The following is a 230,686-nucleotide window of genomic DNA, read 5'->3' on the forward strand; positions in this document are numbered from 1 at the left end:
GCAGCGAGACGCGTGTCGGGCTGCTGCGCTTGATCGCGAAGTTCTGCGCAAAGAACGCGAACAGCGTGCATGCAATCACGAGATAGCCGACGTAACTCCAGAACACAGCATGTCCGGCAAGCGAGGGCAACGGCTGCCACTGCTGCGGCACGAACAACCAGGCGGCCGCGGCGCTGCCGAATGCCACCACACCCGACTGAACCGCTGTTACCGACAAGGGCGGCAGGGCAGAGTCGCGCATGACGCGTTTGGTTACGCACACCGTCAATGCGCGCAACAGCGCGGCCAGCAGAATCAGCGCATCGCCCGGGTTGAAGCTCAGTGCGCCGTCGCCCGCGAGCAGCCACGCGCCCAGCAGGGAAAGTGCCACCGCCAGCCATTCGACACGACTCGGCTTGCGCCTGAGCAGCAACCATTCGACAAGCGGCGTGAGCACCACGCATAGGCTGATCAAAAAGGCGGCGTTGGCCGCACGGGTCATCAGGATGCCGAAGGTTTCGCACAGAAAGATGCCCAGAAGCAGCGCGCCGGCGATCAGCACGCCGCGTAGCGTGCGGGCGTCGGCGGCGCGCAGATGGCGCAGAGCCGGCGACAGAATCACGAAAGTGATGCCGAAGCGCAGCGCAAGCAGGCCCAGCACCGGATAAAACACTAGCGCGCTCTTGACCACGCCGTAACTGGTGCCCCACACCACGGCGACGGCGAGCAGCATCAGATCGGAAAGCATGAGCAGGCGTTCCTGTTTCGACATGGTAGACCTCGATTGAAAGAGCCCGTATTGTCGAACTTTGCGTGACGCGTGATAATCGGGTCGTGGTGCATAGCGTTTGTGTCACAAATGCATTAATAGACTGGTCGCACTCACGGAATCCGACGATGACCCCAACGGAGCTTTTCGCCTTGCTGCCGGACATGGCGGTATTTGCACGCGTCGTCGATGCGGGTAATTTCTCGGTGGCCGCGCGGCAACTCGGCAGCACGCCATCCACGGTCAGCCGCCAGATCAAGCGGCTCGAAGACGCGCTCGCAACGCGTTTGCTCGAACGTTCCACGCGCACGGTGCGAGTCACGGAGTCCGGCGCACAAGTGGCGCGATTCTGCCGCGACATGGTGAGCGCCGCGTCGGGTGCGGTCGATGCGGCGGGACAACTGGCTGGCAAACCCCAAGGCAAGGTCAGCGTAAGCGCGCCGACCCAGTTCGCGAAGTCCGTGATTCATCCGCTCATCCCCGGCTTCCTGCGCGCTTACGACGAGGTTGACCTGCAACTGCTTTTCACCGATCGCGATGTCGATCCGCTTGCCGACGATATCGATCTGGTGATCCGCCTGACCGAGCATCCGCCGCAGGGTCTCGCGGGGCGCCGGCTGGGCGCGGTGCGTTGGCTGCTGGTGGCGTCGCCGGCGTATTTGCGCGAGCGCGGTACGCCGGCGCAGCCGCGCGATCTGCTGAAACACGCGTGTATCTATCTCGGCGAGACGGCCGACGACAACCGCTGGCGCTTTCGCCGCGGCACCGAGACACAGAGCGTCGACGTGAAGGGGCGCTACATTGCGAATCACGCCGGTGCGCGACTCGAAGCCGCGTTGCAGGACTTCGGTATTGCGTGCGTGCCGGAATTTGCCGCCGCGGAGTGGTTGCCAGGCGGCGAACTCGTACAGGTTCTACCGGACTGGAATCTCGAAGCGCGCGCTTACGTGGGGTCGGTGTGGCTGCTTTATCCGCCGAACCGTTTCTTGCCGCCGAAGGTGAGGGCGTTGATCGATTACCTTGTCGAGCATCTTCACGACGCGCTCGATACGGCATGAGAACCGCCGCACGCGTGCTGAATCGCGGCGGATATTCTTCGGTTTCTGCCCGGGTGTTTCGCTGCGGATGCTGCCAGACAACCCGGACAAACGAACCCTCAAGCAACCACCTCACTCAAAGGCAAAACCCCCAGAGCATTCCGAATGGCGTCGGCCAACTCAGCAGCGGCAAACTTGGCCACATACCCATTAGCCCCAGCGTTCTTCACATGCGCCTCGTTGGCCGCCCCGGTCAGAGAAGAATGAATGATGACCGGAATATCACGAGTACGTTCGTCCGCCTTGATCTGCCGGGTCAGCATGAACCCGTCCATCTCGGGCATCTCGAGATCGGTGAGAACAAGCGCAATACTATCCTTCACCCGCGTCCCATTGGACTGAGCCTCGCGCGCAACCTGCTGCAAGGTATTCCAGGCTTCTTCCCCGGTCTTGGTCATGACGAAGTCAGCCCCAATAGCACTCAAAGCCTGCTCGATCAACTTACGGGCAAACCCGGAATCATCGGCAGCAAGAATCTTCGCCCCATGCCGAATGCCCAACGCCGCCCCAACGGAAGCAGGATCGACACTCGGATGCTGTGACGGAAACACATCACGCAACACCTGCTCCACATCGATTACCTGAGCGAGCCGCGAGTCGCCCGTATTGCCGTCGATCCGCGCGATACTCGTGACGAGATTGCCGCCTGCCGCGCCCTCGGCGGACAACACCTGGTTCCACTCCAGCCGTACGATATCGTCGACTTCCTCGACCGCGAACGCCTGCGTCGAGCGCGCGAATTCCGTCACCAGCAGGATGTTCAGACCGCGTGTGGGCTCGCAGCCCATCAGTCGCGGCAGGTCGATCACAGGGATGATCTGCCCGCGAATGTCCACCGCGCCCATCACGAACGGCGACGAACCGGCGATCGGCGTGACGGTCGGCATCGTCGAGATCTCACGCACCTTGAAGACGTTGATGCCGTACAACTCATGCGCGTCGCTGCCGGGTACGGAGCCCAGCCGGTACAGCAACAGCTCGAATTTGTTGGAACTCGTCAGGTTGCTGCGTTCATCGCTCGCGCGGTTTTCTACGGCCATTGAATCTCTCCAGAATTGCGGTGCGTGTGGTGCGCCATGCAATCGCTATGTTCGATCCTGGCGCGCGCCCTACCTTTCAGTTATCGGCGCGATCGGCGGAAAGTTCAACGATTCCACGCTCTTTTCCTTGCATGCTCTGGTTAACACGCAGCCGATAGGCGAGGCATGAGGTCGCCCGAACGGGGCCGCCGCGATGCAGACCTGGCAGGCCATTCATATGAAGGTTACCTGCGGTTACAGAAGCGACAGCGTCGTATCACATGGTGCACAGCGCGCCTCCTAGAATGCACAGCGATTAAAGCGTGGCGCAGTCAGGGGCTCGCAAGCTGACCGCGAGGTGTCCGTGCGGTCAGCACGCCGCCCGAGGCGCACACGCATTTGCCGTCGTTTCGCTTCCACCTCAAGGAGAACGTATGATCCGCTTGCCTCTCGCCACCATCACCAGTGCCTGCGCGGCTGGTCTGCTCGTCGTCGCCACCGCGGCCAGCGCTCAAACCGCTCCCGCGGCGCCCGCTGCGGACGCCGGCCGTCTGCATGCCGCCGACCAGACATTCATCGCGGACGGCACCAAAGCCGTCGCGACGCAGCGCGACGCCGCACGCCTCGCCACCTCGCGCTCGACCGACCGCGACGTCAAGGCGTTCGCCGAACGCGTGTCGGCCGATAACGCGAAAATCTCCGACGCGCTGCGCGCGGCGAGCCCGCGCGGTGTCGATGTGCCGAAAAACGACCCCGACGCAGCCGTGATCGCGAGCATCAACAACCTGCGCGGCGCCGACTTCGACAAGGCCTATATCGAACAGGTCGCGCTCGCCGGCGAACAGAAAGCACTGTCGGCATTCCAGGCGGAAATCGCTTCGGGCCGCGACGAGCAGTTGAAGGACGCGGCAAAGAAGGCGCTGCCGACTATCCAGGAGCACTACGCGATGGCGCAGGATCTCGCCAGGCGCAAGCATCTATCCAGCGCGGCGCAATAAGCAGCAGGCAGTAGACAGCAAGCACTTTGACACGCGTCACGCTGCTGCGTGAACGCGTGTCAGTTCCAGTGCGCAGTTTTCGGCGATAATCGGCTTCGCTCTTTCGGGTCCGCTGCGCGCATGATGCTGCGTGGCGCGCGCTCCGAAAGCTCCCATGATCTTCACGTGCATTCGATCGAAGCTGTCCGCATGAGCAAGCCTGTCAATCTGCCGCAACAGTTGGACCATATGCTTCGGCAAGCCGTCGGGCTTCAGCAGAACGGCGCATTTGCCGAGGCCGAGGAACTCTATCGCGAGATTCTCGAACTCAAACCTCGTCATTTCGACGCGCTGCAATTGCTGGGTGCGCTGGCGCTGCAAGCGGGCCGCTTGCAGGAAGGCGTCGAATTACTCAGAAAGGCGCTTGCCGTCAACGCGAAACAGGCGCCGATCCATTCGAATCTCGCCTATGCATTGAACGCGTTGCAGCGTTTCGACGAAGCACTCGCGAGTGCGGAGCGCGCACTGGCCTTGCAGCCCAAATTTCCCGACGCACTGAACAATCGCGGCAACGCGCAAGCCGGCCTGAACCGGCCGCTCGACGCGCTCGCCAGTTTCGATCGCGCGATTGCGCTGACGCCGGATTTTGCGCAGGCCTGGAACAACCGCGCCTGTGTGCTGCGCGACCTCGGCCGTCCCGCCGATGCGCTCGCCAGCTGTGATCACGCGCTCGCATTGCAGCCGGCTTATCCCGACGCGTGGAGCAATCGCGGCAACGCATTCAGCGACCTGAACCAGCCGGAAGAAGCGGAACGCAGCTACCGTCGCGCGCTCGAATTGGCCCCGGCATTTGCCGACGCCTGGAATAACCTCGGCCTCGCGCAGATCGATCTCAATCAGCACGCGCAAGCGCTCTCGAGTTACGAGCGCGCACTCGCCGCGAATCCCGCGGCGGCTGAGACGCATTGGAACGAGTCGCTGTGTCTGTTGCAAATGGGGCGGCTCGAAGCTGGCTGGCAGAAATACGAGTGGCGCTGGGAGCGCAGCCGGATCAAGGCAAGCCGGCGCGTGTTTGCACAGCCTCTTTGGCTGGGGGATTTTTCGATCGGGGGCAAGACGATTCTGTTGCACGCGGAGCAGGGCCTCGGCGACACGCTGCAGTTTTGCCGTTATGCCGCGCTGGTGTCGAAGCTCGGTGCGAAGGTCATGCTCGAAGTGCCGCCCGAATTGATGCGCCTCATGTCCACGCTCGACGGCGTGGACCAGTTGATCGAAGCCGGCGAGGCGCTGCCGCCGTTCGATTGCCACTGTCCGCTGCTGAGTCTGCCGCTGGCATTCAAAACAGACCTCGACAGCATTCCTTCGGCCACGCCGTATCTCTACGCGCACGCCGAAGCGGCTCGCCAATGGCGCGACCGGATTCACGCGCAAGCAGACACGCGCCTGAAAGTCGGACTCGTGTGGGCAGGCGGAAACCGGCCGCATGTCGCTGAACTTCGCAAGAACGACGCGCGCCGTTCGATCGCCTTCGAGCAGCTCGCGCCCATTCTCGACGTGCCCAACGTGCAGTTCTTCAGCCTGCAGAAAGGACCGGCTGCACAGCAGTTGAAAAGCGGCGAGTGGGGTGGCCGCATTGTCGATTACACGGAAGAACTGGACGATTTCGCCGACACCGCGGCCCTGGTGGCGAACCTCGACCTGGTGATTTCCGTGGACACATCCACGGCCCATCTGGCCGGCGCACTCGACCGGCCGGTGTGGATTCTGAACCGCTTCGACACCTGCTGGCGCTGGATGCTGGAGCGCACCGATACGCCGTGGTATCCGGGCGCGAGGCTGTTCAGGCAGCCCGCGTTGGGCGATTGGGACAGTGTGATGCAGGCCGCGCGTGATACGCTGGCTGCGTTGAGCGCATCGGCTGCGAACGCCGCGCATCCCGGATAAAGATACCGTTCCCGCTCCGGCGAATTTACGCGGACGCGCGTAGACTGAACGTCCGTTTATCGACGGTTCAGCCACGGAGATACATCAATGGAATACAGACATCTGGGTGCATCCGGTTTCAAGGTGCCGGTACTGAGCTTCGGCACGGGCACGTTCGGCGGCAAAGGCGAGTTCTTCCAGGCGTGGGGCGCGACCGACGTCGCCGAGGCGCGTCGTCTGATCGACATCTGCTTCGATGCGGGCGTCACCATGTTCGACAGCGCGGACATCTATTCGAGCGGGGCCTCCGAGTCGGTGCTCGGTGAAGCGCTCAAGGGCAAGCGCGACAAGGCAATCATCTCGACCAAGGCAACCTTCCGTTTCGACGACGGGCCGAACAGCGTCGGCTCGTCGCGCTTCCATCTGATTCAGGCGGTGGACGCGGCGCTCAAGCGCTTGCAAACCGATTACATCGACCTGTTCCAGTTGCACGGTTTCGACGCCAGAACGCCGGTCGCCGAAGTGCTGTCGACGCTCGACGATCTGGTGCGCGCCGGCAAGATCCGCTATACCGGCGTGTCGAATTTCTCTGGCTGGCATCTGATGAAGTCGCAGGACGTGGCGGACCGCTACGGCTATCCGCGCTACGTCGCCAATCAGACCTACTATTCGCTGGTCGGCCGCGATTACGAGTGGGAGTTGATGCCGCTAGGCGTCGATCAGGGCGTGGGCGCGGTGGTGTGGAGTCCGCTCGGCTGGGGGCGTCTCACCGGCAAGATCAAGCGAGGTCAGCCGTTGCCCGATTCGAGCCGCTTGCATAAAACCGTCGACATGGCCCCGCCGGTGCCGGACGAGTATCTGTTCCGCGTGCTGGATGCGATCGACGAGATCGCGGCCGAAACCGGCAAGACCGTACCGCAGATCGCGCTGAACTGGCTGCTGCAGCGGCCTACCGTCTCGACGGTGCTGATCGGGGCGCGCAACGAGGAACAGTTGCGGCAGAACCTCGGCGCGGTGGGCTGGAATCTGACGCCCGAGCAGGTAGCCAAACTCGACGCGGCGAGCGCGGTGCGTCCCGCTTATCCGTACTGGCATCAGGAAGGCTTCGCGGAGCGCAACCCGAAGGCGGTGTGAGCGCGTGCTTGCGTTCGGCGACACGCTGCATACACGCGCTCCGGTTCGACCTCACTTCGCGAGTTCGGCCGGGGCGGCGAACAGTTCGCTGTAATAGCGGCGGCCGGCGTCGAGATGCGGGCCGAACGCAAAACCTTGCGCGAGCATGGCGTCGAAATCCGCGCGTTCGATTTTCATCACGTAGCTGTGTTCGGTGGTGACGAGGCGGCACGAGGTGCCGGTCGCCGCCGCCGCGCTGAACCACTTGCCCGCGCTCGCGTGGCCCGACGCAAACACATGTTGTCCGGTTTCGATTTGCCAGCCGCCGTCCAGCAGAATCCAGATGGACTGGTCACGAGCCGTAGTCGTGTCGTGCGTGCATTGGGCGACGACGGCACCGGCTTGCGCTTCCCATTCATGCGAGTGGGCGATCACCCATCGCAGTTGATCGGTCGTCAGGCGGGTAAAGAACGGCGTGTGCTTCAGCAAATGAAGGTAAGTGACCGAGGGTTTCATGGTCGTGCTCCTCGTCGTGACTGAGGCGTCGGACGGTTGAGGTTGAGGTTCGCATGCGCCGATCAGAACCGGCAGCAGGACGGCGCATGCGATCAGCGTGGCTGCTTTCATGGCGGTATGTCGTACCGCCGCGCTCAACACCGGACCCGTGCTTCGAGTAAGTCGCCCATGCCGATTCGCCGCGCGAAGTCGATCCGCACACGCTCCGACACTTCAATATGGCCGGCTTCGGCGAGCGACTGCGCGGTCAGTTTGCCGATGCCCGTGCCGGCGCCCGTCACGAGGATGACGTTCTTCTGCATTTTCTTCTCCGATTCGATGAAGTGAGGCGGCCTTCAAAGGCCGCTCGGCGAGATGCGCGTCAGGCGCATCATGCGAGGCCGCCGTTGGCACGCAGAATCTGACCGTTGACCCAGCCCGCGTCCGGACCGGCGAGGAATGCCACCACGGATGCGATATCGTCCGGCTGGCCGAGACGTTGCAGCGGCGGCATCTTGGCGAAGGTCTGGATCTGTTCTTCAGTCTTGCCGTCGAGGAACAGCGACGTCGCGATCGGACCCGGCGCCACGGCGTTGACGGTGATGTTGCGGCCGCGCAGTTCCTTGGCGAATACATGCGTAAAGGCTTCGACGGCTGCCTTGGTCGCGTTGTAGATCGCGTAGCCCGGCATGTTCAGCGCCAGCGTGGTGCTCGAAAAGTTGACGATGCGTCCGCCGTCGTTCATGCGCGCGGCTGCTTCGCGCAACGTGTTGAAGGTGCCGCGTACGTTGATGTCGAAGGTCTGGTTGTACAGCGCGTCGCTGGTGTCGGCGAGCGGCGTGGTCTTGAGCACGCCGGCGTTGTTGACGAGCACGTCCACTTTGCCGAGCTGCTGTTCGGTGATCTCGAACAGGCGGCGCACGTCGTCGGCGTTCGACACGTCGGCCTTTACCGCGACGGCTTTGGCGCCGGCCGCCGTGAGTTGCGCGACGAGCGCATCGGCTTCGGTCGAACTGGACGCGTAATTGATCGCGACAGCGAAGCCGTCGTTGGCGAGGCGTTGCGCGACCGCTGCGCCAATGCCGCGGGATGCGCCGGTGACGATAGCGACTTGCTGGCTGATTGAGGCGTTCATGATCCGGTTCCTTGTGTGTGGTGAGTGGATGAGTCGAATCATGGACGCTTTCCGCGCATAGATAATCGGGTTAGACTGGTCATCATCATTCCATTTGCTTTAATAATTGGCGTACAAACCGACAGAACTGACGCCACCGGACACCAGCAGACACCCACATGGATCGTTTCGAAGAAATGCGCGTTTTCGTGCGGATCGCCGAGCGGCAAAGCTTCACGCGCGCTTCGGACGATCTGCAGATTCCACGGGCCACCGTGACCAACCTGATGAAGCGCATGGAGCAGCGGCTCGGCGCGCGGCTGCTCGAACGCACCACGCGCACGGTGCGGCTCACGCACGACGGCGAGGCGTACTATCGCCGCTGCGTGCGGCTGATTGCCGATATGGAGGAGGCCGAGGGCTCGTTCTCGAATCTCGCGCCCAAGGGCCTGTTGCGGGTCAATTTGCAGGGCACGCTGGCACGGCATTTCGTGGTGCCGGCGCTGCCGGCGTTTCTCGCGCGCTTTCCGGAGATCGAACTGACCATCGGCGAAGATGACCGGCTCGTCGATTTGGTGCGGGAGGGCGTGGATTGCGTGCTGCGGGCAGGTAACCTGCAGGATTCGTCAATGGTGGGGCGGCGCGTCGCGCAACTTCCGCAAGTCACCGTGGCGAGTCCGGCGTATCTCGCGGCGTATGGCGAGCCGGCCGATCCGTCCGCGCTGTCCACGCACCGGGCGGTCAATTACGTGTCGAGTGCCACGGGTAAGGCCGTGCCGCTCGAATTCAACGTGGCGGGCCGCGAGGTGGCGATGGTACTGCCGTCGGCGGTATCGGTGACCGGTACGGAACTCTATACGGGCTCGGCGCTTGCCGGGCTCGGCATCGTGCAGGTGCCGCAATACCGGGTGGCGGCCGAACTGGCGGCGGGGCGGCTGAAAATCATTCTCGCGGACTTTCCGCCGCCGCCAATGCCGGTATCCGTGCTGTATCCGCAGAACCGGCAGTTGTCGTCGCGGGTACGGGTGTTTGCGCAGTGGCTGGGCGATATTTTTGCCACGGCCACAACATGATGTCTTCTATTCCTTGACCGGATACGGCTGCGAGCCGGCAGCGGCGGTCAAGGCGCAGGTTGAGCCGGGCACGCCAGGCCGCGCGCGATCGTGCGGCGCAGAGAAGTCCTGAACCGGGCCGAGCGGCACGATGCTGGACGGATTGATGCTGCGGTGACTCCCGTAGTAATGCCGCTTGATATGCGTGAAATCGACCGTCTGAGCAATGCCGGGCAACTGGTAGATGTCGCGCGTGTAGGCGGACAGATTCGGATAGTCGGCGATGCGGCGCAGATTGCATTTGAAATGGCCGACATAGGCGGCGTCGAAACGGATCAGCGTCGTGAACAGCCGGATATCGGCTTCCGTGAGGTGCGGGCCGCTCAGATAGCGTTGCGTTGCGAGTTTCGCGTCGAGCCAGTCGAGCGTTTCGAAGAGCGGCGTGACGGCTTCTTCATACGCTTGCTGCGTGGTGGCGAAGCCTGCTTTATAAACGCCGTTGTTCAGCGTGTCGTAGACGCGCGCGTTGATCGTGTCGATTTGCGCGCGCAATGGCGCCGGATAAAAATCGCCGGGCTTCGCGCCAATGCCGTCGAACGCCGAATTCAGCATGCGAATGATTTCCGACGATTCGTTGCTGACGATCGTGGCGCGCTGCTTGTCCCACAGGATCGGCACGGTCACGCGGCCGCTGTAGTGAGGGTCGGCGGCGGTGTAGACCTGGTGCAACAGTGTCGCTTGATTGACGGTGTCGGGCACGACGCCGGGGCCGTCCGCGAAAGTCCAGCCGTTTTCCAGCATCAGCCAGTGCACGATCGAGACGTCGATCATCGTTTCGAGGCCTTTGAGCGCCCGCATGATCAAAGTGCGATGCGCCCACGGGCAGGCGAGGCTTACATACAGGTGGTAGCGTCCCGCTTGCGCTTCGAAGCCGCCGGCGCCGCTCAGACCCGGCGAGCCGTCCGCCGTGACCCAATTGCGGAATGCCGCGTCATTGCGCACGAAACGGCCGCCGGTCGATTTCGTGTCGTACCAGCGATCCTGCCATTGTCCGTCCACTAAAAGGCCCATGTCGCTGCTCCTTACGTGTGCGCTATCGTGCCACGACCGCGCGCAATGAATGTTCCAGAGAACGTTCGATCTGGTTTCGGGCATTTCATGCGCGGCTCGTGCGGCGTTTTCGAAAGCCGACCGCCATCGCGCTTTCCCGAAAACGCCGCCGCCCTATCGCTATAGTGGACTGGCATTGTCGCTTTGCCGTACCATCTTTGCGTCGAACTCGTTCGAAGGAATGGAACATGTTGTCGGAAGACGAACTGGCTCTACTCGACGCGATTCGCGAGACCGGTAGCCTGTCGCGCGCGGCGGCGCGCCTCGGCAAGGCGCCCTCCACGGTTTCGCATGCTGCCCGGCAACTGGAGACGCGCTTCGACGCGCTGCTGTTCGACCGGCGCCACTACCGTCTGCAACTCACGCCCGCCGGCCAGCTTCTCGCCGATGAAGCCGCGCGTCTGATGCTCGACATGTCGCGCATGACGCAGCGCGTGAAGCAGATCGCGAGCGGGTGGGAAGACCGCCTCTGGATAGTTACGGATGAAATCCTCGAGTTCGAACTGATGATGCCGGTGGTGCGCGCGTTCGACGCGCTCGGCTCGGGCGTCAAACTGCGCTTCACCCACGAAGTATTGAGCGGCACCTGGGAGGCGCTGCGCGACGGCCGTGCCGATCTGATCGTGGGCGCGACCAACGAACCGCCGGCGATTCCCGGCCTGCGCTGGTTCGAGCTCGGCGTGATGGAGTGGGTGTTCGCGGTGTCGCCGCGCCATCCGCTGGCGGCCGTCGAGGGGCCGCTCGGCCGCGAGCGGATTCTCGAACATCGCGCGGTGGTGGTGGCGGATTCGTCGCGTACGACGGCGGGGCGCGCTTACGGTCTGATCGGCGGACAGGCGTCGCTGGCCGTGCCGTCCATGCGGGCGAAAATCCTGGCGCAACGCGACGGTCTGGGCGTGGGGTGGTTGCCGCGTCAGCGTGTCGCGACGCTGTTGAAGCAGGGTGAACTGATCGAGAAGGCGACTGCCGACCCGCGTGAGCCGAATGTGCTGTACGTTGCGTGGCGCGGCGATAATGAAGGGCGCGCATTGCAGTGGTGGCTCGAACAGCTGCGGCAACCGCGGCTGGCGAAACGCCTCGTGCGCGGCGTGGATATGACGGTCGGCGGGTGAGCCTCGCAGCGGCCAACGGCGAGTGAGTGGCTTTTTATGCGGCTAGCGCGGCTTCTCGTGGGATCATACGCGCCGTGCTGGGCGATTCTGCTTTCCGCACAGTATGGAACGAGGAGCAAGGCGATGATCGATGGACTGGTGGGCGGGCGGTTGTACGGCGAGGCGCAGATTCGCACCGGGCAGAACGGCAGGCGTTTCGTGACCTGCAAGGTGCGCGCGGCCACCAACGACGGCGACACGATTTTCGTCAACGTGATTGCCTTCGACGACGACGTGCAAGCCGCGCTGCTCGCATTGAGCGACGCGGACAGCGTTGCGCTGAGCGGCACCTTGACGCCCAAGGTCTGGACCGACAAGAACGGGCTGGTCAAGCCGGCCGTGGATATGGTCGCCCACAAGCTGCTGACGGCTTACGAAGGCCGCCGTGAAGCAGACGAATGAGGCGTGCCTCGCGGTCCGCCGCCGGCATCCCTGAGATAGCCGACGAAGCGGTCCGCGACCGGCTCGGCGTCGCCGCTTCTGCGCAACAGGAGCACTTGCGACATCAGCGTCTCGCCCGTTAGCGGCAAGAAGCAGACGCGCGGATCCTGCACCTGGCGCAACGTGTACGGCACGAGCGCCACCCCCATGCCGAAGCCGACCATCGTCACCACGGTCTGCCACAAGCGCGCTTCATGGCGAATCAACGGACTGAATCCGGCGCTCACGCACTGCGCAATGATCAGGTCGTGATAATGCGGCGACACAGTGCGCGGAAAGAGAATGAACGGTTCCTGCGCCAACGCCCGTAAATCGACCTTGCGTTTGTGCGCGAGCGGATGCGCGGCGGGCAGACAGCACAGGAACGGTTCGGAAAAGATCGGCGCGGAAATGACGTCGGACGGGAAATTGCCCCAGTGCGCGCAGCCCATGTCGATCTGCATCCGCTGGATCGCGTGGACCTGCTCGCTGGTATTCATCTCCTTCAGCACGATTTCCACGCCGGGGTAATCGGCCTCGAAGCGTTTCACCGCCTGCGGCATGCCGCGGTACAACATGGAATTCACGAAGCCGATCCGCAAACGGCCGGCAAGGCCATGCGCCGAGCGCACGGTCATGCGTTCCGCCTCGCTCGCCTGCAGGAGCAGGCGGCGTGCTTCGCCGAGTAGCACCTGGCCCGCGTTGGTCAGCGATACCGTCTTGTTGGTGCGCGCGAGTAGCTGCACGCCGAGTTGTTCCTCGAACTTGCGAATGTCGAAACTGAGGGCGGGCTGCGAAATGAACAGCCGCTTGGCCGCGCGGCCGAAATGCAACTCCTCGGCAACCGCCACGAAATAGCGCAACTGCTTCAGGTCCACGGCTGTCTCCAGGTTTCTTATCGATAAGCTGCGTCTATCGTACCGGATATAAGTTGTATTAGACGATTATCGACGCGGCTTTTATGCTCCTTTCACTTGCACTACGTGCATGGGACCGGAGTAACGCGCCAAAGCGCGAACTCCGGTCGATAAAGGAGACACGCATGAGCGAAATCACCGCGCAGCCGGCACACGGCTCGTCCAACATTCCCGACAGCCGGGGCATCAACTTCTTCACCAGCGATCCCGACTTCGAGCGTCTGCTCAAGCTGCATCTCGGCGACGCGCTGTTTCACGATCTCGAAGGCCAGCTCGTTTCGCTGGGCCAGCGCGCTTCCGACGAACTCGATATCTGGGCCACGTCCGCCGACAGAAATCCGCCGCAGTTGCGTCATCGCACACGGCGCGGCGAAGCGCTGCAAAGTATCGACAAGCATCCCGATTACGTCGCGCTGGAACGTGTGGCTTATGCGGAGCTGGGACTCGCCGCGCTGAGTCACGAGACCCGTGACGGCAAACAGTCGCCGCCGCCGCTCGTCAAATACGCGCTGACGTTCCTGTTCGTGCAGGCGGAATTCGGCCTGTGCTGTCCCGTCAGCATGACCGATTCGCTCACGCGCACGCTGCGCAAATTCGGCGCGCCGGAACTGGTCGCGCGTTTTCTGCCGAAGCTCGCCTCGCGCGATTTCGACACGCTGTTTCAGGGCGCGATGTTCATGACGGAACAGGCGGCGGGCTCGGACGTCGCGCGCATTGCGACGCGTGCGTCGCTCGAGAGCGATGCGGACGGCGGGCAAACGTGGCGCCTGTACGGCGACAAATGGTTCTGCTCGAACGCCGACGCCGATCTCGCGATGGTGCTCGCGCGTCCGGACACGGCGCCGCCCGGCATCAACGGACTCGGACTGTTCCTGCTGCCGAAGACGCTGCCGGACGGATCGCGCAACAGCTACCGGATCGTGCGTCTGAAGGACAAGCTCGGCAGCCGCTCGATGGCGAGCGGCGAGATCGTGCTGGAAGGCGCGGTGGCGTATCTGATCGGCGAGGTGGGGCGCGGTTTTCATCAGATGGCGGACATGATCAACATGTCGCGCCTGTCGAACGGCGTGCGTGCCGCGGGTTTGATGCGCCGCGCGCTGACGGAGGCGTTGCACATTGCCCGCAATCGCGAAGCGTTCGGCCGCAAGCTGATCGATATGCCGTTGATGCAGCGTCAGTTGCTCAAGATGATGCTGCCCGCCGAACAGGCGCGGTCGATGTTCATGCGCATTGCGCTGCTGCTGCAGCAGGCCGACGCCGGCGACCGCCAGGCCGCGAAATGCGTGCGCATTCTCACGCCGCTCATCAAGTTCCGCGCCTGCCGCGACGCGCGCCGCGTAACCGGCGACGCAATGGAAGTGCGCGGCGGCACCGGCTATATCGAAGAATGGAGCGACGCGCGTCTCGTGCGTGATGCGCATCTCGGCTCGATCTGGGAAGGCACCAGCAACATCGTCGCGCTCGATATCGCGCGGGCGGCGAAACGCGACGGCGCGCTCGAACCGTTGCGCGCTTATCTGCGGGATCTGCTCGGCGCGGCGGGATTGCCGCCGGCCAGTCTCGCGTTGCTGCGCTCGACGCTCGCGCGTGCGTGCGATGCGCTGGCCGGCGTGGCGGATTCCGGCCGCGACGAATGGGTCCGGCAAGCGGGCACCGCGTTGTATCACGCAACGACAGCCGTGCTGATGGCCTGCGAAGGCGTGCGTCTTGCGCCAGACCACCGGCGTCTCGCGCTCGCGCATCTGGTGGTGCGGCACAAGCTGTTGCCGTCCGATCCGCTGGCGTTGCAGTCGGAGCAGGACGAAAGCGAGGTGATCGACGCGCTGGTCAAAGGCCGCAGCGTCACGCTCGTGCAGGCGTTGCAACTGTGGCAGCGAGGGGGCGCGCAATGACGGCACCCGTGAATGCCGGCACACAAGGCGCGCTGCAAGGCATCAAGGTCATCGACCTGAGCCGCGTGCTAGGCGGCCCGTACTGCACCCAGGCGCTCGCCGATCACGGCGCGCAGGTGATCAAGCTCGAACCGCCGGACGGCGACGAAACACGCGGCTGGGGGCCGCCGTTCTATGGCGACACCGCATGGTATTTCGCTGGCGTGAACCGCAACAAGCAGGGCATCGCGGTCGATCTTTCACGCGACGAAGGCCGCGCGATTCTCTGGAAGCTGCTCGAAGACGCCGACGTGCTGGTCGAAAACTTCAAACCCGGCACGCTGGCGCGCTGGGGCATGGACTACGAGCGCGATTTGCGCGAGCGTTTCCCGAAGCTGATTCATTGCGCCGTGTCGGGGTTCGGTCCCGACGGCCCGCTCGGCGGCTTGCCTGGCTACGATGCCGCGATTCAGGCCATGACCGGCCTGATGAGCGTGAACGGCGAGCGCGACGGCCCCGCCATGCGCGTCGGCTTGCCGGTGGTCGACATGGTTACCGGCTTGAATGCGTTCGCCGGCGTTCTGCTCGCGCTCGCCGAGCGCGCGAAGAGCGGTCGTGGCCAGTCGATCGATATCGCGTTGTACGACTGCGGCGTTTCACTGCTGCATCCGCATCTGCCGAACTATTTCGGCTCGGGCCGCACGCCGCAGCGCAGCGGCAATGCGCATCCCAACATCACGCCGTACGACAGCTATCGCACCGCAACCGCGCCGATCTTTCTCGCGGTGGGCAACGACCGGCAGTTCGCGAAGCTGTGCGCGCATCTCGGCGCGCCCGAACTCGCCGACGATCCGCGCTACGTCGACAACCGCAGCCGCTGCGCGCATCGCGAGCCGCTCAAGGCCGCGCTGGAACACCTGCTCGCCGCGCACGACTGCGAACCGCTCGCGCACGCGCTGATCAACGCGGGCGTACCGTGCGGACCGGTGCAAACCGTGGACGTGGTGGCGCGGCATCCGCACACCTTGCACCGCGGCATGGTGGTCGAGATGGGCGAGTATCGCGGCACCGCGTCGCCGATCAAGTTGTCGCGCACACCGGCCACGTATCGCAGCGCGCCGCCGTTACTCGGTGCCGACACGCGCGACGTGCTCGATGCATTGGGTATCGACGCCGCCACCCAGCGGCGTCTGTTCGAAGCGGGCGTGCTCAAAGCGGGCGCACCTGAAGCATAAGCGCAGCAGTTCCCGGTGACGGCACGAAGAAGCCGCGCCATCCAGAAGAACGACCTTGGAGACACAGACATGAATCGCGATCCAGACGTCCACGCCGCAGGCCGGCAACCCATGCGCGCCGCAGCCGCGGCCTTTGTCGGCACCACGATCGAGTGGTACGACTTTTATATCTACGCCACGGCGTCCGCGCTGATCTTCGGCAAGCTGTTCTTTCCCGGCGGCGATCCGTTCTTCGCCACGCTGGCTTCGTTCGGCACCTTCGCGGTCGGCTTCTTCGCGCGACCGTTCGGCGGGTTGGTGTTCGGCCACCTTGGCGACCGTATCGGCCGCAAGAAGGCGCTCGTGGCGACGCTCGCGATCATGGGCGTCGGCACCGTCGGTATCGGCTTTCTGCCGACTTACGCGAGCGCCGGCGTGTGGGCACCGGTGCTGCTCGTGCTGCTGCGTGTCGCGCAGGGGATCGCGATCGGCGGCGAGTGGGGCGGCGCGGTGCTGATGGCGAGCGAACATGCGCCGCAAGGACGGCGAACGTTCTTCGCCTCGTTCGCGCAACTCGGCAGTCCGGCGGGCCTGATCCTGTCGCTGCTCGCGTTCCGCGCGGTGGCCTCGATGGACAAGGACGCGTTTCTCAACTGGGGATGGCGTCTGCCGTTTCTCGCGAGCGCGGTGCTGCTGGTGGTCGGCCTGCTGATCCGCGCGGGTGTCGACGAATCACCGGAATTCAAGGCGCTCAAGGCGCAACGGCGAGTGGCCGCGCTGCCCGTGGCCGAAGTCGTGCGCGATGCGTGGCGCACGCTGTTGCTGTGCCTCGGCGCGAACGTGATCGGCGTGGCCGGCGCATGGTTCGTCAATACTTTCATGCTCAATTACACGACGCAGACGCTCGGCCTCGACCGATCGTTGATTCTCGACTGCCTGTTCGTCGTAGCGTTCATTCAGTTGTTCACGCAACTAGGTTCGGGATGGTTCGCGCAACGCATCGGCACGGGACGTTTCCTGAAGGGCGCGGCAGCGTTGGCGATGCTGTCGCCGTACCCCATGTTCGCGCTCGTCTCGACCGGGCGGCCGGTGGCGATCGTGATCGGCATTGCAATGGCGGTGATGTGCATGTCGAGTTCCTATGCGGTGATGGCCGGCTTCATGTCGACCGCGTTCGCCGTGCGCCTCAGGTATTCGGCGATTTCGCTGTCGTACCAGGTGTGCGCCGCGCTGGCCGGCGGCCTGACGCCGTTGATCGGAACGTTGCTCGCGCATCGTTATCCGGGTGCCTGGTGGCCGCTTGCCGTGTTTTATAGTGTTCTGGCCGGGGTGTCGCTGGTGTGCATCAGTACGCTGGAGCGCCGCAAGCGCGGCGCGGCGCATGGCGTGGTCGAAGCGGCCTAGCATTGCGCGCGTGATTGTGATTGTGATTGTGATTGTGCGCGTGCCGCCGCCGCCCGGAAGCGCGAGGAAATGCGCTTTTCGTGGTTAACCCCACGTCATAGTCCCCCGACATAATGTCATCCTCTCTGGCGCAAAAGCCGCCTACCATCAAAGCGGAAGGCAAAAACGGGGGAAGTCATCATGAATCGCTATCGTTCGCTGGGGGTCGTGACCGGTGCCGCCCAGTTTGCCAGCGCCGACGTACTGTGCAGAATGAGTGCCGCCTGGCAACGGCGCGGTGCGGCGCGGCCGTTCGATCTCCTTCTGGAGCGGCAGTCGTGGCAAGGGCCGGCCTCGCAACGCGAGGTGGATGCGCAGTTCAAGATCCACGTGTTCGACACCATGCGGGCGTTCGAAAAACGCGGTGTCGAAGCGATCGTGTTGCCGTGCTTCCTTAGCCATACCTTCATCGACGAACTTTCTGCGAACGTGGCCGTGCCGGTCGCCAACATCATGACGGCGCTCTCGGCGTATGTGCGGCGAGCGTTTCCGTCGGTGCGCCGGATCGGCGTGCTGACTTCGGATGCTATCCGCGATAACGGACTTTTCGAGCGTTATTTCGACGCCGCGCAGTTCGACGTGCTGCATCCGCGCAACGAAGCGGGCTTCGATTGCGTGACGAGCGCCGTCTATAGCGACGAAGGCATCAGGAACGGCTGTCTCTATGGCCGGCCGGTCGAGTTGTTGCGCGCGGCGTGCGCGGATCTCATTGCGCAGGGTGCGGAGATCATCCTGCCGGGGCTCGTCGAAATCGCGCTGGTCGCGCGCGCACTCGGGCGGCTCGAAGTGCCGCTCGTCGACGTCAATCTGGTGTACGCGCGCTATGTCGCGGCCGCCCAGTATTCGCAGCAGGCGCGGCGCTTCAAGGTGGGCGTGCTGGGCGGAGTCGGGCCGGCGGCGACGGTCGATTTCATGGCCAAGCTGGTGCGCAATACGCCGGCCGCGTGCGATCAGGACCACATCAAGATCATGGTCGAGCAGAACCCGCAGATTCCGGACCGCACCGCCGCGTTGCTCGGTAACGGCGAGGATCCGACGCTTGCGCTATATGCCGCCTGCAGGACGCTCGAAGACGGCGGCGCGGACCTGATCGCGATTCCGTGCAATACGGCGCATGCGTTCGTCGAGCGGATCCAGCCGTCGCTCGGCATTCCGATCGTCAATATGCTGACCTGTACCGCCGATTATCTGCGCGAGACCTTTCCGGGCTTGCGTGAAGTGGGCGTGCTGGCCACCACGGGTACGCTGGCGAGCCGCGTCTATGAACAGTCGCTCGAAGCGCGCGGTTTCGTGCAGATCGCTCCCGGCGAGCAGGCTCAGGCGCGGCTGATGCATGCCGTCTACGGACCGAAGGGCGCCAAGGCAGGGTTCACTTCGGGCGAGTGTTGCGACGACCTCGCCGCGGCGGTCGACGACCTGATCGCGCAAGGCGTGCAAGTGATCGTGCTGGGCTGTACCGAGTTGCCGCTGCTGTTGCGCGACGCCATGCTGGCTTGTGCGGCCGGGCGGTTGGTAAGACTTGTCGATCCGACCGAGGTGCTGGCGAAACGCTGCGTGGCTTATGCGCTGGGTGAACGCGGGGCGCAGGGTGACGTGCCGGGGGCGGCGCTGCCGACGGCGCGGCGGGGCAGTGTGGAGAGTGTTTGCGGGTAGGAGCGCGGGTGCCCCGCGCGAGGGGTCATTAGCGCTGCTCTGTGGTGGTGCGTCAGTGGCCCGGTCCTATGTCCGCGTGGCGCCGCGTTTCCACCACAATGCCCAGAGGACGGCACGATCAGTACTGCAGCGTCCAGTGCGCCCAGTATGGGCAACGGGTCGGCCCACTTGCCCATGTTTGTCGACCGGGAATAGTAAGGCGCGCCGCTGCCATAAGCCTCCGCCAGATTGCACACGTTGACCGCGCCTGTGGCAAGCAGGACGGCACACACCGGGACAACGGACAGAACGCGTTTTGTGCCATTTGCTCGCGCACAAAGTTTTCCATTCATGGAATCCTCTTTGGTCATCGATGAGGTTTCAGACTATCCGCGTCCCGATCACAACTTGTAAAAAATTCGCTTATCGGTTGCTGCGTCATCGCAGCATTGCTGGCGACGCACGATCGGGTAGGCTACTGCTGGCGGAACAGCAGATCTTGTCCGCACAGGGCTCCCGGCAAGACAGTTGCAATTGCGACTTGCAGGCCAAACCTGTATAAATATACAGTATAGTATCCCCTTGCAAGCTGGGCTTTGGCGCGCGTTTCCGCCGGCCCCAGCGGCACCGAACTTGCGCGGTCGCGAGGCGTCCGTGAGAGGTGGCCCACTCATTCAGGCGGTCGAAAAAATTGGCATCTAACGGCATTATCAGGATTCGCGGCGCGCGCCAGCACAACCTCAAGAACGTCGATCTCGACGTACGAACCGGCGAAATGACGGTCGTGACCGGCCCGTCCGGCTCCGGCAAGTCGAGCCTCGTGTTCGACACGCTTTATGCGGAAGGGCAGCGGCGCTACGTCGAAACGTTCAGTGCTTACGCACGGCAGTTTCTGGACCGCATGGACCGGCCGCAAGTCGACCGCGTCGACGGCGTGCCGCCCGCCATCGCGATCGACCAGACCAATCCGGTGCGCAGTTCGCGCTCCACCGTCGGCACCATGACGGAGCTCAACGATCACCTGAAGCTCCTTTACGCGCGCGCGGCCGAACTGTTCGACCGCAAGACGGCCCGGCAGGTGCGGCACGATACGCCGGAAACGATCTACGCGGAGTTGCTCGAGCGCACCGCGCAGAACGAGCTGCGGCTCGTCGTCACGTTCCCGGTCGAACTGCCGGAGTCGGCGTCGGAGCAGGAAGTGGAGCAGTGGCTGTCGGCGAGCGGCTACACGCGCGTTCAGGCGCAGCGCGAAGTCGATTCGCCCACGGGTAAGCGCAAACTGCTCGACGTGGTGGCGGACCGCTTCCGGCTGCGGTCGGTGGACAAGCAGCGAGTGGTCGAGGCGATCGAGGCGTCGCTCAAGCGCGGCGGCGGGCGCGTCAATATTTACGTGCTGCCGGCGTCGTCCGAAGGGCCGGAAGCTCAGGAAGCCGAACCGCAAATCTGGCGCTTCTCCACCGGGTTGCATAGCCCCGAAAGCGATCTGCGCTACGCGGACCCGCAGCCCGCGCTGTTCTCGTTCAACTCGGCGTACGGCGCGTGCGAAGTCTGCCGCGGTTTCGGCCGCGTAATCGGCGTCGACCTCGGGCTGGTGATTCCGGACGCGCGCAAGACGCTGCGCGACGGTGCGATCAAGCCCATGCAAACGCCGGCCTGGAAGGAATGCCAGGACGATCTGATGCGCTACGCGGCGAAAGCGGATATTCGCCGCGGCACGCCGTGGGGCGAACTGACGGACGCCGAGCGCGACTGGGTCATCAACGGCTCGCCCGACTGGAACGGCAAGTGGCAAAGCCACTGGTACGGTGTCAAACGCTTCTTCGAATATCTCGAATCGAAAGCGTACAAGATGCATATCCGTGTGCTGCTGTCCAAGTACCGCAGCTATACGCCGTGCGAAACCTGCGGCGGCGCACGCCTGAAAACCGAATCGCTGTTGTGGCGCCTCGGCAGCAAGGCGAATGCGGACGACGTGTTGCCGGCCGGGAAGCGCTTCCTGCCGCGCGGCGTCGACTGGACGCGCGAACAACTCGAAGCGTTGCCGGGTCTGACCGTGCACGACCTGATGCTGATGCCGATCGAGCGTATCCGGCGCTTCTTCGACGAAGTCAGCTTGCCGAGCGCGCTGCTCGACGATGCGCTCAAACTGCTGCTCGCCGAAGTGCGCACGCGCCTCAAATATCTGTGCGACGTGGGCCTCGGTTATCTCACGCTCGACCGGCAAAGCCGCACGTTGTCGGGCGGCGAGGTGCAGCGGATCAACCTGACCACGGCGCTCGGCACGTCGCTCACCAAGACGCTTTTCGTGCTCGACGAACCGAGCATCGGCCTGCATCCGCGCGACCTGAACCGCATCGTCGAAGCCATGCACCGCTTGCGCGACGCGGGTAATACGCTGGTGGTGGTCGAGCACGATCCCTCTGTCATGCTCGCGGCGGATCGTCTGATCGACATGGGCCCAGGGCCGGGCGAGCGCGGCGGCTCGATCATTTACGACGGCGTGCCCGAGGCGATCCGTTCCTCCGGCACGCTCACCGGTGAGTATCTCGGCGGCCGCCGGCATGTGGCGGACTCGGCGCACTGGTCACAGCGTCCGGTGAATGACACCACGCCGCGCATCGTGCTGGAAGGCGCGACGGAACACAATCTGCGCGATGTCACGGTGGAGATTCCGCTGGAGCGGCTCGTCTGTGTGACGGGGGTATCGGGTTCCGGCAAATCCACGCTGCTGCAAGACGTGCTGTATCCGGCCATGGCGCGCCACTTCGGTCTTGCCACCGAATCGCCGGGCGCATTCAGAAGCCTGAGCGGCGCCGATCAGGTCACCGACGTCGTGTTCGTCGACCAATCGCCGATCGGCAAGACCGCGCGTTCGAACCCGGCCAGTTATGTCGGCGCGTTCGACGAAATCCGTAAACTGTTCGCCAAGGCGCCGCTCGCGCAGCAACGCGGCTATGGCCCGGGCATGTTCAGCTTCAACTCGGGTGACGGCCGCTGCCCGACCTGCGGCGGCTCGGGTTTCGAACATATCGAAATGCAGTTCCTGAGCGACGTGTACCTGCGTTGCCCCGATTGCGACGGGCGCCGTTATCGCGCGGAACTGCTCGAAGTGAAGATCGAACGCGGCGAACCGGCGCGCGCGCTGAGCATTGCCGACGTGCTGGAATTGACGGTGAGCGAAGCAACCGCCTTCTTTGCCAAAGACGCCGAAGTGCTGCGCGTGCTGCAGCCAATCGTCGACGTGGGTCTCGAATACGTGAAGCTCGGCCAGCCGGTGCCCACGTTGTCGGGCGGCGAAGCACAACGGCTCAAGCTCGCCGGGTTTCTCGCGGAATCGGCTCAGGCGCGCACCGCGCGCAACGCGAAGCAGCCGGTCGCGAAGCGTCTGTTCATGTTCGACGAACCGACCACCGGCCTGCATTTCGACGACATCGCCAAGCTGATGCAAGCGTTCGGCAAACTGCTCGCGAGCGGTCATTCGCTGATCGTGATCGAGCACAACCTCGATGTGATCCGCTCTGCCGACTGGCTGATCGACCTCGGTCCCGAAGGTGGCGACGGCGGCGGCCGGGTGCTGTGCGTCGGCACGCCGGAAGACGTCAAGACGTGCCCGGAATCGCATACCGGCGAAGCGCTGCTGCAATACGACCGCGCCATGAACACAGCGGCTGAGCCGGCGTCGCAAGGCCTTCCGCTGCAGAAGGCGCTGAGCGCGGCGCGTGCGCGCCGCGCCGTCGAAGGCGAGGACGTGGTGCGCATCGTCAATGCGCGCGAGCACAACCTGAAATCGCTGGACGTGGACATTCCACACGGCAAATTCAACGTGATTACCGGGGTCTCCGGTTCGGGCAAGTCCACGCTCGCTTTCGATATTCTGTTCCACGAAGGGCAGCGCCGTTACCTCGAATCGCTCAATGCCTACGCGCGTTCCATCGTGCAGCCGGCGGGGCGGCCCGAGGTGGACGCGGTGTACGGCATTCCGCCGACCGTCGCGATCGAGCAGCGGCTTTCGCGCGGCGGCCGCAAGAGTACCGTGGCGACCACGTCCGAGGTGTGGCACTTCCTGCGTCTGCTGTATGTGAAGCTCGGTCTGCAGCATTGCATTCACGACGGCACGCCGGTTACGTCGCAAAGCGTCGAATCGATCGCGGCGCAGTTGCTGCGCGATCACAAAGGGCAGCACGTTGGTTTTCTCGCGCCGCTGGTCGTGAATCGCAAGGGCGTCTATACAGATCTGGCGAAGTGGGCGAAAGCACGCGGCAATACGCATCTGCGTGTGGATGGCGAATTCGTGCCGGTGGACCCGTGGCCGAAGCTCGACCGCTTCCGCGAGCATACGATCGAGTTACCCGTGACCGATCTCGTCGTGTCGCCGGACCATGAAACCGAGTTGCGTCAGGCGCTCGACCAGACGCTGGAAGTGGGCAAGGGCGTGATGCATCTGCTGGCGCCGCTCGACGGTTTGCACGACGCGATGAGCGGCGGCCGTCCTACGGCGCAACTCGGCGCCGTGAAGGTGCTGTCCACCAAGCGCGCGTGTCCGGTGTGCGGCACGAGCTATCCCGAGCTTGACCCGCGCATGTTCTCGTATAACAGCAAGCATGGCTGGTGTACGACCTGCGTGGGCACGGGTCTCGCGCTCACGCGCGAGCAGCGCGCCGCCTACGACGACACGATCGTCGTCGACGACAATCGTGGCCGCGAACAGAGCCTGCCTTCGGAAGAGCAGGAGCCCGAAGGCCTCGTGGATGAACCGTGTCCGGACTGCGCGGGCACGCGTCTGAATCCCACCGCACGCGCGGTCACGTTCAACGCGCAGTCCATTGTCGACGTCGCGCAATGGACCGTGTCCGACACGCGCGCGTGGATCGACACACTGGAAATGACCGGTCGCGACGCAGAAATCGCGCGTGACGTGATCAGCGAAATCGGCAGCCGCCTGCAGTTTCTCGAAGAAGTCGGACTCGGCTATCTGAGTCTCGATCGCGCCGCGCCGAGTCTCTCGGGTGGCGAGGCGCAGCGTATTCGTCTCGCCGCGCAACTCGGCAGCAATCTGCAAGGCGTGTGCTACGTACTCGACGAACCGACCATCGGCCTGCATCCACGCGACAATCAGATTCTGCTGAACGCTCTGCGCAAGCTGGGCGAGAAGGGCAACACGCTGGTGGTCGTCGAACACGACGAGGACACCATCCGGCGTGCCGATCACATCATCGACATCGGGCCGGGCGCAGGCAAGCGCGGCGGCACGCTGGTCGCGCAGGGCAGTGTGGCGGATCTGTCGGCGCAGCCCGATTCCGTGACAGGGCAGTTTCTCGCCAACCCTATCGTGCATCCGTTGCAGCCGCGTCGCGAAGTGGTCGCGGCGAGCAAGCGCATGGCCGCGGTGCCGGAAAACTGGCTGACCGTACACGGCGGCAAACTGCACAACCTGCGCAACGTCACAGTCGGCATTCCGCTATCGCGGTTGGTGGCGGTCACGGGCGTCAGCGGTTCCGGCAAGTCGACCCTAGCACGCGACGTGTTGATGACCAATCTGCTGGATGCGGTCGGGCGGTCGGTGCTATCGTCGCCGGCCACGCGGCGCGCACGTGCCGCGGCCGAGGAGAAGCCCGCGGCGAACCGGCGCTCCAGCGTGCTGGCGCGCACGGCGCCGCGCGCGCAATTGAACGTGACGCATGCATGGCAAGGTTGCGATTCGATCACCGGCTGGGAGACTATCGACCGCGTGCTTGAAGTCGATCAAACGCCGATCGGCAAGACGCCGCGTTCGTGTCCTGCCACTTACATAGGCGTGTGGGACGCGATCCGCAAACTGTTCGCCGGCACGCTCGAAGCGCGTGCGCGCGGCTATACGGTCTCGCGTTTCTCGTTCAACACGGGCGAAGGCCGTTGCCCGGCCTGCGAGGGGCAGGGCGTGCGCACCATCGGCATGAGCTTTCTGCCCGATGTGAAAGTGCCTTGCGATGTATGTCGCGGGCAGCGCTTCAATCCCGAGACGCTCGCGGTCACATGGCGCGGCAAGAATATCGGCGACGTGCTGACCATGGAAATCGACGAAGCCGTCGAGTTTTTCGCGCCCATCTCGAACATTGCTCATCCGTTGCAGTTGATGAAAGACGTCGGGCTCGGCTATCTCACGCTGGGTCAACCTTCGCCCACGTTGTCGGGTGGCGAAGCGCAGCGTATCAAGCTCGTCACCGAATTGAGCAAGGTGCGCGACGACATTACGCGGCGCGGTCAGAAGCCGCCGCACACCTTATATGTACTGGACGAACCGACCGTGGGCCTGCATATGGCCGACGTCGCCAGGCTGATTCGCGTGCTGCATCGTCTCGCGGACGGCGGCCATAGCGTCGTCGTCATCGAGCACGATCTGGACGTGATCGCCGAGGCGGACTGGATCATCGATCTCGGTCCGGAGGGTGGCGTGGGCGGCGGGTCGATTGTCGCCGCCACGGATCCCGAAGGACTCGCCCGCGTTGACGCAAGTCATACAGGCGCCGCGTTGCGGCCCGTTCTCGCGCGATCGCGGGACAACCACACCATCGTTGCGGGCGAAGGCACGAACGGTTGATGTAGCAGGGAGCGGCGCAATCAACGTTGCGCCGCTCCTTTCCTGTTTATTGCACCTGGCAGGTTGCGCGCTCGCCAGGCGACCGCCGACACGCGCATGCGGTCGATGAGAAGTTGTTCTGCTCCCCCTGCTAAGTCCACTCACGCTCGGCGTTATTCCGTCTGTTAGCTTTATGTAATTTAATTGAATTGTTTTGTAATTAACTATAAGACGTCATTGAGATGCGTATTTAAAGTGTCGTAAATACCGCTAAAAATATTTTCGAACGCGGTTTTCCTTCTGCTATCGTCTCGCCTTCGGCGGCGGTCTCACTCCGGCGTCCCGATCATCCCGGCACACATACTGTTGGCGGTCCGCCCGATCAAGCGGCGACCGCGCGAAAAGGCGCGCCCGACTGGCCTTCCGTTTGGTCGGGGCGTTCGGTCAGTTGAGAGTTTCGAGTGCATTCTTGCACGTCACGAGTGCAGTGAAATCCCATTCTCGTGCAGAAAAAAAGCCGAATGCTTATCTGCTCCACACACGCTTATTCTTTTAAAGCGGCGCCAATTCGGTATGAGTTAGAGTCATCTCTCTAAACTAAGTATGCCGCCATCAAAAAAAGTTTGACCGTACATTTTTTGTCCTGCTATCTTTGCGTCCCATGAAACGCATGTGACGTTCGCGCAAAAAGTTCCAGGCGCTACGACCCACATCGATCAGGTTGTCTCGATCGTGTATGCAAGGCGGAAGTGAGTGGGTCAAATTTAATCTATTAGTAGTTCTACTTAGATCGGCTACTGGGCTCGCATGACCTGCGGCCGCAGTCCTCCTGAGTCACGTCCGTGCCATCGGAACGAGGTTTGGCAGTTCTGCGTCCGTTTTGGACTACGAATCAAAAAGTGGTCGATCACCAGATGGCTGAAGTGAATGTGGTTTGCGGTATGTAAGCGCACTGCAGTTACAGAAATGAACGGTTCACGCCGGAGGAGTAAAGGTGGGTACGAAAGTCGAAGGGCAATTTCCGGCAGCAGCGGCCCGTATGGAGAGGCCAGGGCGCCCGCGTGAGTTTGGGCGCAAGCAGCAAAACCCAGTACGTCGCTTCGGCGGTATCGCAGTCGTTCTGCTCTTGCATATCGTGCTGATCTACGCACTGATCAATGGCCTCGCCACCAAGGTCGTGCAGGTCATTCAGCATCCTATCGAAACGAAGATCATCGAGCCGGTAAAGCCGCCGCCTCCGCCGCCGTTGCCCACGGTGCAATTGCCGCCGCCGAAGTTCGCGCCGCCGCCGCCGCCGTTCGTGCCGCCGCCGGAAGTGCAGGTGCAGACGCCGCCGCAGCCGACCATTACGCATCAGGCCGCACCGGTTGTGTCGGCACCCGCCGTGGCGCCGCCCGCACCACCGGCGCCGCCCGCGCCGAGCAAGCCTGTGAGCACTGAAGTCGGGGTTGTGTGCCCGAACTCGGATCAGATCCGTTCGTCGATCCGCTACCCGAAAGAAGCTCAGGAAAACAACGCAACGGGTGATGTTCTCATTGAATTCGTTGTCGACCCGCAGGGCCATATTACGAATGAACGCGTTGCCAAATCCGCAGACGACTCCTCACTGGATCGTGCTGCATTCAACGCGGTCAAGCAGTTCACGTGCGTTTCCCAAGGCCAGGCTGTCCGTGTGCAAGTTCCGTTCTCGTTTAACCTGAACTGAAGTCACCGGCTGTTCGGTACCGGTAGCGATTTATCAGTGTTAGTTTTGAAGTTGTACTAATGAACTTGGAGCAGGCATGAAGAAGCGTACTCTCGCCGCACTGGCGGCAACCATGTTGATCGCCGTAACTACGGTGGATACCTTTGTTGCACCGCAAATGGCCCATGCACAGGCCAGCGACGCTACGGCGTCGGCCGCAGCGCCTGCCACCGCTGCGCCGCAAACGGCGAGTTCCGTCGCTGACGAAGCCGTGCCGCCGCCGGCACCGGCCACGTCCGAAACCGTCAATAACCCGTACGGCCTCGGCGCACTCTGGAAGAACGGCGACTTTGTCGCGCGCTTCGTGCTGATTCTGCTGGTGCTCATGTCGATGGGCAGCTGGTACATCATGGTCACCAAGTTCGTCGAGCAGTTCCGTGCGAACCGCCGCGCGAAGAGTGCCGATGAACAACTCTGGACTGCGCCGTCGCTGGTCGAAGGCGCGAAGCTTCTCGACGAAGCGTCGCCGTTCCGCTTCATCGCGGAAACGGCGATCGAAGCTGGCGAGCATCACGAAGAAGCGCTGCTCGAAGCCGTGGACCGCAACACGTGGATCGATACCTCGGTCGAGCGTGCCATCACAAACGTATCGAATCGTCTGCAAGACGGCCTGGCGTTCCTCGGCACGGTGGGTTCGACGGCGCCGTTCGTCGGCCTGTTCGGCACGGTGTGGGGGATTTATCACGCGCTGACGGCAATCGGCATTGCCGGCCAGGCTTCGATCGATAAGGTCGCGGGTCCGGTGGGCGAGGCGCTGATCATGACCGCCATCGGTCTCGCGGTGGCCGTGCCCGCGGTGCTTGGCTACAACTTCCTGGTTCGCCGCAACAAGTCGGTGATGGAGCGTGTGCGCGCATTCGGCGCGCAGCTGCATACCGTTCTGCTGGCGGGCAGCCGCCGCCCGGCGCGCGCCGCGGCTCGCGAAGCGTCGCTGGTTCAATAAGCGGAGTCTGTCATGGCAATGAGCGTTGGGCAGGACGACAACGACGAGGTCATCTCCAGTATCAACACTACGCCGCTCGTCGACGTGATGCTGGTTCTGCTGATCATCTTTCTGATCACGATTCCGGTCGTGACGCATACGGTGCCGGTGCAATTGCCGAAGGAGACGATCCAGCCGCTGCAGACCACGCCGAAAAGTATCGTCATCGCGGTCAATCGCGACGGCGACTTCTTCTGGAACGAGAAGCAGGTCGACGCGCCGACGCTGCTGGCACGCCTGAAGACCGTGTCGGTCATGACGCCGCAGCCGGAAGTGCATGTTCGCGGCGACCAGAACGCGCGTTATGAATTTATCGGTCGGGTCATTACCGAGTGCGAACGCGCCGGTATTGCGAAGGTTTCGTTTATTACCGAGCCACCCGCGCGCGGGGGGTGACTTTGCATGGGATCAGACTAAGTGCTGAAGCACCAAGTCTGATCGACAGGAGCCGATAATGGGAATGAACGTATCGTCGGGCGGCGGCAGTGAACCGGATGTGATGGTGGACATCAACACCACGCCGCTGATCGACGTGATGCTGGTGTTGTTGATCATGCTGATCATCACAATTCCGATCCAGACGCATGCCATCAAGATGAATCTGCCGGTCGGCAATCCGCCGCCGCCGATCACGCAACCTGAAATAGTGCAGATCGATATCGATTTCGACGGCACCACCACTTGGAACGGTCAGCCCGTGCCGAACCGTGCCGCGCTCGAATCCAGACTTGCTCAGGTGGCGGCTGAACCGGTTCAGGCCGAAATCCATCTGCGGCCGAACAAGCTGGTGCCGTACAAGGATGTCGCCGAGGTGATGGCGTCCGCGCAACGACTGGGCGCGACGAAAATCGGCCTGATCGGCAATGAGCAGTACATGCAATAGGGAAGGGCAATGCAAACGATTCATCAACGGTTCAAGCGTGCCGTCGTCGCGGCCGCTCTCGTGCTGCCGCTCGCCGCTCACGCCGCCGACACCCTGCGGCCGGATGTGGCGAAGCCGCTGAATGCCGCACAGGATCTGTATCGCGCGCACAAGTACAAGGACGCGCTGACGAAGATCGATCAGGCGGCGGCCGTGCCCGGCAAGACGCCGTATGAAAGTACCATGATCGAGGAGATGCGTGGCGCGGCTGCGGCGGCGGCTGGAGAATCCGGCGTGGCTGCTCAGTCCTACGAAACGTTGCTGGGTTCCGGCAAGTTGAGTGGTGCGGACGAACAGCGCACGTCGGCGGCTCTGGCCGGCATCTACTTCCAGCAAAAAAACTATGCGCAGGCCGCTAAGGTCGCGCAGCGTTATCTGAAGTCGGGCGGTAGCGATCCTGACATGCGCACGCTGCTGGTTCAGTCTTACTATCTGTCGAACGATTGCGCGAGCGTGGTGAGCCTGCTCAAGCCGGGCATCAACGCGCAAGTGCACGCCGGTCACGCGCCTGACGAGTCGCAACTGCAATTGCTCGGCACGTGCGCACAACGCGTGAAGGACGACGCTACGTATCGCAGCACGCTTGAAAAGCTGGTTGCCTATCATCCGAAACAGTCGTACTGGGACGATCTGTTCTCGGCGATTCGCAATAAACCTGGCTATTCGTCGAAACTCGATATCGACACGTATCGGTTGCGCCGTGCAACAGGCGCATTGTCCACCGCCGACGATTACATGGAAATGACCCAGCTTGCAATCGTGGCGGGCACCGCCGCCGAAGGCAAACAGGTCATCGATCAGGGTTTTGCTTCGGGCGTTCTGGGACATGATGCGCAGGCGGACCGCGAGAAGCGTCTGCAGGCACTCGCTGCAAAACGGGCGCAAGCGGCGGCCGATCCGGCGAACCCTGTCGCACCGGTCGATCTGGGCTTCAACCAGGTTTTTGCCGGGCAGGTGAAGCAGGGTTTGGCCGCGATGGATAGCGCGATCGCCAAGGGTGGTCTGGATCATCCGGACCAGGCGCAACTGCATCTCGGCGAGGCGTACTACGTGGCGGGCGATAAGGCACGCGCGGTGCAAACTTTTCGTGCCGTGAAGGGCACCGATGGCTCGGCGGATCTCGCCCGCTTGTGGGTGCTGGTGGCGTCGAAGTAAAAGCATTCTGTTCCCGTTACGTCCCATCAGACGAGGCGCGCTCGCGGTTTCCTCATGGCGGGCGCGATGGGGTGCTCGTCGCGGCGAAGGTGGACCGTTTCCAATGCCGGAGCGTGGTTGCACTCGCAACTATCGCCTGGCCTCCGGAGGAGGCGGACATCTTCCGGAAAACACATTGATCGAGTTATCCATGACGGCATCCCGACAGGCGTATCGGGGACGCTTGAGGAGGGGTGTAGCGCTAGATGAAACTTAATTTGCTTATATCAAACTATTTTTGACTACAGGATTCTGTCTTGCTATGGTTTTGCCACTCAATAACAAGGCACACGTTGCAGTCTCTATAGGAAGCAAAATCCGCGCGCTTCGCCAACGGCTCAAGCGCACGCTGGATGAAGTGGCAAAGACTGCGGGCATTTCCAAGCCCTTTCTGTCGCAAGTGGAACGGGGTCACGCAACACCTTCGATTACATCGCTAGTTGGTATTGCTCGAGCTTTAGGTGTCACGGTGCAGTACTTCGTCGACACGCCGACCGAAGACAAGTCGGTGCGTAGAGGGAGTGATCTGAAGTACTTCGGTTTTGACGGAAGCGCCAATCTGTTTGGGCGGCTCACGAATCTGTCGGTTGGCAGCAAGCTGGAAGTCATTCTCGTCAGGATGCCGGTGGGACAGAATCCGTCGGAGGTCACGACGCACGCGGGGGAAGAGTTTCTATATGTAATGAGCGGTCAGATCTCGCTCACGCTGGAAGGTACGACGTTCGTGTTGCAGGCGGGCGACACTGCGCATTACGAGTCTACCGTGCCGCACTCCTGGTCCAATACCGCACGTGAAGAAGCGGTGGTCGTGTGGGTGGGGACGCCAAGATTGTTTTAGTGCTTCAGGCCATGCTTTCGAAAAAATAGGTCAAGCCGTATTTGTAAGCATAACTTAAGTCTATTTTCAGGATTTGGGGAAATCAGGCTGGCAAATAGCGGAATCCACTTGCGTGGCGGCAGAGATGACAGCAATTGGGCAAGCGCTACGCGTTCCGATTGCAATAAATTAGTAGTCCGACACTGAGTTATTTGATGTTGCTTTAACGGAGCGCGGCGCAAGATCGCCGTATATCGAGTGGAGGGGTTCACAAGACCTCTCATCACATACTGCTGTGGCCTTACTGACGAGCGAGAAGGGGAAAAATGAAACAACGGGCATTGGCGCTGGCCATTAGAAGAATAGTCTGGGCTGAACTGGCATTGTCGGCCGCAATCGCCGTACCGGCGTTTGCGCAAAGCCAGCCGGCCGCTACCGGCACTGCGGCGGCCGCAACGACGGAAAGCGCACCGGCAACGGGCGCTGCTGCGACACCGTCCACGGATAACAATACTGCCACGGCTACCGGCAAAGGGGTTCAGCAACTCAAGAAATTTGAAGTGACCGGTTCGCTGATCCGCACGTCGGACAAGGTCGGCAACACGGAAGTCCAGACCATCACGCCCAAGGAAATCCAGCAAAGCGGTTATACGACCGTGGCCGACTTCCTGCGCGGCACGTCCGCCAACTCGGGGAGCAGCTGGGGCCAAACGACAATGAACAGCTCCGCGCAAGGCGGTGGCGGCATTGCATTGCGCGGTCTGAGCGAGAAATACACGCTGGTGCTGGTGGACGGGCAACGGGTGGCGAATTACGGCAAGGCGGTGAACTTCACCGACACGTTCTTCGACGTGAATTCGATCCCGCTCAACATGATCGACCACATCGACATCGTGAAGACCGGTGCGGTGTCGGTGTATGGTTCGGATGCAATTGCAGGCGTGGTCAACATCATCACGAAGAAGGACTTCCAGGGCCTGCAGATCGACGGCCAGCTCGGCAAGGCGCAGCATCCGGGCGACGCGCAGGGCAACTTCAGCGTGCTCGGCGGTATCGGTGATCTGAACGGCGACCGCTTCAACGTGACGGCCGCCGCGAGCTATTACCGCGACACCGGCTCGTCGCTCGGCGATCGCGACATGACCGCGAATCAGGACTTCAGCCAGTTCCCGGGCGGCCTCGCGGGCCCGCTTGGTCCGAACCAGCAGTCGTACTGGACGACGGCCGACGGCACCAACATGGCACTCAGCCCCTGTCCGCCGGGCAGCGTGTCGGCGAACGGCGCATCCACGTGTAAATCGAATCCGGCCAGCACCACCTCGCTGGTGCCGGCGATCACGCGCCTGAATGCGAAAGTGCGCGGCACTTTCAAAGTCAACGACGATGTGCAGGCTTACGCCGACCTCTGGGTGAGCCGCAACGAAACCGTGCAGAACGAAGGTCCGGCGGTGCTGAGCAGCCAGACCAACGCATTCAACCCGGCCACCGGTTCGGCGTTGCCGCTGTCGCGCACGGTCTCGGGCACCAACCCGTACAACCCGTTCGGTGTGCCCACGTTGATCAACTACACGTTCCCGAATACCGTTTCGGCGGATACGGTGTCGACGTTCTGGCGTGCCATGACCGGTGTGAAGGGTTCGTTCACCACCGCCAAGTTCGGCGATTGGGATTGGTCCGCGGATTACGGCCATTCGCAGAGCACGGTCGACACGACTTACGGCAATGCGCTGAATGTGGCTGGCGTCGAGAACATTCTGCAGAACGGCGTGTTCAATTTCTCGAATCCGTCGGCCACGCCGAACGGCTTGAACGGCGTGTTCCAGAACGACTATGAGCAGGCGATCTCCAAGCTCGACAGCGTCACTGCGAAAACCTCGACGGGCAACCTGTTCAATCTGCCTGGCGGCCCGGTCGGTGTCGGCTTCGGTACGGAATTCCGTCACGAGAGCAACCTGATCAACTCGCGCACCGATAGCGCGCTTGGGATTACGGCGCCGGCCAACGTGCAGACGGTCGACGGCGAGCGCAACGTGGCCGCCGTGTACTATCAGGTCGATATTCCGATCATCCACAACCTGACGTTCACGCAAGCGGGCCGTTACGACCACTACAGCGATTTCGGCGGCGCCTTCTCGCCGAGCTTCGCGTTGCGCTTCCAGCCGGTCAAGATGCTGACGACGTACGCATCGTACAGCCGCGGCTTCCGCGCGCCGACGCTGGTCGAGAACTCACAGGCAACGTATCTCGCCCACCAGAACCTGGTGGACCCGAACGACCCGAGCGGCACGCCGACCAAGCACTTCACGACGGAACAGGTCAACGGCAATCCGGCACTGCAGCCTGAGCATACGAAGAACTACAACATCGGCTTCGAGCTCTCGCCGGATTCGTCGACGGATATCGGCGCGGCGTTCTACAAGATTCACATCGACGGCGTGATCGGCACGAACGATCCGAACGCGGTGATGGATGCGAACAACCCGTCGAACGTGATTCGCAATCCGGACGGCACGGTGGCCTACATCAAGGAACAGTTCGTCAACCTCGGTTCGCTCGATACCGACGGCTTCGATATGAACTTCCGCAAGTCGGTCGGCACGAAGTACGGCACGTTCACGCTGGCCGGCGACTGGGCCTACGTGTGGCACTTCAAGCTGAACAGCCCGGGTGCGCCCACGCAGGATTTCGCCGGCAACAACCTCGCGCTGCTGCAGCCGTTCGGTGCATCCAATCCGCGCTGGAAGGGTAATACCAGCCTCTCGTGGGATTACCGCAAGCTGACCACCACGCTGACATGGCAGTACACTGGCCCGTACACGAACGCGGTGGCGACCGAGTTCGGCGACGGCGGCACGCTGTCGGTGGCGTCGTACAGCCAGTTCAACCTGATGGCCACGTATCGCGGCTTCAAGAACTGGACGATCTACGGCGGCATCAACAACATCTTCGATCGCAAGCCGCCGTTCGACGTCGAGTGGCAGGCCACCCCGGATATCACGGGTTACGACCAGTCGCTTTACACCAACATCGGCCGCTTCTTCCAGGTTGGCGCGTCGTACCGCTTCTGAAGTCTTTGATGTTCGTGACTTACCGGCGGTCTGTCCAGTCGGTCGGCCGCTCCGGTTTCCGTTCAACGGTATCGGGGCGGCGCAGTTTTGTTAGGGACGTACTTTGGAGTTCCCCGTGCACAATGCTCGTTCAGAAGCACCGCGAGCGAGGGCAGCCGGCCAGCGCAGCGCTAGCGGGGAAAGCTACGGGAGCGACGGCGTCACGCCGTCACTCGCGCCGATTCGACTTATCGCGCACCGGCTTGAGGCCGGCGCGCGTCCTTACGCATTCCGAAGATGAGACTTGTGAAGTTTCGCTGGCCACGCGCCGCGCGGACGGCAGCGTCCATGCCGCGGCTTCGCACCGCCGCACGAATCGCGCTGTACGCCGGTGCGTGTCTGGCATTGAGCACGGTCTGCGCGCAGGCCCGGCCCTCGATTGCGCAATACGACGAGCCTAAATATCCCGCCGATTTCACGCATTTCGAATACGCGAATCCCGACGCACCGGCCAACGGTACGCTCAGTTTCGAGAACTACAACGAACTGCAGACTTACGATTCGCTGAATCCGTTTCTGGTGCGTGGCGCGCCCGCACCGGACATTCTGAATCTGATGTTCGACACGCTGATGCAGCGGAGTTGGGACGAACTCGCGTCCGAGTATCCGTTGATTGCTAACGACGTCGAGGTCGCGTCCGACCTGAGCTCGGCGACTTTCCATATCAATCCTGCCGCGCGCTTTTCGAACGGCGATCCGATCACCGCTGCCGACGTCAAATACTCGTTCGACACATTGACGGGTCCGAAAGCGTCGCCGCTCTTCAATGCGCAGTTCTCGGTCATCAAGAATGCGATCGTGATCGACAAAAACACAATCCGCTTCGATTTCAAACACGCGGAGCGAGACGCCCCGTTGATTGCCGGTGATTTGCCGATCTTCTCGCCGAAGTGGGGCATGCAGCCCGACGGCAAACGTCCGCCATTCGACCAGATCGCAGTCGCCCCGCCGATCAGCAGCGGCGCATATCTGATCGAAGCGCGCAAGAACGACAAGGAGATCGTGTATCGCCGCAACCCGGACTACTGGGCTGCCAATTTGCCGTCGCGGCGCGGCATGTTCCGTTTCGAGCGCATCACCTTCAAACTGTATCGCGACCACTACACGCAACTGGAAGCATTCAAGGCTGGCGATGCCGATGCTGTCGTCGAATACAGCGCAACGCAGTGGGCACGCAAATACGTCGGCAAGAACTTCGACAATGGACTATTGAAGAAGGGCGAATTCGCCGACGGTCCCGCGCAGATGCAAGGCATGCTCATGAACCTGCGCAAGCCGATGTTCCAGGATCCGCGCGTGCGGCACGCGTTGACGATGGCCTTCGACTACGACTGGATGAACCGCATGATGTTCTACGGTCAATACCGTCGCACGAGCAGTTATTTCGAAGCGAGTCCGTTCGGCGCGACCGGCATGCCCGGACCGAAGGAACTGGCTTTGCTTGAACCGTTGAGAGCGAGCGTACCGCCAGAAGTGTTCGGTCCCATGCTGAAGCAGCCCGACACGATCGCACCGAACTCCTTGCGCGGCAATCTGCGAGTCGCGCGCGATCTGCTGGCGCAGGCTGGCTGGCACTATCGTGACGGCGCGCTGCGCGACGCCCACGGCACGCCCATGACGATCGAAATCATGGACGACCAGCCCGGCATGGACCGCCTGATCCTGCCGTATATGCAGGCGCTCGGCATGCTCGGCATTCAGGCGCATATGCGCGAGATCGACAGTGCGTTGTACCAGAAGCGGCTGGACAACTTCGAATACGATATGACCACCTTCATCTATCCGCCGGTCACGATTCCAGGCGCTGAATTGACGCGCCGTTTCGGCAGCGCGGCGGCGTCGGAGATCGGTTCGGAAAACTATCCGGGCATTCGTTCGAAAGCGGTCGACTCGCTCATTCATTCGGCCCTCTCTGCCGACAATCTCGACGACCTGGAAGCAGCGACGCGTGCACTGGATCGCGTGCTGATCTATTCGTTCTACCTCGTGCCGGAGTACTACGCTCCGGGGGCACGAATCGGCTACAAGTCGACGCTGGGTCATCCGGACAAAGTGCCCATGTCGTATCAATACGAAGACTGGGTGATCGACTACTGGTACAACAAGGCGCCGACCGCCCAGGGCGCATCTTCCACCACGGCTACGGCCCACTGAGGCATCGCATGCTCGCCTACATTCTCAGACGATTACTGTTGATGGTGCCGACCCTGCTCGGCGTAGTCACACTGACCTTTGTCGTCACGCAGTTCGTGCCGGGTGGGCCGGTCGAACAGGTGATGACGCAACTCCGCCACGGCGCCGGCCGTGGCGGAGAGGCGGGGGCGGGCGGCGGCGGCTATCACGGCAGCCAGGGCGTCGATCCGCAGCAGATCGAGCAGATCAAGAAGCAGTTCGGCTTCGACAAGCCACCGCTCGAACGCTATCTGCTGATGCTCAGGCGCTACGCGACGTTCGATCTCGGCCAGTCCTACTATCAGCACGACAGCGTGTGGGACGTGATCAAATCGAAGCTGCCCGTATCGATCACGCTAGGTTTATGGACGGTACTGCTCACCTATCTGATATCGGTGCCGTTGGGGATCGCGAAAGCGGTGCGCAACGGCTCGCGTTTCGATACCGTCACGAGCGTGCTGGTACTCGCCGGCTATGCAATTCCCGGCTTCGTGCTCGGCGTATTGCTGCTGATGTTATTCGGCGGCGGCACATTCTGGCAGGTGTTTCCAATGCGCGGTCTCACATCGGATAACTTCAACGATCTCAGCGCATTCGGGAAGGTACTCGACTATCTCTGGCACATCGTGCTGCCGGTCACGGCTTCGGTGGTCGGCAACTTCGCGATCGTCACGATTCTGACCAAGAACACGTTTCTGGAGGAAATCGGCCGTCAGTACGTGTTGACGGCACGCGCCAAGGGCGCACCGGAGCGCGACGTACTGTGGAAACACGTGCTGCGCAACGCTGCGATTCCATTGCTCACGGGTTTGCCGGCGGCCTTCGTCGGCGCGTTTCTGAACGGCAATCTGCTGATCGAAACGTTGTTCTCGCTCGACGGCATGGGCCAACTGTCGTACGACTCGGTGATCCGCCGTGATTATCCGGTCGTGCTCGGATCGCTCTTTCTCTTCACGCTGATCGCCCTTGTAACCAAACTCATTGCTGACGTCTGCTATGTCCTCGTCGACCCCCGCATCCAATTCAACCGCCTGGACCGCTGACGCGGCCGGCGCGGCGCACGCGGCGTCGCCGTCTCCGTGGCGGCGTACGTGGCTGCGCTTCAGGCAGCAGCGTCTGGGCTACTGGAGCCTCGTGATTTTCGTGTCGCTGTTCGCGATCAGCCTGCTCGGCGAGGTGCTGTCCAACGACCGTCCGTTGATTGTTCGTTACGACGGGCATTACTACTTTCCAATTGTGAAGGACTATCCGGAGACGCTGTTCGGCGGCGACTTTCCGGCGCGTGCGAACTACCTCGATCCGTATATCCGTTCGCGGCTCGAATCGAACGGCAACTTCGCGATCTATCCGCCGAATCATTTCCACTACGACACGATCGACTATTTCGCCGCGCACCCGTATCCTGCGCCGCCTACTACGAGTAACTGGCTCGGCACGGATCAGTTCGGGCGCGACGTGCTGGCGCGGCTGCTCTACGGGTTCCGCTTGTCGGTGTTGATGGCACTGGCGCTCACGGTGTCCGGTGTCGTGGTCGGCGTGTTGACTGGCGCGATACAGGGCTTTTATGGTGGACGTACGGATCTGATCGGCCAGCGTCTGATCGAAATCTGGAGTTCGATGCCTGACCTGTATCTGCTGATCATCTTTGCGTCGATCTTCGAGCCCACGCTCTGGCTGCTATTCATTCTGCTGTCGATGTTCGGCTGGCTCGTTCTGTCGGACTACGTGCGCGCCGAATTCCTGCGCAATCGTTCGCTTGATTACGTGAAGGCGGCGCGCACCATGGGGCTTAGCAACTGGCAGATCATGTGGCGCCACGTTCTGCCGAACAGCCTGACACCGGTGATTACCTTTCTGCCGTTCCGCATGAGCGCCGCGATCCTGTCGCTGACCAGTCTCGACTTTCTCGGCCTCGGCGTGCCGCCGCCCACACCGAGCCTCGGCGAACTGCTACAGGAAGGCAAGAACAATCTCGACGCGTGGTGGATCTCGATGTCGGCGTTTGCCGCACTGGTGATCACGCTGCTGTTGCTGACCTTCATGGGCGACGCTTTGCGCAACGCATTGGACACGCGCTCGCGTGGTTCGGCTTTCGGCGGAGGTCCGCGATGACGACTATTCAGGCGCCTACCCAGGCACCCGCCGGCCGGCCGCTACTGGAAATCGACCGTTTCTCCGTGCGTTTCGGCGACAAGGTCGCCGTGCATGAACTCAGTCTTTCCATTGCACGCGGCGAGCGCGTTGCACTGGTCGGCGAATCGGGTTCCGGCAAGAGCGTCACCGCGTTATCGATTTTGCGGCTCGTCGAGCACGCCGAATTGAGCGGCCGCATGCTGCTCGACGGCGAAGATCTGCTGCAGAAAACCGAGCAGCAGATGCGTGGCCTGCGCGGCGCGGACGTGGCGATGGTGTTTCAGGAACCGATGACCGCGCTCAATCCGCTCTTCACGATCGGCAAGCAGATTGCCGAGAGTTTGCGTCTGCATGAAGGTCTACGGCCGAATGCGGCGCGCGAGCGCGGCATCGAGTTGCTCAGGCGCACCGGTATTCCCGAACCGGAGCGGCGTATCGACAGCTTTCCGCACCAACTGTCCGGCGGCCAGCGGCAGCGCGCGATGATCGCGATGGCGCTCGCTTGCCGCCCGCGTTTGCTGCTTGCCGATGAACCTACCACGGCGCTCGACGTCACCGTTCGCCAGCAGATCGTCGATCTGTTGATCTCCTTGCAGGAGCAGGAAGCGGCCGAACGCGGCATGGCCGTGCTGCTGATCACACACGATCTGAATCTGGTGAAGCGTTTTGCGCAGCGCGTCGCGGTGATGGAAAAGGGCGTACTGGTCGAAACCAATACGACCGAGGCACTGTTCGCGAACCCGCAGCATCCATACACGCGGCGCCTGCTGGACAGCGAGCCGCAACGCGCGGTGGCGCCGGTCGAGCAGGGCGCGCGCCGGCTGCTGGAAGTGCAGGGGCTGGCTGTCGACTACCGCACGTCGGCGAAAGGCTGGCGTTCGCTGTTCGGCCGCTCGACATTCCGCGCGGTGCATGACGTCGATCTGAGCGTGCGGCGCGGCGAAACGCTCGGCATTGTCGGCGAATCCGGTTCGGGCAAATCGACGCTGGCGGCAACGGTGCTTGGTCTGCAACAGCCGGCTGCCGGCCATATCCATATCGACGGCTTGCCGCTTTCCACGCTCAAAACAGCGAAGTCGCGCCGCGCGTTGTATTCGCGCATGCAAGTCGTGTTTCAGGATCCGTTCGGCTCGCTGTCGCCGCGCATGACGGTCGAGCAGATCATCGGCGAAGGCCTTGCCGTGCATCGGCCAGAAGTGGATGCGAGGGCGCGGCGCGCGCGCGTCGGCAGCCTGCTCGAAGAGGTCGGCATGCCCGCCGATGCGATGCTGCGTTATCCGCATGAGTTCTCCGGCGGCCAGCGTCAACGCATTGCGATTGCGCGCGCGCTGGCGGTCGAACCGGAGTTGCTGGTGCTCGACGAACCGACCAGTGCGCTCGACGTCTCTATCCAGAAGCAGGTATTGAATCTGCTGACAAATCTGCAGAAAAAGTACAAGCTAAGCTATTTGTTCATTACGCACGATCTGGCGGTGATGCGAGCCATGGCGCATCGTGTGATCGTGATGAAGTCGGGACGCATAGTGGAAGCCGGCGACATACTCGACGTGTTGCATGCGCCGTCGCATCCTTACACCCAGTCGCTGCTGGCGTCGTCGCTCAATGTGCCGGAGCCGGGCGCCGCCGCGACTCATACGGGAAAAGCCAATGATTGACGAACGTTGGGCGCAGGCCGCCCGTACGCTGAAGAGCCGCGCGGCATTCTGGTCGCTGCGCATAGTCGACGAACAGATCGACGATCACGAGATCCGCAACGATATCGCGCAACCGCTGCGCACGGTGCGGGATCGCGGGGCGATGCTGATCGCCTGGGTGGGTGCGGGCGCGGGCTATGCCGCAACCGCGAATCTGTCGGCGGCGGGTTTGCAGGCGGCGCTCGACATGGCCACCGCACGCGCGGAAGCGAGCGCCGCCTTGTCGTTGATCGACCACCGCGAAGTCGCGCGTCCGGCGGCAAGCGGTGAATACGTGTCGCCGAATGCGCAACATGCGTTGCCGAGCCGCGCCGAATGGCTCGACCGTTTGAGTGCGGAATGCACTGCGGCCAATCTCGACGAAAGAATCGTGGAGCGTGTGGCGGCGGTGCAGATCACGCATACGGATCAGCTCTACATGACGGGCGACGGCGTGCGGATCGACCAGCAGTTCCGCTTCGTGATGCCGCAATTGAGCGTGGCCGCGCACGCGAACGGCGATACCCAGGTGCGCACGCTCGGTGGCAACTACGGCACGCTCGGGCAGGGCGGCATGGAAGTGCTGGCGCGTTTTGGCTTCGAAGGTTCGGGCGCGCGCGTCGCTAACGAAGCGTTGCAATTGCTGGCCGCGCCGAATTGTCCCTCGGGCAAGCGGGATCTGTTGCTGATGCCCGACCAGATGATGCTGCAGATTCACGAATCGATCGGCCATCCGCTCGAATTAGACCGCATTCTCGGCGACGAACGCAATTTCGCGGGCTGGAGCTTCGTCAAGCAGGACATGTTCGGTTCATACCGTTACGGTTCCGAATTGCTGAACGTCACCTTCGACCCGGAGTTGCGCGAGGAAGCGGCAGCCTACGCCTTCGACGACGACGGCACCGAAGCGCACAAGCAATACCTTATTCGCAACGGCGTGCTGGAGCGTCCGCTCGGCGGCGCGCTGTCGCAGCAGCGAGCCCGCATGCCGGGCGTGGCGAATTCGCGCGCGTCGAACTGGAACCGGCCGCCGATCGACCGCATGGCGAATCTGAATATCGAGCCTGGCGAGAGTTCGCTGGAAGAGATGATCGGCAACATCGAACACGGCATTCTGATGCGCACCAATACGTCATGGTCGATCGACGATCATCGCAACAAATTCCAGTTCGGCTGCGAGTTCGGTCAACTGATCGAAAACGGCAAGCTCACGCAGATCGTCAAACAGCCGAATTATCGCGGCATTTCGGCGAATTTCTGGCGCAGCCTGAGCGCGGTGGGCAATGCGGCCACGCGTGAAGTGTATGGCACGTCCATGTGCGGCAAGGGCGAACCGGCGCAGATCATTCGCGTGGGCCATGCGTCGCCGGCCTGCGTATTCAGCCATATCGACGTATTCGGAGGCGCATGATGAGCCAGTTCATCTCTTCGCGCGCGGCCACGTCGGTGGACTGGCAACGGCATTTCACGGCGCTCGCCGATGCAATCGGGCGCCTGCAGCACGGTGGCGAAACCACGCTCAGTTCGTTTGCCGGCGAGCAGTCCGATTTCATTCGTTTCAATTCGGGCAAGGTGCGACAGACCGGCAGCGTGTCGCAAGGCAAGCTGACCTTGCGTCTGATCGACGGTGCACGTCAGGCGTATTCCACGCTGACCGTGTGCGGCGATCTGCAACAGGATCTCGACGAAGTGAGCGCCACGCTCGTCACCTTGCGAGAGGGGTTGCGCGACGCGGCGGACGATCCGCATCTGCTGTTCGACACGTCGAAATGGGAGCGGACCACCCAGCGTTCAGGCAAGCTGCCGGACCCTGACGGCCTCGCGAGTGTCGTCGCGCAATGCGCGCAAGGGCTGGATTTCGTGGGGTTTTACGCCGGCGGCACGATCGTGCGCGGCTTCGCATCCACGAGCGGCAGCCGCGGCTGGTATGAAGTGGATAACTTCAATTTCAGCTGGTCGCTGTACGACCCGAGTGGCCGCGCGATCAAAACGACCTACGCCGGCGACGACTGGAGCGACGCCGTGTTCGCGCGCAAAGTCGAGCAGGCCGCGACCCGCCTTGCCGTGCTCGCGCGCGCGCCGCGCGCGTTGGCGCCGGGACGCTACCGTTCCTATCTGGCGCCCGCGGCGTTGTCCGAACTGCTCGGCGTCACCGCGTGGAGCGGCTTTTCCGCTCGCGCGCAGGCGAGTTCACGCAGCGAGTTGTACAAGCTGCATGTGGGAGAAGTCGTAGTCGACCCGCGCGTAACGATCAGCGAAGATCTGAGTCTCGGCATCACGCCCGGCTTCAACGACGACGGCTATCTGCGCGACAGCGTCCCGTTGATCCAGGCTGGCCGCAGCGCAGAGCGGCTGACCAACGCACGCAGTGCGCGCGAATACGGCTTGACACCCAATGGTGCGCTCGCCGGCGAGTCACCGGCCGCGCTCTCGATGCAAGCAGGCGATCTGCCTGAAGAAGACGTGCTGGCGAAACTCGGTACCGGGCTCTACATCGGCAATCTCTGGTACGTGAACTTCTCGGACCGCATGAATTGCCGCCTCACCGGCATGACGCGCTTCGCGACTTTCTGGGTCGAGAACGGAGAAATCGTCGCCCCGCTCGAGGCCATGCGTTTCGACGACAGCCTGTACCGTTTGCTAGGCAGCGAACTCGAACAACTCGGCGCGCAGGCCGAACTGCTTTTGAGCGACTCGACGTGGGGCGAGCGCGCCACGGGCGGCATGCAATTGCCCGGCATTCTGGTGAAGTCATTCGAATTGACGTTATGAGCCTATGGATCGACACGAAAAAATAGAATCAAAGCCTGAGAGCTTGCCCGAGGGCCTGACGCTGCGCGCCTTGCGCGTGGCAGACACGGAACAGTTTCACGCCATGCTGCAAATGCCCGTGGCGATGAACGGCAATCCGCAGATGCCGTTTCGGACTGTTGCCAGCACACGAGAGCACCTGGAAGAATTCGAGGCCCCCGGAATTGCGATCGCTGCGACGGTGGGCGACACGCTGGTCGGGGAGGCGAGCCTCAGTCCATTCAAGGGGCGCCGCGCGCATGCCGCTTCGATCGGCATTGGTGTACACGACGCATGGCAGCGGCGCGGCATCGGACGTGCGCTGATGACCGAACTGCTCGATCTGGCCGACAACTGGCTTGGTCTGCGCCGAGTCGAGTTGCATGTCTACACCGACAACCACGCGGCACTCGCGCTCTATCGCAAGTGCGGCTTCGAGATCGAAGCGCATCAGCGCGGTGCGGTATTGCGTCGCGGCGTTTTGATCGACTGTTATTTCATGGCGCGGCTGCGCGAGCCGGCACCGTGGATGTCGCCGCTATCGGCCACCCATCTTGCAGTGGAATAAGACCATGAAAGAAACAAGGTCGCCGGACGGCGCCGTGCACGAGAAATGTATTCTGGTTCGCGCGCTCGAATCGTCTGACATGGACGCGTTCGCCGAGATCATGAGCCTGCCCGGTGTGCGGCGCGGCACGCTGTCGGTCGGCTATCGCAGTCCTGAACAACTCGCGGCGTGGTATGAGCGGCGCCTAAAAAGCGGCGTGAACGTGTGCGCGATTATCGACGGACGCGTGGTCGGCCACGCCGGTCTCGAGGTTCACCGGCCGAGCCGCGCGCACTGTGCGCATATGGGGCTGGCCGTGCACGACGCGTATCATGGGCGCGGTGTCGGCTCGGCGCTTCTGCAGGGTTTGATCGACTGCGCGGACGGTTCGCTCGGTTTGCGCCGCATCGACCTGACGGTGTTTTCCGACAACGCGCCGGCCATCGCGCTGTATCGCAAGTTCGGCTTTGTCGAAGAAGGTTATTCGCGCGGTTTCGCGCTGCGCGACGGCATCCTGGCCGATGTGCTGCATATGGCCCGTCTCGTCGAAGCACCGCGCCTCCAGACAATCTGAATGGATTCTTTGAGTGCCATTTTTCTTCATCGACCGCCCGGTCTTCGCATGGATCGTCGCGCTCGCCCTTGTCGTGGCGGGCGCGCTGGCTATTCCGCAACTGCCGGTGGCGCAGTATCCGCGTCTTGCGCCGCCGCGCGTCGTGATATCCGCCACGTATCCGGGTGCTTCGACTGAAGTCGTGGACGCCAATGTCGGCAGCATCATCGAGGAGAGTCTCGATGGCGCCGACAATATGCTGTACTACGAAACGACGAGCGACAGCCTGGGCGAGCTCGAAATCGACGCGACCTTTGCACCGGGCACCAATCCCGATCTCGCGCTGGTGGATATCCAGAACCGGCTCAAGCAGGTCGAGCCGCGCTTGCCACAGCAGGTCGTGCAGCAGGGCATCAGCGTGTTCAAGGCCGCCAACACGTTCCTGATGCTGGTGGCGCTCACCTCCACCGACGGCACGCGCGACTCCGTGCAACTGAGCGATTACCTGAGCCGCTACGTGTTGCGTGAATTGAAGCGAGCGCCAGGAGTGGGCTCGGCCCAACTCTGGGACGCGGACGAAGCGCTGCGCATCTGGCTCGATCCGATGAAGCTGCGCGAATACGGCCTCGGCGCCGCCGAAGTGAACGCCGCCATTGCCGCGCAGAATGCGACCGTCACGGCCGGCACGCTGGGTGACGCGCCATTCGTGCCGGGCCAGCAACTCACCGCCTCGGTGAGTGTGAAGGGGCAATTGATCTCGCCGGCCGAATTCGGCCAGATCGTGCTGAAGGCGCGGCCGGACGGCTCGGCCGTGCGCCTGCGCGACGTCGCGCGGGTTGAAGTGGGGCGCGACAATTACTCGTTCTATTCGCGCCTGAACGGCAGGGCCGCGGCGACGGTCGGGATTCAACTCGGGCCGCGCGGCAACGCGCTCGAAACGTCGAATGCGATTCGTGCGCGGCTTGCCGAGTTGTCGAAAGGATTGCCATCGGGCGTCTCCATCGAAATCCCGTTCGACAACGCGCATTTCGTGCAGATTGCAATTCACGAGGTGCTCGTCACACTCGCGGAAGCGGTGGTGCTGGTGTTCTTCGTCATGTGGCTGTTTCTGCGCGATCTGCGCTACACGCTGGTGCCGACCGTGGTGATTCCGGTCACGCTGATGGGCGCGTTTCTCGCCATGTACGCGTGCGGTCTGTCGATCAACGTATTCACTCTGTTCGGCCTCGTGCTCGCCATCGGGATTCTCGTCGACGACGCGATCGTGGTGGTGGAGAGCGTGCACCGCGTGATGGAAGAAGAGGGCCTGCCGCCACGCGAGGCTACGCGCAAGGCGATGTCGCAGATCGGCGGCGCGATTGTCGGCGTGACGGCGGTGTTGACGGCCGTGTTCGTACCAATGGCGTTTTTCCCCGGCGGCGTCGGCGGCATTTACCGGCAGTTCGCGGTGGCCATGATCGCGTCGATGCTGGTGTCGTCGTTCATGGCCTTGTCGTTGACGCCCGCGCTGTGCGCGAATCTCTTGAAGGCGCACACGCAATCGGTTCGTCAACGTGATGCGCGCCGCGGCGTTCTGGGTTTCGCGGCGCGCGCGGCAAGCCGCTTCACATCCGGTTTCGATCGGGCCGCGCGTGGCTATCGCGGCTTGACCGCGCGCACGCTGCACCGCATTGGCCCGATGCTGGCGGTCTACGCGGTGCTGGTCGGCGTGTGCGGTTTGCTCTACTGGCAGATGCCCGGCGGTTTTCTGCCGAGCGAAGACGAAGGCCAGTTGCAGGTGATGGTGCAATTGCCCGCGGGTGCCACGCAGGCACGCACGCTGGCCGTAGTGGAGCGGGTGGAAAAAATCCTCCACGCGGAGCCCGCCATCGCCAACGTGACGAGTGTGATCGGCTGGAGTTTTTCCGGCAGCGGCCAGAACGTGGCGATGGGGTTTGTCGAACTCAAGGACTGGGGCAAGCGTGATGTCGACGCGCTGGCTCTGCGAGACCGGCTCAATGCAAAGTTCGACAGGATTCTGGACGGCAACGTAGAGGCGCAATTGCCGCCTTCGGTGCCGGGCGTCGGGCATTCGGACGGTTTCGTGTTTCGTCTGGAGGATCGCGGCGGAGTGGGGCTCGACGCGCTGAAGGCCGCGCGCGAGCAACTGTTCACGCAGGCCAAAGCGAGTCCTGTGCTGGCTTCCGTGCACTCCGAGGATCTGCCTGACGCGCCGCGCGTCGAGCTGATCGTCGACCGCGCGAAAGCGTATGCGCTCGGCGTGTCGTTCGATCGCATCGCCGACGTGCTGGGCAGCACCTTCGGCTCGACCTATATCGACGATTTCCCGGCGGGCGGCCGCATGCGCCGTGTGATGATCGCCGCCGAGGCCGCCACGCGCATGACCGAAGACGACCTGCTGGCGCTCGCGGTGCCCAACTCGACGGGCGGCATGGTGCCGCTCTCGGCTATCGCGACGCGCCAGTGGACGATCGGCCCGGTGATGCTGACACGCTACAACGGTTATCCGTCGCTCGACGTGAGCGGTCACGCGGCCCCCGGCTACAGTTCCGGCGCGGCGATGGCGGAGATGGAACGGCTCGCCGCCGCGTTGCCGGTTGGCGTCCAGTACGACTGGGTCGATGCGGCGCGCGAGGAAACCGCGGCCGCGAAACTCACGCCGCTACTGATCGGCCTTTCGTTGTTAGCGGTCTTCATGGCGCTGGCGGCGCTCTACGAAAGCTGGACGATCCCGTTAGCGGTGCTGATGGTCGTGCCGCTCGGCGTGATCGGCGCGGTCGCGGCCGTGCTGTTGCGCGGCATGCCCAATGACGTGTACTTCAAGGTCGGCATGATCACGGTGATCGGCCTCGCGGCGAAGAATGCGATTCTGATCGTGCAATTCGCCCGCGATCTGTATCAGCGTGGCCTGCCGTTGACGCGTGCCGTGACCGAAGCCGCGGGCGCGCGCTTCCGCCCGATCGTGATGACCTCGGCGGCGTTTCTGCTCGGCGTCGTGCCGCTGGTGGTGTCGAGCGGCGCGGGCGCCGAAAGCCGCCGCTCGATCGGCACCGGCGTGTTCGGCGGCGTGCTGGCTGCCACGCTGTTCGGATTGGTGTTCGCGCCGGTCGCGTTCCATGCGGTCGCGTCGCTCACGCACGGCCGGCGCCGGCTTGCGCAACTGCATCGCAAGAGGGAGGAGCGGCGGGTACGCCGTGCCACGGTCGAACGCGCGCCACTCGACGAATCGCCCACGGCCTGACGGCGTTCCGCCCGCCACCTGATTCACGCGCGCCACGGCCACGAGGCGCGCGTATTCCCCTGAAGGTTGCGCTTGCCGCACGTGAAGAAACCTTTTCAGATCAGACGTATAAATACGCGATGTTTCAATATAGAAACGTTTTCAGATGTTCGAGAAAAGCGTTTCTAAATATTTAATCGGTATCGGTTCTATAAATACTGCTTGGATGGCATTCTGGCGGATGTTAAATTCCCGGTTTGCGAATAAAGCCGCTATGGAACGGTCATTATCTGCGAGGTTTGGAGTTCAGGTTTGAAACACTTTCTTGTGCCGACGCGACACCCGCAGGTCACAAAGCAGCCGGCTCTACAGAGGCGCGAGCAGTGCGTGACGATGGCTCGGGAGCAAGGCTACAAGCCGTTCCGGCACCAAGGCGGAAAATTTCGCCGGCATGATTCGCTGCCGCGCCGGAACGGCCGGCGTGAGACATATGAAACGCGAGATAACGGTTTTCTTCATACATTCCGTATCTCGATAGTATTTGTTTTTCAAATTTACTATAGCGAGGTGTTCGGCTAACATCACGCTTAATCCGTTAAGTGGCATGGTTCGAAATCACCCTCGTCATAATCATCGCGTTCATATCGGCCGCTAACGGGATCGGGGTCCACAATGTACGACAGTCTGGGGAAATATCATGCCGCACATGCACCTTGATACTGCGAGGATCACCTGGTTGCATACGCCGACGCTGAGCGCGCGCAGTGCAACGCGGCGAATCGGCGTGTTGCTGTTCGACGGCTTCTGGCTGCTCGGGCCGGGCACGGTGGTGGAGATGTTCCAGACCGCCAACGAACTGTCGAGCTCGCGAGCCGGCGAAGAGCAGCCTTACGAAGTGCAATTCCTTTCAATGGACGGCGGCAGCGTCGCCAGTTCTTCTTCGGCCCGCATCTGGACCGACCGTATCGACGCGCGTTTCGGCAGCGGCTTCGACGTGCTGTTTATCGCCGGCGGCTACGGTGCGCATGTGGCTGCGCGCGACGAGCGGGTACTCGGCTGGCTGCGTTCGGTGCAATCGCGCACTCGCGCGATCGAAACGATCGGTGAAGGGCGACTCGTTCTGGAAGCGGCCGGCCCGTCGGATCACGACGCACCGCAGGTGAACCGCTATCTGAACGGCGTCACGAGCGAGTCCGCTCTCAGCGCATCCAATGATCGTCATGACTGCGCGCGCAGCGCGCTCATGTTCATCAAACGCGACCTTGGCGCTGAACTCGCCCGCAGCGTCGCCGATCGCGTGATGCCCGGCATGGCGGCCAACTGGGTGCCGCTGCCGGCGGAAGGCGGCACACTCAGCGTGGCCGAAAAAATCCGCGCCGCAGCGCGCTGGATGGAAGCGAATTGCGACCGTCCGGTTTCGGTGGCGGACGCCGCGCAGGTCGCGGCGATGAGCGAGCGCAATTTCCTGCGGCGTTTCAAGCATGAAATGCAACTCACGCCGTCGGACTATCTGTTGCAGATACGGCTGCGCATTGCCTGCAACTTCCTCACCGAGACCGAATTGCCGGTCGACAAGATCGCGCGCCGCAGCGGAACGGGCAACGGCGATCGTCTCGCGAAGATTTTCCGCAAGCGCATGGCGCTGTCTCCAACCGAATATCGCGCCCGCAGCCGGATCACGACGCGGGCGTAGTATTCGTGGAGGCGCTCGTGCCGGCAGAAGAGGCGGCGCCTTACGAGAATTGAACGCGTCCGTCGTGGCGGCCGCGTTTTTGCCGGTCAGGATACTTACGAGTGCAGCGGCCATGGGCAACAAGGTGATCGCGACGGCATTGCCGGAGGTGAAACTCATCGAGCCCGAGGTGTTCTGCGACGAATTCGGCTTCTGCTTCGAAAGCTTCAGCGAGGACGAGTTTATCGCCGACCTCTCGCCAGCTTTCCAGTTCGTGCAGGACCGGCATTCGAGCGCGGTGCACGGCGTGTTGCGCGGGCTGCACTATCAGGTGCAGCGTCCTCAAGGGCGGTTGATGCGGGTCGTGGTGGGCGAAGTGTTCGGCGTCGCGGTGGACGTGCGGCTCAATTCGCCGAACTTCGGCAAGTGGTGCGGGGCGGATCTGAGCGCGGCCAATCACCGCCAGATCTGGGTGCCGCCAGGCTTTGCGCACGGTTTCGTGGTGCTGTCCGAGGTCGCCGAGTGTCTGTGGAAGACCACGGAGTACTGGTTTCCCGAACTGGAGCGCTGCATTCTGTGGCGCGATCCCGACATCGGCATTGAATGGCCGATCGATTTCGAGCCGATTCTCGGCACGAAGGACGCCGCGGGCCGGCGTCTTTACGAGGCGGAAAACATCGCCTGAGCGCTCGGGTGGCGTTGTGTGCCCTGACGGCCGTGCACTGCCGGTGCTGTGCTGCAACGGGAATCAGCGCGTCGCGACCACCGCGCCGACGCTTGCGGTCACCACCAGCAGCGTGCCGGCGATCTGTAAAACCCCCATCGGCTGATGCAGCACGACGAAGCCCGCCAACGCGCCGATTGCCGGTTCGACACTCATCAGGATCCCGAACGAAGCAGCCGGCATGTGGCGCAATGCCACCATTTCCAGCGCGTACGGCAGCAGCGGGACCAGCAGCGCGAGGCCTGCCGTTGCCGCGATCTGAGCGCCCGCCACGTGCAGCCCGCTTTGCGCCAGTCCGAACGGCGTGGCCGCGAGCGCAGCCGCGATTAGCGACACCGACAGCCCTTCGAGTCCCGCGAACAGGGTGCCGGTCTTTTTCATCAACACGATATAGCTGCCCCAACCGAGCGCCGCGCCGCACGCGAGCAACACGCCGAGCGGTTCGCCGATCCAGCCGGCGCGATCGCGCGAAAGCAGTATGACGCCAGCAATCGCCAGCGCGGGCCAGAGCAACGCTCGCGCGCGGCGCACCGCGAACGTGGCCACGGCTAGCGGCCCGAGAAAGTCGATCGCGACGGCAAGCCCTAACGGAATACGCTGGAGCGCTGCGAAAAAGCACAATGTCATGCCGGCCATCGCCGCGCCCAGCACGCCGGCGGCAAGCCAGTGCGAGCGCGAATAGGTCCGAAAGCGCGGGCGCACCAGCACGGCGAGCACCAAAGCCGCCCAGCACAACCGCAGCCACGTAGTGGTGAGCGAACCGTACGCGGCCATGGTCGGTGCGGAGAGCGCGGCGCCGAATTGCACGCTCGACATCGACAGGACGCACAGCAACGCCGCCCCGGCTGCGGTGCGGGCCGGTTTCACGTTGTTCTGCGCGGGAGTCAGCGTAGGTTGAATGGTCGTGTCCTGCATAGGGGATTGCCTGATGCCCGATTGGAATTCGTTGACGCTATCTTATCGGTGCAGGCGGTATTAAGATAAGTTGATATTTCTTATGCCGACTTCAAAAACCCTTATGAGCCGAGATCTCGACAGCAGCTTGCTGCGGGCCTTCGTCACCGTGGCGGAGACGGGTGCGGTGGGCGTCGCGGCAACGCGGCTCGCACGCACTCAGGCCGCGGTGAGCATGCAATTGCGCCGGCTCGAGGAAGAACTCGGGCAGCGTTTGCTCGACCGCTCACCGCGCGGTGTGCAACTCACCGAAGCCGGGCATCTGCTGCTGCCCTATGCGCACACCATTCTCGGCGCGGGCGCCGATGCGCGTCGCGCGTTGAGCGCCGGGCAGGTGTCCGGCATCGTGCGGCTCGGTATGCTGGAGGACATTGCGGTCGGTCGTTTGCCGCGCGCGTTGCGGCGTTTTTCGATCGCTTATCCGCAAGTGGCGCTGGAAATCGTGGTCGACAGCAGTGTCGCGCTGTCGAACCGGCTCGCGGACGGCAGCCTCGATGTCGTGGTCGGCGATCCCGCGCTGGTCGACGCGGCGCCGCTGCTGACCTGGCGGCAGCCGCTCTTCTGGGTCGGCGCGCGCGGCTTCAGCCGCGAAGCGGAGGCGCTCTTGCCGGTGGTGGCATTCGGCGGTGCGTGTCTGTGGCAGCAGCAGGTTCTGACGGCGTTGCGGCGCGCGGGGATTGCGTGGCGCATCGTGTGCACCAGCACCAGTCTGCCGGCCGTGCAATCCGCGGTTGAAGCCGGGCTTGGCGTGTCGGTGCTGCTCGACGGCAACATCCGCTCGGAATCGATGCGCGTGCTGGGTCAAGCCGATGGTTTGCCCGACGCGCCCACCGCGGACTTCGGGCTTTTCACGCGCGAAGTGTCGGGCGCTCAGGCAGCGGCCGTGCAAACCTTGCAAACGTTCCTCTGCGAGGAATTGCATCTCGGCCTGCGCGAAGGCGAACCTTCGCTAATGCCGGTTTCGTCCGCGTTGGGATGATGCGCGGGCCGCTCCTTCTACGTGAGTTTTTACGACATTTTTTCTTGAGACGTACCCACGCGAAATCTACACTTCGGGCATCCTGATACCGCGAGGTGCTCAACGTGAAGCGACGTGCAACGACACAACAATCCGTTCGTATCGACTACGTGTGTCACGGCGTGGGCCGCGTCGAATTGCGCCGCTTCGACCCGGCTCGCGATTCGTACGTTGCGTTGACGGCATTGTTGCATCGCGCCTTCACACCGCTCGGCGCGATGGGCCTCAACTGCACATGCGTCGATCAGACCGTCGAGACGACACGGCTGCGCGCCACGCGGGGCGATTGCTATGTGGCGGCGTGCGACGGACGCATCGTCGGCACGATGACGCTCTATGCGCAGGATCGTGAATCGGCTTGCGAGCTATACCGTCGCGACGATATCGCCAGCTTGCGGCAGTTCGCGGTCGAACCGGTGTGGCAGGCGCGCGGCATCGGTACGCTGCTGCTCGCATTCGCCGACCATTGGGCCGCGACGCGAGGTTATGCCGAGCTCGCGCTCGATACGCCGCAACCGGCTGCGCATCTGATTGCGTTTTATCGCGGCCAGGGGTTTCGTATCGTCGATTTCGTGCGCTTCGACGGCAAGCGTTACGACAGCGCGATCCTGAGCAAGCCGCCGGTGGCGACGCGTACGCTCGCCAACTGGTCGCACCGATTGAGCGCGCGGGCGCCGATCGCGTGCGCGGCGTGAACAGGGTGACGGCCTGCCGATTGACGCGGATTCATTCGTCATCCTCAAGTCTGCCGTAGGCAAGCCCCTCCAGCAAGACATCGCGCAGCGGGTCCAGCGCGGGATCGCGCAGGTTACGAGGCCGTGGCGCAGTAACGCGGATCTCGCGCGCGATGCGGCTCGGACGGTCGTCACCGGGCGGTGACAGCAACAGAACGCGATCGGACAGGTAAAGCGCTTCATCGAGATCATGCGTGACGAGCAGCGCGGCTGTTCCGTGGGCGCGCGTCAACGAGAGCAATACCTGTTGCAGCCGTGAGCGCGTGATGGCGTCGACGGCGCTGAACGGCTCGTCGAGCAACAGCAGGTCGGGCTCCGCGAACAGGCCGCGCGCCAGCGCAACGCGTTGCGCCATGCCGCCGGACAGCCGTTTCGGCAGCGTATCGCGGATACCCGGCAGACCGACTTCGGCGAGCAGCGCATCCACACGCGGATCGTGTCCCCGTCGCGGGCCGGCGGCGAACGCGATATTGTCGGCTACGCTTAGCCACGGCAGCAGCCGGGGCTCCTGGAAGATCACGCCGATCCTCCCGGACGGTCCGCGCTGCGGTTGATTCTCCAGCACCACTGAGCCAGCGACGTCCCGGTCGAGACCCGCAATCGCCCGCAGCAGCGTGCTTTTTCCGCATCCGCTGGGACCGACCAGACTCAGAATTTCGCCGCGCGCGAGTTCGAACGATACCTGTTCGAACACCGTGCGTTGCCCAAAGCGCCGGGTGAGCCCGCGCACTTCGAGCATGGGTGGCTGGGTCATTGTCCGTCTCCCGTCCCAACGCGTGCGTCGCGCCAGGACAGCACGCGCGTCTCGATTGCCTTGAATGCGCCGTCGCTCAGTTTGCCGAGCAGCGCCAGCAGCAGGATCGCGCCGAACACCACATCCGGCCGGCCGGTCTCGCGTCCGTCGCTCAGCAGATAGCCGAGTCCACGTGTCGCGGCGATCAGCTCCGCGGCGACCATGAACATCCACGCGAGACTCAGGCCGGTGCGCAAACCCGTGAAGATCTGCGGCATCGAAGCGGGCAGGAGGATGCGCGTGAACAGCGCGCGTTGCGTCAGCCGGTTGACCTCGCCGAACTCGATCAGCTTGCGGTCGACGCCGTGTATGCCGGCCACGACGCCGAGCTGCACCGGAAAGAATGCACCGATCGCGATCAGCGTGATTTTGGGGGCTTCGTCGATACCCATCCAGAGCAGAAGGATCGGCACCCATGCGAGCGAAGGAATCGCGCGCAGCGCCTGAAACGCGGGGTCGAGCAGTGCATCGGCGCGGCGGCTGAGTCCCATCGCGGCGCCGATCAGCAACGCGAGCGCGGAGCCCAGCGCAAAGCCTGCGCAGACCCGCGCGACGCTCGCGCCGACATGCCGTGCGAGACGTAGACCGCCGAGATCCCATAATGTTTGCGCGATGGCGCTCGGCGCGGGCACGAGATGCGCGGGCAACACGGACGCTCGGACCAGGACTTCGATCACGGCGAGAAACAGAACCGGCAGCGCAAGCCCTGCATAACGCCACGGACGCAACGGGTCGCGTATGCGCTGATTCTGCGCGGGATTGCTCGCGGCGAGCCGTTGCGAAGCGCGCCTTGCCGGCGCGAGCGTCTCTTCAGTCGCGGCCATGATTCCGGCCGCCCGTGCAGGCACTGACTGCTTGCGAAATTCGTATTGAGCGCATTATTTCGCGTTGGAGTTTGCGGACGCGATGACGGGTTGAGCGATTTTCGAATCGATCAGCGCGTCGATGACCTGATTGAGATCGGTGCCGCTTTTCACCAGTTGCTCGTCGACGAGAATCGGCGCAGCGGTTTTGAGCGCGGCGATCTGCTGCGCGCCGGGCTGCGGGTGGCTGAAATCGTTACGACTGAGTTGCAGCTTCGCGACCGCGAGCGACACCTTCGATTCTTCAGCGACGATCTTCGCCGTATCGTCGGGATGCGCGGCGATCCACGCGCGCGCTTTTTCATAGACCTTCAGCACGCGGGCCAGCGCATCCGGATGTTCGCGAATGAAGTCGTCGCGCGCGTTCAGGAAGCCCCACGTGTTGAAGTCGACGTTGCGGTACAGCAGGCGCGCGCCGTCGTCGACCTGCGCGGCGGCCATGTGCGGATCGAGACCGGCCCATGCGTCGACCTGTCCGTTCGCCAAGGCGGTGCGGCCGTCCGGATGCTGGAGGTTTACGAGTTCGACGTCGTCGCGCGACAGTCCCACCGTATGCAGCGCGCGCAACGTGAAGAGGAACGGGTCGGTGCCCTTGGTCGCGGCGATCTTCTTGCCTTTCAGATCGGCGAGACTCTTGATGGGTGAGTCCTTGCGCACGACGAGCGCGGTCCACTCGGGGCGCGAAAAGATATAGACGGCGCGGATCGGATTACCGTTCGCCTTGCCGAGCACGGCGGCGAGCCCCGCTGTCGAGCCGATATCGATCGCGCCGCTGTTCAGATACTCGAGCGCACGGTTGCTGCCGAGGCTGAGCACCCACTTGACGGGGGTGTGGTCGGCGGCGAACTCCTGTTCCAGCCAGCCGTTGCGTTTGATAACGAGGCTTTCCGGCGAGTAATACGCGTAGTCGAGCTTCAGTTCGGCGAGCGGCGCGGCCTGCGTGGTGCCGACGCCGGCGACGCACAGCGCGAGCGCGGCCGCTGCCGCCGACATGAAGTCGCGCAGAACGCGCGCGCGGCGCGCGGGCGACGTGCGTGCCCGAGCGAAGAATGCAAAGCCCCGAACCAGTGCCATTGATTGTCCTTATGGTTGCGTGTGATCTGAACGTCCAATGTAGCGAAAGCGTTCACGCATGCGAACCAATTAAAGTTCAGAATCAAAGCAGTTCTGGCGCTATTGCAGAGCAAAAAAAACCGGCACCAACAGCAACAATTGCAATACCGTGTGGCAAGTATTGCAACCGCATGCCGATTTCGTGCCGGGCCTGTATGTCCAACTGAACGGTCGAAGCGCTAATCAGCGTCGCATCACGCCCATCAGCAAGGTGACGAGGAAGATCACCACGAAGATGAAGAACAGCACCTTGGCGATTTCCGTGGCGCCGGCGGCAATGCCGCCAAAGCCGAATACCGCGGCGATGATGGCGATGATGAAAAAGATTGCAGCGTATCGAAGCATGGGGCCTCCCACCGATGGATTGCTGGATTGAAGCTGGAAACGGCGACTCGTTGTGGGCACTGCGTGCTTTGACGGGTTATTTGCCGGCTAGCGCAATACAGCAATAGGTGTGCCAAGCGGCCGGCGGTCCAAGTGGCGCCGGCCGGGCAAGATGGGTGTCGACGGCTTTGCCCGTCAAGGTGCGGCGGCGTCCGCCACTTCGTCGTTCCAGTAGGGCGGCAGCGCCTTATACGGATTGCCGCCGGCAAGCGACGTGACATACACGCCGCCCGCGCCATGCGCTTTTGCGTATTGCACGACGCCTGGCAACTGCGCAGCGGTCGCGCCGTACACCATGTGCACGAAGCGGTTCTTCGGATAGCCGGCTTGCCAGCTCATCGGCTGGTATTTCGCGTAGCTCTTCGCCGTGCTTTCGAATACGACGAACTGGTCGGCCGTCGGCAGGCTTGCGTAGAGTTCGGGAATGTTGGTGCCCGGATTGGCCGTCACCGAGTAGGCGGCGTTCAGTCCTTTGATGTAGTTGTAGATCGACTGGTAGAACTGGATGTGCGACATCTGGCTGTCGGACGTCATCTCGTCGATGAAGAAGCCGTCCACCTTATACAGCGCGACATACGTGTTGATATCGGTCACGACCGCGGACAGCGAGCGCTTGCCGTACGACGTGGACACGTAGCCCAATACCTTGCCGCCTGCGGCGCGAAGCCTGGTGGCAGCCGCGGCATAGTTCGGATCTTCCTTCACGCCGGGGCCGCTGTTCGGATTCAGGATGGCGGTAGTCGGCACCTTGCGCGCCGTGGTCGTGAGACTGTTCCAGTTCGCGACGCTGCCGGTGGCATTGAAGTAGGAGGGTACGACGAGGCTGGTTGCCGTGCTGCCCGCGAAGGCCGTGCCGTCGATGCATCCCAGCAGCAGGCCCGCAATGAGTCCCGCTCGCCCCAGATACCTGCCGGTGCGGCCCGCAACGCGGGTTCCGCGCACCGATTCCGAAGCAGCAGCCGAAACCGCACCCATTCCCCGATTTTTCCGCATGTAGCCTCCTGACGCGGTTCTTCGAAACCGCTGTCGATTGGCCCGCCGTGGATACGGCGGGCAACTGGCAAACTCCCGCAAGGGAGTCCCTATAGTTTTGCGTCGCCGGATCGCTCCGGGTTTGCCCAAACTGCGCTAACGGCATCCTCTCGCATTTTCTTTAGGGAGCCAGTTTAATTTTTTTGTCGCGTTTTGAGGCGGGTGCGCTTACGGGCCTTCCCGGAATGATTTTTATTTTTCATTCCGGTATCTGTTGCCACACTCGCGGTCTTGTCCGCCCGATTTAAACCCAATCAAACTTTTTTAGAAAAACGCACGATAGTGCATTTTTATCCGATGATTATTGATCAGAAGATTGGCGCTCAGCGGAGTTTGACTCGAACTGGATGCGGCGATTTTCCAACACATTTTCGAACCGCTTGACGACTCGATTTTCCAGCCAGGGATCGGTGAGTATCGCTTGCGCTCGGGCGCGCAATCGTTTGCCTTTGAATTCAAGCGGATGCGTTTTTCACTATTTAACTGTCCGGAATCGCGCAATGGCATAACTCAGCTTGAGACCGCCCCATCTGATGTGCTATCTTCCACGGCCTTAGCAGGAAACAAACAAAAAGTCGGTTTCGCATCCGGCGCAACGTCGAATTTGCGCCGTGTAAATAATGCAAAATGGGCCGGCTCAAAAATCAGCTAGCGGGACATCTCTTCATACGGGATAACGCCGCTCGCGTTCAGACAGAACGGGGAAAAGATTTTGGCGATGAAGAAGCGGACCCGGGCACGCGCCGGCGGGGACTCTTGCGGGGTTGTCGAAAGGGCGAACGAACGATTTCTCACGCGTACCTTGATTGCGGTAATGCTCGGCACGGCCGGTATCGTACCGCTCGTGACGCATGCCGAGCTTGCGCCGCCGCAGTCCGCTGCCGCGGCCGCCCATTCTGCTTCCTCTCAGCCGAACCTCGCTTTCTTTTACGCGGCCAATCCGCCTGTCGGCGAATTGCAGGCCTTCGACGCCGTCGTGGTCGACCCGGCCACCGGTTTCGATCCGGCGGCTCATCCGCTGGCTCATACCACGTGGATCGCGCGCACACACGGTGCCGAGTCCGCCGGTTCGGCCGACGCATTCCTCTCCAGCCAGATCGAACCGCTGTGGCAGCGTGGCTATCGGGGCTTTCTGCTCGATACGCCCGCCGCCGTCGCCGCCGCCGGCCGCATTCATGACGCGCATCCGGACGCACGCCTCGTGGCGGGCGGCGCCGACGTCATGCGCAATGCGCTGCCGTATGCGAAGTCGCTCTACGCGGTGGTGGGCGAGTCGCTGGTTCGCGGTGTGGATGACAGCGGCCAGCTTCTCGACGTCCCTGAATCGTTGCGCGCACAACGCATTGACGAGGCGCGCGCGTTCACGCAGCAAAGCGGCGTGCCCGTTGTGTCCGTGGAGTATTGCGGGCGCACCGACCGGCAGTGCGCCCGCGAGACGGCCGCGCGCGTCGTGTCGGCCGGCATGCTGCCCTATGTGACGAGCAAGGCGCGCGACGTGGTCGGCATCGGCAAGATAGAAGTGCTGCCGCGCAAGATTTTGATTGTGCAGGACCGCGACACCCAGGATCCGCTCGACCTGAGCGCCGGTGTACGCGATCTGGCCATGCCGCTCAACTATATGGGCTACGACGTCGAGTATGCCGATTTCTCGTCGCGTCTGCCGGACGCCATCACGCCGGATCGCTACGCGGGCGTCGTCGCGTGGATCCAGCGCGGCGCGGTGCCCGATCCCGAGGCATGGCAGCGTTGGGTCACCGCGCGCATGGCCGATCACATTCCTGTCGCGTTTCTCGGTCAGTTCGGCTTCGACGCGGCCGGTTCGGCCGGCGCGGCGCTCGATCTGCAAGCCGTGGGCGGCACGCTGGCCGCACCGGTCACGGTAGTCAAAAGCGATCCGATGGTCGGCTTCGAAATCAGCCCGAAGCCCGAACCGCGCGATCTGCAAGGCGTGCGTGTGGGTTCGCGCAGCCAGCCGTTGCTGCGCGTGTCGGCCAATGGCGTGCTGCTCGATCAGGTCGCGCTCACGCCGTGGGGCGGCTATGCGCTCAGTCCCTACACCGTGGCCTCGCTCGACAGCATCGAGCAGGAGCGCTGGGCGATTCAGCCAATGACCTTCATGAAAGCGGCGCTGCATTTGCAGGACATGCCGTCGCCGAGCGTCACCACGGAGAACGGCCGGCGCCTGTTGATGTCGCACGTGGATGGCGACGGTTTCGCGTCGCGCGCCGAATTCCCCGGTCCCGACTATTCCGGCGAGGCGCTGTACCAGCAGATCTTCACCCGCTACCCGGTGCCGATGACGCTCTCGGTGATCGAAGGCGAGGTGGGTCCGAAGGGCCTGCATCCGGATATCTCGCCGCGTCTCGAAGAGATCGCACGCAAGATGTTCGCGCTGCCGCACGTCGAGATCGGCACGCACACCTATTCGCATCCGTTCCAGTGGGAGCAGGTGGACAGCAAGACCGGCGCACAAGTGGATCGCGGAGGCGGCGACGCGGCGTTCTCGCTGAATATTCCGGGTTATCACTTCAATATCGACCGTGAGATCACCGGTTCGATCGACTACATCAACACGCGTCTCGCGCCGGCCGGCAAGAAGACCGTGATCCTGCAATGGTCGGGCGACTGCCGGCCGCCGGGTTTCGTCGTGCGCAAGGTGTACGAGGCGGGCGTCTACAACTTCAACGGCGGCGACACGGTCATCACGAAGTCGGCCAATAGCTGGACCAATATCGCGCCGATCGGCGTGGACAAGGGGCCTGGCGCTTATCAGGTGTACGCACCGAATCAGGACGAGAACGTCTATACGAACGACTGGCAAGGCCCGTTCTATGGCTTTACCCGTGTGCTCGAGACCTTCGCAATGACCGACCGGCCGCTGCGTTTCAAGCCGATCGACATTTACTATCACATGTACAGCGGCACCAAGGTGGCCTCGTTGCGCGCGCTCGACCAGATCTTTTCGACGGTGCTCAAGCAGCCGGTGATGCCGGTCTACGTGAGCGAGTACATCCGCAAGGTGCTCGACTGGCACACGTTCGCGGTGGCGAAAGAGGTGGGTCCGCAGGCGAACGACTGGATCGTGCGCGGCAATGGCGAAGTGCGTGAGTTGCACTGGCCGCAGGCGGCGAGACCGTCGCTCGATAACGCCTCGGGCGTGACCGGTTTTGCAAACGGTCCTGACGGCACCTATATCCATATCGACGGCGGCAGCGCCCGGTTTGCGATCGGCAGCCCCGTAACAAGGGAAGCGGCGCCGTATATCGGCGAAGCCAACGGTTTCGTGCGCAACTTCCGGCGCACGCCGCAGGGCGTGCGTTTCGAATTCGCCGGTCACTACCAGCCGTTCGTCAAGCTGGCCAACGCTCAGCAGTGCAAGGTCAGCGTGAACAATCAGGCAGTAGTCACGCGTCGTGACGGCGATTTCCTGCGTTTCGACACGCCGGCCGAGGTCGGACCGAAACTGAACTACAAGTCAGTCGAGGTCGCCTGTGGCCGATAATCGCCCTCGCATCGCGCCTATGTGGCTGGTTCTGCTGCTCGCGGGCGTGGTGTTGATCACACTCTATCTCGTGCATCCGCGCGGCGGCCTGCGCAGCCGGATGACGTCCACCGACGCGCCGAGCGATCTCAGCATCGCCTATCTCGAAGCATGGTTGCGTGTGCAGCCCGACAACACGGAAATCCTCTCGGTGCTCGGCACGCAGTATGTGCGTCTGGGGCGCAACCAGGACGCGCTCCGTATGGCTGCCCGCATGGAGGCGATTCCCGGCGAACAGATGCGCCGCGCGGCGCAGTTGCTGCGTCTGACCGTCGAGACGCGCGAGACGTTCGCGCTGCCCGCCAACGACCCGGGCCGCGATGCCGCGCTCGCGCGGTTGCGCACGCAGCTCGCCAATGCGGCGGCCCTGTCCTGGTCGAATGCCGATCTGCAGATGCTGGCTGAAGCAGCCGCTTCGGTGAACGCGCAACAACTCGCCGGGCAACTCTATGCGCGCCTTGCCGCGCAGGATCCGGCGCAACAAACCCGCTGGAACCGCGAAGTGGTGCGCTTCGCCATGTACGGCGGCGACTATCGTGGCGCGGCGAACGCCTGGTTCCGCCTGCAAGCGGCCTCGGCGACGTTCGATGCGCAGCGTCAGTGCTTCATCGCAGGTATTCGGGCCTTGCAATCGGGCAATCTGCTCGACGAAGCGCTCGCTGCCGCCAACGACCACGGCGCCGCGTTTGCCCACGATCACGAGACGCTCGTCGTGCTGCTGAACCTGGCGCGCGCGGCGCATCGCCCGGATCTCGTCGACCGTTATGCGAAGGCGCTGGCCGGCTATGCGCAGGCACGGCCTGATGAAGACGGCGCGCTGCGTCTCGTCGACTTCATCCGCCAGCGTGCGCGTGAAGACGGTTCGCAGGGGCAGTACGCCTATATGGACGGCCCGCAGGCCGGAGCGGCGCTCGCGATGCGCACCCGCACGCAGGGTTGGGGCGATGTGCATCTCGTGCGTGTCGCGGCGTCCACCGCGGCATCGGCGCCTGCCGCAACGGCGTCGAATCCGGCAGCGAATACGGCGCCGGCAGCGGCATCGAGCGCCGCAGCGAATGCAGCAGCGAATGCAGCAGCGCCCGCAGCCGCATCAAACCCTACAGCCACGTCGAACGACGTGCCGAGTCTCCTCTATCAGTCGTTCCTCGAATCGAACGATCTGCCGAACGCACAGCGCGTGGCGACCGAGCAGGTCGGCAAGAATCCGGGCTCGCCGGTCTGGACCAAACGCCTCGCTCAGGTCTCCGAATGGAACCATGCGTCGCCGCTCGCCTTGCAGATGTGGCTCGCGTACGCGCAGGCCACGCACGATCCGGAAGGCTGGAAAAACGTCATGCGCCTCGCGCCCATGCTCAACGACGACAATGCCTATCTGGCGGCGTTGATCCAGGCATCGAACGCGGCGCCCGGCGACCTCAAGCTGGTCGACTCGGTGGTTGCGGCCTACGAGCGTCTCGGCCGCCCGGACGACGCGCTGGCTTTCCTGCGCAGCCGCCAACGCAATTCGCCGGCTGAAGCGATCGATACGCGTCTGGGTCAGCTCGCCGAGCGCTCCGGTCACGACGACGAAGCGCTGGCCTACTACCGCAAGCTGAATCAGCTGTATCCGTCGAACACGCAATACGCGCTGCGCACGGCGAGCCTGCTATATCGTCACGGCGACTACAAGGGCGCGCTCGACACGCTGCTCGCCGCGCGCAAGGGCGCCAAGGACGACGACGTGCTGTTCTGGCGCAATGCCGCGCAACTCGCGCGTCTTTTGCAGCGTGACGACATTGCGAATGACGCCTACAGGCATCTGCTTGCCAGCGGCAAGGCGGCGCCCGAAGATCTCGCCGCAATGACGTACTTCTACGACGCATATCCGGTCGACGCGGCCCGCACGTCCGAGTTGCAGTTCCGCCGCGACCAGTCGCAGCGCGCGCTGCAGAGTGCGATTCACTATTACACCGATGCCGAGCAATACGATCGCGTCGACGCGTTGCTGAAAAGCCTGACGCCCGAGCAACTGGCCACCGCTGAAGGCGACCCCGCGTTTCTGCGCGTGCGCGCCGAATACTATCGCCAGACCGACCGTCCGCTCGACGCGCTGCACGACTTGCAGCACGCGGTGGCGCTGCCGGGCGCGACGCTCGACTTGCGCGCCGCGCTGCTCTGGACGCTGGTGGACTACGGCAGCGAAGCGCAACTGCGCGAGGCGGTGGCCGAATGGCGCGATGCGCCCGCGCAGGCGCCGGCTTTGTGGGGGCCGCTGGCCGCCGCGCTGATGCGCCTGAACCGGCCTGAAGCCGCGCTCAAGTATCTGCGGCTGCAATCGGCGGCCATGTCGCGCGATCCGCTCTGGCAACTGACCTACGCCGAAGCGCAGGAAATGGCGGGGCGCAGCGATCTCGCGTGGTCGATCCGCCGCAACGTCTGGCGTCAGATGCAGCAGGAAGAGGCCGCCGTTCGCGCCAACAGCGCACAAGGACAGATCGTGCTGCGCACGCGCGCCTCGCAGGGCAGCGAAGTGCGTGAGCAGATGCTGGGCCGCCGCGTGACGCTCGCGTCGATCTTCGAAAACGCGGACGTGTCGAAGGCTTTCCTGATCGATCTGCTCGCCAGCGACGCCGGCCGCAACGACAACACCGAAGCGCGCCGCACGCTGCTCGGCGACGCGGCCGGCCTGCCGCCCGCGCAGCCCGTGAAGGCGCACGCTGCCGCGGCGTTGCCGGATCAGGCGCAGTTGAGTTCGTCGGTGGCGCGCGACGTGGCGCTCGCCTGGGCGATGTCGCATGAAGCGAATCCGTTGGCGAAGCGCTGGCTGGCTCGTCAGTACGCCAATGTTCTCGTGCAACCTTCGGAGCAGTTGATCGCGATCGCGCTCGCCGACAACGACAAGCCCGCGATGGAGCGGCTGCTCGACCAGCAGGGCGCGCGCTTGCCGCTCTATAACCGTATCGATGCGTCGATCGCGGTGGATCGTCCGGGCGCGGCCGAAGACCTCGCGTTTCAGGGGCTGGAAGGCGCGCCTTACGATTCGGAACTGCATAGCCGCCTCGAGCAGACCGCTCTGACGTGGCCGCAATCGCTCGATGCGACCGTGACCAGCTACGTCGAGCATCCGCTCGATTACATCGAACAGACGCTGGCGGGCAGCATCAAGATCGCCGATCTGTATATGGTCGGCGTGAACGGTATCCAGCGCTTCCAGCACTCCACGGATCAGGGGCAACTCACCAACGTGCCGTCGGTGGATCGTTCGGTGGAATTTTTCGCGCGGCGTCAAACGTACGACACCGCGTTCATGGTCACCGTGGGACGCCGCGAAGCGCTCGACAGTTTCTACAGCGTGTCGGTGGCTGCGGAGTGGGGCAGGAATTCGCCGTTGTCGATCGCCTTGAAAGCGGGCCGCAACCAGACCGCGCGCGAGTCGCAGGCGTTGCAGGTGGGTGGCATGAAGGACAACGTGGTCGGCACGATTACGTACCGCGCGACGCAGAGTCTGTATGCCACGGGCACCGTCGAGGCCGATCGCTTCTACAGCCAGGCGCGCAGCTATCTTGGCAGCGGTGTGCTGTCGAGCGGTGAAATCGGCTATCGCATCCGCACGAACTATCCGGACTACACGCTGCGGCTGATCGGCGCGCATGGCGACTACGGCGCGAGCGGCGAGGCCGACGGCCTGATCTCGCGGCTGATTCCCGTGAGCGCCGGCCCGGTCAGCGCGTCGACGTTCATCCCGCAGACCTACTCGCAATACGGCGTTTTCTTCGGCTTCGGCAACGATCTGATCGACCAGTACACGCGTGCATGGCGGCCGTTCCTCGACGTCGGCGTGCTGCATGATTCGTTCCAGGGTTGGGGTCCGTCGCTCAGTCTGGGCCTCGCGGGCACGGTGTTCGGCGGCGATCACGCGGCGCTCTTTTTCTCGCATCAGCGCGTCTCGCGTCTCGGCACGCCGGTGACCCAGATCGGCGCTCGCTATAGCTGGTTTTATTGAACCGGATTTCGCATAGTTATCCCAAGGAGAATTCTTCATGTACGGCATTAAACGATTGGCTCGCACGAGCGCCTGGTGTGTCGCGGCAACCGCGCTGGCCCTGCTGGTGAGCGCATGCGGCACGGTGCGCCAGACCTCGGGCCCCGCGCTCGCACGCGGCGACAAAGTGGCGGTGGTGTCGATCGCCAACTACACTGAAACGCCGGATGCGGGCCATAGCGCCGAATCGATCGCGGCCAATACGCTGCGCGCGGGCGGTATCGCCGATGTGCGCATTGCCCCGGCCGATTCGAACCGCAATTCGCTGTTCGACACGACGCAGCGGGCCGACAGCGACAAGGCGCTGGAATGGGCGCGTTCGCAGAACGCCCGCTACGTCCTCTCGGGTGCGGTCGAAGAATGGCGCTACAAGACGGGTGTGGACGGCGAGCCGGTGGTCGGCGTGACCTTCGAGCTGATCGATGTGTCGAACGGCGCCGTGGTGTGGAGCGCGACGGGTACGCGCACGGGCTGGAGCCGCTCGGGTCTGTCGAGCGTGGCGACCTCGCTGATCGCCAAGGTCCTGTCGCCGTTGCAAGCGCGTCAGTAAGCTTATCCCCAAGGTTGCCGGTCGGCGCCCGAAACGCGGGCCGCGAACCGACACCCGACATGTGAAAAGGAAATGGCCGTGAATACCGCAGCCGTGGAAAACAATCCGGGCGCATCCAAGCCGCGCCACGCGCATCCGTTCGGCAATCTCGGACGTGTGCGCCGCTTTCTGGCGCCCGCGGTGGCGCGGCCGTTCGCGATCGTGGAGACTGTCGTGCTCGTGCTGGTCGTACTGGCCGTGGCGCGGTGGCTTCATCCGGAAGACCCGTTGCTGCTGCGCTCCGGTTTTCCGTGGCTATGGCTGGTGTCCTTGCTGGTGGCCTTGCGGTACGGCAGCCTGCTTGGTTTGCTGAGCGGGGCTTTCATACTCGGCGCATGGGCGCTCTTCTATCCGCATGGCGGCCCGTTCCCCGCGCTGTATTTCGCCGGCGGCCTGATCCAGACGATTCTCGCCGGGCATTTCGGCGATACCTGGGGCAGCCGCGCCGAACGCGCCTCCTCGCTGAACGATTACCTGAACGACCGTCTCGTTGCGTTGACCAACAGCCACTACCTGATGCGGCTGTCGCACGAGCGGCTCGAAAAGGATCTGCTTTCCCGGCCCACCACGCTGCGCGATTCGATTACCGAATTGCGCCGGCTGTCGGTCTCCAGCGAGACGGCGCTTGCAGTGCCGGCGGTTGCCAAAGAGGGACATCCGCTGGGCGGCGCGAGCGGCTTGCTCGAATTCGTCGCGCAGGCCTGCCAGATCGAAGTCGCGGCGCTGTATCCGGTGCGTGATAACAAGCTCGACAGCGAGGCGATCGGCCGGATCGGCGATCCGTTCGAACTCGAAATGCACGACGAACTCGTGATGCATGCGCTCAACACGCTGAGCGTCGCGCATCTGAAGAACGAAGACACGGTCGTGCCGGTCAGCCAGTACCTGGTCTGCGCGCCGCTGGTGTCGGCGGACGGTGAGCTGCGCGCGCTGCTCGTCGTCAAGCGCATGCCGTTCCTGTCGCTCAACTTCGACAACCTGCAATTGCTGCTGGTGTTGCTCGGCTATTACGCCGACGGCGTCGAGCATTCCGCCTTCGTGCAGCGCATTCTCGATAGCGTGCCGAACTGCCCGTACGAATTCGCGCTCGACCTGAGCCGTCTCGCGCGTCTTCAGCAGAAGGCGGGCGTGGCGTCGTCGCTCGTCGCGCTGGCTTTTCCGCGCGACGAAGAGGGCGACTCGCTGTTCGAGCATGTGATGCGCCGCCGCCGCTCACTCGACGTGATGTGGCCGGTGCAAACGGCGAAGCAGTCGGTGCTGGTGAATCTGATGCCCGCCACCGACACGACCGGCATCGACGGCTATCTGGCACGGATCGAAGCCAGCCTGACGGCACAGTTCAACACCGACCTGGAGCGTGCGCGCGTCGGCGTTCATACGCTCCACCTGGAGGGCGACGAGCCCGGCGCGGCGCTGATGCGCCTTCTCAAACGAAGCGGCCTCGATGTCTAAGACCCTTTCTTTCATCGTCGGCGCGCTGGCGGCCGTGGTGGCCGTGATCGTGCAATACCTGGCGATCGCGAGCCTGCTGCAACCGGCCGGCGCGACCGATCCGCTGCTGCGCTTTTTCGCGCTGCAGGCATTGGCCGGACTCGCCGAAGCCGTCGCGTTCCGCTCGTGGCTGCCGCTGAATTATCGCGAGCCCCGGGCGCTCTCGTTGCTGTTCCTGTGGCTCGCCTGTACCTTCGTGCCGCTGTTCGGCGGCCTCGTGGTGCTGAGTAGCTGCATCTGGGCTGCGCTCTTTCCGGCCAGCAAGGACAGCGATCAACTCGCCGACGTGCCGCGCCCGGAATTCGTCACGTATCTGGTGTCGCGCGTTTCGCACGGCGGCGGCGCGCGGTTGCAGGCGCGGCTCGCGAATACCCAGGTATCGCCCACCGACCGGTTGTCGGCGCTCGTGGCGATCCAGAGCATGCCCACCCGCACCACCGGCACGTTGCTGCGCGAGCTGCTGGCCGATCCGCTCGAAGACATCCGCCTGATCGCTTACGGCACGCTCGACCACGCCGAAAACGAAATCATGCAGAAGATCTTCCGGACCAGCAAGGCACTGGAAGTGACCGGCAACGACACCGAGCGGCACGCGCTCAACCGCATGCTGGCCGAACTGTATTTCGAACTCGTGTACCAGAACCTCGTGCAGGGCGCGGTCTACCGCCACACGCTGCAACAGGCCGATCGCTACGCGCAGACGGCGCTCGAAACCGATCCGACCGATGCGGCGCTATGGCTGATTCGCGGCCGTCTCGCACTGGCGAATGCGTTGCCCGATGCCGCGCACGAATACATTGCGCACGCGCTCGAACTGGGCTTCCCGCGTGAGCGGCTGGTGCCGTGGCTCGCGGAAGCCGATTTCCTGCGCGGCGACTACGCTCGTGTCTCGCAGCTTCTCGCATCGCTGGGCAATGCGGCCGCGTTGCCCACACTCAAACCGGTTGTGAAGTACTGGTCATGATGAAAGAACTCCCGATCCGACGTGCCGCCGATGCCGATGTCTGCCTGCTGCTGGAAGGCACGTTCCCGTTCGTGCGTGGCGGCGTGTCGAGCTGGGTCAACGAAATGATCCGCTCGTACCCGGAGATCCGTTTCGCGATTGTCTTTATCGGCAGCCGGGAACAGGACTACGCCGGGGTTGCCTATGCGCTGCCGGAAAACGTCGTGCATCTCGAAACGCATTATCTGTACGAGCAGGCGGTCGCGGACTTTCAACCGCGTGCCGTGGATGGCGACGCCGCCGCGTTCGCGCACTCGCAGGCATTGCACGACGCGCTGCGCGATCCGCGCAACGGCCGGGACGCCGGCGAGCTGATGGCCAGTATGATCCCGATGCTCGGCGCACACGGCGCGCTGAACGAGGAACAGTTCCTGTCGAGCCGTGCGGCGTGGGACACCATTGTCGATCAGTATCAGAAGTACTGTACCGATCCGTCGTTTACCGATTACTTCTGGACCGTGCGGATCATGCACAAGCCGCTGTGGCAACTCGCGCGCGTCGCCGAGAAACTGCTGCCGGCGAAGGTTTATCACACGGTATCGACAGGTTATGGCGGCTTTCTCGGCGCCTTGATGCATTACCGCACGGGCCGCCCGCTGCTGGTTTCCGAACACGGCATCTATACGAAGGAACGCAAGATCGACTTGCTGCAGAGCCAGTGGATTCGCGACAACCGTGGTGTGTTCGAACGCGATATTTCGCGCGTCAGCTATTTCCGCGAGCTGTGGGTGCGTTTCTTCGAAGCGATCGGCAAGCTCGCTTACGACGCCGCCGACGACATCGTCGCGCTGTACGAGGCGAACCGCCAGCGCCAGATCACGGACGGCGCGCGCGCCGAGCGCACGCAATGCATACCGAACGGTATCGACGTCGACGCGCTGGGGCCGCTGGTGGCCGAGCGCAAACCGCGCTCGCACCGCGTGGTGGCGCTGATCGGGCGGGTGGTGCCGATCAAGGACATCAAGACCTTCATTCGCGCGATCTTCATTGCGTCGCGGACCATGCCGAATCTGGAAGGCTGGATCATCGGGCCGGAAGAGGAAGATCCCGCCTACGCGCTCGAATGCCGCGCGCTCGTGGAGAGTCTCGGGCTCGGCCGCAATGTGAAATTCCTCGGTTTCCAGCGCATCGACGACATGCTGCCGCAAGTGGACGTGATCGCGCTGACCTCGATCAGCGAGGCGCTGCCGCTGGTGGTGCTGGAGGGCTTCGCGGCCGGCGTGCCGGCCATCACAACGGATGTGGGCTCGTGCCGCCAGCTGATCGAAGGCATGGATGCGGAAGATCGCGCGCTCGGTTCGGCCGGCATGGTGGTTCAGCTCGCGGACCCGGCGGCGTTTGCCCAGGCGGTGCTGTCGCTGCTCGCCGACGAGACCCGCTGGCACGCCGCGCAGCAGGCCGGACTCGCGCGCGTGCGCCGCTATTACACCAGGAAGCAGATGATCGACCGCTATCGCACCCTGTATGACCGGCTTTCCGCCATGCCGGATCGCGAGCGCAACGGCACGGCCGCCGACGCGGCGCGCTGCCCGATGCACCACGCCACTCAATCCGGGGCGGAGCCGCGCGTGCAGCCGGCGCAGTCCGTTCAATCGCGGGAGACACGCTGATGGCGGGTATCGGCTTCGAATTGCGCAAGATCATGCGCCGCGACACGCTGACCGGCGTGGCGCGCGCCTATGCCTACGCGGGCCTGATCAGTTCCGGGCCGCTGATCCTGTCGATCTTCGGGATCCTGATCATCGGCCTGATCAGTCTCACCTCGGTGATCCCGACCTTCGCGATCGTGCAGTTTCAGGTGTCGGTCACCTATCTGATCGCGCTCAGCCTGATTCTCACCGGGCCGCTGCAGTTGTCGTTCACGCGGTTCATTTCCGACCGGCTGTTCGAAAAACGCGATGACCTCGTGCTGTCGAACTATAACGGCGTGGTGCTGGTGTCGTCGATTCTCGCCAGCGTGGTCGCGGTGATCGCGATGCTGGTGGGTTTCCGCGAGGAACCGCTGATCTATCGCTTGCTGATGATTACGGGCTTTGTCGTGGTCAGCAACATCTGGATCGCCGTGATCTTTCTGTCGAGCGTGAAGCAGTATCGGCAAATCCTGCTGGTGTTCGCCGTGGGCTATGCGTGCGTGGTGTGCCTCGCGCTCGCGTTGAACGGTTATGGACTTGTCGGATTGCTCGGCGGATTCGTGGCGGGGCACATCGTGCTGCTCGCCGGCTTGTCGGGTCTGATCTACCGCAATTACCGCAGCGAGCGTTTCGTTTCGTTCGAAGTGTTCGAGCGGCGCTTCGCCTATCCGAGCCTCGCGCTGGTCGGCCTGTTGTTCAACATCGGCGTGTGGCTCGACAAGTTCATGTTCTGGTATGCGCCGGGTACGGGCACCCGGGTCATCGGCCCGCTGCACGCGTCGGTGATTTACGACATTCCGATTTTTATCGCCTACGTGTGCGTGATGCCCGGCATGGCGACCTTCCTCGTGCGCATCGAGGCGGATTTCGTCGAGTACTACGACGCTTTCTACGACGCCGTGCGCAGCGGCGCGACGCTGCGCCATATCAACGAAATGCGCGACATGATGGTGGGCAGCGTGCGGGCCGGTCTGTATGAAATCATCAAGGTGCAGGCGGTGGTGCTGTTGCTGATCATCGCCTTCGGCGAGCGCGTGCTGGGCTCGCTGGGCATTTCGCCGCTCTATATGCCGCTGCTGGTGGTGGACGTGGTGTCGGCGAGTCTGCAGGTGCTGCTGCTGGGGCTGCTCAACGTGTTCTTCTATCTCGACGGGCGGCGCGTCGTGCTGCGGCTCACCGGCGCATTCGTCGTGCTGAACGGACTCTTCACCGGCATCACGCTCAGACTCGGGCCGGATTTCTACGGCTATGGATTTGCGCTGGCGCTGCTGGTCGTGGTGGTGGCGGCAGTGAAAGTGCTCGACCACAAATTCATGTCTTTGGAATACGAAACGTATATGTTGCGGGGTTGAAGCGAAAGCGTTGCTGTTTTTGATCCTGCCTCATGCGAGGCCTGCCGTTCTGTAACGGTGGTGCCTCGCGCGTGGGGAGGCGAACCGGCGCGCCCGCGCCCTCGGCCTGACACCGTTCGACTTCGGATTCCACATGCCTCAGTATGACTTTGGCCCGCTTCAGCGGGCCGCTCGCGCGCGCCTTGCTTTCAATGTCCAATGTGCCGGCCGGCTGGCGCGTCGATGGATCGGCGCGGCTGTCGCTATCGCCGCTACTGGCTCGATGGCCGCTTGCGGAGGTGGGTCGGGCGGCAGCGGGGCTAACTCCGCTAACGTTTCCAGCTCTTCCACCTCTTCTAACTCGAACAATTCGGCGAATTCGACCGGCTCGGCGAATCCCGCGACGAACGCGAACAGCAACGCGAATACCAACACGCAGCCGATGAGCCCCACGCCGGCGATCTCCGCGGCTCGCGCGTTGCCGGCCCAGCCGGTGTGGGCGGCCTATTACGGCCTGGGCAGCGCGCTCGACATCGCCCAGGCCGCGGCCACGTTCAAATTGATCGTGATCGACGCGGATCCCGGTAACGGCACGCCTGCCTTCTCCGCGGCGCAGATCGCGGCGTTGAAGGCGGATGGCGCGAAAGTGCTCAGTTATCTGAATTTCGGCGCGTGCGAGAAATCGCGCACTTACTGGAACACTGTCCCCTCGGGCTTCGTGTCGTGTGGCGCGAATACGTCGGCGCAAATCAGCAAATATCAGGGCTTCCAGGAATACTGGATGAATCCCGCCAATGCCGACTATCAGAATCTGCTCGTCAACTACGTGGCGGCGCGGCTCGCGGCAACCGGTGTCGACGGTTTCATGCTGGATAACTTCGAGATCGTCGGGCACGGCGCCGGTTCGTCCACCGCTCCGTGCGATGCGGCCTGTGCGCAAGGCGGCCTCGATCTCGTCAAGCAACTACGCGACCGCTTTCCGGACCTTGTGCTGGTGCCCAATGCCGCGCCGGTGCAGGCTATCGGCGGGACGACGGGAGGCGTATCGTTTCCGTGGCTGATCGACGGCGTGATAGCCGAGCAGGTCTTCCTGCCGTCGACGAGCACGTCGGTGGTGCAGCAGTTGAAGTCGTGGCAAAGCACCGAGCAGAACCTCGGGCGCAACGGGTTCTTCGCAGGGTCGCTCGACTATGTGTCGTCGTGCACGGCGAGTTCGACCGCGCAAACCGCGTGGACGGCCGCGCAACAGGCGGGGTTCAGTCCGTCGATCTCGATTGCGTCGCTCGATAGTATCTGCTGGTGGTCGTTCCTGCCGGTGGGCAGTTAGCACCAGCCGCCTGAAGCGGGCCGGCTGGCCTGCACAACATGAAAGAGGAGCCGGGCTTGCCTGAGCACGATCACGACCGATGTTCCACATTGCGCGCGCTGCTGCGCCGTGTGAGCCGGCTCGCGCGCATGGCCGCATTCAGCGCGCTGGCTTCGGTGGCGCATGCGCAGGGCGCGGCGGACGCTCCGGTGGGACCGTCGGTGGCGCTGTACTACGGCGCGAATCCGCCGGTAGAAGAACTGTCCGCATTCGATGTCGTGGTGGTCGATCCCGACGCGCACTTCAATCCGCGTGCTCACGCGAAAGCGCATCCCGCGTGGTTCGCCTACGTGAGCGTGGGTGAAGTGAACCCGCATCGCGCGTATTACAGCGCAATGCCGTCTGCCTGGCTGCTGACTGTCAATGAAGCGTGGGCTTCGCATGTGGTCGATCAGACGGCCGCCGATTGGCCGGCGTTTTTCGTGGACAAGGTGATCGCGCCGCTCTGGAAAAAAGGCTTTCGCGGCTTTTTCCTCGACACGCTCGATTCCTATCACCTGGTCGCCAAAACCGCTGCCACGCGAGCCGCGCAGGAAGCAGGGCTGGTGCGGGTGATCCGCGCGATCAAGACGCGCTATCCACGAGCGAAGCTGATCTTCAACCGGGGCTTCGAAGTGTTGCCGCAGGTCCATGATCTTGCCTACGTGGTCGCATTCGAATCGCTGTATCGCGGTTGGGACGCCGGCAAGCAACGCTATACGGAAGTGCCGCAGGCCGATCGCGACTGGCTGCTCGCGCAGGCGGCGACCGTCCGCGGTCAGTACAGGCTGCCGGTGCTGGCCATCGACTATTGCTCGCCCGCGGACGACGCCTGCGCAACCGAAACCACCGCGCGCATCGCGCAAGCCGGAATCATGCCTTACGTGACCGACGGCGGACTCGCGACGGTCGGCGTGGGTCTGACCGGGCGGCAATGAGCGGCGAGCCGCTCGAGTTGAATCGATAGAAAGGGGAAATTCGCATGGTCTTGAAGGGCACGATTCTGGTAACCGGCGGTGCCGGCTTTATCGGTTCGCATACCTGCGTGGAATTGCTGAACGGCGGTTACGACGTGGTCGTGGTCGACAACCTCGTCAACAGCAACCGCGAGTCGCTCAAACGCGTGGAGCAGATTACCGGCAAGCGCGTGGCGTTCTACGAAACGGATTCACGCGACGAAGCCGCGTTGCAGCACATTTTCGACGCGCACCCGGTGACCGGCGCGATTCACTTCGCGGCGTTGAAAGCGGTGGGTGAATCGGTCTCCAGGCCGATCGAGTACTACGACAACAATCTCGGCAGTCTGCTTACGCTGCTCGCGGTCATGCGCGCACGCAATGTGAAGCAGTTCGTGTTCAGTTCGTCGGCCACGGTGTATGGCGTGCCGAAGACCTCGCCGATCGACGAATCGTTTCCGTTATCGGCCACGAATCCGTACGGCCAGACGAAGCTGATCGCCGAACAGGTGCTGCGCGACCTGGAAGTGTCGGATCCGTCATGGCGTATCGCCACGCTGCGTTATTTCAATCCGGTCGGTGCGCACGAGAGCGGTCTGATCGGCGAAGACCCGGGCGGCGTTCCCAATAACCTCATGCCGTATGTCGCGCAAGTGGCGGTCGGCAAGCTGGCGAAGCTGCGCGTATTCGGTGGCGATTACGACACGCCGGACGGCACCGGCGTGCGCGATTACATCCATGTGGTGGACCTGGCGCGCGGACACCTGGCCGCGCTCGACGCGCTGGTGAGGCGCGATGCGAGCTTTGTGGTGAATCTCGGCACGGGGCAGGGCTATAGCGTGCTGGACGTGGTGCGCTCGTTCGAAAAGACATCGGCGAGGCCGGTGCCTTATGAAATCGTGGCGCGCCGTCCAGGCGACGTGGCGTCCTGTTTTGCCGATCCGTCCGCCGCTGAAAAGCTGCTCGGCTGGCGCGCGCAGTACGGCATCGAACGGATGTGCGCGGACCACTGGCGCTGGCAGTCGACCAATCCTGCCGGTTACGCCTGAGACTCAACTCGAACTCAGCTCGAACTCAGCTCGATCCGGGGCGGCTCGCCCCATCCGGTACAACATCACGTGGGAAAGCAATTTTATGTGTGGCATTGTCGGCGCGGTAGCGCAACGTAACATCGTCCCGGTTCTGATCGAAGGACTGCGTCGTCTCGAGTATCGCGGTTACGACTCGTGCGGCGTCGCCGTGCTGGCCGCCGCCGGCCCGCGCCGCGCGCGCAGCACGGCGCGGGTCGCGGATCTCGACGCGCAGGCGCGCGAGACGCATCTCGAAGGCGGCACGGGCGTCGCGCACACCCGTTGGGCGACGCACGGCGCGCCGGTCACGGACAACGCGCATCCGATCTTTTCGAAGGATGAGTTGGCGCTGGTGCATAACGGCATCATCGAAAACTACGAGCCGTTGCGCGAGATGCTGCGGGCCAAGGGCTACGTGTTCGTTTCGCAAACCGACACCGAAGTGGTCGCGCACCTCGTGCACAGCCTGTATCGCGGAGATCTGTTCGAGGCCGTTCGCGAAGCCGTGAAGCAACTGGACGGCGCGTATGCGATCGCGGTCGAACACAAGGATCATTCGCATCTCCTGGTGGGCGCACGGCAAGGCTCGCCGTTGGTGGTTGGCCTCGGCGAAGGCGAGAATTTCCTCGCCTCCGACGCGTTGGCGTTGGCCGGCGAGACCGAGCGCTTCATCTTCCTGGAAGAGGGGGACGTGTGCGAGTTGACGCTGGAGCGCGTGCGGGTCGTGAGCCGCGAGGGCGCCGACGTACAGCGCGAAGTGCGCACCGTGGCGGCGTATGGCGGCGGCGTCGAACTCGGACCATACCGCCACTTCATGCAGAAGGAAATCTTCGAGCAGCCGCGCGCTATCGCCGACACGGTGCCGCAAGGCGAGTCGCTCGACGCTTCGCTGTTCGGCGCGAGGGCAGCCGCCGTGTTCGCGGATATCGACAGCCTGTTGATTCTCGCTTGCGGCACGAGCTATTACTCGGGACTGACGGCCAAGTACTGGCTCGAATCGATCGCGAAGATTCCGACGCAGGTCGAAATCGCCAGCGAATACCGCTACCGCGATTCGGTGCCCAATCCTGAGGCGCTAGTGGTCGTGATTTCCCAATCCGGCGAAACGGCCGACACGCTCGCCGCGCTGAAGCATGCGCAGTCGCTGGGACATGCTCATACGTTGTCGGTCTGCAATGTGGCGACGAGCGCAATGGTGCGGTTGACGTCACTGTCGTTTCATACGCACGCGGGCCGCGAGATCGGCGTGGCATCGACCAAGGCGTTCACCACGCAACTGGTCGGCCTGTTCGTGCTTGCCGTGACGTTGGGGAAGATCCGCGGCACGGTGAGTGCGGAGCAGGAAGCCGATTATGTGCGCCAGTTGCGCCATCTGCCGGCCGCGTTGAACGCCGTGCTGGCGCTGGAGCCGCAGATCATCGCGTGGTCGGAGAAGTTCTCCGGCAAGGAAAGCGCGCTGTTCCTCGGGCGCGGCTCGCATTATCCGATCGCGCTGGAAGGGGCGCTCAAGCTCAAGGAGATTTCCTACATTCACGCAGAGGCTTATCCGGCCGGTGAGCTCAAGCATGGCCCACTGGCGCTCGTTACGGATGCGATGCCGGTCGTGACGGTCGCGCCGAACGACGCGCTGCTCGAAAAGCTGAAATCGAATCTTCAGGAAGTGAAGGCGCGAGGCGGCGAACTGTATGTGTTTGCCGACGCCGACACGCGGATCGGCAGTGAGCCCGGTATTCACGTGATCAGAATGCCGGAGCATTACGGCCCGTTGTCGCCGATTCTGCATGTGGTGCCGTTGCAACTGCTTGCCTACCATACAGCGTGCGCGCGCGGGACTGATGTCGACAAGCCAAGAAATCTGGCGAAGTCCGTTACAGTAGAGTAAAAGCGTAAACGCGTAAGCGCCGCTTCGTGGACTCCGGCGAAGCGCGCGCGCCTTGTGCGAGGTGCTTTTCGTCGCCGCTCGCTTTGCCCGCCGTAAATATTCGCGTCGACGCTTCTTCCTTGCGTCAGGTCAAATGGACCCGGAAGTTATCCAGCAACGATACGGCGCATGTCCAATAGCGCATCGCGGAGGGCTTTTCATGTCTGAATCGCACGGCCACGTCCACGCCCACGCTCACTCACCGGGTTCCGTAACCATCGATTCCGCTCAAGCGTCCGGGCCGCAACGCGGGGGCGAGACGGGCGTCGTCTACACTTGCCCGATGCACCCGCAGATACGGACATCGGCGCCGGGCAATTGCCCGATTTGCGGCATGACACTCGAACCCGTGACCCCGCCCGCGGTCGAGGAGCGGAACGTCGAACTCGAGTCGATGACGCACCGGTTCCGGGTTGCGCTCGCGCTGTCCGTGCCGCTGCTGGTGATGACGATGGGGCCGATGGTTTCATCTTTCGACCTCGGCGCGGTCGTGGATCAAATCGGAGCCCGCCTGGCACGGCCACACTGGATGTCTGCATCGTGGGCACAGTACGTCCAGGCAGTACTCGCCACACCGGTCGTCCTGTGGGCAGGATGGCCTTTTCTGCAGCGCGGCTGGACATCCTTCAGGACGTGGCAACTGAACATGTTCAGTCTTATCGGACTGGGCGTGGCCGCGGCGTACGGGTTCAGCCTGTTCGCGCTGTTCTTTCCCGATACGTTGCCGCAGGCGTTCCGGCGCGGCCATGAGTTGCCGCTGTATTTCGAGGCCGCATCCGTCATCGTCACGCTTATTCTGCTCGGGCAGGTGCTCGAACTTCGCGCGCGTTCACGCACGTCGAGTGCTATCAGGGATCTGCTCAAACTGGCGCCGCATACGGCGATTCGCGTTAGGTCTGACGGGACCGAGGAAGCGGTGCCGCTGGAAGATGTCGCCGTGGGCGACTTGCTGCGCGTCAAACCGGGCTCCAAGGTTCCGGTCGACGGCGTTGTCACGGACGGCAGTTCGAGCGTCGACGAATCCATGATTACCGGGGAATCCATTCCGTCGGAAAAGGGTACCGGCAGCAAGGTGACGGGCGCGACCGTCAATCAGACCGGCACGTTCCTGATGCGTGCGGAGAAGGTCGGCTCGGATACGCTGCTGGCCCGAATCGTTCAGATGGTCGCGCAGGCGGGTCGCTCCCGCGCTCCCATCCAGAAGCTGGCTGACAAGGTGTCGGGCTGGTTCGTGCTGACGGTGCTCGCAGTCGCGCTCGCTTCGTTTGTGGTGTGGGCTGCCGTCGGGCCGGCTCCTGCGCTTGCGAACGCGCTGGTCGTCGCCATCAGCGTGCTCATCATTGCGTGCCCCTGTGCGCTCGGATTGGCAACGCCTGTTTCTATCATCGTAGGAGTCGGCCGCGGCGCCAAGGAAGGAGTTCTGATCAAGGACGCGGAAGCCCTCGAACTGATGGAGAAAGTCGATACGCTGGTGGTCGACAAAACCGGCACGCTGACCGAGGGCAAACCTCGCGTGCAAACGGTCGTGGCGCTGGCGGAGCAGTCGGAGTCCGTCGTGCTGAGCTATGCGGCCAGCCTTGAAGGGCCGAGCGAGCATCCATTGGCGCAGGCCATTGTGGCCGAGGCGCGGGAGAAAAACGCGCAGACCAGGCCGGTTGAAGCATTCAATGCGATTGTCGGCAAGGGTGTGAGCGGCCGGATCGACGGTCACGGCGCAGTGCTGGGCAATACGGCGCTCATGGACGACACGAAGGTCGATTGCGCCGCCGTACGCACGGAAGTGGACCGGCTGCGCGAAGCCGGCCAGACCATCATGTACCTCGCAATCGAGGGCACGCTCGCGGGCTATATCGGCGTCGCCGACCCGGTCAAGGAAACCACCGCCGAGGCGGTCCGGTTGCTGAGGGCGTCGGGTATCCGGATCATCATGCTGACCGGCGACAACCCCGTCACCGCCAACGCAGTGGCAAAAACGCTGGCGCTCGACGGCGTCAAAGCCGGCGTGCTGCCGCAGGACAAGTACAGGCATGTTCAGGAGTTGCAGCAGCAAGGGCATATCGTTGCAATGGCGGGAGACGGTGTCAACGATGCGCCGGCTCTTGCTCAGGCCAATGTGGGCATTGCGATGGGTACCGGCACCGACGTGGCGATGAACAGCGCCCGCGTGGTGCTGGTCAAGGGCGACCTGCGAGGCATCGCGCGAGCCCGGGCCCTGAGCGTCGCGACGATGAAAAACATCCGCCAGAACCTGTTCTTCGCCTTTGCGTACAACGTGATTGGAATCCCGGTCGCCGCGGGCGTGCTGTATCCGTGGCTAGGCGTGCTGCTGAGTCCGGTTCTCGCGAGCGCCGCGATGGCATTGAGCTCGGTCTCGGTGATCGGCAACGCGCTTCGTTTGCGGGCTGTGCAAACGTAGAGACACCGATAAAGCCGCTGACAAGGCACTGACATTCAGCGCACCGGCACATCGGGCGATCGGCGCGATTACCGTGATCGCCCGACAGCCTGTCGTCCTCACTTCGCCGTGCGAGCCGCCGTGATAATGGCTGCCGCGACTTCGGCCGGCTGCGACAGCATGACGACGTGGCTCGCGTCGACCTTGACCACCGTCGCGCCGATCTGTTGCGCCATGGCTGCCTGCAAGGGCGCGGGGATCATGCGATCCTTCTCTGTCCGCACGTACCACGACGGCCTCGTGTAACTTGCGGACTGGAGGATGCGCCATTCGGGCCGCTTCCTGGAGCGGTCGAATGACCGATTCGACGCAGCCCGGCTGGACGGGCGGGTACTGACAACAAGGTCGAAAGCCATGCATGACATTTCTGCAATCCGGGTGCTGGACGCTGTCAAGGCGCTGGCGTTCATTGGCGACCTCAGCATGGGGCAGCCAACCGACCATTCGCCGCGCACCGGCTGGCTCGCGGCGCGGCTCGCGGCGGAGGCCGGTCTTGACGGCGCGCAATGCGATGTCGTCAGGGAAGTGTCCCTTCTGAGGTGGTCTGGCTGCACCGCGAACGCAACCGGTTTTTCCGACTGGCTCGGCGACGACATCGGCGGGCGTGCGGCGATGCTCGCCATGCGGCCGGACTGGGCCGGTGTCGGCGAATCACCGGCGCAAGTCGGCGCCGCGATCATGCCGCTCGCCCAGATCCACTGCGAAGTCTCCGGTGAGGTGGCTCACATGCTCGGGCTGGCTGATGCGACTCAGGAGGCGCTTCGGCGGATTTTCGAAAGTTGGGATGGCGGAGGTTTTCCGGGCCAGATGCCGGGCGGCGACGTACCGTCCGCGGTGTTCATGGTCGCGGTGGCCGGGGATCTCGAGATCCTGAGCCGGGTCTACGGTCTGGAGCGCGCGCAGATGTTGATCGCGCAGAAGGCGGGCCGGCAATATCCGGCGGAGTTGGCGCGGCTTGCCGCGGTTCGCGGAGCGGCATGGCTCGAAGAACTCGACCGTTCGGTCGCGCAACGTCGTGATGAGCCCATCTGCACGGACGCGATGCAGCTTGTCAGCGCGCCCGAGATCGTCGCCGATGTGATCGACCTGAAGCTGCCATGGATGACCGGCTATTCGCGGCGAGTGGCCGGGACGGCCGCCGCCTGCTGCGCAAGTCTGGGCACCGATGAGGAAGCGCGGCGCCGCGCGTATGTGGCGGGCCTGCTGCATGGCATGGGACGCATGGCGGTCCCCAACGCGATCTGGAACACGGCGGGCGGGCTTTCCCCTGCCGCATGGGAGAAGGTGCGCCTCGTGCCCTACTGGACCGCGCGTGCCGGCAAACAGATCGAAGGGCTGGCCCGGGAATCGGAGATCGCTTCTTTCGCGTACGAGCGCCTCGACGGTTCAGGCTATTTCCGAAGCAGTGCCGGCGATGCGATTGGACGCGAAGCGCGTATTCTCGCGGTCGCCGCCGCGTGGGTCGCGTTACGCTCGGCTCGCCCCTGGAGGCCGGCGTTCTCGCCGGATGAGGCTGCCGCTCTGCTCACTGAGCAGGCGCGGGCAGGGCGCTTCGACGCGGAAGTGGTCAAGGCAACAGTGTCCGCGGAACTCGGGGATTGCCGGGCGTCCGTTGAGGATGACCGGGCACGGAGTCCGAAAACAGGATTGCTTTCGCCACGGGAAGCCGAAGTGCTGAAACATATCAGTCTCGGTGCGAGCAACAAGGAGGTTGCCCGCGCGCTCGAGTTGAGCCCCAGTACCGTGCGAACGCATGTGGAAAGCGTCTTCCGGAAGCTCGAATGTTCCACTCGGGCAGCGGCTACATTGAAGGCATCCGCGCTTGGGTACATCTAGGCGTATGGCGGAAAACAGTGAAGAGCCGACAGCACGCTTTGCCGTCAGCGAACCAGAATGCGGTAGCCGTAACTGGCCGGAACGACGCGGCCTTCACCGCAGTTGCGTTACCGCGAGCAGCAATACCATGCTGCCGATTGCACCATCCAGCACGCGCCATGCCGTTGCCCGCTTGAAGAGCGGCGCGAGGGCGCGTGCGCCGTAACCCAGGCCGATGAACCAGATACCGCTGACCGCCATCGCGCCCAGCGCGAAGGCAACCCGCGCGCCTTCCGGTTCGCGCGCGCCGGCCGTGCCGATCAGCAGGAACGTGTCGAGATACACATGCGGATTGAGCCACGTGAAGGCGAGCGTCATCAGAATGATCGGTACGGCGCGCTGCACGGGCGCCGCGCTGCCGGCCTCGCTTTCCAGCACCGCGTGTTCCGGCCGCACTGCGCGGCGCAGCGCGTTGATCCCGAACCAGGCCAGATACGCGAGCCCGACATACAGCATGGCGTGGACGAACACGGGATAACGCTCGACCAGTACCGAAGCGCCGCCGACGCCCGCGCCGATCAGAATGAAGTCCGACAGCGCGCACAGCGCGACGATCTTGCCGACGTGCGAGCGCATGATGCCCTGCCGCAACACGAAGGCGTTTTGTGCGCCGATGGTGACGATCAGAGATGCGCACAGGGCGGCGCCGTGAGAAAAAGACAGCCAGTTCATAGTCGATCCAGTAGACGGGAGAAGCGAACGGGGCTAGTCTGCGGGTTCGCTTGTCATAAGAGAAGCTAATTCACTTAATGCCGATTAAGGAAAGCTAATGCTCGACTATGCGTTGCTCGACGCGCTGGCCGCCGTGGTGCGCCACGGCTCGTTCGACCGTGCCGCCAGCGAGCTCAACGTGACGCCGTCCGCGGTGTCGCAGCGGGTCAAGCTGCTGGAAGAGCGCGTGGGGAGCGTGCTGGTGAAGCGCGGCCAACCCTGCGTCGCGACCACTTCGGGTGCGCTGCTGTGTCGCCACACCGAGCGCGTGCAATTGCTGGAAGCGGAGCTGACCGGCCGCCTGCCGGCGCTGCCCGGCGCGCTGGTCGAACCGTGGCCGGCGCTGCGCGTGGCCGTCAACGACGACAGCGTGGGCACCTGGTTTATCGACGCGGTCGCGCAATTCTGCGTAGAACGGGAAATGCTGCTCGATCTGGTGATCGACGATCAGGACCATACCGCGCAGCGGATTCGCGACGGCAGCGTGCAAGGCGCGGTCACCACGCAGGCCGAGCCGGTGCAGGGCTGCCGCTCCACGCGTCTTGGGCGGATGCGCTATCTGGCGGTCTGTTCGCCGGACTTCCTCGCACGTCACTTTGCCGGCGGTGTTACGCGCGAGAGTTTGCGGCGCACGCCGTGCGTCGACTTCAATCCGAAAGACCAGTTGCAAAAGCGCTTCATGCGCCGCATCACGCGCGCGGAACTCGATCCGCCGTTGCACTGGATTCCGCATGTCGCCGGCTTTTTGCGCGCCTGCGTGACGGGCCTCGGCTGGGGCATGTGCCCGGAGCGCATGATCGCCCCGCATCTGGCGAGCGGGGAGCTGGTGGAAATGGCGCCCGGCAAGCCCATCGATGTCGATCTGTACTGGCAGAGCTGGCGTTTGTCGATCGGCTGGCTCGACGATTTCGGCGTGGTGCTACGCAAGCGGGCAGCGGAGTTTCTGGACTGAGAGTCCGCCATGCACGATCAGGTTGCCGCTCGATCTCTCCCATACGTGCCGGGCCGAGCTTCGCTCAACTGCCGGGCACATGCTTCGGAAACCGCAGACTGAATGTGGTGCGCCTGTGTGCCACGCTTTCCACGCTGCATTCGCCTCGATGTTCGTCCATGATCGATTTGACGATGGCGAGCCCGAGGCCCGTGCCGCTTGCCGAGTTGTGCCGCGATGGATCGACCCGGTAGAAACGGTCGAAGATGCGCTCCAGATGCGGACTGTCGATGCCCGCACCGGTGTCCGACACCGACAGCTGAGCGTAGTGCCGGTGCTCGCCGCACTGTATGTTGACGGTGCTGCCGCGCGGCGCGTGGCTCAATGCGTTCGAAATCAGATTGTTCAGCGCCCGTTGCACCAGCGGCACATCGCCTTCGAAGCACGCATTGCCCGATACGACGATCTCGACGCCGGCATCCGCGGCCATGATTTCGTAGTAGCCGGCGATCCGCATCGCTTCGCTGCGTGCATCGACGGACTGCAGCGTCAGCCGGCGGTGACCGCTGTCCGCACGCGCGAGGAACAACATGCTGTCGATCAGGCGCGCGAGCCGCTGGAATTCGTCCACACTCGATTCGATCACGCCGCGATATTCATCCGCTGAGCGCGGTTGCGACAGGGCGACCTGCGCTTCGGCCAGTAAATTGGTGAGCGGGGTGCGCATGTCGTGTGCAAGATCGGATGAAAATTGCGTGAGCCGTGTGAACGATTCATGCAGGCGTGCAAGCATCCGGTTGAAGGCGCGGCTCAGTTCCTTCAGTTCGCCGGGCATGTCGTGCTCGGGCAGCGGCTGCGCAAGGTGGCTGCTGGAGATCCGCTCGGCACGCGCTGTCAAACAGGCCAGCGGCCGCAGCCCGAGGCGGGCAATCGACCATGCAAGCAGCGCGTTCACCAGCGTCCCGGCCGTGATCACAACGAGCACGTTGAGTGCATAAGCGCGCAGCAACGCGCGTTCGCCGCGCGTGTCGTATTGCACGACCACGCGCACCTGAGTGCCGGACAACCCGCCAAGCGGCGCCATCGCCACCAGAAAACGCAGCGGCTGTGTCCCGGCCGATACGCTCACGGGTACCAGGCCGGCGCGCACGGTCATCGTCTCCGCGTTCGGCCAATAGCCGCTAGTGCGGATGAGCGGCGCGCTTCGCGTGTCGAACAGGGCGATATCGAAGTTCTTGTGGCCGTACACCTGCTTGTGCCAGGTCTCACGATCGGCGCTGACCGCTGTAATGCTGGGCATGGTCAGGAGGCGCGTTTGCAGCGATGCGAGGATGGTGGCCATTTCACGCGCCGACGTGACCTCGAGACGCGTTTGCAAGCCGCGGTGCAGCAGGACGCCGTTGAATATCAGCAGCGTCGAGGTCGAAAGCGCGAACAGGACCGATAGCCTTGCGCGCAAAGTGCGCAGCAGGGGGCGCACGGGCTGCTTCATGGACCGGGCTTTCGCGCGCAAACGCATTGCCGTGAGCAGACTTCGCATCAAGACTGTGACAGGCCGCGCTCTTCCAGCACGTAGCCCATGCCGCGCACGGTGTGTATCAGCCTGGGTTCGTAGTTGTCGTCGACTTTCGCGCGCAGGCGCCGGATCGCGGCATCCACGACGTTCGTGTCGCTGTCGAAGTTCATGTCCCACACCTGGGAGGCGATCGTCGAGCGAGGCAGGATTTCGCCCTGACGACGCATCAGCAGCCAAAGCAGCGCGAATTCCTTGGCCGTGAGCAGGATCGTGTCGCCCTGGCGCGTGGCCTTGCGGCGCGTCAGATCGAGTACCAGGTTCGACACCTGCAGCGAGGCGGCGTCGCGGGGTTGTCCGCGTCGCAGGATGGAGCGGACACGGGCCAGCAACTCGGCAAAGTCGAACGGCTTGCCGAGATAGTCGTCGCCGCCCATTTCGAGGCCGCGCACCTTGTCGTCCACCTCGTCGCGCGCGGTGAGCAGCAGTACCGAGGTCGAATGGGTGCGGCGTAGATTTTTCAGCACTGTCCAGCCGTCCTGGCCGGGAAGCATGACGTCGAGGATGATCAGGTCGTAGTCTTCCGTCAGCGCGCGATGCTGGCCCGTCACGCCGTCCGCCACCCAGTCGACGGTAAAGCCCGCTTCGGTCAATCCCTTTCGAAGGTACGTGCCGGTTTTGATTTCGTCCTCGACGATCAGGATACGCATGGTTTTCTCTCCGGTGACGCTTTTCAGCGGCCGATACGCGTAGCGGGACTGCACGACATGGGGACGCGGGGTGCTTCGAGGCTGTGATCGTCGGCGGGCAGCTGGCTCGATGTCTGCGAGCGTGGCGATGTGCGTATGATCGCGGAAGACACTTCAAGCGATAGCAGGCCGCGTGTAAACAATGGGCCGTTCTGGCCTCCCGGCTTGCCGGAAGCCGATGCGGCTGCGGATACGGCTGCGCAGGACGGTTCGCCGCCGTCGAACAGCCCGTCAGGCTGATTCCACCAGAACGCCAGAGAGCTGATCGCAATGACAACCAGCGCGGCTGCCAGTGAGACGGGCTGTTCGATCTGAAGTCGCTCCCATTGCGCGGGGAAGCCCGTGCCCAAATGGGTGATGCGCATTGTCAGGCTTCGCATTCTTTGAAAATGCCGCATACCGTACGAGTCGAAAGTGAAACGGTTTCATCGTACGTTGACCTGATCGATATCAACATGAGAGCAAGATGACAATTTCGTCATATATGGCGCGTGCATATTTTGTTTCGGTATTCGACGCGCATGCTCGGTTTCGCATGGCTCGCTCATGCTCATGCTTAGCGAGCCGCGCGAGTGGCCATGCGTCCCTCAGTGCAGACGGATCACCGGATGCACGCGCCTGCGCAGCCAGTGGCTCGCCGTATCGAGCGCCATACGTGCGAAACCGGTCAGCGTCATGACGTGCCGGCGATAAATCAGCTTGTAGATCGCGCTAGCGAACCAGCCGTCGACGAACACCGGCTGCGTGAGCAAGCCGCTGCTGAGGTTGCCGATCGCGCCTTCACGCCCGAAGCCGACCAGCGTGCCGGCGTCGCGATACACGAACTCGGGCAGCGCTTTGCCTGTCACGCGGCACTTCAATGCACGCGCCAGAAACAGTGCCTGCTGATGCGCGACCTGCGCACGCGGCGCGAGGAAGGTGCCTGCGTCGTCGGCGGGACAGGCTGCGCAATCGCCGAGACCGAATACGTTCGCGTCGTTCGTGCATTGCAGGGTGCGATTCACGTTTATCTGTGCGTTGCGGTTTACGGCGATACCGTCCAGCGTGCGCAAAACCGGCGGCCCCGCGATACCCGCCGTCCAGATCGCGATGTCGCTGGCGAGCGGCGTACCGCCGTCGGTTAGCACGGCATCCGCTCGCACTTCGGTGACGCGCGTCGCGCTCAACACTTGCACGCCGAGGCTCTCGAGCATCTGCTCAGCGCGCGCCGAGATCGATTCGGATAGCGCGGGCAGTACGCGCCCACTGATTTCGATCAGACGGATGCGAAAATCGCGCGCGGGATCGAGCGAAAACGGACTGTAGCGATTCAGCAAACGCACCGTGTCGCGCAGCGCGGCGGCAAGTTCGACACCGGTCGCACCCGCACCGACGATGTTGATCGACACCGGTGTGTCCGCATGCGCGGTGCGTGCGCGGCGCGCGTGGCTCGCGCGCAGGCAGGCGTCGAGCAGCTTGCGGCGGAAGGCTTCCGCATGCGCGACCGATTCGAGCGGCAACGCATGTTCGGCGGCGCCGGGCACACCGAAATACTGCGTGACGCTGCCCATGGCCAGCACCAATGTATCGAAGGCGATCTGACGTGCTGGCAGGATTTCGCGGCCGTCCGCATCACGCAGCGCGCTCACGGTGATATGGCGTTGCGCGCGATCGAGCGCGGTGAGTTCGCCCTGTTCGAATTCGAAGCCGTGCCGTTGCGCTTGTACCGCGTATTGCAACTGATGCGTGGCGGGATCGAGCTGGCCCGAAGCGGCTTCATGCAACAGCGGCTTCCAGAAGTGCGTGGGCCAGCGATCGACCAGCACGATCCGCGCGAGGCCGGCACGCCCGAGCGATGCGGACAGGCGCGTGGCGAGCCCGAGTCCACCCACGCCGCCACCGACGATGACGATCCGATGCCCCGCCGTGTTTTCGTTTCGCTGCGCACGTTGCGCGCGTTGTGTCGTTGCGCCTGCCTGCTGATCGATTTGGATCATGATCGCTACCCTCCTGACGTTGTTCGCACCGGGGCCGGTGATGGCGCGGCGTGGAGCGCGCTACCGAAGATTCCCCGGCTCATCTGTCAGGCCAGTATAAAATCGGCGAAAACCGCAGCACAATTTAATGTTTATGCGGAACATATAGGTTTTCACTTATGTTAAAAGCCGCTACGTTTCGTCAGTTGAAGGCCTTGCATACGGTGGCGAAGCTCGGCAGCGTGTCGCGCGCGGCCGAAGAATTGCGGCTCACGCAGCCGGCTGTTTCGCTACAGGTGCGTTTGCTGGAAGAGGCTGCGGGTGCGCCGCTATTGCAGCGCGTAGGGCGTGGCGTGCAGTTGACCGCGGCCGGTGAGATTCTCGCCCGCTATGCGCTGGAAATCCTCGACCTGTGGAACGGCGCGGCGGACGATCTGGCCGCGTTGCACGGCGAGCAGGGCGGCACGCTGCGCATCGGCGCGATCACCACGGCCGAGTATCTGATCCCGCCGTTTCTCGTGCGTTTCACCGAATCGCGTCCGCAGGTGAAGGTGCAGTTCAAGGTCGGCAATCGCGCCGACATCATCCGTATGCTGGCTACGCATGAAATCGATCTCGCGGTAATGGGCAGCGCGCCGCGCGAATTGCGCACGGTAGCGACCGCGTTCGCCAAACATCCGATGGCGTTCGTCGCCTCACCCGCGCATGCGCTGATGAAGAAGAAGCGCCTGTCGCTCGACGATCTGCAAAGCGCCAATCTGTTCGTGCGGGAGCGCGGTTCGGGCACGCGTTCCACCGTGGAGAATCTGTTTCGCCTCGCGGGCCTCAAGCTTCATATCGGCTCCGAACTGTCGAGCAACGAGGCGATCAAGCAGTTGGTCGAGGCCGGCCTCGGCATTGCGTTTCTGTCGCTGCACGCATGTTCGCTGGAGTTTCAGGCAGGCCTGCTCGCGTTGCTGCCGCTGTCAGCCAATCCGATCGAACGCGACTGGTATGTGATGCATGTATCGGATAAACGGCTGCCGCACGTGGCCAGTCTGTTCCGCGATTTTCTGATCGAGCACGGCATGTCCGGCGCGGTGCCGGTGCCGCTGCCGACCGTCGCCGCTGCAAGGAAGCGCCGCCAGGCGCGTCAGGCAGACGGCGCGTAAGCCGTGTGAAAGGCGCGTGAATTCTCGCTATTAATCCATGCCGCAACTAAAGCAGCAATTCGATCGAATGAAACAGGCGGCGCTGCTCGGGGTCTTGCGAGCGCGCGCCTTCGTCGATCACTTCGCGCAGGCATTCGAGAAAGCACGCGGCCGCCGGACTCGTCGGCGCGCCGCGGCGTGACGTGATGCTGACGATGGTTTCATCCACTGTCTCACGCAGCGGCAGCGCCCACAATTGCTCCTTCGCGAGCGTCACTTCCACGAGCGGCCACGGAAAAATGCTGAGCATGTCCGTGTGCGCGAGCAGACCCAGCACGACCGCCAGCGAATGCGCGAGATGGATGGTGTGCGGCACCTGCATGCCGCGCTTGCGGAACACATTGTCCGAGATCGACTCGCGGCTCGCCGGATCCCAGTTCAATACCCACTCCGCGTCTTCCAGTTCGAGCAGTGTGCGGCAACCGGCTTTCGGATGATCGCGCCGCGCGACTACTGCCGAATGCGTGGAAAACAGCGGCACGTTGTGGAATTCCGATTGCGGCGATGCGGGCGGCGACCGGCCGATCGAAAAGTCGAGGCTGCCGTCGCGCAATCGCGGCTGCACGACCGCCAGCAGTCCTTCGAAAAACTCCAGTTGCACGTCAGGCATGCGCAGCCGGAACCGTTGCACGGTGGGCGGCAGAAACGTCAACGCGACCCACGGCGTGACGCCAATCGACAGTTTGCCGGCCGCGGCGCCGCGTAACGCTTCGATCTCCGCGTGCGCGCGCTGCAATTGCCCGAGCACCACGCGCGCATGCACGACCAGCGCGCGGCCGAACTCGGTAAACGCGATGCCGCTCGCACTGCGCACCAGCAGCGGCGCTTGCAGATCGGCTTCCAGTTCGCGCATGGCCTTGGTCACCGCGGCGGGCGACAGATCCAGCGAGCGGGCGGCGGCCCGGATACTTCCAGTATCGGCAATCGCCGCCAAGGTGCTGAGCTGATGCAGTTTCATCTGACGAGGCGGAGATAAGGTGGCAACCAACGGTTGCTGCCGCAACGATTCTACGCCTGCCGCTGGAAAATCGGCGTCGTTATGCTGGGTTCACGCTTTTCATCGACGGAGACACCACGTGAACACTATGGCCATTCCGGCGGGCATCGCCGAACTCGAAGACGAAATGATCGCGCTGCGGCGCCGTATTCACGCGCAGCCCGAACTGGCTTACGAAGAGTTCGCAACCGGTGATCTGGTGGCCGAACGCTTGCAGGAGTGGGGTTACAGCGTGCATCGCGGGCTGGGTCAAACGGGTGTGGTCGGGCAACTGAAAGTCGGCACCGGCACGCGCAAACTAGGGCTGCGCGCCGACATGGACGCGCTGCCGATTCACGAAACCACTGGCCTGCCGTACGCGAGCAAGGTGCCCGGCAAGATGCACGCGTGCGGCCACGACGGCCACACGGCCATGCTGCTCGCCGCAGCCAAACATCTGGCGCGGGAAAAGTGCTTCGACGGTACGTTGAATCTGATTTTCCAGCCCGCCGAAGAGGGCTTGGCCGGCGCGAAAAAAATGCTCGACGATGGTCTCTTCGACAGGTTTCCGTGCGACGCCGTGTTTGCGATGCACAACATGCCGGGTTTTCCGACCGGCAAGTTCGGTTTTTTGCCGGGCTCGTTCATGGCTTCGTCGGATACGGTGATCATCAAGGTGACCGGCCGCGGCGGTCATGGGGCGGTGCCGCACAAGGCGGTCGATCCGGTGGTGGTGTGCGCGCAGATTGTGTTGGCTCTGCAATCCATCGTCTCGCGCAACATCGCGCCGCTCGATATGGCGATCATCACCGTCGGCGCGATTCACGCGGGCGAAGCGCCGAACGTGATTCCGGAGACGGCCGAGATGCGTCTTTCGGTGCGCGCATTGAAACCCGAGGTTCGCGATTACTTGCAGGAACGCGTCACGGCAGTGGCATGCGGCCAGGCGGCCGTGTTCGGCGCGCAGGCGCATGTCGATTATCAGCGTCGCTATCCGGTTCTCGTCAACGATGCGGGCATGACCGTTCTTGCGCGGCAAGTCGCGCTCGACTGGCTCGGCGAAGGCGGCCTGATTGCCGATATGCAGCCGCTCACCGGCAGTGAAGATTTCGCGTTTCTGCTGGAGCGTTGTCCGGGCAGCTACCTGATCATCGGCAATGGCGACGGTGAAGGCGGCTGCATGGTCCACAACCCCGGCTACGACTTCAACGACGATTGCCTCGCCACCGGCGCGGCCTATTGGGGGAGACTCGCGCAGACGTTTCTGGTCTGAGGCCGGAGCTTCTGCATAAGCGGGCAGAGCAGCGCCTGCGCATCAGCAGCAAGAACATCACGGAGACACAGATGGATTATTCCGCCACATCGCGGCCCGCCGGCACTCAAGCGTTGGGCATGCAGAGCGCGTCGGCAGCACAGCCTGCAAGGCGCACGAGCCACGCCAAAGCGATTGCCGCGATTACACTCGGCAACGGCCTCGAGTTCTTCGACTTCACAATCTATAGTTTCTTCGCGACCATTATCGGCAAGCTGTATTTCCCGGTGGAAGGGCAACTCGCGCAACTGATGCTGGCGGTCGGCACATTCGGCGTCGGTTTCATCATGCGTCCGGTGGGCGGCATCGTGCTCGGTGCGTATGCCGATCGCGCGGGTCGCAAGGCCGCAATGAGCCTCACGTTGTGGCTGATGACGCTCGGCTCCGCGATCATCGCGTTCGCGCCGACTTACGCGGCGATCGGCATTGCCGCACCGCTGCTGGTGATTCTGGCGCGGCTGATTCAGGGTTTTGCGCTGGGCGGCGAGATCGGTGCGTCGACGTCGCTGTTGCTGGAGTACGGCAGCAACAAGACGCGCGGCTTCTATGGCAGCTGGCAGTTCGTGAGCCAGGGCTTGAACACGGTGTGCGGATCGCTGCTCGGTGTCGCGCTGGCGGCGGCGCTCTCGACCGCGGCACTGGAGAGTTGGGGCTGGCGCGTGCCGTTCGTGATCGGTATGGCGATGGGGCCGATCGGCATCTATATCCGGCGACATCTCGATGAGACGCTGCCGGGCGTCGAAGACGGCCCGGCGCCGCAGTCGGGCGACGGTGTGACGGCGGCTTGGCAGCCTGGTTCGCAGCCGGTGCGCACGCTATTTCGCGAGCATTCCCGCGTCATCACGACGGGCGTTTTGACGACGATCGGCGGCACGGCGGCAAACTATATCGTGCTGTTTTATCTGTCCACTTACGCGATCAGGATCTTGCATCTGCCGATGTCGTCGGCACTCTGGGCCGCGTGGACCGCCGCGATGGTGACGGTGATCTGTTCGCCTTTTGCGGGCGCGTTGTCGGATCGCGTTGGACGCAAGCGAGTGTTGTGGGTTTCTCGCGTGCTGCTGATCGTCGCCGTGTATCCGGCGTTCATGACGATCAATGCATCGCCGACAGTGCCGGTTCTGCTGTCGGTAGTTGCCGGACTGGCCGTGCTGGTTGCGTTTACCGCCGTGCCCAATATCGTCATGTTGCCGGAGATGTTTCCTCGCGAAATTCGCGCGACTGGCATGTCGATTGTCTATTGTCTCGGGGTTTCTATTTTCGGCGGGTTCGCGCAGTTTTTTGCTACCTGGCTGATTCAGGTTTCAGGGAGTCATCTCGCGCCGGCGTGGTATCTGATCGGGTGCGGGATGGTTTCTTTGTTGCCGTTGCCGTTTATGCAAGAGACTGCCGGGCGAGATATCGGGTAGTGGTTTTTTTTGCCCGCGCGGCCGTGTTCTTCCGGATGCCGCGCAGGCAAAAAGGCGGCGGTCACCGAGCCGCCGACTTTCCCCCATCTGCCACCGGCGCTTCGTCTTCAGCCGCGGCGTCCCGAGTCTCCGGCATGGCGGCCCACACCAGCAAAACCGCCAGCGCGCCGGCCGTGGCCAGACCAAAAAAGCTCACCGCATTGCCGAAATGATCGGCCACAAACCCGGCGGCGGTGGTGCTCAACGTAGCCCCGATCCCGGCTGCCAATCCGAACAGGCCGATACACAGGTTATAGCGTCCCTTGCCGCCCGCCACATCGGCGGCAATCAGCGGCAGCATCACCCCGAACACAGCAGCGCTCAAACCGTCGAGCATCTGCACCGGCACGAGCAAATAGGGGCTGCTGATTCCGGCAAACAACAACGCCCGTATCGGCAGCGCTGAAAAGCCGAGCAGCAGAATTGGCCGGCGTCCCCAACGCTCTGCCGAGCGCCCGACCCACGGCGACATGATCGCCACGATCGCCTGCGGCACGATGATGCACGCCGCGATCACGAGCTGCACGTTGTCGCCCATGCCGGCCGTCACTTCGCCGGCGGCGAGATTGAGCATCGCCGCATTCGACAGATGGAACAGCACGATGCACGCCGCGAACAGCAGCATCCGTTTGTCGCGCAACAGCTCGCGCAGACTCTCGCGCCGCTCGATCTGCTGCGGCGTCGGCGCGGCCTTCGGCAATTCGACGGTGTCCGTGCGCTGGATCATCGTCAGCGCGAACAGGGCGGGCACGGCGAGCGCGGCTGTCAGCCAGAACACCGCGCGCGGCGAATAGTACTCGCCGAACACGCCCATCAGGCCGGCTGCGACCGCGCTGCCGATCGACGCCCAGCGCGCATTGCGCCCCAGCCGGTCGCCGAGATTCGCGCGTCCCACCAGCGCGAACGAGATCGCGGCGAGCGCCGGCGTCAGCATGCAACTCGCGAAGCCGTGGAACACCTCGGCGGCGATCACCGGCAGCACCGTCGGACTGACGGCCAGCAGCACCGCGCTAAGAATGATCGCGATGATTGCCCAGGCCGCCGCGCCTTTCTTGTTGCGCAACGCATCGACAGCGGCGCCGCCGGGCACCTGGCTCACCATCGCGCTGATCGTGCCCACGGAGAGCGCCATGCCGATCTCGCCTTGGGTCCATTTATGCGAGGCGAGATAGGACGCGATGAACGGTCCAAAACCTGTTTGCACGTTGGCGACGAAAAAATTCAGCCAATCGAGCGCGCGCAAGCTGCGCGCCGTTACCAGAGTGCGGCCTGTCATCGGGCCGCCCGTGCGTTGGAAGCCGTCGTGGTCGTGGCTGCGGCGGCAGGCGCCGCGACGGCGGGCGCGGAAGCAGGGGCGGGCGCTGGCGCTGGCGCGGGAGGCGGCGCCGGCGACACCGCGCGGATCGGCTTGTCGCTGGCATAAGGAGGCGACGCGTTGATCTGCGCGTCGCTCAATTCGAGCAGCGGATGCAGCTCCTTGTCTTTCGTGACGAAGCGCAGCGCCGACCAGTTGGCGGCAATCGTGCGCCGTTCGGGGCTCACCATGCCGTTGACGTCGAGCACGACCGCCTGCGGCTGCGCGTTGGCGTCGACCAGCACGTCGATCACGCGGCCCACCTTGGCCCCGTTCGAGCGTTCGACCGTGGCGTCGATCAGCGGCAATTGCAAGGCGGCCGCGGCCGCCTTGGCCGGGTTCGCCGGAACCGCGGCGGCATTGAGTGTAATGGGAGCGGTTTTCGCGGTCGGCGTGAAGCGGAACGCGCTCCAAGGGAAGTTCACCTTGCGGTCGCCGACGCCGAGGAAACCCTGCAGATTCACGACCATCTCACGCGGCTTGCCGCCGGCGTCCGCGATCAGATCCACTGCGCGTCCGACCACCTTGCCGTCGGGCTTCTGCACTTCGCTATCGAGCAGTGCGCGCGCCTCGTTGCGCTCGATCGTGCGCAGCACGATCAGCGGCGGGGGCGGTGGAGGCGGTGGCGCAGGCGTGACGACGGGCGGCGGAGGCTCGACCTTGTGCGGCTTGACGACCGGTTTCCTCGGCTTTCTCGGCTGCTCGGGCTCGGCCGCTTCGGTCTCGACCGGTTCGGGCGCGGAGGCGGCCACCGGCGCGCTGGCGGGTTCGACGGGCATCACCGTGGCGTCGACGATCGGCGCCTGCTGCGGACCCCACAGCAGGCTGCTGCAACCGGACAGCGCGAACAGTGCGAACACGGCAAGAATCAGGTGACGCCAGGCAGGACGCGAAAAACCGCCGCTCATCAAGAAGGACTCCAAGGGCCGGTGCGGACGGGCGCAATGGGCCGCCGCGGTTAAAACGGGTACGGGCCAGAGTGTAACCCGCGACGTTGGGCGGCTGCGGTTTTGCAGGCAATCTGACAGGTGGCCCCAAGCATGGTTCATGCCGCTGCGCCGGTGTGTCGATGTGTCGGCGGGTCGCGCGCTTCATTGGCATGTGCCGAAACTCTCAAAACCCTTTCATCTCTTCGTGACGGACCGTAGGTGTAAACGCGCGGGCTGTGAGGCTGATTTGCCGTGCCTTAAACGATATAAGCGTCGCGACATGCCGGGCATGCCATTCATGCGATGGGAGACATATTTGTGTTGCCCTACATTTCGAGACAGCAAAAAAGACCCCATCCCACATTAAACCAACGCAACGAGACGAACCTGACGACGACCGTATCGACGGCCGTTTCAGCACGCTGATAAAGGAGGCACTCATCATGATGGAACCCCACGCCCAACCGATTTCTGAAGTCGGCGCCGAATCATTCGACGCAAAGGGCTTTCTCGACCGCTACTTCGAAATCTCTTCACGCGGCAGTTCTCAGCGTCAGGAAATCGTCGCGGGTATCACGACCTTTCTGGCGATGGTCTATTCCGTGTTCGTCGTGCCGGGCATGTTCGGCAAAGCGGGCTTCGACACCAGCGCGGTGTTCGTCGCCGTGTGTCTGACCACGGCCTTCGGCTCGCTGCTGATGGGCGTGTGGGCGCGTTTGCCGATTGCGATCGGCTGCGCGATTTCGCTGACGGCCTTCACTGCGTTCGGCCTCGTGCTCGGCAAGGGCCTGCATCCGAATGTCGCACTCGGCGCGGTGTTCCTGATGGGTGTCGTGTTCACCGCGATCTCGGTGACGGGCGTGCGTTCGTGGATTCTGCGCAATCTGCCGACAGGTATCGCGCACGGCACGGGCATCGGCATTGGCCTCTTCCTGCTCCTGATCGCCGCCAACGACGTGGGTCTCGTCGTGAAGAATCCCGGTGCGGGTTTGCCGGTGTCGCTCGGCAACATCACGGCGTTGCCGGCGCTGATGTCGGTGGCGGGACTCGCGGCCATCTTCGGTCTGGTGCGCCGCCGCGTGCCGGGCTCGATCCTGATCGTGATCGTGGCGATTTCGGCGATCGCGCTCACTATCGATCCGGCTGTGTCGTTTCACGGCGTGTTCGCCGTGCCGTCGCTGAGCGCGCCGGGTCATGCTTCGCTGATCGGCGCGATGGACCTCAAGGGTGCCTTGTCGATGGCGGTGCTGCCCAGCGTGCTGGCTCTCGTGATGACCGCGGTGTTCGATGCCACGGGCACGATCCGCGCCGTCGCGGGACAAGCGGGGCAACTCGATGAAAACGGCTGCATCATCAACGGTGGTCGCGCCTTGACGGCCGACTCGCTGAGTTCGATTTTCTCGGGCCTGCTCGGCGGCGCGCCGGCGGCGGCGTATATCGAATCGACGGTCGGCGTGGCGGCAGGCGCGAAGACCGGCATGGCGGCCGCGGTAGTCGGTCTGCTGTTTCTCGTGGTGATGTTCTTCTCGCCGCTCGCCGGCCTCGTGCCTTCGTATGCGACGGCTCCCGCGCTGATGTATGTTGGTCTGCTGATGCTCTCGAACGTCAGCAAGCTGCACATGGACGACATGGTCGACTCGATGTCGGGCCTGATGTGCGCGGTGTTCATTGTGCTGACCGCCAACATCGTGACGGGCATCATGCTCGGCTTCGCGACGCTGGTGATCGGCCGCGTGGTCAGCGGCGAGTATCGCAAGCTGAACGTGGGCACGGTGGCTATCGCGATCGTGCTGGTGGGTTTTTATCTCGGCGGCTGGGCGATCTGATGGTTGTGGGTAGGAAGCAGGACGTCATGCATTCCGGCGTCCCGCTTCGTAGAACAGCGCGAATAGTTCCGATTGCGAGTTGACGTTCAATTTCGCGTGCGGCGTCGAGCTCGAAGCGTCTACGCTTCAAAGCGCCATGTCGAAGGCCGGCTTGAGGAACAACTCGATCGCCATTACGGCGAGTCCCATCGCGGCCGCTGACAGCGTCAACGTGCCGTATTCGTCGTAGCGTGCATCGTAGAGACACGCCACGATGAAAAGAATCGCCAGCAGATTGGTTAGCCAATCGAAATTCAGCGCGTAAGTCATCGATCAAATCCGGGCTCATGCGCGACTCGGACTGTCGAATCGCGCGATCAGGTGAGCGCGATTCTATCGAGTTGAGCTTACGGATTCGCAACGGCTGCGCTTACATGGATTACGCTCTGGAGGGCGTCTTTGGGTGCCCGGAAGAAGCCCTCTTTGGGGCCGCTTCGACGCGAGCCCCCTTGGTTCACGCTTCGGACGAAGCACCCTTCGGCGACATCAACTCCTGCTCGATCCAGTCGATCACCGAAGTACGCCTGGGTTGCCAGCCGAGCAGCTTGCGGGCGCGCTCGCCGCGCACGCGGCTGTTCGAACCGAGCCCATACGAAGCCATTTCGTAGCCCCATTCCTTTTGTGCTTCTTCGAGCGGCCAGTCTTGCGGTTCGCCGAGCTTCATCGCGCGCGCAATCGCGGCGCTCATGTCGCGGAACGACGCCTCGCCGCTTTCGACGAAATAGAACGTGCCCGCGGGCGTTTTCTCGAGTGCGAGGCGATAGAGTTCGGCCACGTCGTCGATATGCACGTTCGACCAGATGTTGCCGCCGCTGCCCACGTGACGCACCACGCCGCTCTTCTGCGCCTGACGCACGAGGCGCGGCAATTGCACGCTCGCGCTGCCGGGGACCGCGCCGTGGCCGTAAATCAGCGTGTTGCACAGTACGGCCGAGCGGATGTTCTGCTGCGCGGCGTCGAGCACGAGTTGATCGATCGCCACGCGCGCGGCCTTGTCGGCGGTCGGCTCGGGCAACGCGTCTTCGTGATAGATGCGCGCCTGACCCGCTTCGCCGCCCGACGCATCGCCGACGATGCTCGAACCGCTCGTGTGCAGAAACGTTTTGCCGGACCCGGCGAGTCCTTCGATCAGCGCCTTCACCGCGCCTTCATGGTCGCTGCTCGCGGCATTGATGACGGCGTCGGCGGCTTTCGCTTCGGCGATCAGCAGCGCGCGGTCGTCGAGTGTGCCGATCACGGGTTCGATACCGAGCCGCTTCAGTTCGGCGCTATGTTCGGGGTTGCGAATCAGACCGCGAACGCTGTGGCCGGCACGCGCGAGATGCGCTGCAATGGATCCGCCGATAAAACCGCTTGCGCCTGTGATGAAAATCTTCAAGTCGTTCTCCTTGTTGAGAAACACGATGACATGCACGCAGTATCCGCCTTCTTGATTCTCGCAAAAAGCGTGTTAGTCTCAAATCAAACTTGATTTGAAATCAACAATGAAAACTTCGACCGACGAGTTGCTGGTGTTCGTCACGGTGATCGACAGCGGCTCGATCACCGCGGCCGCTGAGAAGCTGGGCCAAACCGTTTCCGGCGTGAGCCGCGCGCTCACACGCCTTGAAAAGAAACTCGATACCGCGCTGGTGCGGCGCACGACACGCCGTCTGCAGCTCACCGAAGAGGGCGAGACCTTCCTGCAGCGTGCCCGCGCGATTCTGCACGCGATGGAAGAAGCCGAAGAGTCCGTCACGCGAGGACGCGAGCGGCCGTCGGGGCGCCTGCGTGTCGATGCCGCGTCGCCCTTCATGCTGCATTGCGTGGCGCCGCATATGACGGCGTTTTCTGCGCTGTATCCGGAGATCAGGCTGGAATTGACCAGCAACGAACGGATCGTCGATCTGCTGGAGCAGAAGGTGGACATCGCGATTCGCATCGGCGAGTTGCAGGATTCGACCTTGCATGCGCGTGCGTTGGGCACCAGCAAGCTGCGGGTGCTCGCGAGTCCGGCGTATCTGGCCGAATATGGCGAACCCAGATCGGTGGAAGCCTTGCGCGAGCATCGGCTGATCGGCTTCACGGCGCCGGAGCATCTGAACCGCTGGCCGTTGCGGGAAGGGCGCAAGGGCGGGGCCGCAGCGCTGAAGATCGAACCGGCGATCACTGCATCGAGCGGCGAGACATTGCGGCAACTGGCGTTGTCGGGATGGGGCATCGCGTGTCTGGCCGACTTCATGAGCGCGGCCGACGTGCGCGAGAAGCGCCTCGTGCCGATTCTCGGCAATGTGCTGGTGGATGAGCGGCAACGGGTGAGCGCCGTGTATTACCAGAGCGCGTCGCTGGCGGGGCGCGTGCAGTGTTTTCTGGATTTCATCGCGGCGCGCGTGAGGCTTTAGCGGCGTTGTTCGATTCGTTCGCCCGAAACGAAGCCCGCGGCTTGCCTGAGCCCGCGGGCTTTTTTTGCGCCGTCAGCGGCCTCGCCTATAACGCTCCTATGAGCACGGAGCGGCGGCCGGTCAGAGGCGGAATTTTTTTGTCCGCGTGGCGCCTGCTATTTTGAAGGTGTATATACAAGTTAAGTCCGCCGGACGGGAAGTGCGATACGTAGCGGGCGACCGCTGGAGGTGTTGGCATTGGCAAGATCCACGCCAAGCATGCGTTGCAACTTAATGGAAACTCCCAGGCCGAATCCTCAAAAAACAAGTTGTATATACAAGGAGACGCCGCTAGACTTCTCTCGAATTGTATAGACAGGACGACAACCATGATGAATCTGAAGCCCGGCCACCTGACTCTCCCGCAACTGCGCCAGATCGCGCGCGAACACGTCGCGTTGCAGCTCGATCCCGCCAGCCATGCCGCGATCGACGCCTGCGCGCAAGCCGTCGCCGATATCGCCGCGAAGGGCGAGCCGGCCTACGGCATCAACACGGGCTTCGGGCGCCTTGCCAGCACGCATATTCCGCACGACCAGCTCGAACTGCTGCAGCGCAATCTGGTGCTCTCGCACGCGGTCGGCGTGGGTGAGCCGATGTCGCGTCCGGTCGTGCGTCTGCTGATCGCGCTGAAGCTCTCGAGCCTCGGCCGCGGCCATTCGGGCATTCGCCGTGAGGTGATGGACGCGCTGATCACGCTGTACAACGCGGACGTGCTGCCGGTGATTCCGGTCAAGGGTTCGGTCGGGGCATCGGGCGACCTTGCGCCGCTCGCGCATATGTCGGCGGCGCTGCTCGGCGTCGGCGAAGTGTTCGCGAAGGGCGAGCGCATGCCGGCCACCGAAGGTCTCGCGCTCGTCGGCCTCAAGCCGCTCACGCTGCAAGCCAAAGAAGGGCTGGCGCTCCTGAACGGCACACAGGCTTCGACGGCGCTCGCGCTGTACAACATGTTCGCCATCGAAGACCTGTACCGCACCGCGCTGGTGTCGGGCGCGTTGTCGGTAGATGCCGCAATGGGTTCGGTCAAGCCGTTCGACGCGCGCATTCACGAATTGCGCGGCCATCAAGGTCAGATCGACGCGGCGGCGGCATACCGCTCGCTGCTGGAAGGTTCGGCAATCAACGTCTCGCACGCCGATTGCGACAAGGTGCAGGATCCGTACAGCCTGCGCTGCCAGCCGCAAGTAATGGGCGCGTGTCTGGATCAGATGCGCCACGCGGCCAACGTGCTGCTGCTCGAAGCGAACGCGGTCTCCGACAATCCGCTGATTTTCCCCGACACCGGCGAAGTGCTGTCGGGCGGCAATTTCCACGCGGAGCCGGTCGCCTTCGCGGCCGACAACCTCGCGCTCGCCGCCGCGGAAATCGGCGCGCTGGCCGAACGCCGCATCGCGTTGCTGATCGACGCGACGCTGTCGGGTCTGCCGCCGTTTCTCGTGCGCGATGGTGGTGTGAATTCGGGCTTCATGATCGCTCACGTCACGGCTGCGGCACTCGCCTCGGAAAACAAGACGCTCGCGCATCCGGCTTCGGTCGATTCACTGCCCACTTCGGCGAATCAGGAGGACCACGTGTCGATGGCGACGTTCGCCGCGCGCAAGCTCGGCGACATTGCTGAAAACACCGCGAACATTCTGTCGATCGAACTGCTGGCCGCCGCGCAAGGCGTCGATCTGCGCGCGCCGCACAAGACCAGCCCGAGCCTGCAGAAAGCGATGGACGTAGTGCGCAAGGACGTCGCGCACTATGAGCTCGACCATTACTTCGCACCGGATATCGCGGCAGTTACGCGTCTCGTGCAGAACGGCACGATCGCGAAGCTGAGCCCGTTCTCCTTCGCGTCCGAACAGTAAGTTTCAAGCACGCATATCAAGCCAATGAACGCACCGGCCTATCAGGGCATCAAGGACTTCATCCTCGCGCGCATCCATGCGGGCGAATGGGGTGAAGGCGACCAGGTGCCCTCCGAAAACGAGCTTGCGCGCGAATTCAACGTGGCGCGCATGACGGTCAACCGCGCGTTGCGCGAGCTGACCTCGGAGCAGGTTCTCACGCGCGTGCAAGGTTCGGGCACTTTCGTAGCCCGTCCCAAGTACGAATCGACGCTGGTGGCGATCCGCAGCATCTCCGACGAAATCGTCGCGCGCGGTCATCGTTATCAGGCAAAGGTGCTGCACATCGGCGCGAGCATCGCCGACGAAGCGCTCGCCGAGGAAATGCAGGTGAGCGCGGGCAGCCCGGTGTTTCATTCGCGCGTGCTGCATTTCGAAAACGACGAGCCGGTGCAGCTCGAAGAGCGGTGGGTCAATCCGGCGGTCGCGCCCGAGTACGCGCTCCAGGACTTCACCAACACCACGCCGAACCAGTATCTCGTGCGCGTCGCGCCGTTGCAGCGGGTCGAGTACCGCATCGAGGCGCTAGCCGCCGACGCCGATACGCGCGAACTGTTGACGATGGACGAGATGGAGCCGTGCCTCGTGCTGCATCGGCGCACGTGGTCGCAAAGCCAGGTCGCTTCGATCGCCAATCTCTGGCATCCCGGCAGCCGCTATCGCTTCACCGGACATTTCTGACTACGCCGTCTTTTCCGAACCCGAATCTTTTTCGACCATCTTCAAGCATTCCGAGGGCCATCATGAACAACCCGAAACACATCGACCCGCGTCTCGATCCGACCCGCACGATCCGCGCACCGCGCGGCGCGGAAAAGACCTGCAAGACCTGGATCGCGGAAGCCGCGTACCGGATGATCCAGAACAATCTGGACCCGGAAGTCGCCGAGCATCCGCATGCGCTGGTCGTGTACGGTGGCATTGGCCGTGCGGCGCGCAACTGGGATTGCTTCGATCAGATTCTCAAGTCGCTGAAGGATCTGAACGAAGACGAAACGCTGCTGATTCAATCCGGCAAGCCGGTCGGTGTGTTCCGCACGCATGCCGACGCGCCGCGCGTGCTGCTGGCGAATTCGAATCTGGTGCCGCATTGGGCGACGTGGGAACACTTCCACGAACTCGACCGCAAGGGCCTGATGATGTACGGCCAGATGACGGCGGGCAGCTGGATCTACATTGGCAGCCAGGGCATTGTGCAGGGCACCTACGAGACGTTCTTCTCGGTGGCGAACCAGCATTTCAACGGCGAGCCGAAGGGTCGCTGGATTCTGACCGGCGGCCTCGGCGGCATGGGCGGCGCGCAGCCGCTCGCGGCCACGATGGCCGGTTTCTCGATGATCGCGGTGGAATGCGACGAGACGCGCATCGACTTCCGCCTGAAGACGCGCTACGTCGATAAGAAAGCGAAGACGCTCGACGAAGCGCTCGCCATGCTCGACGAAGCGAAGCAGGCCGGCAAGCCGGTGTCGATCGGCCTGCTGGGCAATGCCGCCGACGTGTTCGCCGAGTGCGTGACGCGCGGCATCACGCCGGATTGCGTGACCGATCAGACCAGCGCGCACGATCCGATTCACGGCTACCTGCCGCAAGGCTGGCGCGTCGAAGACTGGCGTGAGCGCATGAAGACCGCGCCGGATTCGATCATCACGCCGGCCAAGCAGTCGATGGCCAACCAGGTGCAAGCCATGCTGACGCTGCAGGAACGCGGCGCCGCCACGCTCGACTACGGCAACAACATCCGTCAGATGGCGCTGGAAATGGGCGTGCAAAACGCGTTCGATTTCCCGGGTTTCGTGCCGGCGTATATCCGGCCGCTGTTCTGCGAAGGCAAGGGTCCGTTCCGCTGGGTCGCGCTGTCGGGCGATCCTGAGGATATCTACAAGACCGATGCGAAGGTCAAGGAATTGATCCCCGACGACCCGCATCTGCACAACTGGCTCGACATGGCGCGCGAACGCATCGCGTTCCAGGGGTTGCCCGCGCGGATCTGCTGGGTCGGCGTGAAGGATCGCTATCGTCTGGGTCAGGCGTTCAACGAAATGGTCAGGAACGGCGAACTGAAGGCGCCGATCGTGATCGGCCGCGATCACCTCGACACCGGTTCGGTGGCGAGCCCGAATCGCGAAACCGAATCCATGAAAGACGGCTCGGACGCAGTCAGCGACTGGCCGCTGCTCAACGCGCTGCTGAATACGGCGGGCGGCGCCTCGTGGGTGTCGCTGCATCATGGCGGCGGAGTCGGCATGGGCTTTAGCCAGCACTCGGGCGTCGTGATCGTCGCCGATGGCACGGATGCCGCAAAAGAGCGCCTCGGTCGCGTACTGTTCAACGATCCGGCTACCGGCGTGATGCGTCACGCGGATGCGGGCTATGAACTCGCGCAGCAAACGGCGCGCGAGGCAGGTCTCAATCTGCCGATGCTGGGCCGCTGATCGTGGCGCTTCACGGCACGCTCGTCGTCGGCGGGGCAACCCTCACGCTGATTCGCGGCGCCGAACTCGTGGCGGCGCCGTGGAAGAACGGCGGCGGCGTCACGCGCGAGGTGGCGGCGTTTCCCGAAGGCGCGGGGCTCGATGCTTTCGTATGGCGGGTGAGCGTGGCCGATGTCGCGCAAGCCGGGCCGTTCTCGCGCTTTGCCGGCATTGATCGCACGCTCGTGTTGTTGTCCGGCGCGGGCATGTTGCTCGACGAAGCCGGCGACGGGAGCAGCGCGCACGGCGTGAAGACCTACGCGTTGACGCAAGCGCTCGACATGGCCCATTTCACCGGCGAGGCGCGCATCGAGGCACGCCTCGTCGACGGCGCAACGCGCGACTTCAACCTGATGGTGCGTCGCGACGCGGCGCAGGGGGAAGTGCAAGTATGGCGCGGGCCAACGCAACGCACGCTTTCTGCTGACGCGGTTCTGCTGTATTGCGCGCAAGGTGCCGTGCGGGTCACGCCCGGCGACGCGCAACCGCTGCCGCTCGATACCGGCGACACGCTGCGCATCGATTCGCCGCACGCGCTGTCATGCGCGGTGGAAGGCGAGGGCGCCTTGCTCGCGATCAGCATCCGCTACGCAAAAAGATGACGACGATTCGCGTGCATACTCGCCAATGTCACGGCGCACGCACGCGAACCACCACAGACACGCAACAAGCTGCAAAGAGCACGCGATGAAGCAAACCGTCTGGCATCACCTGAAACTTTGCCCGCAGGGCGATCCCCAACACACGCTGCCCGATGCCGCGATCGCCGTTGAAAACGGCACGATCGTGTGGCTCGGCGCGGCCTCCGCATTGCCCGCCGGCTACGCCGCATGGCCGCGCGAAGATCTGCACGGCGCGTGGGTGACGCCCGGTCTCGTTGATTGCCATACGCACCTGGTGTACGGCGGGCAACGCGCGGACGAGTTCGCGCAGCGCCTCGCGGGCGTCAGCTACGAAGAAATCGCGCGGCAGGGCGGCGGTATCGTCTCCACGGTGCGCGCCACGCGTGCCGCGGACGAAGCCTCGCTGCTGCGTCAGTCGGCTGCGCGGCTCGAACCCTTGCTCGCTGAAGGCGTGACGACCGTCGAGATCAAATCCGGCTACGGCCTCGATCTCGCCAGTGAGCGCAAGATGCTGCGCGTAGCGCGTCAATTGGGCGAGCGTTATCCCGTGACGGTCTACACGACGTTTCTCGGCGCGCACGCGCTACCGCCTGAATTCGCCGGCCGCGCCGATGCGTATATCGACGAAGTCTGCAACACGATGCTGCCGACGCTCGCGGACGAAGGTCTCGTCGACGCGGTCGATGTGTTCTGCGAGCGCATCGGCTTTTCGCTGGAACAGAGCGAGCGCGTCTTCAAGGCGGCGGAGCGTTACCAACTGCCGGTGAAAATGCATGCCGAGCAGTTGTCGAACGGCGGCGGCACGGCACTCGCGACGCGTCATCATGCGCTGTCCGCCGACCACCTCGAATTTCTCGACGAAGCCGGCGTTGCCGCGATGAAGGAAGCCGGCACGGTGGCCGTGTTGCTGCCGGGCGCGTATTACTTCATCCGCGAGACGCAGTTGCCGCCGTTGGAATTGCTGCGGCGCTATCAGGTGCCGATTGCGATTTCGACCGACAGCAACCCCGGCACGTCGCCCGCCACGTCGCTGCTGCTGATGATGAATATGGCGACCACACTCTTTCGCATGACCGTACCCGAAGTGCTGCAAGGCGTGACGTCGCACGCGGCGCGCGCGCTCGGCAAGGCGGATCGGCACGGCTCGCTGGAAGCAGGGCGCGCGGCCGATTTCGCGGTGTGGTCGGTCGACTCGCTGGCCGAGCTGGCTTACTGGATTGGACGCCCGTTGTGCGCGCGAGTGGTGCGTGCGGGCGAGACCGTTTATGCGCGGCGTGAATCGAGCCAGGGCTTGAGATGACGCAATCGCAATCGCAATCGCAGAAGCAACCCATGAATCAATCGCTATTCGCCGGGCACGCGTATCTGCCGGATGGCTGGCGCCGCAACGTGCTGCTCGAGTGGGACGCAAACGGCACGCTGACGGCCGTTACGCCTGATACTTCCACGGTGCCCGCCGGCGTGCAAAAAGCCGCCGGTCCGGTATTGCCTGGCATGCCGAATCTTCATTCTCACGCGTTTCAGCGCGCGATGGCCGGCCTCACCGAATATCGCGCTGCCTCCGGCGCGGGCGCCACGGATAATTTCTGGAGCTGGCGCGATCTGATGTATCGCTTCGCCGCGCGCATCACGCCGGAGGGTCTGGCGAGCGTCGCACAGTGGCTGTACATCGAGATGCTGAAGGCGGGCTATACGTCGGTGTGCGAGTTTCACTATGTACATCACATGCCGGGGGGCGAGCGCTATGCGAATCAGGCGGAACTCGCGCAGCGTGTCGTGGATGCGGCATCAACGAGCGGGATCGGCATGACGATGCTGCCGGTGCTGTATCAGTACGGCGGCTTCGGCTCACGTGCGCCGCGTGACGATCAGCGGCGTTTCATCAACACGCCGGAGAGTTTGCTCGATCTGCTCGGCACGTTGCGCGCGGCGCGCCCTGAAAGCGCCGCGTTGCGTTATGGCGTGGCGCCGCATTCGCTGCGCGCGGTTTCCGCGGATTCATTGCGCGCGCTGCTCGGCGGTATCGACGGCACCGCGCCCGTGCATATTCATATTGCCGAACAGACCGCCGAAGTCGACGCGTGCCTCGAAACCGAAGGGGCGCGTCCGGTGCAATGGCTGCTCGATCGGTTCGATGTCGACAGCCGCTGGTGCCTCGTGCATGCCACCCATGTGGATACCAACGAAACGCTGGCGCTCGCGAAGAGCGGCGCCGTCGCCGGCTTGTGCCTGACGACCGAAGCCAATCTCGGCGACGGCATTTTTCCGGCGCAGGACTATCTCGACGCGCAAGGGCGCATTGGCGTGGGCTCGGATAGCCATATCGGCGTCGATTGGCGCGCGGAACTGCGGTTGCTCGAATACGGGCAGCGCCTCACACGGCGGCAGCGCAACGTGCTGGCGTCGGCGCAAGCGACGCATGTCGCCGACCGTCTGTACGACGCCGCGCTGGCAGGCGGCGCGCGCGCGACGGGCCGCGCGGTCGGCGCCTTGCAGCCGGGCCGCCGCGCCGATTGGCTCGTGCTCGACGCGGATCATTCGAACATCGCCGAGCATGTGCCGGACACGTGGCTCTCGGGCGTTGTATTCTGCGAGCATGGCGATACGCCGATTCGCGATGTCTATGCCGGTGGCGAGAAGGTCGTCGACAACCGCCGGCATCGCGATGAAGAGGGCGCGTACGCGCGCTATCGCGTGGCGCTTGCGGAACTGCTCAAATAAAGCGCGCGAGCGGGCCTTTGCACGATCTGCTGAACTGATTCTTCGATCCTATCGATTCCGGACTGACATGACTGCTTCGAATACACCGCCGGTTTTCTCGCTGCATCAGGGACGCCTGCCGCTCCTTGTTTCGATTCCACATCTCGGCACGCAAATTCCCGCCGACATCGCCGCGACCATGACGCCGGTCGCGCAACGCACCGACGATTGCGACTGGCATCTGGATCGTCTCTACGCGTTCGCGACACGCATGGGTGCGTCGGTTCTTTCGCCGACCTACGCGCGTTACGTGATCGACCTGAACCGTCCGCCCGACGGCGCGAACCTCTACCCGGGTCAGGACACGACTGGCCTGTTGCCGGTCGATACCTTCGACAAGGAACCGTTGTATCTCGACGGCCATCTGCCCACCGAGGCCGAAGTCGCGCGTCGTCGCGATGCTTACTGGAAACCGTATCACGAGGCGCTGCAGGGCGAGCTCGCGGCATTGAAAGCGAAACACGGCAGAGTGCTGCTGTGGGAAGCGCATTCGATCCGCTCGCACGTGCCGCGTTTCTTCGAAGGACGTCTGCCCGATTTCAACTTCGGCACGGCCAATGGTGCGAGCGCGGTGGCGGGATTGGCCGAGGAAATGGCCGCTATCGTCGAGCGGCATGACGGCGGCTATTCGGCTATCGCCAACGGCCGCTTCAAGGGCGGGTACATCACGCGCGAGTACGGGCAGCCGTCGCAAGGCGTGCATGCCTTGCAACTCGAACTGTCGCAGATCACGTATATGGAAGAGCACATGCCGTATGCGTATGACGAAACGCTGGCTGCGAAAGTCGAGCCCTTGCTGGAAGCGCTCGTCGTCAATGCATTGGAGCGCGTCGAGGCGGCGTGACGCCGGCGTTATACGTTGTAGCCTGCACTGCGGGCTCTCTCTCTTCTCTTCCACGCGGTTCACGACGCTGCGCAAGTTGCGCAACGCCGTGTCCGCGTCGGCTTACGCCGCAAAGGTGTAACAGCATGTGTCCGTGATTGCATGCTGCCGTGTTCGCGCAGAACGTATGGAACGCGTATGGCGCGTTGCTCCGTGCCCAACCTTGCCGGCGAAAAAAAGCCCCGCTTCTAGCGGGGCTTTGCAGTGTGCCGTGCCGGTCAGGGCATGGCGCCACCCTTAATGGCAGCGGTTTTCCCAGTGATGATGAACGCGTACCTTGTGGCACTCGCGATGATGATGATGCTCATACGCTTGTGCGGGAGCGATGGCGCTCAGTGCGGCGACGGCAGCCGCGATGGCGAGGACGATCTTCTTCATTACAGAATCCTTAACTCAGTGTTGGGGTACTAACGCTGCAGCACGGGGCGTACCGCAGCGGTTTGCAAGCATGCCACATTGCGCGCGTGGTGCGGAGGAACGCTGACCAGACGCACGTGTCAATTCACAACGGCGAGCGCCGCGAACCGCCTCTGGCGGTGAAGGGCGGCTGACGGTGTGCATTGGCGCGGTGGCGTGTAATTACGACAGATCGACGCTCACGCGCTGAGATGCCGGGATTGCGCGTTATGCGGTGAAGCGGCTACCCTTTCAAAACGATGACGCGCGCGAGCGCGTGATCACTACATCGGGCAAAAAGATGGAAGACCCAGCGATGGAAGATTCCGACGAATTGCTGCTCCCGGTCTGGCGAGCGAACCTGGTGCTGTTGACCCGCGAGGTCGGTGCGGCGACGCGTCTCGCGCGCATGATGACCTTTTCCGCGAGCTACCTGAAACTGATGTTGTCCGGTCAACGCGAATTCAGCGAGGAATTCGTGCGGGGGATCGAAGCGGTCACCGGATTGCCGGGTGGCTGGATGAACGTCCCGCACACCGAGCAGGACATACCGCTCAACGCACGCGAAGCGATCGACAACGAACAGCCGCTCGCGCGCTTTCGCGGTACGGCGCATCCCGTGCGAAAGAAGACGGTGCTGCGCCCGCCTGAGCCGATCTTCGGCCAGCCGGGACCGGCCAGACGTGTCGAAGAAGAAACCCTCGACGCTGAAACGCACCGGCGGCAGGCGCATTTTCGCAAGGTCCGCGACGTGGCGATTCAGGAGGTGCGGCGTTTCGAGCGGCATCTGAGTCATGCGCCGGTGGAACTGGCGTTGGTGCGCGCCAAGGTGGAAGACGTGATCGCCGCCGCCGATCTCGAGGATCCGATCCAGGCCGATCTCGCGGGGCGGCTGGAGCAGATCGAAAAACATCGCCATCTGCTGCTCAGGCACGTGGAGCGGTTGCAGGCTTTACTCGGGCAGCTCGGCGAAACGGAGTAATGGCGCGCTGCTGTCCGTTCATTATGTGTGCTTCTTCGATTCCAAGTAGTTGGATCGGGACTAGTGAAACGGGTGGAAACAACGAAAACGCGCGCCGGCTGCCAATGTGCTAAAACCACGCTACGAACTGAGCCGGGGTGCATCTTGGGGAAAATAGCCGTCACGTTGCAGCGGGCGCTCGCCGGCGTCACTGTCTCGCCATGCGTCGCGCGAACGGTGCGGCGCATGTTTCGCGTTGCATTCGCTTCGAGTCCGCGAGCCACGCGCGCGCCGGGCAGGGCGCGGTGCACATGAGGCGGTGCCCGGCGGTTTTTCTCAGGCTGGCCTTCTGGCTGACGCTTGGCGCACTGTCGCCGGCTATCGCATGGGCCGACGACAGCGCGTCCACCGTATCCGGCGACGACCTCGCGCCCTCCACAATCGAGCGCGACGTCCATCTCTTCACGATCCAGAAAGACGGCTCCATCGAGGAACACGACGACACGGTTCTGCGCGCCAACACGACGAGCGGCGTCGACGATATCGCGCAACGCTATGTGTGGTTCAACAAGGACATCGAGCAGGTGCAGTTGCTGGCCGCGGAAACGATCGATCCGGGCGGCGTCGCGCATCCCGTCGGTCCCGAGGCGATCCGCGACGTGCAGGAGCCGCGCTCCGCAGGCGCGCCGAGCTTCGAGGACGGTGTGTTGCGCACGGTGATTTTCCCCGGCGTGGAGCCGGGCTCACGCGTGCATCTGGCGTTTCGCAAGACCCGCACGAAACCGTTGCAGGCGGGCACCTTCGCGTATCTCGTCGAACCGACGCGCGACCCCGTCGAACTGCAGCGCCTGATTTTCGATCTGCCCGCCGACGTGCCGCTTTATGCCGACGCGCGCGGCTACGTCGCTGTGCCGCCGGTCACGGCCAACGGCCGTACCCGCTACGAGTTCGACTATCGGCACGGGCCGTATGCGCCGCTCGAAGCGGGGTCGGTCGGCTATGCGAACTGGGGCGACCGCCTGATGGTATCGACGGTGCCGGACTTCGCGAATTTTGCCGCGCGGTATCGCGGGCCCGCGCTCGACGCGACGATTGGCGATCCGGCGATCGTCCGCCTCGCGCAAGCGCTGACCGCCGGCGCCGCCGACCCGCGCGCGAAGGCGCAGTTGCTGTACGACTGGATGCGTTTGAATATCCGCTACGTGGCCTTGTTTCTCGGCGAGACGGCGGCGATTCCGCACAAGACGATCGATATCCTGCGCAACCGTTATGGCGACTGCAAGGATCATGTCGCGCTCTATGGGGCATTGCTCGCCGCGGTCGGCATCCGCAGCGAGGCTGTGTTGCTCAACCTCGGGCCGTACTACAGTTTGCCCGACGTGCCCGGCTACGGCGCAAGCGCAATCAATCACGCGATTGTCTGGATTCCTGAGTTGTCGTTGTATGCGGATACGACCGCCGGCGGCACGGCATTCGGTTATCTGCCGCCGAGCGTGATGGACAGGCCGGTGCTGCTGGTGGACGAGGGCGTCCTTTCGCGAACGCCGGCCACGCAGTTGCGCGAACGCAGCGCGCGCGTGCAGATCGACGTCGATGAAAGCGGCGCGGCGCATTACGCCTACCGCGCGGAAGACGCGGGTTTTACCGCCGAAATAGAGCGCAACACGTTTCGGCGGGCGACGCGGCAACGCACGCAGCAAATCGCCGCGAACCGTTTATTACAGACGGGTCTGCACGGCACCGCGCAATTGCACACGGCGGATCTCATCGCCACAAATGGGCCGTTTGCCACGTCGATGCAGGGAAAAGTGGAGCATTTCGTCTGGACCGACGGCACCACTGCAATACCGGCGTTGACGAGTTTCTCCGGCGGCATGGGCTCGCAGGTGCAGGCGTGGCTTGCGGAGCCTCTGAGGACTCAGCCGTGGACTTGCATAGGTGGAGAATTCGACGAGACGCTGGAAATGACGCTGCCGCGCTTCGCGCGGGTGACGGATTTGCCGGCCGACACCGCGGTGCAGAACCGCTTCGTGACGTTTTCATCCAGCTACGTGTTCGATCCCGCCGCGCGGCTCCTGCAGGTCAGGCGGCACCTGCGCGCCGCCTTTGGCCATCAGATGTGTTCTGCTAATGAATTCGCCGAAATGCACGACGACCTCGTGCGAATCGAGCGGGATCTCGATGCCGGACTGGTCGTCAAGGTTACGGATTCGAAGAATCGGTAGCGATGTTGCCGGCACGGGCGCAAACAACGAAACCCATGCCGGAACCGGAAAGTACCTTAGCTGCCCGTCTTCGTCACGATGGGCACCCACGCTCCGCTCTTGACCTGATAGAGCGTCGATGCGCCGCTCTTCAACGCGCCGGTGCTGTCGAACGAAATCTTGCCGGTCACGCCGTCGAAATCGATGGCCTTGAGCACGGGCCGGTAGACGTTCGGCGAGGCGGATTTGGCCTGCTGCATGGCCTTGATCGCGGCCCATGCGCCGTCATAGCCGAACGGCGCGTAGGACAGGATATCCACGCCAAAACGCTTCTTGAACTTCGTGGAGAAATCCTTGCCGCCGGGCAGTTGGGCGAGCGGCCGTCCATATTCCCAGGCCATCACGCCCTCAGCCGAATCGCCGGCTAGCTTGATGAAATCCTGATCCATCACGCCGCCGCCGCCCACCAGTTGCGCGTTCATGCCCAGCTGCTTCATGCGCTTCGCGAAGCCGGCGGCCTGCGTGTCCAGTCCGCCGAAGAAAATCAGATCGGCGTTGGTCGATTTGAGCTTGGTGATCTGCGTGCTGAAATCGACTGCTTTATTGTCGGTGTACTCACGCGCGATGATGCTGCCGCCATGTGCTTTCACCGCCTTCTCGAATTCGTCGGCCTCGCCCTGGCCGAACGCGGTCCGGTCGTCGATGATCGCGATGCGTTTGGCCTTGGTCACCTGCACGGCATACACGCCCGCATTGCCGGCGTTTTGCCCGTCGGTGGAAATCACCATGAAGGTGTTCGCGAAGCCGCGTCCCGTGATGACCGGATTCGTGGCCGCCGGGTCGATCACCGGAATGCCGGCCTGCTCGTAGATCTGCGAGGCGGGAATCGTCGTGCCCGAGTTGAAGTGGCCCACCACGGCCGACACGCCCGAGTCGACCAGCTTCTGCGCGGCTTGCACGCCGATGCGCGGGTCGGCCTGGTCGTCTTCGGAAACGATCTGGAATTGCGCGACTTTGTCGCCGATCTTGATCTTCTGCGCGTTGGCTTCCTCGATCGCGAGCCGGACACCGTTCTCCAGATCCTTGCCGTAGCCGGCGTTGGCGCCCGTCAGCGGCGCGGCAAAACCGATCTTCACCGGCAGGTCGTCGGCGAACGTGGCCGGTGGCGCGACGGCGAAGATAGCGCCAACGAACAGGGCAAGCGGTTTCAGCGTATTGCGAAGACTCATGGTCTCTCCTTCCATCGACAGTTCAGGGTGTGAAAGCGGCAAGGCAGTAACGCTGGATTTCGACGCACGAGCGTGCACATTGCACGGCGCGCATCGGGAGACTCGGATGATCGGTCGCCATAAACAATAGTGGAATACGCCCGAGGGAAGCCCCCTGGGGACGCACCGGCGCGTTCATCCGTCCGTCAATCTGGCCCGAATATAGAAAGCCAATTTGCCGTCGTCTTGGCAGTTCAAGGCGTTTTGAATGAGCATTTCGGCATAGCCGACGCAGCGCATTCGCTGACAGCGTGCGGGTACGGATGCCGGCGCGGGGGTGCCGATTGCGGCACATGCTTAAGAGACCGGCGCGAATGCGCCGGCCGGGTGTCCGCGGCGCAGCGTCGGGAACGATCCCGCATGCCTGCGCCGAGGTAAAGGCGTCGTGAAGTGCGAACTAAAGCCGAGCGCTCAGTGCTCGCCTTGCTGGCGCAGCAATTCTTCACGCAGACGCAGAAGGGGCGCCTTGGTGTCGTCGTCGGCCCATGTGTCGAGATCGTCGATGGCGCGCTGGCAGCCGTCGAGCACGAGGTCGAGATCCACCGGCACGCCGTTGTTCAGCGCGAATTCGATGGTCTCGGCGAACTGCTGGCATTCGTCCTCACCGTACGAGATGTCGAGGTTGTCGGCGATCACTTCCGCGATATTGCTGCGCGCTTTGTCGTCCGGCGTCACCATGTCGACGATGCCGCGCGCCACCGCGGGCGAATAGTAGAGCGCAATGTCGAGCCACTGCGCGGGATCGAAATCGGCCTGGTCGAACTGGCTCTCGAAGAACTCGATCGCTTCCTGTTCGTGCGTCTCGTCGGCATCGACGCTGATGCACAACTGCTCAAAATATTCTTCCCGCTCGCTGCGGATATAACCGTCCATCGATGCCTCGTCTGCTGAATGCCGGGTGCCTGAAAGTGCGGCGCGGAAGGGCACGGGCCTCGTCCACGCGGCACGCATTATAGGACGGCCCGCTGACTGGCGCGGGCGCGCGGCATGAGTTACCTCGCTCGTGGCGGCGGCCATTACGGATCGCTCGTGCTGGCGTATAACAGCATTTCCGCTCCCGTAGTGCGGGGATGACCTGGCGCAGGCGTGCCTGCACGCCACCTACGCCGTATCCGCCACCCATGCATCGAACCACTCGCGCGGCTGCGCGATTTCACTTTGCGCGGCGACCAGTTCGAGCTCGTAGCGTCCCGCTTGCCAGGTTGCCTTCACCACCGCATTCACGGCGGCAAGCGTGTGTTCGAAGGCGGCGCGGATCGAATCGCCGAGCAACGTACGCGCGACGAACACCGCGCTCGTCAGATCGCCCACCCCCACCGGTTGCCGTGCGAACGGGTAGAGCGGGCGCTGTCCCATCCATGCTTCGCGTTCGGTGACGACCAGCATGTTGAAGCGGTCGGCGGGGCTGTTGCGATCGAGCAGATGTTTGACCAGCACCAGCTTCGGCCCGCGCGCAATGAGCTCGCGGCACGCCGTGACGGCTTCCTCCAGCGTCTCGATCTCGCGGCCCACCAGACGCTGCAATTCGGTGTGGTTCGGCGCCATTGCGTCGGCCACTTCGGGCATGGTGCGCACGAGAAATTCCTGAATGCCCGGCTCGACCTTGCAGCCGCTCACGGCGCCCATGACCGGATCGCAGAAGTACCATGCACGCGGATTGGCGGCCTTCACCGCCTTGACGATCTCCAGCACCGACTGCGCCTGTTCGGGCGTGCCCAGATAGCCGGAAAGCACGGCGTCGCAACGCGGCAGCATGCCGATCGCGCCGATGCCGTCGACCAGATCCACCATTTGCGCGGCGTCGATCGCGCCGCCGGTCCAATGACCGTATTGCGTGTGGTTCGAGAACTGCACGGTGTTGAGCGGCCACACGTTGACGCCGAGCCGACGCATCGGAAACACGGCCGCGCTGTTGCCGGCGTGACCGAAGACGACATGTGACTGGATGCTCAGAACGTTTTTCGTCATGGTATGGCCCGCGCAAACGGGTAGGCGCGATCAATGAAAACAGGAAGGATGCGCCGCGGCGGCGATCCGGCAGGTGCGGAATGCCTGATGCGGCAGGACTGCTTCAGATGGTGCAGGAAATCGGCACACTCTGCATCGTCAGGAAACAATACATGAGTTTGCCGCGCGCGAGTTGATCCGTCCCCGAGTTGTTGCGTCGAACCATCAAACGCGCGGGCGGCGCAGGCTGGGCGGCGAGAGCGCTGGCCGCCCGGAAAAGACGGGTCAAGCCGGCTTCGGCGACTCAAGGCTCCACGCAGTTGAGGCCAGGTGGCCACGTCGGGCGAGCTCAGGCGAGCTCGCGATAGAGCGCCAGATAGCGCTCCGCCGAGGCGCCCCAGCCGAAGTCCTGGCGCATCGCGCGCCGCTGGGCCGCTTTCCATTCGGCGCGGCGTTCATGGAGCGCGAAGGCGCGGCGGATCGCGGCGCCTATGCCCTTCAGATCGAAGCGTTCGAACACGAAACCGGTGGCGAGGTCGTCGGCGAGATTTTCGAGCGACGCGTCCACCACCGTGTCTGCAAGACCGCCCACGCAATGCACGAGCGGCAGCGAGCCGTAAGCGAGCGCATACAGTTGAGTCAAGCCGCAGGGCTCGAAACGCGACGGCACCGCGATCACGTCGCTGCCCGCGACGATCGTATGCGCGAGCTTCTCGTCGAAGCCGAGTTCCACCGCGACGACTTCCGGGTGCGCATGCGCGACGCGTTTCAAACCGTTTTCCAGCGCTGGGTCGCCGGTGCCGAATACCACCAGTTGGCCGCCATGTTTGATGATTTCGGGCACGGCCTCGAGCAGCAGGTCGAGGCCTTTCTGTTCGGTCAGGCGGCTCACCACGCCGAACAGCAGCGCGTCGCTTTTCTGCGCGAGGCCGAAGCATTTTTGCAGCGCTTCCTTGCACGCCAGTTTGCCGGCGAGGCGCGTGGCGCTGTAGTGGTCTTCGAGGAGCGCGTCGCTGGCCGGATTCCAGACCGTGTAGTCGACGCCGTTCAGAATGCCGCTCAGGTCGTGCGAGCGATGGCGCAGCAGCCCGTCGAGTCCGCCGCCCTGGGCGAGCGTCTGGATTTCGCGCGCGTAGGTGGGGCTCACGGTGGTGATGCGGTCGCTGAAGTAAAGGCCGGCCTTGAGAAACGACAGTTGCCCGTAGAACTCCACGCCGTGCATGCTGAAGTAGTCCGCCGGCAGGCCCAGTTGACCGAACTGGTGCGCGGGAAACACGCCTTGATACGCGAGATTGTGCACCGTGAAGACGCTGCGCGCGAAAGACCGGCCATGCTGGCGTTCGGCCGCTTTCAGATAGGCTGGCGCGAGCCCCGCATGCCAGTCGTGCGCGTGGACGATCTGTGGTGACCAGGCCGGGTCAAGCTGCTGCCCGAGTTGCGCGGCGACCCAGCCGAGCAACGCGAAACGCTGGGCGTTGTCGCCGTACGGCACGTGCTCGTCGTTCAGATAGGGATTGCCGGGCCGGTCGTACAGCGTGCTCGCGCGGATCACATAGACGATCAGGCCGTTCGACGCCAGCGTGCCCCGTTCGAGCGTGACGCCCGGTGCATCGAACCGGCGCCCCAGTTGCGCGACCGGCGCGAGATCGGTCAAACCGGCCACCACCGCCGGGAAGCCGGGCAACAGCACGCGCACATCGGCGCCGCGCTCGATCAGCGCGGGCGGCAGCGCGCCCGCGACGTCGGCGAGACCGCCCGTTTTGAGGAGGGGATACAGCTCGCTTGCGACGTGCAGGGCGCGAATCGTCATAGGCTCCGTCTCATCCTGGGTTGGTGCGGCTCGCGGCTGGCGGCCGGCCTTACTTCACCGTCTGCCGCAAGGCTTCCGGCGTGACCAGCACCACGCCGTCGTCGGTACGGTAAAAGCGCTCGGCATCGCTCACCGGATCTTCGCCGATTACCGTGCCGTCCGGTATCGCGCAGCCGCGGTCTATCACCACTTTCTGCAGCCGGCAGCTCGCGCCGACGGTAACCTGCGGCAACAAGACTGCCTCATTGATGTTACAGAACGAACTCACTTTGACGTTCGACGAGAGCACCGAGCGCGAGATCTGCGAGCCCGAGATCACGCAGCCCCCGCACACGATCAGATTATTGCCCGAGCCCTGCAGCCCCTTCATGTCGCGCACGAATTTGGCCGGCGGCAACTGTTCCTGATATGTCCAGATCGGCCAGCTGCGATCGTAGAGATCGAGCGTCGGAATGGTCGAGGCGAGGTCGAGATTGGCGGCCCAGTATGCGTCGATCGTGCCGACGTCGCGCCAGTACGGCTCCACGTTCGGGTCCGACGACACGCACGACATGCTGAACGGATGCGCGATCGCCATGCCTTGCGTGACGACGCGCGGCAGGATGTCCTTGCCGAAGTCGTGATCGGTGTCGACGGACGAGATGTTCTCCTCGAGCAGCGAATACAGGTAGTCGGCGCTGAACACGTAGATGCCCATGCTGGCGAGCGCCGTATCCGGGCGGCCGGGTATGGCGGGCGGGTCGGCGGGCTTTTCCACGAAGCCGGTCACGCGGCGGTTTTCATCCACGTGCATCACGCCGAAGGCCACCGCGTCCATGCGCGGCACCTCGATACAGCCGACCGTGCAGTCCGCGCCGCTCTCCGCGTGGTCCGCGATCATGCGCGTGTAGTCCATCTTGTAGATGTGGTCGCCGGCCAGCACCACCACGTATTTCGGCCGGATGGAACGGATGATGTCGAGGTTCTGGAACACCGCGTCCGCGGTGCCGCGATACCAGTGCGCGCCTTCCACGCGTTGTTGCGCGGGCCACAGGTCGATGAACTCGCCGAACTCGCCGCGCAGGAAGCTCCAGCCGCGCTGCAGGTGACGCAGCAGCGAGTGCGCCTTGTACTGCGTGACGACTGCGATGCGGCGGATGCCGGAGTTCAGGCAGTTGGACAGCGCGAAGTCGATGATCCGGTATTTGCCGCCGAAGTGCACGGCCGGCTTGACGCGTTTGTTGGTAAGCGGCCCGAGCCGCGTGCCCCGTCCGCCCGCCAGGACGATGGCGAGGGTGGTGCGTTGCAGATCGTTCAGCCGTGCCGGAGTGTCCATGTCTGTCTCCTTTATCGACCGGAGTGAGCGCGAAGCGCCGACTCCGGTCCCATGCAAGATGGTTGCTGGTTAGTATGCCCCGGATGGTTCGGTCGCTTGCTCTCCCTGATGATTCGTGCTGCCAGGCGGCTCCGTCTTCGCGGGCCCGTCTGCCAGTTCTATCACTGAATGGCCGCGGCCGAGTAGTCTGAATTGTGCCGATGCGGTTCGCGTGCGCACCTTGCGCACGATCAACCCTTGCATCGCGGCGCTCCGTGCGCCACGACACATAGAGGGCGAAGTCGGGCACCGCAATATGCGTGCCACGGCCGGCCGGCGGCTTGATGAGCCTGGGCCGGCGGCAGCAGAGTCCGGCGGGGCGTCGTAGAATCGTCGGCTCCCGGCCGGAGGTTCGGGCGCCGGCCTGGCCGTGCGTCTGCCTCGCATGGCTCCCCGTGCTTTTCCCTTGATAAACGACTTCGATGAGTTTTCGCCGCCTTTCTTTGCTCGCCATGTCGAGCGTTTGCGTACTGGGCGCCGCCTGCGCGCCTGCCGTTTTTGCTGCTTCTGCCGCTACGCCGGCGAGCGCCGTCACGCTCAGCGAGGCCGCTTCGGCCGCCTCAGCCGCCTCAGCCGTTGCCAGTGCCGCAGGCGATGCCGGTCCGGCCTACGGCCCCGAGTTGCAGGGCTTCGACTATCCGGCGCCGGTCGGGCAGTACGATTTCACCTCTCAAGGGGTCGCGCTGCATATGGCGTACATGGACATCAAGCCGGCGCATGCGAATGGCCGCACAGCGGTGTTGCTGCACGGCAAGAACTTCTGCGCGGCAACGTGGGAGGGGACCATTCGCCAACTGAGCGATGCGGGCTTTCGCGTGATCGCGCCCGACCAGATCGGCTTTTGCAAATCGAGCAAGCCTGAGCACTATCAGTACAGCTTTCAACAGCTGGCGCGCAATACGCACGCGTTGCTGCAATCGCTCGGCGTGACCGACGCGACCGTGATCGGCCACTCCACGGGCGGCATGCTGGCGATCCGCTACGCGCTGATGTATCCGCACGAGACGCAGCAACTGGTGCTGGTCAACCCGATCGGTCTTGAGGACTGGAAGGCGAAGGGCGTGCCCTCGCTTTCCGTGGACCAGTGGTATGAGCGCGAGCTGAAGACGACCGCCGACGGCATTCGCCGCTACGAGCAGTCCACCTATTACGCGGGGCAGTGGCGTGCGGACTACGAACCGTGGGTGCAGATGCTGGCGGGCATGTACCGCGGTCCGGGCAAACAGATCGTCGCGTGGAATTCCGCGCTGCTGTACGACATGATCTACACGCAGCCGGTGGTGTACGAACTGGGCGAGTTGCAGATGCCGACGCTGCTTTTGATCGGCCAGAAGGACACCACGGCGATCGGCAAGGACGCCGCGCCGCCCGCGGTGCGCGCGAAGATCGGCCATTACCCCGAACTGGGTAAGGCGGCTGCGAAGGCGATTCCGCATGCGACGCTGGTTGAATTCCCGGAACTCGGGCACGCGCCGCAGATGCAGGATCCGCAGGCGTTTCACAAGGCGTTGCTGGAGGGGCTGGCTGCGCTGCCGTCGAGCTGGTGACGTGATGAACGGCTGGGTTTCGCCGAACGACAAAAGGGGCGAACCTGTCTGAACTGCATGCCAAAGACTGGAAGGTATCCAACTTTGGGTGCGGCTCAGCGGCCGCCCCTTTCTCCATTCGTCGACGCGCTTAACTACCGGTCGCCAGATCTTCACGCACTTGCGCGCCGATCTCGAACGAGCGCAGCCGCGCCTTGTGGTCGTAAATCTGCGCGGTAAGCATCAACTCGTCCGCACCGGTTTGATCGATGATCGACTTCAACGCTTCGCGCACCGCGTCACGATCGCCCAGTGCCGTGCAGGCGAGCGAGTGCGCCACGTTGTTCAATTCCATCTCCGACGCCTCGAGCCGCTCCACCGGCGGCTGCAACTGACCCGGCGTGCCGCGCCGCAGATTGATGAACTGCTGCTGCAGCGAGGTGAATAGACGCCGCGCTTCTTCGTTGGAATCGGCGGCGAACAGATTGACGCCGACCATCGCATACGGTTTGTCGAGCGCGGCCGACGGACGGAATTGCGCGCGATACACCTGTAGCGCGGTGAGCATGTAATCCGGCGCGAAATGCGACGCGAACGCGAACGGCAGGCCGAGCGCCGCGGCGAGCTGCGCGCTGAAGAGCGACGAGCCGAGTAGCCACAATGGCACGTTCAGACCCGCGCCCGGCACCGCGCGAATCCGCTGGCCCGGCACGGGGTCGGCGAAATAACGCTGCAATTCGACCACGTCGTCGGGAAACGAGTCCGCGCTGTTTTGCAGGTCGCGGCGCAGCGCGCGAGCGGTGCTCTGATCGGTGCCGGGCGCGCGGCCGAGACCCAGGTCGATCCGGTCGGGGTAAAGCGAGGCGAGCGTGCCGAACTGTTCCGCGATCACGAGCGGCGCATGGTTCGGCAGCATGATGCCGCCCGAGCCGACGCGGATTTTTTTCGTGCCGCCCGCCACGTAGCCGATCACCACTGAGGTCGCCGCGCTGGCAATGCCCGTCATGTTGTGATGTTCCGCCAGCCAGAAGCGCCGGTAGTTCCAGTTTTCCGCATGCTGGGCCAGGTCGAGCGTATTCCTGAACGCGTCTGCCGGCGTGGCGCCCGCGGTGACCGGCGAGAGGTCGAGGACTGAAAAGGGGATCATTGTCTGTTCACTTGTTGTTTCGGGCGCTTCCGCGCGATGGGGCATTCTCGCAAAGGTTCTGCTTTTCTGCTGACGCTGCCGCGATGTCCACGTTCACGAAAGGGGGTTTGTGCGCGCGGCGCCGGGCAGGGCAAACCGCGTCGACAGCACGGACCGTTACATGCAGATCCGATATAGATATGGCCGATCAATAGTTAACATGCGCATGCCGCGCTGCTACCTTAAGCGCCTCGAAGCGAACCATGCATCCGGCCAGTCACGTTACCGCCCCGCCGGGCAGCAACCATTCAGGGAGACACGAGCGTGTCCATCGAATTCATCGGCATGATCCAGACCCGTGGGGTGTCCGAAACGTATGCGGCACAAGGTTTCGTGATCGATATCGATCACGGCCGTGAGCCGATTCCCACTACCCGCGAACGGATTGCGCGCGTCGAGCGCGTGGCGGTGTAACGGAGGCGCGATGACCGATCTTTCTCTCACCGCTATCACCACGTTCGCGAAGGAGCCGCCGGCAATCCAGCGCCACGCGCCGTTGCGCAGATTCTGGTTCGACGAGGTTCCACCGCGCGAGAGCATCGCAGCGGAACGCCGTTACCGGCAGGTGCGGCTTGCCGTCGCGTTTCGCCTGTTCGCGCGCTACGGTTTCGATCAGGGGCTCGCCGGCCATATCACTGCGCGCGATCCGGAATGGCCCGATCATTTCTGGGTGAATCCGTTCGGCAAGCATTTCAGCCGTATCCGCGTGTCCGATCTGTTGCTCGTGAACGCCGAAGGCGAGATCGTGGTCGGCGAGGGGCCGCTGAATCAGGCCGCGTTCGCGATCCACGCGGCGATTCACGAAGCGCGTCCCGACGTCGTATCCGCGGCGCACACGCATTCGCTTTATGGCAAGGCATGGTCGTCGCTGGGCCGTACGCTCGATCCGCTTACCCAGGACTCGTGCGCGTTCTACCAGGATCACGCGTTGTTCGACGATTTTCGCGGCGTCGTGCTCGATACCGATGAAGGCGCGCGCATCGCCGCCGCGCTCGGCGGACACAAGGCGGTGATTCTGAAGAATCACGGCATTCTCACGGCCGGGCCGAGCGTCGAAGCCGCGGCATGGTGGTACATCGCGCTCGACAACGCGTGTCACGCGCAACTGCTCGCTGAAGCCGCGGGTACGCCGCAGGCTATCCCGCACGATATCGCGACGCTCACGCACGAGCAGGTGGGCCGCGCGGGCGGTGCGCAGTTTGCGTTCCAGAGCCTGCTGGAAGGGCTGGTGGAAGCCGAGTCCGACGTACTCGATTAAAGCTCTGAACCATGTCGCATGACGCGCTTGCAGCGTGCCTGCGGCGCTGGCAAAGGACTAAACAGAATCAGACTATTTGATGCCGACCTTTTGCGACACGACCCACACGACGGGATCGGACATCGAGCACTCTACCGAACTGACTTCGCTCGATGTAATGACTTCAATCGCGCATCCGGTGTGTTTATAAAAGGTGATGTCGTAGACATCGCGCCAAAGGTCTTTGCCGATCTTTTCCGAGGCGATCCGCACCGCCGTGGTCATCGAGTCGTCGAGTTGGACCGGATCCGTGATACGGACGTTTTTCAGAATGAGCGGTGTTATGTTTTTCGGCCAACTCGCGCATTGCAAAGGCGAACCGGCGAAGCACAGGGCAGGAGCTGCCAGCACGGCCAAGTTCGCGGCGGCCCTCACAGCGACACCGTGATCGTATGATCGCCGCTTTCCCAGATGTGCCGGCGCGTGACGATGTTGACGATCACGCAGCCGCCGGACACCGGCAGGGATCTCGTCTTGCTCGATTCGACCTGGACTTTGGCGATAGATCCACGGCATCCGGTCACTTCATTTCCAGTTGGGGGTCGCGATATTACCGACTCCGGTGTCTAAAAATAGGATTGCCATATTTTTTACAAATAAGCATGGGCTGCTCACCTGTTTGAGCGATTGCTGGCTCTGCAGCGTCTGGGGTTTGATGGGCCTGCCGCGTGGCGCGGAAATTGCTCGGCATTCCCGTATCGCCGAAGACGGCGTGCCGCAGGAAAACCACGCGGCAAAACGGCTCGACGCCGGCAGCGTGGATGCCGTGCCTCCGGGCAGCGGCGATATTCACCGCGTGAGGAACGTTTTTGGTGACCGTACGTCGATCGGCATTCACGTGTACGGTGCAAATATCGGTGCGGTGAAACGGTCCGTCCAGGCAGGCGGCGCCGCGCGAAAACTTTTATCTCCGGCGATGCGAACGACGTGTTGCCGAATATCTGGAATGTTGTGAAGGAGTCCCCGATCTCATGAGTTTCGTTCAGGCATTTCGTACCCGATCATTCGAAGATGTGCGCTACGCGCTGCTCGAGCACGAGGAAATCGCGCTCGTCGATGTGCGCGAGGAAGATCCCCACGCCCGCAGTCATCCGCTTTTTGCAGCCAATCTGCCGCTCTCGCGGCTCGAACTCGACGCGCCGGTGCGCTTGCCGCGCCAGGCCGTGCCGATTGTGGTGTTCGACGCCGGCGAAGGGTTCGCCGAGCGCGCCGCGCGCCGTTTGAGCGAGCTGGGCTATACCGACGTCGCCCTGCTCGAAGGCGGTTTGCAAGGTTGGCGCGAGGCCGGCGGCGAGTTGTTCCAGGACGTCAACGTGCCGAGCAAGGCGTTTGGCGAACTGGTGGAAAGCGAGCGCCATACGCCGTCGCTCGCCGCGCCGCAAGTGCAGGCGCTGCTCGATCACGAAGCCGACGTGGTGGTGCTCGACGCGCGCCGCTTCGACGAATACCAGACCATGAATATTCCCGGTAGCGTCAGCGTGCCCGGCGCGGAACTGGTGCTGCGCGCGCGCCAGCTTGCGCCGGACCCGGCGACGCGGATCATCGTCAATTGCGCGGGGCGCACGCGCAGCATCGTCGGCGCGCAGTCGCTGATCAACGCGGGCGTGCCGAATCCGGTGGCGGCGCTGCGTAACGGCACGATCGGCTGGACGCTGGCCGGCCAGGCGCTCGCGCACGGCAGTTCGCGCCGCTTCGACGCGGTGGTCGACGATCAGCTGCGTCTGGCCGCTGCCGATTCCGCGCGCGCGGTGGCGGATCGCGCCAGGGTGGGCCGCACTTCGCGCGACGAAGCGCGCCGCTGGGCTGGCGAAGCGGTCCGCAGCGTGTATCGCTTCGACGTGCGCACGCCCGAAGAATACGAAGCGGGGCACGTGCCAGGCTTTCGCAGCGCGCCGGGCGGCCAGCTCGTGCAGGAAACCGACATGTTCGCGCCGGTGCGCGGCGCGCGCGTGATTCTCGCGGACAACGACGGCGTGCGCGCCAACATGACCGCGTCGTGGCTCGCGCAGATGAACGTCGACGTGTATGTGGTGGATGGTCTGACGGCTGCGGACTTTGGCGAAAAAGGCGCGGCGCCCGCCGCCCGCCATGCGCCCACGCCGCCCGACGTCGACGAAATCTCTCCGGCCGGGCTGCGCACGCTGCTGCAATCGCCGGGCACCGCCGTGCTTGATTTCAGCGACAGCGCGAACTACGTGAAGCGGCATATCCCCGGCGCGTGGTTCGTGATTCGCGGCGAACTCGAGAAGGCGTTGCTCAAGCTGCCGGATGCGCAGCGTTACGTGCTCACCGGTGGCAACAATCTGCTCGCGCGCTTCGCCGCGCCCGAGGTCGCGGCCTTGACCGGCAAGCCGGTGCAGGTGCTGGGCGGCGGCACGGCGGCGTGGATCGAAGCCGGCTTGCCGGTCGAGAGCGGCGAGACGCGCCTCGCATCACCGCGCATCGACCGTTACCGGCGTCCTTACGAGGGCACGGATAACGCGCGTGAAGCGATGAATGCGTATCTGGAATGGGAGTATGGTCTTGTTGCCCAACTCGCGCGCGACGGTACGCACGGGTTTCGCGTGATCTGACCGGCTTGGCCGAACCGGGCCGACCGATGCGACGACTCATGCTGTGTCATGTTTTCTTTCGCATTCCGATCTGTTCTGCGACATACGTTGTCCAGAACGTCTGGCGTTGCGGCGCTTGCGGCGTCAGCATTGCTGCGCGCCGAGCCTTAGATGTTGCAGGCGGCGGGGCGCTCGGCCTTCGAGTCGATTGCGCGTGAGGCGGTTGCGACGTCGGCGCCGGTCTGAAGCCGTGGCTACCACCGGCGAATCATCTGCCGATTCGGTGTAAACGCGCTCTCGTCTAAATCGGCCAATCCGTTTAGATTAGCTGCACTTGGAAGGCTTATCGAGGGACCAGGGCGGCCAATCAAGCAGCGGTTTGCCATTCCGGCGATAGCGCGAGGTGAGCAGCCAAGGTTGCTCACTGCTTCGTCCGGGACCAGACCGCTGCGCGTCGTCCGCGGTGCTTCTTTTCCAGGCGGCCAGATGGCCGCTTTCACCGACCGTATCGGCCGACCTGGCGACGCTTTGCACAGCGTCGCTTTTTTGCTTGTGGCGCCGGTTTTCACGTGGTTCGCCGCGTGGCCTCGCACCGCCTCCGCCTCCGCCGCCTCCGCCTTCGCCATCTCGGCCTTCGCTACCGCTACCGCGTTGTTCGACGGCGCACACGCCGTGCCGCGCCCGCTCGCGGTTTTGCCCGTGCGCGGTTATCCTGTAGTAGACACTACACAACGGGATGCAGGCGTTCGCGGCCTGCATCCGTAGAGGAAATTCGCTGTGAGCCTGAAATTGCTGACTGTCGCCATGCTGGCCACGTGCGTTGCGCTGACCGGTTGCGACGACCAACAGAGCGAGCGCGCCGTGCAAAAACTCAAGGAATTCTTCAATGCCGTCAAACCGGACGCTTTATTGCTCAAGGACATGACGCCGGGCGTCACGACCGAAGCGCAGATCCGCGGCCAGATGGGCAAGCCGGAAACCGAGCGCACCTTCACCGACGGCTCGAAACGCTTTGAATATCCGCGCGGCCCGCAAGGCCTGAATACATACATGGTCGACATCGATCGCGACGGTAAATTGCAGGCCATCACCCAGGTGCTGACGGCGGCCAACTTCGCGAAGATCCGCATCGGCATGAGCGAGGACGAAGTGCGCCGCCTGCTCGGCAAGCCCGGTCAGGTCGCGGTGTTTCCGCTCAAGCCGGAGACGGTGTGGAGCTGGAAGTGGCGCGAAGGCGGCGTGACCGAAGAAGGGATTTTCAACGTGCATTTCGACCAGTATCAGAAGGTGTACACGACATCGCGTTCCGACGTGAATCGTGGGCGATAGAAGATAGAAAGCGGGGAAGAAGATGATACGTCGACGTCGATACAGCCGGATCGGGCTGGTGTTGGGGGGCGGCGCCGCGCGCGGCTGGGCGCATATCGGCGCGATTCGCGCGCTGCACGATGCGGGCATCAGGCCCGACGTGGTCTGCGGCACGTCGATCGGCGCGCTGGTGGGCGCGGTTTACGCAAACGGCGACCTCGACTGGCTCGAGGAGTGGGTCTCGCGGCTCACGTGGCAGACGGTCGTGCGCCTGCTCGATCTGCGCTTTTCCGGCGGCCTGCTCGGCGGACGCAAGGTGATCCAGCTGTTCGCCGACAAGTTCGACGGCCGTTCGATCGCCCAGTTGAACATGCCGTTCGCAGCGGTCGCCACTGAACTCGATTCAGGCCGTGAATGCTGGTTGCAGGACGGCAGCGTGGTCGAGGCGGTACGCGCCTCGATTGCGATTCCCGGCATTTTCACGCCCGTGTGGCAGAACGGCGTCTGGCTGGTGGACGGCGGCCTGAGCAACCCGGTGCCGGTTTCGGTGGCGCGCGGCATGCGCGCGGACTGCGTGATCGCCGTCGATCTGAACAACGATATTCTGAACGGCCGCGATTTCGGCGGCGCGGTGGTCGATACGCCGGCCATCGATCCGGCGGCGCCGCAGGCGGTCGCGCTGCGCCGCAACGGCAAGCCCTGGCCGCGCTGGCTCGCGCCCGCCGAAGGGCGCGCCACGGACGACGTGCGCGTGCCGCCCGCGCCGAGCGCACGCGTGCCGTCCATGCTGAGTTCGATCGCGCAGAGTATCGACATCATGCAGGTGCGGATCACGCGCAGCCGTCTGGCGGGCGAACCGGCGGACATCCTGATTCAGCCGCGCCTGGGCGGCATGGGGATTTTCGACTTTCACCGCGCGGCGCCGGCTATCGAGGAAGGGCGCGCGGCGGTGGAACATATGCTGCCGGCGATTCGGGCAAGGTTGGGGGTCGATTAGGGCGTTCCGAGCGCCCGCCGTCTATCGAAAAAGCGACCCGAAACTTGCTAAAACGCGGCAGCGCTTACCGTGCGCCAGCCGCGTTGCAAACCCGATTTCCCCGCAAAACCAAGCCCTGCAAGCCGCGCACAGCGCTAAAGCACGCTCTGCTGCATCGCAGCAAAACTCCCCCGCGCCTTTGAGAATTTAATTTTCGCTTGCGAGACTCCGCGCCATGCCGGACGAGTGGGGCTGACACGAGCCGACGCCGTCCGGCACATCCTCAAACAACCTGGATGGAGACGCGCGTGTTCCTATATGGCTTTGGTCCGGTGCTGCTGGCGGGCACGATCCAGACGATCGAGCTGTCCGTCCTGTCGCTGGCGGCCGCCGTGCTGCTCGGCCTCGCGGGCGCGGCGGCGAAACTCTCGTTCAACCGCCCGCTGCGCGCAATCGCAACCGGCTATACGACGCTGATCCGCTCGGTGCCCGACCTCGTTCTGATGCTGCTGCTGTTCTACAGCATCCAGATCGCGGTCAACGATCTCACCGACGCGCTGAATCTGCCGCAGTTCGATATCGATCCGTTCGTGGCCGGCGTGCTGACACTCGGCTTCATTTATGGCGCGTACTTCACCGAGACTTTCCGCGGCGCGTTTCTGGCCGTGCCGCGCGGCCAGCTCGAAGCGGGCAGTGCGTACGGCATGAGCGGCGCTCGCGTGTTCACGCGCATCCTGTTCCCGCAGATGATGCGTTTCGCGCTGCCGGGCATCGGCAACAACTGGCAGGTGCTGGTGAAGGCCACCGCGCTGGTGTCGATCATCGGTCTCGCCGACGTGGTCAAAGCCGCGCAGGACGCCGGCAAAAGCACCTTCAACATGTTCTTCTTCATCCTGATCGCCGCGCTGATCTATCTGGCGATCACGACCGTGTCGAATCTCGTGCTGATCTGGCTGGAAAAGCGCTATTCGATCGGCGTGCGGCACGCGGAGCTCTGAGACCATGATCGATATCCTCAATCAATTCTGGCGCGCGTTCCTCTACTGGGACGGCCAGCGCATGTCGGGTCTCGCGGTCACGCTGTGGCTGCTGGTGGCGTCGGTCGGGATCGGTTTCTGCGCGGCGATTCCGCTGGCGGTGGCGCGCGTGTCGAAGAAGCGCTGGCTCTCCACGCCCGTGCGTCTTTACACTTACGTGTTTCGCGGCACGCCGCTGTACGTGCAACTGCTGCTGATCTATACGGGCATGTACAGCCTCGAATTCGTGCGCTCGCAGCAATTGCTGGACGCGTTTTTCCGCAGCGGTTTTCACTGTGCGATTCTCGCCTTCGCATTGAACACCTGTGCGTACACCACGGAGATTTTCGCCGGCGCGATCCGTTCGACCTCGCACGGCGAAGTGGAAGCGGCGCGCGCCTACGGCATGAGCTGGTTCACGATGTACCGCCGCATTGTGATACCGTCCGCGCTGCGCCGGGCCTTGCCGTTGTACAGTAACGAAGTGATCCTGATGCTGCATGCCACCACGGTCGCCTTCACGGCCACGGTGCCGGACATCCTGAAAGTGGCGCGCGACGCGAATTCGGCCACTTACCAGTCGTTCGACGCGTTTGGCCTCGCGGCGCTGATTTACCTGGTGGTGTCGTTCGCGCTGGTGGCGCTGTTTCGCCGCGCCGAGCGTCATTGGCTGGGATATCTCGCGGTGCGCACGCATTGAGACGCGCCGTGTTGGCAGTGGGCGGCGGTTTGCGCGGGCGCCGTCATGAAGATCGATCCGTATTTTCAAAGGGAGAGCATCTTGCTCCACACGACTCAAACCGAAGCTTGCAAGCTCGCCGTACAGGACATCCATAAGCGCTACGGCGACAACGAAGTGCTCAAGGGCGTGTCGCTCAACGCGAACAAGGGCGACGTGATCAGCATCATCGGCGCGAGCGGGTCGGGCAAGAGCACCTTCCTGCGCTGCATCAATTTTCTCGAACGGCCGAACGCCGGGCAGATCGTCGTGGACGGCGAAGCGGTGAAGACGAAAACCGATCGCGCCGGCAATCTCGAAGTCGCGGATCACAAGCAGTTGCAGCGCATCCGCACGAAGCTCGCGATGGTGTTCCAGCACTTCAACCTGTGGGCGCACATGAACGTGATCGAGAACATCGTCGAAGCGCCGATTCATGTGCTCGGCTTGCCGCGGCGCGAAGCGGAAGAGCGCGCGCGTGAGTACCTCGAGAAGGTCGGCCTCGCGCCGCGCCTCGAAAAGCAGTATCCGTCGCATCTGTCGGGCGGTCAGCAGCAGCGTGTGGCGATTGCCCGCGCGCTCGCCATGAACCCCGACGTCATGCTGTTCGACGAGCCGACTTCCGCGCTCGACCCCGAACTGGTCGGTGAAGTGCTGAAGGTCATGCAGAAGCTCGCCGAAGAAGGCCGCACGATGATCGTCGTCACGCACGAAATGGGTTTCGCGCGCAACGTGTCGAACCATGTGATGTTCCTGCATCAAGGCCGCACCGAAGAAGAGGGCTTGCCCGCGGAAGTCCTGAGCGCGCCGCGCAGCGAACGGCTCAAGCAGTTCCTGTCCGGCAGCCTGAAGTAACGCGCGGCTCGCGCCGTAGCGTTTGATCCCGTCAGCGATGGCCCGCACGTCCAGCCCTGCTCGCACCACGCAAGTCGCCATCGTCGCGTTGCCGCCCGTGTCCATGTCGGGCGTCGGGCCGATTGTCGATGCGCTCAATCTCGCCAATGAAATCGACGGCCGCGCGCTGTACCGCGTGCAGGTGTGTTCGTGGGACGGCCGCGCGGTGCCGCTTTCGGGCGGCGCGCACTGGGCCGCCGACGCCGCCTTCGGCGATGCGATCTCCTGCGACTGGCTGATCATCGTCAGCGAGCGGTTCCAGCAGTTCGCCGACTATCGCCTCTTTCTGGCCAGCCTGTCGCGCGTCGGCCAGCGCACGCCGCTCGTCACCGGGATTCACCACGGCGTATGGTGGCTCGCTATGGCCGGGCAGTTGTCCGGCTACCGCGTGAGCGTCAACTGGGAAACCTATCAGCAGTTCTCCGAGCAGTTCGAACGCTCCATCGTCACGCAACAGATCTTCGAAATCGACCGCGATCGCGCGACCTGCGCGGGCGGTCAGGCAACCGTCGACTTCATGCTGGCGATGATCGGCCGCGAGCACGGTCCCGAACTCGCGGATCGCATTGCCGACACGCTCGGCGTGGGCGCATTGCGCGCGGGTGAGGAGCGTCAGCGTATTCCGTTCGTGACCGCGCCGGGCGAGCGCCACCCGCGTCTGAACGACGCATTGCTGCTGATGGAAGCGAATATCGAGGATCCGCTTACCACCGATGAGATCGCGGGTCTGGTCGGCGTGTCGCGGCGGCAGTTGGAACGTCTGTTTCGCCAGTATCTCGGCTCGATGCCGTCCAAATACTACCTGGGGCTGCGGCTTTCGAAAGCGCGCACGCAATTGCAGCGCACCAGCAAATCGGTGGTGCAGATCAGTCTGGCTTGCGGGTTTTCGTCGGCGGCGCACTTTTCGAATGCGTACCGCGAACGCTTTGGTGTCACACCGCGCGAGGATCGTCGTAACTGGATCGACAGGCAGACCGGCGCGAGCGGCGCCGCGGCCAGCGAGCCGCGGCCGGGCGCGCTGATCGAGCGGCCGGATCAGGCGGATTGAGGCTTTGCCGAGGCTGCGCGGAAGCTTTGCCGAGGCGCGCTCCGAAGCACGAGATGAAGCGGCGCCGGGCAGAGGCTGATCTACGCAAAGAGGCGTGGTCGGGGGCTGGCGGCACAGCCCGCGCAAAATGCCGCCCGTTCGCGTGGAACCTCATAGAAAGCGTCGCGTATGCGCAAGACGTATTGCGCGCCGTTACCTACACTAGCTGTATCACCTCTCACCTGTAACGAGGATTTGCCATGAACGACCTGACAGTGACACGCCAGACCTTCGACGAAGTCATGGTGCCGGTGTTTTCTCCCGCCGCCTTCGTGCCGGACCGCGGTCTCGGCTCACGCGTCTGGGATACGCAGGGCCGCGACTATATCGACTTCGCCGGCGGCATCGCTGTCACCGCGCTCGGTCATGGGCATCCCGAACTGCTGAAAGTGCTGCACGAGCAGGGCGGCAAGCTGTGGCATATCGGCAATGGCTACACCAACGAGCCGGTGCTGCGTCTGGCCAAACGCCTCGAAGAGCTGACGTTCGCCGACCGCGCATTCTTCGCCAACTCGGGTGCGGAAGCGAATGAAGCCGCGTTGAAGCTGGCGCGCCGCGTCGCGTTCGATCGCCACGGCGCGGATAAATTCGAAATCGTCTCGTTTACGCAGTCGTTCCACGGCCGCACGTTTTTCACGGTGAGCGTCGGCGGGCAGCCGAAGTATTCGGAAGGCTTCGGCCCGGTGCCGGCCGGCATCACCCACTTGCCGTACAACGACATCGAAGCGGCGAAAAAAGCCATCGGCGCGCAAACCTGCGCGGTGATCGTCGAGCCGATTCAGGGCGAAGGCGGCGTGATCCCGGCGGATCCGGCGTTCCTCAAGGCGCTGCGCGAAGCCTGCGATCAGCACGGCGCACTGCTGATTTTTGACGAGGTACAAACGGGTGTGGGCCGCAGCGGCTATTTCTACGCGTACCAGGAAACCGGCGTGACCCCGGACATCCTGACCACGGCCAAGGCGCTCGGCAACGGCTTCCCGATCGGCGCGATGCTGACCACCAACGAACTGGCCGCGTATTTCAAGGTCGGCGTGCATGGCACGACATACGGCGGCAATCCGCTGGGCGCGGCGATCGCCGAAAAGGTGGTCGAGCTGATCAGTGATCCGAAGCTGCTCGAAGGCGTGGGTTCGCGCAGTGAAGCGCTGAAAGGCCATCTGGCGAAGCTGAACGAACGCTTTGGCCTGTTCACGGAAGTGCGCGGCCGTGGGCTGCTGATCGGTGCGGAACTGACCGCCGCATTCAAGGGCCGCGCGAAAGATTTCGTTACCGCCGCCGGCCAGCATGGCGTGATCATGCTGATGGCCGGTCCTGACGTGCTGCGGTTCGTGCCGTCGCTGATCATGCCGCTCGACGATATGAACGAAGGCTTCGCGCGTCTGACCAGGGCGATCGAGGGCATTGTCGGCGCGAAGGCCGAAGCGGCGTCGCACTGAGCCACAGCATTGATCACGCGTCACATTCAACAGGAACGATGATGCTCTTCGTACGCCCAGGCCGCCTCGCCGATCTCGATGCGCTCGAGCATATGGCGCGCACCGCGCAACCGGTGCTGCATTCCCTGCCGCACGACCGGCGTGCGCTCGAAGCGCGCGTCGCATTGTCGGAAGACTCGTTTCGCGCGGAGGTCGATTTTCCGGGCGAGGAGTTCTATCTGTTCGTGCTCGAAGATGCGTCAAGCGGCAAGCTGATGGGTACGGCGAGCATCGTCGCCGCAGCCGGTTACTCGGACCCGTTCTACGCGTTTCGCAACGACGCGCTGATTCACGCATCGCGCGAACTGCATGTGAATCGCAAGATTCACGCGCTGACCATGTCGCATGAGCTAACCGGCAAGAGCCGCCTCGCCGGCTATTACATCGATCCGTCGCTGCGGGGCGACGCCGCCGCGCATCTGATGTCGCGCGCACGGATGATGTATATCGCCGCCAATCGCAAGCGCTTCACGTCCGAGGTGTTTTCGCTGCTGCTCGGCGTCACCGACGAGAACGGCGTTTCGCCATTCTGGGAAGCGGTGGGGCGCAAGTTCTTCGGCCGCGACTTCGCGGACATCGAAATCGAATCGGGTGGCCGCAGCCGCACGTTTATCGCCGAAGTAATGCCCACCTATCCCATCTATGTGCCGTTGCTGCCGGAGGCGGCGCAGCGTGTGCTCGGCGAGCCGGATTCGAAGGCCTTGCTCGCGTATGACATTCATCTCGAAGAAGGCTTCGAGACCGATCGCTATGTCGACATTTTCGACGCGGGTCCGGTGCTGACCGCACAAGTGGATCGCAGCGCCTGTGTCACGCGCAACGAAACGCGCGTGGTGCATGAGAACGATGCGGCCGCTAACGGCTCGACGTATCTGATCGCGCATAACGCCGCCGACGGCGAGTTCCGCTGCGTGCTCGGCGAACTGGCGGCGGGCAAAGCGGCCGCCGCGCCGTTGCCGCACGCGGCGCGCGCCGTGCTCGGCGTAGAGGAGGGCGACACGGTGCGCTGCGTGCCGCTGCACGCGTCGCAGCAGGATGAACAATCGGGAGAGGCACGATGATCGTCGTTCGCGTTGTGCAACGAGGCGATGTGGACGCGCTGATGCGGCTCGCGCAGGAAACCGGCCCAGGCCTCACCACCTTCAAGCCTGACCGCGATGCACTCGCGGCACGCGTGGAACGCGCGCGCCGCACGATGGAAGACAAGGCCGAGCCGTATGAAGCCGGCTACTTCTTCGTGATGGAAGACACCGATACCGGCGACGTGGCCGGTGTGTGCGGAATCGAAACAGCGGTAGGCCTGCAACAGCCGTTCTACAACTATCGCGTGAGCACGGTGGTGCACGCGAGCCAGGATCTCGGGATCTGGACGCGCATGCGCGCGCTGAACATCTCGCACGACCTGACGGGTTACGCGGAAGTGTGCTCGCTGTTCCTCAGCCCGCGTTATCGCACGAGCGGCGTGGGCGGCTTGCTGTCGCGTTCGCGCTTCATGTTTCTCGCGCAGTTTCGCGAGCGCTTTCCGCAGCGTCTGTGCGCGGAATTGCGCGGCCATTTCGATGCGGAAGGCAGCTCGCCGTTCTGGCGCGCGGTCGGCTCGCATTTCTACCAGATCGATTTCAACGCGGCGGACTATCTGAGTTCGCACGGCCGCAAGGCGTTTCTCGCCGAGCTGATGCCGCGCTATCCGGTGTATGTCGAGTTGTTGCCGGAAGAGGCGCAGGACTGCGTCGGCCTCACGCATAGCGACACGATTCCGGCGCGCCGTATGCTCGAAGCAGAAGGGCTGCGCTACGAGAATCACGTCGATATCTTCGATGCGGGTCCGGTGCTCGAATGCCATATCGCCGATTTGCGCACGGTGCGCGAGAGCGTGGTGGTGCCGGTCGAAATCGGCGAATCGGGAGCGCCGCAAGATGGGCGCAAATCGATGGTGTCGAATACGTCGTTGGGCGATTTTCGCGTCGGCGTGGTGGCGGGCGTGCCGCAGGACGGCGTGTTCCGCCTGAGCGCGGCCGAGGCCTCGGCACTCGACGTCAAGGCGGGCGACCTCGTGCGCGTGCTGCCGCAGAAACACAAACAGGGATGATCATGAGCGAGCTTTTCATCGGCGGCGAATGGGCCGCCGGCACAGGACCCGCATTCGCGTCGCACAACCCGGGCACGGGCGCGGCGGTGTGGGAAGGCAACAGCGCGTCGGCTGACGACGTGGACCGTGCGGTGCGCAGCGCGCGCCGTGCGTTTGCCGCCTGGTCGGCGTTGAGTCTCGACGAGCGTTGCGCGGTAGTGCGCCGCTTCGCTGCGCTCGTCACCGAACGCAAGGAGGCGCTGGCCGAAGCGATCGGCCGTGAAACCGGCAAGCCGTTGTGGGAAGCGCGCACGGAAGCCGCTTCGATGGCGGCCAAGGTCGAGATTTCGATTCAGGCCTATAACGAACGCACTGGCGAAAAGCGCTCGGCGATGGCGGACGGCACGGCCGTGTTGCGGCATCGTCCGCATGGCGTGGTGGCCGTGTTCGGGCCGTATAACTTTCCTGGACATTTGCCGAACGGCCATATCGTGCCGGCGCTGATCGCGGGCAATGCGGTCGTGTTCAAGCCGTCCGAACTCGCGCCCGGCGTGGCCGCGCTCACCGTGCAGATCTGGCGTGACGCCGGTTTGCCGGCAGGCGTGCTGAACCTCGTGCAGGGCGAGAAAGACACCGGCATTGCGTTGGCGAATCACCGGCAGATAGACGGCCTGTTCTTCACAGGTAGTTCGGATACCGGAACATTGCTGCACAAGCAGTTCGGCGGCCGCCCCGAGATCGTGCTGGCGCTGGAAATGGGCGGCAACAATCCGCTCGTGATCGGACCGGTGGCCGATGTCGATGCCGCTGTACATCACACGATCCAGTCGGCGTTTCTGTCGGCAGGCCAGCGTTGCACGTGTGCGCGCCGTATTTTCGTGCCGAACGACGCAGCCGGCGATCGTTTCATGGAGCGCTTCACCGAAGTCACCTCGCGCATCACGGTCGGCGAATATAACGCCGATCCGCAACCGTTCATGGGCGCGGTGATTTCGGCGCGCGCGGCGTCGCGTCTCGTCGCCGCGCAGGAACGCTTGCTGGCTGACGGCGCCAAAGCATTGCTGAAGATGGAGCAACGCGATCCGAAGCTCGGCTTCGTCACGCCCGCGATTCTCGACGTCACGAACGTGGCGAATCTGCCGGACGAAGAACACTTCGGTCCTTTGGCGCAGATCATCCGCTACGGCAGCTTTAACGAAGCGCTGGAACAGGCCAACGACACCGAGTTCGGCCTCTCGGCGGGCCTCCTCGCCGACGACGAAGCGCTCTGGGTGCACTTCCAGCGCACCATCCGCGCGGGCATCGTCAACTGGAACCGGCCGACCAACGGCGCCTCGTCGGGCGCGCCGTTCGGCGGTCCGGGCCGCTCGGGCAATCACCGGCCGAGCGCGTACTACGCTGCCGACTACTGCGCGTTCCCGATGGCTTCCGTCGAAAGCGCGCAACTGCAAATGCCCGCGAGCGTCTCGCCGGGCCTTCAATTCTAAGGATCGACGATGCAAGCCACTGAAGCCAATTTCGACGGCCTGGTCGGCCCGACCCACAACTACGCGGGGCTCTCGTTCGGCAACGTCGCGTCGCAGAACAACGAGAAGTCGGTTGCGAATCCGAAGGCAGCGGCCAAACAGGGCCTGCGCAAGATGAAGCAACTGGCCGATCTCGGCTTTCATCAGGGCGTGTTGCCGCCGCAGGAGCGTCCGTCGATGCGTCTGTTGCGCGAGCTCGGTTTTTCCGGCGACGACGCAACGGTGATCGCGCGCGTGGCGCGAGACGCGCCCGAGTTGCTCGCCGCGGCAAGTTCGGCTTCGGCAATGTGGACCGCGAACGCGGCGACCGTGAGTCCGTCCGCCGATACGCACGACGGCCGCGTGCATTTCACGCCGGCCAATCTGTGCAGCAAGCTGCACCGCGCGATCGAACACGAATCGACGCGCCGCACGTTGCGCACGATTTTCAACGACGCCGACCGTTTCGTGGTGCACGAGGCATTGCCCGGCACGCCCGCGCTCGGCGACGAAGGCGCGGCGAATCACACGCGCTTTTGCGAGGAATACGGCGCGCGTGGCGTCGAATTCTTCGTGTATGGCCGCAGCGAGTATCGTCGCGGACCCGAGCCGAAGCGCTTCCCGGCGCGTCAAAGCTTCGAGGCGAGCCGCGCGGTGGCGCACCGTCATGGCCTCGCCGACGCGGCCACGGTGTACGCGCAGCAGAACCCCGACGTGATCGACGCCGGTGTGTTCCACAACGACGTGATCGCGGTCGGCAATCGCAACACGCTGTTCTGTCATCAGTTTGCGTTCGTCGAACAGAACGCGGTGTACGACGAATTGCGCGCGAAACTCTCCGGCCTGAAAGCCGGCTTCAACGTGATCGAAGTGCCGGACGCTCAGGTGAGCGTTGCCGATGCGGTCAGTTCGTATCTGTTCAACAGCCAGTTGCTGACGCGGCCGGAGGGCAAGCAGGTGCTGGTGGTGCCGCAGGAATGCCGCGAAAACCCGCGCGTGGCCGCTTACCTCGACGACCTGACCGCGCGCACGGGCCCGATCGACGACGTGCTGGTGTTCGATCTGCGCGAAAGCATGAAGAACGGCGGCGGCCCGGCATGCCTGCGTCTGCGTGTGGTGCTCGACGACGCGGAACGCGCGGCGGTGACACAAGGCGTGTGGATCGACGACGCGTTGTTCGGCCGTCTGGATGCGTGGATCGAGAAACATTATCGCGACCGTCTCGCACCGGCCGATCTGACCGATCCGCATCTGCTCGCCGAGTCGCGCACCGCACTCGACGAACTGACGCAGATTCTCGGCCTGGGTTCGCTGTATGACTTCCAGCGCTGAACGCGGCATGCCGGTTTCGCTGCTCGACGATTTTCTCGCTTATACGCTGGCCGGTACGCGGCCGGCCGCGCATGAAGCACAGGGCACGTGTGCTGGCGGCGTGCGCTGGTCGTGGCTGGACGATGGCGTACTGCTGATGGAGCCCGCGGCGCCGGAAGAGGGCATACGCAGTGTGCTCGTCTCCGCCGGCGTGCATGGCGACGAAACCGCGCCGATCGAACTGCTCGCGTTTCTCGTGCGCGACATCGCGCATGGCACCGCGGCGCTGACCTGCCGCCTGCTGGTGATTCTCGGCAACGTCGACGCAATGCGCGAAGCGTGCCGTTATCGCGACGACGATCTGAACCGGCTCTTCGGCGGCCGTCATCTGCAGGTGCCGCAGAGCCGCGAGGCGCCGCGTGCGGCGGCGCTGGAGCGCGCCGCCACGCAGTTTTTCGGGGCGGCGCCGGACGATCCCGGCGCGCGCTGGCATATCGACATGCACACGGCTATCCGCGCGTCCGCCTTCGAGCAATTCGCGTTGCTGCCACATACCGGCAAGCCGTTTTCGCGCGCGATGTTCGAGTGGCTCGGCGAGGCGCGCATCAGTGCGGTGCTGTTGCACACCACCAAAGGCAACACGTATTCGCATTTCACCGCGCAGGCATGTGGCGCACAAGCGTGCACGCTGGAACTCGGCAAGGTGCGTCCGTTCGGGCAGAACGATCTGACGCGTTTCGCGGGAGCCGATCATGCGGTGCGGCACCTCGTGGCCGGCATGCGCGGCGGGGTGAGCGCGCATATGCCGAGGGCGTTTACGGTAATCGACCAGATCACCAAACAGAGCGAAGCATTCGAATTACTGGTCGCGGCCGACGTCGCGAATTTCACGCCGTTCGCAAAAGACACGGTGCTCGCGCGCGATGGCGATTATCGCTATGTCGTGCGTCACGACGAGGAGCGTCTCGTGTTTCCGAACGCGACGGTCAAGCCCGGTTTGCGCGCCGGCCTGATGGTCATCGAAACGACGCAGGACACGCTCTCGAAGCTCGTGTAGTCCACACAGGAGCCCGCGACCGTGCGCGCGGGTTTGCCTGAACGCGACATTTATTTACAGCTTCACACCTTCGGCTCACGGCGTTCGCTCCACGACGCGCCGGGCGGCGCGCCCGCAGGGGCGGCAAACGCAGCCTGTACAATCGCGGCCTCGCGGCTGTTGCGCTGCATCACGCCGGCCGCACGAGTTTGAATCGCATTTTTGGCGCGGCAATCATGCTTGCCCGGATTCGGCTCCGTCTTGTTCAATACCGTAGAGGAACACCCGTAATGAAGATGAATTGGCGAAACATGGCCGCGCTCGCGTTGTTCGCGGCGGCAACGGCCACGGCCGGCACCGCATCGGCTGCGGATATCAAGGAAGTGCATTTCGGCGTCGAGGCGTCGTATGCGCCGTTCGAATCGAAGTCGCCGTCGGGCGAACTGCAGGGTTTCGACATCGACGTCGGCAATGCCGTGTGCGCGAAGCTGAAGGCCAGATGCGTGTGGGTCGAGAACTCGTTCGACGGTCTGATCCCGGCCTTGCAGGCGCGCAAGTTCAACGCCATCAACTCGGACATGACGATCACGGATCAACGCCGCCAGGCGATCGATTTCACCGATCCGATCTACACGATCCCGAATCAGATGATCGCAAAGAAGGGCAGCGGCCTGCTGCCGACGCCAGCTTCGCTCAAGGGCAAGCATGTGGGCGTGCTGCAGGGCACGATTCAGGAAACCTATGCGAAGGCGCGCTGGGCGCCGGCGGGCGTGGACGTCGTGCCGTATCAGACGCAGGACCAGATTTACGCCGACCTCGCTTCGGGCCGTCTCGATGCCGCGTTCCAGGACGCGGAGGCCGCGTCGAAAGGCTTCCTGAAGAAGCCGCAGGGCGCCGGCTTCGACTTTGCCGGTCCGGCCGTCACCGACGAGAAGCTGCTCGGCGCGGGCGTCGGCTTCGGCGTTCGCAAGGGTGACAAGGCATTGAAAGACGCGCTGAACCAGGCGCTGAAGGAACTGAAGGCGGACGGCACGATCGACCGCTTTGCGGCCAGGTACTTCGACGTGAAGGTGGTGTTGAAGTAACGCGCGCCTCGCGCGTTTTCGCTGTATCTGATGGTGCGAATGCAAACGGCCGCGGCCGTTTGCATTCGAGGTGCGAGGCATTAGCACCAGCGTTGGCGCCAGCCAATGGCGCGGCGTGACCGCCGATCGATCAACGCGTGTTCGCTTCCGGTTGATCGAGATAGTCGAACACCACTTCGCCGAGACCGAGCGTCAGATCGGCGATCAGATGGCGCGCCTCCACGACCTCCAGCACCGGCAATGCCGCGACCGGAGCGAGCGCGTGCGGCGCCAGTTCGAGCGCGGCCGGACCGGTCCATGCGCCTTTCAGATCGATGTCCTGCAGGTAGTAGCGCACCAGTTCGCAGATGCGCGGCGTGCCGTCCACATGCGGAATCACCTTGAGCAGGAAGTTCGGCGTTTCGAGGCGTTTTTTTCTGCTGCGCGAGATCGAGTTGCCGGTGCTTGTAGCCCATCGTGCCGGTGGCGATGCGCACCGGGCCGTAGTCGAGCGTGCCGACCAGCGTGTCGGTGTGGACGGCGAGCACCGGGTTCGCGAGCTTCTTCGGAAATCCCCACAATTCGCGGCCGCCGGCGATCGGCGGGTGGTCGTCCAGATACATGGCCAGCGTGTAGCCGCCCGCGACGCCCTTGTACGAGACTGGAATCACCTGGCCGCTTTCCGTGTAGTCGCCGAAGCCGGTCGAGTCCGGCATGCGAATGAATTCGTAATGGACCAGCGGCTCGCCGATTTCGAGCGGCTCAGGCACCACGGCGCGCAGTTTGTCGGGATCGGTGCGGTAGGTGATGATCAGAAATTCGCGGTCGATGAACCGGTACGGGCCCATAGGAAATGCCGGACTGGTGATCGGCATCGCGAAGGCATTTGACAGCACGCTTTTGACGTCCATGTTTTCCTCGATGGTTAAACGCGGTTGGAACGCTTCTGCACTGCACAAGAGTATCGGCGATTTCGGGCGGGATTTCTTTCGGACGCGTCTCCAATTATTTCGAGATATTGCTTCATGGACGTGTCCGCGCATGGCGGCGTGAGATAAAATCGCCAGACGCATCGCGGGCATCAGGGGCTTCACGTCTCGGGCCGCGCTGACGGCGCAGCGAAAACCAGAATACTGAAGTAAGCGCCGGGGCGGCGCTCAGCGGGGGGAGCACAATGACCAGCATCGCAATCGAGAAACCGGGCCAGAGTGGCGCCACGGACGATGCGCAATTGAATGCCAGCTTCGCACGACAGCCGATTCTGAATCGGGACGGCATGCTGTGCGGCTATGAGATCAAGGTGCGTGCACCGGAGTGGACCGCGGAGATGGTGGAAGCCGCGCGGACCGCCGCGCACGCGGACAGCGAGATGGACGCCGGGGTCTCGGCGCGCCGCGCGCCGAATCCGGCGCAACTCGTGGCGCAAGCCATCATTCGCGGTTTGCTTCAGGGCGCCGTGCGCGGTGCGCTGACCGGGCATCCGGCCTACGTCGACGTGAGCCGCGAGATGCTGTTCGACGACGCGATCCTGCGGTTGCCTGCCGAGCGCTTCATGCTCGAACTGGCGCCCACGATCGCGGTCGACGAGGCGCTGGTGGCGCGCATCGTCCAGTTGCACGGGCGCCGCTATCGCTTCGTGCTCGACGAGGTGACCCAGCCCAACGAAGCTTTCGCCAAACTGCTGCCGTACGCCGAAGTCGTCAAGATCGATTTCACGCGCGCGTCGCGCGCGCTGCTGCCCAAACTGGCGAGCGTGCTCAAGTCGGCGGGCAAACTGCTGGTCGCCTCGGGCATCGATGCACAAGCCGATTTCGAAACGGCGCACGGACTCGGCTTCGATCGCTTCCAGGGTTACTTCTTCGCGCGCGCCCAGACCTCGACCACGCGCCGCGTCAGCGCGCCGCGCCACGCATTGCTGAATCTGCTGCAACTCCTCTCGGGCGATCCGACCGTCGCGCAGCTCGAAGCTGAACTCAAGCTGAACCCGGTGCTGGTGATGCATCTGATGAAGCTCGCCAATTCGAGTGGCCTCGCCGTCGGCCACAAGGTGACGACGTTGCGCGAAGCGATCAATGCCACCGGCACCAACCGCATCGCCCGTTGGACACAACTGCTGCTCTATGCGGACGGCCGCAAGGTCGCGCTCGAAGACGATCCCTTGCTGCAACTCGCGGCGACCCGCGCGCGCTTCATGGAACTGGCGATCGAGCGCCTGCCCGAAGCCGGCCGCGATGAGGCCGACGCGGCGTTCCTGACTGGCGTGTTCTCATTCGTCGACGCCGTGTTCGGCGGCTCGCTCGAAAGCACCTTGAATGTGCTGACGTTGTCGCGTCCCATCCAGGCCGCGATCCTGCACCGAGAGGGCGTGTTGGGGCTGTTGCTGAGCACGGTCGCCGCATTGGAGCGCGGCGACTGGGATGAGATCGGTACGTTGTGCGCCCATCTTGCGCCGCTCACCGTCGAGGACGTTGCGGCAATGGGGCTGGCGGCAGGCGCATGGGCCGGTGTCGCAGACCGCAGCGCGGAAGGACTGGAAAGAATCGAGGATTGAAGCCGGCGGTCCGGCAGCGGGCCGCGGTATGCGGCGCGTGCCGGCCCCCTGGCGAGCCTGACCCGACTTCAACGTGGCGTCGGGCAAATACAGAACTGGTGAGAGTGAAGCGGCGCGATCAACGATCACGCCAGGTCTTCACATCGTCTCCATTTCCCGCATCTGCCCCAGGCCGAAAAAACGGCCTAACTCCCTCGCCAGTTCATTCAACACGCTCATTTCTTTCTGTGAGATGCGGCGTGGCTCCTGACTATGCGACCAGTCGCCGTATAAAAGCGCGACCGTGGTGTCGCTTTCGTCGACGACCGGCAGCAGCACGAAGGCGCGGGCGTCGTCGAATGAGCGGCGGAACCATTCGGGTAGCCGCGCGACCATCTTCGGATCGCGCGCGTTCTCGATGAAGATGCCCACCGAGTTGGCGATCGCCAGATGAAACACGTCGGGCTCGAAGGCGGTGTTGAAGGTTAGTTTGGGCAACGCCGCGTCGATCTTCGGACCGAGTCCGAGGCGCGCCTTGAAGGTGCCGTTGCTGTGCTTGACGAACACCACCGTGCGCGCAAAGCCCAGACCGGCCAGCAGGGTTTCGGCGGCCATCGCCAGCGCCGGCGCGAGCGGGCTGCCTTCGGGCAGGCCGCGCAGATCCTTGACCCCGACCGCGATGCGCGCCTCGGGATTGAGCGCCTCGCGCGCGATCGCGTCCGCGTTGGCGCGCAACTCGACGATTTCGCGCATCACGCCGTCGCCACCTTCCTCGCGGGCGAGCGCGACGCTCATGTCGAGCAGCACTTCGGCGTCGGTGTTCAGCGCGCCGCTATATTCCTGCGCCAGCGCGGCGATGCGTTGCTCGCGCTCCCAGTCGGGCGTGTTCTGCTGGGTGAGCACGTCGGCGACCGCCGTCGAGTAATTGGTGATGGCGCGCAGCCACTGCACCTGGCGCGGCTGCGTGACGTCCTGCGGGTCGAACTCGCCCATGCCGGAGCGGATCATGTCGGGCAGGCGCCAGCGCACGGCGGCTTCGGCGCCGATTTCGTCGAATGTCACGCCGAGCACCAGCACGCAGGCCTCGGCTTCGAGCGTGCCGCTCTCGATGTGACGGCGAATCTGATCCCATTCGGCGTCGAGATAGAACACCACCAGCAGCTTGCCGATCTGCCGCATCAGCGTGCAGACCACGGCTTCCTCGCCGGCGCGCAGATCGCCGCGCTCGGTCAGCTTGCGGGCGACACAGCCCGACAGCAGCGTGCGGTTCAGTTCGAGCTTCGCGTCGATGCGGCGCGGCGCGCTGGCGTGAAAGTGATCGACGATTTTCAGGCCGACCACGAGATGGCCGACCGCGTCCATGCCGAGCACCATCAGCGCGCGCGATACGGTCGTGATGTTGCCGCCGAACGCCATGTACATGGCCGAATTGGCGAGCCGCAGCACCTTTTGCGTGAGGGCGAAGTCGGACAACACCACCTGCACGAGGCCGGTGAAGTCGAGGTCGTCATTGTTCATCGCCGCCATGGTGGAGCGCAGCGACTGCGACAGCATGGGGAAATCGCCGCGCTCGCTCATTCGCGTCCAGAGCCGGTCGAGCACTGCCGCCTTTACCATGTGAGTCCCGCAAAAGCCATACGTGTTCCAATGAGTGCCGCGCCGGCCATAAGCCGGCCTGTTCCGCTGCATGAGCGCTTTGCCTGCATCGCTATGCAGTGTGCAGGTGAAGCGTGCGCGCCTCGAACCGCTCGGCGAGTTCGTCGGAGGGCAGCGCCTTGCAGACGAGCCACCCCTGGATGTGGTCGCATCCCATCTCGGTAAGCAGGGTTCGTTGAGCTTCCGTTTCGACGCCTTCGGCTACCAGTTCGAGATCGAGTGTCTGAGCGAGGCCCACGACCGCGCTAACGATTGCCTGATCGTTTCGCGAGGTTAGCAGATTCTCGACAAAACTCCTGTCGATCTTCAGCTTGGCCAGCGGGAAGCGTTGCAGGTAAGCCAGGCTCGAATAGCCAGTACCGAAGTCGTCGACGGCGAAGCGGATGCCCATCGCCGTGAGGTCTTCGAGCAGAACCTTGGCATGCGCCGGGTCGTGCATCAGCAGGCTTTCGGTGATCTCGAACACGAGGCGGCGCGGATCGATGCCGGTCAGTTCGATCGCCTCGCGCACGGCGTCCTTGAAGCGCGGATCGCGGAACTGCTGCGGCGACACGTTCACGGCCACGTATTGGAGGCAAATGCCTTTGGCGTCCCACTGGATCAGCTGCATGCAGGCCACCTTCAATACCCAGTTGCCGAGGAAGTTGATCAGGCCGATCGATTCCGCGAGCGGGATGAACATGGACGGCGGCACCAGTCCGTGCACCGGGTGCGACCAGCGGATCAGGGCTTCCACGCCGACCACGCCGTGCGTGCGGCTGCTCGTGATCGGCTGGAAGTGCAGCGAGAACTCGCCGTTGCGCACGCCGTCGTAGAGGTCGGCTTCCAGCTTCAGGCGTTCGGCGTCGGCGGGATTGTCGTCGGGGACATAGAAGGCGAGCGTGTTGCCGCCGGCCGCCTTGGCCTGCAGGAGGGCATGGTCGGCCCAGCGCAGCAGGTGGGTGTCGTGGGCGGCGGTGTCGTTGGCATGGCGCACGTCGGGGTAGAGCGCAATGCCGATGCTGGCCGACAGATGCACCTGCTGGCCGTTGAATACATACGGCTGCTGGATCGCGGTGAGCAGGCGCCGCGCCAGGGTCTCGGCGGCGGCCGCCGCATCGGTGCGGCTGGCGGCGGGCTTCACGAGGATCGCGAATTCGTCGCTTGCCACGCGCGCCACGGTCTCGGCCGGGCTCGTCATATTCAGTATGCGGCGCGAGGTGTCGCGCAGCATTTCGTCGCCAGCGTCGTAGCCGAGCGCGCGGTTCACGCGTTGATAGTCGTCGAGGTCGAGCAGCAGCAGCGCGGCCGGCGTGCCGTGCGCGTCGGCTTGCTGCTGGGCGTCGAGCAGCACCGGAATCAGCGCCGACTGGTTGGCCAGATTGGTCAGGCGGTCCAGATGCAGTGCCTGGGTCAGACGTTCCTCGGTGGCGCGCCAGGCCGACACGTCGAAGCCGGCGATCGCATAGCCGTCGGCGCCGTCGTGGCTGCTGCGCACCACGCGCAGTTCGACGGTGATCGGGTAAGTGAGCGACTTGATGAGACCGAGCGTGGCCTTCTCGACATTGCCCGAGGCGGCGGCGCGTGTAAGCAGCGCGTCGAGGCGCGGCACGTCGGCCGGCGCCACGAGATCGTGCAGCGTGATGGTCTCGAGGTACTCGCGGTGATAACCGATGAAGCGCAGGCTGGCATCGGACACATAGAGGAAGCGCAGTTCGTCGTCGACGTGCGCCAGCAGGTCGACGGCGCCGACCACCTGTTCCAGTTGCGCAGCGCGGCTGGCAGCCGTCTGCGGTTTGCCGTGCTCGCGCCGGCCGAACGCACGAAGCCGGTCGATGACCGTGCGCAAGGAGCCCCGGCGGGGCGCGGTGATCCTGTTCGCTTCCATGTTTATCGCTGGGAACCTGTATTCGTCTGCAGGCGAGGCGGCTGTTTTTCCGCCGTGTCGGGCGGTCGAGAGGGTATCAGGCCGCCCCATCAGAACGAGATAACGGCCCGTGCCGGGAAATCTTTAGCGGGTGCTGCAAAAAACACCCGGTAAGGAAAAGCTATGCGCGGCATAGGGGTGGCGAGGGGCCGATTCAGCTAAAGTGCGGCTACCCGATGTCCGTTAATACGAGAAACCTGTTGTGCAGCGCCGGCCGTGACGCCGCTGCTGCGTAGCTTTCCGAACACTTGCACCGATGCCCTATGTCTGAACGTCATCAAGCCAGGGTCATTGCCCGGCACAGCGAGGTGCTCGACTCAACTGCCGAAGGCGCTGCGCCGCTGCCTCCCGCGCAGTTCGTCTATCTGGGCCGCCAGCCGATCCTCGATCGCGACGGTGCGCTCAATGCTTACGAATTGTTGTTCAGAGCCGGCGCGCATAACTACGCCGAAGTCACCGACGACGCCCAGGCCACGGCGCAGGTGGTGGCGCGCGCCATCGGCGGGATCGGCGTGCCGACGGTGCTGGGCCGGCATCGCGGCTTCGTCAATATCGACCGGGCGCTGCTCTTTAACGACATCGTCCATCTGATGCCGCCCGGGCGCTTCGTGCTCGAAATTCTCGAGACCGTGGAATTCGATGCGCCACTTTGCCGCCGTCTGGGCGAACTGCGTCGCGCCGGCTTTCAGGTGGCGCTCGACGACATCAGCGAACTGTCCGACGAGCTGAGCGCCGCGCTGCCGTATGCCGACATCGTCAAGATCGATTTCTTGCAGACCGACCGCGCCGTGCTGCCGAAGCTGGCGTCGGTCGTGCGCGGGCAGGGCAAGACGCTGATCGCCGAGAAGGTCGAGACACGCGAAGACTTCGCGCTCGCGCGCGAGCTCGGCTTCGATCTGTTTCAAGGCTACTTTTTCGCGCGGCCCCAGGTGCTGGCCGCGCCGCGCAACCGCTCGCCGCGGCCGGGCCTGCTGCGTCTGCTCGCCTTGCTGTCGCGCGATGCCGGCATCGCCGAGCTCGAAGCCGAACTCAAGCTGAACCCGAGCGTGGTGGTGCAACTGCTGCGCCTCGTCAATTCGAGCGCGTTCGGCCTGGGGCGCAATATTGCGTCGCTGCGCGAGGCGATCATCGCCACCGGCACGCGGCAGATCGCGCGCTGGGCGCAACTGCTGCTTTACGCCGACAGCGGCGATCTGCCGTTGCGCGCCGATCCGCTGGTGCAACTGGCGGGAACGCGCTCGCGCTTCATGGAACTGGCCGCCGCCTGGCTGCGACCGTCCGATGACGAATTCGCCGACGCCGCGTTCATGACCGGGATTTTTTCGCTGATCCATGTGGTGCTGGGCAGCTCGCCAGGCGCGGTGCTGGAGAAACTCGGCCTCGCGCCGCAGATTCGCGAGGCGATCGTGTCGCGGCGCGGCGAGCTGGGCACCTTGCTGCGCCTTGCCGAGGCGGCCGGCGAAGGGGGCGACGCGGCGTCGATTGCGCTCGGCGCCGATGCGCCGGCTGGTTTCGTGACCTTCACGCCTGAGGTGCTGGCCGAGCTGAACCTGTCGGCCGCGGCCTGGTTCGGTGCGCATATCGGCGAAGTGGCCGCCTGACGGGCGGACGGTGTTGCGGTATTTCTGCGGGTTGGCGTGAGTTGGCCTGGCAGGCGCGGTGGGGCGGTGGGCGTGGTTTGCCCGGGTTGGCCTGGACCGTGTCCGCGGCCCGCGCGGCAGCGACTCGCGCATCTTTCGGGCGGCTTCTTACGTACCTCGTGAGTACGTGGTCCAATAGCGAAGTTGGCCGGCGTTCCCGTGAACGCAATGGCCTTGGGTTCGTTGGACGAACCGCGTGCATCAACGCCTGGAGGAACAGACAGATGAAGAAGAAATTCATATCGGCGGTACTGGCCGGCGCCGTGTCGGTGGGATTCGCCATGCATTCGCTGACGGCCTCGGCGACCCTCAAGCCGGGCGACGTGGCGCCGCCGTTCACCGCACAGGCTTCGCTGGGCGGCAAGACCTACACGTATTCGCTCGCCGACGAGTTGAAGAAAGGACCGGTGGTGCTGTACTTCTATCCGGCGGCCTTCACCAAGGGCTGCACGATCGAAGCTCACGAGTTCGCCGAAGCCGTCGGCGAGTACAAGAAATATGGCGCGACGGTGATCGGCGTGTCGCACGACAACATCGACACGCTGACGAAGTTTTCGGTGAGCGAATGCCGGAGCAAATTCCCGGTCGCGGCCGACGCCGACTCGAAGGTGATCGGCGAATATGATGCGGGCATGCCGATGCATGCGTCGATGGCCAATCGCGTGTCGTATGTGATCGCGCCGGACGGCAAGGTCATCTATGAATACACGAGCCTGTCGCCGGAGAAGCATGTCGAGAATACGTTGAAGGCGGTGAAAGAATGGGCCGCGACGCACAAGCAGCCGTGAAGCCGAAAACTGACATCCACGTAGTTTCCGCAGTGTTTTCTTGGGGTGCGGGGGGACAGCGCTCGTGCCAGGCTGAGTTTTTTTGCCTGTGAGTTTGCAATGCCGATTCTCGTTGCGTTGATTGCGCTGGTCGCGCTGGTGTATGGCGCGGTCCGGGCGTTTTATGCCCTGCAGGCCGCGTTCGGACTGGCCGTCGCGGTGGGTGTTGCCGTGCTGGCCGTGTTCGTGCTGGTGGCTGCTCTGGCGTACTGGTGGCGCCGCCGCAAGGAGGTGGCGCCGAATGTCCGCAATGGCGACTGGACGCACGAACTCCAGGGCACTTGGGGATCGGTCCGGCTCGCTGCCGGCAAGCGCCTGTGTGAGATTCAGGTCGGCGTGGAGCAGGGCGCCTATATCTTTGCCGATCTGCTCGAGGCCGAGGCGCAAGGCCGCGAGGCGCAAGCGCAGGTCGCCCTGAAGGTCAAGGATGCGAAGCGTGAGGTATGGGTGTTGCCCATGTCGAACGAGCGGCAGGCGAGGCAATGGCAGCGGATTTTTTTGCTTGCCAGAGACCAGAAGCTGTAGAAGAAAACGATCTGGTCATATGTATTCGAGACCGGCCCGGGGAAAGCAGTATTGGACACGGCACTGCCAATCCTTCGGCCGCAGGGCAAGCGCATGAAGCTCAAGAGGTCAGCAGGCGGGCGAGATATTGATCGTTGGCGCAGGCCTTGAGGCGGCGTATCTTCAGTTCCGCTTTGGTGTCTGGATCGCCACCCAGCTATTGGCGCCTGAGAGAATCGCACACAGCGCCACCACCGGCATCTCCGTCAGATCATGACTCGGCGTGCGCTGAGCGGCTCGTGTAAATCGCCAACGCTTCTTCGATACTGATCGCGTCTTCCCGCATCGCTTTCCCCGGCCGCAAAAAACCTGAATAAACGCGCCTTTAGAAAGGACTTATGCGCCTCTCTTGACCAGCTGTAACGATTCATACAATTGCGCTGCCTTCGGCCGTCCTGGCGGCGCGGTTTCGGACTTGTCCCATAGCCGCATGCGTCGCCCATTGGCATAACGATAGTTATCTCGAACGTGGACGTATAAATGCCAAAGCAGATCGTTCAAAACCTCCTCCATGCAGCGTTGATGGAATGCTGCTCACCCGCTCTGGTCAATAAAATCGCAACGCACGCGCAGTGCATTGCGGCAGCCACGGCGGCCGAACACGATCTGAACGCCTTCGCCGCCAAGGATCCCGCATCCCGCGGTTCGGTCGAAGAGATAGCGTTGGGATACTCGTCTTACAAAGCGGTACTTCACTACCGCCTCGCCCACGCCATTCTCCACATGGCCTCGCTTGACGGCGACCGGAATAGGGAAATCGCAAGTGTCGCCGCCCTCGTATCGGCGCGAGGCAAGTTGCTCTCAGGCGCCGAAATTCATCCGCGCTGTCATATTGGCCGGCGCCTGGTTCTGGATCACGGGTGGGGTACGGTGATCGGTGAGACGTCGCGTATCGGCGACGACTGCTACATCCTCGGCGGTGTCGTTCTCGGGGCCACGGGCATAGCCGCCAACCCGTCCGGCAAAAGACACCCAACTTTGGGAAATCGGGCCGAGATTGGTGCATTCGCGCGAATCTTCGGCGACATTGTCATTGGCGACGACGTATTCGTCTCGCCGCATTGTGTGATCACGGAGAACATTCCATCCGATTCGGTCGTGACACTCAAATCCGCACTTCAATTGACGCGGAAGCGGAAGTCCAAAGATCCTGCCAGAACCCTTTTAGACTTATCCTGAACGCCATGTTTTCATTGAACCGCAAGACCAATAAGCGCTACTACGAGGATTTCAATCTGGACCGGTGCGTTGCCACGGTCGTCAAGCTCGGTGCCGGGCATGTCGAACTCGATGCCACTGTCGCCTATCCGGAGGGAGGTGGGCAGGACGCGGACCACGGCGTTATCGTTCTACAGAATGGCGTTGAGGTTCGCTTCATTCACGCCAAAAAAATGTACGGCGATCATCTGGCAGTCGCAGATTTCCCCGACATTCAGATAGGCGGGGTGATCGAGCATATCGTTCATCCCGATGACATTGGATATCTTGCGAACGTGCGCGTAGGCGACGCAGTCGAGGTGCGAATCAACCGCTTGCGCCGGGCGCAACTTTCTCTGAGCCACACGGCGTGCCACTTTCTCCTGATCGGCGTGCAACAGATAAGGCCGGACGCGGCTGCCTGGATACTCGGATGTCATATTCGGACCGACGCCGCACGGCTCGATTTCGCCGTCGACGAGCGCATCTCCGCAGAAGAAATCCGCGAGATAGAAACCATCGCCAATGCATTTGTCCTACGCGCCAGTGATGTGCGCGTCTATCCGCATTCCGTCCATCCCGACGCCCGATATTGGGAGTGCGAGGGCAACGTGATCCCCTGCGGCGGCACTCACCTCGGCAATGCGCGGCCGATCGGGCGCATGGAGATACGCCGCAAGAGTGTGGGTGCAGGTAAAGAGCGTTTATCCTGTTCGTTCAGCGAAGCCGTATTCGCGACAGACGTCTTTCATTCGTGACGTTTCTGGGTCCGTGCACTCCACCTGCTCCGGCTGCATGGAGAGGGTTGGTTGGGTGTGAGAAGGAAAACCGAAGCAACGGGCTATCGTTGCCGCTATCCGAAAGAGGATAGGTAAGACTCGACGCCGTCGTAGATCATGGTTAGCACGACGGCCCCGCTGGGCAGTATTTTTTTCAGTTTGGAGATTGCCACGAGATTGGCCGCCGAGGAAATTCCGAGGCTGATCGAGTCGCTCTGCATGGTTTGCCGGATCCTCGACTCGCAGTCGAGCCTGGAAACCTTGATCATTCCATCAAGCACGGACAGGTTCAGAACGGCCGGAACGACGCCGATCGACAATCCCTGGATTTCATGCGGCGCATGCCGGTCGGCCAGCAGATCGCATTGCTCCGGCTCGACCCCGAATACGCGCATGCCAGGCCAATGCTGCTTGAGCGTCTCGCCAATGCCGGTGATATGTCCACCCGTGCCGATCCCCGCCACGAAACAGTCCACTTGACGGTCGCCAAAATCGCGCAGGATTTCCTGAGCGGTGGACTCTCGATGCGTTTCCGGATTGGCATGGTTGCGCTGCTGATTGAGCATTACGTAGTCAGGATGCTCGAGCTGCAATTCCATGGCACGTTGACCGTGAGAATTGTTCCCCAGGCGGCTGTCTGAGAGCACCACTTTGGCGCCATACAATCGCAGCAGTTTTTGCTTTTCCGGACTGTAGTTGTCGGGTATCACCAACACCACTTCATAGCCGAGAATATTGCCGGCGATTGCGAGTCCAATGCCCGTGTTGCCGCCGCTGGGCTCTACGATGGTTTGCTGCCTGCCTCGTACGAGCACGCCCCTGCGTTCGGCATCGAGAATCATGCCCAAGGCGATCCGTGCTTTGTGGCTACCGCCTGGATTGAAGGATTCAAGCTTCGCAAAGACATCGAGCCCAAGTTCGCCAGAGAAGGCTCCCAGGCGAACAATAGGTGTGTTGCCTATGGTTTCGAGTATCGACGGGTAGATCATCGCTTCGGCAGCCGGTCACGGATTAGTAGATGGGCATGTCGGGCTCGACATCCCGCACCCAGCGTTTCATGCCGCCTTCCAGTACTTTCACATGGGGGAACCCGACGTCCTGAAGAATGATTGCGGCGCGCTCGGCTCGCAGTCCGCCATAGCAGATCAGATAATAGGTTTCGCGAGAATCCAGTAAGGCGGTGCGCTCGCTCAACTCGTCCAAAGGGATGTGCAGCACGCCGGGCAGCCGACAGACCTCCAGTTCATTCGCGTCACGTACATCGAGCAATATAGGGTTGCTGTCGGCGCGCTCCATGATTGCCTTGAGCGCATACGGTTCGATGAAGAAATCAGGTGCCAGCGGTTGCCGGTCCGTGTTCACGCTCGAACACACTATTTGAGCGGGTTCGCAGAGCTTGCCATGACGGTTCGGGGAGCAAGACGGGCAGCCGGAACGGCGCGAGAACCGGACCTCGTTAAATCTCATGGTCAACGCGTCGAAGCGCATCAGCCGCCCGGCCAGCGATTCGCCGATATCGAGAATCAGCTTGATGGCCTCGGTGGCCTGAATGAGACCGACGACGCCGGGCAGCACGCCAATGACGCCGCCGGCAGTGCAGTTTGGTGCAAGTTCCGGAGGCGGGCTGTTGGGAAAGAGGCAACGATAGCAGGGCCCCCCGCGATAATTGAAAACGCTCATTTGCCCTTCGAAGCGATATATCGCACCGTAGACGAGAGGTTTGCCCAATTGCGCACACACGTCATTGACCAAGTAGCGTGATGCGAAGTTATCCGTGCCGTCGACTATCACGTCGTATTGCCCGATCAGATGCCGGGCGTTGTCCGCGTCGAGCGCGGCGGCATAGGTGTCGATCTCAATGTCCGCGTTCAGATCATGCAGACGCTGTTTCGCCGATTCCACCTTGAGCATGCCGAGTGTGCTGTTCCCATGCACGATCTGGCGCTGCAAATTGCTGCGCTCCACCACGTCGAAGTCGATTAGCCCGAGGGTGCCTACGCCGGCAGCGGCCAGATAAAGGCAGATTGGCGAGCCCAATCCGCCTGTGCCGATGATCAGGACTTTCGCTTTCTTGAGTCGCAGTTGGCCTGCACGCCCAACGCCTGGCAGCGTGATGTGACGGACGTAGCGGCGAATCTCGTCATTGGAAAGGTGGTCGGTGTCGAGGCCGCCGGATGTAGCCAGCATGATTTCGACTTCGCCGCCCGCCGGAACTGCGTGCTCGGGGTCCACCACTTCGCCTGAACTGGTCAGGAGAAAGTGTTCCTTGAAGGCGTCGTTTTCGTAAAACAGGTGAACACGCAGTGGTGAATGGCGCGCACAAACGTGCTCGATCACCTCCCGCACTGTGCGGCCCTCGGCTTCCATGCGATGGGATGGCAGGCGTGCGGCTCTCGCGAGGACTTCCGGGAAGATCACGACTTTCATTGTCAACTCCTGATTGGTATTGCCGGGTTTTCCTGGCCGGCGTGAATCTCTTGAACACAGGCAAAACATTTGCCGTTCCATTGGAAAAACTTTGCCCCTTTGGCATGACCCGCGCGGACATCCACGACGAGATAGGCGACCGGGTACGCCGGCTTGCCCATGAACAGTGCCTTGTTCTCGTCTTCATGACTGAAGTAGGCGCCGACGTCTGGATGCGAGTGGTAGATGACCGTGGCGGGATTGCCGCTTTGGAAGCTTCGGTTCATTGCAAGCGTGTCGGCGACGGAGAAGGTGTACCCGTTCGCGCCGGTGCGCGTATGGATATCAGGTTGCCGGCGATTCAACTCACTCTGGATATTGACGCCATGATGGACGGTTCCGTCGGCGAAAACGAAGCCGCAGCATTCCTCCGGATAGGTGCGGCTGGCGTGGCGGTAGATGCACTGCAGATTGTCGTGATTGAGCATGTCCATAGTGGCCTCACCGAGACATCTGCCTGTTTTTTACCAGGAGTTTTTCCGCGGGCAACTTTGTGATGGCGAATCCCAGCAGTAACAGGGCTGAATAGAAGCAAAGGTCTTTTGAAATCGGCAGCCCCTCGTACCAGGAGCCGATTACGACGGCAAACACGGGGAAGATGATGAACACGAACGAGAGAATGACCGGGCTGAGCCGCTTGAGCAAAAAGAAATAGACGATGAATCCGCCGACTGACGCGGCCAATCCCAGGTAGGTCAACGCACTCCATGAACGGAGTGTGATGTTCTCGAGTCTGGGATGTTCGAGAAACGTTCCTGCGATGAACAGCATTAAGCCGGCGATGCCGATCGGCAGCGTGTTGAAGGTGATTACGCCGATATGCGCGCCCTGACGTTTGGTGATGACGTAACACAACGCATGCATGACTGCGGCGGCGAGAATGGCCAGAACCCCGAGGAGTTCGGCGTGATCCATGTGCATGCCTTGCGTTTTAACGATCATGAACAGGCTGCCGAAACCGACGGCGATGCCGATCAATTGTGAGAAATAGATTTTCTCGCGCAGAAATAATGCGGAAAATATCAAGATAAAGACCGGCATGCTGCTAAATATTAGGGCTGTTAATCCCGATGCAACATGTAGCTCGCCGTAGTTGAGAAAATAATACGGAACGCAAAAGTAGCCCAGCGTGACGAAAATAAAGAAGCCGATTTTTTCACGCGGGAAGAAAAGCGGCTCCTTGCGCACCAACGCAAAGACGAGGAACAGCGGGAAGGCGATCAGAAAGCGAAGTCCGGCGGAAGTCAGTGGCGGCGCGCTTTCAACGGCTATCTTGATGCCCAGCCAGGTGGTGCCCCAGCTCAGACAGACAATCAGAAACAGGACGGACGTCACAAACCCGGTGCGCCAATCTCTGTATGCATTGCGCGGAATATCGATAGTGGCCGTTGTCGGCATGACGTCAATGTATCCCTTATCTTAATTTAAATTACGGTGAATCAGTAGAATTGGCGCGGATCAGATCGATAATCGTATTAGGATGCCTAATGACAGTCAAACCAATTATTGACATGGTTTCAATTCTGAAGCCGTCGCTCGAGTGTGGGCGCACACCCAAATACAAGCGCCTCGCGGAGGCGCTCGCGACACGCATTCACGACGGTTCGATCGCGGGCGGAGCCAAGCTCCCACCGCACAGGCTGCTGGCCGACAAGCTCGGTGTGACCGCCGGCACGGTTAGTCGCGCGTATGCGGAACTGGAGCGCATCGGACTGGTTGTCGCGAGAGTGGGCGACGGAACCTTCGTGCGCAAACGCGGCCTGGAGCGTTCATGCGACCGCGGCTTCAAGAATTGTAGCGACGAGCCGCACCGGTGCATCGATATGAGTCGCAGCATGCATATTCCCGGGCAGGAGGCCGTGATGCTCGCACGCAGCCTCGATGAGTTGGCCGCAGATGGCGAGACCCTGCGCGAACTCATGCTCTATACACCGGACCTCGGCTCCGCACGACATCGTCAGGCGGGTGCGCAATGGTTGGGCCACGGCGACTTTGCGAGCGGACCCGATCAGATCGTGTGCGTCAACGGCGGCCAGCACGGGCTGCTCTGCGCGCTGATTGCATTGCTTCGCGCGGGAGACATCGTGGTCACCGAGCGCCTCACTTATCCTGGGCTGATCAGCGCGGCGCGGCTGCTGGGCATCAAGCTGCTCGGTATCGAGATGGACGAGGAAGGTCTCATGCCTCAAGCACTACTGGACGTATGCCGTACCCATCGCGTTTCGGCGCTGTACTGCACGCCGAGCATCCAGAATCCGACCACCGCCGTGCTGTCCGTCGAACGCCGCGAGATCGTCGCAAAAGTGTGCCGGGCCCACAATGTCCTGATTATCGAAGACGAAGCGCATGGCGTGTTAATGGCCAACCGGCCACCGCCGATCAGTCTGTTCGCGCCCGAGCGCGGCGTCGTGATCGGCAGTTTGAGCAAGGTCGTCGCGGCAGGCCTGCGTGTCGGTTATGTCCATGCGCCTTTGCCGTTGATCAGCCGCTTCGGTGCCGCGGTGAGGGCCACCTGCTGGATGGCGACGCCTCTACCGCTCGAACTCGCGAGCCGCTGGATAGAGGAAGGGGTGGCGCAGAGGCTCATGCGTCAGCAGGCAGCCGAACTCGAACGTCGGAAACATCTGGTGGAACGCCATCTGTCAGGACTGAATTACGTGACGCATCCGCAAAGTCCGCACTTCTGGATAGAGGTTCCGGCGCCGGGGCGCGCGGTGGATGTTCAGACCGTTCTGGGGCAGCAGAACTGTCTTGTCAGTGCTGCCGGACTGTTTGCGGTGGGGCAGAGCGTCGTGCCTGAATTCGTCCGCGCGAGTGTCAGTCATGCCGGTGGCGGCGACGAGCTCCTGCAATCGGGTTTCGCGGCGCTGTCAGCCACGTTGCGACAACACGCGCACGCGAAGCTCCCGCACGCGAAACCCGAATAGCATCAGGACGGCGCAACCCCCGTTCTGCGAGCCTTGCGCGACTCCCATCTGAGCCGGACCCGGTCCATGTAGAGATACACTACCGGCGTCGTATAGAGCGTGAGCATCTGACTGACAATCAGGCCGCCGACAATCGCGATCCCGAGCGGCGCGCGCAGCTCCGCGCCTTCGCCGCGGCCGAACGCGAGCGGCAACGCGCCGAGCAGTGCGGCACAGGTGGTCATCATGATCGGCCGGAAACGCAGCAGACACGCCTGAAAAATCGCATCGCGCGAAGACAGCCCGTGCCGCGATGCTTCAATCGCGAAGTCCACCATCATGATCGCGTTCTTCTTCACGATGCCGATCAGCAGAATCACGCCGATTAGCGCGATGATGCTGAACTCGGTCTTGAAGAGCAGCAACGCCAGCAGCGCGCCCACGCCTGCTGAAGGCAGCGTGGACAGAATCGTCAGCGGATGGATGTAGCTCTCGTACAGCATGCCAAGCACGATATACACGGCGGCCAGCGCGGCCAGAATCAGGATCGGCTGATCGGACATGGACTGCTGGAACGCTTGCGCCGTGCCCTGGAAGCTGCCGTGGATGGTGCCAGGCATGCCGATCTGCGCCATCGTGTCGTAGATCGCCTGGGTCGCGGTGGAAAGCGACACGCCCGGGGGCAGGTTGAACGAAATCGTCGAGGCCACGAACTGGCTCTGGTGGTTCACGGAGAGCGGCGTACTGCCTGGCCCGAAGCTCGCGATCGCCGACAGCGGCACCATCGTTTCCTTCGCGGTCGACACCGCCGCGCCCGACGAAGCGCTCGACTTGCCGCTCGCCGCGATCGAATTGATCGCCTGGTTGCGCGCGGAGTCCGCTGCGATGCTCGCCGCGCTCGATGCGGTCGTGCCCGCCGTGCCGCCCGTCGTCGCGCTGGTCGCGCTGGTCGAGGTCGTGCTTGCCGTCGTCGTCACCGTGCCCGCCGGCGCGTTGGTGGTCTGGGCGCCGCTCGCGCTGCCGCCCGAGGTGCTGATATAGATCTGCTTGAGCATGTCCGGGCTCTGCCAGTACTTCGGCGCGACTTCCATCACGACGTGATACTGGTTCAGCGGGTTGTAGATCGTCGATACCTGGCGCTGGCCGAACGCGTCGTACAAGGTGTTGTCGATCTGCGCCGGCTTGATGCCGAGGCGCGCGGCGGTGGCGCGGTCGATCGTCACCATCGCTTCGAGGCCGCCTTGCTGCTGGTCGGAGTTCACGTCGGCGAGTTCGGGGCGTGCCTGCAGCGCCTCGGTGAGCTTTGGTCCCCACAGGTAAAGGTCGGGCGTGGAATCGGCCAGCAGCGTGAATTGATATTGCGCGTTCGATTGCCGTCCGCCGACGCGAATGTCCTGCACCGCCTGCAGGAAGGTCCGCGCGCCGGCCACGTCGCCGAGCGGCGCGCGCAGTTGCTGGATCACCTGATCGGCGGAAAGCTTGCGCTCGGACTTCGGTTTCAGCGTCACGAACATGAAGCCGGAGTTGGTCTGCCGCCCGCCCGTGAAGCCGGCCACGCTGTCCACCGCCGGGTTCTTGCCGACAATCTCCATCATCTGCGCGAACTTGCCTTTCATGGCCTGGAACGAGGTGCTCTGATCGGCCTGAATGCCGCCGATCAGCCGCCCGGTGTCCTGCTGCGGAAAGAAACCCTTCGGCACGATGATGTACAGCCAGACGTTCAGGCCGATCGTCAGCAGCAGGATCGTCACGATCAGGCGCGGATGCAGCAGCGCCCAGCCGAGCGTGCGCTCGTAGCCGCGCTGCATCGACGCGAAACCGCGTTCGAGCCAGCGGCCGAAACGGCCTTCTTCCTTCTGCTCGTGCGGCTCGCGCAGGAGGCGCGAGCACATCATCGGCGTGAGCGTGAGGGAGACGATCAGCGACACGCCGATCGCGAGCGAGAGCGTCAGCGCGAATTCGCGGAACAGGCGCCCGACAATGCCGCCCATCAGCAGGATCGGCAGGAACACGGCGACCAGCGAAATACTGATGGACAGCACGGTAAAGCCGACTTCGCGCGCGCCGAGGAACGCCGCCTTCATGCGCGGCACGCCATTCTCGATATGTCTCGAGATGTTCTCCAGCACCACGATCGCGTCGTCCACCACGAAGCCGGTCGCGATGGTCAAGGCCATCAGCGAAAGGTTGTCGATCGAGAAGCCGAGCAGATACATCGCGCCGAACGTGCCGATGATCGAGATCGGCACGGCCACGCTCGGAATCAGCGTGGCGCGCCAGTTGCGCAGGAACAGGAACACCACCATCACCACCAGCGCCACCGCGATCACGAGGGTACGCTCGGTATCTTTCAGCGACGCGCGGATCGTGGTGGAACGGTCGGCGGCCGGCGCGATCTCGACGTCCGCGGGTAGCGACGCATGCAGTTGCGGCAGCATTGCCGTCACCCGGTCGATGGTGTCGATGATGTTCGCGCCCGGCTGGCGATACAGGATCACCAGCACCGAACGCTTGCCGTTGAAGAGGCCGAGATTGCGCAAATCTTCTACCGAATCGACCACCTCCGCCACGTCGGAGAGTTTCACCGCCGAGCCGTTGCGATATGCGATGACCAGATCCTTGTATTGCGACGCCTTGCTGGCCTGGTCGTTGGTGTAGATCTGCACGCGGTTCGGGCCGAATTCGATCGAGCCTTTCGGGCTGTTCGCGTTGGCGGCGGCGAGCGCCGCGCGCACGTCTTCGAGACCGATGCCGTAGTGCGAGAGCGCATTCGGCTCCAGTTCGACGCGCACGGCCGGATTGGCCGAGCCGCTCACGTCCACTTCGCCGACGCCGTCCACCTGCGACAGCGACTGTTGCAGCACGGTGGCCGCGGAGTCGTACAACTGGCCGGCAGTGAGCGTTTTCGACGTGAGCGCCAGAATCAGGATCGGCGCGTCGGCCGGATTGACCTTGTGGTAGGTCGGGTTGCTGCGCAGGCTCGCCGGCAGATCGGCGCGCGCCGCGTTGATGGCGGCCTGCACGTCGCGCGCGGCGCCGTCGATGTCGCGGTTCAGGCCGAACTGCATGGTGATGCGCGTGGAGCCGACCGAGCTCATCGAGGTCATTTCGGTGACGTCGGCGATCGAGCCGAGATGCCGTTCGAGCGGACTGGCGACGCTGGTCGCCACGGTATCCGGACTCGCGCCCGGTAACGTGGCCTGCACCGAAATGGTCGGGAAATCGACCTGCGGCAGCGGCGCCACCGGCAGCTTCGTGAACGCGAAAACGCCGGCCAGCGCAATGCCGACCGCGAGCAGCGTGGTGGCGACCGGGCGGGAGATAAACGGACGCGACAGATTCATCGCTCAGTTCCCCGCGTCGGTGACGGGCGGCGTGGACTTGCCCCGATTGAAGCGCTCACGCACGCGGCGGCCGAGCGAGTCGAACGCGAGGTAGATCACCGGCGTGGTGAAGAGCGTCAGCAACTGGCTGACGATCAACCCACCCGCAATCGCGATACCGAGAGGACGGCGCAGCTCCGAGCCGGCACCCGTGCCGAGCATCAGCGGCAGCGCGCCGAGCAGGGCGGCGAGCGTGGTCATCAGAATCGGCCGGAAGCGCAACAGACACGCCTGATAGATCGCTTCGCGCGGCGGCTTGCCTTCCTCGCGCTCGGCGTAGAGCGCGAAGTCGATCATCATGATTGCGTTCTTCTTCACGATACCGATCAGCAGCACGATACCGATGATGCCGATGATGTCCAGATCGTGCCCGGTAATGAGCAGCGCGAGCAGGGCGCCGACACCGGCCGAGGGCAGCGTGGAGAGAATCGTTATCGGATGGATGAAGCTCTCGTACAGCACGCCCAGCACGATATACATCGTGACGATCGCCGCGAGGATCAGGAACAGTTCGTTCGACAGCGACGCCTGGAACGCCAGCGCCGCGCCCTGGTAGCGCGTCTGGAACGACGCGGGCAAGCCGATGTCCTTCTGCGCCTGGTCGATCGCCTTCACCGCCGCGCCGAGCGATGAGCCCGGCGCGAGGTTGAACGACACGGTGGTGGCCGGGAACTGGCTCAGATGCGTGACCAGCAGCGGCGCGGGCTTCTCGATGAAGCGCGCGATCGACGACAGCGGCACTTGCCCGCCCGTGGACGTGGAAGAGGGCAGATAGATCGACTTCAGCGATTCGGTGTAGTGCTGCATTTCCGGCTGCGCTTCCAGAATCACGCGGTACTGGTTCGACTGGGTGAAGATGGTCGAGATGATGCGCTGGCCGAACGCGTCGTACAGCGCGCTATCCACGGTGGCCGGCGTGATGCCGTAACGCGACGCAGTGGCGCGATCGATTTCGATGTAGACCGACTGGCCGTTGTCCTGCAGATCCGTCGCCACGTCCGCCAGCTCAGGCGACTGCCGCAAGCGCTCGACGAGCTTGGGCACCCACGTGGTGAATTCGCCGATGTTCGGATCGGTCAGCATGAACTGGTACTGCGTGGGGCTCACCGTCGAGTCGATCGTCAGATCCTGCACCGGTTGCATGTACAGCGACGCGCCTGGAATATGCGCCACGTCCCGCTGCAACTGGCGGATCACTTCGCTCGCGGTGTTGCTGCGGTCGTCGCGCGGCTTCAGGTTGATCAGCATGCGGCCGCTGTTCAGCGTGATATTGCTGCCGTCCACGCCGATGAACGAGGTCAGGCTTTCCACGTCCGGATTCTTCAGGATCTGTGCGGCGAGTTCCTGCTGGCGCTCGGCCATCGACGCATACGACACCGACTGCGGCGCCTGCGTGATCGCCTGGATCACGCCGGTGTCCTGCACCGGGAAGAAGCCCTTCGGAATGTATACGTACAGCAGGCCGGTCAGCACCAGCGTGAGGAGTGCGACGACCAGCGTGGAGCGTTGCCGGTTCAGCACCCACGTGAGCGCGACCGCGTAGCGCGCGATCACCCAGTCGATCGCGCGGTGCGCCTTGGCCTCGAAGCGGTGGCTCTCGTGCGGCGGCGTGTGGCGCAGCAGTTTGGCGCACATCATCGGCACCAGCGTGAGCGACACGACCGCCGAGATGACGATCGTCACGGCGAGCGTAATGGCGAATTCGTGGAACAGGCGGCCGACCACGTCGCCCATGAAGAGCAGCGGAATCAGCACGGCGATCAGCGAGACCGTCAGCGAAATGATCGTGAAGCCGATCTGTTTCGAACCCTTCAGCGCGGCTTCGAGCGGCGACTCGCCTTCTTCCACGTAACGCGCGATGTTCTCGATCATCACGATCGCGTCGTCCACCACGAAGCCGGTCGCGATGGTCAGCGCCATCAAGGACAGGTTGTCCAGCGAGAAACCGCACAGGTACATCACGGCGAGCGTGCCGATCAGCGACAGCGGCACCGAGAGACTCGGAATGATGGTCGCGTAGATGTTGGCGAGGAACAGGTACATCACCATCACCACCAGCACGACCGACATGGCCAGTTCGAACTGCACGTCGCGCACGGAAGCGCGGATCGTGGTGGTGCGGTCGGTGACGATCTCTACGTCGAGCGCGGCGGGCAGCGCCTGCTGCAATTGCGGCAGCAGCTTCTTGATGCTGTCCACCACCTGGATCACGTTCGCGCCCGGCTGACGCTGCACGTTCAGAATGATCGCGGGCGTGCCGTCCACCCATGCGCCGAGCTTGGTGTTCTCGGCGCCCTGCACGATCGTGGCCACGTCGGTCAGCATCACCGCGCGGCCGTTCTTGTACGCGACCACCGCGCTCTTGTACGCGTCGGCGTCGGTCAACTGGTCGTTCGCGTTGATCGTGTAGTTGCGCGTGGGGCCGTCGAAATTGCCCTTCGGCGTGTTGACGTTCAGGTTCGAGATGGTGGTGCGCAGGTCGTCGAGATTCAGACCGTACGCGGCAAGCGCGCGCGGATTCGCCTGAATGCGCACGGCCGGGCGCTGGCCGCCTGACAGGCTCACCAGGCCCACGCCCGCCACCTGCGAGATTTTCTGCGCGAGACGTGTGTCGGCCAGATCCTGCACTTGCGTGAGCGGCAGCGTCTTCGAGGTGATCGCGAGCGTGATGATCGGCGCGTCGGCCGGATTGACCTTGGCGTAGATCGGCGGCGCGGGCAGGTCCGAGGGCAGCAGGTTGCCGGCCGCGTTGATGGCGGCCTGCACTTCCTGCTCGGCGATGTCGAGCGGTAGATCGAGGCTGAATTGCAGCGTGATGATCGACGAGCCGGCCGAGCTTTGCGACGACATCTGATTGAGCGACGGCATCTGCCCGAACTGGCGTTCGAGCGGTGCGGTGACCGACGACGTCATCACGTCGGGGCTCGCGCCCGGATAGAAGGTCTGCACCTGGATCGTCGGATAGTCGACCTCGGGCAGCGCGGAGAGCGGCAGGAAGCGCAGCGCGACGAGACCGACCAGCATGATCGCCGCCATCAGCAGCGCGGTGCCGACGGGACGCAGAATAAAAGCGCGGGATGGATTCATGCGATAGGTGCCGTGCCTTTATTGCGAGGCTTGCGCCGCGTGTTTGCCGTGATGCCCGCGCGTGCCGGAGGCGCCCGACGCCGCGGCTGCGCCACGCGCACCGGAAGCACCACGGGGCTTGTCGGCCGGAATCGTGATTTTCGCGCCTTCCTTGAGGCGGTCCGAACCGTCGATCACCACGCGCTCGCCGACCGCCAGGCCGGATTTGATGCTGGTGCGCTCGCCGTCCACGGGGCCGACCTTGACCGGCCGTACCGTCACCGTGTTGTCCGGCTTCACGACGTACACGAACTGGCCCATCGAGCCGTTGAGCACGGCCGGCGTCGGCACGATCACCGCGTCCTTGATCGTATCGACCAGCAGGCGGGTGTTCACGAACTGATTCGGGAACAGCAGGTTCTTGCTGTTCTGAAAGACGGCGCGCAGCTTGACCGTGCCGGTGGTGGTATCGATCTGGTTGTCCAGCGTTTCGAGCATGCCGCCTTCGAGCGACGTAGTGTTGCTGCGGTCATACGCGGTGACCGAGAGTTTCTCGCCCGCCTGGGTCTGCTGGATGATCTGCTGCAGATTGTCTTCGGAAGTGGTGAAGATCACGCTGATCGGCTGCAACTGCGTGATCACGACGATGCCGTTGGTCAGGCTCGGCGTCACGTAATTGCCCGGATCGACCTGGCGCAGACCGACGCGTCCCGACACGGGTGCAGTGATGCGCGCATAGACGAGGTCGAGCTTGAAGGTGTCGATGTTGGCCTTGTCGGACTTCACCGTGCCTTCGTATTGCCGCACCAGCGAAGCCTGCGTATCGACCTGCTGGCTGGCGATGGAGTCTTGCGAAAGCAGCGTCTGATAACGCTTCAGGTCGAGCCGGGCGGTTTGCAGCAGCGCTTCGTCGCGTGCGAGTGTGCCCTGCGCGTTGTCGAGCGAGATCTGATAGGGGCGCGGGTCGATCTGGGCCAGCACGTCGCCCTTCTTGACCATCTGGCCTTCCTTGAAATACACCTCCTGCAGCGTGCCGCTCAACTGCGGCAGCACCGTGACGTTGGCAAGCGGCGTGACCGTGCCGAGCGCGGTCAGCACCACCGGCATTTCGCCCTGCGTCGCGGCCGCCACGTGAACGGGTTGCGCCATGTTGGCCATGCCGCCGGCGCCGCCTCGGCCAGCGCGGCCGGCCCGGCCGCTGCTCGCCCCGCCGGCGTCGGCCGCGCCGCTTGCCCCACCGCCGGGGCCGCCCCAAGGGTGCCAGCGCCACACCACGAACCCGAGAATGACCAGCGCCGCGATGATCAGTGCGATGTTGCGGCCGCGGTGCCGCTTCACCATGCCCGGTGCATGGTTCGGTGTGCCGGCTGGCCCGCCGCTGGAGGACGGTTGGGGAGCCGCAGGGGTGGGGCGAGAGGTTTCCGAATGCTTTTGTTGTTCGTCCATCGGTTCGGTCAGGTGACTGGCTTGGATGTGAGCCGCTCGCGCGTTCGCGCCGTTTCGACAGGCCGGCGGGCCGGCACGCGAGTGACACGGCAGGTGGTTTCGACAACGGGTGCACCGCGCTCGTTCAGCGCGATGCTACCGGAGGCGCGGGACAGGGATGTTAGCGCAATGCGGCATCCTGACAGGCGGCCGGAGCGTTATCGACAAGGAAAACAGCAAGCCGGGCGTGTGTCCCGCGACGGGAAGGCATGATCCTACGTCGCGGGCTCTGTAACAGTCCACCCGCGTATTTTTCTTTTGATTACGAAGGTTACAGAATGGCTGTAATGTTCGTGGCGGCGGGCCGGAGGGCCGGCGTGCCATTGACCGCTTCAGGTGTCCAGACGGCGCCCGGGCGTGCCGCCGATCTCCAGCACGATGCTGGCGACGCACTCGATCAGCGCGGGCGCGGCGCGCGTGATCAGCCAGTCGCGCGGGCACTGGTCGGCGGAGCCGCCGCAATTGACCGCATAGCGTTCGCCCGACGGGCCGACGAAGCCCAAGGCGATCGCATTCAGGCCGTCGTACCATTCGCCTGTCGCAATGGCGAAGCCGCGCTCCATGGTCTCCTGCAACGCACTGTCGAGCCGGTTGCCGACGTGGCCCCAGTCGTCGCCTTCGGCGGCCTGCAGGCCGATCAGCAATTTTTCCCGCTCCGGCGCTTCGAGCGCGGCCAGATACGCGCGGCCGATGGCGGTACGGCTCAGATTCATGCGCGAGCCGATCTCGAGACGCGACACCAGTACCGCCGAACGCGGCCGGATCGCGTCGATCACCACCATATCGAGGCGGTCGCGCACAGCTAGATGCACGGACAACGCGGTGCGTTCCGCGAGTTCGATCAGGAACGGCCGCGCGCGAGCGCGAATGTCGAAGTTGCGCAAAAAACCGTTGCTCAGTTCCAGCACCGACGAGGTCAGCACGAAACGCTCGCTGTCGGGCAGGCGGAACAGGAAACCCGCGCTGACCAAGGTGGCGGTGATCCGCGAAACGGTGGGCTTGGGAATGCCGGTCAGTTCCGTCAGCTCGCGGTTGCTGAGCGGCGAGTCCGCGGCGGCGACGGCGCGCAGTACGGTCAAACCGCGCGCGAGGGCCGTGACTTCCTCGCCGGAGCCGTCTTTTTCTCTGGCGGCATCCGGTGCGACTTGGGAGGGCTTGGATCGAGGCATGTGGATTTTTGGAACTTTATTTCAATTTTTTGTACGCAACCGCGCTGACAATCCTCTCTCAAAGGACGCGCGGGAGCCCCGGCCTGGGGCATGCATTGGATTTTCCATCAGAAGATTCATTGTATCGGAATATTTTGCCGCAACGAATGTTGCCTCTTTAGATTTTGCTTGACTTAGTCAGCATAACCATAAAAAATGGAATCTCATTTCGAAAGACGGTTTCAGGTTCTGTATTTTGAAGTCTTCGAACCTGCCGTGGTCCGCGCAATGTCTGGTCGAGTGTCTTCCCACAGTCCACCGTAACAGCCCCTGTCGCGCACCGTATGGGCGGCGAGTCGCACACCAAACTTTCGAATACCGTCTCTCAGGTTCTAGCACGGCCCTCGGAATGGCTAGAACTTTTTAAGGCGTCACGGCAACGTGACGCCTTTTTTTTATTCTTATCGGCGCACAACAAAGTCTGCGGCATTTCTAAAACGCCCCTTTGCGTGCAACAAAGGCTGCAGGTTTCGCGCGAGGTTGTAGAACAACTGACTGAGTGGGCCAACAACGCATCGCCTTTTCTCCTATTGGTGTCGGTGGATAACACATGTCGTCTTGCCGCAGACTATCAGGATCAGCTAACACATCTGAACGACATCCATAGCCGGGAAGGCATCGCGCAGCCGCCTTCCGGCGAATTGCTCACTGCGTGTGTGTGGACAGATTGAGTTCACTCGCTATTGTCACAACCACAGACATCGTAGTGATTTTCCGTCACGAGACTAAGCAATCAGCCTACGTGCCATGGCCCGAGCTGATTAAGGAGTGCGGGCACCTGATGAAGCCTACCGAGCATCCGCCGGCCCGTTACGAGGTAAAGGCGTTTCCCGAAGAAGCGCTTTTCAAGGCATGGTGTACTCGCTTCGAGAAGGTTTGAAAAGGAAAGCACACTCCTTAAACGTCCGGGACACACGGCATAGGGACATCGAGGCTAAACCGCGGGCAAAACGGGCGGCGAGGGGGCAGAAGTCAGATGCATCGCCGGCAAGACGCAAGATGCCGAGGCCGCCAAAACCAAACCACCGCAGAAGCACCGGAACTCCAAAACGGGAGCGGCCTGGCATAGGAATGTCCGCGTGGAGGCAATGCCGAAAGGCCTTGCCGAACAGCCTTCGTTGACGGGCTGCTGTCTTCGCTGTGCATAGTGGACATGCCCATTCTGCTCGCGGAGTCCGCGCTCTTGCTCATGTTGCCAGGAACCCGGTTGTGCGGATTCGATACTGGCTCGCTGTGGTACGTTATCCTATTGCGTCTACTCTCCACGACGAGCACGACCGGAATACGAGGTTGTGCATGTTTCGTCTGGATTCGAGGCATTCCACGCTGGGCCGTGTGCGCGCCGGCGAACTTTTGCCAATGGCGCGCGGCGCAGCGGGAAAAGTCCTGAGTGCTTTTCGCAACGGCGTGACTTCCGAATCTCATGAGTCGATGATTTTCATATCGTTCGGCGAACGGGATCCTTCCTGTGCCGCATTGGCGGCTCCGGTCTTCGGACCCGAAGGTCAGATTGCTGGCGCCTTGTCGCTATCGGGCCCCCTCAAGCGCTTTACTGCGACTGCCGTGAAAAAAATGAGTGTCCCGCTGCTCGCCGCGGCGCAAACCGCCACGCAATCACTGGGTGGCCAGTCGAGCCAGCGCGTCCGCGTGCGCCGTCTGCGGGGCGCAAGCGCAAGGAACCAGCATAAAGCGCTGATTCTGAGGGAAGTTCGATCCCACTGATCCAAAAACGCCGCACGTGTGCTCTCCGTTGGAACGGCTACAGCTATCCCAAAGCAACATGCCGGTGCTGCCGGAGCGATGCGTGCTGTCTTCGTGGCCAGACGCGGCACAGTCAAGGCGAAGACACAGGCGGTCAATCAGCTGGCAGCGTTGCTCGTAAGCGCGCCTCGGGAAATGAGAGATCGCCGTCTGAAAGCAAAGACTACGGCATGCGTTGAGGGCTGCGCCCATGTTCGGCCGTTTGGGCAAAACGCCGATGCTGCAAGTGCTTACGAGCACACTGCGGTTGTTTGCGAAGCGTTAGTTGGCATTGGCTCTGGAGCTTAAAGCGCCCGACGCCATGCTCGACCGCCTGACCGGCTTGTATGGCACTCGTGCCGGAGATGCTCGCTGCAAGACTGTGCCGTCCGATCCACATTGCCTTGTCGTTCGACGAGGAGGTTGGTTGCCTCGGACTGCGGCTCAGTGGCGCGGTGGCGCCACCTGCAACTCGTGTGCGCTTTCGTTGCTCGAGGGGTGCATCGTGCGCCCAAGTCCGAACAGCGCCGCACACGCGACCAGCGCCGGAATTGCACAGAACAGGAACACGTGCGAAGGCTGTGCGCTGACGGCAATAACGGCGCCGCCTGCCAGCGGTCCTAGCAGCGAGCCGAAGCGCCCGACGCCTTGTGACCAGCCAACGCCAGTACCGCGGATCGAGGTCGGATAGTAGCCGGTGATGAACGCGGTCACGGCGAGTTGCGCGCCGATGATGAAAAAGCCGGTCAGAAAGATTGAAATCATGATCAGCACTACGTTGTGCTCAGCGAAACTGATCGACGCGACCGACACCGCACCGAGCAGGTAGGCTAATGTGAGAACGCGCAATGGCCTGCGCTTCATCGCACGCGATACCGCCAGACTGCCCACGATACCGGCGAAATTGATCATTACCGTGCCGAGCACAGCATCCTTGATCGGCAAACCGGCCTGTCTCAACAGCGACGGAATCCAGTTGATCAGGCAGTAGGTCAGCACGAGGCTTGCGAACAGCGTGATCCACAGCAGCACCGTGCCCCTTCCCAGACCGTTGGCGAACAGTTCACGCACACTTCCGCGAGTCGCACGTGGTTCAATGAGGTAAAAATCGTCGCCCGCGCGGAACGTATTGACGCCGTCGATTTTCGACAGAATGTGTGCCATGGCTGCGCGCTTGCCGCTCACATAGGTCATATAGCGCACGGATTCAGGCAGGAGAATCAACAGCACGGGCACGCAGAGCAGCGGCAACACCGCGCCGAGATAGAAAATCGACGTCCAGCCTTGATATTCGATCATGCGGCCGGCGAACGAGCCGCCGATTACCGCGCCGAGCGGGAAACCCCACATGCTGATCGTGACGATCGTGGTGCGGGAGCGGGCCGGTGCATATTCCGATGCCAGCGCCAGGAAGTTGACCAGCGCACCGCCCAGACCGACGCCGGCCCCGAGGCGGCAAATCAGCAGTTCGTCGTAGCCTGTCGCGAACGCGCAGGCGCCAGTCAGCAAACCGAACAGCGCGACCGCACCAATCACGAGCATTCGTCGACCGATCCGGTCCGCTAGCATGCCGAAACCCACCGCGCCGATGACAGTGCCAAGCAGTCCGGCCGAAAAGATCGGGCCGAAGGCTGACGGTGCGAGATGCCACGCCTTCGAAATGGCAGGCGCGACGAAAGCAATCGCCTGAGTGTCGTAGCCGTCGAGCATGATGATGATGAACAGCAGCGCAAATACTCGCCACTGAAAGGCGCTCAGCGGTGCTCCATCGATCACGCTGACCACGTCGATACGCTTGCCTGTCTCCATGTTCATTCCTTTTTATCGCATGAATACCGCTGTTCGCGACGCGCTTGCGTGTTATCCGGCAAGCCTCGTCGTGTGGGCCCGGCCGGTCATGGCGGCGGCTATTTTCTCCGCGACCATGATGGTGGGAATATGCGTGTTGCCGCTTGGCACAGATGGCATAACCGATGCGTCGGCCACACGCAAGCCGTCTACGCCATATACCTTGCCTGTTGGCGATGTCACGGCCATTGGGTCGGCGGCATCGCCCATCCTGCACGTGCCGCATACGTGGCCGGTGCCGGTCACCGCTTTTTCGATCAGGCGGACGAGACCTTCCTCATCCGCTGTGAAGGCCGCAAGGGAACGCATGCTCGCGAACCGCTCCAGCGTGCGCATGCCGCCGCGTGGGTCGGTGTCGATCCACGTTGCGGCGACACGGGCGCGAATCGCATTCCAACGGGACACGTGGTTGTAGCGCATCAACCCCGCCACGTCTTCGAGTATGAACGGCGCGCCGCACATCGCGGAGACTTCTGGCGCGGCGAACATGTCGATCGCCATGCGCATGCCGTCGAGCAGGCGCGTCATGTCGCGCGAGTCGGACAGAAAATTGAAAGCGACTCTTGGCGCGCCATCGGGCTTCGCAGGATCGAGCGCGACTTCACCGCTTGAAAACGGGCGCATCAATACCGGCGCCAGCGACGCGAGTTGTCGTCCCAGTGCATGCCATGACAGATAGCTGCGCACATACAAACCCAGATCGCCGCGTGGACACTTCTCATGTGCGGACGACCAGCGCAAGTACGTCGATCCGGCGGGGCGCCAACCGGGTGCGTCGCGGCCGTCAGGTTGCAGCAGCGCCGTCGTGAATACGATCGGATGATTCTGGAGATTGCGTCCGACTCCTGCACGATCGGCGACCACGCGCAGGTTCATTTCGGCCAGATGTTTTGCTGGCCCGATCCCGGAGCGCAACAGCAGCGCCGGAGTTCGAAGCGCACCGGCGGTCACGATCGTTTCGTGCGCATACGCCGACATCTGGCTACCGTCCGCACGGAGCAGTTGCGCGCCCGTCACCTTGCGGCCCTCGACGATCAGCCGGGTTGCCTCCGTTTGCGCGAATATCGTGAGATTGGCGCGCTGGCGAGTATCGGCGTCGAGATAGCACAGACCGGCTGACGCGCGCGAGTTCGCGCGACGGCTGATCGGTAGCGAGCAGTGGCCGTCGCGAAAGTCGGCGTTCATGTCGTCGATCTGCGGCATGCCGAGTCTGCGCGACGCGTGCGATACCGCGCGCGCGAGCGGTTGCCATTGCGCTTCGGTCTCGCGGCGAATCGGAATCGGCCCCGTCTTGCCATGCATTGCGCCGGCGAAGTCCATGTCGTGCTCCAGGCCGACGAAATACGGCAGCACGTCGTCCCAGCCCCAGCCGCGCGCGCCTGCGTCGCGCCAGCCGTCATAGTCGCCGGGCATGCCGCGCAGTGCCCACATGCCCATGATCGCCGTGCTACCGCCCATGATCTTGCCTTGCTGCAATGGCACGGCCGGCGAGTTGTCCGCGCGGCGCCAGTGCACCCGGGTATCGCGCCACATATAGTCGTGATTGAACGCGGACAATGGGAAGATATTCGTGATGTCTGCCGGCTCCCGACCGGGCAGCAAATCCGCGCCGGCCTCGACCAGCGCAACCCTCGCCCGCGGATCGGCTGAGAGCCGGTGTGCGAGGACCGAGCCTGCGGCGCCCGCGCCGATAATCAGGTAGTCGAAAACGGTATCCATGGGTCGCATAGCGCTCAGGTGGCTCCGGCCTTGCCGCTGCACGGTGACGTGCCCGGCAGGGGCCGAATCGGAATCACGCCGCCGCGAATCCGGCGGTGATGCACCAGACGGTCCCGGTACGACTCGCTCATGTCCAGCGGATCCCAGTCGAACTGGTCGTCGAGTTTCACGTCGACGCTTGCCACGCCTGGCAACGCACTCAGTGTCCGGTACGCTTCGCTCGCGAACGGCGCGCCCATCAGGCAGCCATATTCCGTGACCGCGACCGTAACGGTGACGTGCATGCCGTGCGGGAGCGCTGCAAGCTCGACGCGCCGGACAAGGCCCATATCGTCGAGACCTGCCGCGCACCCGGCCGCGACGCTGCAAGGATCGATGATGCCGTTCAGCGCCGCACGCACCTGCGTTTCGCCGATCATGCCGCACGCTCCTGCTGCGCCGCCTGGCTCCATGGCGGCGCGAGGGCAGCGAGCCGGCCGAATTCGTCGCCCGCGAGCCGCTGCCGCAGCGCGGCGACATTCCAGCCGAGAAAGCGCGCGTGGTTCAGGCCGAGAATTTGCCGCTTCATCGCTTCCGTGAGTTTCGGGTAGCCGAAGCCCTCGCACATGTCGTCCGGAATCTGAAAATCCCAGAACAATTCGATGAACGGGCGCGGATGATGGGCAACGCACCCCGTAGCCCAGAAGATCCTGTCTTCACCGCCCCATACCAGCAGCGAGCCGAGCAATTCGGCGAAGCGGCGCGGCGAGCGCTGTAGCAGATACGCGCTGCTGCCTTCGAGATTGACTGTCACGTTTGGAAAGCGCTGCATCTGCCAGGCGGTTTCCTCAAGGAACGCGATCCCGCCATGCACGACCTCGAAGGTCAGGTCGGGAAAGGCGGTGGCCGCGCCCGCCACGTCGAACGGAGCGAACGGTTCGCTCGGCACCTGCCCTTGCGGAATCGCCTTGTGCGTGGCAATCATTTTCACGCCGAGCTTGCGTGCTTTTTCCAGCAGCGGGAATGCGATTTCAGGGTCGTCGAGCCGGTAGCTCTTCACCTCGCCGTCAACCAGATCCATTGGATAAAACTTGAGGCCGACCACTTTGTCTTCTTCGACCAACTGATCGATCAGGTCGAGCGCGTCAGGCTGCCAGGGACTAACCGGCCCATACAGCGCCACGCGATCCGGGTAACGTTCGCGCATCGCGCGGCCGACCGAGAGTGGCGAGCCGCCGTCGCGATAGATGCCGTAGAGCGGCGTGCCGTGATAGATACACACGTCGGTCTGGCTTTCGGCGAACAATGCCTGTGCCATCAGATCGGGATCGGCGGCATGCCGGAAGCGCTCGCGCGACAACGCCCATTTGGGATCGCCATCGGGAATCAGCTTGCTGTGACCGGCGTAGAGCGTGTCGGACAACTGTATGGCCACACGTTCCTTGAAAATGCCGTCGACATGATTTTCCAGCGTCGTGTTATAGCCGTGTACGGTCGAGTCGATGACGAATACATCATCGAGCGGCCAGCGAGGTTGGGCGTCTTGCATAGGGTGTCTCCTCCTTTTTTTTGCGGTGGCCGTGGCCGTGGCACGTCAGCGTTCGTCGACTACCGTGTTGCGCAGGATGCCGATCCCTTCGATTTCTGCTTCGATCACGTCGCCGTGTTTCAGCAGCCGCTCCGGGAAACGCCTGTTGAATCCCGCGACGCCGCTGGTGGTACCGGTCGTCACGATGTCGCCCGGTTCGAGGGTGAGACGGGACGACCAGTAAGCGAGAATCTCGCCGCATTTGAAAATCATCTGGCGGGTGTTGTCGTGCTGCCGCGTTTCGCCGTTGACACGTAGCGCAATGTTCAGCGCGTCGGGATCGGCGAGTTCGTCGCAAGTGACGATGCAGGGGCCGAGCGGGCAGGTGGTATCGAGATTCTTGCCCTGAAACACGACGCCGGTCGGTTTTTCGACGACGATCAGATCGCGCATGCTGATGTCATTGACGATCGTGAAGCCGGCCACCGCTTCGCGCCAGTTGTCCGCACTCAGGTCGCGGCAGCGTTGGCCGATCACCATCGAGAGTTCGATCTCGTAATCGAGTTCCTCTGTGTGGCGCGAGCGCGTAATGGCTTCGTCGGGACCGATCACGGCGGACGGCATCTTCAGAAATGCGACGGGATATTGAGGCAGTTCGCGTAACACGCCGGCGTCGCGTCCTTCCTGGATGTGGCCGCTGTAGTTCGCGCCGATCGCGATGATCTTGCCGGGCCGTTGCAGCGGCGCAAGCAGCCGGACCGCGGCGAGCGGGCGCAGGATTCCGCTGCGAGCGAGAACGGTGTTATCGGGGCTTTGCGCGAGTGCGTGAACGTGCCGCAGCGCGTGGCGCGCCGCGCGCATCGAATGGCCGCCGCCTTCCAGAAAGCGCTTCATATCGGCAGGAATGCGGATGCGGGCCAGATCGTCGGCGAATGGGTCGTGCTCGACGTCTCTTCGCCATGCGGCGTACGCGAGAGAGAGATCGACCACACTGGCGCCGGCACCGGGCAAAGCTCTGGCCGATTCGACCAGTGCGCCGACGCGGGCGCCGGGGGCGTCGGGTGTGTGGAAAGAGACCAGCTTCATGAGTCACTCCAGGCTGAGCGTTGCACGATTCGTGTGACACGGGCCTGAACGGCATAAGGCGCGAGTTCCTGCGCGAGGCGTGCCTCGGCTTCCGCGGAAATGCGCGTGCCGAGCACGACGACGTCGGTTACGCCCGCGACAGCGAGCAGTGCCGGCCGCACGGAGCCCGCCGTGGTCACGGGACGATACTGGCAACCGGCGCACATGCCGGTGTACTTCACGGTCACGACACCGTCGGCGCTGAGGTCGATCAGTTCCAGACCGCCGGCATGAGCGCGGATCATTTTCGATAGCGCGTCGACCGTCTGGTCGACCGCCTTGCGCTCGGCGCTCATGCTTTCACCGCGCCCGCAGCGGCGTGCGGATTCGTCGCCGGCAATGCAGCCAGCTCCCGTTTTTTCTCTTCGATGTTCACGCCCATCAGGCGCGCGAAGTTCTCGCCGAGAATCTTGCGGCGATCGTCGCGCGTAATCTGTGGATAGCCATAGCCCACGCGCAGATCTTCGGGTATTTCGATTTCCATGAACGCGTTCAGATAAGGAGCCGGTCCGCCTGCCAGCGCGGCCTCCGAGCCCCACAGGATCTTGTCGGAGCCGACCATCTGAAGCAGCCGGCCAAGATGATCCTGCACGCGGCGCGGTGCGATCCGGTAGAACGTCATATAACCTGCCAGCGACAGGTAGACGTTCGGAAACCGCGCAGCGATGGACAACATCTCCTCGAAATACGGAAGCGCGAGATGATGGACCACGAAATTCATGTCGGGAAAATCACGCGCCGGGCCTTGCAGATCAATCGGACTCAGATATTCCATGTTCTGCAGACCGTACGGATTGCCTTTGTGAAACTGCAACACGCGGATGCCGGTGTTGCGGGCGCGCTCGAACAAAGGGTATGCAATGCGTTCGTCGTCGCACCGCCAGCAGTCGGCGATCTTTGCATGACCGTTGTAGAACTTGAGCGACTTCGCGCCGAGCGTGCCGACCTGGAAGTCGATCTGATCCAGAGCGTCGTTCAGTCCACGGTACATCGGGTCCACACCGCCGCAGAACATGACGCGCTGCGGGTGGGCTGCGGCCATGGCGTGCTGGGTGAGGACCGGCGCGTACCAGTCTTCGAACCAGTCGAACATCGGCACGACCTGGGTCATGGCCATGTCGGTGGGGGAGCTGTTGAACACGAGATCGTACATGTCGTCGACCTCCCAGCGGCGAGCCCACTCGAAGTCGGGATCGTCGTGACGCGGCACACCCGGCCAGCGCAGTTTGTTCACGTAAGCCAGAATCCTGTCTCGTGCCGGCGCGGCGTCCGCGCGGTCGCGACGGATGTTGGGCGTCGACATGTCGTACAGGTGGATGACGTTATCGAACACGAAAATGTCGTCAATCATGATGCGCTCCAGAAGCAGGCGACGGGCGGTGATTCACGCAGCGACGCTGCGGGTATCCAGTTGTGGTGAAAAGGAGGTAGGCCGAAGGATCACGCTGCGCATGGCGAGCATCGGCGCGAGCCGATCGACTTCGCGCCGATAAACTGCCCAGCGTGGATCGCTTTCCAGTGCGGCGCGCATCTGCTCGCGGCTCGCGAGACTCTGGTGTCGCCATAAATGCGTCACTTCGTTGAGCGGGCCGATATCGGTGACGAACATACCGAGGAAGGTGCCGTCGAACGCGGCAACATGATCGAGTTGAACCGGCAGCGCGTAGTTCTCCCATACGTCGAGCCAGGCCTTCAGCTTGTGCATGTCGACCGTATAGGTGCGTTGTTCGACGATCATCCCGTGACTCCTGCGCCGCCTTCAGGCGTGGCAAGCGAACCGAACACCTCGTAGAGCGCGGCGGCGTCCTGGTCGGCGCGCTGCTGTTCCTCGGCGACGGCATAGATCTTCAACGCGGCGTCGAAAAGAGGCGTTACCGCGCGGTGGCTTGCGATGTAGTCGGCAATGATCCTGGTATCCTTGAATGGAATTGCCAGATCGGCTGCCTTGGTGACGGGATCGTCGTAGACACCGGCGATCATCAACGGCACGCGGGCACGCCAGATGCCGGAAGCAGCGGGGCTATTGCCGATCACGTCGTGAATCAGGTTCATATCGATGCCTGCGCGCGTGGCGAACTGCATCGTTTCGGCAATCAGAACCGTCGTCGTGCTGACCAGGTGGTTCACGACGAATTTGAGTCGTGACGACATGCCGAATGCGCCCACATAGCGTTGCTGCCGCGAGATCGCCTGAAGCACCGGCTCGACTTCGCGCCAGGCGGTTTCGTCGCCGCTCACGAGTGCGCTCAGCGTGGCCTCTTTAGCCTGCACCGCGCCGCCGATCAACGGACAGTCCAGCAAACGCGCGCCGCTTGAGCGGTTCAGGGTCGCCACCGCGCGTTCCTTGTCGTCGATAGAGAGCGTGCTCGTTTCCAGAATGACGTGGGGAGCGTGCGTCGCTGCTGCGAGTTGATCGATCACCTGATGCAGCGCGGCGCCCGAAGGCAGCGACAGAATCAGATGATCACTGTAGGCCGCGACTTCCGCGAGTCGGGTTGCGACTTCGCCGCCGATATCTGCCAGCGCCGCACGCCGCGCGGGGGCGATGTCATAGCCTTTCACTTGCCAGCCGCGTTCGAGCAGCGAGTTCGCCATTGGCAAACCCATCAATCCGATGCCGATTATTCCGACTTTGCCTGCCATCGTTCAGCTCCTCCAGGTTCCAGAATGCCTTCAAATAATTTATGATTCATATTGTATTCAAATTGAATTCAATAAGAGAGGCGTGATTTCCCTAAGGTCGATCACGTCGGCTCGTGAGGTCTTTTTTAGCGGCTCAGATGACGTCGAAGAAATTCGATGGCCGGTTGCGTAACCAGATCGAAGTCGAACGAATACGTGGGAGTGACGTCGCAATAGTGATTCATGAACGGAATCACATGAGTTTCGGCGTGCGGATTGTTATGGCGCTTCAACGCTTCGTTCATCCACTGCGTTTGTTCGACCGGTACATGCATGTCGAACGCGCCATGAATGCCGAGCACCGGTTGACGAATTTTGTGAGCATGACTGATGGGTTGCACCTCTTCATAAAATGCGCGGTGTTCGTCGGGTGCGCCGCCTAGCCACTGGCAAAGCAGTGCGTAGCGTCCGGGTGCGTATCCCGCTACGCCGCGCACATGCTGCAGCAGATCGGTCGGTGAGCCGAATGAAAGCGCGGCGCGCAGTTCGGGCCATTCGGCGGCCGCGCGCAGTGCGCTCGTGCCTCCACGCGACATGCCCATGACGGCCGTGCTGTCCGGCGCGACCGAAGGTTGGCGTTGCAACCAGTCGAATGCGATCTTGATGTCGCGGTGATCGTCGATCGGCGAGCCGGCGCGGTAGGTGACGGACAGCGCGTGAAAGCCGCCTGCCGCGAGCCGGCTCGCCAGCCAGTCGATGCTGTCGATCAGGCCAGTGCTGATGCCGCCGGGACAGACGATGACAGCCGGCGCGCGTTGGCCGTTGGCAGGCGCGTAATGGCGTGCACCGAGGGTGAGGCCGTCGCCCGTGAGCGTGACATCATGGGTGGAGTAGCTGGGGTTCGACACAATCGGTTCTCCGGATGATGGATGACTGAAACGAATCGGGATCTGTCGTCATGCGCTCGGCGGCCTTCTCGGCCAGCATGATGACGGGGATGTTCGTATTGCCGGTCACCATGGCCGGCATGATCGACGCGTCGACGACGCTCAGACCGTTCACGCCGTACACACGGCAGTCGGCGTCGACTACGGCGAGCCGGTCGGCCGGCGCGCCCAGCTTGCAGGTGCCGGCGACATGGCCAACCGGCACCGCGCGCTCGCGCGCGACCGCTTCGAGCAGCGTATCGTCGCCGCGCAAAATTTCTGCATCGATTCCGACGTAGGCGATCGCGCGCCGACGCAGTGACCCGTACATGTCGAGTGCGCTGCTGAGTAAGCGCGCTTTCACGGCATTGGTTAGCGTGGGCTGATTCAGTGCGCGAATCAGCTTGCCTTGCGTCGGGAGGCAGGCGCCGTTGAGGTGGGCCGACACAATGGGATCGGCGAGCATGTCGAGCGCGAACCGCAGACCGTCGCGCAAACGCACGCGATCGCGCTCGTCGGAAAGCAGATTGAATTCCACCTTCGGCGCTGCTTGCGGCGCGGCAGAGTCGAGCGTAACGCTGCCACGCGAAAACGATTTATAGACGGAGACGCCGACACCGCCCATCGCGCGGCCTAGCGCATGCCACGAGGTTTTGTTCAACAGCACCATGAACATATCGCTGGCGGGGCAATTCGCAATACCGGACGAGTAGCGCAGGCAGTTGCTGAAACCCGGCCGCAACGCCGCGGATTGCCGTGAATTGCGTTTCAGATGGGCCGCGATCGAGAGCATAGGATGATTCAGCAGATTGCGGCCGACGCCTGGCAGATCGGCTTGCACCTCGATGCCGAGCGCGCGCAACGCGACCGGATCGCCGACGCCCGAACGCATGAGCAGCGTGGGCGAGTAGATCGCGCCGGCCGCGACGATCACTCGCCGGGCCTGTACTTCGTGCGCCACGCCGCCGGTGGTCAGCGCGACACCCGTGACGGTACGGTCGCGAATCAACACACGATCCACGTGTGCCGACGACACGATGCGTAAATTCGGCCGCGCGCGAACCTGTGCGTCCAGATAGGCGGTGGCAGCGGAGATGCGCCGTTCGGTCGTGTTGCTCATCGGTACCGCGGCAATGCCATCGCGAAACTCGCCGTTCATGTCGCCGAGTTCGGTGAAGCCGCGCTGACGCAATGCGGCGGCGGCTGCGGCGCTGAATGGCGGCCATTGCGCGGCATGATGGCGGCGGATTGTGACAGGTCCCGTGTCGCCATGCAGCGGGCCTGCGTAATCCATGTCGCGCTCGATACGTCGAAAGTAGGGCAGCACGTCCTCCCAACTCCAGCCGCTCGCGCCGTTCTGCGCCCACTCGTCGTAGTCGGCCGGCAGACCGCGCAACGCCGCCATGCCCATCACGGACGAGCCGCCGCCGATCACTTTCGCCTGCTCGAACGGCCGGGGCGCTTCGCCTGGACGCACCTGCGCGAGCAGATCGTTCCAGAAGAATTCACGTTGTCCATACGAGCGCGGATAGCTGTCCAGCAACGTGCCGGGTTCCGTGCCGGGAGCGAAGTCGCGGCCGGCCTCGAGCAGCAGAACGGTGACGCGCGGATCCGCGGACAAACGGCTGGCCAGCACGCAGCCCGCCGAGCCTGCACCGATGATCACGACGTCGTAGGCACCCAGGCTGGCGGGCGTCGGCGTGGCGCTCATGACTTCGTACTCCGTGACGTCGAGCAGGCGCGGCGCTTCACAGCAGGCCGCCATTCACGTGAAGGATCTGACCGGTGACGCCACGCGCGGCGTCGGTGGCGACGAAGTGAACGACATCGGCGATGTCGACGGGCATGGCAATGCGACCTTTGGGCGTGGCGGCAATGACGGTTGCGCGTCGGGCTTCAGTGGTCTGCGACATCATGGTCTGGGTGGCGGTCATGCCCGGCGACACGACGTTCGCGGTAATGCGGCGCGCGGCGATTTCCCTGGCGAGCACGCGCACGTAGACTTCGGTCGCGGTCTTGGCGCCCGAGTACGAAGCCGTGCCGGGATACGGCTGGCACGCCGTACTCGAAGAAATGAACACGATGCGTCCGCCGTCGCGCACGTTGCGCGCCGCCAGTTGAAGCGCAACGAACTGGCCGCGTGCGTTCAGTGCCATGACGCGGTCGAAATCCGCTTCACTCGTGTCGATCACGCTCTTCACGACCGCGTCGCCGCCGGCATTCAACACGGCGATATCCAGACCGCCGAAAGTCGCGGCGGTCCGATCGAACAACTGCGCGATCGCTTCGGGATCGCGGACGTCGGCAAGTACTGCGCTGGCCATGCCGCCGGTTCGCTCGATGTCGTGAACTACAGTTGCGGCGTCTTCCTGATCGGCGTCGTCGCGATAGTTTACGACCACGGCCGCGCCGCCTCGTGCGAGCGTGCGTGCGATCTCGGCGCCGATGCCGCGGCTCGCACCGGTGACGAGGGCCACTTTGCCGCTCAACGGCGTAGTCGGGGTGCGCGGCGCAGTTGCGCGGGATGAATCATTCATGAGGCTGTCTCTTGCTGATCGCTTTTCTGGGGCTGCAAGCGTGGTAGCAGCGAGCGCATACCGGATGCGCTCGTACTGGACTCGTGTCAGGCGGCCGGCGCGACGCCGGTGCGAATGTGCTGTCCGGTGATCCACCGGGCTTCGGGGCTGGCCAGGAAGGCGACCACGTCGGCCGCTTCTGTCAGATCCGCAACGGGCTTGCCGCCCGGATTCGCAGTGACGACGTTGACCGTGACGCCGCGCGCGCCGATCTCCTTCGCCAGCACCCGGCAGTACAGTTCCGACGCCGCGCTCGCGCCCGCGTGGACCGCGTTGCCGATCTCCAGCGCGTGGGACTCGTCGCCCGACGTCACGACGATGCAGCCGTTGTCGCGTACGCGCCGGCCGGCCTGTTGCAGAACGAAGAAACGCGCTTTGGCGTTCAGCGCGGTGAGCCTGTCGTAGTCGGCGAGGTCGACGTCGGCCAGCGGGCAGGACGCCAGTGCGTCCGGTGCATTGCTGACAACGATGTCGATTCCGACACCTTCGACAACGCGTTCGGCCTCGTCGAACAAGGTTGCGATAGCTGCCGGATCGGTCAGGTCGCCGCAAAGGGCCGAGGCTTGGCCGCTCGCGCCACGGATGGTAGCGACCAGAGCATGCACCGCCTCAACGGACGACTCACGCAATGCATGCAGCACCACCCTTGCGCCTTGTGCCGCCAGCGCAGCGGCGACGCTCGGACCAATGCCCTGGCAGGCCGCCGTGATCAGCGCGGATTTGCCGGAAAGGGCGCCAGTTTGCATCTCGTCTCCTGTTTATTGTCAGCCGCTCGACGCATCTGTTGCGTTCGCTGAATTGAATTCAATTTGAATTCATAATAGGGGTGAGCGATATGACTGTCAACCGTCATCATCCGCTCGGGCACGAGACGAGGGTTTTCCCTCTCATTGCAATACATTGAGAGCGCGCTTTAGAATTCATAATGAATTCAATTTGAATCCTATCTTGTTCGTGGGCTCTGTCGCCCGCTTGCGCCAACCATAAGGACCGCTTTATGCCAAATCCGATCTCGGACGCCGAACGCGAAGCACGTGTCGAGCTTGCCGCGCTTTATCGACTGATCGAACAGCACGGGTGGGGCGAAGGAATCTACAACCACGTCTCGCTGCGCATTCCCGACGCGCCCGACCATTTCCTGATCAAGCGCCACGACCTGATTTATTCCGAGGTGACGGCTTCGAATCTCGTCAAGGTCCGCATCGACGGCGACCTCGACGAGACGGCCGGTGTCAACCGGCCGGGATTCGTTCTGCATGGCGGTGTGCTGTCGGACCGACCGGACATCAACTGCGCGATTCATGTTCATACGGCGGCGGGCATTGCCGTTTCCGCTGACCGCGCGCCGCTCAAAATGGTGTCGCAATATGCCGTTCGCTTTTACGGCCGCATCGGTTATCACGAATACGAGGGAATCACCGATGGCTTGAGCGAGCGCGAGTCGATTGCGCGCGATCTGTCGAGTCACACCGCGCTTTTCATGCGCAATCACGGCGTACTCGTCGTCGCCGCAAGCGCGCCCGCGGCGTTCACCCGCATCAAGGATCTGCTCGAGGCGTGCCGTATCCAGTTGATGTTGCAGGCGAGCGGCGATCGGCTCGTGGAAGTGCCGCCGGAAGTTTGCGAGAAAACGCTGCGTCAGTTCGAAAAGCACGACAACGGGCGCGGCGGTGCGGAGTGGCCAGCTTACCTGCGTATGCTGGACCGGCTGGACGCCTCGTACAAGCTTTGAGGTTTGAAACGGCCGCAGCGCGGCCGCTTTACGCCGCTATTAGCGCATGCCGCGAAAATATTTGACGACAGTCTCGGCCACGCGGTGCAGATGTTCCTCTGCCGCTTTCTGTGCCGCTGCGCCATCTCGCGCGAGCAGCGCCTTGAGGATCGTCTCGTGCTCGTCGATGACGCTGTGGGTGGGAACATGCTGCCGCACGCCTTCAATACGCGGCCGCCGTACGTGGCTGGACAGCATTGAATGCATATCCGCCAGCACGGGATTGCCCGTCAATTCGATCAGTTTGCGATGGAAAGACTGATTGAGCCTGAAGTACTCCTCTGTCTCATCGGAATCGAAGTGCTGGCTGAATCGCTCATGCAGTTGGGCGAGTTCTCGAAGCTGTGCGTCCGTTGCGCGTTCGCAAACCTGGCGTGCCGCGTAGCCTTCCAGTGCGGCGAGGACATCGAGTTTGTCTTCGATGGTCTCGACGGAAATGGGGCTCACGATCGCGCCGCGATTGCGGAAAAGCTGCACCAGCCCTTCCGATGCCAGCACCTTTAACGCTTCGCGTAATGGCGTACGCGACACTTCCAGTTCCTCGCATAGCTCGCGCTCCGAGATCGGCGTGCCAGGACGAAGTACCCCGTCGACTATCTTGTTGCGCAGAATTTCGGTGACCTGGTGATGAAGCGGCTGAGTGTCTTGCGTCATGAGTAGATGGAAGGGTCGATGGTTGTGCTGCGCGGCGAACGCCAGAAAGTTGGAATCGCCCAGATTGCATTCGATTGGTATTCTGAATGTATCACAGCATTCATCGCACTGAAACTGTGCGATTGGATGCCGCGCCGACCCAGACGTGCGCATGACGAAGCGCACGCACCGGCGCCGGAAATTTCGTCAACTTGGCCCGCTTTTCCCTTGCGGCGCCGCATTCCGCCACATTGCACGCAGGCTTTCCCTCTACCGCTAGTGGAAAACGATAAATGAATTTAAATTGAATTCAATTTAAATTCAATCTGCGTGCTCGATAACAGATGCGTACGCCGAGTGCGGGCCACCAGAAAAAATTCGACAGAAGAGCCCGCGGACGACATGACAAGGAGGAGACGGAAGTGAAAAAATTTGCAGGACTAGGTTTGTTGATTGTCAGTAGTGCTGCTTTTTCACAGAGCAGCGTGACACTCTACGGACGGCTGGACGCCGGCGTGCAATATCTCAGTAATGTGGCGGGCGCCGACGGGCGGCGCTCCGCACTGTGGAGCGCCGACAGCGGCGATGATGGCGCAAGCGCTTTCGGCGTCTACGGCACGGAGGATATCGGCGGTGGCTACAAGGTGAACTTCAAGCTGCTCGACTATCTGCTCGTGACAAACGGGCTGAGTGCTACTCCATTCTGGAACAATGCCTGGGTGGGCATGTCAGGACCGTTCGGCTCGTTCCGGATGGGACGCGACGACTCGATCCTGAAAGACGGCAACTTCGACTACGACCCGTTTTCGCAGCAGCACGCCGGACTGGCTTCGCTCGTGCGTGGCGCGAACTGGCCGAACTTCAGCAATACATTCAGCTACTACACGCCGACTTTCGGCGGCTTTGACGCGGGCTTTCAATACTCGCTGAGCGGCGTGCCCGGCCAGTTCAATAGCGCGCGCGCCGACGGCGTGCAACTGAGCTATCGACTCGGCGCGTTTTCGGCACGAACGGTCTACCAGGAGGTTCGCGATCCGAACGGCAAATACAGCGATCTGTACACGGCCCAGAAGCAGTTGTTCGCCGCGGCCGCGTTTGTGGGCGGCGCATTCAAGGTGCAGGTCTCGTACACCTATATGGCCGCGCCCGACGCTCCGCTCGGCGGTCCACGATATGCCGATTTCGGCTGGTTGGGGCTGACTTACACCGCTTCGCCGTTTCTGCGCGTCACCGCTGCTGCATACCATATCCATCAACGCGATGGGCAAGGCAGTGCGACGCTGCTGGACCTTGGACAGACCTATAACCTGTCGAAGCGAACTTCTCTTTATGCGACCGTGGGCTATCTGATCAATGGGAAAAACACCAACTTCTCCGCGGTCGAACAGCCCGAGACCTCGGCCTGGAATCCCGCACCAGGCCACAATCAACTCGGCTTCTATGCAGGCGTCATGCATTACTTCTGACAGCTTACGGATCGATAAAAGGACTTCACATGAGAAAAACAATCGTGGCGCTTCTGCTAGCCGCAAGCCTTCAGACGATGGTGACCGCGCCCGTCGCGCAAGCTCAGTCGGCGAGCGGAGCGGCTTTGCCGGACGACGCCGTTGCGCATCCCAATCGTTACTTCCGGAAACAGTCGCCCGAAGACAAGCAACTCACACGGTCGGTTCGCAGACAGATCGCGAAGCTGAAAGGTGTCGATGTCAGCGACGTGTCGGTCAGTTCTCGCAATGGACTCGTGCGCCTTACCGGGACGGTACAGCGTGCCGACGAGTCGCAGCAACTCGGTCAGGCGGTGCAGGGCATGACGGGAGTGAACGCGGTCATCAATTCGCTGACGATTCGAACGCGGATGTAGGCGGACGGCGAGTCGCATCTGGAAATCAGCCGAGTGTGTCGTTCGCATGAGAAGGCGGCGCGCTCGACGTCCACGCGCTGCGCTGCCAGTCTTCGCCATTTCGCAAATAGGGTTTGAACAGGGTACATCCTATTGGTAGGGATACCCATTCGCATGTACCTTGAAAGCGTGAAGGTGCGCGCACGGAGCACGGGACAGATGCTGCGGCGCGGAGGAGACAGGAGACGCGACGTGCAGAATCCTTCGACCGAATGGTCAACCAGCGACGTTCCTTTGGGCGACCGCACCGACGCCTGGGAATCGGTACTCAGTGCGAGTTATCGCGAGTGGCAGGTTCCGCGTCGTCTTCCGGCCACGTTCTATGCCCATGTGAAGCAGCACGACTTCGCCGGGGCGGGGATTGTCGAGACAGTTTGCGACCCTTGCATGGGACAACGTACGCGCGGACACGTCCGCCACGACGATGAGCTTTACGTCGGCGTTCAATTGACGACCGCCGGCCGCGAGCGGTTCAGGATCGGAGATTCCGGTGTGGAGGTCGCCTCGGGCGATGTCGTCGTCTGGACAACCGACCAGGTTGTCGAGTTCGAGGTTCTCGAGCGCCTGCACAAGGTCACCTTGATGATTCCCTGGTCGGTGATGCGTGAGCGCTTACCGGAACGCAAACACCCGCCCACCGGCGGCAAGATCGAAAGCCGCACGGGCGTTGGCTCGCTGCTCGCCGTTCACCTGCTCGCGCTTTCAAATGAAATCGCGACGCTCGACGAGAGCGTTCAAGGCCCCGTCAACAGGTCCACACTCGAGCTGCTGGGTATCGCGCTATCAGGTCAGCAACCGTCTGCAACGTTCGATGCGAGCGCGGCCATGCTTCGGCGCGTGCAGGACTTCATTCTGCAACATCTGCACGAAGACGATCTGAATCCAACCCGAATTGCCGAAGCAAACCGCATTTCGCTGCGCTATCTGCATATGCTTTTTCAGCGCAGCGACATGACCGTCTCGGGGTGGATTCTGGACAGACGGCTGCATGCCTGCAAGCTGGCTCTGACGGATCCCGCCTACAACCGCCAGCACATCTCGGAGATCGCATTCCGCTGGGGTTTCAATTCGACCAGCCATTTTTGCCGGGCGTTCAAGGAAAAATATGGAGCCTCTCCGGGCGACGTGCGCCGGACGGTGGGGGCCGGGCCTGCAGATGAGCCGGCATGACAGGCAGACGACAGGCGGACAGGAGATGACCTGTCCGCTCAATAACGAAACTGTCTGGTAAGGCGACGCCACGCCGCGTTGCGCGTTGCGGCCAGCCAGTTACACCGAGAAGCGGCAGAGCGTCTCGCCGCCATCGATGCGAATGAGATCGCCGTGAATGTAACTCGATTCGTCCGAGGCGAGAAATACCGCGAGGTTCGCGATATCTTCGACTTCGCCCCAGCGTTTCAGCGGAATGGCGTCCGTGAACACCTTGTCGAAGTCTTTGTCGTCGAATAGCGCGCGTGTCAACGACGTTTTCGCATACGTGGGGCAGATACCGTTGACGCGAATCCTGTCGCGCCCATATTCGATTGCCAGGCAGCGTGTCAGATTAGCGGCCGCGCCCTTCGATATGTTGTAGACGGACTGCTTCGGGTGGCCTTGCAAGCCGGCAGTCGAAACGATGTTGATGATATTGCCGCCGCGCGCCTGCTTCAGAAATACCTTGATGGCTTCCTGACAGCCGAACCACGTGCCTTTCACATTCACGTCGAAGCAGACGTCGAGGTCTTCGACCGCGAACTCGTGGGCAAGCTTGCCGGCCCGATATATACCGGCGTTGTTGACCATCACGTCGAGACCGCCGTAGAGCCGGACCGTTTCCTTGACCAGGTTCGCAACCTGGTCGAGCCTCGTCACGTCGCATGCCACATACTGAGCCTTGCCGCCGGCCCCGGTAATGGCGGCTACGGTAGTCAACTGCGGGTTGCCTTCGAAGCCGCCCTGGTTCGGTGCCTCGTGGATATCGCTGACAACCACGCTGGCACCTTCCGCTGCATACGCCATTGCGATGCCGCGACCGAATCCCGAACTTGCGCCCGTGACGATGGCGACCTTTCCTTTGAGCCTTTCCATGAATCCTCCTGGGAGAAAGGATGGCCAGCCGCAACGGGTTGGCCGTTACCGCGTTCAGCGTGCCGTAAAGGCGCCGTCGACTGTGAGCATGGAACCCGTCATCCACTCCGCGTCGTCGGAAGCGAGGAATAGCGCGGCTCTCGCGACATCGTCCGCGGTGCCGACGCGCGGCCACGGCGTCAGGTCGTGAAGCAGCTTGTTGGTATCGTCGTTTTCGAGGAAGGAGCGCACCATCGCGGTTGCGAGAAACCCGGGGCAGATCGCGTTCACGTTGATGCGCTCGGGCGCGAAGTCGAGTGCGAGTTCGCGTGTCAGATTGACGACCGCTCCCTTCGACGCGCAATAAGCCGGTTCGAGCGCCAGCCCGACCAGGCCGCCGATGGACGCGATGTTGACGATCCGGCCACGGACCTGGGCGCCGGTCGACGTCGTCAGCGGTTCCTGTTTCATGAACTGCGTGATAGCGTACTTGCAACCGAGCCAAACGCCTTTTGCATTCACGTTCATCGTGAAATCGTATTGCTCTTCCGTCTCGTCGATGATGCTGTGCAGACCGGTAAACACGCCCGCGTTGTTGACGATGATGTCGAGCCGGCCGAAGGTCGAAACCGCATGGCCGATGATCTTCTGGACGTCGGCCGCTTTGCTGGCGTCCGCCGCGATGAACGTGGTCTTGCCGCCTTCCCGGGTGATGACCGCATCGGTATCGGTTTCGATATCCTTCTCGTAGCCGCCTTGCAGTGCCGACTTCTTCAGATCAGAGCAGACGACATGCGCGCCCTCGCGCGCGAGAGCTAGCGCGATTGCTCGTCCATTTCCCGAACTGGAACCGGTTACGACGGCGACGCGACTTTCAAGTTTGCGGGTCAAGATTGTCTCCTTGAGTAGTAGTACTTTCGAATGACTTCGCGTTACATGATTCGTAGACGATGCGTGACGCCCGATGTGCCCGGTCAGGCGGGAAATGCCGTGAACGTATGAACCGCAATTTTTCCGTCCTTGACGACCAGTGTGTCCGTTGCCAGGGTAACCCAGGGCTTCGCCTCCCACGCGAGGTATGCCACGTCGCGCACCGTGCTCATGCTCGTAATCCTGAACGCCGGCCAGAACGCCGGGTCCGCGCCGTCAAGGAAGGCCTTGAAGAAGCCGGTTATCTCCTCGCGGCCGCGAAAGGTCTTGTCCGGCGTGACGAGCGCGGAGTCGTCGTCATAATCCTTGAGAATCTCCGCAACGCCGTGAGCAAAGGCGCCGAGATGATGGTCGAGGATCTGCCTGGTTGCAGCTTCGGTCTGTTCAGAGGAATTTGACATGTCGAATGTCCACAGGAGGGGCGGCGGGATGTATCGGCAACGATGAGCGTGCCGATACATGACATGGAAAGCGGACTTTTCAGCCCGCGTACGCGCGCTGGGCTTCGTCCCAGGTGACCACCACGATTGGCGTGCCGTCTTCCTTGATAAAGGAAAGCGGGCCGAGGAACGTCATATAAAACTCACTGTCGACCGGGAACGAGGTTTTGTCGTGACGGGCATTGGCAGACTCGTAGCCGTATGCCGGCGCCACGACGGTGTCGCCGCCATCCTCGCTGCCGCCACGGACGTCCATGCGGCCTTTTGTCAGCAGATATTCGCCTGGCCCGACGTGAAAGTGAGAGTTAAAGGACGAGCCGGCCGGACAGTCGAAAATCGCAGTCCACGCGCCCATCTCGGGCGAGGCGTGGAGCATCTTCCAGCGAATGCCGCCTCGGGAAAGTGCGTCCGGGAAGGGCTTCCACGGAATGTCGTCGATCTGAACGGCTTCTTCGCGAACCTTCGGTTTGATTTCCATCGTCGTCTCCTGATTTCGCCGAACCAGAATCGAGTTCGGTAAGGTTTGTGGGTGAAACAACGATATCGCAGGCAACGAGACAAAGATTGCACGCTAGCGCAACTCGGGTTGCCTGACAGTGCAGTGGAGGTGTGGAGGTGTGCGGACGCCAATGCACGGCTTCGATTTCTTCGCCGCGTACCGGAAACGGAATGACTCATGCATCGGGCCACCCAATGTCTGGCGTCCATGATTTGCGCCGCACGCCGAGGGACTTCTCAGGGTGCGAAACTCAGGCTCCGCTCACCGTACGTGCAATGGTGTCGCAGAGCCACTGCTGCGCCGCTGAATCCTCAGGGCGAAGTTGCCAGCAAAGGTCGACATCGAAAGACGAGACAGGAAACGGCAGTGGCAGCGGGCGCACGCAAATCCTGCACAGGCGGGCCAACGCCGATTGTTCGCCCCGTAGCAATTGTGATTTCACGCTATCGGCATAGAAAAAAGATAGGTCCCACCTAAACTGAATTCTGTCAGCGGCGCGCGTCTCACCGACTTGCACCGCTCTTGAAACCGGATTAGGGATCCATCATGAAAAACAGACTTCTTGCGATGTTGCTCGTTGCGGCCACTACCTCCATCGCTGCGCCTGCATTTGCCAGCGGCTATGGACCGGCGCCTTCCTACCGTCCTTCGGTCGGGGCTCCCGCGTCACAACGAGGCCAGAGCGCACAAACCGTCGCAGCGGAACGCAACGATGCGGTCGGCTCCGTCAATGATTCGTACGGCGGCGTGGTTGCGCAGTCCGTGGCGTCTGGCAGCCGTCAACCTGACCAGTCGGCTGCTCGCCTGTACTCGCGTCATTAATTCGAAAGGCGTCTGCTGATCAAGGCTGCAGCGAGGTGTCGAAATGCTGAAGATTATTCAAGGTGCGGTCGTGATCGCTGTGCTGATGCTTTATCTGGCGCCCGCAATGATTGCCGACGCCAGAAACCGGGAAGACGCCTTTGCGGTGACGATGGTGAACATTCTGCTCGGGTGGACGGTTCTGGGCTGGTTCGCTGCGCTGATATGGGCGCGGCATCCGATCAGCGACCGTCGATTGAAGCACTTCGCAAGACGGGCGCAACGCGCAGTTGCACGCGTTACCATCAACGCAATCGTTGCCCGATCCGAAGGTCGTGCCAGTTCAATCCCGGTGGTCAACCCTCGGCTGGTGCCGTTGGTAGCGCGCATTGCGGCAAGGAGCAATCGCTGCCCAAGGAATTGAGTTTTTTCCGCATGGCAAGGTACGGTCTACCCGTGGCTGTCGATCCATGCGCGAGCCCATTCGAGTCCAGCCTGCTGCGCGCCCTCGTCAGTATCGAAAAAGCCAAGGACACCGGACGCTTCAATCACCCTGTTGTTTTGAGTAATGGTTCCGCTGGCAGCGTAAGGTCCAGGTCGATGCGGTTCCTCATGCTGCTGTATTGCATGTCCCCAGATGTTGTAGCCGTGGTAGGTTTCCGATTCCATTAACGCGACACCCCGACATAAGCCTGGCGGGAATCGACCCGCAGGATGTTCCCCTCAGGCGTGATCTGCCGCGGGATGTCTGTCAGATCAGGTGTTGCGGTTCGCGAATCCGCCGGGATTTCACGCTGTTTCGCAATCAACTTCGGCGCGGGCGCCCGAGCGCTTCGTGCATGATATTTCACGGTCCGCGAAGCACTGTGCCGATGTATCGACTGTTTATGCGACAGTTTGGCGGGCGGTGCGTCGGCCCGCGCCTCAGGCGGATTCCAGACTTCCACATAGCGTTCGCCTGCCGACACAGTAGAAACAACTGTCAGCAGCAGTGCGCCGAGGCCCAAGAATCGAAGCATGTCTTCTCCGTATTTTTCCAGTCGTTCCAAACCTTGCACGACTCACGGTTCCTACGCATGAGGCGCCGTCGCATGCGGCCACACGGCGGTCGCGCACCCAACATCGCGACGGAAGTCCGTGCGGGATACTGTACATTCATACAGGTATTTTGGCAAACAATGACATCGTCGTTGTCGCGCTCGCCAACCCGCTAATGACCAGGTTATCGGGAATGCGGCCTCGGGAATGCGGCCACGTCACTCCTTTCTCCGCTTCACGCTGCGTGCAGCAGTAATCCAGACGGACATAGACCTTGCGTCGATTCACGACGCGCCCTTGTAGGTCGCGACAAAGCCCGCGAGGTCTCCCCAGTTCGGCGAAGACAGCAATTCCGGATGATCCTGCTGAACTTTGAGCGCGACGCTACGAAAGGCTTGTGCACATGCCGAAAGGCCAACTGGCTGCGAAACGGGAGACGGTACAGGTGAGTTTCCCGGCATTGGCACATTCAGCCTGGGCGCAGGGCCCGGCGTTTTCATTTCGGAAAGGGCGGAACTGAGCTTCGAAAGTTGTGTGCGTGCACTGACCGGGGCGGAGTACGTGCCGCCGGCGTTGAATTTATCCGCGAGAAGCTGAAGGATCGACGTATGGTCCAGGTCGCCGGAAAAGACGCCGCCCGGCGTGACATAGGGCGAGATCAGGAATGCTGGTACCCGCAGCCCGGTAGTCTGAAACCGATATCCGGCAACGTCGGTCGGGATATCGAGGGGACTGACATGATCGAAGAACCCTCCATGCTCGTCGTACGTGACGATCATCAGCGTCTCATTCCATCGCTCTGACGTGGAAATCGTTTGATAGATGTCGGCGAGGAACGCTTGCCCTGGAGCAACGCCGGTAGGCGAATGGTCGTCATTCGGAGTCCGGTGTGGCCCGTCCGTGTATTCCGGTTCGATGAAAATGACTTGAGGCATGTTCGAACCGTTCGTCCAGTCTGCCTTGAAGCGCGAATACCGCCTGAACCTGCCGCCAATGCCATCCAACGGCAAGGCGAGCGACGTCACTATTTCGGGCAACCACTTGGGCATCAGGCTGAAGAACGGGAAAAATCCTCCCGACTGGTAGACACACCAGCTTGTGGCGTGTGCGGTCAGCCAGTCATATACCAGGGACTGCTGTGGGAGAAAACCAGAAACGTTGTCGCTAATCGCACTCTCTCCCGACATGGCCATCAGGCGATTGGCCTGGGTTCCGGTCGGAAGCGGCGCAAACCAGCTATCGCAAATCGTGAAATGGTTTGCGAAGAAATCGTAAACAGGCAGCGCATCGGCGGTGTAATAGCCCATTACCATCGAGAGATCGGCTGGCGCAGGGTGTCGTGCCGCGTAGCTTGCAACGAACCCACCCAGTTCGGGGCAGCCTCCACTCGCGCACGGCGTGTTTATTTGTATCGAAATCGGCGTGCGGTCGTGCGGAGGGTCGGGGATCAGTTGGGTCGCCGGCGAGAGAGCATGGATCGCATATGTCCTGTCGTCGTAAAGATTCGCGAAATTCTGCTGCCACGCGGGGTCGGCAGAGAGTCCGTTGACGTCTTTTCCGTCGAGGCTCAGATAACCGAGAACATGGTCGAACGACCGGTTCTCCATCATGACGATGATGATGGTTTTAATGCTGTCCATTGACATGCTGCCTCCGTACAACGGCATCACAGCGACCATGTCGCCTGCCAGGTTCGCGCCCCGCAGGAAACTACGGGAGCGCGACACTGCAGACCTCCTGACGCGAACCTGTCTCCTGCATTGGCGGCTTGCAGCGCGAGCCGGGATCGGATAGCTCAAATACTCGTTGCAGAAGAGCCGCACTTTCAACGCAGGCTCTATACCAGAGTCTTGCTTCCGGCTAGACGTTAAGGCTAGTTCACGTTACATCGCCGTTCAACTTCAGTTCTCGCTGAAGGCAAGTTGTTCCCGCTTCGCTCGATCCAATAGGCCTTTGCGAACCCGACTGATGGCAAGCCGTAGGAAGTCGGGTGGATCGGAGGAGAGGAGCATCCGCGCCTGGAGTGGCGCGGCGCGTGGCGCTTTCAGCGCGACAGCAACGACACCGTTGCGATGCCGAGAATGGTCATCACGAGCGACGCACCCACATGAATCACGATCTCGCCCGCAGCCCAGCCGAGCCGGCCGTCCTGCAACCGCTGCACGACTTCCGCTGAAAAAGTCGAGAAGGTCGACAGACCGCCCATCAAGCCGGTGATGACGAAGAGCCGCCATTCCGGTGCGAGCTGCGGCGCCCGCGCAAACCCTGCGACGGCGACGCCGATGACGTAGCCGGCAATCACGTTGGCGGCGAAAGTGCCGAGCGGCAAGCCGCTGAACAGGCCGTTCAGGCGGATGCCCAGAAACCAGCGAAACAACGAACCGAGCGCGCCGCCGATTCCGACGGCGAGAATGGACCAATACATGGGAGGCCTGGCAAAACCGGGGGTGTCGACAAACCGGGCTGAGCATGGAGCGCGATGCTGCGTCCGCAATCATCCGGGCGAGCAGGCATCATCAGCCACAAGGGCGGTTAAAGGAGAATGCCATCTCCAGCGCAGGAGTCTAACACCGGCGAGGGCATGTGGGGACAGTTCGGCGTGGGCGCGGACAGCCCGCCGGCCCGCGCTGTCCGCCCGGATCCGGCATGCCCGGTGGCGAGGCGCACGTGCGGGAGCCGGAGCCGCCAGTGCGCTCATGCGAAGCAAAACCGCCGCCGAAGCTTTCTTACTCGGGTGTCGCCGAAATCTTGTGGATCGACAGGTCGGCGCCGTTGTACTCGTCTTCCTGGTCGAGCCGCAGGCCCACTGTCAGCCGGATCGCGCCGTACACGAGCGCGCCGCCGAGCGTCGCCACCACAATCCCGCCCAGCGTGCCGACCAGTTGCGCCCCGAACGACACGCCACCCATGCCGCCGAGCGCGCGCAGGCCGAAGATGCCCGCCGCGAGGCCGCCCCACGCGCCGCACAGACCGTGCAAGGGCCATACGCCCAGCACGTCGTCGATGCGCCAGCGGTTCTGCACGCAGGTGAACATATAAACGAAAAGCACGCCGGCAATGCCACCCGTCACCAGCGCGCCGAGCGGATGCATGATGTCGGAGCCGGCGCAGACCGCCACCAGTCCGGCAAGCGGCCCGTTGTAGGTGAATCCGGGGTCGTTGCGGCCGGCGAGCCACGCGGTCAGGGTGCCCCCCACCATCGCCATCAGCGAATTGACGGCGACGAGGCCGCTGATCTTGTCGACGGTCTGCGCGCTCATCACATTGAAGCCGAACCAGCCGACCGCCAGCACCCACGCGCCCAGCGCGAGGAACGGAATATTCGACGGCGGATGCGCGGCGATGCCCCCGTCGCGGTGGTAGCGCCCGTGGCGCGCGCCCAGCAACAATACCGCCGGCAGGGCGACCCAGCCGCCGAACGCATGCACGACCACCGAGCCGGCGAAGTCATGGAACTGCGCGCCGAACACCTCGGCGAGCCAGTTCTGGATGCCGAAGCGGCCGTTCCACGCGATCCCTTCGAAGAACGGGTAGATGAAGCCGACCAGCACGAACGTCGCGAAGAGTTGCGGATTGAATTTCGAGCGCTCGGCGATGCCGCCCGAGACGATCGCGGGAATCGCGGCGGCGAAGGTCAGCAGGAAGAAGAAGCGCACCAGCGCATAGCCGTTGTGTGCCGCCAGCGACTCGGCGCTGCCGAAGAACTGCACGCCGTAGGCGATCGCGTAGCCGATAAAGAAGTAGGCGATCGTCGAGACCGAGAAATCCACCAGAATCTTGACCAGTGCATTGACCTGGTTCTTTTTGCGCACCGTGCCGAGTTCGAGAAAGGCGAACCCAGCGTGCATCGCCAGCACCATGGCGGCGCCGAGTAAGAGGAAGAGGGTATCGGTGCCGGTTTTAAGACTTTCCATCGATGTGTCCTGCTGATGACAAAAAAGCGGGCAATGAATGCAAGAAGCGGGCCAAAGTTGTGCCAAAACGCGTCGATACGGTGCAGTTCGGCACCGGGATGGGATTGGTTGGGTGCTTTGTTAAATGCTGCGGACACGCCTTTGCACATTTTTGCGGCTTTAGCCGGCACAGTTAGTGTGCATAACGTCGTAACCAAGGGCGGAGCGAACCAAAAATGGGCAAAATATTCGATTTCATTTACGTTTAATTCAAAACCCTAACGTGGGGCCGACATTCATCCGGCATTCTTTGCGGCAAATGCCTGGTCAATGGCGTGCCCTCTTTGTTTTCCTGGGTAATCGCCGACATAATGTGCCGTCCCCGAGCATGATCTGCCGGCCACCGACCTCCAGTGCGCACGCATGAGACTGACCACCAAAGGCCTGTTGCTGATCGCGATTCCGGCCGTCTTCGAACTGGCGCTGTTGTCCGGGCTGGTCAAGGCCCAGTCGGACGCGGCGCAGGCGGAGCGCTGGGCCATCCATAGCCAGGACGTGCTGCGTCAGACCACCGCGATTCTCGACCCGGTGCTGGGCGAGTCCGTGGCGCTGCGCGGGGCGGTGCTCGCCAACGACGCCCATTTCGCCACACCGGTAACGGTGTGGATGGACGTCGACCGGCGCATCGACCAACTGGCCGATCTGGTCGCCGACAATCCGGCGCAGGTCGAACGCGTGGTTCAGGTGCGCCAGGCGGTGCAGGCCTACCGGCAATGGTCCGACCGCGTTCAGGACATGCTGCATTCCGGCCGGCGGCGCGACGTGCTTGCGCGCTTTCGCGATCTCGCGCCGACCGACGTGCTCGACCGGTTTCGTCAGCAGCTCGCCGCATTCCAGGCCGAGGAGCGGCGTCTCGACACGCTCCGCTCGAATGCCGCCGACGCCGCGCGCGAGCGGCAGCAAACCCTGGTGGTCGCGGCGGTGCTCGGCTCGTTGCTGTTCGTCGCGCTGGCCGTCTGGTTGTTCACGCGCGGTGTGCGCGGCCGGCTCGCGCTCCTTGCCGATAACGCCGGGCGTCTCGCGGGCAACGAACCGCTGGCGCCGATCGGTCCGGGACGCGATGAAATCGCCCGCCTCGATCTGACCTTGCACGAGACGAGCCGCCGCCTGCTCGAAGCCGAGCGCATCCAGGCGCGCTTCCAGGCCGATCTGGCGCGCCGCACCGGCGAACTCGCGCGCATCAACGAGACCTTGCGTCAGCAGACTCAGGAAAACGAAATGTTCATTTACAGCGTGTCGCACGATCTGCGCGCGCCGCTGGTGAACCTGCAAGGCTTCTCAAAGGAGCTGATTCGCGCGTGCGACGAACTGCGCGTCGCGGTGCGCGAGTCGTCGCTCGCGGCCGGCACGCGGCAGCGCATCGAACGGGTGGTCGACGAGGATATCGGCGAAGCGCTGCACTATCTGCAGACGGCGGTGCTGCGCGCCTCGCACATCATCGACGCGCTGTTGCGGCTGTCGCGCGTGGGCCGGGTGGAGTACCGGCAGCAGAAGGTCGAGGTGCGCGATATCGTGCCGCGCGTGATCGATGCGATGCAAGGCTCGATCCGGGCGCGGCGCGCTCACGTCCACGTGCACGAATTGCCTGCGGTATGGGGCGACCCTACCGCGCTGGAACAGGTGTTCGCGAATCTGATCGGCAACGCGGTGAATTACCTGGATCCGTCACGGGAGGGCAGGATCGAGATCGGTACGACGCCGGCGCCGCCGGGCGTGCATTCGCTGCGGATCTTCTATGTGAGGGACAACGGCCTGGGCATTCCGGCGGTTGCCTTGCCGCGGCTATTCAACGCCTTTCAGCGGTTGCACGGCAATGTGGCGGCCGGCGAGGGCATCGGCCTCGCGCTCGTGCGCCGCGTGGTGGAGCGGCACGGCGGGCGCGTGTGGGCGGAGTCGAAAGAAGGCGTGGGCACGACGTTCTATCTGTCGCTGCCTGAAGCCGACGCGCGGATCGCGCAACTGGCTGCCGGTACGCAAGGGCCGCCGACGGCGCCCGGTGTTCAGGCCGCTCGCGACGCCCGCCCGGCCCTGGAGGAGCGTGATCGAAAGAGCGGCAGCAGCATTGGCAGCAGCAGTGGCAGCAGCAGCGCCGCCGCGCATGCCGCCGATGCCGCCGATGCCAAGCCCGGCATCAGTACGCCTTAGCTCGGTTACGACGCGGTAAAGAGACGACGCGGTTTGAGCAACTGCCTGCCGCGAATCGACCAGTAGCAGCCGCAAGCGATGAGTACGGCGATACCCGCCATGAGCTGGAGGGGCGTGGGGCGCACGCCGTGTATTCCGTTCAGTGCAAAAAGGCCGCGCGCGACGAGCAGCAGCGCCGCCCACATCGACCACGCGGCCTGAACCAGCATGCGCATGCCGGCCAGACGTCGCGCGCGATTTTCACTCGACCAGTTGGCCGGCGCGCGTCCGCAGAAAAAGGCAATTGTCAGCAGCACGACGGCGAGAATCACGATCCAGTCGGTCAGTTCCATTGAAAACACTCCCAAGTCAGCCGGCGACTATAGGAAAGGCTTCCGTTGCAAACTATCGGACTAGTCTCAAATGGGATGAGTTTTGACGAGCGCGGGTTGCCGCAAGGGCAGGGCGCTCGCCGGTATGGATCAGGCAGAAGGGATCAGAGCTCGATGCGTGTACCGAGCAGCACGAGGAATTGGCGCAGCCACTCGGGATGCGCGGGCCACGCCGGGGCGGTGACGAAATTGGCGTCGGTGGTCGCGGCGTCGACGGGAATGTCGGCGTATTCGCCGCCCGCCATTTTCACTTCGGGCGCGCAGGCCGGGTAGGCCGAAATGCGCTTGCCGCGGATCACGTCGGCGGCGGCCAGCAGTTGCGCGGCGTGACAGATGGCGGCGATCGGCTTGCCCGCTTCGGCGAATTGCCGCACGACTTCGATTACCTTGGGATTGAGCCGCAGATATTCCGGCGCGCGGCCGCCTGCTATCGCCAGCGCGTCGTATTGGCGCGGATCGGCGTCTTCGAAGGTGGCGTTGAGCGTGAATTGATGGCCGGGTTTTTCCGTATAGGTCTGATCGCCTTCGAAATCGTGAATCGCGGTCTTGATCCGGTCACCGGCCTTCTTGTTCGGGCAGACTGCGTCGACCACATGGCCAACTGCCTGCAGCGCCTGAAACGGCACCATCGTTTCGTAATCCTCGGCGAAGTCGCCGGTCAGAAACAGAATTTTCTTTGCCGCCATCGTATGCCTCCAATTGATCAACGGAACACAGCGAATGCGTCATTGACGCACCTATAAGCTCAAGCAGTCTACTCCACTACGTTTGACAGAACCGCGACGGATCACGCAATGGATACGATCGAATGGCGCTCGCGCCCGGTGTCCCTGAACTCGACGCCCACATGGGCCTGAGCGCATAACGCGGTTTCGGGCGAGCGGGCTTCGAGGCTTCACCGATGAGCGTACCGGGAAGCTTGCTGAAGAGCGCGTGCAGCACAACGGCGTATCATTGGCGCGTTTTCGCATGCGGAAGCCGCTCGACGCGGCTCACACTGAAATATGACTTTACCTATCCATTCATCTTTGTTGCGCCGTGCCGCGTTCGTGGCCGTCGTGTTCGGCGGCCTCGCCGCCTGTCAGAAGAACGACGCGTCCGCGGGCCAGGTCGCCGGCAAGCTCAACGACGCGGCCCAGGTCGCCGGTCAGAAGCTCGATCAGGCGGCCAGCTACGTCGGCCAGCAGGTCGACGCGACCAAATCCGCCGCGCAGCAGAATCTCGAATCCGCTTCCGCGCCGTCGATCAGGATCGACCCCAGCGCGCTCGCTTCGACCGCGCAGGCGAATCTGCAGAGTGCGGCGAGCGCCACCAATGCGCAACTCGGCAAGGCCGCGTCGCTCACCGGCCAGAGCCTCGAATCGGCCGGGCGCAAGCTCCAGGAGTGGTCGGCGCAGAGCTCGGCGTCGTCGGCGAACGCGTCGGCTTCGTCCTCGGGCGAGTCGAGCGACGCGCAAAAGCAGATGGACAAGTGATATGCCGGCCGGACCGCATGGCCGTTTGACAGCCGGATTAAATGTAATTACTATGGTTACATATTGTCGTTGCCGGACGGGTTTACTGTGAACACGAGTAGCCGGTTTGCATTTGCGGTGCATGTGCTCGCGCTGCTGTCGTTGCAGGGGGGCGTGCCGCTTTCGTCGGAAATGATCGCGGGCAGCGTGAACACGAATCCCGCGCTGATCCGCCGGCTTCTGACCATGCTGGCGGAAGCGGGCCTCACCACTTCGCAACTGGGAGCGGGCGGCGGGGCGCTGCTGGCACGGGCGCCTGAACACATCTCCCTGCTCGAGGTGTATCGTGCGGTGGATGACGCGCAGTTATTCGCATTGCATCGCGAGGAGCCGAATCCGGCGTGCATGGTCGGGCGCAACATTCAGGGCGTGTTGCGCGGCATCATCGACGAAGCGCAGCAGGCTATGGAGGCTTCGCTCGGCGCGCGTACGCTGGCCGACGCCACAGCCGACGTGGTGCGCGCCGAAAAGCTGCGCGAACGCAAGAAACGCTCGCACGGGTGAGGTAGCAAAAAGGCAGCAGGAAAGCAGGAAGAAAGGGGCGCGTGCCGGTCAATCGAAACACGCGCTTCTCGACGAACGGGGGCTCATGCCCCTCTTTTTTCCCGGTTATATGTAATCAATATGGTTACATATATATCAATGAAGGAGCATTGAAAATGAGCAAACAGTTGAAGATCGCGTTGTTCGGCGCCACCGGCATGATTGGTTCGCGGGTTGCCGCGGAAGCCGCTCGCCGCGGGCATCAGGTGACGGCGCTGGCGCGCAATCCGGCGCGCGTGCCGGCCGGTGTGGCGAATCTGAAAGCGGCGCAAGCCGATCTGCTCGACGCCGCAAGCGTGGGCGCGGCGGTGCGCGGTCACGACGTGGTGGCGAGCGCCTATGCGCCGCCGCAGGACGACCTCGCGGCGCTCGGCAAGGCCACCCGTGCGCTCGTCGAAGGCGTGCGCGCGGCGGGCCTGAAGCGCCTCGTCGTGGTGGGCGGCGCGGGTTCGCTCGAAGTGGCGCCGGGCAAGCAACTGGTCGATGCGGAAGGCTTCCCGGATGCCTACAAGGCGATCGCGCTCGCGCATCGGGACGCGTTCGCTTACTACCGCGGCGTCACCGACCTCGACTGGACCTTCTTCGCCCCGGCCGCGCTGATCGCACCGGGCGAGCGCACGGGAAAATTCCGCACGGGCGCCAACACTTTGCTGACCGACGCCGAGGGCGATAGCCGCATTTCCGCGGAAGATTTCGCAATCGCTTTCGTCGATGAACTGGAGCAAGGCCATTTCGTCCGTCAGATCGCGACGGCCGCTTATTGAGCCCGAAACGAGGCTGAGTGGGGCGCGCGCGGTCTTCCATGCGGGCAGGCCGCGCAAGCGTCCTAACATTCGGTTACGCATGTCAGGTTGCTCTGGTTGAAACTGCGGCTACACTGGCGTCTCCCGTTTTCCTACGGATTGCCATGCAGTCATGCCCGTTGCGGCGTGAGTCCGGGGCTGCGCCGTTCAACGGCGGGCAGCCGGCGACTCACGCCGCCTTCCACTTTTCCCCTTGCCGTAGCGAGCGCGACGCGCGCCGCGCCGTGCGCCCGCCACTCGCGGCGCGGCTTGGCGCATGGGCCGCAGCGCTTTGCGCCGCGCTGATCCTGTGCCTTGGCGGGATGCCCGCGAATGCGCTTGCAGCCGGCGCGGCCACCGGCACGCCGGTTATTCCGGCCCTGCAGAGTCTGATCAACAGCGCGACGGTGACCGCGGCGCCCGCGTCTCCTGCTTCAGGCGCATCGGCGGCGGAGGCGGCGTCCGCGCCCTCGCCGGCGAGTCAGGCGGAGCTGGCGCGTTCGCTCGACAGCGTGATCTCCACGCTCGACAACGACCGGCAACGCACCGCGCTCGTCGCCCAGCTCAAAAAACTGCGCGACGTCTCGCAGAACGTCGCGCCGGCCGCGCCCGTGCAACCGAGTCCTGGCTTGCTCGGCGCGATCGCGTCCGGCATTGCGTCGTTCGAATCCGACGTGCATCAAGGGCGCACGCCGGTCCGCTATTGGGGCGGACGCTTCAATGCCGCCGGCAACGAGCTCTACACGATCATTTCGGGGCAGGGGCACGAGAGCTTCGGCCGCATTGTGTTCTCGATGATTGCGATGCTGGCGGGCTGGGGCGCGTGCGCCGGCGCGCTGATCTACGTGCAGCACCGGTTGTACCGGCGCTTCGGCATCGTCATGGGGCTCAATCCGAACCCCACCACGCGCGAGTTGCTGATCTTCGCGCTGCGCCGCGTCGGGCCGTGGATCATCGCCTTTCTCGCCGCGCTGCTGTTCGTGCGCGCCATGCCAGACGCGCTCGGCCGCACGCTCGGCATGGTGGTTGCCTATGCGATCGTTGCGGGTGCGGTGTTCTCGGCGATCTGTCTGATCATGTTTTCGCTGTTCGGCTCGGGGCATCGGCGGATCGCCGTGCGCCTGCTGATCGATCATGCGCGGCGCGTGCTGTTCGTGGTCGGCGTGTGCGGCGCGCTCGGCGACGCCGCCGTCAATTACGACGTCGCGCATCAGCTCGGGCCGAATCTCGCCGCATTGATTTCGACCGCGGCCAACATGACGGCCGCCGTCCTCACCGGCTACTTCGCGCTCGCGTTTCGCCGTCCGGTCGCGCACCTGATCCGCAACCGGCCCTACGAGCAGCGCACCACCCACAAGGCCGCGACCGACGCCTTCGACGTGCTCGCCGCGCTGTGGCACGTGCCCGTGCTGGTGCTCGCCACCGCGTCGGTGGTTGCCACGCTCGGCGGCTCGGGTTCGAACGAAAACGTGCTGCAGATCTCGGTGGTGACCGCGCTGCTGCTGGTGCTGGCCTTTTTCGTGTCGGCCATCGTGTTGCGCCTGACGCGTCCGCGCAGCGCGCGCACGCGGCGCCGCTCGCCGTATCTGACGCGCCTGCTGCGTTTTTTCGGCACGCTGGTCACGCTGTTTGTCTGGTTGTTTTTCTTTGAACTCGCGGCGCGTTTGTGGGGCGTCTCGCTGGCTGCGGTGGTCGAAGAAAACGTGGCGGCGCGCGGCATCGCGCATGCGGTGACGGCGATCATCGCCACCGTGTTCATTGCGTGGCTGCTGTGGATTCTGGTCGATACCGCGATCACGGAAGCGCTCAATCCGGGGGGGCCGCGCAACAAGTCGCGCGTGCCGAGCATGCGCGCCCGCACCATGCTGCCGCTGTTGCGCAACGTGCTGCTCGTCACGATCATGACCATCGCCGGCATCGTGACGGCGGCCAATCTCGGCATCAATGTCACGCCGCTGCTGGCGGGCGCCGGCGTGATCGGCCTCGCGATCGGCTTCGGCGCCCAGTCGCTCGTGACCGACCTGATCACGGGGCTGTTCATCATCATCGAAGACACGATTTCGGTGGGCGACTGGATCGACGTGGACGGCGGCCACGCGGGCACGGTCGAGCATCTGTCGATCCGCACAGTGCGGCTGCGCGACGGGCAAGGCGCGATTCACGCGATTCCGTTCTCGCAGATCAAGATCGTCAAGAACCTGTCGCGCGATTTCGCGTATGCGGTGTTCGAGGTGCGCATGTCGTTCTCCACCGACGTCGATGAGATCACGCAGTTGATCCGTGAGGTCGGCGCCGATCTGATGGCCGATTTCCGTTACCGGCGCGAGATGCTCGGACCGATCGAGGTGTGGGGACTGGACCGTTTCGATCCGAACTGGATGGTCGTGAAAGGACAGATCAAGACGCGGCCGCTGCAGCAATGGAGCGTGGCGCGCGCGTTCAATCTGCGTCTCAAGCGCAAGATGGACGAAGCGGGCATCGAGATTCCGGTGCCGCAGATGCGTGTGTATACGTCGTCGAAGGATAGCGAAGGGCAGCCTTTGCAGGACGACGAGATGTCGGGGTTGGGCCCGCGTGGACATGCCGAGAGTCAGCCGGAGACGTCGGCGTCCGCATCGGCGGCGCGGGCCGTGCATCCGCCGCTTGCGGTGGCGCGCGACGTGTCGCACGAACCACGGCCGGCGCCGCCGCCGACCGGGCAGACAGCGCCGGTTCCACCGCAGATTCCTACAGCCGGCGAGGCGGGCGGGAAGACCTAGCTGCGGGCGTCGTGACCACAGTCGGCAACGCGCACCACGTCGTTGACGTGCGTCGCGATCTGCGCACCCGCGACGCCGTAAATATGCAGCGAGACGGCAGGCTCGTCGCTGCGATTGCCCAGTTGATGAATCCCGCCACGGCCGCCTCGCACGAACGACACGGCGCCCCGATTGCGTGCTTGTGTGCGCGTGGCGCTCGCGCAGTGCCGTGCGCCGTTCCACTCGAATACCGTTTCGCTCAGCGTGCCTTCCATCACCGCGTAGCCGCACCATGTGTGATGCGCGTGCACGGGGCTTGCCTGCTGCGGCAGCCACACCAGCGCGGCGATCGCATAGCGGCCGTACGGGTCCGCAGCCAGCAGATGACGCCGGTACTTCTCCGCCGAGCCTTCGCGCTGCGCTGCCGTGAGCAGGTCGGGATTCGCCGCCGCGTCCGCGAGCGCAATGCGCATGCTGCGCGCGAAGAAGGCTGACTCAGACGGTTCCGGAGATGGCCCGCAGGCTTCGAACATCGCATCCAGGGCATCGCACAGGCGCGCGAGGGGCGCGTTGCGCGCGCCGTACAACAGCATGTCGGCCCGATCGCGCGAGGCGGCCTGAGGCGCTCTGGCGGACTGCGACTGTTGGACTGGGAAACGCGTCGGTGACGCTGTGTGAAAGTCTTGGCTCATGGTCGTTGGGCGGCCGCCGGGGCTGCTTGTCGGTTATTTTTGGATAGCGATATTTATACCGGTTTGCCCAGAGAAAGAGTTTCCATATAATTCCCCCTGGAATCGGAAAAGTAGAATAATTTCCTATGGGGGTGTCAGGATGGGAATGGATATCATCGACCGGAAGCTGCTGGAGTTGCTGCAAGCGGACGCGACCATGCCGATCGCCGAGCTGGCGCAACGCGTGAACCTGTCGCAAACGCCTTGCTGGAAGCGGCTGCAGCGTCTGAAAGAGGCGGGCGTGATCCGCGCGCAGGTCGCGCTTTGCGACGCGCGCAAGCTCGGCGTGGGCACGACCGTGTTCGTCGCGGTGCGCACCAATCAGCACACGGAGGAATGGGCGCAGACGTTCACGCGTGCGGTGCGGGACATTCCGGAAGTCGTGGAGGTGTACCGGATGAGCGGCGAAACCGATTACCTGCTGCGCGTGGTGGTGTCCGATATCGACGACTACGACCGCGTCTACAAGCTGCTGATCGCGGCCGTGCCGCTATACGACGTGAGTTCGAGCTTCGCGATGGAGCAGATCAAATATTCGACGGCTTTGCCGGTGCGCTATACGGTGTAGGCCCTGCATTGGCGAGCCCGATGCGATTTGGGTCAGGAGTGTCAATATTCAGTTAACATTGTTCATAACTGGCGATTTTTTTACCAGTCCTTGATATAAATGGACTGACTCTGGTGTATGTTACGAAAAGTTTCAGTTTCGTCGTAACAATACCCATAATGAATAAAAAGACCTACAGGCTGATCTTCAGCCGGCTTCGGGGCATGCTGGTCGCGGTATCGGAAACCGCCACGGCGGCAGGTAACACAGTATCGGGAGAAACCGGATCGGCGCGGCAGGCCGCGCGCCAGACGGTGTTGCGCCGGTCGCTTTCGTGCTTGGCGCTGCGTCATGCCGCGCTTGGCGCGATGACGCTCGCCGGCGCGCTCGTCATCTCCACGCCCGAGGCGCACGCGCAGATCGTGCCGGGCGGCGCGCACGCGCCGTCGGTGATCCAGACGCAGAGCGGGATTCCCCAGGTGAACGTGAACCGGCCGTCCGCTGCCGGCGTTTCGGTCAACACGTACGGCCAGTTCGACGTCCAACGCCCCGGCGCGATCCTGAACAATTCACCGACGATCGTGAATACGCAGCAGGCAGGCTATATCAACGGTAATCCTAACTACCTGCCGGGGCAGTCCGCGTCGATCATCGTCAATCAGGTCAACAGCAATAATCCCTCGCAATTGCGCGGGTACGTCGAGGTGGCGGGCCGGCGCGCGGAGGTGGTGATTGCAAATTCGTCCGGTCTGATTCTGGACGGCGGCGGTTTTATCAACACCTCGCGGGCGATTCTCACCACAGGCAATCCGACCTATGGCGGGAACGGCGCCCTGACCGGTTTCGATGTTACGGCGGGGCGGATCACGGTCCAGGGCGCGGGGCTGAACGCATCGAACGTCGACCAGGTGGACCTGATTGCGCGAGCCGTAGCGGCGAACGCGGCGATCTACGGCAACACGCTGAATGTCGTCGCCGGCGCGAATCACGTCGATCACGATACGCTGGCTGCCACGCCTATTGCGGGCAGCGGATCATTGCCGGCCGTTTCGATCGACGTGAGCCAGTTGGGCGGCATGTATGCGAACAGGATTTTTCTGGCGAGCAACGAGTACGGCGTGGGCGTCTCGAATGCAGGCGTGCTCGCCGCGCAGGCGGGCGACCTGACGCTGCAATCGAACGGCCAGCTCGTGCTTGCCGGCAAGACCACGGCAAGCGGCAATCTCGCCGCCACGGCGGCCAGTATCCAGAACAGCGGCTCGACATACGCGCAGCAGTCAGCGGCGGTCAATACGTCGGGCGCGCTGTCCAACACCGGCACGCTCGCCGCGCAGCAGAACACGAACATCAGCGCTGCGAGCCTCAGTTCGAGCGGCACGCTCGGCGCGGGCATCAACGGCGACGGGTCGATCGGTCATGCAGGCGATCTGACGGTCGCGACTTCGGGCGCGCTGGGTGCGACGGGACACACTGCCGCAGGCGGCAATGCGACGCTGACCGGCGCGGCGCTGAGCCTCGGCGGTAGCCAGACTTCAGCCAACGGCAACCTCACGTTGCTGGCCAGCATTGGCGACATGAGTCTCGCGGGCGCGAGCGTCGCTGCGGGCGGTGCGATCAATGCCACCGCGCGGGGGACGCTGACGAACGATAACGGCGCGCTTTCCTCCGCCGGTGCGCAAACGGTTGCGGCGGGCGCGCTGTCGAATCAGGGCGGCCAGATCATCTCGCAGTCGACGCTGAACATCGGTACCGGCGGTGCGTTGAACAACCGTCAGGGCATCATCCAGTCTTCCGGAAACCAGACGCTTGGCGCGGCCTCGATCGACAATACCGCAGGGCGCGTGGTGATGCTCGGCAACGGCGCTCAGAGCGTCACGGCGACCGGCGCGCTGGTCAATGCGCCGGGTATCACTGCAACGGGCGCGGCAGGCGGCGTGATCGGCAGCAACGGCGCGCTCGGCGTGTCGGTCGGATCGATTGCGAACCAGGGGCAGTTCAACGCGCTAGGCGACGCATCGCTTCACGCCCAGTCGATCGACAATCATGCGGGCAGCGTCACGGCGGGCGGCAATCTCAGCGCGAGCAGCACGGGCGCGCTCAATAACCGCGACGGTACGCTCTCAGGAACGGCGACGACCGTGAGCGGCGCGTCGGTCGACAATTCCAGCGGCACGGTCGAAGGCAATACGCTGACGCTGTCCAGTAGCGGCAACCTGACCAATCGCGGCGGCCATATCAGCCAGTCCGGCAATGCGGCGCAGCGCATTTTCGCAGGTGGCGCATTCGACAACACCGGGGGTTCGATTGCATCGAACGCGACGGACCTCGACGTCTCGGCGCAATCGCTTACGAACGATGCCGGTTCGATCCAGCACGCGGGTAGCGGCACGCTGGCCGTGACTACCACGGGAAATCTGTCGAACAGCGCAGGCAAGCTGGTGACCAATGGCACGCTCGACGTGACCGGCGCGGCCGTATCGAATCAGGGCAGTCTGAGCGCGAAGGGTGATGCGACCGTGCGGGCGCAGACGCTCGATAACCACGCGGGCAGCATCGTCGCCGGCGGCGCGCTGGTCGCGTCAGGCATTGGCGTCGTCGACAACCGGAACGGCACGCTTTCAGGTGCGGCTACGAACGTGAGCGGCGCGTCCGTCGACAACTCGAACGGCACGATCGAAGGCGACACGCTGGCGCTGTCCAGCAGCGGCAACCTGAGCAATCGCGGCGGCCGCCTCACCCAGTACGGCAGCGCGGACCAGACGCTTTCGGCCGGCGGCACGCTCGACAACACCGGCGGCACGCTTGCCACCAATGCGACCAACCTGACCGTGTCAGGCCAGTCGATCACGAACGACGCCGGTTCGATCCAGCACGCCGGCACCGGCACGCTGAATGTGACGACGCCTGGCGCGCTGTCGGATGTGGCCGGGCAGATCGCGACCAACGGCGCACTCATCGCCCGCTCGGCCAGTCTCGATAATTCGAACGGCGCCGTGTCCGCCCAGGGCTCGGCACAGGTCGATGCGAACACGAGCCTGACGAACCGCGGCGGCACGCTGTACGGTAAAGCCGGCCTGACGGCGACCACCCAGGGCGCGTTCGACAACACTCAAGGGTGCGTGCAGACCGATGGCAATCTGTCGGTGAACGCAGGCGGGGCGCTTTCGAATACGAGCGGGACGATTTCGGTGAACGGCGCGTCCGGCAATGCCGCGACCGCCACCGTGTCGGCCTCGTCCATCGACAACACCTCGGGCAAGCTCACGAATAGCGGCAGCGGCGCGACCACCATTACGGCCGCGACCGGCATCACCAACAGCGCCGGCACGATGGGCGGCAATGGCGACGTGACGCTCGGCGCGCAGACGCTCACCAACACCGCCAGCGCAAAATTTGTTGCCGCGCGCGTGGCCAGCCTGAACGTCACGAACCGGGTGAACAATTCGGGCGGGACGATCTACGGCGGTACGGCGCTGAACCTCAACCAGTCCGGTGCGAGCGTGATCAACGACAGTGGCCGCCTCGAAGGCGGCCAGGACGTGTCGGTGCGGGTGGCGTCGCTCGCGAATTCGGCGGGCGCGCTCAGGGCAAATCGCGACATCACGGCTAGCGGCATGGTCAGCGGCGATGGCACCATGACGGCCGGCCGGAATCTGGGGCTCGCCGTCACGGGCGACTACACCAACGGCGCGTCGAACAGCCTGCGTGCGGACGGCAACATGACGGTGTCGGCCACCGGCGCGCTGACGAACGCCGGCACGCTCGCGGCGAGCGGTGCGTTGAGCGCAAGCGGCGCGAACGTGGTCAATGCGGCCGGCGCGGACATCAACTCGGCGTCGACCACGGTCAATGCGACGGGCACGCTCACCAATGCCGGAAGGATCGAGGGCGATTCGGTCACGACCCGCAGTGCGACGCTCGCGAACACCGGCACGCTGATCGGCAACACCGTGCAGGTCAACGCGGCGGACGTGCAGAATACCGGCGCGGCCGCGGCGATTGCGGCCGCTCAGAGTCTGAACATCTATGCGTCGAACTCGGTCACGAATTCGGACGGCGCGCTGATCTATAGCGGCGGCAGTCTCGCGATCGCGAAGGATGGCGCGCGCGACGGCTCGGGCATGCTCGCGAACCAGACGGGGACGCTCACGAACAGCGCCGCGACAATCGAGGCGGTGGGTGACGTGGATATCGCCGCTCGCACGGTCAACAACCTGCGCACGGGGGTTCAGACGCAGGCGGGCACGCCGCAGAACACCGGGACGAACACGCTGACGCTGTGGACCGCAGGCCTCTCCGGTGATGACCTCGGCTTTTACGACAGTTCGGTCTATCCGCAGTGGAACTGGCGGGGCGGAGCGATCGGCACGGCAACCATCGGTGCGCTGATGCATCCGATCACGGTCACGGTCCCGAAATCGCAGGTCGCCAGCCTCGATGCCAACGCGCAGACATTGTCGTTTACGCAGCCGCTGACCGATACGTATATCAGTACCTCGACCCCGCTGGTCGAGGTCTGCAACACCCACGATTTCTGCAGCCAGCAGCATGTCTCGCAGACGCGCACCATCACGAACAACGCAACCCAGTACTACAACGGCATCACCGACAACGGCAGCACCTACACGATCACGCTGTGGCCGGACTACAACCCCGCCACGAACATCCGGCCCGACAACGTGACCGTGCGCACCGATCTCGGTTCGGACAATCACGACTACGTCGAGATGAAGCGCGTATCGACCAGCACCACATCGACTGACCAGCTGCTGAGCGCCGGCACGCCCGCGCTTCTGCAGGCGCAGGGTTCGATCCGGATCAATTCGGACGGTGGCGCGATCAACAACCAATCGTCGACCATGACCGCGGGCGGGAATCTCATTCGCCGCGCCGTGGGCGGCAGCGTGAACGACTCAGGCACGGTGCTGCAGCAGACCGTGACCGCCGACACACAGTCCACCTATTACTGGCATCAGAAGACCGGCGGCAGTGACGACACGAAGATCGTCGAAGACGGTATCACGCAGAGCACGACCACGGTCGCGGCGCTGCCCGCGATTGCGACCGCCAACGGCGCGGTGCAGACGAGCGGCCAGACCATCAGCGTCGCCAGTGTGAACCGGGTCGGCCAGACAGTCGTGGGTTCCGGCGTGACGGGCGGCAACGCGACGGGCACGCAACTCGGCGGCGTGAACGGACAGGCCGCGGACGCGGGCACGGCAGGCGGCGTGACTGGCCAGACGGCGAGCGCGAACATTGCCACAGGCGTGAGCGGCCTCACCGTACGTCCACAGACACTCGGTGGCGCGGCAGGCGGCATCCCGAACCTGAAGCTGCCGGTGAACAGCCTGTACACGTATCAGACCGCGCCAGGGGCGACGTATCTGGTCGCAACCGATCCACGCCTGACGACTTACACGAAATTCATCTCCAGCGACTATCTGCTGGGCGCGCTGGGACTGAACCCGCAGACCACGGAGAAACGCCTCGGCGACGGGGCTTATGAGCAGCAACTCGTGATGAACCAGGTCACGCAGTTGACCGGCCGAACGTTCCTCGCCGGCTATTCGGACAATCTGGATGAGTACACGGCGCTGATGAACAGCGGTGTCACGTATGCGAAGTCGTTCGGACTCACGCCGGGCATCGGCCTGACCGACGCGCAGATGAAGCAGCTGACAACCGACCTGGTGTGGCTCGTGTCGCAGACCGTGACGCTGCCCGACGGCACCCAGCAGACCGTGCTCGTGCCGAAGCTGTATCTGGCACAGGCCAACACGGTCGATCTGCAGGACAGCGGCGCGCTGGTCGCCGGTAACGCGGTGAGCCTGAATGCGACCGGCGACGTGAGCAACAGCGGTCATATTGTGGGGGACATGGCCACTGCGGTGCTCGGCAACAACATCGTCAATAGCGGTGTGATCGGCAGCGGCGGCACGACGGTGGTGTCGGCCGTGCAGGACGTGCGCAACACGAGCGGGCGCATCGGCGGGGTGCAGACGGTGGTTCAGGCCGGGCGCGATGTGATCAACGAAACGGCGACCGCGAGTGTGTCGAACACACTGCAGCAGGCCGGTTTCACGTCCAGCGCTTCTTCGCAAAACATACTGGCCACCGGCACGATTTCGGCGTCGGAGAATGCGGTGGTGCTGGCGCAGCGCGATGTGAATCTCGCCGGCGCCGCCATCGAGTCGGGCAATAGTGCCTTTGTGGGCGCGGGCCGCAATATCAACGTCGGCACGACGACGCTTGGCGCGACGCAGGATGCGGGTACTAACGACGGGCTCAACGGCGGGCATACCACCACGACACAGAACGTCGGCAGCACGATCACGACGGGCGGCAACCTGACCACGGTGTCGGGCGGCAATACGACGCTCACCAATGCGACCGTCAGGACGGGTGGCGATGCAGCGATGATTGCCGCCAACAATCTGACGCTGACCGCCGCGACCGACACGCGTTCGCACAACGAGCAATCGCTCGGCGGCCCGCAGTCGAAGCACACCGGTTCGAGCTACGACGAGACGGCGCAGGGTAGTAACCTGAACGCCGCCAGAGATCTGACGCTCGGGGCCGGGCAGACGGCAGCGGCGGCTGCGCTGCTGTCGGAGCATGGCATCGTCGCGGCGGCGGACGCGCCCATCGGCGCAGGCAATCTCACGGTGCTGGGGTCGAGCGCGACCACCGGGTCGAGTGCCGCAGACGGTAGCGTGAGCGGAGGCGCCGCCACGCTGGCGGCGACCGGCAATGTGACGATCGGCGCGGTGACCGAAACGCACGACTCGCAGAGCTGGTCGCACAATGAACGCTCGGGCTTCATGTCGAGCGACAAGACGACCGACCAGACATCGTCGCATCAGGTGATCTCCGTTGGCTCGACGGTCTCGGGTGATACGGTGAGTGCGAATGCCGGTCACGATCTGACGATTGCGGGCTCGACAGTCGCCTCGACGAACGACATGTCGCTGTCGGCCGGGCATGATCTGACGGTGACGACGACGCAGGACACCAGTCAGAGCAGCCGTTTTCACCAGGAACAGAAGTCGGGTCTGGGCGGCACGGGCGGCGCCGGCATTTCGTACGGCACGAGCGACCGGAAGGAAACGACGAACGATAACTCGGTCACGCAGAACGGCAGTCTGGTGGGCAGCACGGACGGCAGCGTGACGATGACGGCGGGCAACGGTTTGCATATCACGGGCAGCGATGTGATCGCGGCGCGGGATGTGACGGGCAAGGCGGCGAGCGTCACGATCGATGCGGCGACGGGTACGAATCACCATGACGAGACGCAGGAGACGAAGACGAGCGGCTTCACGCTTGGGCTGGGCGGTAGTGTGGGGGATGCGATCAATAACGCGATCCAGCAGTCGCAGGCGGCGGGTAGCAGTCAGGATGGACGGGCCAAGGCCCTGCACACGATTGCAGCGGTCGGCAACGCCGGCAGCGCGGTCGGGTCGCTGGCGGGTGGCGGTGCTCCGGATATCAGCGTGCAGTTGAGCTACGGCACGAGCAGGACGAAGAACACTTTCACGGAAGACCAGACCACGCAGACCGGCTCGACCGTCAAGGCCGGTGGCATGGCATCATTCACCGCGACCGGTGGCGGTGATGGGGCAGCGTCGTCGAATAATGGCAACGTGACGGTCGCCGGTTCGAGTGTCAGTGGCAACGATGTCATGCTGAGCGCGAAGAACGATGTGAATCTCCTGAACACGACGAACACCGATTCGACGCGCAGCACCAACGAATCGAGCAGTGCGAGCGTGGGCGTTTCGTACGGCACCAAAGGTTTTGGTGTGTCGGCGTCGATGAGCAAGGCGCACGGCGATGCGAATTCGGATGCGGCGATGCAGAACAACACGCATGTGAGCGCGGCCAACAACGTATCGATCAGTTCCGGCGGCGATACGAACATCGTCGGCTCGAATGTAAAGGGCAATCACGTTTCTGCGGATGTGGGCGGGAACCTGAACATTGCCTCGGTGCAGGATACGACGGTGAGTAGCGCGCATCAGCAAAGCTCGGGCGGTGGTTTCAGCATCAGCCAGGGCGGGGGCGGCGCGACCTTCAGCAGCCAGCACGGCAGCGCGAACGGCAACTATGCCGCAGTGAACGGGCAGGCCGGGATTCAGGCAGGCTCCGGTGGTTTTGATGTGAACGTGAAAGGCAATACGGATCTGAAGGGCGCGTACATTGCCAGCGATGCGGACCCGTCGAAGAACACCCTTGCCACGGGTACGCTGACGTACTCGGACATGCAGAATCATTCGGACTACAGCGCGTCGACAAGCGGCTTCAGTGCGGGCACGCAGGGCGTCATGCCGATGCTGGGTCAGTCGGCAAGCGGCAGTTCCAGTGCGACGACGAAGAGCGGCGTGAGCGCGGGCACGATTACCATTACCGATTCCGCGAATCAGAAGCAGGAAGTGGCGAGCCTGAACCGGGATACGTCGAACCTGAACGGTACGGTGTCGAAGCTGCCTGACGTGAACACGGTGCTTGGCAATCAGGCTGATGTGATGAACGCGGCCAATGCGGCAGGGGAAGCGGTGGCGAAGGACATCGGCACGTACGCGGACTACAAGCAGAAAGCGGCGCTTGATGGAGCGAAGGCGGCGAACGCGCTCGGTGAAACCGGCACGGCGGCGCAATACGGGCAGGATGCGGCGGACTGGGGAGAAGGGGGCGCGGATCGCGTCGGTATGCACATTGTGGCGGGCGCGGTGCTTGGCGGGCTGGGTGGTGGCAACTTTGGCAGCGCGCTCGGCGGGGCGGCAGGTGCGGGGGTTTCGGCTGGACTCGCGCCGAGGTTGAATGAGTTGAGTAATTCGATTGCCAATGGGGATCCGACTGGCAATGCGACGGCTGACAGGATGCTCGGGCAGGTTGTGTCGAATCTGGTGGCGGGGGCGGCGGGAGCGGCTGTAGGGGGTGGTGCAGGTGCTTTTGCTGCGTCGAATGCGGATCGGTACAACCGGCAGTTGCATGAGGACAGCAAGGCCAAGGAACAGACGTTGGCGAAGAAGCTGGCCGACGAGAGCGGCGGCAAGTACAGCGAGCAGGACGTGGAAAACCAGATGGCGCGGATGGACCTGACGGTGAACGGGCAAACTGAATCGGGTGGTGTTCGGGTGGCCACTGGCGTGCAGCCGCAGGATGGAACCGACTGGCAACCTTATGGCGTGAACAAGGCGGGACAACAGGTGTGGGCGCAAAGCCTTGGGCCGGGCGATCCCGATTTGCAGGCATATATTGCAAAGGGGGCGCAGGATAGCGGACTGTCGTACCAGCCAACCACCACTGGCTCGAATCCGGGCTTGATCCGAGCGCCGGACATGGTGAACTTCCAGGTGGACTACTTCGTGGGCAGTGCGTGGGGGACGTTCACGCGTGATGGGAATGCGTTCTTTGGGTACGGTGTGAATTTGGGCATTCCGAATTCCGTAGGCGCTGGTGTCAATGTTTCCGCTGGTTATCTCAACACGACATCGGTCCGACCAGGGCAGACGAACAACTTCGCCGGCGGATATGCAGGAGGTGGCTCCGCTCTATATGGTGGTTTGGGCGGCGGTATTATGGTGTCACCTGGGAATGGGACTGCAACCGTCATTGGATTCGGTGCAGGTACGAATGTGGGCAAGACCGACAACCCTGCGTCAGTGGGTTGGGGCTTCTCTAACGATCAAGGCAAAACCGGAATCAAGTGGTAGCAATATGGGACCTTCGATTACATCAACGCCAAAGACGCGATTGCAAAAAGTCGTCTGGTGGTGCGCCTTCACTGCGATGATGGGGTTTATCGTGTACGTGGTGATAAAGAACGTGTTCTTTAGCTGAAGCAACAACCCCGGCTGCGGCCGGGGTTGTTGTTTGCGGAGTCGTTCAATCCGGCGTGATGACGAGCCTGCCGTGCTGAACCTCGATCCTCACACGCTGGCCGGGCGGGAAGCCGGCCTGCTCAAGCCAGATGCCGGCGATGCGAAGCCACGGAAAGAACGTGGGTGTACGCCAGTCCCTGCCCGGTTTCGGCGAGGGCCGCCAGCGCATGATCTGCTGGACGGTGGCGTGTCGCTCGGGATGGGTGTGCAATGCTTTAAGATTGGCATTAGCCATGATCAACTCCTCTATTGAGTTGGTGGTGGTCAGCGGGCGATGAGTGTTGGTAGCATTCACCGCCCGCGCTTCGTTTACATCAGTTCTCCTGCTGTTGTTCGGTCGTAACGGCTTGCCTAGCCGCTGATGATCTGCTTGGCGCGGTACTTGAGGATCATTCCATCGAGCAGCGCCTTGATGATGTTGCGGTCTTCGTCGGGCATCTGGCTAACTGCCTCGAACTGCAAACGCAGGTCATCGGACGGGCCGCGCTCGTTCTCATCAAACACCAGTTCATCAAGGCTGACATTGAGCGTCTGTGCCAGACGCGTCAGGGCTTCTAAGGTCGGTTGAGCCGACCCTGCTTCATATCGACGAACCTGATTGACGTGCAGCGTCGCGGCCTCGGCCAGCTCTTGCTGGGTAAGGCCGCGGGATTTGCGCACCTGAATCAGGCGTGCGGGGAAGTTCATGGGCAGGAACCAAAGTGTTGCGGATGCCATGACTGTATTCCCCGGTCCCTCAATCTGTTGCAGACAGATACATTATAAGGTATTAAAATAAAACCTCAAAAGAGTATTGACAGATTTTAGCCAGAAGGACGATTCATGCCGCGTATTCCGCAAGCCGAGCTGGACAGACTGAAGCGCGAAGTGTCGCTGGTGCGGCTGATCGAATCGCAAGGTCACGCGCTGAAAAAGCGCGGCCGCGATTGGGTCATGCGCTGCGTGTTCCATGAAGAGGACACGCCGAGCCTGTCGGTGTCAGAAGCGAAGAACGTGTACCACTGCTTCGGCTGCAACGCGTCGGGCACGGTGCTGGACTGGGTCATGAAAACCCAGGGCGTGAGCTTGCCGCACGCGGTGCAGTTACTGCGTAACGATGCGCCGCTGGCTGCGGCGGACAAGGTTGGGGTCAAGCTGAGTTTTACGCGCCCGCTTGCCTCCTTAGCTGCGGATGCCGATGAAGTGGTGCTGCTGGGCCAGGTGGCCAGCACGTACCACGAGACGCTGAAACAGAGTCCGGAGGCGCAGGCGTATCTGACCCAGCGCGGGCTGGTTCACGGCGAAATGATCGACACGTTCCGGCTCGGCTATGCCAACAAGAGTCTGACGTACCGGCTGCCGCCGGGGTATGCGAAGGAAGGCCGTGACGTGCGTGCGAAGTTGCAGCGTGTTGGGGTGTATCGCGAGTCTGGCCATGAGCACCTGAACGGGTGCCTGGTGGTGCCGGTGTTTGATCTTGAGTCAGGTGCAGTAAAACAGATGTACGGGCGACGGATCGCGCCGGGTAACAAGATCCCGGCGGGCCAGCCGAAGCACCTGTATCTGTCGCTGCCGCTAGCCGGTGTGTGGAACGAAGTGGCGCTGGTTGCCAGCCGTGAAGTGATCGTATGCGAGGCGCTGATCGATGCGCTGACGTTCTGGTGTGCGGGGCATCGCAACGTGATCGCAGCGTTCGGGGTGAACGGGTTCACGCAGGACCATTGGGCGGCACTGAAACGGCACAGCACGCAGCGGGTGTGGATCGCCTACGACCGTGATGACGCGGGCAATGCTGGGGCGGAAAAGCTCGGTACGGCGTTGCGCGAGTCGGGGATCGAGACATGGCGTGTGCTGTTCCCGAAGGGGATGGACGTGAACGATTACGCGAGGAAGGTTGCGCCGGCGGAAAAGAGCCTTGGGGTGCTGTTGCAGCAGGCCGAATGGATTGGCAAGGGCAAGCGGCCAGCGGTTGCGGCGCAGGTTGAACCGGTGCCGGTTGAGGAAGTGACGGACGTTCAACCTGCCTCCTCTTTAGTTGCTATTGCTGTGCCAGGTGAAGCGGTTACGCCAGCCACAGAGATGGCAACTAAGGAAGAGGTGCAGCCCGCGCAGACGGACGAGCTCGACGTGAAGCAGACGGAAGGCGGTGAACTGCTGTTCACGTTTAGCGAGCGCGTATGGCGTATCCGTGGCTGGCAGAAGAACCTTGGGCCAGAACAGATGCGGGTGAATGCGCAGGTGCGGCGCGGCGAGACGTATCACGTCGATACGCTCGATGTGTACAGCGCGAAGGCACGCGGGTTGTTCCTGAAGGCGGCGGCTGTCGAGCTTGGCTCACAGGAAGACACGCTCAAGCGAGATCTCGGGCGCGTGCTGCTGAAGCTGGAGACGTTGCAGGACGAAGCGATCCGCACGTCGCTCGCGCCGAAAGAAAAAGGCGTGACGCTGGACGCTGTTGAACACGCGGCAGCGCTGGAGTGGCTGAAGGCGCCGGACCTGATTGCACGGCTTGAAGCGGATATGGCGCGCTGCGGTGTGGTGGGGGAAGCGACGAACCTGCTGGCCGGGTATCTGTCGGCGGTGTCGCGCAAGCTCGATGCGCCGCTAGCCGTGCTGATCCAGTCGAGCAGCGCGGCGGGCAAGAGTTCCCTCATGGATGCAGTGCTTGACCTGATGCCGGACGAGGAACGGATCCAGTACAGCGCCATGACCGGACAGAGTCTGTTCTACCTGGGCGAGACGGACCTGCAACACAAGATTCTGGCGATTGCCGAAGAGGAAGGCGTGCGTCAGGCGGCGTATGCGCTGAAGCTGTTGCAAAGCGACGGTGAGCTCACGATTGCATCGACGGGCAAGGATGAGGCGACGGGTAACCTGGTGACGAAGCAGTACCGCGTAAAAGGTCCTGTGATGCTCATGCTCACGACGACCGCGATCGACGTCGACGAGGAATTGCTGAACCGGTGCCTGGTGCTGACGATCAACGAGAGCCGTGAGCAGACGCGCGAGATCCACGCACGGCAGCGGGCGAAACAGACGCTCGAAGGGTTGCTGGCCGAGACGGACAAACAGCACATCATTGACCTGCATCGCAACGCGCAGCGGTTGCTGAAGCCGGTGCATGTGGTCAATCCGTATGCAGAGCAGTTGACGTTCATGGACGACAAGACGCGCATGCGGCGCGATCACATGAAGTACCTGACGCTGATCCGCTCGATCGCGCTGCTGCACCAGTACCAGCGGCCACACAGGACGGTCACGCATCGCGGCGAGGCGCTGACGTACATCGAAGTCACGAAGGCCGATATTGCGCTGGCGAACCGGATCGCACACGAGGTGCTGGGACGCACGCTCGATGAATTGCCGCCGCAGACGCGGCGGCTGCTGCGCCTGATTCATGCAATGGTGAATGAGCGCGGCGAGCGCGAACATGTGAAGTCGCGCGAGGTGCGCTTTACACGGCGGGACATACGGGACTACACGCGCTGGAGCGACGGTCAACTGAAAATCCATTGCACGCGTCTGGCTGATCTTGAATACCTGCTGGTTCACGGCGGCAGTCGTGGGCATCAGTTGCATTACGAGCTGATGTATGACGGCGCGGCCGATGACGAGCCAAGACTCGCCGGACTGATTGAGCCGGAAGAACTCGATAACGATGAACGCAAGTCAGGGTCAACGGTGCGCAGGTCAGCCTCAAGTCAGGGTCAAATTACCCCCATGTCAGGGCATGGCAATCAGGCTCAAAGCCAGGCGGCACAAGGCGAAGGCGGCGAACCGGTCGGGGTGAACGGGAACGCAACTATCTACGGAAATACGGGCAGCCCTTCTTTAGCCCGCGTTGTTAAGGATTCCTCATGCGCAAACGGCTGACACCCCGTGCGCCGTTGCCAGTAATTGGCCCGGCCGACGATGCGCAAAGCCTGTATCACCAGATGCGTCCGTTCCTCGAATGGATGCGGGTGCGCAACTACAGCGAAGAAACGGTAGTGCATCGTGAGACGCATCTGCGCGGGTTCATCGCGTGGTGCGATGAGCGTGGGGTGAGCCGGCCGCAGGAAGTGACGCGCCCGATCCTGGAGCGCTATCAACGGCATCTGTTCCTGTACCGCAAGGCGAACGGCGAGGCGCTGTCGGGGCGCAGCCAGCATATGCGGCTGGTGCCGGTGAAGCTGTGGTTCCGGTGGCTGGTGAAGCAGAACAGGATCCTGTCGAACCCGGCGGCGGATATCGACATGCCGCGCGTCGAGAAGCGGTTGCCGAAGCACATTCTGAGCGCGGAAGAGGCTGAACGGGTTCTCAATGTGCCGGACGTGTCGAGCGCGCTGGGCATCCGTGACCGGGCGATCCTGGAGACGTTCTACAGCACCGGCATCCGGCGTGCGGAGCTCGTGAACCTGTATGTGCATGACGTTGACGCTGATCGTGGGACGGTGATGATCCGCCAGGGTAAGGGTAGCCGTGACCGGTTAATACCGATCGGCGCGCGTGCGCTGGCGTGGATCAGGAAGTATCTGGATGAAGTGAGGCCGCAACTGTCGCTGGCCGAGGATGAGGGCGTGCTGTTCCTGGCGGTGACGGGAGATTCGATCGGCACGCGCAGTATGGGGTTGATGGTGTCGGACTACATCAAACGATCGGGCGTGAACAAGAGCGGATCGTGTCACCTGTTCCGTCACACGATGGCCACGCTGATGCTGGAAAACGGTGCGGATGTGCGCTTCGTGCAGGTGATGCTCGGCCACGCGCAACTGACGAGCACGCAGGTCTATACGCAGGTGGCGATCCGGGCGCTGAAGGAGATTCATACGGCGACGCATCCGGCGCGGCTGGAGCGTCGCGAGGACCGGGAACAGATTGATGAAGTGAAGCCGATGCGGTTGCTGCATCGGGTGTATGGGAAGTCGGAGTAAGGCGTTACGCGGTAACGCGAATGGAGGCGCAGGCGATGGCGAAGACAGTGGCAGAAAGACAGGCGGCATACAGGGCGAAGCGGTTGCAGGCGTGTACTGACGGGAATGGCGAGCGGAGGTTGAATGTCTGGGTGAGTACGGGTGTTGCGCTGGGACTGGAGCGGCTCGCGCGACGTTACGGCGTAACGAAACGGGACATGCTGGAGCGTCTGGTGAAGACGGAAGATGACCGGGTGCTCGCGGGCATGGAACTCGACACGCCGGAGTGGGACGCGTACTTCGGCGCGCAGACCGGCATGTGCGTGACGGGCGGATAACGGTCAGGCAATGGATGCGCGTTACGCGGTAACGTCCATCGACATGAACGCGACCGGGACGCGCCGGGAGGAAGTGAAGAACGTAAAAGGCAAGCGCGGCCTTGCGGCCGGAAACCTGGAGGGCCGGGGGTAAATGGGCCTGCGGCCCATTTAACATAACCGCTGGGAAATTAGCACCGTTTGGCGGGCCGTCATCGCGCCAGCCGTTGCCTCTGCCGGCCCGCCAAACGGTGCTAATTTGCGTTATGTCTGGCGCCCCCGGCCCGCCGGGTGCGCGTTGCGCACACCAGTAAGTCAGGGCCATAAACCGGCCAGAAACCTGGCGTACCAACAAAGCCAGGCATGGCGCTACGCGCAAGAAAAAGTCAGGGGGGCGCGCCGCGGCCGGTCGGTGGTGTGAACCCCGCCCACCCGGTGCGTCTGCTGCGCTCGGGCTGCGGCCGCGGTGCGGCCTTCGCTCCGTGCTCGCAGCCTGCCTCCCCGTCCGCCCCCAGGGGGCTCCCCCAATGTGCCGTTACTGCGTAACGGAAAACAAACCCCTCACACAAAAGCAAAAGCGTGCTTCGCATGCGGTGCAAGCCGCCGAGTCGTCTTGCACCGCATAGCCGAGCGTAGAACCCTGGTGGCCGTCAAGGCTGCCCTCCGGCGCGCTCGCGCGCGGCCTTGACGGAGTAAGCGCCCGGGGTAAGCGAGGCGTCGTTACCGCGTAACAACGGTCAGCGCGGTTGTGGAACAGTGGAGCACAACGGCCCTGTTCCGCCTGGTTTGCCGTCGCACTGCGTGCGCCGTCAAACCAGGCGGGATGAGATTGCTTCGTGATGCGATGTAATTGAGATGGACGTAATGCGTCCTCTGGCAAACTCGCGCCTTCTGGCCAGAACCCGCGTCGGGGCAAAAAATTGCGGATGGAAACGCGCATCATGGAAAACCCGTTTGCAAGTGCCTGTCGCGTCAGGAGAAAACCTGTATCGACAACGGCGGGCGTGTCGGGATGTGGTGTTCGGTACAACCGGCAGTTGCATGAGGACAGCAAGGCCAAGGAACAGACGTTGGCGAAGAAGCTGGCCGACGAGAGCGGCGGCAAGTACAGCGAGCAGGACGTGGAAAACCAGATGGCGCGGATGGACCTGACGGTGAACGGGCAAACTGAATCGGGTGGTGTTCGGGTGGCCACTGGCGTGCAGCCGCAGGATGGAACCGACTGGCAACCTTATGGCGTGAACAAGGCGGGACAACAGGTGTGGGCGCAAAGCCTTGGGCCGGGCGATCCCGATTTGCAGGCATATATTGCAAAGGGGGCGCAGGATAGCGGACTGTCGTACCAGCCAACCACCACTGGCTCGAATCCGGGCTTGATCCGAGCGCCGGACATGGTGAACTTCCAGGTGGACTACTTCGTGGGCAGTGCGTGGGGGACGTTCACGCGTGATGGGAATGCGTTCTTTGGGTACGGTGTGAATTTGGGCATTCCGAATTCCGTAGGCGCTGGTGTCAATGTTTCCGCTGGTTATCTCAACACGACATCGGTCCGACCAGGGCAGACGAACAACTTCGCCGGCGGATATGCAGGAGGTGGCTCCGCTCTATATGGTGGTTTGGGCGGCGGTATTATGGTGTCACCTGGGAATGGGACTGCAACCGTCATTGGATTCGGTGCAGGTACGAATGTGGGCAAGACCGACAACCCTGCGTCAGTGGGTTGGGGCTTCTCTAACGATCAAGGCAAAACCGGAATCAAGTGGTAGCAATATGGGACCTTCGATTACATCAACGCCAAAGACGCGATTGCAAAAAGTCGTCTGGTGGTGCGCCTTCACTGCGATGATGGGGTTTATCGTGTACGTGGTGATAAAGAACGTGTTCTTTAGCTGAAGCAACAACCCCGGCTGCGGCCGGGGTTGTTGTTTGCGGAGTCGTTCAATCCGGCGTGATGACGAGCCTGCCGTGCTGAACCTCGATCCTCACACGCTGGCCGGGCGGGAAGCCGGCCTGCTCAAGCCAGATGCCGGCGATGCGAAGCCACGGAAAGAACGTGGGTGTACGCCAGTCCCTGCCCGGTTTCGGCGAGGGCCGCCAGCGCATGATCTGCTGGACGGTGGCGTGTCGCTCGGGATGGGTGTGCAATGCTTTAAGATTGGCATTAGCCATGATCAACTCCTCTATTGAGTTGGTGGTGGTCAGCGGGCGATGAGTGTTGGTAGCATTCACCGCCCGCGCTTCGTTTACATCAGTTCTCCTGCTGTTGTTCGGTCGTAACGGCTTGCCTAGCCGCTGATGATCTGCTTGGCGCGGTACTTGAGGATCATTCCATCGAGCAGCGCCTTGATGATGTTGCGGTCTTCGTCGGGCATCTGGCTAACTGCCTCGAACTGCAAACGCAGGTCATCGGACGGGCCGCGCTCGTTCTCATCAAACACCAGTTCATCAAGGCTGACATTGAGCGTCTGTGCCAGACGCGTCAGGGCTTCTAAGGTCGGTTGAGCCGACCCTGCTTCATATCGACGAACCTGATTGACGTGCAGCGTCGCGGCCTCGGCCAGCTCTTGCTGGGTAAGGCCGCGGGATTTGCGCACCTGAATCAGGCGTGCGGGGAAGTTCATGGGCAGGAACCAAAGTGTTGCGGATGCCATGACTGTATTCCCCGGTCCCTCAATCTGTTGCAGACAGATACATTATAAGGTATTAAAATAAAACCTCAAAAGAGTATTGACAGATTTTAGCCAGAAGGACGATTCATGCCGCGTATTCCGCAAGCCGAGCTGGACAGACTGAAGCGCGAAGTGTCGCTGGTGCGGCTGATCGAATCGCAAGGTCACGCGCTGAAAAAGCGCGGCCGCGATTGGGTCATGCGCTGCGTGTTCCATGAAGAGGACACGCCGAGCCTGTCGGTGTCAGAAGCGAAGAACGTGTACCACTGCTTCGGCTGCAACGCGTCGGGCACGGTGCTGGACTGGGTCATGAAAACCCAGGGCGTGAGCTTGCCGCACGCGGTGCAGTTACTGCGTAACGATGCGCCGCTGGCTGCGGCGGACAAGGTTGGGGTCAAGCTGAGTTTTACGCGCCCGCTTGCCTCCTTAGCTGCGGATGCCGATGAAGTGGTGCTGCTGGGCCAGGTGGCCAGCACGTACCACGAGACGCTGAAACAGAGTCCGGAGGCGCAGGCGTATCTGACCCAGCGCGGGCTGGTTCACGGCGAAATGATCGACACGTTCCGGCTCGGCTATGCCAACAAGAGTCTGACGTACCGGCTGCCGCCGGGGTATGCGAAGGAAGGCCGTGACGTGCGTGCGAAGTTGCAGCGTGTTGGGGTGTATCGCGAGTCTGGCCATGAGCACCTGAACGGGTGCCTGGTGGTGCCGGTGTTTGATCTTGAGTCAGGTGCAGTAAAACAGATGTACGGGCGACGGATCGCGCCGGGTAACAAGATCCCGGCGGGCCAGCCGAAGCACCTGTATCTGTCGCTGCCGCTAGCCGGTGTGTGGAACGAAGTGGCGCTGGTTGCCAGCCGTGAAGTGATCGTATGCGAGGCGCTGATCGATGCGCTGACGTTCTGGTGTGCGGGGCATCGCAACGTGATCGCAGCGTTCGGGGTGAACGGGTTCACGCAGGACCATTGGGCGGCACTGAAACGGCACAGCACGCAGCGGGTGTGGATCGCCTACGACCGTGATGACGCGGGCAATGCTGGGGCGGAAAAGCTCGGTACGGCGTTGCGCGAGTCGGGGATCGAGACATGGCGTGTGCTGTTCCCGAAGGGGATGGACGTGAACGATTACGCGAGGAAGGTTGCGCCGGCGGAAAAGAGCCTTGGGGTGCTGTTGCAGCAGGCCGAATGGATTGGCAAGGGCAAGCGGCCAGCGGTTGCGGCGCAGGTTGAACCGGTGCCGGTTGAGGAAGTGACGGACGTTCAACCTGCCTCCTCTTTAGTTGCTATTGCTGTGCCAGGTGAAGCGGTTACGCCAGCCACAGAGATGGCAACTAAGGAAGAGGTGCAGCCCGCGCAGACGGACGAGCTCGACGTGAAGCAGACGGAAGGCGGTGAACTGCTGTTCACGTTTAGCGAGCGCGTATGGCGTATCCGTGGCTGGCAGAAGAACCTTGGGCCAGAACAGATGCGGGTGAATGCGCAGGTGCGGCGCGGCGAGACGTATCACGTCGATACGCTCGATGTGTACAGCGCGAAGGCACGCGGGTTGTTCCTGAAGGCGGCGGCTGTCGAGCTTGGCTCACAGGAAGACACGCTCAAGCGAGATCTCGGGCGCGTGCTGCTGAAGCTGGAGACGTTGCAGGACGAAGCGATCCGCACGTCGCTCGCGCCGAAAGAAAAAGGCGTGACGCTGGACGCTGTTGAACACGCGGCAGCGCTGGAGTGGCTGAAGGCGCCGGACCTGATTGCACGGCTTGAAGCGGATATGGCGCGCTGCGGTGTGGTGGGGGAAGCGACGAACCTGCTGGCCGGGTATCTGTCGGCGGTGTCGCGCAAGCTCGATGCGCCGCTAGCCGTGCTGATCCAGTCGAGCAGCGCGGCGGGCAAGAGTTCCCTCATGGATGCAGTGCTTGACCTGATGCCGGACGAGGAACGGATCCAGTACAGCGCCATGACCGGACAGAGTCTGTTCTACCTGGGCGAGACGGACCTGCAACACAAGATTCTGGCGATTGCCGAAGAGGAAGGCGTGCGTCAGGCGGCGTATGCGCTGAAGCTGTTGCAAAGCGACGGTGAGCTCACGATTGCATCGACGGGCAAGGATGAGGCGACGGGTAACCTGGTGACGAAGCAGTACCGCGTAAAAGGTCCTGTGATGCTCATGCTCACGACGACCGCGATCGACGTCGACGAGGAATTGCTGAACCGGTGCCTGGTGCTGACGATCAACGAGAGCCGTGAGCAGACGCGCGAGATCCACGCACGGCAGCGGGCGAAACAGACGCTCGAAGGGTTGCTGGCCGAGACGGACAAACAGCACATCATTGACCTGCATCGCAACGCGCAGCGGTTGCTGAAGCCGGTGCATGTGGTCAATCCGTATGCAGAGCAGTTGACGTTCATGGACGACAAGACGCGCATGCGGCGCGATCACATGAAGTACCTGACGCTGATCCGCTCGATCGCGCTGCTGCACCAGTACCAGCGGCCACACAGGACGGTCACGCATCGCGGCGAGGCGCTGACGTACATCGAAGTCACGAAGGCCGATATTGCGCTGGCGAACCGGATCGCACACGAGGTGCTGGGACGCACGCTCGATGAATTGCCGCCGCAGACGCGGCGGCTGCTGCGCCTGATTCATGCAATGGTGAATGAGCGCGGCGAGCGCGAACATGTGAAGTCGCGCGAGGTGCGCTTTACACGGCGGGACATACGGGACTACACGCGCTGGAGCGACGGTCAACTGAAAATCCATTGCACGCGTCTGGCTGATCTTGAATACCTGCTGGTTCACGGCGGCAGTCGTGGGCATCAGTTGCATTACGAGCTGATGTATGACGGCGCGGCCGATGACGAGCCAAGACTCGCCGGACTGATTGAGCCGGAAGAACTCGATAACGATGAACGCAAGTCAGGGTCAACGGTGCGCAGGTCAGCCTCAAGTCAGGGTCAAATTACCCCCATGTCAGGGCATGGCAATCAGGCTCAAAGCCAGGCGGCACAAGGCGAAGGCGGCGAACCGGTCGGGGTGAACGGGAACGCAACTATCTACGGAAATACGGGCAGCCCTTCTTTAGCCCGCGTTGTTAAGGATTCCTCATGCGCAAACGGCTGACACCCCGTGCGCCGTTGCCAGTAATTGGCCCGGCCGACGATGCGCAAAGCCTGTATCACCAGATGCGTCCGTTCCTCGAATGGATGCGGGTGCGCAACTACAGCGAAGAAACGGTAGTGCATCGTGAGACGCATCTGCGCGGGTTCATCGCGTGGTGCGATGAGCGTGGGGTGAGCCGGCCGCAGGAAGTGACGCGCCCGATCCTGGAGCGCTATCAACGGCATCTGTTCCTGTACCGCAAGGCGAACGGCGAGGCGCTGTCGGGGCGCAGCCAGCATATGCGGCTGGTGCCGGTGAAGCTGTGGTTCCGGTGGCTGGTGAAGCAGAACAGGATCCTGTCGAACCCGGCGGCGGATATCGACATGCCGCGCGTCGAGAAGCGGTTGCCGAAGCACATTCTGAGCGCGGAAGAGGCTGAACGGGTTCTCAATGTGCCGGACGTGTCGAGCGCGCTGGGCATCCGTGACCGGGCGATCCTGGAGACGTTCTACAGCACCGGCATCCGGCGTGCGGAGCTCGTGAACCTGTATGTGCATGACGTTGACGCTGATCGTGGGACGGTGATGATCCGCCAGGGTAAGGGTAGCCGTGACCGGTTAATACCGATCGGCGCGCGTGCGCTGGCGTGGATCAGGAAGTATCTGGATGAAGTGAGGCCGCAACTGTCGCTGGCCGAGGATGAGGGCGTGCTGTTCCTGGCGGTGACGGGAGATTCGATCGGCACGCGCAGTATGGGGTTGATGGTGTCGGACTACATCAAACGATCGGGCGTGAACAAGAGCGGATCGTGTCACCTGTTCCGTCACACGATGGCCACGCTGATGCTGGAAAACGGTGCGGATGTGCGCTTCGTGCAGGTGATGCTCGGCCACGCGCAACTGACGAGCACGCAGGTCTATACGCAGGTGGCGATCCGGGCGCTGAAGGAGATTCATACGGCGACGCATCCGGCGCGGCTGGAGCGTCGCGAGGACCGGGAACAGATTGATGAAGTGAAGCCGATGCGGTTGCTGCATCGGGTGTATGGGAAGTCGGAGTAAGGCGTTACGCGGTAACGCGAATGGAGGCGCAGGCGATGGCGAAGACAGTGGCAGAAAGACAGGCGGCATACAGGGCGAAGCGGTTGCAGGCGTGTACTGACGGGAATGGCGAGCGGAGGTTGAATGTCTGGGTGAGTACGGGTGTTGCGCTGGGACTGGAGCGGCTCGCGCGACGTTACGGCGTAACGAAACGGGACATGCTGGAGCGTCTGGTGAAGACGGAAGATGACCGGGTGCTCGCGGGCATGGAACTCGACACGCCGGAGTGGGACGCGTACTTCGGCGCGCAGACCGGCATGTGCGTGACGGGCGGATAACGGTCAGGCAATGGATGCGCGTTACGCGGTAACGTCCATCGACATGAACGCGACCGGGACGCGCCGGGAGGAAGTGAAGAACGTAAAAGGCAAGCGCGGCCTTGCGGCCGGAAACCTGGAGGGCCGGGGGTAAATGGGCCTGCGGCCCATTTAACATAACCGCTGGGAAATTAGCACCGTTTGGCGGGCCGTCATCGCGCCAGCCGTTGCCTCTGCCGGCCCGCCAAACGGTGCTAATTTGCGTTATGTCTGGCGCCCCCGGCCCGCCGGGTGCGCGTTGCGCACACCAGTAAGTCAGGGCCATAAACCGGCCAGAAACCTGGCGTACCAACAAAGCCAGGCATGGCGCTACGCGCAAGAAAAAGTCAGGGGGGCGCGCCGCGGCCGGTCGGTGGTGTGAACCCCGCCCACCCGGTGCGTCTGCTGCGCTCGGGCTGCGGCCGCGGTGCGGCCTTCGCTCCGTGCTCGCAGCCTGCCTCCCCGTCCGCCCCCAGGGGGCTCCCCCAATGTGCCGTTACTGCGTAACGGAAAACAAACCCCTCACACAAAAGCAAAAGCGTGCTTCGCATGCGGTGCAAGCCGCCGAGTCGTCTTGCACCGCATAGCCGAGCGTAGAACCCTGGTGGCCGTCAAGGCTGCCCTCCGGCGCGCTCGCGCGCGGCCTTGACGGAGTAAGCGCCCGGGGTAAGCGAGGCGTCGTTACCGCGTAACAACGGTCAGCGCGGTTGTGGAACAGTGGAGCACAACGGCCCTGTTCCGCCTGGTTTGCCGTCGCACTGCGTGCGCCGTCAAACCAGGCGGGATGAGATTGCTTCGTGATGCGATGTAATTGAGATGGACGTAATGCGTCCTCTGGCAAACTCGCGCCTTCTGGCCAGAACCCGCGTCGGGGCAAAAAATTGCGGATGGAAACGCGCATCATGGAAAACCCGTTTGCAAGTGCCTGTCGCGTCAGGAGAAAACCTGTATCGACAACGGCGGGCGTGTCGGGATGTGGTGTTCGCTTCAATAGACAACTACACCCTGAAGAAAAGACGTTGGCGAAGCAGATCGCGGACAAGAGCGGCGGCACGTACACGCAGGCACAGGTCGAAGACCAGCTTCGTATCATGGGTGTAAGCGTGAATGGGACAAGTGAATCTGGCGCGCCGACTACACTTATTGGTCAAATGCCGACGGACCCGGGCGCACAATGGATATCGGGCGGGACGACGGCAGACGGCAAACCGATTCTGACGCAAGTCACGGCGCAGGCCGATCCGCAGTTGCAGTCGTATATTCTGGCCAACTACAACAGCGCTTCGGCGGGTGGAGTGCCGAGCCAGTTCACGTATCAACAGACTGGAAGCGGCTCGATTAATATCACCGGTCCGTTCACGAAGTTCGATAAGTCGGACGCGGACTTCATGCGGAATACGAGCGCCGACACGGCCTCAATGGTTTCTAACACTGCCGGATGGATCAGTTCTGCTGCGGCCACCGGCGCAGTATCACCGTCTCCATTGGCCCCTGCTTTCGGTGAAATTGCCTTTGGTGCTACGGTAGTAGGCATTGCCGCAGACGGGGTATCGCAACTGGTTCGGCCTAACGTCGGACAGTACACATATCAAGGCGTAGTAGCACTAGCAGGCCAGATCGCAGCGGACCGCGCTCCGACAGCATCGTTGGTGGTCAATGGAGCCGCAACGGCACTAAACAACGCTCCATATTCGACACAAATCCAAGATTGGATAACTCGTCAATCCAATTCGATATTCAATGTAAATGCGAATGGGACAAGGAAATGAAATTTGTTGAGGCGGGAAATTTCTCTGGCTGGGTACGCATTACGTTGTTCGTGGTAGGCCTTACCGCATTTGGAATGAGCCTCGCGCTCGATTGGTTGCCGCGCGTGCCCAGGATGGCGGCTTTCCTGTTGGGCTTTGGGCTAATGGCTTTAGGCGGAATTTCTAGTCGCGCCCACATGCTTAACATCAAACCCTTCGACAACAGCTACAAAAAGGCGCGCGAGAGCTACAAAACCGAAGACGATAAGCACGATGAACCGAAATGAAGCGAACGAAATTCGGCGTCGCACAGTTGATACTCCACCTGTCCTCGATCCTGCAGGTGGTGGCTGCGCTTATGGCGGCAACCTTAGTGGTTCCCCTTGGTTTCGCCCCGCAAGCCCCGACAACGCAGCGCGTCTCGACGACCAATAATGGGATCACCAAGATACTTTATTTTACTGTCGAGTACGCCTTGCTGGCTCGGTGCCTGAATCGCTGTACAGGCCTAGTCTGGCGCATTGCTTCGGGCATATTCCTCATCAACACGGGCGTTGCTGCGCTAGCGACAGCTGCGCGACCCAACCTACATCCGGTATTGACGTGCGGCGTTGCCATCGCTGGCACAATTTCGGTGTGGAATGGTCGTGAGTTGGTCTGAAACGATGCAGGTGCAGCTGCGGGAAACAGACATGTACAACCGGCAACTACATCAGCCCGAAAAAAACGAAGGCACAGCAGATTGCAGCGGCGGCAAAGGATCAAGGGCTGATGAACCCTGATGGTTCGCCGATCACGGCGGCACAGATCGAAAACGCCATGCGTGGGGCGAACAATAGCCAATATGGTGAGATCGCTGCGACGGGCGTCGTTGTGCCGTTGAACGCGGGTACGCCTGCGGGTGCGGTTTATGACACGGCCGGGATGAAGCTGGTGGCGGACAGCACGGGGAGTTATCTGGTGCAAGATCCGTCGATGTTGGCGACACCATCAAAAGCGCTGCAAGACTTGATTACCCAGAACACGGGCGGCTCAAATTCGCCGTATAGCTGGAATGCGCCATCTACCCAAAATGCAGCCGGGCCAAGGATCGATGCTACTGGGCCGTTCACTCCGGCGGCAAATGGCTGCATTACGGCTGAATGTGCGGCCGGCATGCCCAACTCAGATCCACGCAGCAATCCCGACGTTACCGTGCAGGCGGGCTTTCACGTGCCGGTCTCTCCAGGAATTGCTGTCGGGCCGAATTTCTCGTACACGCCGAGCGATGATTCGGCTTCGCTTAAGCCGGACGTCACAATCGGTAGTTTGGGGGATTTCGGAGCGAGCATCAATTTTTCGGGCGATTCGCGTTATTCAGGTCCAACGTCGGTCGGGGTGGGCATTGGCAAATACTTTGGCGTCCAAGTAGTCCCGAGTAATGTAACGGCGTGGCAGGAAAAATCCTGGTATGACGCGACGCGCTACATAAATGGTGTTTCAGTCGGTATCGGCGCGGGCTTCAGTACACCTGTCAACGCTTCGGTCGATCCGACCTATCAATCTCCGGTGAAGCGATGAAACCATTCTTTCAGACAACGCTTAGCCCTTCAGCAGGGGCGGTCGTGATTGGATTGCTGATTGTCGGCGTAATTGTGGTCTTTGTTCTACTGCCCGCAATTTCGCGAATAGCTGATAGAAGCGCCGGCCAGCTTATTGCGCAAGCGCGCGTCATCGCATCGTTCGGTCAGTCGGCTTTCCGTTCAGGGGGCGCGTTTTATAGATTCAGCGTTTACGAGCAGCATCTTGTTGTGTGTTTTATAACTGCGCGGTCGTATTCCTACAAAGACGTTCGGCTGGTACAGGAGAAGTATGTGCAACGGGGGAAATTGACGGTAGATCTAGAGGGTATTCGCGTTGTCCTGTGGGGCAATGCCGAGAGTCTTGAACGCTTAGCGACGGGCCTGTCCGAACGGATAGCAAATCAATGACGGCGATAACGTTCGGTGCGACTCCTACGGGCGGTAGCAATACGGTTCGGTTCAACAGACAACTTCACCCGGATGAAAAGAGCGCGATAGCAAAACAGGCGAACGGCGACCAGGCGGAACAGGACAAACTGACAAAGGCGGCATGTCTCGCAGTGAAATGCTGGGCCGAGTATCCGCATTGTGTGGTGCGGGGCTTTGGTCATTTGTAGTTGCGGGGCTCTGCCGAATAATATTCAAGCTTGGTGACAATGAGTCCATGCTGTGGGTTGGTAACTATGGTTGGTATTCCTGGCTCAACGCCTAAAACAAGAGGCCAGAAAATAGTGGGTGCGGTTGTCTTCACGGCGCTGATGAGCTTCATCGCGTACGTGGTGGTAAAGAATATCTTCTTTAGCTGAAACAACAAACCCGGCCTTGCGCCGGGTCTGTTGTTTATGGGGTCATTCAGTCCGGCATGATGACGAGCCTGCGCTGGACTGCCATGACCGGGAAGCTATCAGTTGGGCAGCGACTACTGGCGGCCATAGCGGCCGTCGTGCGTGATGTGATGCTCGCAGCGGTCGAGCAACGCTTCGACACGACGCCGGCAAGTGCACCCATCGAATGGCTGTCCGGGCAGGAGTCCCATGTATTCGAGCATCGCGTCGGTGACCTGCATCCACGGAAAAGCAGTCCGTTTGCCCTGTTCGTACGGGATGTGATCGCGGCGCGGGATGTGACAGGCAAGGCTGCGAGCGCCACGCCCGATGCGGCGACGGGTACGAATCACCATGACGAGACGCAGGAGACGAAGACGAGCGGCGTCACGCTCGGGCTGGGCGGTAGTGCAGGGGGATGCGATCAATAACACGATCCAGCAGTCGCAGGCGGCTGCTAGCAGTCAGGATGAACGGGCTCAGGGCCCTCTCTGCGCACGATTGCCGCAGTCGGCAACGCCGGCAGCGCGGTCGGGTCGCCGGCGGGTGGCGGTGATCGCCAGATTCATACGTTGCCAACAGCAAACAGGCATTCCCGAGCACAGACGTGAGTCCAAATGCCGCAAGCACACACGACAGCACTGCAAAGCCTTATTGGACCAATCCGTAACAGAGGCGACGACCGCTGCTCCACCTATCAACAGCGCAATTAGCGCACAGTTTTCGGCCAGGAAGATTTATTATTACGGTCCGATTACTTCCGGGGCGGTGTTTAACCTTAACGCAGCAAGAGCAGTATCTAAATATTCACGCCGCATACCGAAGCGACCGTCACGTTCACGCCGATAAAGCAATAGAAATGAACAAGCTCGTCGGGCTGGATAAGTCAATCGCTCTCGACTGCACGTTTCACGTAGGCCAACCCCTTTAAAAGCCGACGAAGTGATCGTCATTCCTTGCCGCACAAGGGGTTAGAGTGCAATCCCATTTCACATTCCAGCCGGAGAGCCAATGATAATAAAGGAGGCGCAATAATGCGCACATTGACAGCAGGTATCCTCTTCACCTTCGCATTCACCGCCGGATGCGCGCCAGCGCATTACGTCACAACTGGAACTCCCGACTACGATCCTCGTATTTCAGCACGTGTGCGTATCAAGTCGGGCAACGACCAGCAAGCCGCGTCGTTCAGAGTGGGGGCGTGCTACTCCAATGCATGGGAAAGCGACCCACAGCGAGTCAATGTCGACGACGGTTTCATGGCGCGCTACAAATACTCGTCACGCAGCGTCGTGATTGGCATGCCACAGAGTCCCCGGCCCTGGATGCGTGTCGAAGGTCTGCGTTTCAAGGACATGATCCGGGAATACGTGATTCCGGCCGGGCAGCCGATCACGTTGGCGCTGAGTACGGCCGGGGACGCAGGCGGCAAATACGGCGGCTATTCGTGGTCCTGCAAGCCGCACGAGATGACCTTCACGCCGATCGCCGGCCAGGATTACGACGCGTATCTGCTTTTGCAGGACGAAGGGCGTAGGGCCCCGAACTGCTCGATCGAGGTTCGCCACATCGACGCCAGTGGACTGGACGAACCTGTTGAAACGCAGTACGCATCCAGGTGTCCGTCGTCGGGCACAGAGACCGCGCCAAAACGGGGGCCGTGAAAAGCGTCACGCAGTCAGATCAATAATAACCAGTAGAGAACAAGACCAATGCAACACTTACGCGTTGCGAGAGCACTGTCGGCAGGAGTGACGCTGACGGCTTTCGGCGTTTCGGCGCAAACGTCGCCGCCTTTACCCGATTTTGCAAATGCCGCACGCAGCGCGGCGCAGCAACAGCAACTCATCGAGCAGCAACGACAAGCCCAGGAGCGCGCCCAGGCGGTCAATGCGCCCGTCGTCCGCGCAGGTACGCCCAAGGCCGCCGGCTGGCCTGAACTGCCTGCCGGGACTCCCTGCTTCCGCATCCAGTCATTCGTTCTGGACATACCGGAGACCTTGCCCGATGCCGTTCGTGCACAAGCCGCCTCGGCGCTGCCGCAGGACCGCTTTGCCTTTGCCCGCGAATGGCTCGATCACTACAGCGGACAATGCGTCGGCAAGCAGGGCGTCGAGTTGATCGTCAAGGGCCTCGCGCAGGTGATTCTCAGCCGGGGCTACATCACCACGCGCGTCCTTGTCCCGGAACAGGACCTGTCGAAAGGCACGCTGCGCTTCTCGCTCGTGCCCGGTGTTATTCGCCAGTTACGCTTCGCCGACTCCGCAACGCGTGGCACGTGGAAGTCGGCATTTCCGGCACGCGGCGGCGATCTGCTCGACCTGCGCGATCTCGAACAGGGACTCGAACAGATGAAGCGCGTCGCGAGTCAGGATGTCGACATGCAGGTCGTGCCGACCGGAACACCGGGCGAGAGCGATGTGGAGATCACCGTAAAACGCACAAAGCCGTGGAGCGTCGTTGCTTCCGTCGACAACTCAGGCACGCGGGCCACCGGCAAGCTGCAAGGCAACCTCGGCGTCGGCATCGACAATCCACTCGGACTGAACGACATATTCAACGTGGGCGCGAATCAGGACCTCGAACTGGGAGACAAAAGCCTCGGCTCGCACGGCTGGAACGGCTCCTATTCGGTTCCCTGGGGTTACTGGACGGCTACGCTCTTCGGCAACACGAATACTTATTACCAGCAGATCGCTGCGGTGAACCAGACGTTTGTATCAAGCGGCAATTCACAGATAGCAGGGCTGAAACTGCAACGTGTGTTGCGCCGCAGCCAGGACGACGTGTTCGGCTTTGAGGCGCAACTGACCAAACGCTGGGGCGCAAGCTTCATCGAGGACACCGAAATTCCGCAGCAGCATCGCGACAACACGTTCATCGAGGCAGGGCTGACCGACCGCCACTACTTCGGCGCCGCACAGTTCGACGGCACGCTGGCCTACCGGGAGGGCATCGGCTGGCTCGGTGCGATGCCCGATACGGCGAACGGCCCGACGTACCGCTTTCACATGGCCGTGTTCGATGCGAACCTGTCGGTGCCGTTTTCTGTCGCGAGCCAGAGCCTGCGATATGTGACGACCTTTCACGGTCAGTTCACGAACAACACGCTGAACTACATCGATGACCTGACCATCGGCAGCCGCTACACGGTGCGCGGCTTCGACGGGGAAACGCTGCTCGCGGCGGAGCGCGGTTTTTACTGGCGAAACGAACTCCAGCTGCCGATCGGCCAGACGCGACATTCGTTCTATGCGGGTATCGACTATGGCCAGGTTTTCGGCCCCAGTACCGCCTTTCTCGCGGGCACGCAACTGGCGGGCGCAGTGATCGGTCTGCGCGGGAGCATGCCGGCTCGTCTCGGCAGCTTAGCGTACGACCTTTTCGCCGGTACGCCGATTTACAAGCCGTCGGGATTTCCGACCGCGCGAGTCTCCGCGGGTTTTCAGTTGACCGCACAGTTCTAGACCCCTGGGCGTTTGTCAGTCCCACCGTTCGGATCTATAGCCATAGCGCGCTTGCATGCCCTTTGACACCTGGTCTGTGCCCATTGCAAGCCGAGTGCAAGCTCGGTGGGCGTAGAATGCCGCCTTCCCAGACCCCATCCGCGACAGCCTCGCGAACCGAGCCCGCCTCATGAACAAACCGCCGCGCAAGAAGAACCCGACCTTTGGCATTGCTGTCTTCATCGTGGTCGCGGTACTGCTGGTGATCGCCACGCTCTTCTATAACGCCATCAAGGAAAAGCACGATTTCGACAGCCAGAACGAACCGGCACCGTCGATTTCATCGGACGCGGCGGCAGCGGCCACCGCGGCGAAGCCGGCAAGCGGCGCGGCTCAGTAAGACTGCACGCACTCTGGTTTGAGCATCGCGCCTGATCGTCGAGCGACGCTCGCCGCCAGGCAAAACGCCGACCTATCCAAAACGTAAGAGCACACCGGCCGCACAACGCGAGATGTCGGCTCACGCCACGCCGTTTCACTCATCCGGCAGGCGAATCACGCTTGCATCCTTGCGGATCAATGCCGCCGCCGCCAGCATCTGCTTGCATTGATGCGCAAGCAATTTCATATCGTGCACGGCGTCCGCCGAATA

188 protein-coding genes, 2 pseudogenes and 2 riboswitches (2 of these 192 only partly in view) are annotated in these 230,686 nt (G+C 63.0%); of the genes and pseudogenes, 115 read left to right on the forward strand and 75 right to left on the reverse strand.

The features are described from left to right. Window positions 1-751, reverse strand: partial view of a DMT family transporter gene (locus PDMSB3_RS06685; RefSeq protein WP_007182493.1) — the 5' portion only. 161 nt of this gene lie to the left of the window's left edge; 751 of the gene's 912 nt are visible here — the first part of the coding sequence; the start codon lies at window positions 749-751; the stop codon falls past the left edge of the window. Window positions 752-876: 125 nt separating this feature from the next. Between PDMSB3_RS06685 and PDMSB3_RS06690 the strand changes: the two genes are divergently transcribed. Further along, window positions 877-1,806, forward strand: a complete 930-nt coding sequence (locus PDMSB3_RS06690; protein ID WP_007182492.1) for a LysR family transcriptional regulator — start codon at window positions 877-879, stop codon at window positions 1,804-1,806. Window positions 1,807-1,904: 98 nt separating this feature from the next. Here the strand turns inward: PDMSB3_RS06690 and PDMSB3_RS06695 are convergent, their stop codons facing one another. Beyond that, window positions 1,905-2,885, reverse strand: coding sequence for a chemotaxis protein (locus tag PDMSB3_RS06695; RefSeq protein WP_007182491.1), 981 nt, complete (start codon window positions 2,883-2,885; stop codon window positions 1,905-1,907). Between the two features lie 413 nt (window positions 2,886-3,298). Here PDMSB3_RS06695 and PDMSB3_RS06700 point away from each other — a divergent pair, with 413 nt between their 5' ends. From PDMSB3_RS06700 to PDMSB3_RS06710, 3 genes are all read left to right on the forward strand, one after another. Then, window positions 3,299-3,862, forward strand: coding sequence for a DUF4142 domain-containing protein (locus tag PDMSB3_RS06700; protein WP_007182490.1), 564 nt, complete (start codon window positions 3,299-3,301; stop codon window positions 3,860-3,862). A gap of 189 nt (window positions 3,863-4,051) precedes the next feature. Beyond that, window positions 4,052-5,785 (forward strand): tetratricopeptide repeat protein, encoded by a 1,734-nt coding sequence (locus PDMSB3_RS06705; protein WP_165185476.1) that lies wholly within the window; start codon window positions 4,052-4,054, stop codon window positions 5,783-5,785. An 87-nt stretch (window positions 5,786-5,872) separates the two neighbouring features. Continuing rightward, window positions 5,873-6,898: an aldo/keto reductase gene (locus PDMSB3_RS06710; RefSeq protein ID WP_007182488.1), complete on the forward strand. Its 1,026-nt coding sequence runs from the start codon at window positions 5,873-5,875 to the stop codon at window positions 6,896-6,898. Window positions 6,899-6,949: 51 nt separating this feature from the next. Here the strand turns inward: PDMSB3_RS06710 and PDMSB3_RS06715 are convergent, their stop codons facing one another. From PDMSB3_RS06715 to PDMSB3_RS06725, 3 genes are all read right to left on the reverse strand, one after another. Beyond that, window positions 6,950-7,393, reverse strand: coding sequence for a cyclic nucleotide-binding domain-containing protein (locus PDMSB3_RS06715; RefSeq protein ID WP_232064128.1), 444 nt, complete (start codon window positions 7,391-7,393; stop codon window positions 6,950-6,952). Between the two features lie 134 nt (window positions 7,394-7,527). Next, a complete protein-coding gene (locus tag PDMSB3_RS37650; RefSeq protein ID WP_197740259.1) occupies window positions 7,528-7,695 on the reverse strand; it encodes a hypothetical protein in 168 nt (55 codons plus the stop codon). A 68-nt stretch (window positions 7,696-7,763) separates the two neighbouring features. Then, entirely contained in the window at window positions 7,764-8,507 is a 744-nt protein-coding gene (locus tag PDMSB3_RS06725) for an SDR family oxidoreductase (protein WP_165185479.1), read from the reverse strand. 158 nt (window positions 8,508-8,665) lie between these two features. Here PDMSB3_RS06725 and PDMSB3_RS06730 point away from each other — a divergent pair, with 158 nt between their 5' ends. Continuing rightward, on the forward strand, window positions 8,666-9,559 hold the full coding sequence (locus tag PDMSB3_RS06730; protein ID WP_007182485.1) for a LysR family transcriptional regulator: 894 nt from the start codon (window positions 8,666-8,668) through the stop codon (window positions 9,557-9,559). A 6-nt stretch (window positions 9,560-9,565) separates the two neighbouring features. On the opposite strand, the gene PDMSB3_RS06735 is transcribed toward PDMSB3_RS06730, so the two are convergent. Further along, the gene (locus PDMSB3_RS06735; RefSeq protein WP_165185481.1) at window positions 9,566-10,609 is read right to left on the reverse strand and encodes a glutathione S-transferase family protein; all 1,044 of its coding nucleotides are present in this window, start codon (window positions 10,607-10,609) and stop codon (window positions 9,566-9,568) included. A gap of 227 nt (window positions 10,610-10,836) precedes the next feature. On the opposite strand from PDMSB3_RS06735, the gene PDMSB3_RS06740 reads away from it, so the two are divergent. Continuing rightward, window positions 10,837-11,760, forward strand: coding sequence for a LysR family transcriptional regulator (locus PDMSB3_RS06740; protein WP_165185484.1), 924 nt, complete (start codon window positions 10,837-10,839; stop codon window positions 11,758-11,760). A 123-nt stretch (window positions 11,761-11,883) separates the two neighbouring features. Beyond that, window positions 11,884-12,201, forward strand: coding sequence for a single-stranded DNA-binding protein (locus tag PDMSB3_RS06745; RefSeq protein ID WP_007182482.1), 318 nt, complete (start codon window positions 11,884-11,886; stop codon window positions 12,199-12,201). Here the strand turns inward: PDMSB3_RS06745 and PDMSB3_RS06750 are convergent. After that, complete coding sequence (locus tag PDMSB3_RS06750) at window positions 12,171-13,097, reverse strand: LysR family transcriptional regulator (RefSeq protein WP_007182481.1); 927 nt, start codon at window positions 13,095-13,097, stop codon at window positions 12,171-12,173. The genes PDMSB3_RS06745 and PDMSB3_RS06750 overlap by 31 nt on opposite strands. A gap of 164 nt (window positions 13,098-13,261) precedes the next feature. On the opposite strand from PDMSB3_RS06750, the gene PDMSB3_RS06755 reads away from it, so the two are divergent. The 23 genes from PDMSB3_RS06755 to rfbC all read left to right on the forward strand — a co-directional run bounded on the left by PDMSB3_RS06755 (window position 13,262) and on the right by rfbC (window position 50,063). Continuing rightward, window positions 13,262-15,028 carry an acyl-CoA dehydrogenase family protein gene (locus PDMSB3_RS06755; protein ID WP_165185487.1) on the forward strand — a complete coding sequence of 589 codons (1,767 nt, stop codon included), beginning with the start codon at window positions 13,262-13,264 and terminating at the stop codon, window positions 15,026-15,028. Beyond that, the gene (locus PDMSB3_RS06760) at window positions 15,025-16,242 is read left to right on the forward strand and encodes a CaiB/BaiF CoA transferase family protein (protein ID WP_007182479.1); all 1,218 of its coding nucleotides are present in this window, start codon (window positions 15,025-15,027) and stop codon (window positions 16,240-16,242) included. The genes PDMSB3_RS06755 and PDMSB3_RS06760 overlap by 4 nt, the downstream gene beginning before the upstream one ends. 69 nt (window positions 16,243-16,311) lie before the next feature. Continuing rightward, window positions 16,312-17,625, forward strand: a complete 1,314-nt coding sequence (locus PDMSB3_RS06765; protein WP_165185489.1) for an MFS transporter — start codon at window positions 16,312-16,314, stop codon at window positions 17,623-17,625. Window positions 17,626-17,805: 180 nt separating this feature from the next. Continuing rightward, window positions 17,806-19,317, forward strand: coding sequence for a cysteate racemase (cuyB, locus tag PDMSB3_RS06770; protein WP_165185492.1), 1,512 nt, complete (start codon window positions 17,806-17,808; stop codon window positions 19,315-19,317). 670 nt (window positions 19,318-19,987) lie between these two features. Further along, entirely contained in the window at window positions 19,988-25,873 is a 5,886-nt protein-coding gene (uvrA, locus tag PDMSB3_RS06775) for an excinuclease ABC subunit UvrA (protein ID WP_165185495.1), read from the forward strand. A gap of 973 nt (window positions 25,874-26,846) precedes the next feature. Beyond that, window positions 26,847-27,557, forward strand: a complete 711-nt coding sequence (locus PDMSB3_RS06780) for an energy transducer TonB (protein ID WP_007182475.1) — start codon at window positions 26,847-26,849, stop codon at window positions 27,555-27,557. Window positions 27,558-27,633: 76 nt separating this feature from the next. Further along, window positions 27,634-28,539 (forward strand): MotA/TolQ/ExbB proton channel family protein, encoded by a 906-nt coding sequence (locus tag PDMSB3_RS06785; protein WP_007182474.1) that lies wholly within the window; start codon window positions 27,634-27,636, stop codon window positions 28,537-28,539. Between the two features lie 12 nt (window positions 28,540-28,551). Then, window positions 28,552-28,974, forward strand: a complete 423-nt coding sequence (locus PDMSB3_RS06790) for an ExbD/TolR family protein (RefSeq protein WP_007182473.1) — start codon at window positions 28,552-28,554, stop codon at window positions 28,972-28,974. 58 nt (window positions 28,975-29,032) lie between these two features. Further along, window positions 29,033-29,461, forward strand: a complete 429-nt coding sequence (locus PDMSB3_RS06795; RefSeq protein ID WP_007182472.1) for an ExbD/TolR family protein — start codon at window positions 29,033-29,035, stop codon at window positions 29,459-29,461. Window positions 29,462-29,470: 9 nt separating this feature from the next. Further along, complete coding sequence (locus PDMSB3_RS06800) at window positions 29,471-30,655, forward strand: tetratricopeptide repeat protein (protein WP_165185498.1); 1,185 nt, start codon at window positions 29,471-29,473, stop codon at window positions 30,653-30,655. 301 nt (window positions 30,656-30,956) lie between these two features. After that, window positions 30,957-31,532 carry a helix-turn-helix domain-containing protein gene (locus PDMSB3_RS06805; protein ID WP_007182470.1) on the forward strand — a complete coding sequence of 192 codons (576 nt, stop codon included), beginning with the start codon at window positions 30,957-30,959 and terminating at the stop codon, window positions 31,530-31,532. Between the two features lie 305 nt (window positions 31,533-31,837). Continuing rightward, a complete protein-coding gene (locus PDMSB3_RS06810; RefSeq protein WP_007182469.1) occupies window positions 31,838-34,579 on the forward strand; it encodes a TonB-dependent receptor plug domain-containing protein in 2,742 nt (913 codons plus the stop codon). Window positions 34,580-34,855: 276 nt separating this feature from the next. Further along, window positions 34,856-36,772, forward strand: a complete 1,917-nt coding sequence (locus tag PDMSB3_RS06815; RefSeq protein ID WP_035518209.1) for an extracellular solute-binding protein — start codon at window positions 34,856-34,858, stop codon at window positions 36,770-36,772. 8 nt (window positions 36,773-36,780) lie between these two features. Next, window positions 36,781-37,833 carry a microcin C ABC transporter permease YejB gene (locus PDMSB3_RS06820; RefSeq protein WP_007182467.1) on the forward strand — a complete coding sequence of 351 codons (1,053 nt, stop codon included), beginning with the start codon at window positions 36,781-36,783 and terminating at the stop codon, window positions 37,831-37,833. Beyond that, window positions 37,787-38,902, forward strand: coding sequence for an ABC transporter permease (locus tag PDMSB3_RS06825; RefSeq protein WP_007182466.1), 1,116 nt, complete (start codon window positions 37,787-37,789; stop codon window positions 38,900-38,902). Before PDMSB3_RS06820 ends, PDMSB3_RS06825 begins: the two co-directional genes overlap by 47 nt. Beyond that, on the forward strand, window positions 38,899-40,578 hold the full coding sequence (locus PDMSB3_RS06830) for an ABC transporter ATP-binding protein (protein WP_165185500.1): 1,680 nt from the start codon (window positions 38,899-38,901) through the stop codon (window positions 40,576-40,578). Before PDMSB3_RS06825 ends, PDMSB3_RS06830 begins: the two co-directional genes overlap by 4 nt. After that, window positions 40,571-42,007: a TldD/PmbA family protein gene (locus PDMSB3_RS06835; RefSeq protein ID WP_007182464.1), complete on the forward strand. Its 1,437-nt coding sequence runs from the start codon at window positions 40,571-40,573 to the stop codon at window positions 42,005-42,007. The genes PDMSB3_RS06830 and PDMSB3_RS06835 overlap by 8 nt, the downstream gene beginning before the upstream one ends. Continuing rightward, the gene (locus PDMSB3_RS06840; protein WP_165187412.1) at window positions 42,007-43,368 is read left to right on the forward strand and encodes a TldD/PmbA family protein; all 1,362 of its coding nucleotides are present in this window, start codon (window positions 42,007-42,009) and stop codon (window positions 43,366-43,368) included. Before PDMSB3_RS06835 ends, PDMSB3_RS06840 begins: the two co-directional genes overlap by 1 nt. Before the next feature lie 4 nt (window positions 43,369-43,372). Then, window positions 43,373-43,954: a GNAT family N-acetyltransferase gene (locus tag PDMSB3_RS06845; protein ID WP_007182462.1), complete on the forward strand. Its 582-nt coding sequence runs from the start codon at window positions 43,373-43,375 to the stop codon at window positions 43,952-43,954. A 4-nt stretch (window positions 43,955-43,958) separates the two neighbouring features. Further along, complete coding sequence (locus tag PDMSB3_RS06850) at window positions 43,959-44,507, forward strand: GNAT family N-acetyltransferase (protein WP_165185503.1); 549 nt, start codon at window positions 43,959-43,961, stop codon at window positions 44,505-44,507. 13 nt (window positions 44,508-44,520) lie between these two features. Then, window positions 44,521-47,727 carry a multidrug efflux RND transporter permease subunit gene (locus tag PDMSB3_RS06855; protein WP_007182460.1) on the forward strand — a complete coding sequence of 1,069 codons (3,207 nt, stop codon included), beginning with the start codon at window positions 44,521-44,523 and terminating at the stop codon, window positions 47,725-47,727. Between the two features lie 676 nt (window positions 47,728-48,403). Next, window positions 48,404-49,399 (forward strand): GlxA family transcriptional regulator, encoded by a 996-nt coding sequence (locus PDMSB3_RS06860; RefSeq protein ID WP_165185505.1) that lies wholly within the window; start codon window positions 48,404-48,406, stop codon window positions 49,397-49,399. 112 nt (window positions 49,400-49,511) lie between these two features. Further along, the gene (rfbC, locus tag PDMSB3_RS06865) at window positions 49,512-50,063 is read left to right on the forward strand and encodes a dTDP-4-dehydrorhamnose 3,5-epimerase (RefSeq protein WP_007182458.1); all 552 of its coding nucleotides are present in this window, start codon (window positions 49,512-49,514) and stop codon (window positions 50,061-50,063) included. 63 nt (window positions 50,064-50,126) lie between these two features. Here the strand turns inward: rfbC and PDMSB3_RS06870 are convergent, their stop codons facing one another. Then, window positions 50,127-51,017, reverse strand: coding sequence for an EamA family transporter (locus PDMSB3_RS06870; protein ID WP_165185508.1), 891 nt, complete (start codon window positions 51,015-51,017; stop codon window positions 50,127-50,129). Window positions 51,018-51,120: 103 nt separating this feature from the next. Between PDMSB3_RS06870 and PDMSB3_RS06875 the strand changes: the two genes are divergently transcribed. Continuing rightward, on the forward strand, window positions 51,121-52,035 hold the full coding sequence (locus PDMSB3_RS06875; protein WP_007182456.1) for a LysR substrate-binding domain-containing protein: 915 nt from the start codon (window positions 51,121-51,123) through the stop codon (window positions 52,033-52,035). A gap of 104 nt (window positions 52,036-52,139) precedes the next feature. Next, on the forward strand, window positions 52,140-52,769 hold the full coding sequence (locus tag PDMSB3_RS06880) for a GNAT family N-acetyltransferase (protein WP_007182455.1): 630 nt from the start codon (window positions 52,140-52,142) through the stop codon (window positions 52,767-52,769). A 31-nt stretch (window positions 52,770-52,800) separates the two neighbouring features. Here PDMSB3_RS06880 and PDMSB3_RS06885 read toward each other — a convergent pair whose 3' ends face one another. The 5 genes from PDMSB3_RS06885 to PDMSB3_RS06905 all read right to left on the reverse strand — a co-directional run bounded on the left by PDMSB3_RS06885 (window position 52,801) and on the right by PDMSB3_RS06905 (window position 56,954). Beyond that, window positions 52,801-53,562 carry an ABC transporter ATP-binding protein gene (locus PDMSB3_RS06885; protein ID WP_165185510.1) on the reverse strand — a complete coding sequence of 254 codons (762 nt, stop codon included), beginning with the start codon at window positions 53,560-53,562 and terminating at the stop codon, window positions 52,801-52,803. Next, on the reverse strand, window positions 53,559-54,425 hold the full coding sequence (locus tag PDMSB3_RS06890; protein WP_165185513.1) for an ABC transporter permease: 867 nt from the start codon (window positions 54,423-54,425) through the stop codon (window positions 53,559-53,561). The genes PDMSB3_RS06885 and PDMSB3_RS06890 overlap by 4 nt, the downstream gene beginning before the upstream one ends. Before the next feature lie 54 nt (window positions 54,426-54,479). Beyond that, on the reverse strand, window positions 54,480-55,538 hold the full coding sequence (locus tag PDMSB3_RS06895; RefSeq protein ID WP_165185516.1) for an aliphatic sulfonate ABC transporter substrate-binding protein: 1,059 nt from the start codon (window positions 55,536-55,538) through the stop codon (window positions 54,480-54,482). 222 nt (window positions 55,539-55,760) lie between these two features. Then, entirely contained in the window at window positions 55,761-55,922 is a 162-nt protein-coding gene (locus PDMSB3_RS06900; RefSeq protein WP_007182451.1) for a DUF1328 domain-containing protein, read from the reverse strand. A gap of 174 nt (window positions 55,923-56,096) precedes the next feature. Further along, window positions 56,097-56,954: a spherulation-specific family 4 protein gene (locus tag PDMSB3_RS06905; protein ID WP_007182450.1), complete on the reverse strand. Its 858-nt coding sequence runs from the start codon at window positions 56,952-56,954 to the stop codon at window positions 56,097-56,099. A 56-nt stretch (window positions 56,955-57,010) separates the two neighbouring features. Further along, a riboswitch (cyclic di-GMP riboswitch) is annotated at window positions 57,011-57,090 on the reverse strand. A gap of 717 nt (window positions 57,091-57,807) precedes the next feature. Between PDMSB3_RS06905 and PDMSB3_RS06910 the strand changes: the two genes are divergently transcribed. From PDMSB3_RS06910 to pelG, 7 genes are all read left to right on the forward strand, one after another. Then, window positions 57,808-60,495 carry a sugar ABC transporter gene (locus tag PDMSB3_RS06910; protein ID WP_165185519.1) on the forward strand — a complete coding sequence of 896 codons (2,688 nt, stop codon included), beginning with the start codon at window positions 57,808-57,810 and terminating at the stop codon, window positions 60,493-60,495. Between the two features lie 19 nt (window positions 60,496-60,514). Continuing rightward, on the forward strand, window positions 60,515-64,516 hold the full coding sequence (locus tag PDMSB3_RS06915) for a tetratricopeptide repeat protein (RefSeq protein WP_165185521.1): 4,002 nt from the start codon (window positions 60,515-60,517) through the stop codon (window positions 64,514-64,516). A 37-nt stretch (window positions 64,517-64,553) separates the two neighbouring features. Continuing rightward, window positions 64,554-65,105, forward strand: a complete 552-nt coding sequence (locus PDMSB3_RS06920; protein WP_007182447.1) for a hypothetical protein — start codon at window positions 64,554-64,556, stop codon at window positions 65,103-65,105. Window positions 65,106-65,183: 78 nt separating this feature from the next. Further along, a complete protein-coding gene (locus tag PDMSB3_RS06925; protein WP_007182446.1) occupies window positions 65,184-66,596 on the forward strand; it encodes a PelD GGDEF domain-containing protein in 1,413 nt (470 codons plus the stop codon). Further along, the gene (locus PDMSB3_RS06930) at window positions 66,589-67,599 is read left to right on the forward strand and encodes a tetratricopeptide repeat protein (protein ID WP_007182445.1); all 1,011 of its coding nucleotides are present in this window, start codon (window positions 66,589-66,591) and stop codon (window positions 67,597-67,599) included. Before PDMSB3_RS06925 ends, PDMSB3_RS06930 begins: the two co-directional genes overlap by 8 nt. Beyond that, entirely contained in the window at window positions 67,596-69,248 is a 1,653-nt protein-coding gene (gene pelF, locus PDMSB3_RS06935) for a GT4 family glycosyltransferase PelF (protein WP_007182444.1), read from the forward strand. The genes PDMSB3_RS06930 and pelF overlap by 4 nt, the downstream gene beginning before the upstream one ends. Next, window positions 69,248-70,621: an exopolysaccharide Pel transporter PelG gene (gene pelG, locus PDMSB3_RS06940; RefSeq protein ID WP_007182443.1), complete on the forward strand. Its 1,374-nt coding sequence runs from the start codon at window positions 69,248-69,250 to the stop codon at window positions 70,619-70,621. The genes pelF and pelG overlap by 1 nt, the downstream gene beginning before the upstream one ends. Window positions 70,622-70,780: 159 nt before the next feature. Here pelG and PDMSB3_RS37790 read toward each other — a convergent pair whose 3' ends face one another. Further along, window positions 70,781-71,053 carry a hypothetical protein gene (locus tag PDMSB3_RS37790; RefSeq protein WP_232064129.1) on the reverse strand — a complete coding sequence of 91 codons (273 nt, stop codon included), beginning with the start codon at window positions 71,051-71,053 and terminating at the stop codon, window positions 70,781-70,783. Here PDMSB3_RS37790 and PDMSB3_RS06945 point away from each other — a divergent pair. The 5 genes from PDMSB3_RS06945 to PDMSB3_RS06965 all read left to right on the forward strand — a co-directional run bounded on the left by PDMSB3_RS06945 (window position 71,043) and on the right by PDMSB3_RS06965 (window position 78,308). Further along, on the forward strand, window positions 71,043-71,927 hold the full coding sequence (locus PDMSB3_RS06945) for an endo alpha-1,4 polygalactosaminidase (RefSeq protein WP_232064130.1): 885 nt from the start codon (window positions 71,043-71,045) through the stop codon (window positions 71,925-71,927). The two genes, PDMSB3_RS37790 and PDMSB3_RS06945, sit on opposite strands and share 11 nt — an antisense overlap. 56 nt (window positions 71,928-71,983) lie before the next feature. After that, window positions 71,984-72,883 (forward strand): endo alpha-1,4 polygalactosaminidase, encoded by a 900-nt coding sequence (locus PDMSB3_RS06950; RefSeq protein WP_327197001.1) that lies wholly within the window; start codon window positions 71,984-71,986, stop codon window positions 72,881-72,883. A 44-nt stretch (window positions 72,884-72,927) separates the two neighbouring features. Continuing rightward, complete coding sequence (galE, locus tag PDMSB3_RS06955) at window positions 72,928-73,950, forward strand: UDP-glucose 4-epimerase GalE (RefSeq protein ID WP_007182440.1); 1,023 nt, start codon at window positions 72,928-72,930, stop codon at window positions 73,948-73,950. A gap of 85 nt (window positions 73,951-74,035) precedes the next feature. Then, complete coding sequence (gene glmS / locus PDMSB3_RS06960) at window positions 74,036-75,853, forward strand: glutamine--fructose-6-phosphate transaminase (isomerizing) (RefSeq protein ID WP_165185532.1); 1,818 nt, start codon at window positions 74,036-74,038, stop codon at window positions 75,851-75,853. Window positions 75,854-76,052: 199 nt separating this feature from the next. Further along, complete coding sequence (locus PDMSB3_RS06965) at window positions 76,053-78,308, forward strand: copper-transporting P-type ATPase (RefSeq protein ID WP_165185534.1); 2,256 nt, start codon at window positions 76,053-76,055, stop codon at window positions 78,306-78,308. A gap of 98 nt (window positions 78,309-78,406) precedes the next feature. Here the strand turns inward: PDMSB3_RS06965 and PDMSB3_RS38415 are convergent, their stop codons facing one another. Further along, window positions 78,407-78,550: a hypothetical protein gene (locus PDMSB3_RS38415; RefSeq protein ID WP_197740219.1), complete on the reverse strand. Its 144-nt coding sequence runs from the start codon at window positions 78,548-78,550 to the stop codon at window positions 78,407-78,409. A 151-nt stretch (window positions 78,551-78,701) separates the two neighbouring features. Here PDMSB3_RS38415 and PDMSB3_RS06975 point away from each other — a divergent pair, with 151 nt between their 5' ends. After that, window positions 78,702-80,183 carry an HD domain-containing phosphohydrolase gene (locus PDMSB3_RS06975; RefSeq protein WP_165185536.1) on the forward strand — a complete coding sequence of 494 codons (1,482 nt, stop codon included), beginning with the start codon at window positions 78,702-78,704 and terminating at the stop codon, window positions 80,181-80,183. Window positions 80,184-80,276: 93 nt separating this feature from the next. On the opposite strand, the gene PDMSB3_RS06980 is transcribed toward PDMSB3_RS06975, so the two are convergent. Beyond that, a complete protein-coding gene (locus tag PDMSB3_RS06980; RefSeq protein ID WP_007182436.1) occupies window positions 80,277-80,894 on the reverse strand; it encodes a LysE/ArgO family amino acid transporter in 618 nt (205 codons plus the stop codon). A gap of 97 nt (window positions 80,895-80,991) precedes the next feature. Here PDMSB3_RS06980 and PDMSB3_RS06985 point away from each other — a divergent pair, with 97 nt between their 5' ends. Further along, window positions 80,992-81,885, forward strand: coding sequence for a LysR family transcriptional regulator ArgP (locus tag PDMSB3_RS06985; protein ID WP_007182435.1), 894 nt, complete (start codon window positions 80,992-80,994; stop codon window positions 81,883-81,885). Between the two features lie 64 nt (window positions 81,886-81,949). Here the strand turns inward: PDMSB3_RS06985 and PDMSB3_RS06990 are convergent, their stop codons facing one another. The 4 genes from PDMSB3_RS06990 to PDMSB3_RS07005 form a co-directional block, all read right to left on the reverse strand. Beyond that, window positions 81,950-83,356 carry a heavy metal sensor histidine kinase gene (locus tag PDMSB3_RS06990; protein ID WP_165185538.1) on the reverse strand — a complete coding sequence of 469 codons (1,407 nt, stop codon included), beginning with the start codon at window positions 83,354-83,356 and terminating at the stop codon, window positions 81,950-81,952. 47 nt (window positions 83,357-83,403) lie between these two features. Further along, entirely contained in the window at window positions 83,404-84,087 is a 684-nt protein-coding gene (gene irlR / locus PDMSB3_RS06995) for a heavy metal response regulator transcription factor IrlR (RefSeq protein WP_007182433.1), read from the reverse strand. Window positions 84,088-84,110: 23 nt separating this feature from the next. Continuing rightward, window positions 84,111-84,491 (reverse strand): hypothetical protein, encoded by a 381-nt coding sequence (locus PDMSB3_RS07000; RefSeq protein WP_165185540.1) that lies wholly within the window; start codon window positions 84,489-84,491, stop codon window positions 84,111-84,113. A 222-nt stretch (window positions 84,492-84,713) separates the two neighbouring features. Next, window positions 84,714-86,102 carry an NAD(P)/FAD-dependent oxidoreductase gene (locus PDMSB3_RS07005; RefSeq protein ID WP_007182431.1) on the reverse strand — a complete coding sequence of 463 codons (1,389 nt, stop codon included), beginning with the start codon at window positions 86,100-86,102 and terminating at the stop codon, window positions 84,714-84,716. 158 nt (window positions 86,103-86,260) lie between these two features. On the opposite strand from PDMSB3_RS07005, the gene PDMSB3_RS07010 reads away from it, so the two are divergent. Beyond that, window positions 86,261-87,232 carry a LysR family transcriptional regulator gene (locus PDMSB3_RS07010; protein ID WP_007182430.1) on the forward strand — a complete coding sequence of 324 codons (972 nt, stop codon included), beginning with the start codon at window positions 86,261-86,263 and terminating at the stop codon, window positions 87,230-87,232. A 46-nt stretch (window positions 87,233-87,278) separates the two neighbouring features. On the opposite strand, the gene PDMSB3_RS07015 is transcribed toward PDMSB3_RS07010, so the two are convergent. Further along, window positions 87,279-88,229: a LysR family transcriptional regulator gene (locus tag PDMSB3_RS07015; RefSeq protein WP_165185542.1), complete on the reverse strand. Its 951-nt coding sequence runs from the start codon at window positions 88,227-88,229 to the stop codon at window positions 87,279-87,281. Between the two features lie 118 nt (window positions 88,230-88,347). Here PDMSB3_RS07015 and PDMSB3_RS07020 point away from each other — a divergent pair, with 118 nt between their 5' ends. Together PDMSB3_RS07020 and PDMSB3_RS07025 are read left to right on the forward strand one after the other, a co-directional pair. Then, a complete protein-coding gene (locus PDMSB3_RS07020) occupies window positions 88,348-89,520 on the forward strand; it encodes a M20 aminoacylase family protein (protein WP_165185545.1) in 1,173 nt (390 codons plus the stop codon). Between the two features lie 71 nt (window positions 89,521-89,591). Then, window positions 89,592-90,968, forward strand: a complete 1,377-nt coding sequence (locus tag PDMSB3_RS07025) for an MFS transporter (protein ID WP_007182427.1) — start codon at window positions 89,592-89,594, stop codon at window positions 90,966-90,968. Window positions 90,969-91,029: 61 nt separating this feature from the next. Here PDMSB3_RS07025 and PDMSB3_RS07030 read toward each other — a convergent pair whose 3' ends face one another. Further along, complete coding sequence (locus PDMSB3_RS07030; RefSeq protein ID WP_007182426.1) at window positions 91,030-92,283, reverse strand: MFS transporter; 1,254 nt, start codon at window positions 92,281-92,283, stop codon at window positions 91,030-91,032. Beyond that, the gene (locus PDMSB3_RS07035) at window positions 92,280-93,269 is read right to left on the reverse strand and encodes a PRC-barrel domain-containing protein (protein WP_007182425.1); all 990 of its coding nucleotides are present in this window, start codon (window positions 93,267-93,269) and stop codon (window positions 92,280-92,282) included. The genes PDMSB3_RS07030 and PDMSB3_RS07035 overlap by 4 nt, the downstream gene beginning before the upstream one ends. A 464-nt stretch (window positions 93,270-93,733) precedes the next feature. On the opposite strand from PDMSB3_RS07035, the gene PDMSB3_RS07040 reads away from it, so the two are divergent. Further along, window positions 93,734-95,116, forward strand: coding sequence for an NCS2 family permease (locus PDMSB3_RS07040; protein WP_007182424.1), 1,383 nt, complete (start codon window positions 93,734-93,736; stop codon window positions 95,114-95,116). Between the two features lie 126 nt (window positions 95,117-95,242). Here the strand turns inward: PDMSB3_RS07040 and PDMSB3_RS07045 are convergent, their stop codons facing one another. Then, on the reverse strand, window positions 95,243-95,425 hold the full coding sequence (locus PDMSB3_RS07045) for a hypothetical protein (RefSeq protein WP_007182423.1): 183 nt from the start codon (window positions 95,423-95,425) through the stop codon (window positions 95,243-95,245). A 184-nt stretch (window positions 95,426-95,609) separates the two neighbouring features. After that, window positions 95,610-96,533 (reverse strand): NAD-dependent epimerase/dehydratase family protein, encoded by a 924-nt coding sequence (locus PDMSB3_RS07050; RefSeq protein WP_035518672.1) that lies wholly within the window; start codon window positions 96,531-96,533, stop codon window positions 95,610-95,612. Window positions 96,534-96,639: 106 nt separating this feature from the next. Here PDMSB3_RS07050 and PDMSB3_RS07055 point away from each other — a divergent pair, with 106 nt between their 5' ends. The 8 genes from PDMSB3_RS07055 to hutG all read left to right on the forward strand — a co-directional run bounded on the left by PDMSB3_RS07055 (window position 96,640) and on the right by hutG (window position 106,165). Next, window positions 96,640-97,536 carry a LysR family transcriptional regulator gene (locus PDMSB3_RS07055; RefSeq protein ID WP_007182421.1) on the forward strand — a complete coding sequence of 299 codons (897 nt, stop codon included), beginning with the start codon at window positions 96,640-96,642 and terminating at the stop codon, window positions 97,534-97,536. Window positions 97,537-97,904: 368 nt separating this feature from the next. Further along, window positions 97,905-99,428, forward strand: a complete 1,524-nt coding sequence (gene hutH, locus PDMSB3_RS07060) for a histidine ammonia-lyase (protein WP_007182420.1) — start codon at window positions 97,905-97,907, stop codon at window positions 99,426-99,428. Between the two features lie 24 nt (window positions 99,429-99,452). Beyond that, window positions 99,453-100,148 carry a histidine utilization repressor gene (hutC, locus tag PDMSB3_RS07065; RefSeq protein ID WP_007182419.1) on the forward strand — a complete coding sequence of 232 codons (696 nt, stop codon included), beginning with the start codon at window positions 99,453-99,455 and terminating at the stop codon, window positions 100,146-100,148. A gap of 62 nt (window positions 100,149-100,210) precedes the next feature. Beyond that, complete coding sequence (gene hutU, locus PDMSB3_RS07070) at window positions 100,211-101,899, forward strand: urocanate hydratase (RefSeq protein WP_007182418.1); 1,689 nt, start codon at window positions 100,211-100,213, stop codon at window positions 101,897-101,899. Window positions 101,900-101,901: 2 nt separating this feature from the next. Further along, window positions 101,902-102,540, forward strand: a complete 639-nt coding sequence (locus tag PDMSB3_RS07075) for a HutD/Ves family protein (protein WP_007182417.1) — start codon at window positions 101,902-101,904, stop codon at window positions 102,538-102,540. An 85-nt stretch (window positions 102,541-102,625) separates the two neighbouring features. Beyond that, complete coding sequence (hutI, locus tag PDMSB3_RS07080; RefSeq protein ID WP_007182416.1) at window positions 102,626-103,861, forward strand: imidazolonepropionase; 1,236 nt, start codon at window positions 102,626-102,628, stop codon at window positions 103,859-103,861. Window positions 103,862-103,893: 32 nt separating this feature from the next. Next, window positions 103,894-105,282: a formimidoylglutamate deiminase gene (locus PDMSB3_RS07085; RefSeq protein WP_085954228.1), complete on the forward strand. Its 1,389-nt coding sequence runs from the start codon at window positions 103,894-103,896 to the stop codon at window positions 105,280-105,282. Between the two features lie 67 nt (window positions 105,283-105,349). Continuing rightward, window positions 105,350-106,165, forward strand: coding sequence for an N-formylglutamate deformylase (gene hutG / locus PDMSB3_RS07090; protein ID WP_165185548.1), 816 nt, complete (start codon window positions 105,350-105,352; stop codon window positions 106,163-106,165). 276 nt (window positions 106,166-106,441) lie between these two features. Here the strand turns inward: hutG and PDMSB3_RS07095 are convergent, their stop codons facing one another. After that, the gene (locus PDMSB3_RS07095; protein WP_165185551.1) at window positions 106,442-106,582 is read right to left on the reverse strand and encodes a hypothetical protein; all 141 of its coding nucleotides are present in this window, start codon (window positions 106,580-106,582) and stop codon (window positions 106,442-106,444) included. 334 nt (window positions 106,583-106,916) lie between these two features. On the opposite strand from PDMSB3_RS07095, the gene PDMSB3_RS07100 reads away from it, so the two are divergent. Both PDMSB3_RS07100 and PDMSB3_RS07105 read left to right on the forward strand, forming a co-directional pair. Further along, window positions 106,917-107,582 (forward strand): hypothetical protein, encoded by a 666-nt coding sequence (locus PDMSB3_RS07100; protein ID WP_165185555.1) that lies wholly within the window; start codon window positions 106,917-106,919, stop codon window positions 107,580-107,582. A 290-nt stretch (window positions 107,583-107,872) separates the two neighbouring features. Then, window positions 107,873-109,786: a DUF3857 domain-containing transglutaminase family protein gene (locus PDMSB3_RS07105; RefSeq protein WP_165185558.1), complete on the forward strand. Its 1,914-nt coding sequence runs from the start codon at window positions 107,873-107,875 to the stop codon at window positions 109,784-109,786. A 56-nt stretch (window positions 109,787-109,842) separates the two neighbouring features. Here the strand turns inward: PDMSB3_RS07105 and PDMSB3_RS07110 are convergent, their stop codons facing one another. The 5 genes from PDMSB3_RS07110 to glgC all read right to left on the reverse strand — a co-directional run bounded on the left by PDMSB3_RS07110 (window position 109,843) and on the right by glgC (window position 116,105). Further along, window positions 109,843-110,994 (reverse strand): branched-chain amino acid ABC transporter substrate-binding protein, encoded by a 1,152-nt coding sequence (locus PDMSB3_RS07110; RefSeq protein WP_165185561.1) that lies wholly within the window; start codon window positions 110,992-110,994, stop codon window positions 109,843-109,845. A 450-nt stretch (window positions 110,995-111,444) separates the two neighbouring features. Beyond that, window positions 111,445-111,906, reverse strand: a complete 462-nt coding sequence (locus PDMSB3_RS07115) for a hypothetical protein (protein ID WP_007182409.1) — start codon at window positions 111,904-111,906, stop codon at window positions 111,445-111,447. 228 nt (window positions 111,907-112,134) lie between these two features. Beyond that, window positions 112,135-113,001, reverse strand: coding sequence for a pyridoxal kinase PdxY (pdxY, locus tag PDMSB3_RS07120; RefSeq protein WP_007182408.1), 867 nt, complete (start codon window positions 112,999-113,001; stop codon window positions 112,135-112,137). Between the two features lie 328 nt (window positions 113,002-113,329). Then, window positions 113,330-114,790, reverse strand: coding sequence for a glycogen synthase GlgA (gene glgA / locus PDMSB3_RS07125; protein WP_165185563.1), 1,461 nt, complete (start codon window positions 114,788-114,790; stop codon window positions 113,330-113,332). Window positions 114,791-114,839: 49 nt separating this feature from the next. Then, the gene (gene glgC, locus PDMSB3_RS07130) at window positions 114,840-116,105 is read right to left on the reverse strand and encodes a glucose-1-phosphate adenylyltransferase (protein WP_007182406.1); all 1,266 of its coding nucleotides are present in this window, start codon (window positions 116,103-116,105) and stop codon (window positions 114,840-114,842) included. 461 nt (window positions 116,106-116,566) lie between these two features. Here glgC and PDMSB3_RS07135 point away from each other — a divergent pair, with 461 nt between their 5' ends. After that, window positions 116,567-117,691, forward strand: coding sequence for an alpha/beta fold hydrolase (locus PDMSB3_RS07135; protein WP_165185565.1), 1,125 nt, complete (start codon window positions 116,567-116,569; stop codon window positions 117,689-117,691). A 130-nt stretch (window positions 117,692-117,821) separates the two neighbouring features. Here the strand turns inward: PDMSB3_RS07135 and PDMSB3_RS07140 are convergent, their stop codons facing one another. After that, window positions 117,822-118,817 (reverse strand): LLM class flavin-dependent oxidoreductase, encoded by a 996-nt coding sequence (locus tag PDMSB3_RS07140; protein ID WP_007182403.1) that lies wholly within the window; start codon window positions 118,815-118,817, stop codon window positions 117,822-117,824. Window positions 118,818-119,120: 303 nt separating this feature from the next. Between PDMSB3_RS07140 and PDMSB3_RS07145 the strand changes: the two genes are divergently transcribed. Then, window positions 119,121-119,270 (forward strand): hypothetical protein, encoded by a 150-nt coding sequence (locus PDMSB3_RS07145; protein WP_007182402.1) that lies wholly within the window; start codon window positions 119,121-119,123, stop codon window positions 119,268-119,270. 10 nt (window positions 119,271-119,280) lie between these two features. Beyond that, window positions 119,281-120,114: a class II aldolase/adducin family protein gene (locus tag PDMSB3_RS07150; protein ID WP_007182401.1), complete on the forward strand. Its 834-nt coding sequence runs from the start codon at window positions 119,281-119,283 to the stop codon at window positions 120,112-120,114. A gap of 72 nt (window positions 120,115-120,186) precedes the next feature. Here PDMSB3_RS07150 and PDMSB3_RS07155 read toward each other — a convergent pair whose 3' ends face one another. Next, window positions 120,187-120,669, reverse strand: coding sequence for a hypothetical protein (locus PDMSB3_RS07155; RefSeq protein WP_232064131.1), 483 nt, complete (start codon window positions 120,667-120,669; stop codon window positions 120,187-120,189). 46 nt (window positions 120,670-120,715) lie between these two features. Here PDMSB3_RS07155 and PDMSB3_RS07160 point away from each other — a divergent pair, with 46 nt between their 5' ends. From PDMSB3_RS07160 to PDMSB3_RS07230, 15 genes are all read left to right on the forward strand, one after another. Continuing rightward, the gene (locus tag PDMSB3_RS07160) at window positions 120,716-121,108 is read left to right on the forward strand and encodes a hypothetical protein (RefSeq protein ID WP_197740220.1); all 393 of its coding nucleotides are present in this window, start codon (window positions 120,716-120,718) and stop codon (window positions 121,106-121,108) included. Window positions 121,109-121,124: 16 nt separating this feature from the next. Continuing rightward, window positions 121,125-122,726, forward strand: coding sequence for a rhodanese-related sulfurtransferase (locus PDMSB3_RS07165; protein WP_007182399.1), 1,602 nt, complete (start codon window positions 121,125-121,127; stop codon window positions 122,724-122,726). A gap of 756 nt (window positions 122,727-123,482) precedes the next feature. After that, window positions 123,483-124,034 (forward strand): hypothetical protein, encoded by a 552-nt coding sequence (locus PDMSB3_RS07170; RefSeq protein WP_007182397.1) that lies wholly within the window; start codon window positions 123,483-123,485, stop codon window positions 124,032-124,034. A 22-nt stretch (window positions 124,035-124,056) separates the two neighbouring features. Beyond that, window positions 124,057-125,010, forward strand: coding sequence for a patatin-like phospholipase family protein (locus tag PDMSB3_RS07175; RefSeq protein ID WP_165185567.1), 954 nt, complete (start codon window positions 124,057-124,059; stop codon window positions 125,008-125,010). A gap of 287 nt (window positions 125,011-125,297) precedes the next feature. Then, entirely contained in the window at window positions 125,298-125,987 is a 690-nt protein-coding gene (locus PDMSB3_RS07180; protein WP_007182395.1) for an ABC transporter permease, read from the forward strand. Window positions 125,988-125,991: 4 nt separating this feature from the next. Beyond that, complete coding sequence (locus tag PDMSB3_RS07185; RefSeq protein ID WP_007182394.1) at window positions 125,992-126,705, forward strand: ABC transporter permease; 714 nt, start codon at window positions 125,992-125,994, stop codon at window positions 126,703-126,705. A 45-nt stretch (window positions 126,706-126,750) separates the two neighbouring features. Next, a complete protein-coding gene (locus PDMSB3_RS07190) occupies window positions 126,751-127,578 on the forward strand; it encodes an ABC transporter ATP-binding protein (protein ID WP_007182393.1) in 828 nt (275 codons plus the stop codon). Between the two features lie 37 nt (window positions 127,579-127,615). Further along, a complete protein-coding gene (locus PDMSB3_RS07195; RefSeq protein WP_007182392.1) occupies window positions 127,616-128,665 on the forward strand; it encodes a GlxA family transcriptional regulator in 1,050 nt (349 codons plus the stop codon). Window positions 128,666-128,904: 239 nt separating this feature from the next. Beyond that, window positions 128,905-130,140, forward strand: a complete 1,236-nt coding sequence (locus PDMSB3_RS07200; protein ID WP_007182391.1) for an aspartate aminotransferase family protein — start codon at window positions 128,905-128,907, stop codon at window positions 130,138-130,140. Window positions 130,141-130,181: 41 nt separating this feature from the next. Next, a complete protein-coding gene (gene aruF, locus PDMSB3_RS07205) occupies window positions 130,182-131,240 on the forward strand; it encodes an arginine/ornithine succinyltransferase subunit alpha (protein ID WP_007182390.1) in 1,059 nt (352 codons plus the stop codon). Further along, entirely contained in the window at window positions 131,237-132,268 is a 1,032-nt protein-coding gene (gene astA / locus PDMSB3_RS07210; protein WP_165185569.1) for an arginine N-succinyltransferase, read from the forward strand. Before aruF ends, astA begins: the two co-directional genes overlap by 4 nt. Window positions 132,269-132,270: 2 nt before the next feature. Continuing rightward, complete coding sequence (gene astD / locus PDMSB3_RS07215; RefSeq protein WP_007182388.1) at window positions 132,271-133,734, forward strand: succinylglutamate-semialdehyde dehydrogenase; 1,464 nt, start codon at window positions 132,271-132,273, stop codon at window positions 133,732-133,734. Between the two features lie 9 nt (window positions 133,735-133,743). Then, window positions 133,744-135,084 carry an N-succinylarginine dihydrolase gene (gene astB, locus PDMSB3_RS07220; protein ID WP_007182387.1) on the forward strand — a complete coding sequence of 447 codons (1,341 nt, stop codon included), beginning with the start codon at window positions 133,744-133,746 and terminating at the stop codon, window positions 135,082-135,084. Further along, window positions 135,068-136,120 carry a succinylglutamate desuccinylase gene (astE, locus tag PDMSB3_RS07225; protein WP_232064132.1) on the forward strand — a complete coding sequence of 351 codons (1,053 nt, stop codon included), beginning with the start codon at window positions 135,068-135,070 and terminating at the stop codon, window positions 136,118-136,120. The genes astB and astE overlap by 17 nt, the downstream gene beginning before the upstream one ends. Before the next feature lie 269 nt (window positions 136,121-136,389). Beyond that, window positions 136,390-137,184 carry an ABC transporter substrate-binding protein gene (locus PDMSB3_RS07230; RefSeq protein WP_007182385.1) on the forward strand — a complete coding sequence of 265 codons (795 nt, stop codon included), beginning with the start codon at window positions 136,390-136,392 and terminating at the stop codon, window positions 137,182-137,184. A gap of 130 nt (window positions 137,185-137,314) precedes the next feature. Here PDMSB3_RS07230 and PDMSB3_RS07235 read toward each other — a convergent pair. Next, window positions 137,315-138,074: pseudogene (locus PDMSB3_RS07235) on the reverse strand (acetoacetate decarboxylase). A 263-nt stretch (window positions 138,075-138,337) separates the two neighbouring features. Between PDMSB3_RS07235 and PDMSB3_RS07240 the strand changes: the two are divergent. Further along, window positions 138,338-139,714 carry an EAL and HDOD domain-containing protein gene (locus tag PDMSB3_RS07240; RefSeq protein WP_007182383.1) on the forward strand — a complete coding sequence of 459 codons (1,377 nt, stop codon included), beginning with the start codon at window positions 138,338-138,340 and terminating at the stop codon, window positions 139,712-139,714. 138 nt (window positions 139,715-139,852) lie between these two features. Here the strand turns inward: PDMSB3_RS07240 and PDMSB3_RS07245 are convergent, their stop codons facing one another. Then, window positions 139,853-141,310 (reverse strand): HDOD domain-containing protein, encoded by a 1,458-nt coding sequence (locus PDMSB3_RS07245; RefSeq protein WP_007182382.1) that lies wholly within the window; start codon window positions 141,308-141,310, stop codon window positions 139,853-139,855. A gap of 91 nt (window positions 141,311-141,401) precedes the next feature. After that, window positions 141,402-143,216 carry a putative bifunctional diguanylate cyclase/phosphodiesterase gene (locus tag PDMSB3_RS07250; RefSeq protein WP_007182381.1) on the reverse strand — a complete coding sequence of 605 codons (1,815 nt, stop codon included), beginning with the start codon at window positions 143,214-143,216 and terminating at the stop codon, window positions 141,402-141,404. A gap of 302 nt (window positions 143,217-143,518) precedes the next feature. On the opposite strand from PDMSB3_RS07250, the gene PDMSB3_RS07255 reads away from it, so the two are divergent. The 5 genes from PDMSB3_RS07255 (at window position 143,519) to PDMSB3_RS07275 (ending at window position 148,241) form a co-directional block, all read left to right on the forward strand. Then, the gene (locus PDMSB3_RS07255; RefSeq protein ID WP_007182380.1) at window positions 143,519-144,856 is read left to right on the forward strand and encodes an EAL and HDOD domain-containing protein; all 1,338 of its coding nucleotides are present in this window, start codon (window positions 143,519-143,521) and stop codon (window positions 144,854-144,856) included. Between the two features lie 263 nt (window positions 144,857-145,119). Continuing rightward, complete coding sequence (locus PDMSB3_RS07260) at window positions 145,120-145,683, forward strand: peroxiredoxin (protein WP_007182379.1); 564 nt, start codon at window positions 145,120-145,122, stop codon at window positions 145,681-145,683. Window positions 145,684-145,782: 99 nt separating this feature from the next. After that, complete coding sequence (locus PDMSB3_RS07265; RefSeq protein ID WP_007182378.1) at window positions 145,783-146,247, forward strand: hypothetical protein; 465 nt, start codon at window positions 145,783-145,785, stop codon at window positions 146,245-146,247. 519 nt (window positions 146,248-146,766) lie between these two features. Beyond that, complete coding sequence (locus PDMSB3_RS07270; RefSeq protein ID WP_007182376.1) at window positions 146,767-147,465, forward strand: serine O-acetyltransferase; 699 nt, start codon at window positions 146,767-146,769, stop codon at window positions 147,463-147,465. A 5-nt stretch (window positions 147,466-147,470) separates the two neighbouring features. Next, the gene (locus PDMSB3_RS07275; RefSeq protein ID WP_007182375.1) at window positions 147,471-148,241 is read left to right on the forward strand and encodes an alanyl-tRNA editing protein; all 771 of its coding nucleotides are present in this window, start codon (window positions 147,471-147,473) and stop codon (window positions 148,239-148,241) included. 95 nt (window positions 148,242-148,336) lie between these two features. On the opposite strand, the gene PDMSB3_RS07280 is transcribed toward PDMSB3_RS07275, so the two are convergent. From PDMSB3_RS07280 to PDMSB3_RS07290, 4 genes are read right to left on the reverse strand one after another with little or no spacing between them, the layout of a single operon-like run. After that, window positions 148,337-149,251, reverse strand: coding sequence for a PLP-dependent cysteine synthase family protein (locus PDMSB3_RS07280; protein ID WP_007182374.1), 915 nt, complete (start codon window positions 149,249-149,251; stop codon window positions 148,337-148,339). A gap of 22 nt (window positions 149,252-149,273) precedes the next feature. After that, window positions 149,274-150,689: a molybdopterin-synthase adenylyltransferase MoeB gene (gene moeB, locus PDMSB3_RS37655; RefSeq protein ID WP_007182373.1), complete on the reverse strand. Its 1,416-nt coding sequence runs from the start codon at window positions 150,687-150,689 to the stop codon at window positions 149,274-149,276. A 2-nt stretch (window positions 150,690-150,691) separates the two neighbouring features. Next, the gene (locus PDMSB3_RS37660) at window positions 150,692-151,162 is read right to left on the reverse strand and encodes a Mov34/MPN/PAD-1 family protein (RefSeq protein ID WP_007182372.1); all 471 of its coding nucleotides are present in this window, start codon (window positions 151,160-151,162) and stop codon (window positions 150,692-150,694) included. A gap of 7 nt (window positions 151,163-151,169) precedes the next feature. Beyond that, window positions 151,170-152,126, reverse strand: a complete 957-nt coding sequence (locus tag PDMSB3_RS07290; protein WP_007182371.1) for a DMT family transporter — start codon at window positions 152,124-152,126, stop codon at window positions 151,170-151,172. Between the two features lie 89 nt (window positions 152,127-152,215). On the opposite strand from PDMSB3_RS07290, the gene PDMSB3_RS07295 reads away from it, so the two are divergent. Next, window positions 152,216-153,655, forward strand: coding sequence for an aminotransferase-like domain-containing protein (locus PDMSB3_RS07295; RefSeq protein ID WP_007182370.1), 1,440 nt, complete (start codon window positions 152,216-152,218; stop codon window positions 153,653-153,655). A 2-nt stretch (window positions 153,656-153,657) separates the two neighbouring features. On the opposite strand, the gene PDMSB3_RS07300 is transcribed toward PDMSB3_RS07295, so the two are convergent. From PDMSB3_RS07300 to PDMSB3_RS07315, 4 genes are all read right to left on the reverse strand, one after another. After that, entirely contained in the window at window positions 153,658-156,978 is a 3,321-nt protein-coding gene (locus PDMSB3_RS07300) for an efflux RND transporter permease subunit (protein WP_007182369.1), read from the reverse strand. A gap of 3 nt (window positions 156,979-156,981) precedes the next feature. Next, window positions 156,982-160,104 (reverse strand): MdtB/MuxB family multidrug efflux RND transporter permease subunit, encoded by a 3,123-nt coding sequence (locus PDMSB3_RS07305; RefSeq protein WP_007182368.1) that lies wholly within the window; start codon window positions 160,102-160,104, stop codon window positions 156,982-156,984. 18 nt (window positions 160,105-160,122) lie between these two features. Further along, complete coding sequence (locus PDMSB3_RS07310) at window positions 160,123-161,529, reverse strand: MdtA/MuxA family multidrug efflux RND transporter periplasmic adaptor subunit (protein ID WP_007182367.1); 1,407 nt, start codon at window positions 161,527-161,529, stop codon at window positions 160,123-160,125. Between the two features lie 371 nt (window positions 161,530-161,900). Next, window positions 161,901-162,737 carry an IclR family transcriptional regulator gene (locus PDMSB3_RS07315; RefSeq protein ID WP_165185571.1) on the reverse strand — a complete coding sequence of 279 codons (837 nt, stop codon included), beginning with the start codon at window positions 162,735-162,737 and terminating at the stop codon, window positions 161,901-161,903. Between the two features lie 1,335 nt (window positions 162,738-164,072). On the opposite strand from PDMSB3_RS07315, the gene PDMSB3_RS07320 reads away from it, so the two are divergent. Further along, window positions 164,073-164,498 (forward strand): IclR family transcriptional regulator domain-containing protein, encoded by a 426-nt coding sequence (locus tag PDMSB3_RS07320; protein WP_165185574.1) that lies wholly within the window; start codon window positions 164,073-164,075, stop codon window positions 164,496-164,498. A 462-nt stretch (window positions 164,499-164,960) separates the two neighbouring features. Here PDMSB3_RS07320 and PDMSB3_RS07325 read toward each other — a convergent pair whose 3' ends face one another. The 13 genes from PDMSB3_RS07325 to PDMSB3_RS07385 form a co-directional block, all read right to left on the reverse strand. Next, window positions 164,961-166,331: an MFS transporter gene (locus PDMSB3_RS07325; protein ID WP_084747837.1), complete on the reverse strand. Its 1,371-nt coding sequence runs from the start codon at window positions 166,329-166,331 to the stop codon at window positions 164,961-164,963. A gap of 45 nt (window positions 166,332-166,376) precedes the next feature. Further along, the gene (locus tag PDMSB3_RS07330) at window positions 166,377-168,083 is read right to left on the reverse strand and encodes a GMC family oxidoreductase (RefSeq protein ID WP_007182363.1); all 1,707 of its coding nucleotides are present in this window, start codon (window positions 168,081-168,083) and stop codon (window positions 166,377-166,379) included. Window positions 168,084-168,097: 14 nt separating this feature from the next. Then, window positions 168,098-168,502, reverse strand: coding sequence for a metal-sulfur cluster assembly factor (locus PDMSB3_RS07335; RefSeq protein ID WP_007182362.1), 405 nt, complete (start codon window positions 168,500-168,502; stop codon window positions 168,098-168,100). After that, entirely contained in the window at window positions 168,499-169,611 is a 1,113-nt protein-coding gene (locus PDMSB3_RS07340; RefSeq protein WP_007182361.1) for an amidohydrolase family protein, read from the reverse strand. Before PDMSB3_RS07340 ends, PDMSB3_RS07335 begins: the two co-directional genes overlap by 4 nt. A gap of 45 nt (window positions 169,612-169,656) precedes the next feature. Beyond that, window positions 169,657-170,676: a fumarylacetoacetate hydrolase family protein gene (locus PDMSB3_RS07345; protein ID WP_007182360.1), complete on the reverse strand. Its 1,020-nt coding sequence runs from the start codon at window positions 170,674-170,676 to the stop codon at window positions 169,657-169,659. Next, window positions 170,673-171,011 carry a NifU family protein gene (locus tag PDMSB3_RS07350; protein WP_007182359.1) on the reverse strand — a complete coding sequence of 113 codons (339 nt, stop codon included), beginning with the start codon at window positions 171,009-171,011 and terminating at the stop codon, window positions 170,673-170,675. The genes PDMSB3_RS07345 and PDMSB3_RS07350 overlap by 4 nt, the downstream gene beginning before the upstream one ends. After that, complete coding sequence (locus tag PDMSB3_RS07355; protein WP_007182358.1) at window positions 171,008-172,066, reverse strand: amidohydrolase family protein; 1,059 nt, start codon at window positions 172,064-172,066, stop codon at window positions 171,008-171,010. Before PDMSB3_RS07355 ends, PDMSB3_RS07350 begins: the two co-directional genes overlap by 4 nt. A gap of 33 nt (window positions 172,067-172,099) precedes the next feature. Beyond that, on the reverse strand, window positions 172,100-172,453 hold the full coding sequence (locus PDMSB3_RS07360) for an NIPSNAP family protein (protein ID WP_007182357.1): 354 nt from the start codon (window positions 172,451-172,453) through the stop codon (window positions 172,100-172,102). Continuing rightward, window positions 172,450-173,358 carry an NAD(P)-dependent oxidoreductase gene (locus tag PDMSB3_RS07365; RefSeq protein ID WP_007182356.1) on the reverse strand — a complete coding sequence of 303 codons (909 nt, stop codon included), beginning with the start codon at window positions 173,356-173,358 and terminating at the stop codon, window positions 172,450-172,452. Before PDMSB3_RS07365 ends, PDMSB3_RS07360 begins: the two co-directional genes overlap by 4 nt. Window positions 173,359-173,483: 125 nt before the next feature. Then, window positions 173,484-174,245, reverse strand: a complete 762-nt coding sequence (locus PDMSB3_RS07370) for an alpha/beta hydrolase family protein (protein ID WP_165185577.1) — start codon at window positions 174,243-174,245, stop codon at window positions 173,484-173,486. Beyond that, window positions 174,217-175,974: a GMC family oxidoreductase gene (locus PDMSB3_RS07375; protein ID WP_007182354.1), complete on the reverse strand. Its 1,758-nt coding sequence runs from the start codon at window positions 175,972-175,974 to the stop codon at window positions 174,217-174,219. Before PDMSB3_RS07375 ends, PDMSB3_RS07370 begins: the two co-directional genes overlap by 29 nt. Before the next feature lie 37 nt (window positions 175,975-176,011). Further along, the gene (locus PDMSB3_RS07380; protein WP_007182353.1) at window positions 176,012-176,800 is read right to left on the reverse strand and encodes an SDR family oxidoreductase; all 789 of its coding nucleotides are present in this window, start codon (window positions 176,798-176,800) and stop codon (window positions 176,012-176,014) included. Between the two features lie 86 nt (window positions 176,801-176,886). Then, on the reverse strand, window positions 176,887-177,585 hold the full coding sequence (locus tag PDMSB3_RS07385) for an SDR family oxidoreductase (RefSeq protein ID WP_165185580.1): 699 nt from the start codon (window positions 177,583-177,585) through the stop codon (window positions 176,887-176,889). A 251-nt stretch (window positions 177,586-177,836) separates the two neighbouring features. On the opposite strand from PDMSB3_RS07385, the gene PDMSB3_RS07390 reads away from it, so the two are divergent. Continuing rightward, a complete protein-coding gene (locus PDMSB3_RS07390) occupies window positions 177,837-178,571 on the forward strand; it encodes a class II aldolase/adducin family protein (RefSeq protein WP_007182351.1) in 735 nt (244 codons plus the stop codon). A gap of 39 nt (window positions 178,572-178,610) precedes the next feature. Here PDMSB3_RS07390 and PDMSB3_RS07395 read toward each other — a convergent pair whose 3' ends face one another. After that, a complete protein-coding gene (locus PDMSB3_RS07395) occupies window positions 178,611-179,264 on the reverse strand; it encodes a GntR family transcriptional regulator (protein WP_165185582.1) in 654 nt (217 codons plus the stop codon). A gap of 401 nt (window positions 179,265-179,665) precedes the next feature. Between PDMSB3_RS07395 and PDMSB3_RS07400 the strand changes: the two genes are divergently transcribed. From PDMSB3_RS07400 to PDMSB3_RS07410, 3 genes are all read left to right on the forward strand, one after another. Further along, window positions 179,666-180,709, forward strand: coding sequence for a porin (locus PDMSB3_RS07400; protein ID WP_007182349.1), 1,044 nt, complete (start codon window positions 179,666-179,668; stop codon window positions 180,707-180,709). A 29-nt stretch (window positions 180,710-180,738) separates the two neighbouring features. Next, window positions 180,739-181,104 (forward strand): BON domain-containing protein, encoded by a 366-nt coding sequence (locus tag PDMSB3_RS07405; RefSeq protein ID WP_007182348.1) that lies wholly within the window; start codon window positions 180,739-180,741, stop codon window positions 181,102-181,104. 231 nt (window positions 181,105-181,335) lie between these two features. Beyond that, window positions 181,336-182,313 carry a helix-turn-helix domain-containing protein gene (locus PDMSB3_RS07410; RefSeq protein WP_232064133.1) on the forward strand — a complete coding sequence of 326 codons (978 nt, stop codon included), beginning with the start codon at window positions 181,336-181,338 and terminating at the stop codon, window positions 182,311-182,313. Window positions 182,314-182,412: 99 nt separating this feature from the next. Here PDMSB3_RS07410 and PDMSB3_RS07415 read toward each other — a convergent pair whose 3' ends face one another. The 4 genes from PDMSB3_RS07415 to PDMSB3_RS07430 form a co-directional block, all read right to left on the reverse strand. After that, entirely contained in the window at window positions 182,413-183,210 is a 798-nt protein-coding gene (locus PDMSB3_RS07415; RefSeq protein ID WP_007182346.1) for an SDR family NAD(P)-dependent oxidoreductase, read from the reverse strand. 54 nt (window positions 183,211-183,264) lie between these two features. After that, complete coding sequence (locus PDMSB3_RS07420) at window positions 183,265-184,080, reverse strand: SDR family NAD(P)-dependent oxidoreductase (RefSeq protein WP_007182345.1); 816 nt, start codon at window positions 184,078-184,080, stop codon at window positions 183,265-183,267. An 83-nt stretch (window positions 184,081-184,163) separates the two neighbouring features. Further along, entirely contained in the window at window positions 184,164-184,520 is a 357-nt protein-coding gene (locus PDMSB3_RS07425) for a nuclear transport factor 2 family protein (RefSeq protein ID WP_165185585.1), read from the reverse strand. A gap of 79 nt (window positions 184,521-184,599) precedes the next feature. Beyond that, window positions 184,600-185,037 (reverse strand): 2,4'-dihydroxyacetophenone dioxygenase family protein, encoded by a 438-nt coding sequence (locus PDMSB3_RS07430; protein WP_007182343.1) that lies wholly within the window; start codon window positions 185,035-185,037, stop codon window positions 184,600-184,602. Between the two features lie 567 nt (window positions 185,038-185,604). On the opposite strand from PDMSB3_RS07430, the gene PDMSB3_RS07435 reads away from it, so the two are divergent. Further along, window positions 185,605-185,880, forward strand: a complete 276-nt coding sequence (locus PDMSB3_RS07435) for a hypothetical protein (RefSeq protein WP_007182342.1) — start codon at window positions 185,605-185,607, stop codon at window positions 185,878-185,880. A gap of 43 nt (window positions 185,881-185,923) precedes the next feature. Beyond that, window positions 185,924-186,283 carry a superinfection immunity protein gene (locus tag PDMSB3_RS07440; protein ID WP_165185588.1) on the forward strand — a complete coding sequence of 120 codons (360 nt, stop codon included), beginning with the start codon at window positions 185,924-185,926 and terminating at the stop codon, window positions 186,281-186,283. Window positions 186,284-186,309: 26 nt separating this feature from the next. On the opposite strand, the gene PDMSB3_RS37795 is transcribed toward PDMSB3_RS07440, so the two are convergent. From PDMSB3_RS37795 to PDMSB3_RS07465, 5 genes are all read right to left on the reverse strand, one after another. Further along, window positions 186,310-186,528 (reverse strand): hypothetical protein, encoded by a 219-nt coding sequence (locus tag PDMSB3_RS37795; RefSeq protein WP_007182340.1) that lies wholly within the window; start codon window positions 186,526-186,528, stop codon window positions 186,310-186,312. Further along, complete coding sequence (locus PDMSB3_RS07450; RefSeq protein WP_157187837.1) at window positions 186,528-186,917, reverse strand: hypothetical protein; 390 nt, start codon at window positions 186,915-186,917, stop codon at window positions 186,528-186,530. The genes PDMSB3_RS37795 and PDMSB3_RS07450 overlap by 1 nt, the downstream gene beginning before the upstream one ends. Before the next feature lie 264 nt (window positions 186,918-187,181). Then, on the reverse strand, window positions 187,182-188,543 hold the full coding sequence (locus tag PDMSB3_RS07455; RefSeq protein WP_232064134.1) for an alkaline phosphatase family protein: 1,362 nt from the start codon (window positions 188,541-188,543) through the stop codon (window positions 187,182-187,184). A 398-nt stretch (window positions 188,544-188,941) separates the two neighbouring features. Beyond that, window positions 188,942-189,322, reverse strand: a complete 381-nt coding sequence (gene crcB / locus PDMSB3_RS07460; RefSeq protein WP_007182337.1) for a fluoride efflux transporter CrcB — start codon at window positions 189,320-189,322, stop codon at window positions 188,942-188,944. A 75-nt stretch (window positions 189,323-189,397) separates the two neighbouring features. Beyond that, a riboswitch (Fluoride riboswitch) is annotated at window positions 189,398-189,459 on the reverse strand. Between the two features lie 164 nt (window positions 189,460-189,623). Then, window positions 189,624-190,811, reverse strand: a complete 1,188-nt coding sequence (locus PDMSB3_RS07465; RefSeq protein ID WP_007182336.1) for an ammonium transporter — start codon at window positions 190,809-190,811, stop codon at window positions 189,624-189,626. Between the two features lie 402 nt (window positions 190,812-191,213). Here PDMSB3_RS07465 and PDMSB3_RS07470 point away from each other — a divergent pair, with 402 nt between their 5' ends. Beyond that, on the forward strand, window positions 191,214-192,995 hold the full coding sequence (locus PDMSB3_RS07470) for a sensor histidine kinase (RefSeq protein ID WP_165185594.1): 1,782 nt from the start codon (window positions 191,214-191,216) through the stop codon (window positions 192,993-192,995). 5 nt (window positions 192,996-193,000) lie between these two features. On the opposite strand, the gene PDMSB3_RS07475 is transcribed toward PDMSB3_RS07470, so the two are convergent. Both PDMSB3_RS07475 and PDMSB3_RS07480 read right to left on the reverse strand, forming a co-directional pair. After that, window positions 193,001-193,327, reverse strand: coding sequence for a hypothetical protein (locus PDMSB3_RS07475; protein WP_007182334.1), 327 nt, complete (start codon window positions 193,325-193,327; stop codon window positions 193,001-193,003). 143 nt (window positions 193,328-193,470) lie between these two features. Then, a complete protein-coding gene (locus PDMSB3_RS07480) occupies window positions 193,471-194,052 on the reverse strand; it encodes a DJ-1/PfpI family protein (protein ID WP_165185596.1) in 582 nt (193 codons plus the stop codon). A gap of 318 nt (window positions 194,053-194,370) precedes the next feature. Between PDMSB3_RS07480 and PDMSB3_RS07485 the strand changes: the two genes are divergently transcribed. The 4 genes from PDMSB3_RS07485 (at window position 194,371) to PDMSB3_RS07500 (ending at window position 198,964) form a co-directional block, all read left to right on the forward strand. Then, a complete protein-coding gene (locus tag PDMSB3_RS07485) occupies window positions 194,371-194,841 on the forward strand; it encodes a hypothetical protein (RefSeq protein ID WP_007182332.1) in 471 nt (156 codons plus the stop codon). 87 nt (window positions 194,842-194,928) lie between these two features. After that, window positions 194,929-195,384, forward strand: coding sequence for an Rrf2 family transcriptional regulator (locus PDMSB3_RS07490; protein WP_007182331.1), 456 nt, complete (start codon window positions 194,929-194,931; stop codon window positions 195,382-195,384). A 155-nt stretch (window positions 195,385-195,539) separates the two neighbouring features. Beyond that, window positions 195,540-196,187, forward strand: coding sequence for an NAD(P)-dependent oxidoreductase (locus PDMSB3_RS07495; protein ID WP_165185599.1), 648 nt, complete (start codon window positions 195,540-195,542; stop codon window positions 196,185-196,187). Window positions 196,188-196,330: 143 nt separating this feature from the next. Further along, window positions 196,331-198,964, forward strand: coding sequence for a mechanosensitive ion channel domain-containing protein (locus PDMSB3_RS07500; RefSeq protein WP_007182329.1), 2,634 nt, complete (start codon window positions 196,331-196,333; stop codon window positions 198,962-198,964). Here PDMSB3_RS07500 and PDMSB3_RS07505 read toward each other — a convergent pair. After that, window positions 198,961-199,536: a cysteine dioxygenase family protein gene (locus PDMSB3_RS07505; protein WP_165185601.1), complete on the reverse strand. Its 576-nt coding sequence runs from the start codon at window positions 199,534-199,536 to the stop codon at window positions 198,961-198,963. The two genes, PDMSB3_RS07500 and PDMSB3_RS07505, sit on opposite strands and share 4 nt — an antisense overlap. Before the next feature lie 238 nt (window positions 199,537-199,774). Here PDMSB3_RS07505 and PDMSB3_RS07510 point away from each other — a divergent pair, with 238 nt between their 5' ends. Then, window positions 199,775-200,242, forward strand: coding sequence for an Lrp/AsnC family transcriptional regulator (locus PDMSB3_RS07510; RefSeq protein ID WP_011487821.1), 468 nt, complete (start codon window positions 199,775-199,777; stop codon window positions 200,240-200,242). A 158-nt stretch (window positions 200,243-200,400) separates the two neighbouring features. Further along, the gene (locus PDMSB3_RS07515) at window positions 200,401-209,937 is read left to right on the forward strand and encodes a two-partner secretion domain-containing protein (RefSeq protein ID WP_165185604.1); all 9,537 of its coding nucleotides are present in this window, start codon (window positions 200,401-200,403) and stop codon (window positions 209,935-209,937) included. A 172-nt stretch (window positions 209,938-210,109) separates the two neighbouring features. On the opposite strand, the gene PDMSB3_RS07520 is transcribed toward PDMSB3_RS07515, so the two are convergent. Together PDMSB3_RS07520 and PDMSB3_RS07525 are read right to left on the reverse strand one after the other, a co-directional pair. Further along, a complete protein-coding gene (locus PDMSB3_RS07520) occupies window positions 210,110-210,340 on the reverse strand; it encodes a SymE family type I addiction module toxin (protein ID WP_165185607.1) in 231 nt (76 codons plus the stop codon). 116 nt (window positions 210,341-210,456) lie between these two features. After that, entirely contained in the window at window positions 210,457-210,792 is a 336-nt protein-coding gene (locus PDMSB3_RS07525) for a helix-turn-helix domain-containing protein (RefSeq protein WP_165187421.1), read from the reverse strand. Window positions 210,793-210,927: 135 nt separating this feature from the next. Between PDMSB3_RS07525 and PDMSB3_RS07530 the strand changes: the two genes are divergently transcribed. The 4 genes from PDMSB3_RS07530 (at window position 210,928) to PDMSB3_RS07545 (ending at window position 217,059) form a co-directional block, all read left to right on the forward strand. Beyond that, on the forward strand, window positions 210,928-213,957 hold the full coding sequence (locus PDMSB3_RS07530) for a CHC2 zinc finger domain-containing protein (RefSeq protein WP_165185610.1): 3,030 nt from the start codon (window positions 210,928-210,930) through the stop codon (window positions 213,955-213,957). Beyond that, a complete protein-coding gene (xerC, locus tag PDMSB3_RS07535) occupies window positions 213,942-214,997 on the forward strand; it encodes a site-specific tyrosine recombinase XerC (RefSeq protein ID WP_165185612.1) in 1,056 nt (351 codons plus the stop codon). The genes PDMSB3_RS07530 and xerC (PDMSB3_RS07535) overlap by 16 nt, the downstream gene beginning before the upstream one ends. Before the next feature lie 131 nt (window positions 214,998-215,128). After that, complete coding sequence (locus tag PDMSB3_RS07540) at window positions 215,129-215,314, forward strand: hypothetical protein (RefSeq protein WP_232064136.1); 186 nt, start codon at window positions 215,129-215,131, stop codon at window positions 215,312-215,314. Window positions 215,315-216,234: 920 nt separating this feature from the next. Beyond that, window positions 216,235-217,059, forward strand: coding sequence for a hypothetical protein (locus PDMSB3_RS07545; protein ID WP_165185617.1), 825 nt, complete (start codon window positions 216,235-216,237; stop codon window positions 217,057-217,059). 172 nt (window positions 217,060-217,231) lie between these two features. On the opposite strand, the gene PDMSB3_RS07550 is transcribed toward PDMSB3_RS07545, so the two are convergent. Together PDMSB3_RS07550 and PDMSB3_RS07555 are read right to left on the reverse strand one after the other, a co-directional pair. Beyond that, a complete protein-coding gene (locus PDMSB3_RS07550; RefSeq protein ID WP_165185607.1) occupies window positions 217,232-217,462 on the reverse strand; it encodes a SymE family type I addiction module toxin in 231 nt (76 codons plus the stop codon). Between the two features lie 116 nt (window positions 217,463-217,578). Then, entirely contained in the window at window positions 217,579-217,914 is a 336-nt protein-coding gene (locus PDMSB3_RS07555; RefSeq protein ID WP_165187421.1) for a helix-turn-helix domain-containing protein, read from the reverse strand. Window positions 217,915-218,049: 135 nt separating this feature from the next. Here PDMSB3_RS07555 and PDMSB3_RS07560 point away from each other — a divergent pair, with 135 nt between their 5' ends. From PDMSB3_RS07560 to PDMSB3_RS07615, 12 genes and pseudogenes are all read left to right on the forward strand, one after another. After that, complete coding sequence (locus PDMSB3_RS07560) at window positions 218,050-221,079, forward strand: CHC2 zinc finger domain-containing protein (RefSeq protein ID WP_165185610.1); 3,030 nt, start codon at window positions 218,050-218,052, stop codon at window positions 221,077-221,079. Then, the gene (gene xerC / locus PDMSB3_RS07565; RefSeq protein WP_165185612.1) at window positions 221,064-222,119 is read left to right on the forward strand and encodes a site-specific tyrosine recombinase XerC; all 1,056 of its coding nucleotides are present in this window, start codon (window positions 221,064-221,066) and stop codon (window positions 222,117-222,119) included. Before PDMSB3_RS07560 ends, xerC (PDMSB3_RS07565) begins: the two co-directional genes overlap by 16 nt. Window positions 222,120-222,250: 131 nt before the next feature. Beyond that, window positions 222,251-222,436 carry a hypothetical protein gene (locus tag PDMSB3_RS07570; protein WP_232064136.1) on the forward strand — a complete coding sequence of 62 codons (186 nt, stop codon included), beginning with the start codon at window positions 222,251-222,253 and terminating at the stop codon, window positions 222,434-222,436. Between the two features lie 920 nt (window positions 222,437-223,356). Beyond that, entirely contained in the window at window positions 223,357-224,223 is an 867-nt protein-coding gene (locus PDMSB3_RS07575; RefSeq protein WP_165185620.1) for a hypothetical protein, read from the forward strand. Then, complete coding sequence (locus PDMSB3_RS07580) at window positions 224,220-224,489, forward strand: hypothetical protein (RefSeq protein WP_165184126.1); 270 nt, start codon at window positions 224,220-224,222, stop codon at window positions 224,487-224,489. Before PDMSB3_RS07575 ends, PDMSB3_RS07580 begins: the two co-directional genes overlap by 4 nt. Further along, entirely contained in the window at window positions 224,486-224,863 is a 378-nt protein-coding gene (locus PDMSB3_RS07585) for a hypothetical protein (RefSeq protein ID WP_165185623.1), read from the forward strand. The genes PDMSB3_RS07580 and PDMSB3_RS07585 overlap by 4 nt, the downstream gene beginning before the upstream one ends. Window positions 224,864-224,973: 110 nt before the next feature. After that, a complete protein-coding gene (locus PDMSB3_RS07590; RefSeq protein WP_165185625.1) occupies window positions 224,974-225,762 on the forward strand; it encodes a hypothetical protein in 789 nt (262 codons plus the stop codon). Continuing rightward, a complete protein-coding gene (locus tag PDMSB3_RS07595) occupies window positions 225,759-226,172 on the forward strand; it encodes a hypothetical protein (RefSeq protein ID WP_011487826.1) in 414 nt (137 codons plus the stop codon). Before PDMSB3_RS07590 ends, PDMSB3_RS07595 begins: the two co-directional genes overlap by 4 nt. 468 nt (window positions 226,173-226,640) lie before the next feature. Further along, window positions 226,641-226,797, forward strand: a pseudogene (locus tag PDMSB3_RS07600) (IS3 family transposase); the annotation flags it as partial. An 825-nt stretch (window positions 226,798-227,622) separates the two neighbouring features. Continuing rightward, window positions 227,623-228,252 (forward strand): hypothetical protein, encoded by a 630-nt coding sequence (locus tag PDMSB3_RS07605; RefSeq protein WP_165185628.1) that lies wholly within the window; start codon window positions 227,623-227,625, stop codon window positions 228,250-228,252. 48 nt (window positions 228,253-228,300) lie between these two features. Further along, the gene (locus PDMSB3_RS07610) at window positions 228,301-230,055 is read left to right on the forward strand and encodes a ShlB/FhaC/HecB family hemolysin secretion/activation protein (protein ID WP_165185630.1); all 1,755 of its coding nucleotides are present in this window, start codon (window positions 228,301-228,303) and stop codon (window positions 230,053-230,055) included. 169 nt (window positions 230,056-230,224) lie between these two features. Continuing rightward, entirely contained in the window at window positions 230,225-230,434 is a 210-nt protein-coding gene (locus PDMSB3_RS07615) for a hypothetical protein (protein ID WP_007182315.1), read from the forward strand. Between the two features lie 135 nt (window positions 230,435-230,569). On the opposite strand, the gene PDMSB3_RS07620 is transcribed toward PDMSB3_RS07615, so the two are convergent. Then, window positions 230,570-230,686, reverse strand: the final stretch of a protein-coding gene (locus PDMSB3_RS07620; RefSeq protein WP_007182314.1) for an FUSC family protein. The gene runs 2,517 nt beyond the window's last position; the window shows 117 of its 2,634 coding nt (coding positions 2,518-2,634); its start codon lies beyond the right edge, outside the window — the gene reads right to left on this strand; its stop codon occupies window positions 230,570-230,572.

It is taken from the genome of Paraburkholderia dioscoreae (genome assembly GCF_902459535.1).
GTDB lineage: Bacteria > Pseudomonadota > Gammaproteobacteria > Burkholderiales > Burkholderiaceae > Paraburkholderia > Paraburkholderia dioscoreae.

Excerpts from the sequence above, each read along its gene's own strand:
- PDMSB3_RS07360 (WP_007182357.1), bottom strand. The coding sequence starts at position 172,453 with ATGATCGTCGAACAACGCACCTATACGGTCGACATGCACAAGCTGAAG.
- PDMSB3_RS06965 (WP_165185534.1), top strand. The coding sequence starts at position 76,053 with ATGTCTGAATCGCACGGCCACGTCCACGCCCACGCTCACTCACCGGGT.
- PDMSB3_RS07545 (WP_165185617.1), top strand. The coding sequence starts at position 216,235 with ATGGAAAACCCGTTTGCAAGTGCCTGTCGCGTCAGGAGAAAACCTGTA.
- PDMSB3_RS06795 (WP_007182472.1), top strand. The coding sequence starts at position 29,033 with ATGGGAATGAACGTATCGTCGGGCGGCGGCAGTGAACCGGATGTGATG.
- PDMSB3_RS07330 (WP_007182363.1), bottom strand. The coding sequence starts at position 168,083 with ATGGATACCGTTTTCGACTACCTGATTATCGGCGCGGGCGCCGCAGGC.
- hutG (WP_165185548.1), top strand. The coding sequence starts at position 105,350 with ATGACTGCTTCGAATACACCGCCGGTTTTCTCGCTGCATCAGGGACGC.
- PDMSB3_RS07015 (WP_165185542.1), bottom strand. The coding sequence starts at position 88,229 with ATGAAACTGCATCAGCTCAGCACCTTGGCGGCGATTGCCGATACTGGA.
- PDMSB3_RS07085 (WP_085954228.1), top strand. The coding sequence starts at position 103,894 with ATGAATCAATCGCTATTCGCCGGGCACGCGTATCTGCCGGATGGCTGG.
- hutI (WP_007182416.1), top strand. The coding sequence starts at position 102,626 with ATGAAGCAAACCGTCTGGCATCACCTGAAACTTTGCCCGCAGGGCGAT.
- PDMSB3_RS06735 (WP_165185481.1), bottom strand. The coding sequence starts at position 10,609 with ATGGGCCTTTTAGTGGACGGACAATGGCAGGATCGCTGGTACGACACG.
- PDMSB3_RS06790 (WP_007182473.1), top strand. The coding sequence starts at position 28,552 with ATGGCAATGAGCGTTGGGCAGGACGACAACGACGAGGTCATCTCCAGT.
- PDMSB3_RS07320 (WP_165185574.1), top strand. The coding sequence starts at position 164,073 with ATGTTTCGTCTGGATTCGAGGCATTCCACGCTGGGCCGTGTGCGCGCC.
- PDMSB3_RS06890 (WP_165185513.1), bottom strand. The coding sequence starts at position 54,425 with ATGGCCGCGACTGAAGAGACGCTCGCGCCGGCAAGGCGCGCTTCGCAA.
- PDMSB3_RS07105 (WP_165185558.1), top strand. The coding sequence starts at position 107,873 with ATGAGGCGGTGCCCGGCGGTTTTTCTCAGGCTGGCCTTCTGGCTGACG.
- PDMSB3_RS07590 (WP_165185625.1), top strand. The coding sequence starts at position 224,974 with ATGAACCCTGATGGTTCGCCGATCACGGCGGCACAGATCGAAAACGCC.
- astB (WP_007182387.1), top strand. The coding sequence starts at position 133,744 with ATGCAAGCCACTGAAGCCAATTTCGACGGCCTGGTCGGCCCGACCCAC.
- pelG (WP_007182443.1), top strand. The coding sequence starts at position 69,248 with ATGGCGGGTATCGGCTTCGAATTGCGCAAGATCATGCGCCGCGACACG.
- PDMSB3_RS07595 (WP_011487826.1), top strand. The coding sequence starts at position 225,759 with ATGAAACCATTCTTTCAGACAACGCTTAGCCCTTCAGCAGGGGCGGTC.
- PDMSB3_RS07190 (WP_007182393.1), top strand. The coding sequence starts at position 126,751 with ATGAAGATCGATCCGTATTTTCAAAGGGAGAGCATCTTGCTCCACACG.
- PDMSB3_RS06815 (WP_035518209.1), top strand. The coding sequence starts at position 34,856 with ATGAGACTTGTGAAGTTTCGCTGGCCACGCGCCGCGCGGACGGCAGCG.
- PDMSB3_RS06810 (WP_007182469.1), top strand. The coding sequence starts at position 31,838 with ATGAAACAACGGGCATTGGCGCTGGCCATTAGAAGAATAGTCTGGGCT.
- glmS (WP_165185532.1), top strand. The coding sequence starts at position 74,036 with ATGTGTGGCATTGTCGGCGCGGTAGCGCAACGTAACATCGTCCCGGTT.
- xerC (WP_165185612.1), top strand. The coding sequence starts at position 213,942 with ATGCGCAAACGGCTGACACCCCGTGCGCCGTTGCCAGTAATTGGCCCG.
- PDMSB3_RS07470 (WP_165185594.1), top strand. The coding sequence starts at position 191,214 with ATGAGACTGACCACCAAAGGCCTGTTGCTGATCGCGATTCCGGCCGTC.
- PDMSB3_RS06705 (WP_165185476.1), top strand. The coding sequence starts at position 4,052 with ATGAGCAAGCCTGTCAATCTGCCGCAACAGTTGGACCATATGCTTCGG.
- PDMSB3_RS07030 (WP_007182426.1), bottom strand. The coding sequence starts at position 92,283 with ATGACAGGCCGCACTCTGGTAACGGCGCGCAGCTTGCGCGCGCTCGAT.
- moeB (WP_007182373.1), bottom strand. The coding sequence starts at position 150,689 with ATGAAAGTCGTGATCTTCCCGGAAGTCCTCGCGAGAGCCGCACGCCTG.
- PDMSB3_RS07230 (WP_007182385.1), top strand. The coding sequence starts at position 136,390 with ATGAAGATGAATTGGCGAAACATGGCCGCGCTCGCGTTGTTCGCGGCG.
- PDMSB3_RS07025 (WP_007182427.1), top strand. The coding sequence starts at position 89,592 with ATGGATTATTCCGCCACATCGCGGCCCGCCGGCACTCAAGCGTTGGGC.
- PDMSB3_RS06930 (WP_007182445.1), top strand. The coding sequence starts at position 66,589 with ATGTCTAAGACCCTTTCTTTCATCGTCGGCGCGCTGGCGGCCGTGGTG.
- PDMSB3_RS07585 (WP_165185623.1), top strand. The coding sequence starts at position 224,486 with ATGAAGCGAACGAAATTCGGCGTCGCACAGTTGATACTCCACCTGTCC.
- galE (WP_007182440.1), top strand. The coding sequence starts at position 72,928 with ATGGTCTTGAAGGGCACGATTCTGGTAACCGGCGGTGCCGGCTTTATC.
- PDMSB3_RS07340 (WP_007182361.1), bottom strand. The coding sequence starts at position 169,611 with ATGCAAGACGCCCAACCTCGCTGGCCGCTCGATGATGTATTCGTCATC.
- cuyB (WP_165185492.1), top strand. The coding sequence starts at position 17,806 with ATGAATCGCTATCGTTCGCTGGGGGTCGTGACCGGTGCCGCCCAGTTT.
- PDMSB3_RS07325 (WP_084747837.1), bottom strand. The coding sequence starts at position 166,331 with ATGAACATGGAGACAGGCAAGCGTATCGACGTGGTCAGCGTGATCGAT.
- pdxY (WP_007182408.1), bottom strand. The coding sequence starts at position 113,001 with ATGACGAAAAACGTTCTGAGCATCCAGTCACATGTCGTCTTCGGTCAC.
- glgA (WP_165185563.1), bottom strand. The coding sequence starts at position 114,790 with ATGACGATTCGCGCCCTGCACGTCGCAAGCGAGCTGTATCCCCTCCTC.
- PDMSB3_RS06840 (WP_165187412.1), top strand. The coding sequence starts at position 42,007 with ATGAGCCAGTTCATCTCTTCGCGCGCGGCCACGTCGGTGGACTGGCAA.
- PDMSB3_RS07035 (WP_007182425.1), bottom strand. The coding sequence starts at position 93,269 with ATGAGCGGCGGTTTTTCGCGTCCTGCCTGGCGTCACCTGATTCTTGCC.
- PDMSB3_RS06845 (WP_007182462.1), top strand. The coding sequence starts at position 43,373 with ATGGATCGACACGAAAAAATAGAATCAAAGCCTGAGAGCTTGCCCGAG.
- PDMSB3_RS06825 (WP_007182466.1), top strand. The coding sequence starts at position 37,787 with ATGTCCTCGTCGACCCCCGCATCCAATTCAACCGCCTGGACCGCTGAC.
- hutC (WP_007182419.1), top strand. The coding sequence starts at position 99,453 with ATGAACGCACCGGCCTATCAGGGCATCAAGGACTTCATCCTCGCGCGC.
- PDMSB3_RS07615 (WP_007182315.1), top strand. The coding sequence starts at position 230,225 with ATGAACAAACCGCCGCGCAAGAAGAACCCGACCTTTGGCATTGCTGTC.
- PDMSB3_RS07580 (WP_165184126.1), top strand. The coding sequence starts at position 224,220 with ATGAAATTTGTTGAGGCGGGAAATTTCTCTGGCTGGGTACGCATTACG.
- PDMSB3_RS07350 (WP_007182359.1), bottom strand. The coding sequence starts at position 171,011 with ATGAGCGCCGAGCGCAAGGCGGTCGACCAGACGGTCGACGCGCTATCG.
- PDMSB3_RS07550 (WP_165185607.1), bottom strand. The coding sequence starts at position 217,462 with ATGGCTAATGCCAATCTTAAAGCATTGCACACCCATCCCGAGCGACAC.
- PDMSB3_RS07480 (WP_165185596.1), bottom strand. The coding sequence starts at position 194,052 with ATGGCGGCAAAGAAAATTCTGTTTCTGACCGGCGACTTCGCCGAGGAT.
- PDMSB3_RS07385 (WP_165185580.1), bottom strand. The coding sequence starts at position 177,585 with ATGCAAACTGGCGCCCTTTCCGGCAAATCCGCGCTGATCACGGCGGCC.
- PDMSB3_RS07295 (WP_007182370.1), top strand. The coding sequence starts at position 152,216 with ATGACAGTCAAACCAATTATTGACATGGTTTCAATTCTGAAGCCGTCG.
- PDMSB3_RS07405 (WP_007182348.1), top strand. The coding sequence starts at position 180,739 with ATGAGAAAAACAATCGTGGCGCTTCTGCTAGCCGCAAGCCTTCAGACG.
- PDMSB3_RS07525 (WP_165187421.1), bottom strand. The coding sequence starts at position 210,792 with ATGAACTTCCCCGCACGCCTGATTCAGGTGCGCAAATCCCGCGGCCTT.
- PDMSB3_RS07045 (WP_007182423.1), bottom strand. The coding sequence starts at position 95,425 with ATGACTTACGCGCTGAATTTCGATTGGCTAACCAATCTGCTGGCGATT.
- PDMSB3_RS06820 (WP_007182467.1), top strand. The coding sequence starts at position 36,781 with ATGCTCGCCTACATTCTCAGACGATTACTGTTGATGGTGCCGACCCTG.
- glgC (WP_007182406.1), bottom strand. The coding sequence starts at position 116,105 with ATGGACACTCCGGCACGGCTGAACGATCTGCAACGCACCACCCTCGCC.
- PDMSB3_RS07435 (WP_007182342.1), top strand. The coding sequence starts at position 185,605 with ATGAAAAACAGACTTCTTGCGATGTTGCTCGTTGCGGCCACTACCTCC.
- PDMSB3_RS07365 (WP_007182356.1), bottom strand. The coding sequence starts at position 173,358 with ATGGCAGGCAAAGTCGGAATAATCGGCATCGGATTGATGGGTTTGCCA.
- PDMSB3_RS07335 (WP_007182362.1), bottom strand. The coding sequence starts at position 168,502 with ATGATCGGCGAAACGCAGGTGCGTGCGGCGCTGAACGGCATCATCGAT.
- PDMSB3_RS07280 (WP_007182374.1), bottom strand. The coding sequence starts at position 149,251 with ATGATCTACCCGTCGATACTCGAAACCATAGGCAACACACCTATTGTT.
- PDMSB3_RS07415 (WP_007182346.1), bottom strand. The coding sequence starts at position 183,210 with ATGGAAAGGCTCAAAGGAAAGGTCGCCATCGTCACGGGCGCAAGTTCG.
- PDMSB3_RS07455 (WP_232064134.1), bottom strand. The coding sequence starts at position 188,543 with ATGTCAATGGACAGCATTAAAACCATCATCATCGTCATGATGGAGAAC.
- PDMSB3_RS07195 (WP_007182392.1), top strand. The coding sequence starts at position 127,616 with ATGGCCCGCACGTCCAGCCCTGCTCGCACCACGCAAGTCGCCATCGTC.
- PDMSB3_RS07095 (WP_165185551.1), bottom strand. The coding sequence starts at position 106,582 with ATGAAGAAGATCGTCCTCGCCATCGCGGCTGCCGTCGCCGCACTGAGC.
- PDMSB3_RS07290 (WP_007182371.1), bottom strand. The coding sequence starts at position 152,126 with ATGCCGACAACGGCCACTATCGATATTCCGCGCAATGCATACAGAGAT.
- astE (WP_232064132.1), top strand. The coding sequence starts at position 135,068 with ATGACTTCCAGCGCTGAACGCGGCATGCCGGTTTCGCTGCTCGACGAT.
- PDMSB3_RS06765 (WP_165185489.1), top strand. The coding sequence starts at position 16,312 with ATGAATCGCGATCCAGACGTCCACGCCGCAGGCCGGCAACCCATGCGC.
- PDMSB3_RS06800 (WP_165185498.1), top strand. The coding sequence starts at position 29,471 with ATGCAAACGATTCATCAACGGTTCAAGCGTGCCGTCGTCGCGGCCGCT.
- PDMSB3_RS07040 (WP_007182424.1), top strand. The coding sequence starts at position 93,734 with ATGATGGAACCCCACGCCCAACCGATTTCTGAAGTCGGCGCCGAATCA.
- PDMSB3_RS37660 (WP_007182372.1), bottom strand. The coding sequence starts at position 151,162 with ATGGACATGCTCAATCACGACAATCTGCAGTGCATCTACCGCCACGCC.
- PDMSB3_RS06985 (WP_007182435.1), top strand. The coding sequence starts at position 80,992 with ATGCTCGACTATGCGTTGCTCGACGCGCTGGCCGCCGTGGTGCGCCAC.
- PDMSB3_RS07260 (WP_007182379.1), top strand. The coding sequence starts at position 145,120 with ATGAAGAAGAAATTCATATCGGCGGTACTGGCCGGCGCCGTGTCGGTG.
- PDMSB3_RS06910 (WP_165185519.1), top strand. The coding sequence starts at position 57,808 with ATGCTCGGCACGGCCGGTATCGTACCGCTCGTGACGCATGCCGAGCTT.
- PDMSB3_RS37795 (WP_007182340.1), bottom strand. The coding sequence starts at position 186,528 with ATGGAATCGGAAACCTACCACGGCTACAACATCTGGGGACATGCAATA.
- PDMSB3_RS07265 (WP_007182378.1), top strand. The coding sequence starts at position 145,783 with ATGCCGATTCTCGTTGCGTTGATTGCGCTGGTCGCGCTGGTGTATGGC.
- PDMSB3_RS07345 (WP_007182360.1), bottom strand. The coding sequence starts at position 170,676 with ATGAAGCTGGTCTCTTTCCACACACCCGACGCCCCCGGCGCCCGCGTC.
- PDMSB3_RS06850 (WP_165185503.1), top strand. The coding sequence starts at position 43,959 with ATGAAAGAAACAAGGTCGCCGGACGGCGCCGTGCACGAGAAATGTATT.
- PDMSB3_RS07605 (WP_165185628.1), top strand. The coding sequence starts at position 227,623 with ATGCGCACATTGACAGCAGGTATCCTCTTCACCTTCGCATTCACCGCC.
- PDMSB3_RS07515 (WP_165185604.1), top strand. The coding sequence starts at position 200,401 with ATGAATAAAAAGACCTACAGGCTGATCTTCAGCCGGCTTCGGGGCATG.
- rfbC (WP_007182458.1), top strand. The coding sequence starts at position 49,512 with ATGGGCAACAAGGTGATCGCGACGGCATTGCCGGAGGTGAAACTCATC.
- PDMSB3_RS06700 (WP_007182490.1), top strand. The coding sequence starts at position 3,299 with ATGATCCGCTTGCCTCTCGCCACCATCACCAGTGCCTGCGCGGCTGGT.
- pelF (WP_007182444.1), top strand. The coding sequence starts at position 67,596 with ATGATGAAAGAACTCCCGATCCGACGTGCCGCCGATGCCGATGTCTGC.
- PDMSB3_RS07175 (WP_165185567.1), top strand. The coding sequence starts at position 124,057 with ATGATACGTCGACGTCGATACAGCCGGATCGGGCTGGTGTTGGGGGGC.
- PDMSB3_RS07010 (WP_007182430.1), top strand. The coding sequence starts at position 86,261 with ATGTTAAAAGCCGCTACGTTTCGTCAGTTGAAGGCCTTGCATACGGTG.
- PDMSB3_RS07300 (WP_007182369.1), bottom strand. The coding sequence starts at position 156,978 with ATGAATCTGTCGCGTCCGTTTATCTCCCGCCCGGTCGCCACCACGCTG.
- PDMSB3_RS06725 (WP_165185479.1), bottom strand. The coding sequence starts at position 8,507 with ATGAACGCCTCAATCAGCCAGCAAGTCGCTATCGTCACCGGCGCATCC.
- PDMSB3_RS06990 (WP_165185538.1), bottom strand. The coding sequence starts at position 83,356 with ATGAAGCAGCCCGTGCGCCCCCTGCTGCGCACTTTGCGCGCAAGGCTA.
- PDMSB3_RS07475 (WP_007182334.1), bottom strand. The coding sequence starts at position 193,327 with ATGGAACTGACCGACTGGATCGTGATTCTCGCCGTCGTGCTGCTGACA.
- PDMSB3_RS07465 (WP_007182336.1), bottom strand. The coding sequence starts at position 190,811 with ATGGAAAGTCTTAAAACCGGCACCGATACCCTCTTCCTCTTACTCGGC.
- PDMSB3_RS06915 (WP_165185521.1), top strand. The coding sequence starts at position 60,515 with ATGTGGCTGGTTCTGCTGCTCGCGGGCGTGGTGTTGATCACACTCTAT.
- PDMSB3_RS07185 (WP_007182394.1), top strand. The coding sequence starts at position 125,992 with ATGATCGATATCCTCAATCAATTCTGGCGCGCGTTCCTCTACTGGGAC.
- PDMSB3_RS07150 (WP_007182401.1), top strand. The coding sequence starts at position 119,281 with ATGACCGATCTTTCTCTCACCGCTATCACCACGTTCGCGAAGGAGCCG.
- PDMSB3_RS06695 (WP_007182491.1), bottom strand. The coding sequence starts at position 2,885 with ATGGCCGTAGAAAACCGCGCGAGCGATGAACGCAGCAACCTGACGAGT.
- PDMSB3_RS07530 (WP_165185610.1), top strand. The coding sequence starts at position 210,928 with ATGCCGCGTATTCCGCAAGCCGAGCTGGACAGACTGAAGCGCGAAGTG.
- PDMSB3_RS06805 (WP_007182470.1), top strand. The coding sequence starts at position 30,957 with ATGGTTTTGCCACTCAATAACAAGGCACACGTTGCAGTCTCTATAGGA.
- PDMSB3_RS38415 (WP_197740219.1), bottom strand. The coding sequence starts at position 78,550 with ATGATCCCCGCGCCCTTGCAGGCAGCCATGGCGCAACAGATCGGCGCG.
- PDMSB3_RS07240 (WP_007182383.1), top strand. The coding sequence starts at position 138,338 with ATGACCAGCATCGCAATCGAGAAACCGGGCCAGAGTGGCGCCACGGAC.
- PDMSB3_RS06830 (WP_165185500.1), top strand. The coding sequence starts at position 38,899 with ATGACGACTATTCAGGCGCCTACCCAGGCACCCGCCGGCCGGCCGCTA.
- astD (WP_007182388.1), top strand. The coding sequence starts at position 132,271 with ATGAGCGAGCTTTTCATCGGCGGCGAATGGGCCGCCGGCACAGGACCC.
- hutU (WP_007182418.1), top strand. The coding sequence starts at position 100,211 with ATGAACAACCCGAAACACATCGACCCGCGTCTCGATCCGACCCGCACG.
- PDMSB3_RS07555 (WP_165187421.1), bottom strand. The coding sequence starts at position 217,914 with ATGAACTTCCCCGCACGCCTGATTCAGGTGCGCAAATCCCGCGGCCTT.
- PDMSB3_RS06975 (WP_165185536.1), top strand. The coding sequence starts at position 78,702 with ATGCATGACATTTCTGCAATCCGGGTGCTGGACGCTGTCAAGGCGCTG.
- PDMSB3_RS07055 (WP_007182421.1), top strand. The coding sequence starts at position 96,640 with ATGAAAACTTCGACCGACGAGTTGCTGGTGTTCGTCACGGTGATCGAC.
- PDMSB3_RS07495 (WP_165185599.1), top strand. The coding sequence starts at position 195,540 with ATGAGCAAACAGTTGAAGATCGCGTTGTTCGGCGCCACCGGCATGATT.
- PDMSB3_RS07610 (WP_165185630.1), top strand. The coding sequence starts at position 228,301 with ATGCAACACTTACGCGTTGCGAGAGCACTGTCGGCAGGAGTGACGCTG.
- PDMSB3_RS06895 (WP_165185516.1), bottom strand. The coding sequence starts at position 55,538 with ATGGCACTGGTTCGGGGCTTTGCATTCTTCGCTCGGGCACGCACGTCG.
- PDMSB3_RS07200 (WP_007182391.1), top strand. The coding sequence starts at position 128,905 with ATGAACGACCTGACAGTGACACGCCAGACCTTCGACGAAGTCATGGTG.
- PDMSB3_RS07245 (WP_007182382.1), bottom strand. The coding sequence starts at position 141,310 with ATGGTAAAGGCGGCAGTGCTCGACCGGCTCTGGACGCGAATGAGCGAG.
- PDMSB3_RS06740 (WP_165185484.1), top strand. The coding sequence starts at position 10,837 with ATGTTGTCGGAAGACGAACTGGCTCTACTCGACGCGATTCGCGAGACC.
- PDMSB3_RS06945 (WP_232064130.1), top strand. The coding sequence starts at position 71,043 with ATGAGCCCCACGCCGGCGATCTCCGCGGCTCGCGCGTTGCCGGCCCAG.
- PDMSB3_RS07155 (WP_232064131.1), bottom strand. The coding sequence starts at position 120,669 with ATGCCGTGGATCTATCGCCAAAGTCCAGGTCGAATCGAGCAAGACGAG.
- PDMSB3_RS06905 (WP_007182450.1), bottom strand. The coding sequence starts at position 56,954 with ATGCGGAAAAATCGGGGAATGGGTGCGGTTTCGGCTGCTGCTTCGGAA.
- PDMSB3_RS07505 (WP_165185601.1), bottom strand. The coding sequence starts at position 199,536 with ATGCTGTTGTACGGCGCGCGCAACGCGCCCCTCGCGCGCCTGTGCGAT.
- PDMSB3_RS07355 (WP_007182358.1), bottom strand. The coding sequence starts at position 172,066 with ATGATTGACGACATTTTCGTGTTCGATAACGTCATCCACCTGTACGAC.
- PDMSB3_RS07500 (WP_007182329.1), top strand. The coding sequence starts at position 196,331 with ATGCAGTCATGCCCGTTGCGGCGTGAGTCCGGGGCTGCGCCGTTCAAC.
- PDMSB3_RS07380 (WP_007182353.1), bottom strand. The coding sequence starts at position 176,800 with ATGAATGATTCATCCCGCGCAACTGCGCCGCGCACCCCGACTACGCCG.
- PDMSB3_RS07395 (WP_165185582.1), bottom strand. The coding sequence starts at position 179,264 with ATGACGCAAGACACTCAGCCGCTTCATCACCAGGTCACCGAAATTCTG.
- xerC (WP_165185612.1), top strand. The coding sequence starts at position 221,064 with ATGCGCAAACGGCTGACACCCCGTGCGCCGTTGCCAGTAATTGGCCCG.
- PDMSB3_RS07270 (WP_007182376.1), top strand. The coding sequence starts at position 146,767 with ATGCCAAAGCAGATCGTTCAAAACCTCCTCCATGCAGCGTTGATGGAA.
- PDMSB3_RS07390 (WP_007182351.1), top strand. The coding sequence starts at position 177,837 with ATGCCAAATCCGATCTCGGACGCCGAACGCGAAGCACGTGTCGAGCTT.
- PDMSB3_RS07100 (WP_165185555.1), top strand. The coding sequence starts at position 106,917 with ATGGAAGATTCCGACGAATTGCTGCTCCCGGTCTGGCGAGCGAACCTG.
- PDMSB3_RS06835 (WP_007182464.1), top strand. The coding sequence starts at position 40,571 with ATGATTGACGAACGTTGGGCGCAGGCCGCCCGTACGCTGAAGAGCCGC.
- aruF (WP_007182390.1), top strand. The coding sequence starts at position 130,182 with ATGCTCTTCGTACGCCCAGGCCGCCTCGCCGATCTCGATGCGCTCGAG.
- PDMSB3_RS06760 (WP_007182479.1), top strand. The coding sequence starts at position 15,025 with ATGACGGCACCCGTGAATGCCGGCACACAAGGCGCGCTGCAAGGCATC.
- PDMSB3_RS06715 (WP_232064128.1), bottom strand. The coding sequence starts at position 7,393 with ATGAAACCCTCGGTCACTTACCTTCATTTGCTGAAGCACACGCCGTTC.
- PDMSB3_RS07510 (WP_011487821.1), top strand. The coding sequence starts at position 199,775 with ATGGGAATGGATATCATCGACCGGAAGCTGCTGGAGTTGCTGCAAGCG.
- PDMSB3_RS06870 (WP_165185508.1), bottom strand. The coding sequence starts at position 51,017 with ATGCAGGACACGACCATTCAACCTACGCTGACTCCCGCGCAGAACAAC.
- hutH (WP_007182420.1), top strand. The coding sequence starts at position 97,905 with ATGATGAATCTGAAGCCCGGCCACCTGACTCTCCCGCAACTGCGCCAG.
- PDMSB3_RS06690 (WP_007182492.1), top strand. The coding sequence starts at position 877 with ATGACCCCAACGGAGCTTTTCGCCTTGCTGCCGGACATGGCGGTATTT.
- PDMSB3_RS06710 (WP_007182488.1), top strand. The coding sequence starts at position 5,873 with ATGGAATACAGACATCTGGGTGCATCCGGTTTCAAGGTGCCGGTACTG.
- PDMSB3_RS06785 (WP_007182474.1), top strand. The coding sequence starts at position 27,634 with ATGAAGAAGCGTACTCTCGCCGCACTGGCGGCAACCATGTTGATCGCC.
- PDMSB3_RS07305 (WP_007182368.1), bottom strand. The coding sequence starts at position 160,104 with ATGAATCCATCCCGCGCTTTTATTCTGCGTCCCGTCGGCACCGCGCTG.
- PDMSB3_RS06875 (WP_007182456.1), top strand. The coding sequence starts at position 51,121 with ATGAGCCGAGATCTCGACAGCAGCTTGCTGCGGGCCTTCGTCACCGTG.
- PDMSB3_RS07440 (WP_165185588.1), top strand. The coding sequence starts at position 185,924 with ATGCTGAAGATTATTCAAGGTGCGGTCGTGATCGCTGTGCTGATGCTT.
- PDMSB3_RS06920 (WP_007182447.1), top strand. The coding sequence starts at position 64,554 with ATGTACGGCATTAAACGATTGGCTCGCACGAGCGCCTGGTGTGTCGCG.
- PDMSB3_RS07425 (WP_165185585.1), bottom strand. The coding sequence starts at position 184,520 with ATGTCAAATTCCTCTGAACAGACCGAAGCTGCAACCAGGCAGATCCTC.
- PDMSB3_RS07560 (WP_165185610.1), top strand. The coding sequence starts at position 218,050 with ATGCCGCGTATTCCGCAAGCCGAGCTGGACAGACTGAAGCGCGAAGTG.
- PDMSB3_RS07250 (WP_007182381.1), bottom strand. The coding sequence starts at position 143,216 with ATGGAAGCGAACAGGATCACCGCGCCCCGCCGGGGCTCCTTGCGCACG.
- PDMSB3_RS07115 (WP_007182409.1), bottom strand. The coding sequence starts at position 111,906 with ATGGACGGTTATATCCGCAGCGAGCGGGAAGAATATTTTGAGCAGTTG.
- crcB (WP_007182337.1), bottom strand. The coding sequence starts at position 189,322 with ATGTATTGGTCCATTCTCGCCGTCGGAATCGGCGGCGCGCTCGGTTCG.
- PDMSB3_RS06755 (WP_165185487.1), top strand. The coding sequence starts at position 13,262 with ATGAGCGAAATCACCGCGCAGCCGGCACACGGCTCGTCCAACATTCCC.
- PDMSB3_RS07485 (WP_007182332.1), top strand. The coding sequence starts at position 194,371 with ATGACTTTACCTATCCATTCATCTTTGTTGCGCCGTGCCGCGTTCGTG.
- PDMSB3_RS06900 (WP_007182451.1), bottom strand. The coding sequence starts at position 55,922 with ATGCTTCGATACGCTGCAATCTTTTTCATCATCGCCATCATCGCCGCG.
- PDMSB3_RS06860 (WP_165185505.1), top strand. The coding sequence starts at position 48,404 with ATGCCGCACATGCACCTTGATACTGCGAGGATCACCTGGTTGCATACG.
- PDMSB3_RS07135 (WP_165185565.1), top strand. The coding sequence starts at position 116,567 with ATGAGTTTTCGCCGCCTTTCTTTGCTCGCCATGTCGAGCGTTTGCGTA.
- PDMSB3_RS07000 (WP_165185540.1), bottom strand. The coding sequence starts at position 84,491 with ATGCGCATCACCCATTTGGGCACGGGCTTCCCCGCGCAATGGGAGCGA.
- PDMSB3_RS07110 (WP_165185561.1), bottom strand. The coding sequence starts at position 110,994 with ATGAGTCTTCGCAATACGCTGAAACCGCTTGCCCTGTTCGTTGGCGCT.
- PDMSB3_RS07275 (WP_007182375.1), top strand. The coding sequence starts at position 147,471 with ATGTTTTCATTGAACCGCAAGACCAATAAGCGCTACTACGAGGATTTC.
- PDMSB3_RS37650 (WP_197740259.1), bottom strand. The coding sequence starts at position 7,695 with ATGCAGAAGAACGTCATCCTCGTGACGGGCGCCGGCACGGGCATCGGC.
- PDMSB3_RS07005 (WP_007182431.1), bottom strand. The coding sequence starts at position 86,102 with ATGATCCAAATCGATCAGCAGGCAGGCGCAACGACACAACGCGCGCAA.
- PDMSB3_RS07430 (WP_007182343.1), bottom strand. The coding sequence starts at position 185,037 with ATGGAAATCAAACCGAAGGTTCGCGAAGAAGCCGTTCAGATCGACGAC.
- irlR (WP_007182433.1), bottom strand. The coding sequence starts at position 84,087 with ATGCGTATCCTGATCGTCGAGGACGAAATCAAAACCGGCACGTACCTT.
- PDMSB3_RS07310 (WP_007182367.1), bottom strand. The coding sequence starts at position 161,529 with ATGGACGAACAACAAAAGCATTCGGAAACCTCTCGCCCCACCCCTGCG.
- PDMSB3_RS07255 (WP_007182380.1), top strand. The coding sequence starts at position 143,519 with ATGTCTGAACGTCATCAAGCCAGGGTCATTGCCCGGCACAGCGAGGTG.
- astA (WP_165185569.1), top strand. The coding sequence starts at position 131,237 with ATGATCGTCGTTCGCGTTGTGCAACGAGGCGATGTGGACGCGCTGATG.
- PDMSB3_RS07165 (WP_007182399.1), top strand. The coding sequence starts at position 121,125 with ATGAGTTTCGTTCAGGCATTTCGTACCCGATCATTCGAAGATGTGCGC.
- PDMSB3_RS07520 (WP_165185607.1), bottom strand. The coding sequence starts at position 210,340 with ATGGCTAATGCCAATCTTAAAGCATTGCACACCCATCCCGAGCGACAC.
- PDMSB3_RS07140 (WP_007182403.1), bottom strand. The coding sequence starts at position 118,817 with ATGATCCCCTTTTCAGTCCTCGACCTCTCGCCGGTCACCGCGGGCGCC.
- PDMSB3_RS06885 (WP_165185510.1), bottom strand. The coding sequence starts at position 53,562 with ATGACCCAGCCACCCATGCTCGAAGTGCGCGGGCTCACCCGGCGCTTT.
- PDMSB3_RS06730 (WP_007182485.1), top strand. The coding sequence starts at position 8,666 with ATGGATCGTTTCGAAGAAATGCGCGTTTTCGTGCGGATCGCCGAGCGG.
- PDMSB3_RS07315 (WP_165185571.1), bottom strand. The coding sequence starts at position 162,737 with ATGCCTCGATCCAAGCCCTCCCAAGTCGCACCGGATGCCGCCAGAGAA.
- PDMSB3_RS06980 (WP_007182436.1), bottom strand. The coding sequence starts at position 80,894 with ATGAACTGGCTGTCTTTTTCTCACGGCGCCGCCCTGTGCGCATCTCTG.
- PDMSB3_RS06745 (WP_007182482.1), top strand. The coding sequence starts at position 11,884 with ATGATCGATGGACTGGTGGGCGGGCGGTTGTACGGCGAGGCGCAGATT.
- PDMSB3_RS07375 (WP_007182354.1), bottom strand. The coding sequence starts at position 175,974 with ATGAGCGCCACGCCGACGCCCGCCAGCCTGGGTGCCTACGACGTCGTG.
- PDMSB3_RS07575 (WP_165185620.1), top strand. The coding sequence starts at position 223,357 with ATGGAAAACCCGTTTGCAAGTGCCTGTCGCGTCAGGAGAAAACCTGTA.